The sequence below is a fragment of the Bradyrhizobium sp. USDA 4452 genome (genome assembly GCF_054063575.1).
This window is the reverse complement of the sequence record NZ_JBSSGK010000001.1, coordinates 3,382,860-3,613,545: the sequence shown is the minus strand read 5'-3', so window position 1 is coordinate 3,613,545 and position 230,686 is coordinate 3,382,860. Positions and strand designations below refer to the sequence as shown.

Below are 230,686 nucleotides of genomic sequence, written 5' to 3'. Positions count from 1 at the left end.
GCACATCATTGCGCTCGAGCCTCTGGACAAGGGGCTGATGGGGACGCTGTTGCGCTATCCTTACGAAGTGCGTTCCGCGGACGAGTATTTCGATGAGATCCAGGATGTCAAAGTGACCAAGGACATGCTCGATCTCGCCAGACACATCGTCAATCAGAAGGCGGGCCATTTCGAGCCGGACAAGTTCGAAGACCAGTACGAAACCGCTCTTATCGATCTCATCAATCAGAAGCGCGCCGGCAAACCCATCACCGCGAAAGCGCGTCCTCGAGGTGAAAACGTCGTGGACCTGATGGACGCGCTGCGCAAGAGCATCGGAAGAGAGGGCGCGGCCGCGCGAGAGGCACCCAAGAAATCAGGCAAAAAGCCTCGTAAGGCCGCAGCTGGGCAGAAGGAAATGCTGATGCCGATTGCCGGCAAGAAGCCGGCGAAAGAGGGCGCGGCGAAGAAGCCGGCGGCCAAGCCGGAGCGAAAATCGGCCTAGCCTGTCATGAAACATCCGGTGGCGCCGGGCGGGACGCGACTGTGGGTGCAGCGCACTATCTGAAAATGTAACATGCCTGAATCCCAAAGTGGGCGAAACCGCGCTAGGATACAATTTTCCCTCGCGGGGGCGTCTCATGTTCGACACGGCAACCACCGCGCTTTTGCGCGCGGTCCTCGATGAAATCTGCGAAGGCATCTCGCAGCGCGAGATTGGTGCGCGGGCTCACGTCGCATCGAAGATCCTAGAAGCTGCGGGCGAGGGCGAAGTCTCTCGCGAGAGGCTTAAGCAGGTTGGCCGAGACGCCCTCTCGCACGCGCCCACGATGTGACGCTGATCGCGGGGGCGCGCGTGAACTTCCAGGTCACGGTCCTGAAGATCCTGGTGGCATATCCGGATGGATTTGCCGTCATGGAGGACCTCAAGCGTGACATGGCCATCTTGGCGACCAGTGGCCGCGACTGGGCGGACCGGACCAGGCGGCTCGCGGCCGGGGTACCCGACCTCGACATCTGGTCACAAGGCCTAGTCGAACGCGTCAGCGGAGGATGGAGGATCACGGACAAAGGACGGGCGGTGCTCGAGGTCATGGAGGCTCGCCCGGCGATGTCTGAGGTTACCCAGGCGCCTTCAGTCGAGGATACCATTGCGATCTCGCCGCCACCCGTTCCTCCGCTGCGGCAGCCCGCTGATCGTGCCAAGCGGCGGCGCGAGCGGCGGGAGCGTCGTCGCGAGGCTCGCGAAAGGGCAAGAGCGAACACTTCTTGACTAGCGAAGGAGGGAAAGAAAAAGCCGCCAGCTAGGCGCGGCGGCTCGATAGTCCCGGACAGTCGATTGCCTCCTTAACCCCAAGCGTACCGCCGTCACCTTGTTTGCGGCAATGCCGACCTGATCTCTCGATCACGTTTCGATTCGGGACGGCGACTGGTGCACCGGTCCCGAGAGCTGGCAGGGCGCGAAATTGCGAGGACGGAAGCCAAACTACGTGCGGTATCGCCAGCCGAGACCAGCCTGCCGGCCGGCGCCACGTCAAGCATCCGGATTTGAACCAAGGGCCTGTTTCTGCCGAGAACAGCACCCGCCATTTGAGCCGTGCTCGGCAACATCGAGGAGGGCGCAGACCTCCGGATACTGGTATGTGATGCTAGGCGGGGGCCTCATAGAATCGAGACGCTTACGAAGAAACGCCAGCACCAGGACCTCGTCGGAGGTGAGCTTGACGTAGTGGCGCTTAAACTTCTGCGCGATCTTGGCTTCGATCAAGGGGCAGGACTACGGAGTCCGGTATGAAGCCAGGAAGACCGGGCACTCGGCCTCGGCGGTGAAGAAGGCCGTCAAGAAGGTCGGGAATTCCGCAAGCGCGTCGAGAAAAAGCTGGGCCGCTGACATGCCTGGCAGGCGTTCAGCACCAGCCCTTCTAATCTGGAGGGCACTCCGGGCAGGTATCACCGATCGAGTTCAGCACATCCCGAACCTTGGCCAAGGCTGCATCGGGGGGGGGGGACGCCTGCCGGCGGGTCTCCACGGGCGATATCGAATGCTCGCTCTCGCGCATGCGGATCGGCGCGATCCTGCATCCAGCCGTGCTCCTCGCACTCGCGGATGGCGGCTTCGTTCAGCACGTTGATCGCCCAACCGCGCAGGGTGCGGATCGCTGGCCATCTCTGCTTGGTCATCAGCATTTTGAATGGTTCTCCCACGCTGAGACGAATCGTTTTGTCCCGCAGACGTTCCCCATCGCTAACACACGACTGGGATTCCGGATCGTGGGATCTCGTGGCTTTTCGAAGGACGAATCTTCCGCCCGGCCAGGGGCTTGGGTGGGTAAGAACGAACTGGAGAGACCGTTTTCCGATACTTCAGACGTCCGAGCTCAGGTGGTTGCTCCTTGTCCGTTTTGCGCGTGCGGCTGTCGCCGCACCGGGCTCTCGTGAACCGAGCCGCGCGGCGTCTCGGCCTTAAGGCTTCGATCCCGCGCGCACGGGCAGATCACGCCCCCGCGGGGCAGAAACGAAAAACCGGACCTTTATGCAGCAGCCACCTGCACAAAGGTCCGGCCTTATCTCAGCTTGCCGCGATACCAAAGGCTGCAAAGGACGCTTCATATCCTTTGGGAGGTCTCGCTTTTTTTATCCGGGTTGCGACCCGAAGGCGGCAATAGATCAGTAGCCGATACGACTACTTCTTTTTCTTTGAAGTCTTCTTTGCAACCTTCTTGGTAGCTGCCTTCGCGGTCTTCTTTGCCTTCTTCGCTTTCTTGGCCATGTCGTCCTCTGTAAGAATTTGCTCTCAGTGAACATGCCCACGCCGTGCATAGACATGCGCACGAGTGAGAAGCTATCACAAAAGCAAAATTGATACCAAGCAGACGTGAAGCCGCATTGAGTCGCTCGCCGGAGGCACTCGCCCTCGGGCCCGCCGTCATTGCATGCCGGCGTCGCTATCACTGCCCTTCGGGTCGGGTGCCTTCTCAACCGGTCTCGCGACTGCACTCGGTCCCGGGTCCCGCCGCTACGCGTCGGCGCTATGCTGACCCTCCTGCGGGTGCCTCTTAGCCGGATCTCGCGACCCTTAGTAGTCTCCGCTTCGCTTCGCCCATACGCTTCTCTTCTTTGTTAACGACGGGAGCCGCGCACCTCGCGCACAAAGCTTCCTGATCCCGCCCGGCACTCTCGCTGCCCAGACGCCGTGGCCCTCAGAAGGGTAGGGGCGCGGCGTGATTCATAATTTTGGCATCGAGCTGCAAGTTGTCCAGACGGGTCGGACACGTGGCCCATTCGGTTCGAGGTCTCCGGCTGTGCGCCGTCATCGAGATTGAGAGTGAGAGTGCGGACCGGGTTCGTCGTGACGGGTCGAAGGTCGGGAGAGAGGCTTCCGGCGCCTGTCGCGGAGAACCGCGATGTCCAGACACACACGAGCTCGCGTTGGCGATGACCGGGCGAGCGTTTACACTGAAATCACCGACAAGATCATCGCAGAATTGGAGGCAGGCCGTATCCCTTGGGTGCAGCCATGGGGAACGGCGCCGATCAAGGCGCCGCTCGCCATGCCGCGCAATGCTTCGACGCTGCGCGGTTATTCCGGAATTAACGTTCTGATTTTGTGGGGCGCCGTTGTCGAGTGCGGCTTCTCCAGCCAGAGCTGGCTGACCTTTCGTCAGGCGCTTGGGCTCGGCGGCCATGTCAGGAAGGGAGAGCGAGGTACGACCGTTGTCTACGCGGATCGCTTTATTCCCGAGGACGAGCGTCGACGTACCGCAGAGACCGGGGAGGAGCCGGGCACGATCCCGTTTCTCAAGCGCTTTACCGTTTTCAACATAGAGCAGTGTGACGGCTTGCCCGAGGACGTCGCTGGCTCGGTCGTCCCGCCGCCGCCGGATCAGATCGAACCGCAGGCGGAAGCGCTGATTGCCGCAACCGGCGCCGACTTCAGAATTGGCGGGGTGCGCGCTTACTACGATACGACCGGCGATTTTGTGCAGGTCCCGCCGCCCGCGGCGTATTTTGAGCCGATCAACTGGCATCGGACCGCGTTCCACGAATTGTCGCATTGGAGTGGAGCTGTTTCCCGGCTTGCTCGTGATCTTTCGGGGTCGTTCGGCTCCAAATCTTACGCGCGCGAGGAACTGGTCGCGGAGATGGCGGGTGCGTTCGTCTGCGCTTCACTTGGCATCGTGCCGACCGTTCGCCACGCTGACTATATCGGCTCCTGGCTGGAGGTGCTGCGTGAGGACAACCGCGCCGTTGTACGGGCGGCGAGCGCGGCGTCGAAGGCCGCCGATTTCCTGCTCGGCTTTCAGCAACGGCCGATCGCCTCCTTCGACGAGGGCGACGAGGAGGCCGCGTAATGCGTCCGCCGGCTGTTTCGGCTGCCTTCGCGGCGGGGCCTCAGAGAGTGAGAGGACAGGCGGTGCAGTTCGGTAGAGTAGGGATGAAGCGCCTTGCCCCGTTGCCAGGGCAGGTTTCTTCATCCCCCGCTCCGAACCGGACGTGCGAGTTTCCCCGCATCCGGCTCTCCATGCGTGGCGTTAGCCACGGGTGGCCCTCACAATGATGCAAGGGCGTTGGTCGCCTCCCAGAACTTGTTGTCTCCTTTAAGAAACCACTCGTCCGGACTGGCATTCCATCCGTTCGGTATGCGAAGGCCCCGATCCGGGTACAGCCGCCGTTTGGCATCAGCAAACTGAGCGAGCTTCTTTTCGCCCATTCGCCATCCGCTGCTTTTCCCTCCCGACTCGGTGTAGACTCGGCGCAGCTTCCTTCTCGACGCTGTGCCGTGCTTCTTGCCGAGCCAGGATTTCAGGCGCCAGTACAGCCACCAGTCGTTCGTGGCGAACTCCTTCCATGCCCGTGAGGCATATCGGTAGTAGTTGCGCCAACCGATGATGACTGGATTGAGATCGTCAATGAGGTCGGCGAGGGTGAAGCCGGTAGGCGTTTCCCGCACCTTGGCCTTGACCTTGTCACGCAGTAGCTGCGACTTGCTCTTCGGGATGAAGAGCATGCCGACGCGGCGTCCGGTGAGACGCATCTTTTCCTGCGAGACCCGATATCCGAGGAAGTCAAAGCCTTCCCGGACATCAGTGATCTTGGTTTTCTCCATCGACAATTCCATACGCAGCTCCTCTTTGAGGAACTGCGCCAGCGCCAGGCGCTCTTGTTCAGCATCCTGAAGTGTTCCCTGCACGAGGACGACGAAGTCGTCCGCGTAACGCACCACGTAAAAGCCCGGCCGACCACGTTTGTAGTCGGACTGCAGGCGCTGTTGCGCCCGCTCGCGAGTCTTGTCGCGTGGAGTGGGAATCCAGCGCTTATATCTCTCGTCGATGGCCGTGAGATAAACGTTGGCCAAGAGCGGCGAGATGATACCCCCTTGCGGGGTACCGGTTACCGGATGCCGAAGACTGCCTTCGATCATGATGTCGGCTTTCAGGAAGGCGAGGACGAGCCGCAGGACCTTGCGGTCCTGGATGCGGCGTCGAACCCGATCCATCAGCACGTGATGATCGATAGCATCGAAGCAGCCCTTGATGTCGCCCTCGATCACATACCGGGTCCGCGAAGGACCGGCCGATGTCGGGTTTAACCTGTGTCGCACTCTGGACAGTGCGTCATGGGTGCTTCGGCCGGGGCGGAAGCCGTATGAGGTCGGATAAAAATCCGCCTCGAAGATTGGCTCCAACACCAGCTTGAGCGTCATTTGGACCAGTCGGTCTTTGAGCGTGGGTATGCCTAATGGGCGGAATTTTCCCGGCTTGCCCGGCTTCGGAATCAGCCTTTGCCGGACAGGTTGAGGGCAGTAGATTCCTTGTCGCAGTTCTCGCCGGATATCCTCCAGAAAGCCTGCGACACCATCGGGCCGCTCTTCGACCTTTTTTCGCGTCACGTTGTCCGTGCCCGGAGTGTTGCTGCCCCTGTTACGGGCCAGCCGTTCCCAAGCACGAAGCAGCGTTCGGCGATCGCATACGATGTTGAACAGATCTGCAAACCTCTTGTCGGGGTCCGCAGCACTCCACCGATACAGCTTGCGCTGCATGTCGAGAATGAACTCGGTATTCACCGTGTTGGACAAGTTGTCCGTCTCCTGCTTGCAAGTTGTACTCACTGCCCGCCTTCGCCGTGTGGACGGCTTTCCCGTCCTCGGACTACTATGCGGGCTCCGACTCCGCCACGCGTGTTCGCCGGTCGCTTCGGCCATCCGTCCCCGAGGGGAGCGGAAACGCAGGCGGTCTCCCAAGTTCCACCGTTGCTCCTTGTCCGCTTTAGGAGCCGACTCTACCCCGTGTGGATTCCGGCCTCCGGGCCTTGCAGGCTTTCCCGGCTGCTGACGTCGGGTTACCCCGACGTCCCTGATGCGCACCCATCAATTGCACATCAGCGCTCCACAAATCTTTCGACTCGCTCACCCACTTCCGAGTTGGTGAGACGCCTCCTGACGGGGCTTCGGCCATCGGTTCGGTTTCCCTCTCCGTGGCGGACTCGCTAGCCGGACCGCTGTTGGGATCGGAAGTCCCCTCACGTCCGGCATTAGCGGGTTCTGCTGATGTACGGCCTCCCGGAAGCCCCCGGTCGGCCTTCACCCACTCGCTTCGCGCCCCACGCTGCACCGTGTGGCGGGGAGGTTCAGTCTCACCCTCCGGAGCTGTTCGGTAGTTGAGCGTCTAACTTCCGTGTGTTTCTCCTTTCTGGTCAGAGAGTTAGAGGGCTGCGCTTGGCGCACTGACGGGTTGGAGGTCGAGAGAGAGCCTTTCGGCCGCCCGTCGCGGAGAATCCGACATGGCTAGCGCCGTTCAGAAGATCAAACTCAGTCCATCCCGGGACATTCCCTTCAACAAGCTGGTCTTGAGCCAGTCCAATGTTCGCCGGGTCAAGGCCGGCGTCTCTATCGAGCAACTGGCCGAGAGCATTGCGCAGCGTACCTTGCTACAAAGCCTCAGCGTCCGTGCCGTCGTCGATGCCGACGGCATGGAGACCGGCATGTTCGAGGTTCCAGCGGGCGGGCGGCGGTACCGCGCCCTTGAACTGTTGGTGAAGCAGAAGCGCATGGCGAAGACCCAAGCGGTCCCCTGTGTGATCAGGGATGGCGGTATCGCTGAGGACGACTCGCTTGCGGAAAACGACGAGCGTATCGGCCTGCATCCACTCGATCAATTCCGCGCGTTCCAGACCCTCCGCCATGGCGGTATGAGCGAAGAGGAGATCGCCGCACGGCATTTCGTGGCGCCGGCGGTCGTCAAGCAGCGCCTCCGCCTGGCGTCGGTCTCGCCAAAGCTGCACGACGTCTATGCCGAAGACGGCATGACACTCGAGCAGCTCATGGCGTTCTCGGTCACAGCCGATCACGCGCGCCAGGAGCAAGTCTGGGAGAACGTCAGCCGCTCCGGCTATGACGAGCCTTACCAGATCCGCCGGCTACTCACTGAGAACACCGTGCGCGGGTCCGATCGCCGGGCGCAGTTTGTGGGCCTCGATACCTATCAGCACGCGGGTGGCGGCGTTCTGCTGGATTTGTTCGAGCACGACGACGGCGGCTGGCTTCAGGACGTCGTATTGCTCGACCGCCTCGTAACCGAAAAGCTCAAAGCCGAAGCTGAGGCGATTGCTGCCGAAGGCTGGAAGTGGATCTCAGTCGCCGTAGAGTTCCCCTACGGTCACACCCAAGGCCTACGAGAAATCGAAGGCAAACCTGTCGATCTCTCGCCTGAGGAGCAGGCCACCATCGACGCGCTGAACGCCGAGCAGGCCAAGCTTGAAACCGAATACCAGGACGCGGACGAATTGCCCGACGAAGTCGATCAGCGTCTCGGCGAAATCGAGTCGGCACTGGCGGCGTTCGAAGACCGGCCGATGCTTTACGAACCGACCGAGATCGCCCGAGCTGGTGTCTTCATCAGCGTCGACTCCGAAGGACGTCTCGCCGTGGACCGGGGTTACGTCCGGCCGGAGGACGAGATGCCGACATCCGATCCTGATGCCGAGCAGGGCGCCGACGCGTTGTCGACCGAAGGTCCAGAAGTGGGTCCGTCCGTCCAGCGCACGGTCATCGCGGTCGCGGGTAGCGATCCTGATCCCGAAGAGTCTGATGAGGACGCGGCCAAGCCTCTGCCGGATCGGCTGATCACCGAGCTGACGGCGCATCGGACACTGGCCTTGCGCGATGCCCTGGCAGAAAATCCTGCGATCGCGTTCCAGGCGGTCCTGCACAACTTCGTGCTGACAGCCTTTTACCGGTTCGCATCGTCTGGGAGCTGTCTTGAGATCGGCCTTCGCACGCCGAACTTTCCCGCTCAAGCTCCTGGGTTGAGAGAAAGCGTGTCTGCGAAGGCGGTCGAGGCGCGGCATGAGACCTGGAAGGCACGGTTGCCGAAGAGCGAAAACGATCTCTGGGATGCGCTCACGGCTCTTGATGGTGGTGCACAGGCATCGCTGTTCGCCCATTGTGCATCATTTGCCGTCAACGCCGTCTATGAGCCGGCGAATCGCTACAATCAGGGGCGCGTCTCCGCTAACGGTGTCCGCAGCCGTCTCGACCAGGCTGATGTGCTGGCGCGCGCGGTCGGGCTCGACATGGTGCAGGCCGGCTGGCGACCGACCGTCGACAACTATCTCGGCCGGGTTACCAGGCCGCGTATTCTCGATGCGGTGCGGGAGGCCAAGGGCGAGTCGTCGGCGCAACTGATCGACCACCTGAAGAAGGCCGACATGGCCAAGGAGGCCGAGCGCCTTTTGGATGGCTCGGGTTGGTTGCCGGAGCCCTTGCGTCTCGTCGATCCCGATGTGGCGCCGGTGGAGCTGGAGGGCGAAGCGGGCTCGCTGCCCGAATTCCTCACCGACGAAGAGGATCAGGAGACCGCCGGCGACGAAGATCCGCAACAGCTCGACGCGGCTGAGTGACATCACAGAGGGGGACGGCTCCGGCCGTCCCGCGGTTGCTTGGGGACCGGTGCACAGTGCCGGTCCCCATTCTTATGGCGAGCGCTGAGAGGGAGAGTCGGGCCGGGAATGGTTTGAGCTGTCGGGGTCAGAGGAGGGCGCCAGGCGGTTCGACCCATTCCTGCTCTCCGAAAGAAATCCTGCCATGACCGAATCTCTCACCGGCGGCGCTGCCGCCGCGCCGCTCTCCATGCGTGCCGCTGCAAATTTCACCTCAGCCGCCGTCAGGGCCGCGCGACAGCTTCTGACCGAGCTCGAACGCGGCCGGCGCATCGATGCCGCTGTTCTGCGCAGCGCCATGGAGGCTGCCTTCGGCGCCTCGGATGCAGCGGGCGTCTGGAACTGGAAGACAGCCTATGACGTCTGCGAGGCGGCAACTGTTCTGTTCCTTCGCAAGTTCGGCCCGGCGATGCGTGCCAAGGCTGGCTCGACGGCAGCAATGCTGCCGATGCTCGCGAAGGTCGCAAGCTGTTTGCCGACCCATACGCGGCGTTCCGAGGACAGCCAGGTACTTCAGCAATTCTCGACGCCCATTCCGTTGGGGCTGGCCGCATGCACCGCAGCCGGCATTACAAAGGCCGATCGTGTTCTCGAGCCATCGGCGGGCACCGGTTTGCTCGCCATCTTTGCCGAGCTCGCCGGCGGCGCCTTGGTGTTGAACGAGTTGGCCGAGACCCGAGCGGGGTTGCTCGAGCAGTTCTTCGCCAACGTTAAAGTCACGCGGTTTGACGCAGCTCAGATCGATGACCACCTCGATGCGGGTGTCGCACCCAGCGTTGTTTTGATGAACCCGCCGTTCTCCGCGCTGGCGAATGTCGATCGGCGGATGACGGATGCGGCCCTCCGCCACGTCGCTTCGGCGCTCGCGCGTCTTTGCGACGGTGGACGCCTCGTCGCTATCGCCGGCGCAAGCTTCGCGCCGGACAATCCGGCATGGCGAGATGCCTTCGTTCGCCTCCAGGAACGCGGACGGGTGGTGTTTTCTGCCGCCGTCGACGGTGCTGTTTACGCCAAGCACGGAACCCAAATCGACACACGGCTGCTTGTGATCGACAAGCTGCCCGCTGCCGATCCCACGGCGTTTCCGGCCTCGCCGGGCATGGCGGCTGACGTCGCGACCTTGCTTGGCTGGGTGAACCACCATGTGCCTCCAAGGCTGCCCGTCGTCATGCCACCGGAGATCGTCGCCGTCGAGCGGCCGGCTATGTCGCGATCGCTCGGCGCGGTTGCACCACGCTCATCTTCTTCTTCGAGAGACGCCGCGCCAGTAGGCGTCGAACTTACGTACGAAACGGTCGACTGGTCGCCGCCGGAAGGCGCCCGTCTGACCGATGCGCTTTACGAGGAGTACGGATTGCAGTCGATCCGTATTCCCGGATCGTGCGCCCACCCGACCAAGCTCGTGCAGTCCGGGGCGATGGCGTCCGTTGCGCCACCGAAGCCATCTTATCGCCCGCACCTGCCGGCCAACCTCGTGGCGGATAGCATTCTATCGGACGCCCAGCTTGAGAGCGTCATTTATGCCGGAGAGGCGCATTCCGAGTTTCTCGCGGGCTCCTGGACGGTCGACGCGACCTTTGATGTTGTGGCCGCCGCGCGCGATGGCGCAGAGAATTCCGTCCGCTTCCGCCGCGGCTGGTTCTTGGGCGATGGCACCGGCGCGGGCAAGGGGCGGCAGGTCGGCGGCATCCTGCTCGATAATTGGCTCAAGGGCCGCCGCCGTGCGGTCTGGATCAGCAAGTCCGACAAGCTGATTGAAGATGCGCAGCGCGACTGGTCTGCGCTCGGCATGGAGCGGCTGCTTGTTACGCCCTTGTCTCGGTTTCGCCAGGGCACCCCGATCCGGCTCTCAGAAGGCATCCTTTTTACCACCTACGCCACGCTACGGACCGACGAGCACGGCGAAAAGCTTTCGCGCGTCAGGCAGATCGTCGAATGGTTGGGCTCGGACTTCGATGGACTGATCGTCTTCGACGAGAGCCACGCCATGCAGAATGCGGTCGGGGTCAAGGGCGAGCGCGGTGACCAGGCCGCCTCTCAGCAGGGACGCGCTGGCTTGAGACTCCAGCACGCTTTGCCGAATGCCCGCGTGGTTTATGTGTCGGCGACAGGCGCGACCACGGTCCACAACCTCGCCTATGCCCAACGCCTCGGCCTTTGGGGCGGCGCCGACTTTCCGTTCGCAACCCGCGCCGAGTTCGTCGAGGCGATCGAGGAGGGCGGCGTCGCGGCCATGGAGGTGCTGGCGCGCGACCTCAAGGCGCTCGGACTCTACGCGGCCCGCTCGCTGTCTTACGAGGGCGTCGAGTACGACTTGGTGGAGCACCAGCTTACGCCGGAGCAGGTTCGCATTTACGACGCCTATGCCGGTGCGTTCAGCGTCATCCATAACAACCTCGATGCGGCGATGCGAGCCGCCAACATCACGGGCGAAACCGGAACGCTGAACGGGCAGGCCAAATCTTCCGCCCGTTCGGCCTTCGAGAGCGCCAAGCAGCGCTTCTTCGGGCATCTTCTGACCTCGATGAAGACGCCGTCGCTGATCCGGTCGATCGAGCGCGATCTCGAGGCTGGCCACGCCGCTGTTATCCAGATCGTGTCGACGGGCGAAGCGCTGATGGAGCGCCGGCTCGCCGAGATCCCAACTGAAGAGTGGGGCGACGTCCAGGTCGACATCACACCGCGCGAATATGTCCTCGACTATCTCGCCCACTCCTTTCCGGTCCAGCTCTACGAGCCCTTCACCGACTCTGAAGGTAACCTCTGCTCCCGGCCTGTCTATCGCGACGGCCAGCCGGTCGAGAGCCGGGAAGCCGTCGCACGACGCGACCGCCTCATCGAAAAGCTCGCCTCCCTGCCGCCGGTACCTGGGGCACTGGATCAGGTCATCCAGCGCTTCGGCACCGAACTGGTCGCCGAGGTGACGGGCCGCTCGCGCCGCATCGTTCGCAAGGGCGACCGGCTGGTGGTCGAAAATCGAGCCGGATCGGCCAACCTCGCCGAGACCTCGGCTTTCATGGACGACGTCAAGCGCATCCTCGTGTTCTCCGACGCCGGGGGCACGGGGAGGAGCTACCATGCCGAACTGTCGGCCCGGAATCGCCGTTTGCGGGTCCACTACCTGCTCGAGCCCGGCTGGAAGGCGGATGCCGCGATTCAGGGGCTCGGCCGGACCAACCGGACCAACCAGGCGCAGCCGCCGCTATTTCGTCCGATTGCGACCGACGTGAAGGCCGAAAAGCGCTTTCTCAGCACCATTGCCCGCCGGCTCGACACGCTGGGGGCCATCACGCGCGGCCAACGCCAGACCGGAGGGCAGGGCCTGTTCCGGCCCGAGGACAACCTTGAAAGCCAGTACGGCCGCGACGCGTTGCGTCAGCTCTACACGCTGCTCGCGCGAGGCAAGGTCGACGGCTGCTCGCTTGGGAGCTTCGAAGATGCGACCGGCCTGAAGCTCATGGATGCCAATGGGCTCAGGGATGACCTGCCGGCGATCACGACCTTCCTCAACAGGCTATTGGCGCTCACCATCGACCTCCAGAATGTGCTGTTCACCGCCTTCGAGCAGCTCTTGACCGCTCGGATCGAAGGCGCGGTTGCATCCGGCACCTACGACGTGGGCTTGGAAACGCTCCGCGCCGAAAGCTTTGTCGTCGCCGACCGGCGGACGATCTATGTTCATCCGGGCACCGGCGCCGAGACCCGGCTGCTCACGATCACTCAGCGCCAGCGCAATCATCCGGTGCGTCTGGATGACGCCCTTGCTCTTCTCTCCGATCGCCATGCAGTCCTGCTGATAAATGAGCGCTCGGGACGAGCTGCCGTGCAGGTCCCTGCGGCGAGCATCATGCTCGACGACGGCGAGATCGAGCGGCGGGTCCGCCTGATCCGGCCGATGGAGCAGCTCAGGGTCCCCCTAAGCATGATGGTGGAAAGCCATTGGGCCGAGGCGGACCGTGAACGTTTTGCCGCGGCCTGGCTGGCGGAGCTGGCCGAGGTCCCCGAGTTCACGGAAACCACGATCCACGTCGTGGCGGGCTTGCTGCTACCGATCTGGAAGCGGCTGCCGAACGAATCGACCCGCGTCTATCGGCTTCAGACCGACGCAGGCGAACGCATCATCGGCCGCAAGGTTTCGGCCGCGTGGGTCGCAAGCGTCCTTGCGCCGGACGCGCCTTCGCTGACACCAAACGCTGCCTTTGCCGCGCTGATGGAGGGACGGACCGTCCTCGAACTCGCGGAAGAACTCCAGCTTCGCCGCGTTCGGGTGATGGGCGCCTACCGCATCGAGCTGTCGGGCTTCAACGACACGATGCGCGATCGCCTGCGGGCTTACGGTCTCTTTGGGGAGATCATCTCCTGGAAGCTGCGCATGTTCGTACCCACGGACATGAGCGGCGTGGAAGTCCTATCCAGGGTTCTCGACACGTATCCGCGCATCGGCGAGCGGGAGGCCGGCTGATGTCCCGCGATGCTTCCGAACTGGCACGCCGACTCGCGCGCGACGCCGAGGCGGTGTGCCGACACTATCTCTCCAATGGCAGGCGGGCGGGGCGGTACTGGCTGGTCGGCGACGTCCATAACACGCCGGGCCGCTCGTTGTTCGTGCGGCTGCGCGAATCGCCGAAGGGACCCGCTGGGAAATGGACCGACGCCGCGACCGGAGAACATGGTGATCTCCTCGACATCATTCGCGAAAGTCTGGCCTTGCGAGACTTTCGCGAGGTCGCCGAGGAGGCGAGGCGGTTTCTAAAGCTGCCCCGTTCAGAACTGCAATTCGCTCCGAAACCCATTCATTCAGTCGCGCCGGCCGGGTCGCAGGAAGCCGCTCGCCGGCTCTTTGCCATATCCAGCCCGATTGAAGGGACATTAGCCGAGGCGTACTTGCAGCGTCGCGGAATTACTTGCATCAACCATGGTGGTAGCTTGCGCTTCCATCCTCGTTGCTACTATCGACCGGACGAGCATTCGTTGACCGAAACCTGGCCGGCGATGATAGCCTGTGTCACCGACCTAGATGGACGGATCACCGGCGTACACCGCACTTGGCTCGATCCAGACGGTTTTGATCGCCTGCGGCTCGGCAAGGCTCCGATCGACACACCACGACGCGCCATGGGTGACCTGCTCGGCAACGCCGTTCGCTTCGGCGTGGTCGATGATGTGCTCGCTGCCGGCGAGGGAATCGAGACCATGCTGTCACTGCGTTGCGCATTGCCGGCCCTGCCCTTGGCCGCTGCACTTTCGGCCAATCATCTCGCAGCGATGATGCTGCCATCTGGCCTGCGTCGGCTCTATATCGCCCGTGACGCAGATGCCGCCGGAGATGCCGTACAGGCTATTCTCACCCAGCGCGCAGAAGCCGCCGGCATTGAAGCGATCGCGTTGTCACCACGGGTGGGCGACTTCAACGAAGATCTGCACGTCTTCGGCCTCGAGGCCCTCCGGACAGCGTTGCGGCTTCAGCTCGTCCCTGAGGACGTCGTCCGCTTCCTGCATTCTCCGGCAGTAGCCGCGGAATAGCCGCGACGTCTCGATCGGCGTCGGCAGGTCGGTCATTGCAAGGCCACTGCCGGAAGAGCACGCGACCACGGCCTTCTAGAGGGCGATCGGACGGCAAGCGGTTCGGGCCGGCAATGGCTGCGACCGGCTATTTTCCGCCGCGCGCCGGCGATGAGAAGACACATTATTATTTATCTAGCCGGCGCGCTTTGCATCGCGAAGCAAAATAGCCGGCCTTCGCCATCCTCCGCTGCCGCTCCGGCCCTCCGCTTCGCTCCGGGTTCTGGCCCGCTCCGCCCGCCGTCTGAGTGATCGCCACGAAGGCCGCGATGGTCGCGGCCGATCCGGAAGGACCTCTTCCATGACCGATCACGACGACATCGAACCGCAGCACGCCGCATCTCCGACCGAACACGTTCTGACCGAATTGCAGCTCTACGGTTACCGCCCCTTCGACGACCAGCCCGATCCACGGCCGCTTCCCGAGGGCAGGATCATTACCGGTGCCGTCGCTGACATTTTCGATGCCCTGGTCGCCACGCTGAGCGACACGCGGCTCGAGCCGGACCTTGACGACTTGCTCTGGTCGACCGTCAACCTGTTTCATCGAGCCGTCGACCGCGTCGGTCGTCAGCTCGACGATAACGAACAGGCGCAGCAGAAGAGCCAGCGCGAGCAGGATGGCTCCGAAATTCGATCGGTCGAACTTGAGCGCGTGACAGCGGAAGGCATCTCGCTGATCGAGCGCCGCAACTGCCTGGAGCTCTTTCGTGACCAGGCCATCGAGCGCTTTGAGACACACACCGGCTCATTATGGCGTCCCCGATCGGGATCGCTGGTGAACCATCGTGCGCTGACCGCGGCGATGATCGACTCCCGCGACTTCATCGCGGCCAAGCGCCGCGCCGAGACCGAAATCATGCTGCCCGCTGGGCCGAAGATCGCGCTCACCGGCGGCCTCGACTTCAACGACCATCACCTGATCTGGGATCGCCTCGACAAGGTTCATGCCAAGCATCCCGACATGGTCCTGCTCCATGGTGGCTCCCCGAAGGGTGCCGAACTGATCGCATCCAAATGGGCGACGATACGCAAGGTGCCTCAGATCGCCTTCAAGCCCGACTGGACGAAACATGCCAAGGCAGCACCTTTCAAGCGCAACGACGCCATGCTCGAACTCCTGCCGATCGGCGTCATGCACTTCCCGGGCACTGGAATCCAGGACAACCTGGCCGACAAGGCGAAGCGCCTCGGCATCCCGGTCTGGATGTTCGGCGGCGCGTAAGCGCCGTCCGCTCAACTGAAGTCTTTGAAGCGAAATTGCTCACGCCGCAACTCCGCCTCGTTTCAATCTCATATCCAGAGTAGCGCCGTGGTGGTGGTGGAAGGTGCGACTGGTACATCTATGCACATGGAGCCACCACCATGCTCGCCCTTGGGCTTGTTCTCAACACACTCGGAATTGGTTTGTTCTGCTGGGCGGTCTTTGCGCTCGCTGTGTATGCCCTGCCGTTTTTCGTTGCGCTGAGTCTCGGGATGACAGCGTTTCAGAGCGGTGCCGGCCTCATCGGCGCGCTGCTTCTCGGAACGGCCGGCGGCGCGTTGATGCTTGTCCTTGGTCAGGTCGCCTTTGCTGCTACTCGGTCCTCGGCTTTGCGCATCGCGATCGCAACAGCATTCGCTGTTCCCGCCGTCGTCGCCGGCTATCATCTGGTGTTCGCTTTGTCCCAGATCGGGGTGCCTCCGCTGGCTTGGTGAGAGGTCTTCGCTTGCCTCGGCGCAGTTTGCATTGGCGCTACGTCATGGACGCGTTTGATGGTTTTGGCGAAGACCGGCCCGTTCGAGCCGGCTGGGGTGGTAGATAACCCATCCTAACCGGTTCATACGGCCGCATGGCCCGACGGGATGACCTTTTCCGCCTTCATCGTCGAACTGGTGCGCGTAAATCGGCACGGCGACGGGAGGTGGTCGAAACCTGAGCGCGGGAGAGGCAGTCCTCCTCGGAACTCCTCAATCAAGCTGCCGGCATTCGGTCTGGCCCACGTAGCAGCGGCGGAGCGGTGTTGCCTCGATCCGTTCTTGGGAGACGATGCCGCCTTTTGCAGGAGATTGTTTCTCTTTCCGCGCTGAATGGTTCCGACCTCTTGTTCATCAAAACCGAGATAGCCACGCTTCTCCAAAGATTGTGGTCCAGCACGCGGACGCACGTGGCCTCGTTGATGGCTTGATCTGGCCGAAGACCGGCTTCGCCTCGATCGTCTGAGCCGCAACGCCGTTGATGCGACTTTCTTCCCCTGGGCTTCGCCCATTCCTCGCGAGGCAAGAAAGTCGCCACAACGACGTCCTCCGCTGCGCTCCGGCCCGTGCGGGTGCGTCGCCGATCGTCCTCGGCCCTAGATCGCCATCGAGGCCGCGGTGGTCGCGGGCTCGAAACACAACAGGAGAATTGACATGGCTAACATCGGTTCCTTCAAGAAGGTCGGCAACGATTTCCAGGGCGAGATCGTCACCCTGAGCCTGCAAGCCAAGGGCGTCCGCATCGTCGCCGAGACGAACCGGTCCAACGACAACGCCCCCAGCCACCGCATCTATGTGGGGCGCGCGGAGATCGGCGCAGCCTGGTCGAAGCGTTCCGAAGAGGGGCGCAACTACCTCTCGCTCAAGCTCGACGATCCCTCGTTCAACGCACCGATCTACGCGAACCTGTTCGAGGACGAAGGAGGCGAGGGCTACACCCTGCTCTGGTCGCGGCCGCGCAAGACCGGCGAGTAAGAGCGTCCATCAAGCCCCGTCCGACCAAATCGGGCGGGGTTTCTTAAAAGCCTACAGGCCACTTCGCAGCTGCCGAGCCCATCCGCGAAACTTCGCTCTGTCTCTCGTAGGTCCGCTCATCGCAACAGAGCGGACCAGATTTGCTCAATCTGAGATTTTTGCATTGTGAACCTAAGCGGACATGGCAGATCCACGTCGCTCTTCACAGATCTTGAATCTCCGAGGCTATCAAAAGCCGTATAATTGCATCGGATTCTCGACGAGGATTTTTTTGCGGGCCACTTCATTCGGGGCCCACTGCGTCAGCAGGTCCAACAGGCCGGCATCATCAGGCATGTGCTTCTCGCCGCGGTGTGGCCAATCGCTTCCCCAGACCATTCGCTCTGGCGCGGCCTTGGCGAATGCCTTCGCAACCTCGGTTGCATCGGCGTAGGCGGGAGGACCGCTCGCGGTGTTGAGATAGGCGCCGGATAGTTTCATCCAGGTCCGCCCGCCGTCGAGCAGCTTGCGGACCGCCACATAGGCGCGATGGTGGATCCCCTGGGCGGGCGGCAGGCGGGCGAGGTGATCGATCACCAGCGGCGTCGGCAGCCGCGACAGGACGCTCTCGAGATCGGCAATCTGGTCGCCCGTCATGTAGACCTGGACGTGCCAGCCGAGCGGATGAACCTTTTTGGCCATCGTTTCCAGGCGCTCTGCCGTCGTCACGCCCCACGATTGCGGCGACACGAAGTTGACCCGGATGCCGACGGCGCCGTGCGCGGCCATCTGCTTTAGCTCTGCGTCCGAAATATCGAGGTCGACGACGACGACGGCGCGCGCCGAATTGCCGAACTGCGCGACGCCGTCGAGCGTGGCGCGGTTGTCGATGCCATAGGTCGACGGCGTCACCACAACGACGCGGCTGGTCCCGATGCGTTTTTGGAACGATCGATAGGCCGGCACGTCGCTGTCGACCACACCCTCGCCCTTCCAGTGACTGGAAGCCGGAAACTGCCGCGAGAAGATGTGGATGTGGGAATCGCAGGCGCCTTCCGGCACGGAGGTCTTCGGCGGTTTGGTGCCCGACGAAAACGGCACCGCTTGTTGGGCCGCTGCGCGGCCGCCCTGCAGCCCGGCCGCCGCCGACATCGCTAGCATGCCGGCCGCTTTCAAGACATCGCGCCGACCGATTTCAGTGCCGTGGATTGTCTTCATTGGTTTTCTCCCTGATGATTGGCTCAAAAGCCGTAGAGCGCAGCGGGGTTGTTGACGAGGATCTGTGCCAGCAGCTTTGGATCCGGCGCCGAAACGGCCAGCAGATCGAGCAGCACGGCGTCATCGGGCTTTGCGTCGGCGGGCGACGTGGGATGCGGCCAATCGCTTCCCCACACCAGCCGTTCGGGAGCGAGCTTGACGAAGGCCTGGGCAAGCCGGTTGCGATCGGCATAGGCCGGAGGGCCGCTTTTCGAGAGAATGTAGGCGCCGGTGAGCTTCACCCATGCGCTGCGCTTCTCGATCAATCTCGCAATCACGCCGAACGCCGGATGATCCGGGCCGGCGGGCTCGGGAAGGTGACCCATGTGGTCGAACACGACCGGGACCGGCAACGCCTCCAGCGTGTCCTTCAGCTCGACGATCTTGTCGCCATCGGAGACGAGCTGGATGTGTCAGCCGAACTCGGCGATCTTGCGGGCGACGGGCGCCATGTCGTCGATCGGGGCGCCGCCGGGAAGCCTTGTGCCGAACCGCACGCCGCGAATGCCTGATGCGTGCAGGCGTTTGATCTCGTCAGCCGTCACGGCGGCATCGAGCATGGCGATGCCGCGTGCGTTGTTGCCGAACGCCTTGACGGATTCGACCAGCAGGCGGTTGTCGGTCCCGTAGGTCGAAGGCTGCACGACCACGTTGCGCGTGAGCCCGAGCCGGCGCTGCAACTGGCGATAATCCTCGACGCTGGCGTCCGGCGGCCGCAACGTTGCGCTCGGCGCCGGCGGAAAGCGGCCGTCGTAGATGTGATGGTGGCAGTCGGTCGCATCAGGCGGCACGGCGATCGATGGACCCGCGGTGCCTGAAGAGAACGGCGCCGGCCGGGCAAGCGAGCGAAGAGTCGTCGTGCCGAGCGCGGCGCCGGCCGAAATGAGCGCAAGGCAATGGCGCCGAGTGATGAAGGTGTTCACGATCGGCTCCCGCTGGCTAAAGCTGCGCTCGAGGCCGCGCGTGCTTCACGCGCAGCCGCCCGGCTGAGAACGAGCACGCTGATGGCAGCGGCCGCATCGATCGCGGCAACCGGCAACATGCCGAGCGCGAAGCTCCCGGTTGACTCCTTGATCAGCCCGACGACGTTGACCATGATGCCGCCGCCGATCAGATTGGCGATGGCGTTGATGCCCGCGATGCCAGCGGCCAGTGTGGTGGCCGACAACCAGCCGGACGACAGCGCCCAAAACGGTCCCTTGAAGGCATAGGCGCCGACCAGCGCGCAGGAGACGGCGGCAACGGTCGTCGCAAGGCTTCCGGACAAAGTGAGATAGGACAGGCCGAACGCCCCGAGCAGCAGCGGAAGCGCCGTGTGCCATTTCCGCTCGTCGCTGCGGTCGGAATGTCGACCCCACAGGATCATCAGGACGGTGGCAATGCCGTACGGTATCGCGTTGACAAAACCGGTCTGCAGGTTGGTCAGGCCGAACGCCTTGAGGACCTGCGGTTGCCATACCGACAGCACGCTGCCGGTTGCCGATGCGCCTGAACAGACCAGCGCCATGGTCAGAAAGTACTTGTTGCGCGCGAGTTCCCAGAGCGAGATGTGACCGACGGGCTTCTTGCGCGAAGCCTCTTCGTCGAGACGGCCGACCAGCCATTCACGCTGCGCGTCGCTCAACCAGCTTGCATCGCGCGGCTTGTCAGTCAGCACGTAAAGGCAGGTAATCCCGAGCAGAACCGTGGGAAGCCCTTCCAGGACGAACAGCCACTGCCAGCCCCTGAGGCCGAGGACGCCGTCCAGTTCGAGCAGCAACACGGACAGCGGGGATCCGAGGAAGGTCGCCAGCGGAATGGAAACCGTGAAGGTCGCAAGGATTCGCGCGCGGTATTCATTGGGCAGCCAGTAGGTCAGATAGAGGATGGCACCCGGGAAGAAGCCGGCCTCGGCAGCGCCCAGGATGAAGCGCATCGCATAGAGCGAGTACGGCCCCGTCACCAGCGCCATGCAGGCCGTGATCAGTCCCCAGGTGATCATGATCCGCGCGATCCAGCGGCGGGCGCCGAAGCGCTGCAAGGCAAGGTTGCTCGGAACCTCGACCAGGAAATAGGAGAAGAAGAACAGGCTCGCAGCGAAGCCGAACATCGCGGGCGTCAGCCCGAGATCCTTGTTCATCTGCAGCGCGGCAAAACCGACATTGACCCTGTCCAGCAAGGCAAAGAAGTAGCAGACCATCAGGAACGGGACGAGCCGCAGGACGACCCGGCGTATCGTTGCCCGTTCAAGCGATTGCACAGATTGTTCGTTCACGTCCTCATCCTCCCTTTCGTGTTCATTGTTGCGCTTGGCGGCTCGTCCGAGTTCGGCCACCGCGCATGCAGGTCAGATTCCTTCGCAGCCCGCCTCTCGCAGGGCGCGCTCGACCCAGGAGCGGTCAACCGTCCCGGCCTTGATCGCTGCCATCGTTTTGGCTTCGCCTTGCTGCTTCTTGTTCGCGGCGTCATAGACCGCTTCGGTCTGGTCGTAGGGAATGCAGACAAAGCCGTCGTCGTCGCCGACGATGAGGTCTCCGGGCTGAATGATCATGCCGTCGATCGCAATCGGCGCGTTCACCTCGCCGGGTCCGTTCTTGTAGGGACCGCGATGCGTCACGCCCGCGGCATAGACCGGAAACGTGTTGTTGCGGATCCATCCATAGTCTCGCACGGCGCCGTTGACGATCACGCCCGCAACCCCAACCTGCCGCGCGTGTGACAGCATGAGTTCGCCGATGATGGCGTTGGTCAGGTCGCCGCCGGCATCGACGACGATGACGTCGCCGGCGCTGGCGCGATTGAGCGCCGCGTGAACCATCAGGTTGTCGCCCGGACGCTGCTTCACGGTCAGGGCGACGCCGGCCAATACGCCACCCGCATGCAGCGGCCGCAGGCGCGGGCCGCCATGGGTCATGCGATTCATGGAATCGCTGATGTTCGCGACCGCGATGGCCTTGAACTTTTCGACCGTGGCCTCGTCGAGCTTGCGCTGGCGGGCATGAATTTTGAATCCGATGGACATGCGTAAAATCCTGATGATGACGTGCTGTGAACTGGGTGTGTGATCAGGCCTTGTTCGACCGTGTCAGGCCGGCCTTGAGTTCGATGGCTTCGAGCGCTTCCTGGTAGGTGCGCGGCACGATGCCCTTGAAGTGGTCCTTGAGGCCGAGGCTTTCCTTCCAGCGCAGGCGTGCGGCGATCGCGCGCGCCATGATCGGCTCGATGCCGGCATCCTCGACGGCGTCCGCCGACATTTCGAGTTCCTCGGCACGGCGCTTGGCATGGATCACGCCTGACGGCGTGAGGCTGTGCACGGTATCCATCCAGGGCCGCGCCAGCGTCTTGGAAGCGGAGGCCAGCACGATATCGTCGATCCCGTATTGACGGGCGGCGAGCAGCATCTCGTCCGTCAATGCTTCGATGCCCTTGATGAGGACGGAGCGGAGAATCTTGATGCCAGATGCCGTGCCCAGAACTTCGCCGGTGAACTCGATCTGCATTCCCCAGGGCACGAGCAAGTTCCGAACGCTCTCGCCGGCGGGACCGCTCGACAGCATTCGCATGGAGTAGCCGTGAAGTGGGGTGCCTTCGATCGAGCCGTCGCCGAGCAGGGCGCCGCTTGGCGCCAGCTTTTCCGCAACGCCCTTCTTGATCTTCGGGGTCGCGGAAGCGAAATCGAGAAACGTATGCCGGTTGGTGAGAACCGGCGCGAAGGCGTCAGCGCTTTCGAGCGAGGACGAACCCGGCGTGACGCTGAAAATCAAGTCGCTCGCGTCAGCCAGTTCCTTGTTTGAGCGCACCAAAGTGACGCCGGCTTCGCGCGCCCTGCCCTGAATGATATCGGCATAGGGGCCGTCGAATGCATATTTGTCGTAGCAGGCGATCTGCTGGAGGCCAGCCTTGCGAAGGCCGGCGCCGAGCGTGCTGCCGATCTCGCCATAACCGACGAGGCCAAGCCTGAACTGTTTGCGATCTGCCATGATGTGCTTCCTTTGTGTTGGTGTTGATGGGGTCAGCCTTGCGCACCGGCGAGGCGGCGGAGCTCGCCACCTCTCTCCGCAACGTGCGCGCGCAGAACTTCGATCGGGTGGCGCAAGCGAATGCCGTCGATGATCTTCGCTTGCGATCGACAGGAATAGCCGTCCGCGAGCAGACGGCCTGACTTGCCTTTTTCGGCCACGTGCCCGGTCCAGCTGAGCCCGTAGATGCGCTCGGACGTCGCGCGGTGCTCGCGCTCATGGCCGTAGGTGCCGGCCATCCCGCAACAACCCGAAGGCAGGACCGACAGCTTGAGCCCGAATGCCGCGAACACGCCCGACCAGGCCGCCACGGCCGACTGCGCGGTGGTCCGCTCGGTGCAGTGCGGGAGCAGCCAGTATTCTTCCTGCGCGGCTGCCCGCGGCATGCCGTCGAGACGTTCGGCGAGCCATTCCTGCACGAGCTGAACCCGCGGCACGTCGCGGTTCGGAAGGGCGTGGGCATATTCCGAGCGATAGCTCAGCGTCATCGAGGGATCGAGCCCGATCAATGCGACGCCGGTGGCAGCTAGACTCTCGAGCGCGGTCGTGTTCGTGGATGCGAGCTGTTCGAACCTGCCGAGGAAGCCATGGACGTGCAGCGGCTTGCCGTTCGGCCTGTAGGGCGAAAGCCAGGGCCGCAGGCCGATCCCGGTCAGGAAGTCGACGAGGTCGAGCAGCACGCGCGTGTCGTAATAACTGGTGAAGGCGTCCTGCACGATGACGACGCAGGTCAGGCGCTCGGCGGCAGACAGTCTTGACAGCTTTTCTGCGGTCGCGAAGGCAACGCCGCGGTGCGCGATTTCGCGATCAAGATTCAGGTGCGACAGAAGAGGCGTGTGCACCAGCCCAACCGTTGCGGGCAGACCCGTGGCGGTGGCGAGATTGAAGAGTTTCGGCGCCTTCGCCATCCAGGGCACCAATCGCTCCAGCGACGCCAGCAGATGGTGGCGCAACGGCCGCAGGTAGCGGCCGTGATAAAGTTCGAAGAATTTCGCCCGGAACGTCGGCACGTCGACCTTGATGGGGCACTGGCCGGTGCACGACTTGCAGGCGAGGCAGCCTGCCATGGCCTCATGGACTTCGTGTGAGAAGTCGTTGCGGTCCTGCAGCGTTGCGAGCAGGCGGGGCGGAAACGCGAGCCAGCCCGGACTGGCGCGCAGGCGCTTCGCCTCGACAAGCGGATCGCTCCCTGCCACGGCGAGCCGTCGCAGCCACTCGCGCATCAGCTGGGCGCGGCCTTTTGGAGAATGACGGCGCTCGCGCGTGCCCTTCCAGGAGGGGCACATCGCGTCATCCGGGTCCCAGTTGAAGCAGGCGCCATTGCCGTTGCAGTGGAGGGCTTCGTCGTAACCGGCCCGCACGGCTGGCGGGATGGCGCGGTCGCTGTTTCCCCTGGTCGGAACGCCGTCGACGGTCAGCAGCTTGCGGCCTTCCGGCACCGCGATCTTGCCGGGATTGAACTGGTTGCGCGGATCGAACGCCGCCTTGATGGCCTGTAGCACCGGATAGAGCGGGCCGAAGAAGCGGGGCGAGAATTCGGACCGAACGCCTTTGCCGTGTTCGCCCCAGAGCAGTCCGCCATAGCGCTGCGTCAGCGCCACGACTTCTTCCGTCACGTCGCGAACGAGTTGCTCGGCGCCGGCCGCCTTCATGTCGATCGCGGGGCGGACGTGGAGCACGCCGGCGTCGACATGGCCGAACATGCCGTAGTCGAGTCCGCGGCGGTCGAGCGCCGCGCGAAATTCGGCGATGTAATCGGCGAGATGCTCCGGTGGAACGGCGGTGTCTTCCACGAAGGGAATCGGCCGCTTGTCGCCTTTCATGTTGCCGAGCAGGCCAACCGACTTCTTGCGCATGTCCCAGATGCGCTCCACGTCGTTCGCTCCGCGCGCAACGGTGTATCCGCGCCGGCCTGCCACCGCGACGTTGCCGTCCAGCACGGAAGCGAAGCGGCCAACCGCGCGCTCCACCTCTGCCGCGTCGTCGCCGACAAACTCGATCAAATTGACGCCGCGCGCGCGCTCGCCGCCATCCTCGGGAAAGAAGCCGGCGACATCGGCCCAGATCAGGTCGTCCTGGGCGAGCGCAAGAACCCTGGAATCGACCGTCTCGATGGATGCCGCCCCGAAAGCGACAAGGGTTCGTGCATCGCGCAGCGCCGCATCGAAACTGTCGTAGCGCACATTGACGAGCGCGGTATGGCTCGGCAGGGGCAGGACGTTCAGCGTCGCTTGCGCCAGAAGGCCCAGCGTGCCTTCGGAGCCGCAAAGGATCGCGTTCAGATCAAAACGCCCGTCCGCGGCGCGGATATGGGCGAGGTCATAGCCCGTCAGGCACCGGTTGAGTTTCGGGAAGAGTTCGGCGACGCGCGTGGCATTTTCGCGCTCGAGCCTGTCGACTTCGCGATGGATGATGCCGGCGAGATCGGGCCGCGCCTGAGCCTCTGCCAGCCCGGCCTCATCCAGCGGCCGCGAATGCCAGACCGTGCCATCGGCAAGGACGGTCGTGAGCTCGAGCACGTGATCGCGTGTCTTGCCATAGAGACACGATCCCTGGCCGCAGGCATCGGTCGAGATCATTCCGCCGATGGTCGCGCGGTTGGAGGTCGAAAGCTCGGGCGCGAAGAACAAGCCGTGAGACTTGAGTGCCGCGTTCAGCTGGTCCTTGACGACGCCGGCCTCGACACGCGCCGTCAGCCGCTGCGGATCGATGGCCAGGATGCGATTCATGTGGCGCGACAGGTCGACGACGAGCCCTTCCGTCAGCGACTGGCCGTTGGTGTCGGTGCCGCCGCCGCGGGGCGCAATCCGTACCTCGGCGAAGCGCTCCTCGCCGAGCAGCGTTGCGATGCGCACGAGGTCGCCGACATCCAGCGGAAAGGCAATCGCCTGCGGGGTCAGTTGATAGATCGAATTGTCGGTCGCCATGACCGTTCGGTCGGCAGTGCCCGTGGTGAGATCGCCGGCAAAGCCGCGCGCTCGCAGTTCGGCGCAGAAGGCGCCGTAGAGCGGCAACGCGGCAGGTTCGGGCGGAAGGCGCGGGATCATGAGGTCACGCCGGCCCTCTACGGGCACCTCTTGTCCTGCTGCGGGTCCCTATAGCTCCGGCAAGCAATGCGCCGCACCCATCACCCGATGAGGGCGGGGTTCGACCAAAAGCCACCGAAGCTCCGATTTGCATTTTCTTTCCCTTTGCGTCCTGCCCTGGAACAACGGTATCATAGTGTTGTTAATTTTGAAACACCGTTTCATTTTCAATAGGACGTATTGACCTGAGGATCAAGCTGGGAGGTTATGAGACTCCTGCAGGTCAGGTCTCGAAAACGAGCGGACGTGGAAAAGAATGCTGAAGGGAGTACGAAACAGGCCGAAGCTCGAAGGCGTCGCGTCGGCCGAAAGGGTGCTAGCCGTGCTCACGGCCTTTCGGCGCGGAGACGATGCGCTGGAGCTGACGGAGCTTGCCCGCCGCACGTCGCTCGTGAAGAGCACGATCATGCGCCTTTGCATCTCTCTGGAAAAATTCGAATTGATCGAGCGACTGGACGACGGACGCTACCGCCTTGGCGTCGAGTGCGCCCGGATCGGCTCCGTCTACCAGCAATCCTTCGCGATGGAGGAACGCATTGTGCCGGTGCTGGAGCGTCTCGCCGCAGAGTCGCTTGAAACTGCGTCATTCTACATTCAACGTGGCAATCAACGGCTCTGCCTGTTCCGGGCGGATTCGCCGTATCAGCTCAGGATGAATGTCCGTCCGGGTGACATGCGTCCAATGGACGGTTCATCCATTGCCCAGGTCCTCACGGTGTTTAGCGGCAAAGCCAGGCAGAAATCGGCGGACGTCCGCCTTCCGATCTATAGCTGCGGTGTAACCGACCCGCACGTTGCGTCGCTTGCGATGCCCGTCTTTGGCGCCGAAGGAAGGCTTGTCGGTGCTCTCGCTTTGTCCGGTCCATCTTCCCGTCTTACCGCCGAACACGCCGGCGGCCTGGGGCCGCGCCTCCGGGAAGCGGCCGAACGGCTCTCGTCTCAGTTGGGTGCCCAACTGTAAAGCCACTGCGCGTACCCGCAGCAAGACGGCAAACCCGATTCGTCGACAACCCAGCTTTCGAAGAAAAGGGCTGGGTTTGAGAATCGAAGCCAACGTCTGCTTCTGGCCCCTTCAGCCAGAAGACGTCCGCTTTCTAGCCGCTGCTTGGCGGGAAGCGGATATTAGGCAGCCAGCCGCTTAATGAGTACTCAGCCAGCTCGTCGCGCTTTCAGGCGCAACGCTGCTCAAGTGCGAGCAGCAACGCCTTGGAGCTGTTCCGAACCGATATAGTTTGCGGCTGCAAATCAATCAGCGTCGCTTGCCTAGTCTTGGTCGCTCGTCTCGTGCCTCATCATCTGGCAGGACTAGATCGACATGACTAACGCCCAGCGTACTGGCGAGTTCGAATAGAGTAACGACTGTTGGATTGCGACGGCCACGCTCGAGGTCACTGATATACTGTTGGGTGAATCCGGACACTTCGGCGAATTTCTCCTGCGTGAAGCGCTTCTGCTTCCGCAGTCTTGCGAAATTCCGGCCGACCAACCTGCGCATGTCCATCGGCGCAAATTGGAGCTTTACATACTATGAGGTTTATCTCCTATAGTATGTATTTCGACCTGTCTGCTGGCCGGCTAGTCCGCAATGGGGCTAAAATGAGACGTGCGGACGATCTCGGCCAACCAGGGAAATTAGAATCATTCGCTGCTTGTTGGGATTCTTATGACAAAACCGCAACTAGATCCTGACGTCGCGGATGTCGCGCCGAACGAGCCGACGCTGACGGCCTATGACGAACAGCATGTCGTCACGTACATTCGCCTTCTGCAGGCGGAGGGTGAGGGGGCAGACTGGCGCGAAGTCGCTCGAGTGGTCTTGCATATGGACCCAGAGCTAGAGCCGGATCGTGCGCGGCGTGCATATCAGAGTCATCTTGTGCGTGCTAAATGGGTAACTGAGCAGGGCCGCCTATTACGCGGCACCGGCTCGAAATAGAAAAAATCACCGACTGGCGACTTGCAGGCAGAAGTATTTTCTTTTGCTGATCGGTGGTCATTTCGGTGCACCACGTGGTGCCAAACTAGGGACTTCCCTACAACCGCCTCGTTCATACCTATTGCGCCGCAATTCTTGTTAGCAGCGTGCGATGGGGCGGAAGAAATGCCTGAATACGACTGGCGGTCGCCGGAATCCTACAAGAGCCTACAAGACGCCGAGATCACCGACATCGCCTGGGAATGTCTTCGCCGCAACGCCGACTATCGGCGTGAGTACGAGGTGATGATTGCCAACAGTCCGGACGGCGAAGTGACTGACGAATTCAGGAGGAGGTGGGGCCTCTGCTTTCGCCCATGACCCGCAGAGGTCCTTCGGCGAGCAGACGATCTTTTGGGCCCCTGAGGTTCTAGCGACAGTCGTGCCGGTCAAGGCTGCGTCGACTGCCGACCTCGTGTCGGCGTCTCAGCCACTGCTTGACCTTACAGCTGGCCAGGTGCGCCGCGCCGTCGACGGCTGGCATGCCGTGCTGCGCATCGGTGCGGTGGACCACCGCATTTGGTCCAAAGAGCCGCCGGTGCTCGGCGTGCCATACGCAGCCGAACTGCCGCTTGATGGCGATTTCGACGCGCGTGCGTATGCAGCCCGCCGGCTGTGGCGCGTGATGAATGGACGCGCGCCGGGTCCTTCCTTTCATCAACTATCTAAACAGCGGCGCGAACGTCTGAGCGCCGCGATCCGCGCGCTCGATGCGCATAGTGCTGGCGGTAGTTATCGCGTTATCGCCGAAGCGCTGTTCGGTAAAAAGCACATCCCCGATCGCGCCTGGAAGACGCATGATCTACGCAATCGAACAATCCGCCTGGTGCAAGGCGGCCTCGCGTTGATGCGCGGCGGTTACCGCAAACTCCTGCGGCCCGGGCGCAAGGACGAGTAGCGCAGTTCCCAGGGGTAGCGAAAATCGTACCTCCAACATTCAGCATCCCCCTCCGAGATCCTGCTCCTCCATGATGACCGCACACACGCCGGCCTAGCCAGGCGTAGTGCGATGTCTTCCTGGAGTCCTCAAATGCCCGATCCGATGGCCGGTCTACCGCCGCGCTTCCTGCGTACGCCTGAGGCGGCGCGCTATCTTGGCTTGTCCGGTCGCACACTCGAAAAGCACCGCACGTACGGCACCGGACCCACCTATCGGAAGATTGGCGGACGTGTTGTCTACGCCGTCGATGACCTGAAAGCGTGGGCCGACCGCGGTGCTAAGACGTCGACGTCCGACCCCGGCAAAGGAACGGTGCTGCCGGCCAAGAAGCAACAGGTGCTCCGCCCCTATGCGGGCCAGGAACGTCGCTGATTGCCGCGTGAGAGCAGTGACCATGCGGCGCAAACACCATTCCGAACGCGATCAGCTTGAGCTCTTTAGGGCGCTGCCTGGAGATCTCGCGCCTCGCCATGCGCAGGATCTGATGGCGTATCCGTTCTTCTCCCTCGCAAAGACCAAGCGGATCGTTCCGATCGATTTCCGTGCTGGCGCAATCGCAATTCGGGTCGAAGCCGTGCCGGAACACGGCATGGCGACCATTTGGGATGCCGACGTTCTGATCTGGGCCGCGTCCCAGATCGTCGAAGCCCGTGACGCCGGCTTGAAGACGTCGCGCCTGATGGCTGCAACGCCCTACGAGATTCTGACGTTTGTTGGCCGCGGCACCAGCGCGCGCGACTATGACCGGCTGAAGGCTGGTCTCGACAGACTTCAGTCGACGACCGTGATGACATCGATCCGACAGCCGACAGAACGACGGCGGCATCGCTTCTCCTGGATCAACGAGTGGAAAGAGACCGCCGATGCAAATGGTCGTCCGTTCGGGCTCGAGTTAATTCTGCCGGATTGGTTCTATGCCGGCGTCATCGACGACGCGCTCGTGCTGACGATCGATCGCGCCTATTTCGAGCTGACGGGCGGTCTTGAGCGCTGGCTTTATCGTCTTGTGCGCAAGCACGGCGGTCGGCAGGACGGGGGCTGGAGCTTCGATCTTGTGCACCTCCATGCCAAGTCCGGCATCATCTCGCCGCTCAAGCATTTTGCGTACGACGTACGCCAGATTGTCCAGCGCCAGACATTGCCCGGCTACCAGCTCGTGCTCACGCGCGATCCAAACGGCACCGAGCGACTGAACTTCGCACCCACGCCTGTTGATCCCTTAACGGCTCGCCTGCGCCGGCGCGGTCTCATTCCAAATTCGGAGGACAATCTGTGAATCAGCTCGTGCTATCGGGGACCCGATCCTCGTGCTATCGGGGACCAGAAACGGGCTTAAAGGCTTGTTTCTCCGAGCTTTCCAGCCGCCCTAACTTTACTAACCAGAAATCCTTCGGATTTCTTCTAACGGAGCAGGCCGAAAGCCGCGTTGGTGGAGGTCGGCAACGGCCGTCCGATAGGCCAGCCTGCCTTTGCAGGCCATACACACTCTCCACCGAGCCCCAAGCTCACGGCTGCCCGCTCCAGCGTCATGGAGCCGCCGCATGAGCGATCTCACGGAAGTGGAAGTGTTGTGGCTCGAGAACCGCATCGAAAACCGCATTCGGTTCGGTCGTATTGTCAAGGAACGGAAGCTTGATCGCCATCGGCGTGTCCTGTCATTCGCGCCAGGCAGCATCTTTGCCTTCGTCCGTTGGACCTCCAACGACTTTGGCACGATCATTTCGCGGATCGACATCTTGCGCGCGGTCGCGCCGGGACAGCGCTGCTCGACTGTCCCTTATGTGAAGCCCGGCGGAGAGATTTTGCTGCGGCTCTCCGGTTGGCCGAAGGTCGAACGGGTGCTGCAGATGGTCGACGCCGTTGAGGCCCTCGACATCGATCCGGCTGACGTTGCGCCCGATCATTGGCATCACGTTCATAACCGTCTGTGCGTCAACGAAAACCCGCGCCCCTACACAAAAGCTCGCCATCAGGCGTGGCTTCATCGCCAAAAGGTGATGCGATGATGGGCCGCCTGATGCTGGCCGTGACGATTGGGGGCGCTGCTGCGCTCATCGCGACGATCGTCCTGGAGCCGCTTCCGCTTTACATCTGGAACGCATCCACGAGCGTGCCGATCGGTCTCTACCGCCTCCGACCGGCGGACCAATTCCAAGTCACTGAACTGGTCGCGGTGCAGCCGCCGGAGCCGCTCGCGACCTTCCTCGACCTTAACGGCTATTTGCCCATTGGCGTCCCCATGCTGAAGCGCGTGCTTGCCCTTCCGGGACAGATTGTTTGCAGAACCGGCCTTACGATTTCGGTCGACGACGTCGCGGTGGGCGAGGCGAAGGACCGCGACGGACGCGGCCGGCCGCTACCGAAATGGCAGGGCTGCCGCGTCGTCGGCGACGGCGAGCTGTTTCTGATGAACTGGCAGTCGGACGACTCCCTTGATGGCCGGTATTTTGGATTTATTCCGGCATGTAGCGTGATTGGCCGCGCGATGCCGGTGTGGACGTGGGAGGAGTGATCGTGCGTATTCGACGTGTTCTCATCGCCATTCCCTTGTTCGATCGATCGCGGGATCATTCCTCCGTCTCGATCGATGTCGGCAAGGCTGGCGCGAGCCCGACCGCGTGTTTGGGTCGGTTGGGCACGCGCGTTTGTGCTGTCGTGCCCCTGATGCTTCTTCTGACCGCGTTCGACAGTGCTGCTTTGGCCCAAAGCGGATCAGCCGCCCAGCCGGCGATCAGTCAGACCGCTCACTCATTTGCCGGCTTTATCAATGAAGCCTCGCAACGCTTTGCGATTGCGCCGAACTGGATCCGATCAGTCCAAAGCATCGAGAGTGCTGGTGACGTGCACGCCAGATCGCCAAAAGGCGCAATGGGCCTGATGCAAATCATGCCGGCGACTTGGGCGGAACTTCGCGAGCGCTACAATCTCGGGAACGATCCCTACGACCCGCACGACAACATTCTGGCCGGCACGGCTTACTTGCGCGAACTGCTCGATCGGTATGGCTCGCCTGGCGTGTTTGCCGCGTACAACGCGGGGCCATCTCGCTATGAAGAGCATCTCGCAGGCGGCGCTCTGCCAGACGAGACGCGAGCATACGTCGCAAAGCTTGCAAACCTGCTTGCCATCGAGCTGCCGCCGAGGTGGACGTCAAGAGGACAGTCATCAGCAGCTGCGACGCTATTTGTCACGCGATCCGATCTCATGCAAACGCGCGATCGGTTGCTGGCGCTCATGCCGTCGAGCGGTGTCACCTCCGCAATTTCGGCGCCCGATGTTTCGCCCATGGTCCCCCGGCCTATTGGCATGTTCGTCCCTCGATCGGATTCGGGAGCATCGCAATGACCAGGTGTGCGGGTTCGCAAGCTGATGGCGTATGGGCGATGCCTTCGGCCCGCGCTCTACTCGTCGCTTCGCTCCTCACCGAGCCACCCTTCGGGTGTCTCGGCCCTTCGGGTAACGATCGCTATCGCAAGCGCTCGGAAGCAGTAGGGGCTTCGCGAGTTGGCTGCCAAGTCGCGGCGGCTCTTTCGGGAACCGGCGACCGGGAGACCACGACGGCAGGACGGCGAGATAAAAGGGGCTCGCCGGTCGAACCGCAAGCCATTGGCATGGCTTGGGTTCTGGCGTGCCGGTCGGTCGGGGGCGCGTGCCGCGCCTTGCATTTTGACAAATGCAATCAAAGGCGTTTTCGGCACCGTGTGTACGTTTGATCGTTGGGAGGCCCTGCTGTGAGCGTCGGCGACAGCGACCTGCGTATTCGGCCAGGGCGCATCCGCGGGACCCGGGCTCCGAAAGCGAAGAGCTTCATCAACCAGGTGCTACGTGCCGCGAAGAAAGCCGGTCACACCTCGGGGCAGACCGTAGCCGGCAGGCGTTCGGCGGCCTATGGGCGCTCAACATTTGGCCGTGGCCGGCTGTCGTTTAGCCGCGCCAGATTGTTCAGCCCGACGCGGCGCGTTGTGGTGAAGGCGCGCGTGGTCCGTCATAAAGGGCGTGCCTTCCGTTCAGCACCACTGACCGCCCACCTCTCATATCTGAAGCGCGACGGCGTGACCCGGAGCGGTGAGCGGGCCGAGATGTTCGATGCCCGCAGCGACCGCGCCGATGGCGCGGCTTTCGCAGAACGCTGCGAGGACGATCGCCATCATTTTCGGTTCATCGTCTCACCAGAGGATGCCGGGGACATGACCGACCTCAGGGCTTTCACCCGCGATCTCGCCAGGCAGATGGAGACCGATCTCGGCACGCAACTCGATTGGGTAGCCGTCGATCACTGGAACACGGACAACCCTCACGTCCATCTTCTCGTTCGGGGAGTAGATAGGGAAGGGGCGGATCTCGTGATCTCCCGCGACTACATCAGCCAGGGCCTGCGCTCACGCGCCGAGGAACTGGTCGCTATCGAACTGGGTCCAAAACCGGAGCACGAGATCCGCAATTCGCTGGAGAGGGAAGTCACCGCGGAGCGATGGACACGGCTCGATCGGGAGATCCGGCTGGCGGCAGATGAGACCGGCACTATCGATCTTCGCCCACCGAATCACGGCAAGTCCGATCCCGAGATCCGGCGCCTGATGGTCGGTCGCCTTCAACATCTGGAGAAGATAGGCCTTGCGGCCTCCGCCGCGCCGGGGGAGTGGATGGTCGGGCTCGAGGCCGAGCGGAGCTTGCGCGACCTCGGCATGCGCGGCGACATCATCAAGACCATGCACCGCACCTTTACCGAGCGTGGTGAAGCGCGCGGCATTGCCGAGTTCGTCATCGAAGGTGGACAGCCAACGTCCCAGATCATCGGACGACTGGTCGACCGCGGATTGCATGACGAACTGACTGGCGAGGCCTACGCCCTGATCGACGGAACGGATGGGCGCGCACATCACGTGCGCTTCCGAGGGCTGGAGGCTTTCGACCACGCACCGCCGATCGGCGGGATCGTCGAAGTCCGACGCTTCGGTCAAGCCGGCGATCCGCGCCCCACAGTGGTGCTCGCAACCCGTTCTGACCTCGATCTCGGTGAGCAGGTCAATGCAAAAGGAGCCACCTGGCTCGACCATAGACTCGTCGAACGCGATCCCATGCCGCTCGCCATGGGCGGCTTCGGCCGCGAGACGCGCGACGCCATGGAAGCCCGTAGCGAGCATCTGATCCAGGAGGGGCTGGCACGGCGGCAGGGCCAACGCATCATCCTGCATCGCGACCTCCTGAACACGTTGCGCCGACGTGAACTGAACGAGGTGTCCGCAAAGGTCTCGGCCGAGACGGGTCTGCCTCGTGTGGACGCCGCCTCCGGGGAGCATGTGGCGGGCACGTATCGCCAGCGGCTGACGCTAGCCTCGGGACGCTTCGTCATGATCGATAATGGGCTTGGCTTCCAGCTCGTGCCCTGGTCGCGCGACCTCGAAAAGAGGCTCGGCCAACACGTCACCGGCGTGGTGAAGGACGGCGGTGGCATCGAATGGGGCTTTGGTCGGAAGCGCGACCTCGGCCTCTAGCAATCCCTCCAATTCAGTTGCGGAAAGGCGTTCGGGATGTCCGGAACCAAAATCCTCTGGGGTCAGGTGATCGTTGTCGGCCTGATCGTTTTGCTGGCCATCTGGGGAGCAACCGAGTGGACGGCTTGGCGGCTCGCCTATCAACCGGAGCTTGGGCGGCCTTGGTTCGAACTGGCGGGGTTCAAGATCTATTACTCGCCGATCTTCTTCTGGTGGTGGTTCATCTACGACGCCTACGCACCTCACGTCTTTGTCGAGGGGGCTTTCATCGCAGCGTCGGGGACCTTCGTTTCGATCGCGGCGGCGATCGGCATGTCGGTCTGGCGGGCCCGCGAGGCCAAGAATGTCGAGACCTATGGCTCGGCGCGCTGGGCTGGTCTGGAGGAGGTTCGAGCGGCCGGACTTCTCGGTCCTGATGGTGTGGTGCTGGGCAAGCTCGAGCGCGACTACCTTCGCCATGACGGGCCGGAGCACGTATTGTGTTTTGCACCGACCCGGTCCGGCAAGGGTGTGGGGCTCGTCGTTCCTTCGTTGCTGGCTTGGCCTGGCTCGGCCATCGTCCACGACATCAAGGGTGAGAACTGGCAACTGACCGCGGGCTTCCGCTCGCGGCATGGCCGCGTTCTGTTGTTCGACCCCACCAACCCGAAATCGTCAGCCTACAATCCGCTCCTCGAAGTCCGGCGCGGGGAGTGGGAAGTTCGCGATGTCCAGAACGTCGCCGATGTCCTTGTCGACCCCGAGGGCTCGCTCGACAAGCGGAACCATTGGGAGAAGACCAGTCATTCGCTCCTGGTCGGTGCCATCCTCCACGTCCTCTATGCCGAGGCCGACAAGACCTTGGCCGGCGTCGCAGCTTTCCTCTCCGATCCAAAGCGGCCGATCGAGGCGACGCTGAAGGCGATGATGACTACCGCGCATCTTGGCGAGCATGGCGCCCATCCCGTGGTAGCCTCGACCGCGCGCGAACTCCTCAACAAATCGGAGAATGAACGTTCTGGCGTTCTGTCCACTGCGATGTCGTTCCTCGGGCTCTACCGCGATCCCGTAGTAGCCCAGGTGACCCGCCGTTGCGACTGGCGGATCGCCGATCTGATCGCAGATAGCCGCCCTACGACGCTTTACCTGGTGGTGCCGCCTTCCGATATCTCGCGGACCAAGCCATTGATCCGTCTAGTGCTGAATCAGATCGGCCGGCGCCTGACCGAGGACTTGCACGCCCGCGACCGCCGGCATCGAGTCCTGATGATGCTCGACGAGTTCCCAGCACTTGGGCGGCTTGATTTCTTCGAGTCCGCGCTCGCCTTCATGGCGGGGTACGGCATCAAGAGTTTCTTGATCGCGCAATCGCTCAATCAGATCGAGAAGGCTTACGGCCCCAACAACGCCATCCTCGACAACTGCCATGTCCGCGTCAGCTTCGCGACCAATGACGAGCGGACCGCCAAGCGGGTCTCCGATGCGCTCGGCACGGCGACGGAGATGAGGGCCATGAAGAACTACGCCGGGCACAGGCTGAACCCCTGGCTGGGGCACCTGATGGTCTCGCGCCAGGAGACGGCAAGGCCGCTGCTGACGCCGGGTGAGGTCATGCAGCTTCCGCCGGTGGACGAGATCGTCATGGTGGCGGGGACGGCGCCGATCCGGGCGAAAAAGGTCCGCTACTACGAGGATCGGCGGTTCACCGAGCGGGTTCTGCCGCCGCCCGATCCGGCGAGCGCCGGCCGATCATCGCGAACGGACGGATGGTCAGCGCTCGGACCGTTGAAGCCGACGGCAGGTCCAACTAACAAAGCTGCGGAGGCCGAGGAAGACACGGCGAACAGCGGGCTCCGCCGCGAGCCCGAACTCCCCGATCACGTCGCGATCGCCAAGGAGACAACCGAACCGACACCGGCAGAGGAATTTGCCGCCGTTCTTGACGACGACGAGGATGCAGTCCGTCAGTCCCGGCTCATACGCCAACAGATGCGTGGGGTCGCCCGTCAAGTCACCATGAATGGTGGCATGGAACTCTGAGGCAATTATGCGCGACCGGATGAACGTCTACTTCCCGCCAGAACTGCGGAAGCAAATCTCGGAGCTCGCCGATCGCAAGAAGCTTTCCCGCTCTGCCATCGTGGAAGCGGCCGTCGCTTCATTTCTGTCACCGGACGGCGCGGACAGGCGGGAGGCGGCGTTTACCCGTCGCCTGGATCGGCTTTCCCGTCAAATGCAGAGGCTGGAGCGTGACGTTGGTTTGACGGCTGAAAGCTTGGCGCTCTTCATTCGCTTCTGGCTGACGATCACACCTCCGCTACCCAACGACGCGCAGGCGGCCGCGCAGGCAAAAGGCCGGGAGCGGTTCGAAGGATTTGTCGAGGCGCTTGCCGTCCATCATGCCCTGGTCCGTTGTCGCAATTGTCGGAACGGCAACCGTGGTCAGCTTCGCGGTGATCGTGGATTACTTTCCGCCGGAGCTTGCTAGTCGTGCCAACGGCGCTTTGAACGTCTTGCACTTTGGTTGGGCATTTCTGGCACAGTACGCGACAGGCCTGATCCTGGAGCAGTGGTCTGCGAATGATGGCCATAGGACAGTCCACGCCTATCAGGTCGCATTCGGCGTCAACGTAGCGCTGCAGATCGCGGCCTTGGTCTGGTTCTCGCTGCCTTGGGGCCGATACCTAGCTTCACGGATGAGGCTAATTCCGCGTTTGCCCGCTAATGTCTTCAATGTTGTCGAGTCGGTAAGCTCATATGAGAATTCGGTGATCCTCATACCCGCGGATGATGATGCCGAGTGGTGAGCGGTAACTCGTAGCGAACCGATATGATTGAGTAGGCCTCAAAGATCAGTTCTTAGTCTTTCTTTTTCTACGCTAATCTACGATCGCGCGAAAGCGCTTGTTGCGCCAAGTCCATTGGTGCCTTTTCTAATTGTCCCCATCTGAGGGCGCTCTTGGGCGTCCTCATTCGGCGGGGGCGAACGATGGCAATCCATTCCGTTCAATCGGAAGCGAATTCTCGCGGTGCGCGAATGCTGCGCAGCGCGCTTGGCGCGGCGATTGCTACCTACCTCGAGGATGAAGCGATCATCGAGGTCATGCTCAACCCAGATGGGCGGTTGTGGATCGACCGGTTGTCGAATGGTCTGATCGACACTGGCGAAACTCTGTCCGCGGCCGATGGCGAGCGCATTGTCCGCCTGGTCGCGCATCACGTAGGCGCCGAGGTGCATGCCGGCGCGCCACGGGTTTCGGCAGAACTACCTGGGACAGGCGAACGCTTCGAAGGTCTCCTGCCTCCGGTCGTTGCAGCACCGGCCTTTGCCATCCGCAAGCCCGCTGTGGCCGTGTTTACGCTCGACGACTACGTCGCCAGGGCGATCATGACCTCGGAGCAGGCCGAGATCCTGAAGGACGCGGTCGCCGCACGGAAGAATATTCTGGTCGCCGGTGGGACATCGACCGGCAAGACAACCTTGACGAATGCGCTCCTGGCCGAAGTGGCAAAGACTGCCGATCGGGTCGTGCTGATCGAAGATACGCGCGAACTCCAGTGCAAAGCGCCTAATCTCGTCGCGCTGCGGACAAAAGATGGCGTGGCAACGTTGTCGGATCTTGTCCGCTCCTCGCTGCGACTGCGTCCGGATCGCATCCCAGTCGGTGAGGTTCGCGGTGCCGAAGCGCTGGATCTGCTCAAGGCATGGGGCACCGGCCATCCCGGCGGGATCGGCACAATTCACGCGGGCACCGCGCTGGGTGCCCTGCGGAGGCTCGAGCAACTCATCCAGGAAGCCGTCATCACGGTTCCGCGTGCCCTGATTGCCGAGACCATCAACGTTATCGTCGTGCTGGCGGGGCGCGGCGCCGACCGTCGCCTCGCCGAACTCGCCCTGGTCTCGGGGCTTGGCGCCGCCGGCGACTACAGCCTTTCAACAGCAGGAGACTGACATGCGTCGGCAATTTCGCTTTCTTCGAGGTGCATCTTTGGCCGTGTTCGACATGGTTGTTTTGGGAGCGGCGCCGGCATGGGCGGCTGGCTCGAACATGCCGTGGGAACAGCCACTCAATCAGATCCTGCAGTCGGTGGAGGGGCCGGTCGCGAAGATCATCGCCGTCATCATCATCTGGTGACCGGGCTCACGCTCGCGTTCGGGGACTCGTCAGGTGGTTTCCGCAGGCTGATCCAGATCGTGTTCGGTCTGTCGATTGCGTTTGCCGCCTCGAGCTTCTTCCTGTCGTTCTTTTCCTTCGGCGGCGGCGTGGTGATCTGATGGATGATCGGGTGGCAGGCTTTGTCGTGCCCGTTCACCGCGCACTCACCGAGCCAATCCTGATGGGCGGCGCGCCGCGGTCGGTCGCGATCGTCAACGGCACCCTTGCGGCAGCCCTTGGACTCGGATTGCGGCTCTGGATCGCGGGTCTTGTCCTCTGGTTCATCGGCCACATGGCCGCCGTCTGGGCCGCCAAGCGCGATCCTGCCTTCGTCGATGTGGTGCGCCGACATCTGCGCATTCCCGGTCACCTCAACACCTGAGCCTCGGTCATGATGAATCTTGCCGAATATCGCCATTCCAGCGCGCGCCTCGCCGACTTCCTGCCCTGGGCAGCGCTCGTCGACGAGGGAATCATCCTGAACAAGGACGGCTCGTTCCAGCGGACAGCAAAGTTCCGAGGACCGGACCTCGATAGCGCAGTTCCGGCTGAACTCGTCGCCGTCGCGGGCCGCTTGAATAACGCCTTGCGTCGCCTGGGATCAGGCTGGGCCGTATTCGTTGAGGCGCAGCGCCATTTTGCCGGAGCCTATCCTGCGAGCACCTTTCCGGATGTCGCGTCTGCGCTGGTTGACGCGGAACGCAGGGCTCAATTCGAGGAGGCGGGCGCCCACTATGAGTCCAGCTACTTCCTGACCTTCCTCTATCTGCCTCCGGAGGAAGGGGCCGCCAGGGCAGAGCAACTGCTTTACGAAGGTCGCGACCGCACCGTCGGAGCCGACGCGCGCGAGGTCCTCCGTGGGTTTATCGACCAGACAAGCCGTGTGCTTCAACTCGTCGAAGGGTTCATGCCCGAATGTGCCTGGCTCGATGATCAGGACACGCTGACCTACCTGCACTCGACGATCTCGACCAAACGTCACCGCGTTCGGGTGCCCGAAATACCGATGTACATCGACGCGCTCTTGGCCGACCAGCCGCTGACCGGCGGGCTTGAGCCGATGCTGGGCTCGGCCAATGTGCGAGCTCTGACGATCGTGGGCTTTCCGGGGGCGACGACTCCGGGGATCCTGGACGACCTGAATCGCCTGGCATTCTCGTATCGGTGGTCGACCCGAGCGATCATGCTCGACAAGACCGATGCCACCAAGCTGCTGACCAAAATCCGCCGTCAGTGGTTCGCCAAGAGAAAATCCATCGGTGCCATCCTCAAGGAGGTCATGACCAACGAGGCATCGACGCTGCTCGATACCGACGCCCACAACAAGGCGATCGATGCCGACGCCGCCCTGCAGGAACTGGGTTCAGACCAGATCGGGCAAGCCTTTGTCACGGCGACCATTACCGTCTGGGACCGCGATCCCAATGCTGCCGATGAAAAGCTGAGGCTGGTCGAGAAGGTCATTCAGGGCCGGGATTTCACCTGCATGATCGAGACGGTGAACGCCGTCGAGGCCTGGCTCGGCAGTCTGCCGGGGCACGTCTACGCCAATGTGCGGCAGCCGCCGATCTCAACTCTCAACCTCACCCATATGATTCCGATGTCGGCCGTTTGGGCCGGCGAGGCGAGGGATCTGCACTTCAAGGGGCCGCCGCTTCTGTTTGGCAAGACCGAGGGATCGACGCCGTTCCGATTCTCGCTCCATGTCGGTGACGTCGGCCACACCCTTGTGGTGGGACCGACAGGCGCTGGCAAGTCAGTGCTGCTCGCGCTGGTGGCGCTACAGTTCAGGCGTTATCCGAACTCTCAGGTCTTTGCGTTTGACTTCGGTGGTTCGATCCGGGCGGCCGCCCTTGCCATGGGCGGTGACTGGCATGATCTCGGTGGCGCATTGTCCGACGGCGGTGAACAACCCGTCGCCCTGCAACCGCTGGCCTGGATCGATGATCCTTCCGAACGCGGATGGGCCACGGAATGGATCTGCGCAATCCTTGCTCGGGAAAAGGTCGAGATCACCCCGGAGGTCAAGGATCATCTGTGGTCGGCGCTGACATCTCTCGCTTCGGCGCCGAGGGAGGAACGGACCCTCACGGGCCTGTCCGTCCTGCTTCAATTGAACTCCCTGAAGCGCGCCCTGCAACCATACTGCCTGGGCGGACCTTCCGGGCGCTTACTCGATGCTGAATTCGAACGTCTCGGCGAGGCCTCGGTCCAGGCGTTTGAGACCGAAGGCTTGATCGGAACCAGTGCTGCGCCGGCCGTGCTGGCGTATCTCTTCCATCGTATTGGCGATCGTCTCGACGGCCGGCCGACACTCCTGATTGTGGACGAGGGTTGGCTTGCCCTCGATGACGAGGATTTTGCGGGGCAACTCAGGGAATGGCTGAAGACGCTTCGGAAGAAGAACGCTTCCGTCATCTTCGCCACCCAGTCGCTCTCGGACATCGATGGCTCCGCGATAGCGCCAGCGATCATCGAAAGTTGCCCAACGCGCCTGTTGCTGCCGAACGAACGGGCGATCGAACCACAGATCACTGCCATCTACCGCCGCTTCGGACTCAACGATCGGCAAATCGAACTTCTGAGCCGGGCGACGCCAAAGCGCGACTACTATTGCCAGTCGCGTCGGGGCAACCGGATGTTCGAACTTGGGCTTGGTGAGGTCGCACTCGCCTTTACCGCAGCCTCTTCCAAGACAGACCAGGCAGCCATCACGCAACTCATCGCCGAACATGGACCTGACGGCTTCGTGCCTGCCTGGCTCCAGCACCGTGGCGTCGCCTGGGCGACGGATCTGATCCCCAATCTCGCCAATCTGGAGAAATCGCTATGAGACCTCTTGGCCTATTGGCGACCACGGCCGCCTTCGCGCTGTTGCTTGGCGCCACGGTGCCCGCACGGGCGCTGATCGTCTTCGATCCCACCAACTACGTTCAGAACGTCCTGACTGCCGCGCGGGAGCTCCAGCAGATCAACAATCAGATCACCTCGCTGCAGAACGAGGCACAGATGCTGATCAATCAGGCGAAGAACCTGGCAAGTCTGCCGTATTCGTCGCTGCAGCAACTGCAATCGTCGATCCAGCGGACCCAGCAATTACTAGCCCAAGCCCAGCGCATCGCCTACGATGTCCAGCAGATCGACCGCGCCTTCTCGACCAGCTACGCGCCAGCTAGCGGCAACCAGTCGAACCAGTTGCTGATCTCCAACGCTCAGGCACGTTGGCAGAATTCCTATGCCGCAACGCAAGACGCGCTTCGCGTCCAGGCGGGCATCGTTGGTAACCTCGACACAAATCGTATCCAGACGTCCGCGCTCGTAACGTCTAGCCAAATTGCGAGCGGCGCTCTGCAGGCGACGCAGGCTGGCAATCAGATTCTTGCGCTGAACGCGCAGCAGCTCGCCGATCTCACCGCTGTCGTGACTGCACAAGGCAGGGCGCAGAGCCTTGAAGCGGCTCAGCGCGCCTCGGCCCAGGATCAGGGACGAGAACAGCTTCGGCGCTTCCTGTCACCGGGGCAGGGCTATCAATCCTCCAACGTGCAGATGTTCCACTGATGGCCGACATAAGGGCATTCAAGGCGTTGTCGCTGCTTACGACAATCGGCGTTTTGGTCGTTACTGCTTGCACGATTCAGCTTCGCGGTGGTGACGAGTCGCCCGCGCTGCCGAAGGCGGAGCAGACGACAGGTGCAGCCAGCTCTGACCTCGCACGCTGCCGCAGCGTCACTGCGGAGGAAACGGCAGATTATCGGCTTTGCCAGCAGATCTGGGCCGAAAACCGGCGCCGCTTCCTTGGTAGGAAAACCGGTGCCGCGGTTCCTGGGGAAGAAGATCCCACCGCGGGGTTGGTGCCCGTCCCAGAGGATCAGAGCCGAATCCCGCAAGGATATCGACCATCGGCGACACCCGAGGCTAGCAAGCCATGACTGGCACGGGGATCATTGACCACTTCCTGGAAACCTTCACGCGATATATCGACAACGGTTTTGGGCTGCTCGGCAGCGATGTCGGATATCTCGCAACGACCCTAGCTGCGATCGACATTACGCTCGCCGCGTTGTTCTGGAGTTGGGGGCCAGACGAAGACATTATTGCGCGCCTCATCAAGAAGACGCTCTTTGTAGGTGTTTTTGCCTATCTCATCGGAAATTGGAACAGTCTGGCACGCATCGTCTTCGAGAGCTTTGCTGGTCTTGGGCTGAAAGCATCAGGCGCCAGTCTCTCCGCGTCGGACTTCCTGCGGCCGGGAAAGATCGCGCAAGTCGGCCTCGACGCCGGCCGACCCCTGCTCGATTCGATCTCCAACCTGATGGGCTACATCAGCTTCTTCGAGAATTTCGTCCAGATCGTCGTTCTCCTGTTCGCCTGGGTTGTGGTGCTGCTCGCCTTCTTCATTCTGGCGATCCAGCTCTTTGTTACCCTGATCGAGTTCAAGCTCACCACGCTGGCCGGCTTTGTGCTCATTCCCTTTGGCTTGTTTGGCAAGACCGCCTTCGCGGCCGAGCGGGTCTTGGGCAACGTCATCTCTTCGGGGATCAAGGTCCTGGTCCTGGCCGTCATCGTCGGCATTGGCTCGACCCTGTTCTCGCAATTCACCGCTGGCTTTGGTGGCAATCAGCCGACCATTGAAGACGCGATGACGCTGGTGCTGGCGGCGCTCTCCCTACTGGGGCTCGGCATCTTTGGTCCGGGTATCGCAAACGGCCTTGTGTCAGGCGGACCGCAACTCGGCGGCGGCGCCGCAATCGGAACAGGCATTGCTGCCGGCGGCGTTGTTGCGGCGGGCGCAGGTCTTGCCGCCGGCGGTGCCGGTCTCGCTGGCGGCGCGATTGCGGGCGCCGCGCGTAGTGGCGGAGCTGCGATGAGCGGAGCGTCAGCGGCCTACCGCAGCGGCGGCCTTGCCGGCGTCGCGGAGGCCGGCGCTTCCGCTGCCATGAACCCGTTGCGTCGGGCAGCGGCCGCGCTCGGTGGAGGTGGGCAAACCAGCGCGCAGGCCGCCAGCACATCGGCCGACGGGCAGCCCGATTGGGCGCGGCGCATGAAGCGTGCCGAGACTATTCGGCACGGGGCGTCGGCAGCCGGACACGCGGTCCGCTCAGGCGATCACGGTGGAAGCGGTTCTTCCGTCGATTTGTCTGAAGGAGAGCGCTGACTCGCAGCATTGCACCTTTCCAATCACTGCGCGGGCGTCTCGAACGCGGACACCGCTCGACTCGAAACCGATTACTTGATCCCAGGGGCAACCATCGATGTTCAAACGACCTTCCGTTCACTACGGGCGCATGCCCGAGCCGATCACGCCGTACCAAAAGGCAGCGCAGGTTTGGGACGACCGCATTGGATCTGCCCGCGTGCAGGCCAGGAACTGGCGCCTGATGGCGTTCGGCTGCTTGATGCTATCGGCCGGTCTCGCAGCTAGCTTGGTTTGGCAATCGAGCCAAGGCTCGATCACGCCGTGGGTGGTTGAAGTGGACCATCTCGGCCAGGCCCAAAGGGTTGCGCCGGCGAACATCGACTATCAACCCACTGATGCGCAGATCGCCTATCATCTGGCGCGCTTTATCGAGGATGTCAGAGGCCTGCCGGCCGACGGTATCGTTCTGCGCCAGAATTGGCTCCGGGCCTATGATTTTACGACGGATCGTGGCGCGGCTGCGCTGAACGACTATGCGCGCACCAATGACCCCTTTGCCAAGTTGGGCAAGGCCCAGGTCTCCGTCGAGGTCTCGAGCATCATTCGCGCGTCGTCGGAGAGCTTTCGCGTCGCGTGGACCCAGCGCGTCTACGACAACGGCTCGTTGAGTTCGACCGAGCGCTGGACTGCAATTCTCTCGATCGTGATCGAGACGCCGCGCGATGCCGAGCGCCTGCGCAAGAATCCCCTTGGCGTCTATGTCCGCGCCATCAACTGGTCAAAGGAATTGAGTCAGTGAACAAGACGCCATCTGAGGTTCGTTCAAAGCCTTCCATCCTGCACAGCAGGCTCAAGTTGGCTTGTCGCGAGTTGATACCCGCGAGGCGAGCGGTTCTGCTTGCTCTTCTGGTCGGTTCGTCGGCGCTTGGCGGGTGCGCGACCTACATTCCGCCGGAGATCAGCTATGACGCGGAAGTTCCACCACTGCCGGTGGCTCCCGCAACTCTGGACGACGGGACGCGGCCGCTTCACGTTCCACCCCTCTGGAAGCCGGCTCTCGGCGGCAAGCTGGGAGGGAAGGAAGACGCTGAACCCGTGAGCCGGGTTGAGACCGCAAACAGCGCAGCCCGGGTCGAACCGCGCATGCGGGGGTATTTCAATGCGGCGCAAATCTACGCCTTCAGTCCAGGAGCGCTCTATCAGATTTACGCCGCACCGGGCCAGATCACGGATATTGCGCTCGAGGAGGGGGAGCAGTTGACGGGATCGGGGCCGATCGCGGCCGGAGATACCGTGCGGTGGGTCGTGGGCGATACCGAGAGCGGGAGCGGCGACACACGACGCGTCCATATCCTGGTCAAGCCGACCCGAGCTTCGATCGAGACCAACCTGGTGGTCAATACTGACCGGCGCACGTACCTGATTGAGCTCCGCTCCCGCGAGCGGCCATACATGCCATCGGTTGCCTGGTACTATCCTGAGACGGTACGCGAACGGTCGCGTTCAGCTGCTGTGAAACCCGTTCTTCCGAAGCCGGCGCAGCGTATCTTCCGCTATGCCATCGAAGGGGACAGTCCTCCCTGGCGGCCGATCGCCGCCTATGACGATGGCCGCAAGGTCTATGTCGAATTCCCGCAAGGCATCGTGCAGGGCGAGATGCCTCCGCTCTTCGTCATCGGTCCAGACGGCAAGACTGAACTCGTCAACTATCGCGCTTACGGCAACGTATTGATCGTCGATCGGCTGTTTGCTGCCGCCGAACTGCGGCTTGGCGGCGAGCACCAGCAGAAGGTCCGTATTGTCCGGACCGACGGGAGGCCGTCGTCATGAACACCCGGAATGGAAACGATCAGGAGCAAGCGGCTCCGCCTGAGAGACAAGAAGATCAGTCCAGGAACTTCCGCTTGAGAGCGGAGCACCCGCGCGTGACACGGGTGTCACGGAAAGTACTGGCGGGAGGGAGCGCGGTCGCCCTGCTTGTCATCGGCGGAGCCTTGCTGTGGTCGCTGCAGAAGAACCGCCCTCGAGACCAGATGGCCGATGAGCTTTACAGTACCGACCATCACAATGTCGCCGACGGCATTACGGCGCTGCCGAAGGACTACGCTGGCATTCCACGCCAATCAATCCCGCAACTGGGTCCGCCGCTTCCAGGAGACCTCGGTCGGCCGATCCTTGCGGCCCAAGGCCAGTCGCCGACGATCGGCGCTGATCCGGAACAGCAGCGCCGGGATCAAGAGACCGAGGCAGCCCGCATTAGCCATCTGTTTGCTTCGACCAATGGGAGAGAAGTGCGTGAGCCCACGGCTGCAGGTGTAGCGGGCGATCGCATCGCATCGCCAAGCCCGACGAGCACCAATGACGATCGATTTGCGCAGAACGGTCAGGACCGCAAGCTTGCCTTTGTGAACGCCTCCGTGGACCGTCGCACAGTCAGCCCCGATCGCGTCACCAAGCCAGCTTCACCATATATCGTGCAGGCTGGGACGGTTATTCCGGGCGCCCTGATCACCGGAATCCGATCGGACCTCCCAGGCCAAATTACGGCGCAGGTAACGGAGAATGTCTATGACACACCGACCGGCCGCTTCCTGCTTGTGCCTCAGGGCGCGCGTCTGATCGGGATCTACGATAGTCAGGTCGACTTCGGCCAGTCACGTGTTCTGCTCGTCTGGACCCGGCTGATCATGCCGAATGGACGCTCCATCGTTCTCGAGCGGCAGCCGGGCGCTGACACTGCTGGTTATGCGGGCCTTGAAGACCAGGTCGACAATCACTGGGCCGAGCTGTTCAAGGCCGCTGCGCTATCGACGTTCTTGGCTGTCGGGACAGAACTAGGTGCAGGTTCCGACACGAATAGCAACGACAGCGCCATCATCCAGGCATTGCGACACGGCGTCTCGGATTCGCTGAACCAGACCGGACAGCAGGTGGTTCGGCGCAGTCTCAACATCCAGCCGACGCTGACCGTGCGACCTGGTTTTCCGGTTCGCGTTGTCGTCAATCGTGACCTAATACTTGCGCCGTACGGGGGATAGAAGATGCCCAAGCTTAGAATAGGAGCACTGCCAGACGACAAGCCGGTCAAGGTCACCACCGAGTTGCCAGCATCAGTGCACAGGGATCTCGTCGCCTATGCAGAGGCCCTGGCACGCGAAAACGGACAACGTATCGATCCGGCAAAGCTGATTGCGCCCATGTTGGCCCGCTTTATGGCCACGGACCGCGGATTTGCAAAGGCGAGACGAACTGGTCACCCCTCGAGAGCTGGCGGAAGCGAGGGATAGCGCTCTGCCAACAGATTGAGGAAACGCTTTAGAGCCGGATTTTCATTGTCGTCGCGCCAATGCGCAAAGAAGTCTACCCGGCTAGGTCCTGTCCCGTCGTGCAATTCCCGGTACACAAGCCCAGCGAAACTTGCGCCGATATCTGATTCCATCACCAGACTGAGCCCCATGCCCATACTCGTCAGATTTTTGATAATGCCGCGGCTTACGTCGTGGCGCTCTACTGCGGGCCGGTCGTCAGGTGAGGCGAGCTTCGAAATCAGGAGATCCTCGAGCTCTCGTCCAGGATCAATCTTGCTTAGAAGTATCTTTTCGTTACGCAAATCTGCCCAATAGATGGTCTCGCGCGCCGCTAGGCAGTGATCCTGAGGCAACGAGATCAAGATGCGCTCGCTCCACAGCAGTAGTGATTTGACGTCCATTGAAGCCAGACGTCCAGGGCTAACGACGACGTCGACGGTCCCGTTACGCAGCGCGGTCATCAGATGAAAGCGAGAGCGTTCCATCGTTGCCAATTCGATCTGCGGGAGCCGCTTCTTAAATTCACCTATCGTCGCTCGCAAATTGCCGGTAGACACGGACGTGTAGAAGCCAATAACGAGATGGCCAGTATCGCCGCGACCACCAGACCTCCCGGTTTCAACCAGTATGTCGACCTGTTCCAGGATTAGCCGCGCAATTCGCAAAACCGCTTGGCCAGCGATAGTGGGCTTGATTCCTCCGCTAGAGCGCTCGAATAGTGAAGTCCCAACCAGATATTCAAGCTGACCGATGGATCGGCTCAGGACAGTGTGCTTGATCGAAAGAACATCAGCGGCTCGTCGAAAGCTCCCGTAGTCGCTGGCAGCCACAGCGAATCGAAGCTGTTGTAGGTCAATCGCGCACGCTGTGTTCCGCCGATCGCGTCGGATCCCGGTTTCTGTCATTTTCGAAGCTCGGTAACAAACCACAAGACAGGAAGTCCCCGATCCAGGCGAGGACCTCTATCTCGTTCACTGGCAGGGATCGGCGGCAGCAAAGATTACTGGCGTCCAGAGAGTCGGTGTCGAAAGACCTCCGGCCTTACGGAGATTTCGGAGAACTTCGCTCGAAATCGCAAGGTAACCCGCCAAGGCCACTGTGTTGCCGACTGTGGCCGGATTGCCAATGCGTCGCAGCGGCCAACCGACCCGTCGAAGGATTCGCTCCATTCGGAGATCTGTGACAGTAACGATATCAGTGAGTTTTCGCGAGAGCCCGAACTCGACCATTCCGGCAAACAGCTCGTATGTGGCGCGAGTTATGCCGTGATTTCCTTTGGGGGCGTCGGCTGCAATGTCGATAGCGAACCTGCTGCTTTCCCATACTAGCGAAGTTGACGGCGCGGGTTGACCTTCAAGAAGCGCGGGAAAGGTGTCGCGAAGCATGGTCGGGCCAAGCGTGGGGAGCAGGCGCACGGAACCTTGCACTTGGCCGTTTTCATCTACCTGGATTAGATAGTCAGGATGCAGCGCGTCGAATTCGTCGATCTCCATGTCGCCGCTGGTCTCGACTTCCCACGCCATGCGCAGTTTGAAGACACGATGCCGCAACCGATGCATCTCAACGAGGGTATCGGAAAGCTCTCCGTACGAAGGTGGTGTGATCAACTGGATCATAATCCCTCCAGAATTGTTGGATAGCCTTCGTTGAAGCGCGATTATCAGCTCAAATCATCACCTGTAGTTGTAGGGGGAGGGCACCCTAATTTTGCTTTTTTCTATTTGCAGCCGCCAGGTGTGTTACCGCCTGCGCGATGGTGCGAACGCCGAGCTTTTCCTTCGCATTCTCTAAGTAATACGCAACTGTGTTGCGCGAGATACCGAGAATGCGGCCGATTTCCCAAGAGCTCTTTCCTCGAGCCGCCCACTCCAAACATTCTACTTCGCGGCGCGATAGCCGAATTCCGTCGAGACCACGTTCGTTTCCGAGCTTGCGACGAACGTGAGCATGAAAATACATCGCCATGAGTTGAAGAACACGCGTGTACGAATCAATGCATTTCTCGAATTTTGGCCGGCTCTCGTCAGTAGCGAAAGTCAATGCGGATATCGGCCCATGCCCATCGTGTATCGGGACGGTGAATCCAAACCGGATTCCGAATTGCGCGGCTTCGTCGAATAGTCGCCGCTGCTCTTTTGAACTGGTTTGTGATCGAAAATCGATTCCCCATCGAAAGGGCTCAGGGCTCTGAAGGGCCTTTCGAATGACGGGATCTATGACTTGATATTTCTTGTCTAGATAGTGGGTCGTCCATCGCGTTGGATATGTCGAGATGAGTCGGGGCTTCCTGTTTTCTTCGCTCTGGAGAGCGAGATAGGCGAAACAGGATAGGTCCAAAGCCGATGCTGTTTTTGCCAGCGCGTTGGAGAAGCCTTCGGCATCTTCGGCGCCGACTATTGCATCAATGAATTCTTGGAAGACCCGATGCATATGCTTTCCCCTAGACCGATACGCGCAGAAGCCTTGTAGGCGACTCACCGCAACATCGTCGCAGTGCTGCGCTCGAGGACGCCTTGCCCGTCGGACCCAGGGAAAGCCTGCTAACATCAAGCACTACACGCCTGGGCGGCTAGGGCCGAAGGAAATTAGGCAAAACCTGGCTCGCGCGGGACGCGCCAATCAAAGTTCGATCTCTCATGTGCAGCCATGGCTAATACGTGGGATTCTGCGGGCCGCGAGTACCGTCTGATTGATGGGGTTTGCACCGGCAGGCCCGGTGTAGATCAGAGGTCGCCGCGACCGAGCAGCGCGTGCAGCGCGGCCTGCCGCATAGTGGAGAAGATCGACTCCTCGTCGAGGCCCTTCCTAAGCGTCGCAGCCGTGTTGAGCATGGAGAACACGGCCTGGGTCAGCAGTCGTGCCTCGGGTTCGGACAGGTCGGGCCGCAGTGGGATTATCACGGAAATCCACTCTTCCGCGTACAACGCCATCTCGCGCCGGATCCGTCTGTGGTCGTGTTCAGGAAGAGCGTGCTCGTTCTTGGTGAAGATCAGCGTGCTTGGTGGACCTTTAAGGATCAACCGGATGTGCGACTCGACCATCGCTATCATGGCGGCCTTTGGGTCCTTCGTCGTCTCCGCGATCCGTTTCGCAACCTCGTGCACGATCTGCGTCGGTTCCTCCAGAACCGCGATCAGGACTGCCTGCTTGTTCTGGAAGTGGCGATACAATCCAGGACCAGTGATGCCGGCGCGCGCAGCGATCATTTCAACTGTGACCGCGTCGTATGAGTGCTGCAGGAAGAGTTCAGCAGCGACCGCGATCAACTGTTCGCGCCGCCCGCTGCTGTATGCCCGCTTGATCGGTAATGGCTGAATATTCATGGAGGCGCACCGTACCACGTGGCGGCCGCGAAGCACTGTGTCATCCCGCGCGCCAGCGTCGTCTGTGCCGGGCTCAATGAACGGATCATGTGAACATCTCATTTCATCCTGATGTAAACATATATTCACTTTTCTGAACCCCGCCAGATCGCTAGGCGAGGGGGCTGAAGATTTTCCATCGCACGCTTATCAGGAAATATACGGGATGTGAGCAAGTTTGCAAAGAACGGTTCCAGATGGCCGGCGACGAAAGGTTGTTGACAAGACGCAATCGCCGATCATAAAGTTAGTGTAGATTAACATTGAAGGTGCGAAGGAGGCACAACGCATGCGGTTCATCTTCTTCAGCGAGGGAGAGACCCAGCCGGGACACACCCACGCGCACCGCTATCGCGAGCTCATCGACGAAGTGATCCTGGCGGAAAAAGTCGGCTTCGACGCGTTCGGGTGCTCCGAACAACATTTCGCGATCGGCACGGCCTCGACCTCCGCTCCCGAGGTGATCTACCCGTACATGATGGCGCTAACCAGTCGGATCCAGTTCATCCACCTGATCACGCCGCTGCCCAAGAAGATCAATCACGCGCTGCGCGTTGCGGAGCGGCTGGCGACCGAGGATATCCTATCGAACGGCCGCGTCGGGCTCGCCGTCGGCCGCGGCAACACCACCCTCGCACTGCGCGCCTTCGAGGTCGATCCCGAGGAGACCAAGGCGCAGCAGATGGAAGGCATCGAGGTCATCCGCCGGGCTTTGTCGAACGACATCTTCTCTTTCGTCGGCGAGCATTACAAGATTCCGCCGCGCAGCCTGACGCCCAAGCACGTGACGCTGCCCTATCCGCCAATCATGATGGCGACCTCAAGCCCGCAATCGATCACCGCCGCGGCGCACATGGGCATCGGCGCAATGATGGGCGGCGGCTATAGCGGGTTCGCCTCTGTGCAGAGGTCGGCCGAGCTCTATGACAAGGAGCTGGCGAGCGCCGAGCACGTATTCCCCGTGCAGGCGCAGAAGGTGGCGGTGATTTCAGGCGGAATGCACTGCGCCGATACAAACGAGGAGGCGGAGCGGTGGGCGGCCACGCTGGCTCATAGCGTCGCCTTGTCCATCGACGCCTATGAGCGGCTCTCGAAGCTGTCCGCCGATTACGGATCGCTTGGCAAGATCAAGAACATCGACTTCAAGAACGAGCGCTATTTGTTCGACGAGTCCGGGAGCTTCATCGTCGGCGACGTCGAGACCTGCACCAGGCAGGTCCAGCGATTCGTCGACATGGGCATCGATGCGCTCGCCCTGCGCATCGACGGCATGCCGCACAAGGAGCTGATGAAGTCGATCGAGTTGTTCGGCAAGTACGTCATCCCGAGGTTCAAGAACCCTCGGTCGGTCGTGCGCACGTCCGATGCGATTCTTGCCGACATCCGCACCGCCCGCCCCGCCCACTACGCCGAGCGCGAGGCTTTCGAAAACGCCAAGGCGGGCGCCGGGCCTGTCGATGGCGCCGTCCGTCATCCTGCGGCTTCGGCCTGACGCCTACTTGAAGAACTGGAGATTGAAGATGAAAGACAAGCAATATGAAGGCTTGCTCGTAGAGATACGTCCGAGCGGTGTGGCCGTAGTAACCATGAACCGGCCTGAAATCCTCAACGCCATCAATTGGCCTATGCATACCGCGTTGGAGGAGGTGTTCGTAGACCTCGAAAGCGCCCACGCGGTGAAGGCCATAGTGCTCACTGGCGCTGGTCGAGGCTTCTGCTCAGGAGGTGATCAGAACGCGCTTGATACCGGCGGGCATCCTATATCGCCCACGCGCTCGGGTCGACATCTCATCAGGAACATCCTCGAAGTCGAGTCGCCCGTCATCGCTGCCGTGAACGGCGTCGCGGTCGGGTTGGGCGCCACGCTCGCCCTGTTTTGCGACGTTATCTTTGCCCAACCAAGCGCGCGTTTCGCCGATACGCATGTTACGGCCGGTGTCGTCGCTGGAGATGGGGGCGCTGTAATTTGGCCACTTCTCCTGGGTCCGGCACGGGCCAAACACTTCTTGATGACCGGTGACTTCATTTCGGCGGAAGACGCTGCGGCTGCGGGGATGATCAACAAGGTCGTGCCGGAAGGTACCGTTCTTGATCATGCGATCGGGTACGCCGAACTGCTAGCGAGCGGTCCCCGCAACGCAATCGTCTGGACAAAATATAGTGTTAACAAGCTGATCAAGGAGCAGGTGCATCTCAATCTTGACACCGCGATGGCGCTCGAGGCGCTGACCTTCAAGAGTCCCGATCGCAAAGAAGCCGTCGCGGCCTTTCGAGAGAAACGCAAGCGCTTCGCGGAAGCCAAAAAACCGACGTGAGCCCAGCGCGATGAAGCAGTGCCAGGCTCCGATGCATGATGATAGCCCGCCACATCGAGGCTTGACAGGCGTTCCGCGAGAAGCAGTCGCCGCCCTCCCTTGACTCACAGCGAGGGCGGCTTCGCCACCCACCGCAGCAATCAGACACGAGTGACATCCGATGACGGCTCTATCCGCGCGGCACGAAAGCGATGCGGCTGCCGGGCTGTGGACGGCCGACCACGACGGCGTCGTGGTCGCGACGCTCGACAGGCCTCCGGCGAACGCCCTGAACCGTGCGCTGTTGCTCGCTATGACGGCGCTGTTCCGAGATCGTGGCCAGAGCGACCCCGCGCCGATAGTGATCACCGGTGCCGGGGGGCGGTTCTTCTGCGCCGGCGGTGACATCAAGGAAGCCGACGGAGCCGCCGCCGATCCGGTCGAAGTCCGAATGCGGGGTTTCCATAACCTTCTTGTCGCGATTGAGCGATACCCGGCTCCAGTCATTGCCGCCGTCAATGGTGACTGTGTCGGCGGCGGCGTGGAGTACGCGCTATTCGCGGATGTGGTGCTCGCGGTGCCTCTCGCCAGGTTCGGATTTCCCGAGATCAGGCACGGCCTTCTGCCCGCGGATAAGGGAATCCAGCGCCTCATCCGCCTGATCGGAACACGGGGCGCACGTGACTTGCTGCTGAATGGCGAACTCGTTGGCGCCGAACAGGCGGCACGGTGGGGCCTTGTCGACGCGATTGTCGAACCTGGTCGACTGATGGCGGAGGCGCTTGACCGGGCTCGAGAGGCCGGCCGCCGGGCGCCCGTGCTTTATGCGGCGCTCAAGCAGGCCGTGAACGATTACGACGACGCCGTTGATCAACGCCGAGCCGAACTGACGCTCGCCAAGGCCGCCTCCTGGTTCAACGACCCTGTGGCCCGAGGCCTCCGTCAAGGATGGAGACAGGCGCGGGCGTCGTCGCAGCCTTCGGACGAGAGGGCGCCAGCCCCAAACTCCACCCCACACTCAGGCCGGTAGGCCTGCACAAATCGGAGCGATGACCTTGGCCACAAACCCCGTCCCCGCAACCACTGCCCGCGTACGGCAGGTGCCAGTCCTGAGCGGCGTCACCGACATCGGCGTCGCCAACTTCCAGGCCGTCGAGCGAACCTTCGCCCAGATGGTGCAGGAGCGAGCCGAGGTTGAACCCGATGAGGTCGCGTTTTGCCAGTGGGACGGGAAGCGCGCGATCCCGACCACGTGGGCCCAGTACGCATCGACCGTACGAGAGGTTGCGCTCGGGCTGGCAGCCTTCGGTGTAGCACCCGGCGACAGAGTCGCCATCATGGCGCCGGGCCGGGGCGAGTGGGTGATGGCGGCGCTTGGCATTCTGTCGGCCGGAGCGATTCCGGTCGGTGTCTACCCCATGAGTTCCGCTGCCGAAGTGAGGCAGCTCGTTGGACACAGCGAAGCCGTTGCCATGGTTGTTGGCGACGACAATGACGTGGCAAAGGTTGCCTCCGTTGCCACGGAGCTTCCCGCCCTGCGAGCTGTGATCAGCTTCGATGGCTCCCCGTCAGGACTTCCAGGAACGATTGTCGGCAAGACATGGGCGGCACTGCGCGAGACAGGTCGCGCCCACCATGCGACCAACCCGGCGCTTTTTGACGAGCGCCTCGTCGGGGGGCACATCGACCAGCCGGCGGCCTTGTTCTACACGTCCGGCTCCACCGGAGCTCCCAAAGGGGTCATTCATACCCACCGCACCCTGCAGTACTCTGTCCTTGGCTCTGCCGTACTCAACCCGGAGCTGACCACAACCCGCCGAGATTCGCTCAGCTTCTTGGGCCTCTCCCATGTTTCTCCGGCCATGTCCGGCGTCTACGTGCCGATCATGACGCGGGCGGTGGTGACCTTCTGTCGCCTGGACCAGCTTTCGGAGGTCCTCCGCGGCGTACGTCCGACCGGGATTGTCTGGCCGCCGCGGCTGCATGAAAAGTTGCTCAGCGTGGCGCTCGCCGGGATCAAGGGGGCGCCGGCATCTTTCCAGACATCTTACGAGGATGCGATGGCGGTGGCCCGCGAGGTCGCCGCCACGCGCCGTCGCGGCGAATGCGTGCCTGCCGAGTTGCAAACGCGCTACGACGAGATCCAGGAACGGGTATTCCTACCCCTGCGCGCCAAGTTAGGCGTGGATCGGGTCAATATCGCTTGGACCGCGTCGGGAGCGATGACGCCCGAGGTGCATGCCCTGTGGCAGCTGTGGGGCGTGGACCTGCGCGAGATGTACGGTACGACCGAGACCTGCGGCTGGGTCCTCGCGCAGTGGGATCGCGCCTTTCCGCCTCCTGGAACCGTGGGCAAGGCAATGCCCGACCCGCGCTTTGGGATCAAGGTCAGTAGCGAGGGCGAGCTGCTGGTGAAGGGGCCTCTGCTGTTCCGCGGCTATTGGAGCGACGCGGAGGCGACCGCGGACGCGATGGAAGGGGAGTGGTACCGCACCGGCGACCTCGTTGAAATCGACGCATCCGGTGAGGTCAAGCTCATCGGACGGGCCAAGGACATCATCGTCACTAGCGGCGGCAAGACCATCAATCCGCAGCCAACCGAAGTGCGCCTCAAGGCCAGTTCTCTCGTCGAGGAGGCCGTGGTCGTCGGCGACGGTCGCAAATACCTCACCGTCCTCATCTGGCCGACTGAGAGCGGCAGCAAGCTCGATAGGGACGCGCTGCACGAAGGCTTGCGAAGACAGATTGAGGATCTCAACGCCGAGCTTGCGCGCCCCCTTCAACTTAAGGACTTCCGTATCGCGCCACGCGCGCTCTCGCCAGGAGCGGGAGAGCTTACTGCCAAGGGCACGATCCGTCGGGCTGCGGTGCTCACCTCGTTCAGCGCCCTCGTGGACGAGATGTACGACTCAGCTGAGCACAACGAGTTCGCTGACCAAGCGCGGCTCCAAGGTTGAAGGAGCGAGAAGGGATGCGTTCCGAGCAACCGCGTGAACTGCGGATCGAACATCTGACCAGCTCTGAGATCGCCGAGGCGATTGCGGCCGGCGCCCGCACGGCGATCCTTCCGCTGGGCGCGATCGAGCAGCATGGACCCCACCTTCCGCTGTCAATGGACAGCGATCATGCGGACGCGTTGGCGCTCCGCATCGCCCGCAAGCTTGGTGCTGCACTGGTCTTGCCAACGGTCAAGGTTGGGTACTCGCCCCATCACCTCGGCTTCTGCGGCTCGCTTTCGGTGCGCCCCTCTACGCTGGAAGCGATCTGCCTGGACTGCTGCAGCAGCCTGGCTGCGCACGGGTTCGCCCGCGTGGTCCTCTTCTCCGGGCACATCGGCAATTACCCGATCATGCGCGACTTCGAACCGCGGCTGGCCGCAGCGCTCGCTCCGGTGCTTCAGGTCATCGTCTATAGAGACAGTGCCGCGATCCTCGACGCGTGGCGGAAGTCCGCGGAGTCGGTCGCCGGTCTGGGAGGCCACGTTGGTGGCCACGCGGACGTGGCGGAGACCTCGGTGATGCTCGTCCTGCACCCCGAGAGGGTTCGGGCCGACCGGGTGGCGGCGGGGTACCGAGGAACGGTCGACGAGGAGTTCCTGCGTCGGGCATTCGTCGAGGGCATAGACGCGGTCTCCCCCAACGGTGTCCTCGGCGACCCCACCGGGAGTTCGACAGTGATCGGCCACGCCGCGTTGGACGCTGTGACCGATCTCGTCGTCGAGTACGCCACCGCACACGGAGCGCCAGCCGCATGCCATCCATGAGCGAGCAGATGGACAGCAGGATGCTGCGCGAGGCCTTCGGCGCGTTTCCGACGGGCGTGGTCGCCGTAGCGGCGCAAGTTGACGGGAAGCTGATGGGTCTCGCGGCCTCCTCATTTACCTCGGTCTCTCTCGACCCCCCGCTGGTGTCATTCTCTGTCGCGAAAGGCTCGACCACGTGGCCCGACCTGCGCCGAGCCGAACACCTCGGCGTCACCGTGCTCGCTGAAGACCACGGCGCGTTGTGCCGCCAACTCGCCGGTCCGGCCCCGGAACGGTTCACGGGCGTCGCCTTCGAGATCACCGACAGCGGTGCGGTGATGCTCGCCGAGGGGATCGCCCAATATGACTGCAGCGTCCGCGACGAATTTGAGGCGGGCGACCACATCATCGTGCTGCTGAAACTTCATGCCGTCGTCGTTCATAGCCGCAGGCAGCCCCTCATCTTCCACCGTAGCGAGTTCGGAAGGCTCGCGTAGCCGTCATACCGTAATTCGCGTTTAAGCGCCTCGCCCAAACGTCGACCGCGCGGCTTGAGAGAAGCGCCCGCCGCACGGAAGCTCTGCTTCACATCCCGTTGAAACAAACAAGCTGAGGAAAGGAAACTGCGAATGAGGAATAAAGTGCATCTGACCATGGCAACGGCGCTGACCATGGCGCTATCAATCTCTGCGGCCAATGCACAGAAAAAATACGACCCCGGTGCCAGCGACACCGAAATCAAGGTCGGACAGACCATGCCGTTTTCCGGACCAGCGTCGGCCTATTCGTCGATCGGCAAGACCGAGGCCGCCTATTTCAAGATGATCAACGACCAGGGTGGCATCAATGGACGCAAGATCAATCTGATTCAGTATGACGACGCCTACTCTCCGCCAAAAGCTGTGGAGCAGATACGCAAGCTCGTCGAGAGTGATGAGGTGCTACTGACCTTCCAGATCCTCGGCACGCCTTCGAACGCAGCCGTGCAGAAATACCTCAATTCCAGGAAAGTGCCGCAGCTGTTCGCGGCTGCCAGCGCCTCGAGGTTCTCCGATCCGAAGAGCTTTCCCTGGACCATGGCCTACGATCTAAACAACTTCGTCGAAGGGCGCATCTATGGCCAGTACATCCTGAAGGAGTATCCGAGTGCCAAGATCGGCGTGCTCTATCAGAACGACGACTTCGGTAAGGACTATCTGAACGGCGTCAAGGCTGGCCTTGGCGACAACGCTGCGAAGATGATCGTGAGCGAAGCGTCCTATGAGGTTTCTGATCCCACGGTCGACTCGCAGATCCTCAAGATCAAGGACGCTGGCGCCGATTTGTTCTTCAGTGCGACAACGCCGAAGCAGGCCGCGCAGGCGATCAAGAAGATCGCAGAACTGGGCTGGCATCCGCTGCAGATCGTCAGTTCGAAGGCTACCTCGGTCGGCAGCGCCCTGAAACCGGCTGGGCTTGAAAACGCCAAGGGCATCATGAGCGCCAATTACGGTAAGGAGCCGCTCGATCCGCAATGGAAGGACGATCCGGGCGTAAAGCGCTACTTCGCCTTCATGGAGAAGTATTATCCGGACGGAGACAAGAGCTCGAACTTCAATACATATGCCTACGGCGTCGCGCAGCTTCTGACCCAGGTGCTCGAACAGTGCGGTGACGACCTAACGCGCGAGAACGTCATGAAGCAAGCGACCTCGCTCAAGGATTTCACGGGCGACCTCGCGCTGCCCGGGATCAAGATTAACACTTCGCCGACCGACTACCGCCTCCACAGACAGTTGCAGATGATGCGATTCAACGGCGAACGCTGGGAGTTGTTCGGCCCAATTTTTGGGGAAACGAGTCCGGCGGGCTAGTTGCTGAGCTCTGATCCGATCGACGCCTGTCGGCCGTAGACGTTGTCTTCCGCTCCTCCCCTGGCTCGGCGGACTATCGCTGAGCCCTTTTTCTTAAACGGATGGCGCATACGATAGCTTATCGTACCGTCAAGCCTCTCTTGTCTCTCACCGGCGGATGACCTTCTTCAGTATCTCCGCGCAAGCATTCGGAACTCTTGTTGGCCTAACGGGAATATGTCTCTCTGGAAATTTCTCCGACGGTCTCGATCGCGGCATCGGCTATTCGCCGACCTTTCGCGGTCAGGTCGATTTCCCGTCGTCGCGGATCCAGTGGCTCTTTGTAACTCGTGATCAGGCCGGAGGTTTTTAGACGTGGGATGACACCGCTAATCGTGGCGGAATCATAGTGGATCGAGCGTCAAGGTGATACTGCGCGCAAAGGTCCGACCTCGCGCAACTTCGCAAGGGTCGAGGAACTGCGGAACGTCAGCCCGGTTTGCGTCGGTCCCAATGGACTCACGTCGTGGCGGATTTGGCTATGCCATGAAGCACTGTTGCAGAAGCCAAGTCAATCGGCCGACCGACCTTAGCGCGCGCCCGGTATCCGCGAATCGGTCCAGCCGGCTGTTGCAAACTGGGATGCTGACGATGCTCGTAAAGGCATAGCGCGCATTCGGCCCGATAAACCGGGCTTAGAAACAAAGGAGATGTATCTTTGCAATCACCCGTTCTCGTCGTCGTTGGAAGCGTAAGGCCTCGACGCATTGCGCCGCAGGTTGCGGCTTGGATCGCCACGCTCGGGCGGCACGCGACGTCCTTATCATTCGAACTGGTCGACCTGTCGGACTGGCCGCTGCCGATGGATGACGAATCCGCAATGCCGAACACGGGTCAGTATGAGCACGAGCGTACACGTGCATGGAGCCACAAGGTCGCCGCCGCGCCAGCGTTTGCGTTCGTGACGCCTCAATATAATGGCGGCTATCCAGCGCCGCTCAAGAATGCGATCGACCACCTCTATAAGGAGTGGGCCGGAAAGCCGGCGATGATCGTTTGCTACGGTGGCCACGGAGGTGGCAAATGCGCCGAACAACTCGTGCAGGTCTGCCAATACGTCAAAATGAAGCCGGTCGCCAGTCGGCCGGCGCTCATGCTGCCCACGAACTCATCGTAGCCAATGCGGGCCAGATCGATCCGGCCGCCATATTCGCCAGCCAACTCGCCGAGGTCGAACAAGCGTTCGCGCAATTGAAAGACGCCTTGGCGGACGATCACGGCGCTTGAGGCATAGGCGCACACGTGAAGATCGCGCGGTCCATGAACTGAGCGCACACAGCAGCCGCTAGGGCCGAGCGATGGATATTGATCGTCGCATCTGCGAAGTATGCACCCAAATGGCCGGTGACTGACAACTCCGCAGATCACCTTCAAAAGGATAGACGCTGCGCCCCTACTGGTCTTCAAAAGGCGTATCAAATGGCTTCGACCCAGAGCAAGGCCAACTCGATTATCCGCAAGACAATGGCTTGGCGCTTCCGATGGTTTGGCAAGCGACGACGGGCGTGCGGAGGCGTCACCGCTGCCGGGCTGGGGCGCGGGGAAAATAGCGCGCCGGCGTTGTTCCGAATGTGCGCCGGAACAACGCGATGAATGCACTTACCGTTTCATAGCCGAGATCGAGGGCGATGGTGGTCACCGGAATTTCGTCGGCGAGCATTTCCAGCGCTGGCATCAGACGTACGCGCTGCCGCCACTCAGTGAAGCTGAACCCGGTTTCGATGGGAAATCGTCCCGTCAGCGTCCGCACCGGGCTTCCGGTGAGGATGGCCCAGTCGTCTAGGCGTCGCTTATCGGCAGGATCGTCTGCAAGCGCGCACGCAACCCGAAGCAGTCGTGGATCGGTTGGCATGGGCAAACCGAATTGCTCGCGCGGCAGCGATCGGATTTCGTCACGGATTACCTCGGTGAGATGAGTTCTGGCCAAGCCTTGGTCGCTATCTGACCAGGTTGCCGCGCGTGCCACGCATTCGCGCAGCAAGCTCGACATTTGCATCGTTCTGGGTGCCGCCGGTAAGTCCACGCAGCAGTCCTCAGCGACATAGACGCTCCACCCGACGAAAGGTCCATGGGAGCACAGCGCATGAGAATGATGCGGTGGTATCCATACGCAATGAATCGCCGGTACAACCCAATGGCCCGAGTCCATGCCGACGGTCACGAGCCCATGCGTTGCCCCGAGAAGTTGGCCGCGCGCATGTTGATGCGCGGGAGTAACCCGCGGTTCGCCACCGTTTGCCAAGACGGCGATCAGCGGAGGCCCGCGTCCGTATCGGCGCGGCTAGGTTCGATCAGTGGCTTCGACATGGCCTCAACTGCGTATTGTATGACCTAGATCGCGCAGCAACGCCAGCGTCGCATGCTATTCTCGGGTTGTGATCGAAGGAGAAATACGATGCGCGCAAAAGAAATGATGCCGGACGACGTCAACCAGGCTGTGATCAATGGAGTTAACGTTCGCAAAGGTTCTGTGGGTGCGTTTCTCGCCAATGCCCGGATGCTGGCTGCGCCCGAAACCAGCGTTGAGGATCGGCAAACGGCAGAGCGCGATGTGATCGAGGCGCTTCCGGCTTTGCGGGCCTTGGGGCTGTTCGATGTACTCGATATACACGACGCACACCTTCGCGCCTTTGTCGAAGCGCACTCCGGGCCGCGCTAAGGGGCTAGAAGTTTGGCTTTTGGATGCCACCGACGAGGGGGGCCCCCCTCCACCTCGCGATAGTGTCGCCGTCGCACAGTCGAGCGCTAGCGCGGCGGCCTACTCGCAGCCGAGACAGATTAGCGAACGCAACCGTCGAGCAACTCCCAGTTCGAGCCGGCCGGCTTGCCGCAACGAGCCGCGCCACCCGCTCATTTTATTACCCGCGATCAAGGATTCTGGTATTCCAGTTGTATGGATCAATACGTAGACCTTGCCGCCCAAGCCGAGAAAACGATCCGCGATGGCATCATTCGAGGCGATTTCGAATTCGGCGAGAAATTGTCGGATCGCGCGCTCGCTGCTTCTCTAGGGATCAGCAGAACGCCCGTGCGCGAGGCTCTCGCCAGTCTCGCCCGGGACGGGCTCGTCGTGATCCGTCCTCAGAGCGGCACCTTCGTCATGGTCCTGGACGAAGCGTCGGTGCGGATGTTGTGCGAGATGCGTACCGTCTTGGAGCTGGGCGCTTTTCGTCTTCTGGCGGATCACCCCGAAAAGCTGGCGGCCGCCGTGTCCAAGCAGATCGCCGCCGGCGCGCTCGCAGTCGAAGCACAGGACGTCGAGACCGCCGAACGGATGGATTCCGAATTTCATCAGGCACTGGTTCACGCCGCGGAAAACCCACTCTTGACTGACGCCTATCGGGTCATCACTCACAAACTCAACGCGATCCGCTACCGGCTTCCGGCCGATCTCGAAAGGATCGGTCGGGCAGTCGAACAGCATCGACGGATCGTGGACCTGACCGTCACGGGCCGCATCGAAGAGGCAAACGTAGAACTCGTCTCGCATCTGAAGATCGTCCAGGGGCTTGCTTTGCAGATCGTCGGCAGCGAACCGACTGAAGCCACTGCGGGCCGACGGCCGAAGAGAGCCATCCGAAAGAAATAGCTTTCGCCAACTGGAATTCCAGTTGACATAATATCGCCGATATTCCCTTAACTGGAATTCCAGTTTTGGAGGGTAGACGGCGGGGTTGAAACTAAGACGCGGGTACTCATCATTGGCGCAGGCCCGGCCGGCTACAGCGCGGCAATCTACGCGGCGCGGGCCAATTTGAAGCCGATTCTGGTCACGGGAATCCAGCCTGGTGGTCGGCTCACAACCACCACCGACGTCGAAAACTTCCCTGGGTTTGCTCAGGCGGTCCAAGGCCCTGAGCTGATGGAGCAGATGCGGCGGCAGGCCGAGCACGTCGGCACGAGCATCGTCTTCGACACGATCATGTCGGTCGATCTCTCGCAGGATCCCATCGTTGCCCAAGGCGACTCCGGCGACACCTACCTGGGAGACGCGCTGATCATCGCCACCGGACGGGCGAAATGGCTCGGCAGTCCCGGCGAGGCAGATTATTCGGGATACGGCATCTCGGCTTGCGCGGTTTGCGATGGCTTCTTTTACCGCGGGAAGGAGGTCGTCGTCATCGGCGGCGGCAACACCGCGGTCGAGGAAGCTCTTTACCTCACGAACCATGCGTCCAAGGTCACGCTGATACATAGGCGGGACAAGCTCCGCGCAGAGCAGATCCTGCAGGATCGCTTCTTTGCCCATCCGAAAATCGAAGTTCTCTGGAACACTGAGGTCGTGGCGTTTCTAGGTGAGGGGCGAGCCTTCGCGTCGTCTCACGGGACTACGGTTGCTGGACCGGACCACGGGAGTGGAGACGTCCGTCTCCGTCGGAGGCGCATTCGTCGCGATCGGCCACGACCCGGCCACCGCGCTCTTCCGAGGCCAGCTCGACATGACGGATGCCGGTTACATCAAGATCGCGCCGTGGTCGACGGCGACCTCGCGAAAGAATGTTTGGTCGGCCGGTGACGTGAGCGACGACCGCTACAAGCAGGCTGTGGTCGCCGCTGGGATGGGCTGTATGGCCGCGCTTGAGGCGGAAAAATACCTGGCGGAGCGGACAGCGTCGCAGCCAACGGCCGAGAAAGCAAGAAAGGCAAGGGAATCCGCAACTAAGTTCAAACTACAATCGATCTGGAATTCCAGTTTGACGGCATAGCCGGAATTCCAGCTTCTCTGGATAAAGCGAACGTTGTGGGAGGTTCTTCCGATGTCGATGTTGCTCCGCAAATTCTCGAATAATCTCACGGCGCAGGTTGTGCTGGCGCTCCTGCTGGGCGCAACGGTGGGTGCGCTTTGGCCGGGCATCGGCGCCTCGATGCAGATGTTGAGTGATATCTTCATCAAGCTCATCAAGATGGTCATCCCGCCGATCGCCTTCCTGACGATCGTCATCGGCATCGCCGAGGTCCGCGACCTGCGCCGCTTGGGCCGCGTCGGGGGGCAGGCGCTGATCTATTTCGAGGTCGCCTCTACGATCGCCCTGATCGTGGGCCTGATCGTCATGAATGTGTTGAAGCCGGGCGCTAGCTTCGACAGGGCCGCGGTCGGCAGCCAGGCGATCGACATCTCGAAATACAAGGCAGCGCCGGTTGGATCGTAGTTCTTCGATTTCCTGTCTGGCATCGTGCCCGATAACGCGATCGCGGCGTTCGCAAAGGGCGACCTGCTCCAGATCGTCTTCTTTGGCGTACTGTTCGGCTGCGCCGCAGTGCTGGTCGGCGAACGCGTCAGGCCGTTTGTTCTGCTAGCTCAATCGGCGAACGACATCCTGTTCAAGATCGTGGGGATGATCATGCGTCTTGCGCCGGTCGGTGCGTTCGGCGCGATGGCCTTCACCGTTGGCCGCTATGGCATCGGATCGATTCTCGTGCTGGGCCATATGCTTATCGCCGTCTACGCGACGTGCATCGTTTCCAGCATCTTCCGATCCGGCAGGGTGAGCTGTTCCGTCCGCGCATCGGCCTTGCCCGCCAGTCCGACGGCCAAGGCGCTATCGACACGACCCAAACTGCTGCTGCTGGACGAGGTGATGGCGGGCCTACGGCCCACCGAAGCCGCCGGCGTTGTCCGCGTGCTGCAGCGGCTTGCCGAAGCCGGACTGACGATCCTCGTCGTCGAGCATGTCATGCGGATCGTGATGGAGGTCGCCTCGCATGTCGTCGTGCTTCATCATGGCGTCAAGATCGCGGAAGGGTGCCCCGGCGACGTGGTCGCGGATCCGCGGGTCCTTGAGAGCTATTTGGGGACCGGCTTCCATGCGTGACGAGGCGCTGCTGTCGATCGACGGGCTTTGTGTTGCCTATGATGGATCGAATGCCCTGAACGGCGTTTCCTTGCGGATCCACAAGGGCGAGCTGATCTGTGTCGTCGGGGCGAACGGCGCCGGAAAGACCTCGCTGATCAGGTCGATCTCGGGCATCGTTTCATCTTCGGCTGGCGTCGTGAAGATGAACGGCGTCGATATCACCGGGATGCCGCCATGGGATGTCTGCGAACGCGGAATTGCGCAGGTCGCCGAAGGCCGCCAGATTTTTGGAAGCCTCTCGGTCGAGGACAACCTGCTGCTGGGCGGATCACTCAAGCGGGCGAGGGCCAGTCGGTTCGAAACGCTCGCATTCGTCTACGAATTGTTCGAGAGGCTTCGCGAGCGCCGGCGGCAGTTGGCGGGGACCTTGTCCGGCGGCGAGCAGCAGATGCTGGCGATCGGGCGCGCCATCATGGCGAAGCCTGAAATCGTCATGTTCGACGAACCGTCGATTGGACTGTCGCCCGCCCTGACGGAGGTGATGTTCAGCGTGGTGAAGTCTCTGCACGCGCAGGGAATCACGGTGTTGCTGGTCGAGCAGAACGTCGCGAAATCGCTCGCCCTGAGCAATCGCGGCTACGTCCTGGAAAACGGATCGATCGTCCTGCACGGATCGAGCGACGAACTGCTGAGCAATTCAGAGGTTCAGCGGGCCTATCTCGGAATGTAGCCGACGAGTGTAAGATCATGGAGAGCAACAGCGCCCTCATTATCGAACGCGACGGCGACATCGTCACAATGACGATGAACAGGCCGCCGGCAAATGCGTTGAATAACGCGCTGGTCGGCCGCTTGCTGGACGCCATTCGCGCACTGTCCGCGGAGGCATCGCCGCCAGGCATCGTTTTGACAGGCAGAGCTGATCGCTTCTTCAGCGCGGGTGGCGACATCAAGGAGGTGGCGGGCATCGAGATATCGAGCCCCGCATGCGAACTTTCCACGCGCTGCTGTGCGGGATGGAGCGATATCCGGCTCCGTTCGTGTGTGCCGTTCGCGGGTATGCGGTCGGCGGTGCGCTGGAATTTCTCCTGTTTGCCGATTACGTCGTCGCCAATCGCGAATGCATGGTCGGGTTTCCGGAAATCAATCATGGCCTCTTGCCCGCAGCCAAGGGAATGCGGCAGGCGGCCCGGAAACTGGGACTTCGGGAAGCTCAGGCACTGCTTTACCGGGGCGAGTTGGTTGGCGCAAAGAAGGCGCTCGAGATCGGAGCGATCAACGAAATCGCAGCCACCACGCACGTGACAAGTCGCGCCGTGGAGGTCTGCGGGGCTCTGCGTGCAAAGGAACCAAAGCTATTTGCCGCGATCAAGCGCTCGTTGAACTTGACGGGACAGATGGATGACGCTTCGCTAGAGGCGATGACGATTGACGATCTCGGCGCCTATCTGTCCGAGGACAGTTCGGCAGATGCGCGCGCCCGCTTTCTCTCGAAGAGCTCAAGGAAGGTATGAATGACATCCCTCGCGCCGCCTGACCATCTCCACCTTGAGCTCATGAGCTTCGAGGACGTATCGGATGCCGTGGCGAGGGGGAACTCGACGGTCCTGATACCATGCGGCGCTGTCGAGCAGCATGGGCCGCATCTTCCGCTTTGCATGGATGCCGAGCACGCGGATGCGCTTGCCGTCAACGTGGCGCAGTGCCTCGGCGGGGCGCTGATAGCGCCGACGATCAGGGTTGGCTGTTCGGCCCACCATCTTGTCTTTCCCGGCACGATCTCGCTTCGGCCAGAAACGTTCGAAGCGATCTGTCTGGATTACTGCACAAGCCTGGCACTACATGGCTTCACGCGGATCCTGTTGTTCTCCGGGCATATCGGAAATTTTCCTGTCTTGCGAGACATGCTCCCCCGGCTGAGGCGCGCGGTTCCGCAAGACGTCGAGGTCGACGCATTCTGTGACTCGATTGCCTGGATCGACCGATGGCGAAGCGCCGTCAAGGAGGCTGCGGGTGACCCGAACGCGGTCGGAGGTCATGCCGACATCGCGGAGACGTCGCTCATGATGTTGCTTCGCCCGGATAGCGTGCGGCTCCATCGTTTCGAAGTAGGGCACCTCGGAGCGCTGTCCGAAGCGCAGCTTCAGGCCATGTGGAAGAACGGGATCAAGTCGGTCACGGACAACGGCATCATTGGCGACCCGCACGGTTCGTCAGCCGAAATTGGCGCGCGGTGCCTCGAGGCGATCTCGGATCTGCTGGCCACCTCGTTCCGCAAGTGAAGCGACGCTGCTTCCGCGCTGCTGGGCAGGGGACGTTGCAAGCGCGGGCTCTCGTCGAGGGCAGGAAGGTGATCCGCCTGCCGACAGCATAAAATTTGGAAAGCTGCTTAGCCTCGTACAGCATTCGGACGAAAATGTTGCTGCGCCTGTGAAACGCTGTGCCATCTCGAATTTCCCTAGAGGACCTCAAAGATGGCACTTAAGTTCGGCTTCTGGTCGGAGCAAGAAACCCAGGTCGGGCAGAGCTACGCTCGCCGGCTTCATGAACTGGTCGACGAGGTGCGCCTCGCAGAAAAGATGGGGTTCGACAGCGTCGCGCTATCCGAGCAGCACGTCGCACTCGGCGGCATCTCGAGCTCCGCCCCCGAAGTGGTCTACGGCTACCTTGCCGCGGTTACATCGCGCGTGAAGCTGCGGTCCGCGGTGACCCTGATGCCGCAGAAGATCAATCACGCCTTGCGATCGGCGGAACGGCTGGCCGTTACCGATATTCTGTCGCACGGCCGCATGGAGTTCTATGCCGGCCGCGCCAACACGACCATCGCCATGCGGGCCTTCAACGTCGACCCGAATGAAACGCTCCCCCAAATGGAGGAAGGTCTCGCGCTGCTCAAGAAATCGATGCGCGAGGATATCTTCACTTTCGAAGGCAAGTATTACCAGATTCCGCCGCGAATGCTGGTTCCGAAGCCGCTTCAGAAGCCCCATCCAGTGATCGGCATCGCCGCCACAAGCGAACGTAGTCATAGCTGGGCAGGCTCCGAAGGGTTCGCCCTGCTGAGCAGCAACATCTACCAAGGGTGGGACTATCAAGCCAGGTTGATCAACACCTACCGTAAAGCCTGGAAGCGCGATGAGCGCGGTCCGCTCGATCGCTCTCGCATCGGCCTCCCGCTCTTCTTTGGCATTGGTTCCACGGACCAGAAGGGCGAAGGACGACTACGCTGAGCCTTTGATGCACTACGCCCGGATAGCGACCGACGCTTATCCCCGCTTGGCGAAACTCTCCGATGACTATGCATATATGAGCGAAAGCCAGCCGGCGGCGGAACGCGCCGGAAAGGATTGGGACTACCTGCTCAACGAGTCGGCGACCACCGTTTGCGGGAGTCCGGACACCGTCATCCGTCAGCTCGAGAAATGCGAGGCGTTAGGCATTGATGAAGTTCTGCTTCACCTCGATTCGGTGAACCATGAAAAGATCATGGAGGCGATCGAAATGTGCGGTCGCTACGTAATTCCGCACTTCAACGACAAAAACAACGTGGTGCGACCAACCGAGGAAATCCTCGACAAGATCCGCGCCATGCGGCCTCAAAAGTAGTTCCAGGACAACAGGACGGAAAAGACCAATGTCACAGCACAGCTACAAATATCTGATCGTCGAGAAGCGCGCGAGCGGCGCTGCCGTTGTCACGATGAACCGGCCGGAGATCCTCAACGCCATCAATTGGGACATGCACGAGGAGCTCGAGCGGGTTTTCGTCGAACTGGATCACGACAAGGGCGTTCGCGCGATCGTGCTGACTGGAGCGGGGCGTGGCTTCTGTTCGGGCGGCGATCAAAAATCGCTCGACAAGGGTCCGCTGCCGTCGCCAACGAGGAGCGGACGCTATCTGGTTCGCAACATGCTCGAGGTCGAGGTGCCGATCGTGGCGGCGGTCAACGGTGTTGCCGTCGGGCTCGGGGCGACGCTTGCTCTGTTTTGCGATGTCATTTTCGCAAATCCGACCGCGCGATTTGCGGATACGCATGTAACGGCGGGTGTGGTCGCGGGCGACGGCGGCGCGGTGATCTGGCCGCTGCTGATGGGGCCGGTGCGCGCGAAGCACTACCTGATGACGGGTGAGTTCATCTCTGCCGAGAAGGCCGCCGCCATGGGCATGATCAAGGAGGTCGTTTCGGGAAGGGACGTCAAGGACGCGGCGATCGAATACGCCGAGATGCTTGCAAGCGGCCCGCGGGAGTCGATCATCTGGACGAAGTACAGCGTCAACAAGATCATCAAGCAGTACGCGCATCTGGTACTCGACACCTCGGGCGCGCTGGAGATGCTGACCTTCGCGCTGCCCGAGCGCCGCGAAGCCGTCGCCGCCTTCGCTGAGAAGCGAAAGCGCTTCGCGGAGCGGTGACATGGACGTCGAATCCATCACGTCCGGAGCTCAACTCGTCGATGTGACCATTCCGCAGCTCCTGAACGCGCGACGGACGGAGCGGGCCGAGGCGGTCGCCTACAAGCAAAAGCGTCGCGGCGGATGGATCGCCGTGACGTGGAGGCAGTATTCGGATCAGGTGGCCAATCTGGCAGCCGCCCTGCAGCAGGCCGGGTTCGAGCGCGGTGATCGTGCGGCCATCATGGGGGATGTGTCCCAGGAATGGCTTCTCGCCGACATGGCAACGATCTGCGCTGGTGGCGTCATGGTCGGCGTGTACTTCACCTCGTCGGCGGAGGAAGTCGGCTATTACCTGGGTGATTCCGGCGCCTCCTTCATCTTTGTCGGCAGTGAGCTTCAACTCGGCATCGTCATGGCGTCCGGCCAGGCCGAACAGTTACGGAAGATCATCGTGCTGGATCCGGATTGGAATTGGGGCGATGCGGCGGCGAACGTCGTTTCTCTCAAGGACTTTTGCGGCACGACCTCGGTCGACGCCGATGGATTTCTTCGTAAGCAGGCTACGCAAGCGAAGGCGAGCGGTCTGGTCAGCATCGGATACACGTCAGGCACGACCGGCTTTCCGAAGGGCGCGATGCTGACCCACCTGTCGCTGCTTGCCGGTGCGCACAGCGTGACGACGTTCAGCCCCCGGATGCGTTCCGACACGCACCGCGTCGTCGTGCATCTGCCGATGTCGCATACGGTCGCGCGCGCGCAGGCAACGACCTTGCCTTTGCTCGCGCGGATGGTGCCGCATTTCGGCGCGACCAGCATGGAGTTCGCCCAGACGATCAAGGACGTGAAGCCGACATATTTCACGGCGCCGCCCCGCTTCTATCAGCGGTTTGCCACACAGATCCTGAGCAAGGTCCATTCCGGATCCGCGAAGCAGAAGCAGGACTATCAATTTGCGATGACGATCGCCCGCAAGGCGCTCGACGACCGCCAGGCCGGCGGCACGCCGGATCCCCTGATATCGGCCTTGTTCGCCGTGTGCCAGGACCAGATCTTCCGTCCGCTGCTTGCTGAAGTCGGGCTCGAAGAGCTCGCGATCACCTACACATCGTCGGCTGCGATGCCTTCCGAACTCATGTCGCTCTGGCAGCTTTGGGGGCTGCAGCTGAAGGAATGTTACGGCCAGACCGAGTTGGTCGGAGCCAATCTGGTGCAGATGGCGGAATAGCCGGAAGCCGGCACGGTTGGCGTGCCCGTGCAAGATGCGGCCTGGGAGACAGCGGTTCTCGAGGACGGAGAGATGATTGTCCGGGGCCCGGGGCTCTTCGTCGGGTACTGGAACAAGCCAGAGGAAACAAAGTCGGCTCTGCGCGACGGCTGGCTTTACACCGGAGACATCGTGGATATCGGCCCGACAGGCCTCTTCAAGCTGGTCGATCAAAAAAAAGAGATCATCAACACGTCCAACGGAAAATCCATCAGCCCGACGCAGATCGAGAATGAAATCCGGCACAGTCCGTTCATCTCCGAAGCCGCGGTGATCGGGGAAGGAAAGAAGTATCTCACTGCGTTGATCGAAGTCGACGCTGTTGCGACGATGGAGTGGGCGCGATCGCGGGACCTTCAGATCGCGCAGTACGCGGATCTGGCAAATTCCGAAATCGTCGTCCGGATGATCGAAGGAAAGATCGGCAAGGCCAACAGCAAATTGGCCAGAGCCGAGCAGATCAAGGCCTTCCGGATCCTGCCGGAAGAACTGTCTCCGGAGAACGGCGTGATGACGCCGACCAGGAAGAAGCGCCGGAGGCAAATTATCGAAAGATATCGATCGTTGATCGATACGCTTTACGACGAGAGTGAAGACGAACTGGTCAAGGCCGAGATGAAAATGTGATTTGAAGGGGCGCGTCTGCTGCGAGATGCGCGCCGCCCGAAATCGAGCGTTGTGATTTGATCGCCGCAATATTCATGAAGCCGACTGAGGAGAATGTCACATGCAGAATCGCAACGAAAGTAGCCTGACGCGTCGTGCATTGCTGGGCAGTGGCGTCGGTGCCGCCGCCGGCCTCGTGTCGTGGCCGGCAAAGGCAAACGCTACAGGCAAGGTACGGGTCGGCGCGATCAATCCGAGCAGCGGGGTACTGGCGTTTCCTGGCCAGGCCTGTGTGCGCGGCATCGATGCCGGCGCGAAGTTCGCCAAGGAGAAATTCGGAATAGACATGGAAATCATCCATGCCGATACGCAAAGCAGGCCGGAGAACGGGCGGATTGCCGCCGAGAATCTGATCCGGCAAGGCTGCACGGTGCTCATCGGGGCTTGGGACTCCGGCGCAACGATATCCGCGCTGCAGGCCGCGGAAGCCGCGAAGGTCCCGATGGTGGTGCATATCGCGACCGCGACCCAGGTGACTTCACAGGGATTCACCCAGGTCTTTCGCTACTGCCCCACGTCGCTGACGATCGTCAGGAAGTCCCTGGCCGAATTGAAGTCGCTGTTGTCGCCGCTCAAGGATATGCCGACGAGCGCGGCGATCATGCATCTCAACAACACCATGGGGCAATCGACCGCGGCCAGCATCGATCAGGCTTGGAAGGAGGTCGATGTCTCTCTGAAGATTGCGCAGTACATCCCATACGACGAGAAGGCCAGGGATCTCTCGGTTGAGGTGGCGAAGGCGAAAGCCTCCGGCGCCGACGCGCTGATATCGGTGACGCGTGTTAACGATGCCATTATGATCATCCGGGAATGCGTCAAGCAAGGGTGGAATCCCAAATTGATCTTCTCGCCGATTCGAATGGCGTGCAAGACAAGGCATATTACGACGCATTGGGCAAATACGGTGACGGCGCGGTACTGTCGACGTTGTGGTACAACCCGAAGGCGCCGGACGCCGCAGCGATCTTCAAGCGTTTTGCAGCTGACTATCCAAATGACTGGCTCGATGCAAATTCAGGGGCTGGTTTCGAAGCCGTGCAGATCGTTGCGGATGCCGTCAGCCGCGCGGGCTCTTCCGAATCGGGGGCGATCCATGCCGCGCTCAAGGCAACCGATATGACGCCGATCCTGATGTCGACCGGCAGGATCAAGTTCGATGCCAGCGGCCAGAACATGGGGGGTGATGTGACGATGCTGCAGGGACAGAACGGAAGGCCTCGCGTGGTAGCGCCGCAAGCCGCGGCCGAAGCAACCCTTCAGTACCCGCTGGCGCCGTTCAACTCGAGGTAAGGACCTGAGTTGCGGCTCGGAAGACAGAGCCGCATGCGGGGCGGAGGGCCTATGCCGGCAACTCGTGACCGACGAAGCTGGACCGCTCGGCGAGGAAGCGACGAGGGCTCTTGCCCATCGTCTTCTTGAACATGGTGATGAAGGCGCTGGGCGTTTCATAGCCCAGATCGAGCGAGACCGCCTGGACGGAAGATCCGGCCGACAGGCGCTGCAGCGCGACAAGGATGTGAAGACGCTGCCGCCAGCGTCCGAATGTCATTCCGGTTTCCTTCAATACCGGCGGGCGAATGTGCGCTCGCTCATGGCGTATCGAGCAGCTAACTCGTCGACTGTGCTCCGATCGGCAGGATCATTGAGAAGCGATGCGGCAAGATGCTGAAGTCGACTATCGGTGGAGAACGGCAGATACATCTGCTCGGTCGTCATCCGCACCAGTTCGTCGAGCAGGACGCGCCCGAGTCGGCTTGTCGGTCCCTCCATCGGATACAAGGGTGGAAATACCGACAATCGATGGATCAACTCGCGGACCAGCGACGATATCGTGAACGTGCAGCATGTGGTTGGAAGCGCACTCGCCTGCGGATCGATGAAGACGACGTAGACCTTTCCGGCGTCCGACATGCAGTTGCTGTGCAGGACTCCGGCGGGTATCCATACAGCACCCTGTGGCGGAACGATCCATAGTCCTCCCGGAGCGCGGCACATGACCGATCCATGAGAGGCCACCACCAGCTGCCCCTTCTTGTGCGAATGAAGCGGCAGTTCGTCGTTCCCCTGACCTGTCTCGATGGACATGGAGATAATCGGTCGGTCGAACTGGTCTGGATCGATCGGATCGTAATTGATCCGAATGTCCGGCAAGCTCATTCGGGCAAAGCCGTGGTCCGTTTCAACAGCGGGTGACTTGTGCATTGAATTCGCTCATGGAAACCGCAGTTCCAATTTGTTGGGCGGCGATAACTCCGACGGAGGGTTCCTTCATAGGATAGCTCTTTGACAGGTGATCGTCACGGGAAAGTAGGGCGAAGGAGAGGATGCCGCGGCAGAGGACTGAATGTGGGCCGCCCGTCGCGGAGGCGAGGCGATTTGCCCGCGACGGCTGCGGTCGCCGCTCGGCGTCATGCGTGCGGGCGTGGATAGCCTCTGTCGAGCAAGTTCGCGCGTTATTGCAAGGCCCGTAGCAAGCGCTGATGCGTGGGAATCTGGCCACGATGTTCGGCATCAGCAACTATAGAACGATCTCAATCAGGCGAGGGCCGCGATTGCTCATCGCGCTGCCGAACTGGCTTGCGAATTCCTCGATCGATGTTGCGCGCGTTTGTCACCGCGCCGGCGTTGACCAGCGCGTCCAACAACTTGAGCTAGAAGCCCCGGCGCGACTAGCGGTCTGTCGTCGACCGCCCGTAGTCGGCCGGCCAGTCGCACCCAGCGGCAGCCGACCTTCAGCACGTGCAGAATGCCGGAGTCACACGGCGATCATTGACACGCCTGGCGCCCGGTTGGTTCTTCGGCAGATGCGACTCGATCGTCGCCCACGCCTGGTCCGACAGCCCAAGAGCGCCACGCCTCACTTCCCGCAATCCACGCTGCATGTGAATCAGGAAAGCCACTGCAACTCACCCTCTGATTGCGTTTGAGCCTTAGCGTGCTGGTTGCGCCTCCCCCTGGCGCCATGGCTGAAAGCTTCGAAACGGCGGAGAACGCGTTCAAGGGCATGCTCCGCAACAAACCCGCGAATACCTTCCAGCCCGATCGTAGCCGCGGGTTCCGCCCGCCGCATCATCCGACGCTCGACATCTTCTATCGTGCTGTCAGAGATTCCGTGCCGGGCAAGCGCCAGTCCCAGTTCGGCCGCATCCTGCAACGCGAGATTCACGCCCTCGCCACCGAACGGCGCCATGACATGCGCGGCATCCCCGATCAGCGTCACGCCATGATGGTGTGGCCACGTGAATCCGGCGGGCAACCCCACGATCGGACGTTGAATGGGCAGTTCATCGAACGCCTCGACAAACCGGAGCAGCGATGGCGCCCAGCCTTGCAAGAGGTTTCTCATATCGCAGCGGGCCGTCTCGACGGAGCCGAGGTTCACAGGGCCAGGCAACAGGTCTTTTTCCGGTACGGGTAGCATAAGGTAGATGTGGATTTCGCCACGGCTACTGCGCTGGGCCATCAAGCCCCGATGACGTCCGATCGCACTGAACTTCCCGCGTGGTAGCATCGCAGCAAGGTCAGGGTGCCGCTCGTCGACCGAGGTGATGCGGATATCATAGGCGACAACGCCTGAATAAGCGGGCTTCACTGCCGTCAGCAGCGGCCGGACCCTCGACCATGCACCATCCGCGCCGACGACGAGATCGAAAGTGCCGAGCAGGCTCGCTTCGTCCATCACATCGAAACGCCCCGTCGCTTTCTCACTGATCTCGACGACCTTCACGCCCCAGCGCACGACGTCTGTGTCCAAGCTGTCGAGCAGGATTTGGCGCAACTGGCTGCGATCAATCTCCGGCCTGGTGCCTGAGCCGAAGTCGGGCTCCTCGAAGCGCTTCCTACCATGCTCATCGTAGATGGCGCCGCCCTGATGGTCATATCGGGCAAGTTCGCGGAAGCGGTCATGGAGGCCGGCCACTTTCAGCGCCCATTGACCCGATGGCTCGTGAATATCGAGCGAGCCGCCCTGTTGACGCTCGAACGTACGCGCTTCGCGTTCGAACACTGTGGCAGCCACGCCATGATGCTGAAGGACGCGAGCGAGCATCAGTCCGCCCGGCCCGCCGCCGATAATGGCGATCCCTCCCTTTTGCATGTTCGGCCTCTTGGGTTAGAAACATAGGCCTCTATATATCAATATAGGTCCCTATGCAATGAGAGGTGATCGGTGAAGCAAGATGGCTGGAATCCCAGTGAATCGCCGACGATGCTGGTGACACGCTGCGCGCATCTTCTCGCACGGCAGAACGACAGCAGGTTTAGAGCGCTTGGGATAAGCGTCAATCAGCTACCTGTGCTCGTGCAACTCAAGGACGGCAGTAGCCGGACGCAGGGCGAACTGACTCGCTTTGCCGGCATCGAACAGCCCAGCATGGCGGAGTTGCTGCGGCGGATGGAACGCGACGGGCTGGTGGTGCGAGAGCCTAACCCGACCGACCGGCGGAGCAGCCTCATAAAGCTGGCCGATCATGTCTTCAATCAGATCGGCGCCGCCCGCGCCGCCCTGACGGAGACCAGCAACATGGCGCTCGAAGGCTTCTCGACCGAGGAGACTGAACTGCTGGTCGGGCTGCTACGGCGCATAATAGCGAACCTCGGCGACGACGATCGATGGTTCACCGACGCCGCCAAGCGATCCGGGCCGCAGCCGACATGATGGCCACGAGATGTTGCTGCTTATCGGGCCAACATCGCCTTATCTGACAGCCGGTACATTCCCGTCGCGCGAAGCGTATCAACGCGAGGCTGAAGACCGCTCCAAAGGTGAAAGGTCTCTTAATAAATATGGCTCCGAGACGCCGAATACAAAAGCAAGTGAGATATCACGCGAAGATCTATATGAGATGGTCTGGGCTAACCGGCGCATTTCGGCGGCGATAGCGCATTCCGAAATGGCGCACCCCGACCCGATTCGAACTTGTAGCCTCGACCTTCGGAGGGCAACGGTCCTATGCTCCCAATCGCGGAACGATTTGTTCAATCGCAAGAATCGGGTGTTGCGAGCGCGGGATTTGAACCTCGCCAGGGGTTCGAATAAGCGTGGTTCGAATAAGCGGCGGGTTCCGGCGAGCCATAAGGACGCTTCCCAGAGAGCTGGGCTGCCCGCCAAGCGGGGCTCTCCCGCGTTGTGGAATTCGCGATGACCTCCGCCACTGTGCCAAGCGCTCACGCCACCATACTAAGAACAAACAACGGTTCGTCGTGTCGGTGATTGCGTATGATTCTCTCCCTGGGCACCAACCCGTCCACCGACACTTTGCCCGGCACATGCCTTCGGAGAGGCAGCGCTCGGGCTTGTGTAGACAATCAGAGCTTCTTCCGTTTTATGATTGACATCGGCGACTGCCGCTCACAGTCAAGCCGCTTCTCCGGCGAGATCGTAGCGCAATGCGCGTGTTCTTTTTGGGCGCTTCCTGCCCAGTAATGCGCGCGCAAAGGCGTTCCATTTCTTCATGGCGGCCCGTTTCTCCGGCATATAATTCCAACGATCGTAGCTTTTCGAACTGACATCTTGGAGCGTGTGGTTCTGCAGCCGATCGCGAATTTCTTTGGATAGGCCAGCCTGTCCAGCCAGTGTCTTCCAAGTTCTGCGCAAATCCCTATTGGTCACGACGGGGATCACCTCGCGTTCGCGTTGCCGCCACATGAAGGAGTAGAGCGTGCCATGGCTGACGGGCTTGGTTGGATCTGTCGCAGAGGGGAAAAACCAGCCGTGCGAATTCGGCTTGATAGACTCAATCAACTCTGCCGCGATCTCAGGGACAGGAATAGCGTGCGGCTTACCGTTCTTGGTCTTGGACCAGTCAATGATCTGCTGCTTGGCGTCCCATTGGTTGACATGCAGACGAGCGATTTCCTCAACTCGCTGCCCGGTGAGCATAAGTATGCGCACTGCACGCGTGTAGGGCGGATGCACTGGCGCGTTAGGGCATTCGAGCCAACGGTAAAGACGCACGAATTCTTCTTGATCGAGCCAGCGCGTTCCGACTTTCTTGGGCTCAGTGGGGATGCCAGCAGCGGGATTGTATGCGAGCCGAAAACGCCGTTGCGCCGTGCTCCGGTAATCGTGCTCCGATTTCATGCCCCAGCTATATGCAGATCGAATGTAGCTTCGAACATGGTCCGCCATCGAGCGTTTGCCTCGGTCATAGATCGGTCGGATCAGATCCGTGATTTCCTCCGGCTCGATCTCCCTAGCCGGGCGATTTCGGCCAAGAGTATCCGCGATTTTGTTGAGGCCTTTCTCTGCTTCCTTCCAAGACGATTTTCCGGATGCTTTTAAGTACGCAACATACGCCTCGAAGAGATCGGCCACCGTGCCCGGGCGAGTGTCGCCGGCAATCTTGATGCTGCGGCCCTTCTGGATCATGTCGGCGAAGTCGCGCGTAAAAACATCCCGCGCCTTGCTGAGCGATAGGGAAGGATACGATCCGAGCTTCTTTTTGACGCGTTTCCCATCCCGCCACTGTTGAACCATCCAGTCAGCCGTGACACGGGTGGGCATGGGCTTCATGACTAGAACAAGACGCCCGGTGCCGTGTCCCTCACCATCGACGAGGCTTCCCTGTTTGCCAGTCTGCTCCACTTCTTTAAGAGCGCGACGTATTTCTCCGTCAGTAAGGCTTGGCACTGGCTCTCCAATCGGGTCTCAAGTGGGGTCGCTAGGCGGATAGCAGGGGGCGGCGACTGGGGTCGCAACGGCAGCGAATCCCCCTAGAAACAGCCCCCAATATGCCACGCTATCCGGCGGCACGACAAGCCAGAAAATCCTATGATTTAAGGGGTCTGGGCGTGATCGAGCGTTATCAAGAACCATCGAGTGGGATGGTTATGCACCAGGATCAGCGCGGTCGCGGACAATTCCAGCGCGCGCTTGATCACCTCGCGGGGGTAGACCGGCGTGTGATCGACGGTGCCGGTCTGCTGCACCTCGTCGGCGATCAGCTGGTTGCGCTTGTCGAGGAACAGCAGGCGGAACTGCTCCTTGTCGGCGAACGCCATGCCGGTGCGGCAATAGGCGATGACGTCGTTCCACGACGACAGCGCGATGTTGCGCTTGATCTCGCCCTTGGCGATCCGCCCCGCGGCCGCAGCGAGCAGCTTGATCTGGTTGATCGAGGCATCCTTGACGCCCTCGACCTCGCGCAGCCGCGCCACCGGCGCGTGCACGACTTCGGCGAACGAGCCGAACTTCTTCAATAGCGCTTTCGCCAACGGCTTGGTGTCGCGGCGCGGGATGGCCGCGAACAGCGCCATCTCCAGCAGCTCATAATCGGTCAGCGCGTCCGGCCCCGCCGCATAGAAGCGCTCGCGCAGCCGCTCGCGATGGCCGTGATAATGCGGCGTCTCGTCGGCCTCGTCGTGGCTGGCAGGCTTGGCGGGCATCGGCCACAACCATGCCGTGCCTGCCGCGATTTGCAAGAGCCGATGCAATGTCCGGTTTGCCACGATACGACGGGCGAATTACCGTGGGCTGCAACGTTCAGGATCAAGAAGGGGAGCGGCGTGACACCGTTCAAGGTGATCCGCGCACGCGCCGAGAAGCGCAAGGGCGGGCCGAAGGCGTTGGAGAAACTGCTGCGGCCGCCGGCCGGCGCCAAGGCGCTGGCCAAGCTCGGCGACGACCGCGTGCTCGCCGAGATGACCAAGCGCGTGTTCTGCGCGGGTTTTGCCTGGAGCGTGATCGACGCCAAATGGCCGGGCTTCGAGGAGGCGTTCCTGGGCTTTCAGCCCGCTAAGCTCGCCTTCAAATCAGATGAATTCTGGGAGAAACTGACCAGCGACGTCAGGATCGTGCGCAACGGCGCCAAGATCATGTCGGTGCGCGACAATGGCCGCTTCGTACAGGAGATCGCGCGCGAGCACGGTAGTTTCGGCAAATTCCTCAGCGCCTGGCCGTCATCGGATGAGGTCGGGCTGCTGGACCTGCTCGCCAAGCGCGGCAGCCGGCTCGGCGGTAACACCGGGCAGATGCTGCTGCGTTTTCTCGGCTGGGACGGCTTCGTCACCTCGCGCGACGTCGTTGCCTGCCTGCGCGATGCCGGGCTCGACATTGCCGAGGAGGTCAAGTCGAAGCGCGATCTCGCCAAGGTGCAGGCGCAGTTCAATGCCTGGGCCGAGGAGACCGGGCTGTCCTATCTGCATCTGTCGCGGATCTGCGCGATGTCGGTCGGCGAGAACCACACGGCGGAGGAGATCGTCGCGCGGACGCGGAGCGACTATTGAATCTCGTCGAGGATCACACCTGCACCCACGGCTTCTCGCCGTGGCGCTCGGACAGCGTGAAGATCTCGACGCCGTCGGCGGTGACGCCGACCGAGTGCTCGAACTGCGCCGACAGCGAACGGTCGCGGGTCACCGCGGTCCAGCCGTCGGACAGGATCTTCACATGCGGCTTGCCGAGATTGATCATCGGCTCGATGGTGAAGAACATGCCGGGCTTCAGCGGCGCGCCTTCGCCGGGGCGGCCGATATGGATGATGTTCGGCTCGTCGTGGAACAGGCGGCCGAGGCCGTGGCCGCAGAAGTCGCGCACCACGCTCATGCCTTGCGGCTCGACGAAGCTCTGGATGGCGTGGCCGATATCGCCGGTGGTGGCGCCGGGCTTGACGGCGGCAATGCCGCGCATCATCGCCTCATAGGTCACCTCGATCAGCCGCTCGGCCTTTCGCGCGATGGCGCCGATCGCATACATGCGGCTCGAGTCGCCGTACCAGCCGTCGACGATGAAGGTGACGTCGACATTGACGATGTCGCCTTCCTTCAGCGGCCGGTCGCCCGGCATGCCGTGGCAGACCACGTGATTGATCGAGGTGCAGGTCGAGTAGCGGTAGCCGCGATACATCAGCGTCGCCGGGTAGGCGCCGTGGTCGAAGGCGAACTTGCGGACGAACTCGTCGATGACCGAGGTCGGGACGCCCGGCTTGACGATGTCGGTGAGCGCGTCGAGGCATTTCGACACCAGCGCGCCCGCCTTGCGCATGCCGGCGAAGCCGCTCGGTCCGTGCAGCTTGATCTGGCCGGTCTTGCGAAGCGAGGTGTCGGTGGCGTCGATATAGCTCATGGGCGGGATGTTTCTGCGGGCAAGGGGCTGATTTCAGGCCCTAATTTAATGATCGGCGCGCGAGGTGCAAGCCAAGCTTGGGCATGGGGACAATGCTCAAACGGCTTGATTTTCCGGTCAAATCCGGAACAGGAGCGGCCGCTTGCCCGAAAAGGCCGCACGGGGGCGCTAGCTGGAGACCTCGACCACGCTCTCGACCGGAAGCGCGCCGCCGCGGATCCGGAGTTCCCGGACCGGGTAGGGCACCTTGATGCCCTGCTGCTTGAAGGCGTCCCACAGCGACAGCATGACGTCGCTCTTCACACCGTCCATGCCATCAGGGTCGGCGATCCAGAAGGTCAGCGAGAACTTCATGCCGAGCTCGGCGAATTCGGTCAGGATGCAGTTCGGCGGTTTGCCCTTGAGCGCGCGGGCGTGGGCTGTCGCGATGGTGATCGCGAGCTTGCAGACCAGCCTCGGATCGGCGTCGTAATTGGTGGCGAAGGCGATCTTCACCAGCGTGTTCTTGTCGGTGTAGGTCCAGTTGGTGACCTTCTGCGTCACCAAATCCTCGTTCGGGATCAGGAACTCGCGGCCGTCGCCGGCGGCAACCGAGATGTAGCGGGTCTTCATCGCGCTGATCCGGCCCTGGCTGTCGCCGATGGTGACGAGGTCGCCCGGCTTCACCGACTTGTCGACCAGCAGGATGATGCCCGAGATGAAGTTGGCGACGATCTTCTGCAGGCCGAAACCGATGCCGACGCCGACCGCGCCGGACAGCACCGCCAGCGCCGACAGGTTGATCCCGACCGCGCTCAAGGCAATGGCGACCGCGATCACCATCAGGCCGATGCGAATGATCTTGACCAGCAACACCTGGATCGACGGGGTCAGGTCGGTCGAGCGCGTGATCTGGCCGTCGATGAAATTGCTGGCGATATTGCTCAGCCACAGCGCCAGGATCAGCACCGCGCCGGCCTTGATCAGCAGCAGCGGCGTCAGCCGCAGGCCGCCCACGATGACCGCGAACGAATCCAGCGTATCGGCCGCCCAGTCGAGCTGGCCGATGATGCTCAGCGCGGCGACCACCCAGGCCGCGATCGAGACCAGTTTGACGATGAAGGCATTGTCGATCACCGAGGTCACGAGGCGGATCACGAGCCAGGCCAGCGCCAGCTTGGCGGACACCGCGATCAGATAGCTGCGGCTCGGCCAGGTCGCGTGCCACATCACGATGCGCGAGATCACCATCAACACCGCGAACACCGCGGTCGAGGCGCTCGATACCATCACGCGGGCAAAGTGCCGGAGCGGCAGCGGCCAGCGGCTCGCCAGCGACGACATGTTGACCCGCGCATGAATGGCGGTATCGGCGGCGTAGGCAAGGCCCGCGGCGACGAGGATGATGCCGAACTGCAGATAGAACCAGGGCGAAGCGATCTCGGCCCCGACCGAGCGCGCGGCCATTTGGATCGATTCCAGGACGTCCTTCCAGCTCATGTCCATCGGCAAAATCTCAACTTGCAGCGCGGGTCAGGCAAACGTGATTCGAAGGTGCAGCCAGAATCCCACAATGGCGCGCACCCGACCATCGATACACCACAGTGTGGAGGCGACCTAGGGGCGAGGTGACCGGGCACATTGCCGCTTCGGACAGAAATCGGTTGGCGTCCCAGTGTCGCGACGATAAGGATGCAATTGCAAGTATTTGAGACCTCCCAAGTCCTTGAGACCTCCAAAGGCGCATGGCATCCCTCGACTCCGTCAGTATAGCGATCCTGCTCGGTGCGGTGCTGGTGATGGCCGGCATCCTGTCCAGCCTGCTGGCGCTGCGGTTCGGCGCCCCCTTGCTGCTGGTGTTCTTGCTGGTCGGCATGCTGGCGGGCGATTCCGGGCCGGGCCGGCTACAGTTCGACGACGTTCGCACCACCTATCTTGTCGGCTCGGTGGCGCTGGCGCTGATCCTGTTCGACGGCGGGCTGAAGACGCGGTTTGCCAGCATCCGCACCGTGCTGGCGCCCTCGATGATGCTGGCGACCGCCGGCGTGCTGCTGACCGCGCTGATCACGGCGCCGGTCGCCCGCTATGTGCTCGACCTCAACTGGACCGAATCGCTTCTGGTCGGCGCGGTCGTCGCCTCGACCGACGCCGCGGCGGTGTTCCTGCTGGTGCACACCCAGGGCCTGCGCCTGCGCCCGCGCGTCGGCGCGACCTTGGAGGCGGAGTCCGGCACCAACGATCCGTTCGCGATCTTCCTCACCTTGATGCTGGTCGAGTTCATCTCGATCGGCCAGAGCTCGGCCTCGCACATCGCGATGGAGTTCGTCCAGGAGGCCGTGCTCGGCGCCATCATCGGGGTGATCGGCGGCCGGCTGGTGGTGATCGCGCTGAACTACGTCGCGCTGCCGCAGGGCCTGCATGCGCCGTTCGTCACGACAGCGGCGCTCGTGATCTTCGGCGGCTCCCAGATCGTGCATGCCTCGGGATTCCTCGCGGTCTATCTCGCCGGTATCATCATCGGCAACCGGCCGACCCGCGCGCATAATTCGGTGGTGACCTTCCTCGACGCCGCGACCTGGCTGGCCCAGATCGTGATGTTCGTGCTGCTCGGCCCTCCTGGTGTCGCCGCATCGCCTGCTCTCCAGCGCCGGCGGCGCGGTGCTGGTGGCGTTCGCGCTGATGCTGGTGGCGCGGCCGCTGGCGGTGCTGATCTGCCTCGCGCCGTTCAAGTTCAACTGGCGGGAGAAGGTGTTCATCGCCTGGACCGGCTTGCGCGGCGCGGTCGCGATCTTCCTGGCCTCGATCCCGATGCTGGTCGGGCTGTCGAAGGCCTATCTGTATTTCGACGTCGCCTTCGTCGTCGTCATCATCTCGCTGCTGCTGCAGGGCTGGACGCTGGCCCCGGCCGCGCGGCGGCTGCACGTCGCGCTGCCGCGCACCGAACGCGGCCCGCGCCGGGTCGAACTTGATCTGCCCGGCCAGCTCGAGCAGCAGCTGGTCGGCTATCCGGTGCGGCCCAAGAGCCTGTATTTCCGCCGCGGGCTGATCCCGTCCTGGTCGAAGCCGACGCTGGTGATCCGCGATGAACGGATCCTGACGCCGGTCGAAGCTGATCCGGTGGCGCCCGGCGACTACATCTACCTGCTGGCGCCGCCGGAGCGCGCCGAGGCGCTCGATCGCTTCTTCGTCGACATGGCACCGTCAAGCGCGCCCGATCCACACCTGCTCGGCGACTTCATGGTCTCGGGCGAGCACACGCTCGGCGAGCTCGCCGAGATCTACGGCGTCAAGGTCGACGAGCAGCAGGCCAAGCTGACGCTGGCGGATTATTTCGACATCAATCTCGACCGCGCGCCGAAGGAAGGCGCCGAGTTGGCGCTCGACGAGATCGTGCTGGTGGCGCGCAGCATCGGCGGCGGCCGCGTCAATGTCGTGGGCCTGCGCCTGCCGGAGGAAGAGGAGGAGGTCGCACCGCAGACGCGGATGCAGACCGTCCGGCGCAAGCTCGCCGATATCTGGGCGTCGGTCGCCGGCGTCTGAAGCGTTTTCGAGCGAAGTGGATGCCGGTTGGCGCGAAGAAAACGCGTCGGAATAAGACCGGCACCGTCACTGCTTGCGCAGGAAGCTCGAATCCGGCGCGAACTTCTTGATCATGTCGGACAGGCCATCGTCCGCCGGCGGGGCCGGCGGGTCGTTGGACGCAGCGTCTGCTTTGGGCTCATCCTTCAGCTTCTGGCCGGAAATCTCGGCCAGCGCCGCGAGCAGCGTCTCGTCGAGATTATCGGTCGGTGTCTTGGCAGGCGATGTCTTGGCAGGCGATGTCTTGGCAGGCGATGTCTTGGCAGGCGATGTCTTGGCAGGCGGCGTGTTGGCAGGCGGCGTGTTGGCGGGTGGGGCGACGGCGCGGATCTCCGGCTCGCGCTTCAGCGGCGGCTCTGGCGCTGGCTTGGATGCGTCCGCCCGTCTGGCGGCGGCCTCGCTGATGGCGGTGATCAACGATGCTTCGAGGTCGGCGGGCGTCTCGGCCAGCGGCGGCGGCGCCTCGGTGGGCTTCGCGTCCCGGAGGGTACGACCGAACAGCCGTTCCCGCTGGCTCGCCGTCGACGGCCGGCTGTCGGTGGCCTTGCCAGGTTCCTTATTAGGCTCCTTGGCAGGCTTGAAGAGACCCGCGCGTTCGGCGGCGACCCTGGCGGAAGCCTCCTCGACCGTGGCGAGCAGGGACGCTTCCAGCGAAGCAGGATTGCCCGGCGAAGCCACCGGCTTGGCGGCAGGGGCGGTCAGCTGCCTTGGCTCAGGCCTGGGCGGCGGCAGCGGCGGTGGCCGCGATCCTTCGACCGGTGCGGGCGGCGGCGCCGGCTGGCCGTCCCGGGCCCGCGCGATGATGCCGTCGACGATCGCGCCGAGGCGGCTCTTGTCGGGGGCGGCGAGATAGCTCGCCGCGAGCTCATCGACATATTGCGGACCGTAATCGGCCAGCACCTTGGCAAGCTGGGCGAGATCTGGATCGCTCTCGACGAGCCTGCGCCAGGTCTGCTGGTCGTAGGGGGCATCGTCCTTCTTGTCGGGCCAGGCCACCCGGCGTGGCTGGCGCTGCGGCCCGGCGTTCTGGCCGGTGACAGGGTCGAGGGTCGGCGGCTGCAGCCCGGGACTGAGGCGAGGTGGGACGAACCCCCCAGCCCCGGCGGGCACGGCGTCATCCCCGAGGCGTCGGCGGCGCTCGGCGGCCTGCAGCGAGATCAGGCCGATGCCCATCAGCAGAAAGCCGAGGGCGGCCCACGAAATCGTGGCGCACAGCAGCCCGCCGATCAGCAGCAATACCCAGCCAGTCAGTCGCAAAGTGCACCTTTCCCCCATGCCGATCGGGATGTCCCGATCCGGGCCTAGCAGACAAGATGGGCTATCTTATGCCGACTTTCGGAAAAACGGCCAGCCGGGGCGTTTTCGAGCGAAGTGGGCACCGGTTCGCGTGAAGAAAACGCCTTGAGACCAGAACCCAGAGCTACGGCTCTGATTCAATCAGAACCCTAGCTCTAGGTGCCGCCCGTCAACACCTTGACACCGCCAAACGCGGTCACCTGGCCGTGGCGCAGCATCACGATCTGGGTGGCGAGCTGGCGCAGCTCGGCCGCGTCGTGGCTGACATAGACCATCGGGACACCCGCCTCGTCGCGCAACCGCACCAGATAGGGCAGGATCTCCAGCTTGCGGCTCTCGTCGAGCGCGCCCAGCGGCTCGTCCAGCAGCAACAGCCGCGGCTTGGACAGCAGCGCCCGGCCGAGCGCGACGCGCTGGCGCTCGCCGCCGGAGAGCTTTCCGGGGCGGCGGTCGAGCAGGGCGCCGATGTCGAGCAGGTCGATGACGCGCTTGTGCTGCGCGGGATCCTCGGTGAGGCGGTTCATGCGGCGGCCGTAATCGAGGTTCTGCCTGATATCGAGATGCGGAAACAGCCGTGCGTCCTGGAACACGTAGCCGATCCGGCGGCGCCAGGTCGGGACGTGGATGCCGGCGGCGGTATCGTCGACCGTCTCACCGTCGATCACGATGGTGCCGCGATCGGGACGCACCAGGCCTGCGATGGTGTTGATCAGCGAGGTCTTGCCGGAGCCGGACGCCCCGAACAGGCCGGTGACGCGGCCCTCGCTGCTGAACGACGCCGCAAGCGAGAACTCGCCGAGCTGCTTTTGGATGTCGACGCGCAGCATCGCTACTGCCCGTGCAGGCGCGCGGTGGCGCGGCGCGCGAACCATTCCGCGCCGATCAGCGCGCTCATCGCGATCACGATGGAGGTGATCACCAGACGTGCCGCGGCAGTGTCGCCGTCGGGTGTCTGGATCAGCGAATAGATCGCCGACGAAATGGTCTGGGTCTCGCCGGGGATGTTGGAGACGAAGGTGATGGTGGCGCCGAACTCGCCAATCGCCTTGGCAAAGCCGAGCACCATGCCGGCCAGCACGCCCGGCAGCGCCAGCGGCAGCGTCACCGTCGCAAACACCCGCCAGGGCGCGGCGCCGAGCGTCTCGGCGGCCTGTTCGAGGCGGCGGTCGATGGCTTCAATCGACAGCCGGATCGGACGCACCAGCAGCGGAAACGACATCACGCCGCAGGCGAGCGCCGCGCCGGTCCAGCGGAATGCGAACACGATGCCGAGATGGTCGGCCAGCCAGCCGCCGACCAGTCCGCGCTTACCGAAGGTCAGCAGCAGCAGGTAGCCGGTGACGACGGGCGGCAGTACCAGCGGCAGATGCACGGCGGCATCGAGCAGCGACTTGCCCCAGAAATCGCGCCGCGCCAGCAGCCAGGCGAGCGCGATCCCGAACGGGGTCGCCACCAGCGTTGCAATGACGGCGACCCGCAGCGACAGCAGGATCGCCGTCCATTCGGTCGGCGAGATCTCAAACACGCTCAGGTCGTCGGGCTGATCAGGAACTTGAAGCCGTATTTCTCGAGGATCGTCTTCGCGGCGGAAGAACGCAGGAAGGCGAGATAATCGGAGGTCTCGGGCTTGGCGGTCGTGGTCGCCGCGACCGGATAGATGATCGCCGGATGGGTGTCGGCCGGGAAGGTGCCGACGATCTTGACGCCCGGCTCGACCTTGGCGTCGGTCGAATAGACGATGCCGAGCACGGCTTCGCCGCGCGCCACCAGCGTCAATGCGGCGCGCACGCTCTCGGCCATCGCGAATTTCGGCTCCGCGGCCTGCCAGGCGCCGAGCTTCTCGAGCGCGGCCTTGGCGTATTTGCCGACCGGCACCGCCTTGACGTCGCCGGTGGCGATCTTGCCGCCGCCGGCGAGCTTGGCGAGATCGAAGCCAGGTGCGATGTTGACATTGTCGATCTTGGAATCCTTCGGTGCGATCAGCACGATCGAATTGCCGAGCAGGTTGACCCGCGTCGGCTCATTGATGGTCTTCTGCTTGATCGCGTAGTCCATCCAGTCGGTGTCGGCGGAGACGAACACGTCGGCCGGCGCGCCCTGCTCGATCTGCTTTGCCAGTGCCGAGCTCGCGGCATAGCTGGCGCTGATCTTGACGCCGGTCTTGGCGGTGTAGGCGGCATCGATCTCGTCGAGCGCGTTCTTCATCGAGGCCGCGGCAAAAACCGTGAGGGTCTTGTCCTCGGCGCGCGCGGGCGAATGGATCGCACCGAGCAGGATGACGGAGGCAGTGAAAAGTCCGGCGAGCCTTGAAATTGCAAGCCTTGAAATGGAAAGTCGTGACATGGAAGCGCTCCGTGCGAGCTCGCGCGCGAACATGCGCGCGCAAAATCAGGCGTTGGTGAATTCTGGGACGCGACGGACGGAAGCGCTGTTCCGCTGTTCTCCGAAGGACTTACGGTCCTCGGGATATCGCACGGCAAACATAGCAGGCTGGCACTTACGGTAAAGGCGACTGTTTGTCTAACCGTTCGTCCTATTCATCGGACGGCTGGATCGCGATCGACAGCGAATTTTCCCTGGCGCCGGTCACCTGCAGCACGAACGGGCTGGCGGCGAGGTCAAATTTCATGGTCTTGCGGATGCCGTCGCAATCGGTCGCGCCGCTGAATGCCTTCGGCTTCAGGAAATGCCCGTCCTGCACCAGGTCGACCCAGGCGCCGGCCGACAGGCTGACGGTATAGAGCCCGGCCTTCGGCGCCGCCTTGAAGCTGGTGAAGCCGGCGAACGTGCCGTCCTTCGGCGCGCGCTCGGGCGGGCTTGGCAGTTTGGCGTCGCTGGGCGCGACCAGCGCCAGCGTGATCGCGGTCGGCGGCAGTGCGGCCTGTTCGCTGCCCGAGGCGAGCCTGGTGCGATCGGGCGCGGTGAGCGCGGCGCGGGCGCGATCGATCGACCATTTGAACTTGTCGCAGCCGCTCGGCTCTTCCGCCGCGAAGGCGGGAACTGAAACAAGCAGCAGCGATGCGGCGAGGAGCGATTTGCGCATGTCTGGTCCAATGCAATTGTGACGGATGAAAGAGATCAGCGGCCCCGATCCATCGCTCGAACGCGCTTACGGCGCGACGACGCGGGATCATAACGCAGTATAACCCGGCCGGCATAGCCGCCTGACGAAGATGTTATTGCTCTGAATGTTATTGTTTGGCGTCGGGAGCGTTCAGCACCGCTTTGCACTCCGCCGGCATCTGCGCCAGCGTCATCGGCGGGCGAGGTTTCGGCGGCTTCGGCGGTGGCTTCGGATGCAGCACGGAGTCCTTGAACCAGAAGGCGAGATCGGACGGCTTGCAGCCTTCGCCTTCCGTCTGCGGTTTCTGCGCCTCGCATGCCGGGCTGCCAGGCGGACAGCGCATGCGGATGTGGAAGTGATAGTCGTGGCCCCACCACGGCCGGATCTTCGACAGCCAGCTGCGGTCGCCCTTGGCCTCGCGGCACAGCGCCTTCTTGATCGCGGCATTGACGAAGATGCGCTGCACGGCCGGCTCTCGCGCGGCATCGCGGATCACCAGCACGTGAGCCGGCGTGAACACGCGCGGATCGATATCGAGCCGGTCGTCGCGCACCATCATCACTGCCGACATCTCCTCGCGATCCTCGCGTGACAATTTGCGGTCCGGCATCGGCGTCAGCCAGATATCGGCGTCGAGCCCGATCTGGTGGCTGGCATGACCCGACAGCGCGGGGCCGCCGCGCGGCTGGCCGATATCGCCGACCAGGATGCCGGGCCAGCCGGCATCCCTGTGGGCGTTGGCCGCAAGCCGCTTCAACAGCGCGATCATGGCGGGGTGGCCCCAATAGCGGTTGCGCGACAGGCGCATCACCTGCCAGGTGGCGCCGTCGAGCGGCATCTGCGCGGCGCCGGCGAGACAGCCCTTGGTGTAGCCGCCGATCGATTGGGTCGGCAGCGCCGCCGGCAGCATCTTGCGCGCGAACAGCTGCTTCGCCCCGATCGTCGGATCGTTAGGGTTGGCGAGCGGCGGCAATGGCTGCGGATTGAGCGAGCCCTTGTCCTGCGCCCGCGCGGAGATGGTGCAGGCGAGCAGGGTGGCGATCAGGAACGGGATCAGACGCAGGCGGGGTGTCATTCGGATCACTCTGTCTGCGCAAGGCTAACATGGATTCGAGGCAGGCGAACCGCGCTTTCATCCCATTCGCTTGATGTGCGCTGACGATCGACGCGCCGTTGATTTTCATGAGCGCGGTGGTTTCCGTCCGGAGTCGATACGCATGGCCAAACCGCTTTGGCTCGGACTCGAAGGTTGCCCCTGTTCCTTTGCCTGTGCCGCCTTTACCTCGCGATAACCCTGTCACACACTGGCAAACATTGATGCGTCGGACGTGCTTTCTGTGCAATCGCGCGCCGTTTTACCCTTCCTTCACCACACTCCGCCGCGTCCATGCCGTAAATCTGCGTTGTGGGCCGCCTGCTGACGGCGCGCCACTGGCGTTCGTCGTGAACTCGCCTGCAAAGCAGGCATGCCGCAGCTTCTCAAGCAGCGCAGCTATTTGCCGAGAGATACCAATTTTTCAGAGACTTATCGCAGATATGTCGCCGAATTGAAATGCGCGTGGGGCGTGCGATACCGATGATGCGGCCGAAGAAGATCAAGAAACCGAAACAGGCCAAACTATCAGGTCCTCAGGGCCGCCGGGTGAGGCCGATGCCGAAGATGTCGGGCAGTTCGCGCCGCAGCGCGGTCGAGATCAGCGAACTGGTGCGCCAGCGCGCGCAGGCCGACGCTGCGATCGCCGAGGCCCGCAAGTCCAATGCGCGGCTGCGCGAGGCGATCGACATCCTGCCGCAAGGCATCGTGTTTCTGGACCCCGAAGGCCGCTACACCCTCTGGAACAAGAAATACGCGGAAATCTACAAGCGCAGTTCCGACCTGTTCGAGCAGGGCGCGCGCCTCGAAGACACCATCCGCATCGGCGTCGCGCGCGGCGACTATCCCGAGGCCGCCGGGCGCGAGGAAGAGTGGATCGCCGAGCGGCTCGAGAAGATGTACCAGCCGGGCGAGCGGCATGAGCAGGTGCTGGCCGATGGCCGCGTGGTGCTGATCGAGGAGCGGCTGACCTCGGATGGCGGCATCGTCGGCCTGCGCGTCGACATCACCGAATTGAAGCAGCGCGAGGCGTCGTTCCGCCTGCTGTTCGACGGCAACCCGGTGCCGATGATCCTGTGCGCGCTCGACGGCGAGAAGATTCTGGCGGTCAACGACGCCGCGATCGCGCACTATGGTTACGTTCGTGCCGAATTCGAGAAGATGACGATCAAGAGCCTGCAGGCGTTCGATGCCGAGCTGCCCTGGGCCTCAGGCCGCAGCAGCGACGAGCAGGCGGCGCGGACCTGGAAGCATGTGCGCGCGGACGGCACGCTGATCGACCTGGCGATCTATTCGCGCCAGCTGATGCATGGCGATCAGCCGGCGATGCTGCTCGCGCTGATGGACATCACCGAACGCAAGCGCGCCGAGGCGCGGCTGGCCTTCATGGCCCAGCATGACAGCCTGACCGGCCTGCCGAACCGCAATCTGCTGCGCCAGCAGATGGAGGAGATGTTGCAGCACACCCGCCGCTCCACCGACAAGGTCGCGGTGCTGATGCTCGGGCTCGACAATTTCAAGGCGGTCAACGACACGCTCGGCCACGGCATCGGTGACAAGCTGTTGCGCGGGGTCGCCAAGCGCCTGCGCTCGACGCTGCGCGAGGAAGACGCACTGGCCCGGCTCAACTCCGATGAGTTCACCATCGTGCAAGGCGGCGTGATGCGGCCCGAAGACGCGGTGCTGCTGGCGCGGCGGATCCTCGATGCGATCGGCGAACCCTATCTGCTCGATGGCCATTCGGTGGTGGTCGGCGCCAGCATCGGGATCGCGATGTCACCGGGCGACGGCGAGGATTCCGAAAAGCTCTTGAAGAGCGCCGACATGGCGCTGTCGCGCGCCAAGAGCGAGTTCCGCGGCACCTTCTCGTTCTTCGAGGCCGAGATGGATGCGCGCGCGCAGAGCCGCCGCAAGATCGAGATCGACCTGCGCGATGCGATCCAGAATGAAGGGCTGCGGCCCTACTACCAGCCGCTGGTCGACCTCACCAGCGGACGCATCACCGGCTTCGAGGCCTTGGTGCGCTGGCCGCATCCGGAGCGCGGCATGATCTCGCCCGGCGAGTTCATTCCGGTGGCCGAGGAGACCGGTCTGATCAATCCGCTGGGTTCGCTGATGCTGCATCGCGCCTGCATGGACGCGGCGCAATGGCCCGACGACGTCCGCGTCGCGGTCAATCTGTCGCCGCTGCAATTCCGCACCGGCAACCTGCTGGCGCTGGTCACCGACGCGCTGCGGCAATCCGGCCTGCCGGCGCGGCGGCTCGAACTCGAGATCACCGAGACGCTGCTGCTCGAGAAGAGCAGCCAGGTGCTGGCGACGCTGCATGCGCTGCGCGCGCTCGGGGTGCGGATGTCGATGGACGATTTCGGCACCGGCTATTCGAGCCTGAGCTATCTGCGCAGCTTCCCGTTCGACAAGATCAAGATCGACCAGTCGTTCGTGCGCGACCTCGGCGCCAATCCGGACGCGCAGGCGATCGTGCGTTCGATCGTCAGCCTCGGCATCGGGCTCGGCGTCACCATCACCGCGGAGGGCGTCGAGACCGAGGCGGAGCTGAGCTGCCTGCGCGCCGAGGGCTGCCACGAGGGCCAGGGCTTTCTGTTCAGCCGCGCGCGGCCGAATGCCGAAGTCGTCAGCCTGCTGAAGGCGCAGCGCGTCGCCACCGCGCTGGTGGCGTAGCGAAGCTGCTTCGATTGCGTCATTGCGAGCGCAGTGAACCAATCCATCCGGGGCGTGTACTCATAAAGCCGGTACGCGCGTGCGCGAGAATAGCGAGGTTCCGGTTGACATGAAAGAGCGGACATCGACGACGCTTAAGTAGATGTCCGCAAAGGGCCGGACTCGGACATTGTTCATGATCGTCTAGCTCATGGGACGAAACTTGCCTCTTCGTAACGGCGACTTCCGTGCGAACGAGAAAGTACAGAACGAGAAATTGATCACTGTCGTCAGGAAGTCGCCGTAGGCCAGAACAGCCCGCTGCTTCCTCGCATCGACCAAGTTTGTGGCCGTCACCGCGCCGCTCAAGCCGAGAAAGCTATTCTCGAAATCCAGTCCTCCACGTCGGCAACGGGCCATGTGTGGATGTTAGCGAATCGGGTTTTCGGGCCCGCTTCCTGGCTTTCGGGCAAGTCGGGCGAGGCTTTCGGCCGCCCTCAATTCGAATGATTTGGCCATCTGTTGTTTCGCAACGACCAGTGACCTTTCGAAATGAGCCCGCGCCTGCTCCACATTCGGCGGTTCGCACGCCAGTGCCACTTCGCCCGCAATTTGATAGGCTTCCGCCTCCTGCCAGCATTCGCCACTCTCGCTGATCCTCAGCAACGCCTCTTCGTTACAGCGTTGCGCATCGCCAAGCCTTCCGATCCGAGCGTATGTCGCTCCCAATATGCTGAGATACCACGGCGCATAGGCGGTGGCGCCGGTGGATCGCATACCCGAAATCCCGGCCTCGATCATATCAGCGGCAGAGTGGTGCTGCCCCTCAAGGGCGAGCACCCGACCGCGCAACAGCTTGCCGTAAGCGTTCCAGAAGCGTGATCCCTTCTCGTCCGCGAGCTGCATAAGCTCGCGAGCGAGTTCGGCCGCGGAGCCGAGTTTGCCCATGTAGATGAGAGTGAGGGACACATGGGCCAGCGCATACATGAGCGTTGCGGCGTGGCCAAACTCGCGTGCCTCGCGGATAGCGCGCTCCAGGTCGGCCGTCGCGGCATCGGTGCGGCCCAGCGTCCACTGCGAAAAGGCGCGCCACGCCAATGCGGAGACGAGAACATCATGGCCAAACCGCATTGCAAGCGGGCGGTGCTCGGCGTGACAGTACGTCGTAACGACATGATCGAGCTCGGCTGAGCCGGCAGCCAGGTCTCCGGCGAGCACGAGGGAAATTCCCATCAAGAGATGCCCGATCATCGTTGGTGTACTTGCCTGCCGTTGTTCAGCGAGGGCCTGGAATTGGGCAGCCAGCTCCCGCGTAACATGGGCGTGGAACGACATGCGGCTTGCCACCCAGAATCCGTAAAGCACCGAAAAGAGCACGATGGGATCGTCCGTCGTATCCCCGAGCTTCTCTGCATGCTCGATCAAGGCGCGCGCCTGATCGAAAGCCGCTCTTGTCTCGGGAGCAGCATGGCCTTTGGTGTGGATCAGAGCGTTGGCAAGCTCGATTTGCAACGAGATTCGCTCACGGCGCAACGAGGCTGTCTCGGGCGACCTGGCGATCAGGTCAAGGGCACGTGCCAGCTGTTCCGCCGCTTCGACGAGCGCCGACCGGGAAAGCGACCGCCTTCCGGCCTTGCTCCACAGGTGTGCCGCCTTTTCTAGCAGGCCGGCTTCGGTGCAATGCCGGGCCAGCACTTCCGGTTGGCTCTCGGCAATGTCGACGAAATCGATTTCTATGGTCTCGGCAAGCACAAGGTGGAGCGCGCGGCGCTTCTCACGCAGGAGCGTGCCATAGGCGGCCTCCTGGATCAGCGCGTGATTGAAGACATAGTTCGAATCATGCGGGTCGCCCTGGCGAAACAGCAATCCCGCATCGACGAGACGGTCGAGCGCGCGGTTCAGCTCGGACTCCGTCAGTGGTACGATGGCGGCGATCAACGCATGGCTGAAGTCGCGACCGATTGCGGCTGCCATCTGTGCAACCTCCTTGGCGGGGCCGAGCCGGTCCAAGCGTGCCATCAGAGATGCGTGAAGGGTGGCCGGCACCGCACTTGCAGCCGCAGGGATTGCCCCGACGAGACGCGTTTCGGAGCCTGCCTCCAGCACGGCCTTGGTCATTTCCTGGACAAACAGCGGTATTCCGTCGGCGCGATCGATGATCTCCTTGCGAATGTGTGCCGGAAGGGGGTGCTCTCCGATCACCTCATCAACCAGAGCTTCGGTTTCGCGCGCACCAAGCCGGGTGATCGTCATCGCCGTGATATGAGGCCGAGCGGCCAAGGGTGGTGCAAGTTCGGGTCGAAACGTCGCAACCAGCAACACGGGAAGGGCGACAATCGCCTCGATGAGCTGACCAAGCAGTTCGAGGCTGGTCGGATCGATCCAGTGCAGATCCTCGAATATCATCAGAACCGGATTGGAGCGGGCCTGGCTCTGGATATCCAGCACGATCGCTTCCAGCATTCGTTGGCGGCGCAGCGCTGGCGTCAGCTCGTCGGTGGAATACCGGCCGTCATTGGCGAGTTGAAGCAGGTCGGCAAGCGCTGCCCTGTGTGCGATAGGTGCGGATGAGCGGCCGAGGGTCGCATCAAGCTTGTCGAGTCTCGTTTTCGCATCATCCTCGCGCGCAAGATTCGCGCGTCGTTCCATCTGCTTGACGATTGGATAAAGCGCCGAATTGGTGTGCTGCGGAGAGCAGTAGTAGCGCAGCTGCGTCGGCGCATCCGCGGCGACATGCTCCAGAATGGCAGCCACCAGGCGCGATTTGCCGATGCCGGCCTCGCCGGCAATGATGACGACTTGCCCGGCGTTCGCTCGAGCTCTGGACCAGCTCTGCTCCAGCACCGCACATTCGCGCTCGCGTCCGACGAGGGCTCCCAATCCGCGACGATAAAGGGCGTCGAAGCGGCCATCGATGGCGTTGGTGCCGTGGACGGCCCAGGCCTGAACCGGTCCAGCTAGCCCCTTGAGCTGTTGTGCCCCGAGACTCGTCAGCACAAATAGATCGCCGACCAGCCGTCGCGTTGCGTCCGCGATCACGACCATTCCAGGCCCCGCGACGGCCTGCAAGCGGGCCGCCAGATTCGGCGTTTCGCCGACAACGCCGCGTTCCTGGGCCTCTCCAGAGCCGACGATGTCTCCGACAACGACCAGTCCCGTTGCAATCCCGACACGCACCTCCAGTCGGCCGGAGGTCGCCGTTTCGAGCTTTCCGACCGCAGCAACGAGCCCAAGTGCTGCCTGCACAGCGTGCTCCGCATCGTGCTCGTGGGCCCGTGGATAGCCGAAATACACCAGCACGCCGTCGCCCATATATTTTGCAACGAAGCCGCCGTTCTGTTCGACGACGGCTGCGCAGGTGCGGTGGTATGCACCGATGATCTTCCGCAAATCCTCCGGATCGAGCTGCGTCGATAGGGCTGTCGAGCCGACGAGATCGCAGAACATGACCGTTAGCTGGCGCCGTTCGGCCGTATCAGAGACCGACTCCGTATACGGCGCGGAGGACTTATCGGAGGCGTGCAACTCGCGGATTGCACGGAGGATCTTCTTGCGATCGCCGAGGACGATGCCCAGTTCCCGAAGGTCTTGGTCGTTGAGTTCACCCAGGATGGAGATATCGATCCGATTTTCGCGAAACCGCTGGGCGTAAGCAGACATGCCCAGCTTCTCAAGCCACTCTTCGATCTGTTGCATTCGCTCCTCAACCGATTGCAATTTGGCGTGAGGGTGTCGCGGGATCAAGCAGGAAAGTTCCGAGAAAACGCCGGCCGCCTCATTTCCTTTTGGCCGATGACGTTGCCTCCAGAAGCAGTCGTTGGTCAACTTCTGCAATGGCCACAAGGCGGCATCCCCGCGGTCTGCACCGCGTGTCCGCTTCTCCTCGAAAGCGGGGGTCTCGGATTGATAGATGCGCGCCCCAGCCTCACGCGAAGCTAGATGGACTTCTTCGTCACTTCGTTCCACGCAACGGCGGTGGAAAGTATTGTAGCCGGTCGCTCGGCTTCCGCTTGTTCAAATGATACGTCAGCGCCAGCGCCACGCAGTGGCGCAGCGCTACCTCCGGAAGCCGGCCGTCGACATCGAGCAGGATCGCGCGGTTGCCGCTGTAGCTGAGCTCGGGATAGAGCTCGCGGAAGGTCTCGACCAGATTGGTCTGGCAGTGGAAGTAGATCGCAACTTGGCCAGCGGCCGGCTTCACCTGATCGATCCGGATCGTGCTGCCGCTGCCGGTCTCCGGCGTGAGGTAGCTCGGCTGCCCCCATTTCAGCGTCTCTTCCAGCGCGCCGACGCCCTTGGTCGTCTTCGCGGTCTCGAAGATCAGCCGCCGCAGCGCCAGCAGTTTTGTCTTCACGGGGGCAGGGTATCCGTCGAACAGCGCATCAGCCTTCGCTTGCGGTCCTCGTGCCGCCTTGCTGGTCGATGTCGCCGGCTTGCGCATGGTAGGCTCCACGAGGAGGACGTCCCACGTCTGTCTACCACAGCGCCTTGAACGTCATCCAGACCGCGACCGCTCAGGCCGCGTTGCGCAATCCGGCGAGGAACGTATCCACGCTGTGCGACAGCGCGGAGGCGTGATCGCCGAGCTGGCCCGATGTATCCAGCACATTGCCCGTGAGGGCGCGGGACTGGCCGGCGGCCTCGCTCGCGCCCGCGATATTGGCGGAGACCTCGAGGGTGCCGGAGGACGCCTGCTGCACGCTGCGGGCGATCTCCCGCGTCGCCGAGCCCTGCTGCTCGACGGCGGCGGCGATCGCGGTCGCGATGCCCGAGATCTCGCGGATGGTGCCGCTGATGTCGCCGATCGCGCTGACGCAATTGCCGGTAGCAGACTGGATCGCGCCGACCTGGCCGGCGATTTCGTCGGTCGCCTTCGCGGTCTGGCTCGCCAGTTCCTTTACCTCGGCGGCGACCACGGCAAAGCCGCGGCCGGCCTCGCCGGCGCGGGCCGCCTCGATGGTGGCGTTGAGGGCCAGCAGATTGGTCTGGCTGGCGATCGCGCTGATCAGGCGCAGCACGTCGCCGATCTTCTCGGCGGATGCGGCAAGGCTCGTCACCATCTCGGTGGTCTCCATCGCCTTGGCCACGGCATTGTCGGCGACGCGGCTGGAATGGGTGACCTGGCGGCCGATCTCGGTGATCGAAGAGGCCAGCTCTTCGGTTGCGGCCGCCACCGCGTTGACGCTGGCGGACGCCTCCTCGGACGCGGCGGCTGCCGCCGCGGTCCGTTCGGAGGTGCCGTTGACGCTGCTGGCGATCTCGCCCGCGACGCGCTGCATGGCGCTCGATGATTGCGCGACGGCGGCGACCATGCCCTTGACGTCGGATTCGAAACGGTCGGCCATCTGCCGCTGCAGCGCCTGCTTGTCGGCCGCAGCCTTCACCTTGTCGGCCTCCTGTGCATCGCGCAGCGAAGAGGTCTCGATCATGCTGCGGCGGAACACGTCGACCGCCTTCGCCATGGTGCCGAGCTCGTCACGGCGCTCGCTGCCGGGGATCGCAACGCTGGTGTCGCCGCTGGACAGGCGGTTCATGACGGCGGTGATCGCGGTCAGCGGCCGCGACAGGCCGCGGCCGAGCAGGAACGCGAGCAGCACGGCCGCGGCCAGGATCGCGACCACGCCGACGATCAGATTGCGCTGCGCGCTCGCGGCCGCGGCCTCATAGTCCCTGGTGTCCTTGACGATCTCGAGCACGGCGACCGGTTCGCCGGCATAGTTCTTGATCTGGCCGAGATAGAGCTCCACCGCATGGCCGTCGAGCGTGGCGTCGCGCAGCAGAGCCGCGCCATTCATTGTGCTCTTGAGCTCGTCCTGGGTCGCGACCACGGTGTCGCCGAAGGTGGACGACAGCCGCCTGAATTTCTGGCCGTCGAACGAATGCACGGCAAGGTCGATACCGAAGCGCTTCTTGGCGCGATCGACGAATTCCTTGCCGAAGGCGACGCCGATGTCGACATTGCCCAGCGTCTTGCCGTCGCGCATGACCGGGGTCATGCCGAAGATCGAAAGCGCTTCGCGGCCGGGCTCGACGCCGACGATCGGCTTGCCAGCCTTGATCGATTCCACCACGGTGATGCGCCGTGTAGAGGCGTCGTCGCCGAAGATTTTCGGCGTGTGGACCCGGTAGAAGCTGGTCGCCGGGGCCTGCCAGAACGAGATCAGCGGGATGCCCTGCGCCTTGATCGAGGCCCAGGGCGCGCCGAGCAGCTTGCCGAGGCCGTCGCGGTCGCCCTTGGCGATTGCATCCTCGACCGGCGGCAGGGCGGCGATGACGGCGGAAACCGCGAGCGCCGTGCGGCCTTCATAGTCGATCGCCGCAATCACGCTGTCATATTGCAGCTTGAGCTGCTGATCGAGCGCGAGCCGGGTCAGCGCCCGCTGCTGGCTGATGGAGAAGCCGCCGAGAATCGCACAGGCGACCGCAACGGTCAGTGAAATCGCCAGAATCAGGCGGGCGGCAATCGATCGAAGCGTGAACATGGGACGAGCGGGACTCCAGGCATTAGCGCCGGCCGCAAAGTCTCAGAAAAAGCTTAACAACCGGGTGTTGCACCGCCGAAAATTCGCGCCGGCAGCATCGTGCCGGTGCCTACTTTCGTACCATGCGGCTCAATCGAGCTGAGGTTTGGCTGATTCAGCCGGACCGCAGGCAGACGTTCAGAGAACTGCGCGCAAGCCAGGCGTTCGCCGGGCCACAAACCCGACAACGAGAAAGCTTGCCAGGATGCCCCCCAGACTGGCGGCTGCGAATTTGACGGCAATTGAAGCAGGGAGAAGGTGCAGCAAGCGCGTGATCGCAACCAGGATCGGCGCGTGCAAGACATAGACGCCGAACGCATTGCGCGTCAGGAAGCGCGCGATGGGTCCCTGGCCGTCAAAGCGGTCTCGATAGAGGATGATTGCCCCCAACGAGAGCGCAACACAGGTGAATGAGCGCCAGGCGTCGATGCCGGCAGCCTGCCAGTGCCAGCCCCCGCCATAGGAGGACACGTCGCCGCGCATGGCGCCGCCAGTAGCGATGAGGATGATCCACAGCGCGCCGCCGATCCAAAGGCCACTCCACCACCAGCGCCTTCCGACGCGTGATGGTATCTGGCGGAACCAGTCGCCTTTCCATGCGGCAATTCCGGCGGCATACATGAAGGGGTATTGCGGAAAGTCGTGCACATCGACGTTGAGAACAGTCGTCGCGTTCGGAAAGGCCGCGCCGACGACGAAGGTCACGATGGCAATCAGGGCCGCGTAACCCAGCACGGCCGCTGCCGAAGGCGGATCACGCGGCGCGAACTGGATCGGGCGCACCTGGCACAGCACTGCGTAGACGGCGGAGAACAGGAGAAGCACCAGGCAGAACCACAGGGGCCCCGAGCCGTCGAGCAGTTCCCCCGAACGAAAGTGCAGCCACCAGTCCTGGATGAACGTTCGCGGCGGGTCGGACCGCCACGACCCCGCGACGAAATACTCAGTCAGCGGGCCAATCAAGGTCACATAGAGCAGCAATGGCAGGCCAAGTCTTTGCAGCCGCTCGCGGACGAAGTGACGGACGCCATTGCGTGCAATGACGCCGGCTGAAAAGAAGCCCGCCAGGCCGAACAGCAGACCCATCGCCACCGCGTGCTGGAAGGATTGATAGGCGGCGAAGCCGATCTTCGCTCCGATACCCAGCTCCGGATGCTCGCGGTAATACCATGCGCCAAAGGGCGAGTAGGTCACGGCCGCGTGCATGACGACGACCATGCTGATCGCCGACCAACGCAGGTTGTCGATATAGAGCAGGCGATGGCTCGGTCTCTCTCCAGGCATGACCCGTCCTCCGGTTTGCGCCGGGATCAGGCCTCATGCCGAGGTCGGGGTCTTGCCGGAAGCCGTGTCGGACCTGGCCGATACCGGCAAACTATCGCCGATTGCGAAATCGGCCAGCGCGCGGCGGCGGAATTCAGTCGGCGTTTGGCCGGTTTGGGCCTTGAAGGCGCGATTGAACGGGCCGATCGATCCCCAACCGGCATCGAGGGCGATGGTGAGGACCGGGACGCGGGCTTGCGCGGGGTCGGACAACGCCTGCCGCGCCTCCTTCAGCCTGTGCTCGTTGACGAAATCAGTGAAGTTCCGATAGCCGAGGCGCTGGTTGATCGTTCGCCGGAGACGATATTCAGGCACGCCCAACCGCTCGGCCAGTCGATCCACCGAGAGCTCCGGGTCGCGGTAGGCACGGTCCTGCTCCATCGCCCGCCGCAGCCGCTCCGCCAGTTGGCGCTCCTCGGCGCTCATGTCGCTCGCCGCGATCGGGATCGTCGGGGCCCCTCGCGCTGCCGGTGCCGGATCGAGCGTCGGCTCGGGCATGACGGCACGCAGGCGTGTCATGGCGGCAACGATGGCGAGGCCCAGCACGGCCGAAAGCCCGGGGAGCCAGCCGACACCTACTGCGTCGAGCAGCGTCGTTGCCAGAATGACCAGACCCACGGCGCAGGCGAAGATGATCCTGAAGCGTCGCCGCCCCTCGACCAGGTCTGCTTTGCGTCCTGCAAGCACCCGGGCGGTTTCGATCACCACCACGATGAGCGTCACGGCATGCGTCGCATTCCACGCCAGGCTCGAGCCGGACAAGGTCGCCACCGCCGCGAGCGGCAAAACGGCAACGAAGACCGCCCACCGCCATGGCGTCGCCTCGGATGCATCCCCGAACACCGTCTCGGCCCACACGACGAAAATGCCTGCGATCGAGTTGCTGAGAATCCGCAGCGGAACGATCCACCAGGCGAGCCCGTCATGTAGTCCGGGAGCGGTTTCGACGAGGAACGCGATGACACACAGGTCGAACAGCAGTGTGGCGCGACCGATCGACGATCGAAGCGTGCCGGGAAGACCGATGATCGCAAGCAGGCCGATCAGCGCCAGTGCGGCGCCTCGGAGCCCGGTTTCGAGCAGCATTGGTGAACCTTCAAAGCCTTTCCGACGTGAACAATAGCCGGATGCAAGGCCGCAAGACACTGCGAAAGGCCGATCGTTGCATGGATGTGCTCCTCACCGTCCGCTTGTGTGGAGCCTACTCGGCGTCCTCATCAGGGGTAGATCGGCCTTGAGACCCCGCGCCGACCACCATAGAATTGAAGACCAGTAAGGCAAGGCTCAGCGCAGGACAATCACCCGCGCCTCAAGCCGGGAATAGCCCTTGCGATCGGTCCCTTGAACAGGTGACATCATCATGAGCATGGGTTTGGACCGCAAACCGCTGGTGCGCCGGACGGCGCCGCCGTCGGAAAGCGTCGTGGCGGACTGGTACGAGAACGCCAGCCTGCTCGATAGCTACAGCATTGACCTCAGTGCATCGGAACAGCCGAGCATGCGCGAGCTGGCGAGGCGGACGCTCCTCAATCCGCCCGCATGGCAAAAGGCGCTGATCGCGCTGCGCGACGCCATGGTGACGCCCTTCGGCATCAAGACCTCCGATACGGTCAGGACGTCCCCGGACGGCCATGAACGGGTCGACTTCTTCCCGGTGCACTGGGAGGGCAAGGATGAAATCGTGCTCGGTGCAGATGACCGGCATCTCGACTTCCGGCTGTCTCTGCTCCGGCGCCATTCTCCAATCGGCGCGTTGCTGATCGCGACGACCGTCGTGCATACGCACAATGCCCTCGGCTTCACCTATCTCAACGCGATCAGGCCGTTTCACCACCTCGTGGTCAGGGCCAATTTGGCACGCTGTGCGCAGACACAATTGCAGTAGCGCTGCATGGCGAATTGATGAGTGCGTGTCCTGGTTCAATCTGACTTCGGCACGTTTCAGCGCGCCGTCGGCGGTGCGCCCAGATTTCCCGCCAGGATCGCCTTGCCCGCGTCTTCATACTGCGTGTCGCGGGCCTGGATCTGCTGGGCGATCGCGTGCATGTCGCGAAACCGTCGCTCGAACGGATTCCTGGCGAATACCGCCGTTGCGCCCGACATGTGATAGGCGATGTCGACCACCGCGGCCGACTGGTGAATGGTCCAGGTCGAGGCGATGCGGATCGCGATGCGGTGGGCCTCGGTGATCGCTTCGCCGCGCGCGAGATCGCTCCAGACGTCGTTCGCCGTCGCATACAGATAGGCGCGCGCGGCGCGCAGGCTCGCTTCAGTGCGGCCGATCTGGCCCTGCACGGCGTTGTTGTCGCGCATCGCCTTGAGGCCCTGCGGGGTCTTGCCGCGGGCCAGCTCGGTCGCCGCATCCAGCATGGCGCGGGCGACGCCGAGCGAGGTGGCGGCAAAGCCCATGCTGAACACCATGTTGGTGGACAGCTTGTAGAGCGGGCCGCCCTCGCGGCACGCGGCCGGGTCGTCGCGCAGCGCGGCGAATGTCTCTGGAATGAAGAGGTTGTCGACCGAGTAGGAATCGGTGCCGGTGCCCTTCAGGCCGATCACGTCCCAGACGTCGTACATGGTCGCTTGCGACGCCGGAAACAGGATGGTGCGGATCTCCGGCGAACCGTCGGCCTTCCGGCGCGGCGTGCCGTCGGCCTCGACGATTCGAACATGGGCACCGAGCCAGCTTGCCTGCCGCGAGCCCGAGGCGAAATCCCAGCGCGCACTGGCGCGGTAGCCGCCGGGCTCGGCGCGGACTTCGTGTGCGATCGCGCCCCAGGCGAGGATGCCGGGCGCGGAGTTGAAAATTTCGTTGGCTACGTCGGGCTCGAGATAGGCCGCGGTCATGGCGCAGACGCTGCACTGGCCGAGGCACCAGGCGGTCGAGGCATCGGCCTTGGCGATCTCCTCCTGCATCTGCATGAACGCGTCCAGCGTCGCCTCGGCGCCGCCGAAACGCTTCGGCAGCAGCGCGCGATACAGCCCGTTCTCGACCAGGGCCGCGGTGACCGAAGGCGTCAGCCGCCGCGTCCGTTCGATCTCGTCGGCTTCAGCAATGATCAGCGGCGCCAGCGCGCGCGCCCGCTCGACAAGGTCTACTCCCTGCGGCTTGTTCATGCGTGTCCTCGGCGCCCCTTCTGAGGTTCTTGTTGGGCGGGGCAGGCGATGGTGGCCCATCCGGCAAAGGAGGGCAAGGCGGGGCGGCGCCGATGCAGATCAGCTATCCGTCGCTCGCGGCCGCGCGTGAGCGATCGACGCATCCGCGCTCAGGCGGCGGCGCGGCCGAGATCGAGCGACGGCTGTCGCTTGGTGGAGAAGCTCAGGGCCACCGCGACCGCGGCAAGGCCAATCGCGAAGGAACCGGCGTGCAGCCACGTGTAGCCGTGGAACGTGTCAAACACGTAACCGCCGGCCCATGGCCCGAGCGCCATGCCCAGACTCGCGAACGCCGACACCGCGCCGAACACCGTGCCCATGATGCGCGCGCCGAAGAATTCGCGCACCAGCACGGCATAGAGCGGCATCACGCCGCCATAGGCGAGGCCGAACACGACAGAGAGTGCGTAGAATTGGCCGAGCTGCGCCACCGCAAGATAGGTCGCGATCGACAGCGCCTGCACCAGCAGGCCGCCGACCAGCACCGGCTTGGCGCCGAGCCGGTCCGCCAGCACCCCGAGCAGCAGCCGTCCGCCGAGCCCGGAGAAGCCGGCGAGGCTGTAGACCGTGACCGCGGTGAGCGGCGCGATGCCGCACACCATGGCGTAGGACACCATGTGGAAGATCGGGCCCGAATGCGCCGCGCAGCAGGCGAAATGCGCCAGTGCGAGCGTGATGAATTGCGGCGTGCGCAGCGCCTGCGCCACGGTCCATTCCGCTTGCGGCGCATGGCTGGCCGTTGCGATCGCGACGCTCGATCCCTGCGGCGCCGGGCGCACCAGGAACGAGGCGGGGATCAGCAGCGCCCATGCGGCGATGCCGATCACGAGCATCGCGAAGCGCCAGTCATACGCCGTGATCAGAAAGCTCGCGGATGGCGCGACCGTCAGCGGCGAGACGCCCATGCCGGCCGACACCAGCGCGACGGCGAGGCTGCGATGCTTGTCGATCCAGGCGCTCGCGAGCGCCATCATCGGCGCATAGAAGCTGCCGGCGGCGATTCCGATCAGCACGCCGAAGCAGAGCTGGAATTGCCACAGGCTCTGCGCCTGGCTTGCCGTCACGAGGCCAAGCCCGAGCAGCAGGCTGCCCGCCAGCACCACGATGCGGGTGCCGAAGCGATCGGACAGCGCGCCCCAGGCGAACGCCGCAAAACCCATGCAGAGGAAATCCAGCGTCGCGGCCGCCGATACGCCGGCGCGCGACCAGCCCATCGCATCCGAGATCGGCTGCAGGAACACCGCGAGCGACAGCATGGTGCCGAAGCCGACGCAGGTCATCAGCGCGCCCGCGCCGACCACGACCCAGCCATAGTCGAACCGAGCGTCCTTGCTCATGCGTTTCCTCAGGCGCTGTTGTTTGTTGTGGCGCGCCCAGGGAGGATGGTGGCCTATCCGGGCTCCGGGGGCAATATGACGGGCAACATGCCTCTCATTCCGGGATCAGCGCATTGTGCGTTGCAGGCGCAGGATGTCGCAGCGACGCGCGGCTAGCCGCACTGCCAGGCCCGCCCGATCGGCGTCCAGACCCAGCACGGGCCATAGCTGCCGCCATTGTAGCGCCCGCCGCCATGGAAGCCGGGGCGGCCGAAATAGTGCCAATCGCCGCCATAGTAATATTCCGGCGAAAAGTCGGGGTAGCCGCGGGCGGCGCCGCGCGGGCCGAGCACCGGGATGGTCTGATTGGGCGGCTGCCGGTAGCCGGGCAGGAAGCCGTAGCCATGCCAGCGGGGGGGCTGCCGCTTCTTCGAGGAGGCGGCGGCGCTCAGGTCTGGCTGCAGCAAGGCGAGGATGACGATGAGGAGGGACAGAATGCGCAACATGTCAGGAGCTTAGTGGGGCGGACCCGCGATGGCGATTCAAATCATGGTGCGTTTTGTTGCTGGAGAATGGTCGGCGTGACGGATCCATTTCCCGTCATTGCGAGCGAAGCGAGGCAATCCATTGTTCCGCATAAGGGGGAAGATGGATTGCTTCGTCGCTATCGCTCCTCGCAATGACGGGCTGGACGGATCGTCAGCGCCTCAGCTGTCCACCTTGAGCGCGGCGATGAAGGCTTCCTGCGGGATGTCGACCTTGCCGAACTGCCGCATCTTCTTCTTGCCTTCCTTCTGCTTCTCCAGAAGCTTGCGCTTGCGCGTGATGTCGCCGCCGTAGCACTTCGCGGTGACGTCCTTGCGCAGCGCCCGGACGGTTTCGCGCGCAATCACCTTGCCGCCGATCGCCGCCTGGATCGGGATCTGGAACATGTGCGGCGGGATCAGCTCCTTCATCTTCTCGACCATGGCGCGGCCGCGGCCCTCGGCTCGGGTCCGGTGCACCAGCATCGACAGCGCGTCGACCGGCTCGGCGTTGACCAGGATCTGCATCTTGACGAGATCGGCCGGCTTGTAGTCGGTCAGATGATAGTCGAACGAGGCGTAGCCCTTGGAGACCGACTTCAGGCGATCGTAGAAATCGAACACCACCTCGTTGAGCGGCAAATCGTATTTGACCATCGCGCGCGAGCCGACGTAAGTCAGCTCCTTCTGAGAACCGCGGCGGTCCTGGCACAGTTTCAAGACGCTGCCGAGATATTCGTCCGGCGTCAGGATGGTCGCCTCGATCCACGGCTCCTGGATCTCGGCGATCTTGACCACGTCGGGCATGTCGACCGGGTTGTGGATCTCGAGCTCGGTGCCGTCGGTCAGCTTCATCTTGTAGATGACGCTGGGCGCGGTCGCGATCAGGTTGAGGTCGAACTCGCGCGACAGCCGTTCCTGGATGATCTCCAGATGCAGCAGCCCGAGGAAGCCGCAGCGGAAGCCGAAGCCGAGCGCGGCGGAGGTTTCCATCTCGAAGGAGAAGCTGGCGTCGTTCAGGCGCAGCTTGCCCATCGCCGCGCGCAGTGTCTCGAAATCGTCGGCATCGACCGGGAACAGGCCGCAGAACACCACCGGGATCGCCGGCTTGAAGCCCGGCAGCATCTCGGTGACCGGCTTCCTGTCGTCGGTGATGGTGTCGCCCACCCGCGTATCGGCGACTTCCTTGATCGCCGCGGTGATGAAGCCGATCTCGCCGGGACCGAGCTCCTCGACCTGCTGCATCTTCGGCGTGAAGAAGCCGACGCGCTCGATGTCGTAGGCCGCGCCGGTGCCCATCATGCGGATGCGCTGGCCCTTCTTCATGACGCCGTCGACGACGCGGATCAGCACGACCACGCCGAGATAGACGTCGTACCAGCTGTCGACCAGGAGCGCCTTCAAGGTCGCGTCGCGGTCGCCCTTCGGCGGCGGCAGGCGGGTGACGATCGCCTCCAGCACGTCGGGCACGCCGACGCCGGTCTTGGCCGAGATCATCACGGCATCCGAGGCATCGATGCCGATCACGTCCTCGATCTGCTGCTTGACCTTCTCGGGCTCGGCAGCGGGCAGGTCGACCTTGTTGAGGACCGGCACGATCTCGTGATTGTTGTCGAGCGCCTGATAGACGTTGGCGAGCGTCTGCGCCTCGACGCCCTGGCTGGCGTCGACCACCAGCAGGGAACCCTCGCAGGCCGCCAGCGACCGCGAGACCTCGTAGGCGAAGTCGACGTGGCCGGGCGTGTCCATCAGGTTGAAGATGTAATCCTTGCCGTCCTTGGCGCGGTAGTTCAGCCGGACGGTCTGCGCCTTGATGGTGATGCCGCGCTCGCGCTCGATATCCATCGAATCGAGCACCTGCTCCTTGCCCGCCATCTCGCGATCCGACAGGCCGCCCGTCATCTGGATCAGGCGGTCGGCAAGGGTCGACTTGCCATGGTCGATATGGGCGACGATGGAGAAGTTGCGGATGTTCGAAATCGGGGCGGTTGTCATGGGGCGCGGGATAGCATCCGCACCCCCGCGCGGGCAACCATATTGCGGTATTTTGCAGGGGTGTGACGGCGAATCACGGGGGCGTTTCCGGCAGAGTTGCAATGATCGATTTTCGGGCACGTTTCTGCTAGGTCTGGCGCCCCGAAATCGTGGATTTGACGATGCGCTGGACCCTTCTCGCCGCCGGATTGCTCGCAATGTCGTTCGTGCAGCCTGCGGCCGCCGACAAGCGCGTTGCGCTGGTGGTCGGCAATTCGACCTATCAGAACGTGTCGCGGTTGCAGAACCCGAAGGACGATGCAGAGCTCGTGGCCGGCACGCTGCAGCGGCTCGGCTTTGCGCTGGTCGGCGGGCAGGCCCAGGTCGACCTCGACAAGGCCGGTTTCGATGCCGCGATCCAGCGCTTCGGCAGCCAGCTGATGGGCGCCGATGTGGCGCTGTTCTATTACGCCGGCCATGGCATCCAGGTGCGCGGCACGAATTATCTGGTGCCGGTCTCGGCGAACCCCACGCGTGAGGCCGATGTCGATTTCCAGATGGTCGATGTCGGCCTGGTGCTGCGGCAGATGGAAGGCGCGGGCACGCGGCTCAATATCGTCATCCTGGACGCCTGCCGGAACAATCCGTTCGGCGGCCGCGGCTTGCGTGCCGCCGATGGTGGCCTCGCCCAGATCCGCGCGCCGGAGGGCACGTTGTTGTCCTATGCGACCCAGCCGGGCAACGTCGCGCTCGACGGCGATGACGGTCACAGCCCCTACACGCGCGCGCTGGTCGACACCATGCAGAAGCCCGGGCTCGACGTATTGCAGGCCTTCAATCAGGTTGGCCTCGTCGTCAAACGCGCGACCGGCAACGCCCAGCAGCCCTGGGTCTCGACCTCGCCGATCGACGGCTCGTTCTATTTCGCCGGCAACGCGCCGGCGCAGGTCTCGACAAATCAGGTCGCGACCGCCGATCCGCCGGCGACGATGATCCCGCCGCAGCAGGCGCTACCGTCGCCAAGCCCGCCTTTGCAAAGCGTGCCGCCGGCGGTGCGCACGCAATCGGATTTCATCATTCCGGACTCCGACAGCCGCCTGTTGTCGGGAGAGCGATCTCAGGGCGCTGAGCAGGGACGATCTGCGGATCGCGCGGAACGAAATCTTCGCGCGGCGCGGGCGCTACTTCAACGCGCCCGACCTGACCGCGCGGTTCAGCAGGTTCGCATGGTACGTGCCCCGCTCATGGGATCCGCCGCTCAATGCGATCGAGAGCGCGAATGTCGCGCTGATCGATCGCTTCGAATCCGGTGGCGGTGCTGCGCCGAGCGGTTTCATCTTCCCGGATTCCGATCGGCGTCTCTTGACGCCGGCCGATCTGCGCCGGCTGTCGCGCGACGAGTTGCGGATCGCACGCAACGAGATCTTCGCTCGCAGGGGACGCTATTTCGATTCCGCCGATCTCAAGGCCTATTTCGCCCGCTTCCCCTGGTATGCGCCGAACAGCTGGAATCCGAAGCTGAACGCGATCGAGGAGGCCAATGTCACGCTGATCGACCAGGCCGGAAAGCGCTGAAATGGCCGCGCGCTGGCCCGCCTGCATCGTTGCTCTGCTGGCGCTGCTGCCGCCGTTCGCACACGCGCAGAGCAACAGCGAATTGCTCGACCGCCTGGTGCGCGCCTATCCCGATGCGCTGTCGGGCCATGACGACACCACGATCACCTGGCGCGACGGCACGGTGATGCCGGCCGACGATGGCGTCTCCGGCAAGCCGTTCGACCAGTTGCTGCGCAATGCCTCGATCCTCGACCAGATGCGGCAGCCTTATCCGTCCGGGCCGGCGGCGCCACCGGCCCCGAATGTCGATCCCGGTCGTTTCCGCAACGAGGCCTTCTTCAAGAAGATGTATGGCGATTGCAACACGGCCGAGGTCAGGCGGAACCTGGTGACGATCACCTGGCTGCCGCGATCCTGGGGCAAGCCGGTCCAGGTCACCCGGGTCAACGGTGTCGCCGACCGCCTCAAGCAGGTCTCCGCCGAGATCGACGCGCTCGATCCGGCGCTGCGCGCCGCGGCCTTTCCGATCGCGGGTGTGCTGTCTTGTCGCGCCGTCGCCGATACCGGGCGGATGAGCATGCACGGCTATGCGGCCGCGATCGACCTCAACCTGAAGGTCTCCGATTACTGGCTGTGGGCGGGCAAGGGCAGTGGGACCATCCCCTACAAAAACCGGATGCCGCGCGAGATCGTCGACATTTTCGAGCGCCACGGCTTCATCTGGGGCGGCAAGTGGTATCACTACGATACCATGCATTTCGAGTACCGCCCGGAGCTCCTCGAGAAGTGAATCGGTCGGTTGGAGGCGTTCTCACGCCAAGCTGATTACACTGGCCACAAAAACGCGCTAAAGCGCGGCGAAACGCCGGTGAGCAATCACTCATCGTTCCTTCCGCTTCCATTCGGTATGATCCTTCCGGGAAACCGCTTTCCACGTTTCCGGGTCATGCCTCAGGCACAGGCCATGTCGACCGCCACCGCTCTTCCTGCCGCAAGGCGCACCACCCGCAGACTGACGATCCGGCGGATCGCCGCCTGGATAGCCTCGCGCGCCGTCGATCCCAGGACCAGCCTGTGGTTCGTGATCGGCTTCGCATTGGTCCACGCGGTGCTGTGGACGCTGATCCTGGTCAAGCTCAAGGCTGCGCAGGACGTCCATATGGATGTCGCGGAGGCCTATGCCTGGGGCCAGCGCTTCCTGCTCGGCTATGGCAAGCATCCGCCGCTGTCGGGCTGGATCGCCGGGATCTGGTTCAGGATCTTCCCCGTCACCAACTGGTCGACCTACGCGCTTGCGATGGCAACCGTCAGCTTCGCGCTGGTGGTGTGCTGGCTGATCGCACTGCGCGTCGTCGATCGCCGCCGCGCGTTCTTCATGGTGGTGATGCTCGCGCTCTACCCGATCTTCAATTTCAAGGGGTTCAAATACAACGCCGACCTTGCGCAGCTGGTGCCGTTGCCGCTGCTGGTGCTGGCCTATCTGAACGCGTTCGAGAAGCGCAGCTTCAAATCGGGGCTCTTGCTCGGCTTTGCCGGCATGCTGGCGCTGATGACCAAGTACTGGGTGGTGACGATGATCGGCGCCATCGGGCTTGCCGCGCTGATCCATCCGCAGCGGATGCAATTCCTGCGCTCGCCGGCGCCGTGGGTTGCGATCGGCACGATGGTCGTGACGATGATCCCGCATCTGGTCTGGCTGGAAGAGGTGAACTTCGTGCCGTTCACCTATGCCGGCGACGTCTACGCGCTGTCGAGCCGCGAGCTCAACATCCAGCTCGTGATCGGCTACATCGTGCACAATCTTGGCCTCCTCGCGATTCCGACCGTGCTGGGCTTGGTGGCGCTATTGCTGGGCTCGGTGCCATGGCGGCCGTCGGACGTGCTGGCGCGGATCTGGTCGCGCGGACCCAATCCGGCCGTCAACCTTCCGCAGGCGCTCAACGTCTGGATCATCCAGTCGATCGTCGCGATCGGGCCGCCGCTCGGCGCGCTGGCCTTCACCGTCTACATCAAGACCGATTGGGGCATCCCGCTGTTCTTCCTGGTGCCGCTTGCGCTGGTTGCGATCCCCTCGCTGCGTTTCCCGCGCATGGCGCTGTTCTCGATCACGGCGGTGTGGTTCGTGGCCACGATCGTCACGCTGATCGCCGCGCCCAGCATCGCGACGCAAGAGATCGCGTCCAACCGTGTCGGCGGCTCGACCTACGCCGCGCGCTCCGAATTGGCGCGCGAGCTCACCGAGACCTGGCAGAACAGATTCCATTCGCGCTGGGCGGTGGTGGTCGCACGCTCCGACATCGGCGAGCCGATGACGTTCTACAGCCCGGATCATCCGGCCTCGCTGGTGCCGGGCGAAGCGTGGTCGTCGGGGCTGACGTCGCTCGACGAAGCCAGGCGCCTCGGCTTCATCGGCGTCTGCGACACCACCGATCCGGTGTTCCTGCAGCCATGCGAAGCGTGGATGGCGGAGCATGCCAAGGATGCCGAGCCGATGGTGATGAACACCATGCGCTTCTTCAACGGCCATCCCGGCCCGTCGACGATGTGGAAGGTCTATCTGGTGCCGCCGGCGAAGTAGTCGTTCGGGGCATCGGTGCGGCTTCCGTCTTCCTGTGAAGCTTTCACCGCCGTCATTGCGAGGAGCGACAGCGACGAAGCAATCCATTTTTCCACTTGTGGCGCGATGGATTGCTTCGCTTCGCTCGCAATGACGGGGAGAGGCTTTCGCTTGTCGTACCGCGCGAGGCGGCGGTTACGTGCCTTCCTCGTTGAACTTGCTGGCGACGAGTTCGGCGATGGCGTCGAGCGCCTGCTGCGCTTCGTCGCCCTTCGCGGAGACCACGACGGTGGTGCCGGGCCCCGCGGCCAGCATCATCAAGCCCATGATCGAGGTGCCGCCGACGGTTTCGCCGCCGCGCGTCACCCAGACCTCGGCGTTGAAGCGCTCGACCAGCTGGACGAACTTCGCCGACGCCCGCGCATGCAGGCCGCGCTTGTTGACGATCAGGAGTTCGCGCGAGACGGCGCCCGCTGGCACGCCCGGGCCGACATGGTTTCCGCCCGGGGCCTCGTCGCTCATTTGCCTGCGAGAACGCGGCTGGCGATGGTGACGTATTTGCGGCCGGCTTCCTGCGCCATCGCGATGGCATCCGGCAGCGAACGCTCCTCGCGAACCTTGGCAAGCTTGACCAGCATGGGAAGATTGATGCCCGCGAGCACTTCCACCTTCGGGCGGCTCATGCAGGAGATCGCAAGGTTCGACGGCGTGCCGCCGAACATGTCGGTGAGGATCGCAACGCCGTCGCCGCTATCGACGCGGTTCACCGCCTCGATGATGTCGCTTCGACAAAGATCGGAATCGTCCTCGGCCCCGATCGTAATCGCTTCAATTTGTTTCTGCGGACCCATGACGTGTTCGAGCGCCGCTCTGAACTCGTCGGCAAGGCGCCCATGGGTCACCAGCACTAGACCAATCATCGGAAACTCCTCGCGGGCGCCCTTTGGTGCACCGCACGAACGCGCCACTTTGACCATCCAGAGGCCCTGCGCAAGAGGGCATCTTGGCTAGTCTCCCGGTTCCTGGCGGTAGAGAGGGGAGGCTGCGCCGGCAAAATCCGACGCGATAGTGGATGTGATATGGTTACCAATTCCCTTCCCACAATTGGCCGCAAGATTACGGGGACATGAACTTTCAGGTTGTCGTCAGCGCAGCGACAACCAGCGGCAGGGGTTGGAAGCCGGCCGGCACAGGAATTCGCGGTACTAAAACACCATTTATTCGAGTCTCGAGCGCCTCCGGCGGCGGCAGCCGCTCGGCGTCATCGGCGGCAAGATCGACGATCAAGCCGACGACGGCCTCACCTGCGAACGGGCAATGGCGGATTCCGAGGCCTCGGATCTCGATCAGACCGGCCAATTGCGGTGCCGGACGAACCCACAATTGTTCGCCGGCTGTGTCGAGATGGACACGGTCATCCCCCACCAAAATGGCCGGCGGAAGCGCTCCGGCGCGTCCGGCGAGAATCAGATCGAAGGCGAGGCGCGACTTGCCGGCGCCCGACGGGCCGCGGATCAGCACCGCACGCTCGCCGATCAGAACGGCGGATGCGTGCACGCTTGAATTGTCGCTCATAGTGCCGGCAGCCTGACCACGAAACGAGCGCCGGCGACGGTGGGCTTGCCGTCTTCGTCCGCAGGGCCCACGCGGTTCTCGGCCCAGATGCGCCCGCCATGCGCTTCGATGATCTGCTTGGAGATCGAGAGCCCAAGGCCGGAGTTCTGGCCGAAGCCCTGGTGCGGCCGATCGGTGTAGAAGCGCTCGAAGATCCGCTCCAGCGCGTCCTCGCCGATGCCGGGCCCATCGTCGTCGACCAAGATCTCGACCTCGCCGCGGGTGCGGCGGCAGACGATACGCACCTTGTCGCCCGGCTTGGAGAATGATTGTGCGTTCGACAGCAGGTTCGAGATCACCTGGCCGAGCCGGGAATCATGGCCGGGGACAGCGAGCGTGTCGGTCGGTCCGCGGCCCTCGAAGCGGGCTTCGACGACCACGTCGTGGCCGAGCCGGGTCTCGTTGGCGACGCTCGTCAACGTGGTCAGCAGCCGCCGCAGATCGACCGGCGCCATGTCCTGGCGCTGCAATTCGGCGTCGAGCCGGCTCGCGTCGGAGATGTCGGAGATCAGGCGGTCGAGCCGCTTGACGTCATGCTCGATCACGGCGAGCAGCCGCGCGCGGCTGTTCTCGTTGCGCGCCAAAGGCAGCGTCTCGACTGCCGAGCGCAGCGAGGTCAGCGGGTTCTTCAGCTCATGGGCGACGTCGGCGGCGAACATCTCGATCGCCTCGATGCGGCTGTAGAGCGCGCTGGTCATGTCGCGCAGCGCGCCCGAGAGATGCCCGATCTCGTCGCGGCGTCCGGTGAAGTCGGGAATCTCCACGCGGGTCTGGATACGGTGGCGGACGCGCTCTGCGCTTTCGGCGAGCCGCCGCACCGGGCCTGCGATCGTGCTCGCCAGCAGCAGCGACAGCATGATCATGACCGCGGATGCGACCCCGCCGATCTTGAGGATGGCGAGGCGCTCGGACATCACCAACTGGTCGATGTCGTCGCCTTGCGTCGTCAGCATCAACGCGCCGCGCACCGCGCGGAAATGCTGCACCGGAACCGCAACCGAGACGATGATTGCGCCGCGATCGGTGACGCGCACCGCGCTGCCTTTCATGCCCTCCAGCGATTGCGCGACTTCGGAATAGCCCTTGCCGCCTTCGGGGCCGAGCTCGCGATAGATCGGCAGATCGCCGCGGTTGAGCCAGGTCTTGATCGTGGCCTTGGTCTTCTCATACAGCGACGGCTTCTCCGACGGCGGCGGCAGCTCCATGCGCAGCACGTCGCCGCGCGCGAACAGATTACGGCTGTCGAGGATCAGCCCGCCGTCGCGGTCGAAGATGCGGGCCCGCGTCTTGGTCGGCGCGATCAGGCGGCGCAGGACCGGCGCGACCCGCTCGGGATTGATCGGGAAATCCGCCGATTCGTCCGGCTGGCCGTAACTCTCGCCGGGCTTGAGGTCGAGCAGCCGATCGGGATCGATGGTGACCGTATTGCCTTCGACCGTCGCGGACGCCGCGATCGCCTCCGAGATGATCTCGGCGTAGACCAGAAGGCTCTGCGTGCGCGCCTCGATCAGGCCGGCGCGGAATTGCGAGAGATAGAGGATGCTGGCGACCAGCGCGACGAGGCCGGCGAGGTTGAGCGAGACGATGCGGCGCGTCAGGCTCGAGAACGACAGCGCGAAGAAGAACTGACCGGCACGGCGCAGCCAGCCGAGCGGACGGCGCCAGCCCTTGTCCTGGACCAGATCGTCGGCCACGGCTTCTTGATCGAGGAGCTGCGACGCGTCCTCGGTGTTCAGTCCCTGCTCGAGCTGCGTTCGATCAAGCACTTCGCAAAGCTGCCGGTTGGTATGGATGTCGTCCCGCGAAGCAGACAGTAGTCGCCCGAGCTTACCCCAGCCGTGCGGAGCCTGTCAGTCAACAAGCCGCCCGGGAAGCGCAGATCAGGCTTCCTTGAAGCGATAGCCGACGCCGTACAGCGTCTCGATCATCTCGAAGTCGTCGTCGACCACCTTGAACTTCTTGCGCAGCCGCTTGATGTGGCTGTCGATGGTGCGGTCGTCGACATAGACCTGGTCGTCATAGGCCGCGTCCATCAGCGCGTTGCGGCTCTTCACCACGCCGGGGCGGGTGGCGAGCGCCTGCAGGATCAGGAATTCGGTCACGGTGAGCGTCACCGGCTCGTTCTTCCAGGTGCAGGTGTGGCGCTCCGGATCCATCCGCAGCAGGCCGCGGTCGAGCGCGCGGGCGTCCGGCTCCTTCGGCGCGGCGGTCGGATCCTTCGGCTGGCCGCGGCGGAGCACGGCCTTGACGCGTTCGACCAGGAGGCGCTGGGAGAACGGCTTCCGGATGAAGTCGTCGGCGCCCATCTTCAGGCCGAACAATTCGTCGATCTCTTCATCCTTCGAGGTGAGGAAGATCACCGGCAGGTCGGACTTCTGGCGCAGCCGGCGCAGCGTTTCCATGCCGTCCATGCGCGGCATCTTGATATCGAGGATCGCAAGATCGGGCGGCGACGTGCGAAATCCATCCAGCGCCGACGCACCGTCCGTGTAGGTCATGATGCGATAGCCTTCGGCTTCGAGCGCGATCGAGACCGACGTAAGAATGTTGCGGTCGTCGTCGACCAAGGCGATTGTGGGCATGAGCTGCTTTCACAATGAGAGTGGCTTAGACGGCGGGCACTCTGGCGACTCGCCGCAGAATATGGGCTTCGAACGCGGTCAACGAGCAATGCAAGCTGGGCTGAAGTGTGACCGAGTTCCGCAAAAAACGCTCTGCGACCCACGCGTTGGACCCCCATATAGCACCCTGAGACCGTGAGAAAAGGCCCTTTCTTCAAAGGGAACCGCCCGCTTCGCCCTCAAAACGACCCGATAGGCCCATGCAACCGACCGCCGACTTCGATCCTGCCCACCTCGCCCGCTCGCTGCTCCGGCGCAGCCGTCAGGGCGCGCTCGCTACGTTGACGGCCGGCTCCGGCGATCCCTATTGCTCGCTGGTCAATCTGGCGAGCCACCCCGACGGCTCGCCGATCCTGCTGATCTCCCGGCTGGCGCTGCATACGAAGAACATTCTGGCCGACGACAGGGTGTCGCTGATGCTGGACGAGCGCGCCGAGGGCGATCCGCTGGAGGGCGCCCGGATCATGCTGGCCGGCCGAGCGGAGGAGGTCGCCGACGCCGGGCGAGAGCTCGTCCAACGGCGCTACCTTGGCGCTCATCCGTCGGCGGAAGCCTTTGTAGAATTTAAGGATTTCTCGTTTTTTGTGATCCGGCCGCGCGGCGCCCATCTGGTCGCCGGGTTCGGGCGGATCGTCGACCTGAAGCCTGCGCAGTTTCTGACCGATCTCAGCGGTGCCGACGCGCTGCTGGAGGCCGAGCCGGGCGCGGTGGCGCATATGAACGAGGACCACCGCGAGGCCATGAACCTCTACGCCACGCGGCTGCTGGCTGCGGAAAGTGCCGACTGGCTGTGCACCGGCTGCGACCCCGACGGCATGGACATGCAGGCCGGCCGTAACACGCTGCGGCTCGATTTCCCCGAGCGCGTCACCAACGGCACCGAGCTGCGCAAGATGCTGGTGCGGCTCGCCGGCGAGGCGCGCGCCAAGGAGTAGAGGAGGCTACCAGCCGATCCGAACGGCGGTGCTCCGCGCGGCGAGGCATGGTGTCGCACGGCCGCGGCGGCACGCGCGCTTGCCGGGCGTGACAGCGCAATCATTTCGTGCGGGCACATCTCACCATCGCCGATGGCCTCACGCACGTGCGTGAGCGCTGATTGCGTTACCAGAGATCGTTGCGGTCAGTGGTCTCACCGACGCTGCACGCAGGGCGTTGCGGAACATTCGCCGATGCCAAGCATTGACGCAGTCAAGCTGTTACGCTGGCGTGTTGAGCTCGATCGAGCTTGTGCTCACAGCCGGTGAATGGTGCTTGCATGTGCAACACGATCGTGGACGACGTGCTCGTCGGTGCGGCGCAGCGTCAACTTGTGGCAGTCTGGTTCAGCAACACATTCTCAGCGCGAAATGCATACCCGGCATTCCCCGGTGCTTTCGTTCGCATGACGCGAGGCGCACGCGGATCGCTGGCACTCTTTGTGCATCGCAATTCCCCCTGCTCGCAGCGGAAAAGGCGACGAAACGTCGCCCGATCGCCGCGAAAACAACGCGAAAGCGAAAGCAAAGCGAAACTGTTTCGCGCTGCGGTAATTGTGCCCAATGATGTGCCTGCCTTGGAATAAACCAAAAGCCATTCGACTGGCTTGGCAAGCCCGGCGATCCCCACTATTAGGTCGCCGGACCGGGGCCGAGAGGCTATATTCTGATGACGGTCATCACCGCGACGGGGCGCGACTAGCGACATTCGCGCGAACAAGGATACGCGGGTTCGAGGAGGTTCTTCGTGCAAGAGACGGGCGTGCATAACGGTGCCTTCGGTGCCGACAAATTCGGCTTAAAAAATCTCAAGGGCGTGCATTGGAACTACGGTGCGCCGCAGCTTTATGAGCACGCGTTGCGCAATGGCGAAGCGGTGCTCTCGGCCGATGGCGCGCTTTGCGCGGACACCGGTGAGTTCACCGGCCGCAGCCCGAAGGACAAGTTCACGGTCCGCGACGGTCTGACCGACAAGAGCATGTGGTGGGCCGGCAACCAGTCGATCACCTCGGAACAGTTCGCGACGCTGCATGCCGACTTCCTCAAGCATGCCGAAGGCATGACGCTGTTCGGGCAGGATCTCTACGGCGGCGCCGATCCGAAGCATCGCATCAAGACGCGTGTCTTCACCGAGCTCGCCTGGCACTCGCTGTTCATCCGCACGCTGCTCATTCGTCCAGAGACGTCGGAGCTCGCGAGCTTCGTGCCCGAACTCACGATCATCGATCTGCCGAGCTTCCGCGCCGATCCGAAACGTCACGGCTGCAAGTCGGAGAACGTGGTCGCGATCGATTTCGCCCGCAAGATCGTCCTGATCGGCGGCTCGCAATATGCCGGCGAGATGAAGAAGAGCGTGTTCACCACGCTGAACTATTACCTGCCCGAGAAGGGCGTGATGCCGATGCACTGCTCGGCCAATGTCGGCCCCGACGGCGACACCGCAATCTTCTTCGGCCTGTCCGGCACCGGCAAGACCACGCTCTCGGCCGATCCGAAGCGCACGCTGATCGGCGATGACGAGCATGGCTGGAGCGAGGACGGCGTCTTCAATTTCGAAGGCGGCTGCTACGCCAAGTGCATCAAGCTGTCGGGCGAAGCCGAGCCCGAGATCTATGCCGCCAGCAAGCGCTTCGGCGCGGTGCTGGAAAACGTCGTGCTCGGCGCCAACGATCGCGTGCCCGATTTCGACGACGGCTCGAAGACCGAGAACACCCGGTCGGCCTATCCGCTCGATTTCATCCCGAACGCCTCGCGCACCGGCTGCGCGCCGCATCCGAAGAATGTGGTGATGCTCGCCGCCGACGCCTTCGGCGTGATGCCGCCGATCGCCAAGCTGACGCCGGCGCAGGCGATGTATCACTTCCTGTCCGGTTACACCGCGAAGGTCGCGGGCACCGAGCGTGGTCTCGGCAACGAGCCGCAGCCGGAATTCTCGACCTGCTTCGGCTCGCCGTTCCTGCCGCGCGATCCGTCGGTGTACGGCAACATGCTGCGCGAGCTGATCGCCAAGCACAATGTCGACTGCTGGCTGGTCAACACCGGCTGGACCGGCGGCAAATACGGCACCGGCCGCCGCATGCCGATCAAGGTGACCCGCGCGCTGCTCACCGCGGCGCTGAACGGTAGCTTGCGCAACGCCGACTTCCGCACCGACAAGTATTTCGGCTTCGCGGTGCCGACCTCGTTGCCGGGGGTCGAACCGCACATCCTCGATCCGATCAAGACCTGGGCCGACAAGGCCGAGTTCGACAAGACCGCGCGTGCGCTGGTCGGCATGTTCCAGAAGAACTTCGCCAAGTTCGAAGCGCAGGTCGACGCCGAAGTCCGCGCCGCCGCGCCGGAAGTGAAGCTCGCGGCAGAGTAACGCGCGCTGATCTCGCGATTTGCAAAGGCGGCCCTGGTGGCCGCCTTTTTGCTTTTTGGGCGTAGTGAGCGCAGCGCGCTCCTTCTCGATCCGTCACCCTGAGGTGCGAGCGGAGCGAGCCTCGAAGGGTCGACGGCCACGAGCCGGGCCGTACATCCTTCGAGGCTCGCAAGTGCTCGCACCCCAGGATGACGGGGGCGGGGGATTGCGCTTCGCTACTCGCCTATCTCCGGCAGCACCGCGTTGCTCGGCGTCTGGCGGTCGGTGATCTGCAGGCCGAACAGGCTGCCGACCAATTCGACCGCGACGCGCGCGGTGCGGCCGCGTTCGTCGAGGAACGGATTGAGCTCGACGATATCGAGCGAACGCACCAATCCGGAATCGTGCAGCAGCTCCATGATGAGATGGGCTTCGCGATAGGTCGCGCCGCCCGGCACCGTGGTGCCGACGCCGGGCGCGATGTCCGGATCGAGAAAGTCGACGTCGAACGAGACATGCAGCACGCCGTTCTTCGCCCTGACGCGCTCGATGACGCGGCGGGTCAGCACGGCGACGCCGAACTCGTCGATCTGGCGCATGTCCGCGATCGAGACGTTGCGCTGCCGCAGCAGCTTGCGCTCCAGCGGGTCGACCGAGCGGGTGCCGATCAGCGCGAGCTGATCCGGCGGGATCGAGGCGCGCGGCAGCCCGCCGAGCAAGTCGTCGAGGCCCGCCTCGCCGCACAGGAACGCCGCCGACATGCCGTGCATGTTGCCGGTGATGGTGGTGGCCGGCGTGTTGTAGTCGGCATGCGCGTCGACCCACAGCGCAAACAGCGGCCGGCCTTTTTCCTGCCAGTAGCGCGCGACGCCGTTGATCGATCCCATCGACAGCGAGTGATCGCCGCCCATGAAGAGCGGGATCGCGCCCGAATGCGCCAGCCAATAGGCGCGCTCGGAGAGCGCGCGGGTCCAGGTCTTCACCTCGTCGTAGAATCTGGTGTTTGCCGGCACCGGGCCGTCGGCGACCACGGCCGGGATCGCAAGGTTGCCGTGATCGTCAACGTGGAAGTCGAGCTGCTCGAGCAGTCGCGCGATGCCCGCGGTGCGCAGCGCGTCCGGTCCCATCAGCGGGCCGGGCTGCGACGCGCCGATCTCGATGGGAACGCCGAGCAGGGCGATGCGCTGATGTTTGGAATTGTCGGCTTCGGACATGCGGCAGGGCTCCCAAAGGCGTGGAACAGAAGCGACGCGCCACTGTTCCCTCAACCCTCGAAATAGGCAAGGCGGTCCAGTCCGGCCATGTGGATAGCTGGTTTGTGCTTATGCTTTGAAATAAGCGATCTGCGTCGTGGTGGCGAGCAGGCGGCCGGACGGCGACCACAATTCGCCATGCTGGTCGCCGTAGCTCTTGTGGAAGGTCTTGGCATCGGCGGTCGCGAGCACGCGGGTGGTATCCTCCGCATCCAGGTCGGCAGCATCGACGTGGAAATAGGTCGTCAGCGACACCGTGCCGAACGGCACCAGCTCCTGCCGCGCGTGGAACACACGGCCGAAGAACGCGTCCGACATCGACATCAGCGACAGCGCATCGAGCTTGCGCGGGACGCGGTCGGCGATCCACAGCTTGGAGTAAGGGCTCGACAGCTGCTTCGCGCTGCCGCCGCCGAACTTCGGTTCGCCCTCGGCGAAACGGAAATCATACTGGTTGGCCCAGGTCATCGCGAGCTTCGGATAGGGCCGGAGCTCTTCGAACGGTACGGCGCCGGGAAACTCCGCCGGCTGATGCGACCATGACGGGCGGCGCTCGGCGAACACCGCGGTCGCCAAGGTCGTGACCTCGCCGCCGCCTTGCGTCATCTCGACCGACCAGTGCTGGCTCGAGCGGTTGCTTCTCACCAGGCGGACATCGAGATCGAACACGCCCTCGGCGACCGGCGCGCAGTAATTCACCGTCAGCGCCAGCGGCTCGCCGGCGCGCTGCGGGTGCTGCATCAGGGCGCGCAGGATCGTGGCGGCGGTGCAGCCGCCGAACGGGCCGACGAACGCCCAGTAGTCCGGGCTGGTCCGTCCCTGCCAGCGGCTGTCGCCGGCAGTCACGGCGGTCGCTTCATCGAAAAGGTGCGGAGCCTTGGTGAGCATGCATGACCCTGAATATTTGTTCGTCATTGCGAGGAGCGGAGCGACGAAGCAATCCATACGCCTGCATGTGGGGTGCGACGGACCGCTTCGCCACGCTCGGAATGACGCTCGACATGCAATAGTCCGGCAACGATGCCGAATTGAATGACGTCCGAGGTCATCGATTTCCGCGTCCCGGGATTACCCCTTCGCCTCGCGCTGGCTGCCGAGCTGCGGAGAGGCACTCGGATGCACCGGCACGTGCCAGATGTCCTCGGCGTATTCGCGGATGGTGCGGTCGGAGGAGAACCACGCCATGCGCGCGACGTTGAGGATCGAGGCGCGGGTCCAGGCCGGGGGCACCCGCCAGCGCGCGTCGATGCCGCGCTGTGCGTCATAGTAGGAATCGAAATCGGCCGAGACCATGTAGTGGTCGAGATAGCGCAGCGCGTGCCCGATCGAGGCGAAGCGCGCGGCATCGCCTGGCGAGAATTCGCCGCTCTCGATGGCGCGGATCGCGCGCTCGAGCCGCGGCGATTTGCGGATGATGTCGCTGGCATCGAGGCCCTGCTTGCGGCGGACCATGACGTCGCCGGCCTCCAGGCCGAAGATCGCGATGTTCTCCTCGCCGACATTGTCGCGGATCTCGATGTTGGCGCCGTCGAGCGTGCCGATGGTCAGCGCGCCGTTCAGCGCGAGCTTCATGTTGCCGGTGCCCGAGGCCTCCATGCCGGCAGTCGAGATCTGCTCGGACAGATCGGCGGCGGGGATGATCACCTCGGCGAGGCTGACATTGTAGTCGGCGAGGAAGGCAACCTTCAGCCTGCCGCCGAGCGAAGCGTCGTTGTTGACGATCTCGGCGACGTCGTTGATCAGCTTGATGATCAATTTGGCGTAGCGGTAGCTCGCCGCGGCCTTGCCCGCGAAGATCTTGACCCGCGGCACCCAGTTCGCCCCCGGATCGTCCTTCATCGCGTGATACAGCGCGATGGTTTCCAGGATGTTGAGCAGCTGCCGCTTGTATTCGTGGATGCGCTTGATCTGCACGTCGAACAGCGCCGACGGATCGACCTTGATGTGGTTGCGCTCGCCGATCAGCCGCGCCAGCGCCAGCTTGTTGTGATGCTTGACGTCGCGAAAGCGCTTCTGGAATTCGAGGTCGCTCGAGTGGGGCTCGAGCCGCTCGAGCAGCGAGAAGTCGTCGAGCACGGCCTCGCCGCAGGTCTCGCGCAGCAGCGCGGTCAGCCGCGGATTGGCCAGCATCAGCCAGCGGCGGAAGGTGATGCCGTTGGTCTTGTTGGTGATGCGCTGGGGATAGAGATGATGCAGGTCGTGGAACACGGTCTCCTTCATCAGGTCGGAATGCATCGCGGAGACGCCGTTGATGCGATGCGAGCCGACGAAGGCGAGCTGGCCCATCCGCACCCGCCGGCCGCTGCGCTCGTCGATCAGCGACACCGAGGCGCGGTATTCGATGTCGCCGGGGAAGCGCTCCTCGGCGAGCGCCAGATGCGCCACGTTGATGCGGTAGATGATCTCGAGGTGCCGCGGCAAGAGCCGCTCGAACAATTCGACCGGCCAGGTCTCGAGCGCCTCCGGCAGCAGGGTGTGATTGGTGTAGGACAGCGTCGCGACGGTGATCTTCCAGGCTTCGTCCCAGCGGAAATTGTGCAGGTCGACCAGGATGCGCATCAGCTCGGTGACCGCAAGGCTCGGATGGGTGTCGTTGAGCTGCACCGCCGCCTTCTGTGCGAGGTTGCGCAGGCCGCCGTCGGAGGCGAGATGCCGGTTGACGAGATCCTGCAACGAGGCCGAGACGAAGAAATATTCCTGGCGCAGCCGCAGCTCGCGGCCCGCCGCGCTCTCGTCGTTCGGATAGAGGAATTTGCAGATCGCTTCCGCGCGCGCCTGCTCGGCGCTCGCCGAGACGTAGTCGCCGGTGTTGAAGACGTCGAGCTTGAGCGGGTCGGGCGCGTGCGCCGACCACAGCCGAAGCGCATTGACGTGCTGGCCGCGCCAGCCGACGATCGGCGTGTCGTAGGCCATCGCCTCGACGGTTTCCGCGGGATGCCAGGTGGCGCGGTCGCGGCCGCGCTCGTCGACATGCTCGACAGTGCCGCCGAAATGGACGTTGTAGACCACCTCCGGCCGCTGGAATTCCCAGGGGTTGCCGAAGGCGAGCCATTCGTCGGGATATTCCTGCTGCCAGCCTTGATTCATGATCTGGCGGAACAGGCCGAAATCGTAGCGGATGCCGTAGCCGGTCGCCGGGATCGCCAGCGTCGCCATGCTCTCCATGAAGCAGGCCGCGAGCCGCCCGAGGCCGCCATTGCCGAGCGCGGCGTCCGGCTCGCATTTGCGCAGGTCGGAGAGGTCGACGCCGAGGTCGCCGAGCGCCGCCTCGAACAGCGGCAGCAATCCCATATTGTTCAGCGCGTCGGTGAACAGGCGGCCGATCAGGAATTCGAGCGAGAGATAATAGACGCGCTTGGCGCCGGCGTCGTAGCTCTGCTTCTCGGCCGTCAGCCAGTGGTGCACGATGCGGTCGCGCAGCGCCAGCGCCGCCGCCTTGTACCAGTCACGCCGGGTCGCCATGCCGGCATCCTTGCCGATCGCAAGCCGCAGCTTGGCGAGGATCGCGCCCTTGATCTCGGCCAGCGCCAGCTCGTCGATCGGCTGGTTCAATGCCGGGTAGTTTGTTTGTTCGTGCAAAACGCCCAATCCCTGCCGTTCAGATCGATCATGATGCGAGCATCACGATCTCATCGCCTTGTTCGAGCATGGCCCCCGGAAACTCCGATGTCCGCGCCTCCCGATCATGCTCCACACAATGATACGCGCGTTGCATGGCAATCGAAACCGTCCGGAACAAGGCCATGCGCCGCGCTGCCGAGATTTTATGCAAGGACCGGGCCGCTCCGGGAACCTTTTGGGCCTCCGCCTCCCGGCATCGGTGCTACGATTGGCGGTGGAGAGCGAGTTTTCGCGACGATTTAGCGGAGGATGCGATGAGACTCCTGATCGAGATCGCGGCCGCGGCATTCCTCGTGGTGTGCATCACGGCGACCAGCGCAGCCTATGCCGCGGGCAGACCGGGCCGCAGCGCCGATGGTCTGACTTGCGGCTTCAGCATGCCGCAGAACGCATCGCCGGCCGCGCGCTGTGCCGCCATCAAGCGGCAATGCGGCGGCAAGTTCTATGCGAATGCCTGCGGCGACAGACTGCTGTCCGCCGCGAATTGAACGAGCCGCGCAACGCAGCTTCGCGCCCGTTGGGAACACCGGAGTGGTACGGATTTCCAGGACTTAACGAGTTCTTTACAAACACAGCTGTCGCTCGTGGGGCGGGCACATTTTTCAGCTCCGACGCATTTCATACCGAAGCAGTATTCAACGGGCCGCTGACCTGATCAGCGGCCCGAATTGCGTCTGGGGCATACGCGCGTGGCGGGGCGATGATGCTCGCTCGCGCCACATCGTCGTCCTGGCTTCGCCAGGACGACGACCAACAACGACGATCCATAAACCAATCAGAACGAATTAAGAACACTTTAGCAAGCCTTTGATATATCATTGTGATTCGGCGCCTGCGCCGATACAATATCTATGGTCTCCAAGTCTCCGCGAGGACTACATGTCCACCATCGCCTTTGATCAATTCGCCCTGACCCGGATTGCCGATTTCGCGCGGTCGCTGTCGCGGCTGCACCAGGCCTCGCGGCGCCAGCCGATCGACGACGACCAGCTCGATCGCGAGTTCAACGCGGTCTGCATGTCGATCTGGGGCTACACGACCGATGATTTCAGCGACGAGCTGTTCTCGCTGGAGGATCATGCCTGGCTCGATACGCTCGATGCGGCGCATGCGCGCATCTTCGCGGCCGAGCAGGGCTACGACCTCGTCGACGATCAGGGCATGCTGACCGACTGGTGGGGCTATTGCTGGATGATCCTCGCCGAGAAGCGCGGCATCCTCACTCCGGAGAACCGCGCCGCGGCACGGGCCGCGATCGAGGAGAAATACATGGCCGCACCGAATGTGATCGGCGTGATCGTGGCGCGCTGACGGCTTGCGCCGGTCAGTCCACCTCGGCCCGCTTGGCGGGCTTTGCGGCCTGGCCCTTTGGCACCACCGACGACGGCGCCGGCGGCGCGACATCGCTCCTGGTTTCCGGCAGCGGCGCGTCGCTGGCGATCTCGGCGCTGACGGGCGCGACCTTCATCTCGCCGAGCCGCGCGCGGACCGCCGCGGTCAGTCCGGGATAGGAGGCGACCGGCGTGAAGTCGAACGACTGCTCGTTGCCGACGCGGATGCCGGTGTAGGCGACGAGGCCGTCGGTGGTTGCGATCACGTCGCCGGCCTTCAGCGAGGCATCGAGCGCAAGGTCGACCGGCGCGAGCCCGGCCGGGTCGCGACCGTTGCAGGTGCAGTCGGCGCGCAGCGCCTTGCGATAGGCGAAGGCGGTTTCGCTGTCGGTGTAGCGCTCACCCGTGGCCGAGGCGGAGCTGTCGATATGGCTGCCGTAATAGACCTTGGTCGCGCTCGCCGGGCAGAACGCCTGGCAGAGCTGCGCCGGCGTCGCGTTGCCGCGCAGCGTCAGCGGGAAATACTTGCCGTCGCAGCTGCGCACGCAATAGGCCGGTCCGGACCCGGCCACGCGCGGCGCCGAGGTCGGCGCAGACTGCTGCCGTTCAGGCTGCTGGTTGAGGCCGAACGGATCGGCGAAGAAATTGGGTTGCGGCGGGGCCTGCCGGCCCTGCTGCTTCTGGGAACCGCCGAAGAAGAAGTCGAACAGCCCTTCGGCCGAGACAGGAGCGGGCACGACCAGAACGGAACCCGCGAACGCAGCGGCGGCAAGCATCACGCGGCGCCGCACGCGCCGATCACTCAACTCTGTACGCAACGCCAACTCCACCCGACGCGCCACGCCGCGGCGACAAGCTGCCCCGGCGAATTCACCTTAAGACGGGATGGTAAACGAGCGATTGATCGAGCGTGACGTCGTCACAAGAAGCAGGCGGACGCGCGCGAACTCCTCCTCACCTCGCCCCGCTTGCGGGGAGAGGTCGGATCGCATCGCGAGATGCGATCCGGGTGAGGGGGGTACAGGTCCCACGGCACACACGATTCGTGGACGCAGTCCCTCACCCCAACCCTCTCCCCCGTAAGAACGGGGAGAGGGGGAGCAAAAGCCCTCAGTCCTTCAGGAACTCGCCGGCCTTGTACAGCGCGCGGAACGGCAAGCCGGCTTCGGCGAACGTCTCGGTCGCGCCTTCCTCGCGGTCGACCATGGTGAACACCAGCGCGATCTCGCCGCCGGCCTCGCGCACGGCTTCCACGGCCTTCAGCGCCGAGCCGCCGGTCGTGGTGACGTCCTCGACGATCACGATGCGCTTGCCCGCGAGTGTCTCGCCCTTGGCGAGCCCTTCAACGGCGAGCCGCGCGCCGTGCTCCTTCGGCTTCTTGCGCACGAAGAAGGCCGCGATCGGATGACCCTTCAGCCAGGACAGCTGCGCAATGGCGCCGGCGAGCGGCACCGCGCCCATCTCGAGCCCGCCGACGAAATCGAGCTTGTCGTCCTTCAGCGCCTCATAGGTGAGCTCGGCGAGCAGCGCTGCGCCTTCAGGATCGAGCATCGTCGGCTTCAGGTTGAAATAGAAGTCGCTCTTGCGGCCCGACGCCAGGGTGATCTCGCCGCGGCCGAACGAACGCTTGCGGATGATCTCGGCGAGGCGGGCGCGGGAGGCTGATTTGGACAAAGGCTTTTTCCCTTGAGGGTTCTTCGGGGGCTTTGAGGCGGCCGGCAATCTATCGGCGGTCCGCCGCACATTCCAGCGGGTAAATCCCGCCGTCAACAGTGCCCGCGCCGCCATTTCAGCGCAGCCGTGTGCGGAAAGCGCGGGTTGTGCGGCCCCCGGCTTCCCCCTAAAGCAAGCGCCAAACACCCGGCCAAACACTTGCGAGGGAAGCGGAAATGACCATCGAGCTGCACACCTGGAACACGCCCAATGGCCGCAAGATCTCGGTGGCGCTGGAGGAAATGGGGCTGCCCTACAAGGTGATTCCGGTGAATATCGGCAAGGGCGAGCAGATGGCGCCCGCCTTCCTCGCGATCAGCCCGAACAACAAGATCCCGGCGATCGTCGATCCGGATGGGCCCGGCGGCAAGCCGGTCAGCATCTTCGAGTCCGGCGCGATCCTGCTCTATCTCGGCGAGAAGACCGGCAAGTTCCTGCCGAAACCGCTCATCGAGCGGATCCCGGTCTACGAGTGGCTGATGTGGCAGATGGGCGGCTTCGGCCCGATGCCGGGCCAGGTGCACCATTTCATCGCGCTGGAGAACGAGCAGGACCGCGCCTACGGGTTGAAGCGCTACATGACCGAGACACGGCGGCTGTACGGCGTGCTGGACCGCCGGCTTGCCGACCGCGACTTCGTCGCCGGCGATCTCTCGGTGGCTGATTTCGCCATTCTCGGCTGGGCCTGGCGCCATCCGCGCCACAAGGTGGATCTGGCCGACTTCCCCAACGTCAAGCGCTGGTACGAGACGCTGATGGCCCGCCCGGCGACGAAGCGGGGGATGGAAGCGAAGCTGGATTGAGGGGCGCTCTACCACCCTACGCGCTTACTTCCCTGCTCCCCTTGCGGGAGACGGTACTGATCACGCCCGCCGCGCCTCGAGCGCCATCTTCATCGCAAGCCCGGCGAGCACCGTGCCCATCAGCCAGCGCTGCACCAGCAGCCAGGTCGGGCGGGTGCCGAGGAACACCGCGATCGAGCCGGCGGCGAGTGCGATCATCGCATTGACGCTGACGCTGATCACGATCTGGATCGAGCCGAGCGCGAGCGACTGCGTCAGCACGCTGCCACCGGCCGGATCGATGAACTGCGGCAGCAGCGCGAGATAGAGCATCGCGATCTTCGGGTTGAGCAGATTGGTCAGGAAGCCCATCGCGAACAATTTGCGCGGGCCGTCGACCTTCAGCGCCTTGACCTGGAACGGCGAGCGGCCGCCCGGCTTCAGCGCCTGCCATGCCAGCCAGAGCAGATAGGCGGCGCCGGCGAAGCGCAGCGCGTCATAGGCATAGGGAATAGCGAACAGCAGCGCGGTGATGCCGAATGCCGCGCACAGCATGTAGAACACGAAGCCGAGCGCGACGCCGCCGAGCGAGACGATGCCGGCCGCCGGCCCCTGCGTGATCGAGCGCGAGATCAGGTACATCATGTTCGGCCCCGGCGTCAGCACCATTCCGAGGCAGACGAGCGCAAAGCCGAGCAGAGCGGATGTGTGGGGCATGACGGGTCTCGCAAGGGATACACGTTCTTAGCGTGTCGCCCGCTGAGCGGCCATGCAGGAATTGCTCTCGGAGCAATGTGGTTTGCACCTCACCCGGTCTCTTGTCGTCATTCCGGGGCGTGCGAAGCACGAACCCGGAATCCATCAGGCGGCGTAATTTGTGGATGGATGGATTCCGGGTTCTCGCCTGCGGCGAGCCCCGGAATGACGGGAGAGGCGGACTCTAATGCGCCTCGTCCCAATTGTTGGCGGCGCGGGCGTCGACCTGCAGCGGCAGCGACAGGATCACCGCGGGGAACGGCGCGTCCTGCATCACCTTCTGCACGACGGGCAGCGTCGCCGCGACCTCGTCGTCGGGCACCTCGAAGATCAGTTCGTCATGCACCTGCAGCAGCATCTGCGCCGAGAGCTTCTTCTCGGCGAGCGCGTCCTCGACCCGGATCATGGCGCGGCGGATGATGTCGGCCGCGGTACCCTGCAGCCGCGCGTTGATCGCGGCACGCTCGTTGAAGGCGCGCACCGAAGCGTTCGACGCCTTGATGTCGGGGTAGTACATCTTGCGGCCGAACAGCGTGGTGACATAGCCGTTGCGGCGGCACGAGTCCTTGGTCTCGTCCATATAGGCGCGGATGCCGGGGAAGCGCTCGAAATACTTCTTGATGTAGGCCGAGGCTTCCTCGCGCGCGATGCCGAGCTGGTTGGCGAGACCGAACGCCGAGATGCCGTAGATGATGCCGAAATTGATCGCCTTGGCTCTACGCCGCACCTCGCTCGGCATGTCCTTGATCGGCACCCCGAACATTTCGGAGGCGGTCATGGCGTGAATGTCGAGCCCGTCGCGGAATGCCTGGCGCAGCACCGGCACGTCGGCGATCTCGGCGAGCAACCGCAGCTCGATCTGGGAGTAATCGGCCGACACCAGCTTGTGGCCGGGCGTTGCGATGAAGGCGCGGCGGATTTTGCGGCCGTCCTCGGTACGAACAGGGATGTTCTGCAAATTCGGCTCGTTCGACGACAGCCGGCCCGTGGTGGTCGCGGCCAGTGCGTAGGTCGTGTGCACGCGATGGGTCTGCGGATTGACGTAGGTCGGCAGCGCGTCGGTGTAGGTTGATTTCAGCTTCGAGACCTGGCGCCACTCCAGGATCTTCTTCGGGAATTCGTGGCCCTGCTCGGCGAGATCGTCGAGCACCTGCGCGGTGGTCGACCATGCGCCGGTCTTGGTCTTGGTGCCGCCGGGCAACCCCATCTTGCCGAAGATGATGTCGCCGATCTGCTTCGGGCTGCCGACATTGACCGGCTCGCCGGCGATCTCCTGGATCTCGGCCTCGACGCGCGCCGCGGTCTGGGCGAAATCGCCCGACAGTCGCGACAGCACCTGGCGGTCGATCGAGATGCCGCGCCGCTCCATCCGCGCCAGCACCGAGACCAGCGGCCGCTCCAGCGTCTCGTAGACCGTCGTCATCCGTTCGGCGACGAGGCGCGGCTTCAGCACGCGCCACAGCCGCAGGATCACGTCGGCGCTTTCGGCCGCGTATTCGGTCGCCTTGTCGATCGTGACCTGATCGAAGGTCAGCTTGCCCTTGCCGCTGCCGACGAGGCCGCCGTAATTGACTACGGCATGGCCGAACCAGCGCTCGGCGAGCGCCTCCAGCGCATGCGAGCCGCGGCCGGCATCGAGTGCGTAGGACATCAGCTGCGCGTCGTCGATGTTACGCAGCGTGATGCCGTGCTGCGCCAGCGTCACCGCGGTGAACTTGACGTTGAAGCCGACCTTCTGGATGCCGGCGGACTCCAATAGTGGCTTGAGCGCCTTCAGCGCATCGGCGGTCTTGATCTGGCCGGGTGCGAGGCCGGCATCGAACAGCCCGGCGCCGCCGCCGGCCTCCCGGTGGCCGAGCGGGACGTAGCAGGCGTCGTTGGGCGCCAGGGCGAGTGCCAGTCCCGACAATTCGGCCTGCATCGGGTCGATCGATTCCGACATCGCCTCGATCGCGACGGTGCCGCTGTCGTGCGCACGCGCGACGAAGGCGTTGAGCTGATCGAGATTGCCGATCGCCTGGTAGGCCTTGCGATCGAAGCCGATCTTGCGGATCGCCTCGCCGCGGGCTTCGGCCAGCGTTGCCGGCGTGCCCTTCAGGCTGGAGTTCTTGTCGTCGCGCGCGCCGGTCGGCTTGGTCTTCGCCGGTGGTGCCGCGGCCGCTGTCGGCGCGTCGCCCGGTGTGGGCGTCACATCCGACGGCGGCAGCGGCGAGAACACGCTGGCGCCGCTCTTGTTGCCGGGATCGGCATCGACATTGGCCGGATCGATCTGCGCATACTCGGCGACGCGGCGGGTGAGGGTGGAGAACTCCATCGCCTTGAGGAAGGCGATCAGCCGGCGCGAGTCGGGCTCGTGCACGGCGAGGTCGTCGAGCGGCACTTCGAGCTCGACCTTGTCGTCGAGCAGCACGAGCTGGCGCGAGATGCGCGCCTTCTCGGCATTCTCGAGCAGCGCCTCGCGCCGCTTCGGCTGCTTGATCTCGCCGGCGCGGAACAGCAGCTGGTCGAGGTCGCCATACTCGATGATCAGTTGTGCGGCGGTCTTGATGCCGATGCCGGGCACACCGGGCACGTTGTCGGTGGAATCCCCGGCCAGCGCCTGCACCTCGACCACCTTCTCGGGCGGCACGCCGAATTTCTCGATCACCTCGTCGCGGCCGATGCGGCGATCCTTCATCGTGTCGTACATCACGACCTTGTCGTTGACGAGCTGCATCAGATCCTTGTCGGACGACACGATCGTCGTGGTGGCGCCGCGCTCGGTCGCGAGCCGCGCATAGGTCGCGATCAGGTCGTCGGCCTCGAAGCCAACCTGCTCGAGGCAGGGCAGCTCAAAGGCGCGCACCGCCTCGCGGATCAGAGCGAATTGCGGGATCAGATCGTCGGGCGCCGGCGGCCGGTGCGCCTTGTAGTCGGGATACAGCTTGTTGCGGAACGTGATCTCCGACTTGTCGAACACGATCGCCAGGTGGGTCGGCCGGTTGTCCTCCGGCATGTCGCGGAGCAGCTTCCACAGCATGTTGCAGAAGCCGAGCACGGCATTGACCTGCAGCCCGTCGGACTTGCGGTTCAGCGGCGGCAGCGCGTGATAGGCGCGGAAGATGTAGCCCGACCCGTCGACCAAAAAGATATGGTCGCCCTTGGCCGCCGGCTTGGCGGCGACGGGCTTGGCTGCGGTCTTCGGGGCGGGCTTGGCGGGGTCTTTGGAGGCTGTTTTCGGCATGGCCGAAACTTAGGGATTTTTGCGCGGATTGACAGCCTTAGTGTCGTTGAATCCGCCCGCGCCACACAACGATTTGTCGTCCTGGCTTGGCCACGACGACGTCGAGAAAGACTACGCCTTGTCCCCGGTCGGGGAGAACAGGTAGCCGCCGCCGCGGATGGTGCGGATCACTGACGGCTTGGTCGGGTCGAATTCGATCTTGCGGCGGATGCGCATGATGCGCAGGTCGACGGCGCGGTCGAAGGCCTCGGCGTCGCGGGCATTGGCGAGTTCCAGGAGCCGCTCGCGCGACAGCACGCGCTTCGGATTGGCGGCGAACACCTTGAGCAGGCCGAATTCGGAGGCCGTCAGCGGGTGCTCATTGCCCTCGTCGTCGCGCAGCGCCTGGGCCTCGAGATCGAGCCATTTGGTGCCGAACCGCACCAGCTGCTCCTTTTCGGCCTTGGCGCTGGAAGGTTCCGGCGCGGCCGTCTTCGCCGGCCCGCTCCGCCGCAGCACCGAGCGGATGCGCGCCATCAGCTCGCGCAATTCGCAGGGTTTTGCCACGTAGTCGTCGGCGCCGAGCTCGAGCCCGACCACACGGTCGATCGGGCTGGCAGTAGCTGTCAGCATGATGACGGGGACGTTGATCTTGCTCTTGAGGTCGCGAATGATCGACAGACCATCCTCCTCGGGCATGTTGAGGTCCAGCACCACGAGATCGGGCGTGTTGCTCTCGATCTCCTTGCGCAGGCTCTTGCCGCCGTCGCACAGCGTCACGCCGAAGCCGTGCATCTTGAGGTAATCGCCGACCATCTCGCGGGCCGGCGCCTCATCGTCGACGATGAAGATATGCGGGTTCTGGTTCATGTCTCTGTCGCCGGCAGTGTAACCGTAAAGGTCGACCCCTGTCCGGGGCCCGGGCTCTGGGCGGTCACATGGCCGCCATGCATGTCGATGATGCGCTTGACGATGGACAGGCCGAGCCCGGTCGAGCTTTCGCCCGCGGTCGGCTTGGCCGACAGCCGCTGGAACCGGCCGAACAGCCGGCCGAGATCCTCGGGGCTGAGGCCGGGACCCTGGTCGGCGATCCGGATCACGGTGTCGTCGCCCTCGTGGCTGACCGCGATCGTGATCTTGCCGCCGATCGGCGAGTACTTGATGGCGTTGCTGACGAGGTTGTCGATCGCCTCGCGGATCCGGTCGGCATCGCACATCGTGACGAAATGCTGCGGCCCCGAGACCGAGATGCTCTGCTGCTTGTTGACCGCCGAGGGCAGATTGGCCTCGGTGACCTCGTTGACGAGCGCCGCGACGTCGACCGGCTCGCGGCGGATGGTGATGTCGAAGGCGTCGGCCATCGCATCCGAGATCAAATGGTCGACCATCGAGGTCAGCCGCCTGGTGGCGTCCCTGATGTGCTCGACCTGGGCGGTGACGTTCTCCTTCGGCGAGCCGGCGCCGATCAGTTCGGTCAGCATCTCGGTGCGGCCGAGGATCACGCCGAGCGGGTTCTTCAGGTCGTGGGCGACAGTGCCGAGGATCTCGTTCTTGAAGCCATTGGCGCGCTGCAGCCGCAGCCATTGCGCCGACAGCCGCCGGTTGGCCTGGCTCAGCGCGCGGGTGCGCTGCGCGACACGGTCCTCGAGCTGGGTGTTGGCCTCGTGCAGCTGCTGGTACAGGATCACGTTGTCGAACGCGATCGACAGCCGGCTGGAGAAGATCTCGACCAGCGCACGGTCGGTGTCGGAGAGCTGCCGCTCGGCCTGCAGCAGCACCACGACCTCGCGGCCGCTGCCGGTGCGCGAATAGAGCACGCTGCGGTGGTCGGCGAACTCGTTCTTGCGGCGCTGAAATGCTTCCTCGACCATGTGCCGCAAATCGGCATCGAGCGCCTTCGACGAGGTCGTGCCGATGAAGCGGCTGTAGCAGCCCGAGCAGGCCAGCACCGAGAAATCACAGGCGGCGGCGTTGCCGTCGTCGCGCAGCACCAGGATCCCCGCGCAATCGACATTGAGCAGCGAGGCGAGTTGCGTCAGCACGCCCTCGGCCAGCCGCTGCATCGACTTGAAGTCGTACAGCGTCGAGGCCGCGTCGATGATGATCTCGAGCCCGCGCCTGGTCTGCACCATGCGCTCGAGCTGCTGATAGCTGCGCAGCGCCGCGGTCAGCGAGGTGAACAGCTTGTCGGCGGTGAGCTCGGTCTTCGCCTTGTAGTCGTTGATGTCGTATTGCACGATGACGCGCCGCTCCGGCGCCTGGCCGGGCTGGCCGGTGCGCAGGATGATGCGCACGGTCTCGTTCCTGATCTCGTTGCGGATGTATTCGACGAGCTCGAGGCCGGCGACGTCGGTCTCCATGATGACATCGAGCAGCACGGCCGCGATGTCGGGGTTGTCGCGCATCAGCGTGCGGCCTTCGGCCGCAGAGTAGGCCGACAGGATCTCCAGCGTCGCGCCGTTCAGATTGTAGTCGCTGAGCGCAAAACGGGTGCCTTCATGGACGGCGTGATCGTCGTCGATCACGGCGATCTTCCATTTCCGTACCGGCGAGTCCTCCGGGGGGCTCTCGGTGTCGTCGATCAGTTGGAGGACATCGTCCTGTTCGGCCATTGACTGGTTCCGTCGGCTGCTGCGTCAGTGATCGTCGGCTCGCCCTTGGCGATCCTGGGCATGATAATGCGAAAAGTGGTGCCTTGTCCTACCCTTGACTCCAGCATCATGCGTCCGCCGAGCTGCTGGGTGACGAGGTTATAGACGATATGCAGGCCGAGGCCCGTGCCACCTTCGTTGCGGCGTGTCGTAAAGAACGGGTCGAACGCCTGTCGCTGCACGTCCGGCGTCATGCCAGCCCCGTCGTCCGCGAAGATGATCTCGACATCATCGGTGCCACGGCCACGCGCCGAGATCGTGATGTTGCCCGAGCGGCCGTCGGCAAAGGCATGATTGACGGCGTTGAGGAAAAGATTGGTTAAGATCTGCCCATAGGCGCCGGGATAGCCATCGATCAGGAGCCCGTCGGGCACATCGACGGACAGCGCGATCGCCGCCTTCTTCAGCACCGGCCGCAGGCTCGCCACGATCTGGTCGGTCGCTTCGCTCAAGGCGAACTGGCGGCGTTCGGCATGCGAGCGATCGACCGCGACCTGCTTGAACGACTGGATCAGTTCGCCGGCGCGCTGCAGGTTCGAGACCAGTTGCTGCGATGCGTCACGCGATGCGCGCACGAATTCGTCGAGCCTGGAGCGGCGCAGCGGCTCGGTCTTGAGGTCGTTCTCGAACATCTCGCTGCGGCGGGCAAAGCTCGAGGCGACCGTCAGGCTGATGCCGATCGGATTGTTGACCTCGTGGGCGACGCCGGCAACGAGGCCGCCGAGCGCGGCGAGGCGTTCGGCATCGATCAGGTTCTGCTGCGCGGTGTTGAGCTCGAGCAGCGCGCTCTCGGCCTTTTCCTTGGCGGTGCGCAGCTCGTCCTCGGTCTTGCGCTTGGCGATGGCGTTCTCGCGGAACACCTCGACCGCGCGCGCCATGGCGCCGACCTCGTCCTTGGCCGACGTGCCCTGCACCGGCCGGTCGAGGTCTCCCGAGGTGATCGCGCGCATTGCGGTCAGGATCTGCGCCAGCGGCAGGCGGATCGACAATGCGATCATCACGCCCGCCGACATGATGACGCCGAGGAAGATCACGGCGATCGACAGCACCCGGCGCGAGATCGACGTCAGCGTCCTGTCGAAGGTCTCCTGCGCCTTCTGCTCGCGCTGGCGCATCTTCACCGAGAGATCGTCGATCGCGCCGATCGCATCGGCCTGGCTGGCGTCGATCGAGTTGCGCAAGAGATCGGTGCGGTTGGTGAGCTGTTCGCTGAGCTTGGCGAGCCCGTCGCGCAGCTCGGCGGTCTTGACCTTGAGCCGCGCCAGCGCCATGCGCTGCAGATCGTTCTCGGCCAGATCGGTCATGACAGGGATCGTCCTCTCGATGGTATCGATGTTGCGGCGGGCTTCCTCGGCCGACGAGGAGGCGAGCGAGAGGTAGTAGGCGTTGGCGGCGACCAGGAGCGAGGTGAAGGCCTCGCGCGACTTGCCGAGCGCGGGCCAGATCAGCGCGTCGCGATGGCCGGTGGCGCCCTCGATGATCGAATAGAGGCCGGCCATGTCCTTGGTCGGCGTCAGCACCTCTTCGTCATAGGTCTTGGAGATCCTGGTCTGCACGGTGCGCAATTCACCGAAGCCGTCGAGGAAGCGGCTGGTGACGCGCTCCAGCTGCTCGACCGAGCCCGACAGCATCGGGTCGGTCGAGGCCCGGTTGGTCAGCGTGCCGAGCACGGCCTCGCGGAGCAGCAGGATTTCCGCGAACAGGTCCGGGCTCGGCTGGTTGATGTAGCGATGGATCAGGTTCTGCAGGCGGCTGGTCTCGCTTTCCAGCTTGGCCAGGATCTTGTCGGATTCCCGCACCTGGCGGACATCGTCCCAGGCCGAGCCGAGCACCTTCGAGCCGTTCCAGATCAGCACCGCGAGCACCACCACGACGGCGGAATTGAGCAGCGCGATCGAGAGGATGCGCCAGCGGATCGGCACCGCGCGCAGCAACTGGACGATGCGGAAGCGGCCCTGCGGCCCAAAGACCGCCCGCCGTCGCATCGTCCCGTCCTGTTTGGGCGCGTCCAAGATCCGGTCACTCCACGTTGCGGATGCGTTCGATCAGCGCTGCTATTGCCGGATCGCGCTCCGCCTTGGCATAGATGCCGGCCATCGCCGCCTCGAACGGCTTGCGGTCGAAATCGGTCACGACCGTGACGCCGGCCAGCTCCGCCTGCTTGCGCGAGCGCTCCTCGAGCTCACGCCACTTCTCGCGCATGTAAAGACTGGAGCGCTGCGCGGCCTCGCGGAGGATGATCTGCTCGTCCGGCGTCAGGCTGGCCCAGGCCTTGCGCGACATCACCAGCACTTCGGGGCTCACGGTGTGCCGGGTCAGGGTGTAGTAGCCGGCGTATTTGTAGTGGCCGGTGGTGACGAAGGACGGCCAGTTGTTCTCGGCGCCATCGATCAGCCGGTTGGCGAGCCCGGTCTGCACCTGGCCGTAGGCCATCTCGACCGGCTGGGCGCCGAGCGCGCGGATCATGTCCGACATCTGTTCGGATTGCTGCACCCGCAGCCGCAGCCCCCTGAGGTCGTCGAGCGAGCGCACCGGGCGGACGCTGTTGTAGATCGAGCGGGCGCCGGAATCGTAGAAGGTCAGCCCGACGAAGCCGTGGGCCTCGAGGCTGTTCAGGATGTCGTTGCCGATCGGTCCATCCAGCACATGCTGCAGGTGCTCAAGGGATCGAAACAGGAACGGCATCGCCAGCACGTTCACGGAAGGCACCATGGTTCCGATCAGCGCGACATTGGTCCGGTTCAGATCGATGGCGCCGGCCCGGGTCTGCTCCAGCGTCTCCTTTTCCTCGCCGAGCTGACGGGAATGGAAGACCACGATGCGGTGCCGGCCGCCGGTGCGCTCGGTGATCAGGCGGTCCATGTAATTCAGCGCCTGGACCGTCGGATAGTCTTCATTCTGGGTATCGGCGGTGCGGAATTCGCGCGCAAAGGCACTCGCCGAGACCGCTGTGCATAACAGCGCGACGGCAAGCGTTATTGTCCGCGAAAGGCCGGCGCGGCGGTACACTGGTTACAATTCCCCTTGTGATTTGTGTCCAGGGCGGGAGCAAAAGGTTCAACGCATTCTAGCAGAATGGCGCTGGCTCGCCCATCGGGCAAACGCTAGACCCGCGCTGCAACCTGCGGTGTCGGTTGAATTTGCGGTTGTGGCGCCGTATGAGCGCGTGTTGGCATCCGGGAACGACTCGTCGTGAAGTTCGCCTTGAAGCTGTTGCATCTCGTCGTCGCGGCCCTTCTGCTTGTGGCACCAGCGCAGGCGACGACCGAGATCATGTGGTGGCACGCGATGTCGGGCGAGCTCGGCAAGCAGCTCGAGAAGCTGGCTGCCGACTTCAACGCCGCGCAATCCGACTACCGGATCGTGCCCGCCTACAAGGGTAACTACACCGAGACCGTCACCGCGGCGATCTTCGCGTTCCGCTCGCGCAGCCAGCCGGCGATCGTTCAGGTCAACGAGATTGCCACCGCAACCATGATGGCGGCGCGCGGCGCGATCTATCCGGTGTTCGAGCTGATGCGCGATCAATCGGAGCCGTTCGCGCCACAGGCCTATCTGCCTGCGGTGGCGGGTTACTATGCCGACGTCGACGGCAACATGCTGTCGTTCCCGTTCAACGCCTCGACGCCGATCCTGTACTACAACAAGGATCTGTTCCGTTCCGCCGGGCTCGATCCGAGCCAGCCGCCGAGGACCTGGCCGGAGCTCGGCACCATGGCGAAGCGGCTGCGCGCGGCCGGCGCAATGTGCGGTTTCACCACGTCATGGCCATCCTGGATCAATGTCGAGAACTTTTCCGCGTTCCACAATCTGCCGATCGCCACCAGGGGCAACGGCTTTGCCGGGCTCGACGCGCAGCTGGTCTTCAACAATCCGATCGTGGTGCGCCATATCGCGCAGCTCGCGAAATGGCAGGCCGACAAGTCGTTCGACTACAGCGGCCGCGGCCAGGCAGCCGAGCCGCGCTTCCAGAAGGGCGAGTGCGGCATCTTCATCGGCTCGTCCGGCACGCGCGCCGACATCAAGGCCAATTCGAAATTCGAGGTCGGCTACGGCATGATGCCGTACGAGCCCGATGTGCAGGGCGCGCCGCAGAACTCGATCATCGGCGGCGCGACGCTGTGGGTGCTGCGTGACCGGCCGCGCGCCGAATATGCCGGGGTGGCGAAATTCTTCGGCTATCTGTCGCGGCCGGAGGTGCAGGCCGCCTGGCACCAGAACACCGGCTATCTGCCGATCACCCGCGCCGCGTTTGATCTCAGCCGCACCCAGGGCTTCTACGATCGCAATCCCGGCGCCTCGATCTCGATCGAGGAGGTCACGCTGAAGCCGCCGACCGACAAGTCCAGGGGCGTTCGGCTCGGCTCGTTCGTCCTGATCCGCGACGTGATCGAGGAGGAGCTCGAGCAGGTGTTTTCCGGCAAGCGTTCGGCGCAGGCCGCGATGGACAACGCCGTCGACCGCGGCAACCGTCTCTTGCGCCAGTTCGAGCGCGCCAATCCGGACCGATGAGGGGCTGTGCGTTGTCTTAACCTCCCCTTGAAAAGGGGAGGTCGCTTTGCTCGCCAGAGCAAAGCGGGTGGGGATCCGCTCTCTCCACTTACCGCGTCGGCTGCGGCAGACCCCCATCCCGACCTTCCCCTTTCAGGGGGAAGGAGAAGAGTTCGTAGCCCGGATGCAGCGAAGCGAAATCCGGGGCCGGTGCTTCAGTTGGCGCAGAATCCCGGATTACGCTGCGCTCCATCCGGGCTACAAAGCTTGCAATGATCGCTCCACTCCCATCCATCACCGATTACGACACCTATCGCGCCTGGCGCGGCGACACCTCGCGCTGGCTGCCGGTGGTGCGCGACATCGCAGACGGCCACGGGCTGTCCTGCGACGATCCGCACGTGTTCTCGACCGGCACCAACCTCATCGTCGGGCTCGACGGTGACCTGATCCTGAAACTGTTCCCGCCGTTTCTGCGTCCGCAATGCGTGTCCGAACGCGGCGCGCTCGCCGAGTTGCGCGGACGGCTCGGCATTCCGATCCCCGAACTCGTCGCGGAGGGCGAGCGCGACGGCTGGCCCTATCTCGTCATCACGCGCCTTTCCGGCACCGTCGGCTCGGAGGTCTGGCCATCGCTGCCGGAAGCCGAGCGCGAGCGCGTGCTCGGCGAGATCGGCGCCGTGATTGCCGAGGTGCAGCGCGTGCCGCCCGGCCGCCTGCTGGCGATCGAGCCGCGCTGGGAGGCCTTCATGCGCGGCCAGATCGTGCAGTGCCGGGCGCGGCACGAACGGCTCGGCCTGCCGGCGAAATTCCTCAGCTCGCTCGACGATCTCCTGCGTGACGCCACCGAGCTGGTCCCGATGCACGCGCCGCCGGTGATCCTGACCGGCGAGTACATCCCGGAGAATTTCCTGCTCGGCCGCCGCGCCGACGGCTGGCACGTCGCCGGCCTGTTCGACTTCGGCGACGTCCGCACCGGATGGGGCGAGTATGACCTGCTCGGTCCGAGCGCCTTCATGGCCGCCGGACACCCGCGCCGGGTGCGCAGCCTGTTCGACGGCTATGGGATCCCGCAAGCTGAGGTGAATTTCGCGCTGAAGCGGCGGCTGATGGCGCTGATGATGCTGCACGCGGCCAGCGATCCGCTCCGGCATATCTGCATCGCGGGCTGGCCGGACCGGGTCGATGATCTCGTGCAGCTGCAGGAGTTGATCTGGTCGGACTGACATCGGTCGCCGGCCAGAAAGCGAGCAGCGCTCGTGATCTGCTTATCTATTGAGCAGATGGCTCTCCTTTGTATGCAATTCATGCCATGCTGATCGACATCCGAACGAAATACCTTCGACGATTTTTTCAACATCTCCAGCTCGTTAGTGCCTCATAAGGTTTCGTTAAGGGTTGGCACAATCTTTGCGAACTGAGTTCCAAGGCCGTTCTCAAGGGCGTTGGAGCAACACATGAAGCGTCGCGATTTCCTCAAATCGGTGTCTGGGCTGGCAGCGGGGGCGCTGGCGCCGACCGCGCCTGCGATCTGGTCGCCGGCCAAGGCCGACGCGCGCGCCGAGACGCTGCTGATCGTCTCCGAAGGCGGTCCGAACAATCTCGATATCCACGGCGTCGGCACCAACGTGCCCGGCTATGAGGTGTCGTGGAATTGCTACGACCGGCTGATCAGCCACGAGATGAAGAGCGGGCCGGGCGGCGTGCCCTATTACGACCGCGACAAGTTCAAGCCCGAGCTCGCCGAGGATTTCAACATCGGCGACATGTCGGTCACCTTCAAGCTGCGCAAGAACGCCAAATTCCACGACGGCACGCCGGTGACGGCGAAGGACGTCAAATGGTCGCTCGACCGTGCCGTCAGCGTCGGCGGCTTCCCGACCTTCCAGATGAGCGCGGGCTCGCTGACCAAACCCGAGCAGTTCGTTGTCGTCGATGACCACACGGTGCGCGTCGACTTCATCAAGAAAGACAGACTGACGATCCCCGATCTCGCTGTCATCGTGCCCTGTGTCGTCAACTCCGAGCTGGTGAAGAAGAACGCCAGCGAGAAGGATCCCTGGGGCCTCGAATTCACCAAGCAGCAGACCGCGGGCTCGGGCGCCTACAAGGTGACCAAATGGACCGCGGGCACCGAAGTCGTCATGGAGCGCAACGACGACTGGGTCTCCGGACCGATGCCGAAGATCAAGCGCGTGATCTGGCGCATGGTGCCGCAGGCCGGCAACCGCCGGGCGCTGCTCGAGCGCGGCGATGCCGATATCTCCTATGAGCTGCCGTTCAAGGATTTCCAGGAGATGAAGACGAACGGCAAGCTCAACGTCGTGTCGTTGCCGTTCTCCAACGGCATCCAGTACATCGGCATGAACGTCACCAAGCCGCCGTTCGACAATCCCAAGGTGCGACAGGCGATGGCCTACGCGATGCCGTACCAGAAGATCATGGATGCGGTGCTGTTCGGTCTCGCCAACCCGATGTTCGGCGCGCCCAAGGACAAGCCGACCGAGGTCGCGTGGCCGCAGCCGACCAAGTATTTCACCGACATGGAGAAGGCCAAGGCGCTGCTCGCGGAGGCCGGCTACGCCAACGGCTTCGAGACCACGATCTCGTTCGACCTGAACTTCGCAGGGGTCAACGAGCCGCTTTGCGTGCTGGTGCAGGAGAGCCTCGCCCAGCTCGGCATCAAGACCACGATCAACAAGGTGCCCGGCGCCAACTGGCGCACCGAGCTGACCAAGAAGGAAATGCCGCTGTTCACCAACGTGTTCTCGGGCTGGCTCGATTACCCCGAGTACTTCTTCTACTGGTGCTATCACGGCAACAATTCGATCTTCAACACGATGAGCTACAAGTCGCCCGAGATGGACAAGCTCATCGACGGCGCGCGGATCGCGGCCGCCACCGGCGACACCGCGGCCTACGACGCCGACGTCAAGGGTTTCGTCGATCTCGCCTTCGCCGACATCCCGCGCATCCCGCTCTATCAGCCGTTCGTCAACGTCGCGATGCAGAAGAACATCTCGGGCTATCAATACTGGTTCCACCGCCGGCTGGACTATCGCGCGATGGCGAAGGGGTGAGGCCGTGATGCGCGCAATCCACGACACATCGGCGGGTGGTGTCGGTTCACGTGAGGCGAGCACCGCTCTCTCATTCCCTCCCCCCTTGCGGGGGAGGGGCAGGGAGAGGGGCAAGCCCAGACTGCGGTGCCTGTGGTCACCCCTCTCCCCAACCCTCCCCCGCAAGGGGGGAGGGAGCCCGGCCACTACCGTCTTGGCTTTGCATGATTGGAGCGGGAGCGGCCCATGCTGACCATGATCAGCAAGCGCCTCTTGTTCGCGATCCCGTCGCTGATCGGGGTGGTGATCGTGACGTTCCTCTTGACCCGTGCGCTGCCGGGCGATCCCGCGGCGTATTTCGCAGGGCCCGCGGCGACGAAAGAAGCGGTCGACCAGATCAGGAAGAAGCTCGGCTTCGACAAGCCGCTGATCGAGCAGTTCGTCCGCTACACCAATGATCTCGCCCATGGCGATCTCGGGACATCGCTCACCACGGGTCAGCCGGTCGCGGCCGAACTGCGCAACCGCCTGCCGGCGTCGGCCGAGCTCACGCTGCTCGGCCTCGTCGTCTCGATCGTGATCGCGATCCCGCTCGGCGTGCTGGCGGCGACGCGGCCGGGTTCCTGGATCGACCATCTCTGCCGCGTCACCACGACGGCCGGCGTGTCGTTGCCGGTGTTCTTCACCGGGCTCGTGCTGGTCTATCTGTTCTATTTCCGGCTCGGCTGGGCACCGGCGCCGCTCGGCCGGCTCGACGTGTTCTACAGTGCCCCGCCGACCGTCACCGGCTTCTATCTCATCGACACCTTGATCGCGCGCGACTTCGAGGCGTTTCGCTCGGCGTTCAGCCAATTGATCTTGCCGGCGGTGACGCTCGCGATCTTCTCGCTGGCGCCGATCGCCCGCATGACGCGCGCCTCGATGCTCGCGGTGCTGGCGTCGGATTTCGTCCGCACCGCGCGCGCCAGCGGCCTGTCGCCCGGCAAGGTGATCGTCACCTACGCGTTTCGCAACGCGATGCTGCCGGTCATCACCACGCTCAGCATGGTGTTCTCCTTCCTGCTCGGGGCCAATGTGCTCGTGGAGAAGGTGTTCGCCTGGCCCGGCATCGGCTCCTACGCGGTCGAGGCGCTGATCGCCTCCGACTTCGCGCCGGTGCAGGGCTTTGTCCTCACCATGGCGGTCATGTACGTGCTGCTGAATCTGTTGATCGACATCCTCTATGGCGTGATCGATCCACGCGTGCGGCTGGAGGGGTGAAACCATGAGCTCCGTTGCGCCAACAGTCGAGCCTGTCGGTCCTGCGCGGACATCCGGGCTCGCCGCGATCATCGAGCAGACACGCTATGTCCTGAGCGAGAACAAGGTCACCGGCTTTGCCTTCGCGCTTCTGATCCTGATCATGTTCGCCGCGTTGTTCGGGCCCTATGTGGTGCCGTACGATCCGCTCGCCTCGGATACCGCGGCTGCATTGAAGCCGCCGTCCGCCGCGCACTGGTTCGGCACCGACCAGCTCGGCCGCGACATCTTCAGCCGCGTCATCGTCGCAACCAGGCTCGACACCTTCATCGCGGTCGCCTCCGTGGTACTGGTGTTCCTGATGGGTGGGCTCGCCGGCATCGCCGCCGGCTATTTCGGCGGCTGGACCGATCGCATCGTCGGCCGCATCGCCGACACCATCATGGCGTTCCCGCTGTTCGTGCTGGCGATGGGCATCGTCGCTGCGCTCGGCAACACCGTGCAGAACATCATCATCGCGACCGCGATCGTGAACTTTCCGCTCTATGCCCGCGTCGCGCGCGCCGAAGCCAACGTCCGCCGCAACGCCGGCTTCGTGCAGGCGGCGCGGCTCTCCGGCAATGGCGAGTATCGCATCCTGCTCGGGCACATCCTGCCCAACATCATGCCGATCATGATCGTGCAGATGTCGCTGACCATGGGCTATGCGATCCTCAATGCCGCGGGTCTGTCCTTCATCGGCCTCGGCGTCCGGCCGCCGACCGCGGAATGGGGCATCATGGTCGCCGAGGGCGCCGGCTTCATGGTCTCAGGCGAATGGTGGATCGCGCTGTTTCCCGGCCTTGCGCTGATGGTCGCGGTGTTCTGTTTCAACCTGCTCGGCGACGGCCTGCGCGACATCGTCGACCCGCAGCGGAGGACGTGATGACTGTCTCAGTGCGGTGTCTTATTACCGTTTCGCTACTGTGCATGGGGTTGTTTTCGATATTTTGTGAGAGGCGGCCATGACCGCCCAGCCGCTGCTCGACGTTCAGGACCTCACCGTCGAGTTCACCACCCGTCGCGGCATCGTCAAGGCGGTGCAGCACGTCAACATCTCCGTGGGCAAGGGCGAGACCGTCGGCATCGTCGGCGAGTCCGGCTCCGGCAAGTCGGTGACATCCTATGCCGTGATGCGCATCCTCGACCGCGCGGGGCGGATCGCCGAGGGTTCGGTGATGTTCTCCGGCATCGACGTCAAGGCGGCCTCGGAAAGCCAGATGCGCGATCTGCGCGGCCGCGAGGTCTCGATGATCTTCCAGAACCCGCGCGCCGCCCTCAATCCGATCCGCAAGGTCGGGCACCAGATCGAGGACGTGCTGCGCCAGCATGTGCAGCAGGCGCAGGTCACCGATCGCGGCGAGACCGCGATCGAGGCGCTGGAGCAGGTCAAGATCGCGCGCCCGCGCGAGCGCTATCACGCCTATCCGTTCGAACTCTCCGGCGGCATGTGCCAGCGCGTCGTCATCGCGCTGGCGCTGGCCTGCAACCCGCAGCTTCTGATCGCCGACGAGCCGACCACCGGCCTCGACGTCACCACCCAGAAGGCGGTGATGGATCTGATCGTCGAGCTGACCCGGCGCCGGGCGATGTCGACGATCCTGATCACGCACGATCTCGGCCTCGCCGCGGCCTATTGCGACCGCGTCGTGGTGATGGAGCAGGGCCGCGTGGTCGAGACCGCGAAGTCCGCCGACATATTCGCCGCGCCCCAGCATGACTACACGAAGAAGCTGATGCGCGCGACGCCGCGGCTCGGGGTGTCATTGCGCGATCTGCTGCCGGAGGAAGACTCTTCCGCCCCGCCCCGCTTGCGGGGAGAGGCCGACACGCGGAGCGTGGCGGGTGAGGGGGGCTCTCCAAGCACTGTGCTCGTGGAGAGTCCCCCTCACCCCAACCCTCTCCCCGCAAGCGGCGAGAGGGAGCGGATGCAACCGCTTCTTTCCGTCGAAAAGCTCGTCAAGGAATACCCCCGCCAGGGCGCAGGCTCGGTGCTCACAAAACTGTTCGGCCGCAAGCCGCCGGTCGAGGAAGACATCTTCCGCGCCGTCGACGGCATCAGCTTTTCGGTCGATCATGGCGAGAGCGTCGGGCTGGTCGGCGAATCCGGTTGCGGCAAGTCGACGACATCGATGATGGTGATGCGTCTCTTGGACCAGACCTCCGGCCGCATCATGTTCGACGGCGAGGACATCGGCGCCATCGCGCCGCAGTCCTTCGCACGGCTGCCGCGGCGCAGCCAGATCCAGATGGTGTTCCAGGATCCGACCGACAGCCTCAACCCGCGCTTCACCGCGGCGCGCGCCATCGCCGATCCGATCATGCAGCTCGGCGATATCAGGGGGCGCGATGCGCTGCGCGACCGCTGCGAGGAGCTCGCGCGGCTGGTCGGCCTGCCGGTCAATCTGCTGGATCGTTTTCCGCATCAACTGTCCGGCGGTCAGAAGGCCCGCGTCGGCATCGCGCGCGCGATTGCGCTGCACCCGAAGCTCGTCATCCTCGACGAGCCGACCGCAGCACTCGACGTCTCGGTGCAGGCGGTGGTGCTCAATCTGCTGCAGGATCTCAAGCAGTCGATGGGCATGAGCTATCTGTTCGTGTCGCACGATCTCAACGTGGTGCGCCTGCTGTGTGATCGCGTCATCGTGATGCGCTCGGGGCGCATCGTCGAGCAGGGCACATCCGAACATGTCTTGGGCAATCCGCAGGATGCCTATACAAGGGAGCTGCTCACGGCGATCCCGCATCCGCCGTTGCCGGTCTGTTGAGAAACTCATTGGGAGCGAAATGGCCGATCAACTCGACGACTATATGAGCGCTGTCGCAAACGCGATGGGGTTGCCGTTGGAAGACGCCTGGCGTCCGGCGGTGCGGGCAAATCTCGAGGTCGCGCTGCGGCTGGCGCGGCTGGTCGATGACTTCCCGCTGCCCGATGAGCTCGTGTCGGCCGCCGTCTATTCGACCTGAGATCGCAATGTCCGAAACTCCCACTGCCATGTCGGCCGCCGAAATCGCGCAGGCCGTCTCAAACCGCAAGCTCACGGCCCTTGCGGCCACCGAGGCCGCGCTCGCGCGCATCGCAGCGCACGACAAGGTCCTCAATGCCTTCACCGACGTCACCGCCGATCGCGCGCGCAGCCAAGCCAAGGCTGTCGATGCCGCGATCGCGGCGGGCCAATCGGCAGGCCCGCTTGCCGGCGTGCCCTTCGCCGTGAAGAATCTGTTCGAGGTGAAAGGCCTCTCGACCCGCGCTGGTTCGAAGATCAACCGCGATCTGCCGCCGTCCCCGCGCGATGCCACGCTGATCGAGCGGATGGAAGCGGCCGGCGCCGTGCTGGTCGGCGCGCTCAATATGGGCGAATACGCCTACGACTTCACCGGCGAGAACGTGCATGACGGTCCGTCGCGCAATCCGCATGATCGGACGCGGATGGCCGGCGGCTCCTCGGGCGGCTCCGGCAGCGCCGTCGGCGGCGCGCTGGTGCCGATCGCGCTCGGCTCCGACACCAACGGCTCGATCCGGGTGCCGTCGTCATTCTGCGGCACGTTCGGCCTGAAGCCGACCTATGGCCGGCTGTCGCGCGCGCGCTCGTTTCCGTTCGTCGCAAGCCTCGATCACCTCGGCCCGTTTGCGCGCAGCGTGACAGATCTCGCGCTCGCCTATGACGTCATGCAGGGGCCCGACGTTGAGGATCCGGCCTGCGTCGCGCGAGCGGTCGAGCCGACGGTGCCGCTGCTGTCCGAGGGCATCGGTGGGCTGCGAGTTGCAATCGCCGGCGGCTATTTCCAGCAGAATCTGCTGCCGGAGGCGGTCGAAGCGGTCGCGCGCGTTGCCAAGGCGCTCGGCGCGACGCAGACCGTGGAGCTGCCCGAAGCGGCGCGTGCCCGCGCGGCCGCCTTCATCATGACCACGACCGAGGGCGCCGCGCTGCACCTCGATCGGCTGCGCAAGCGCCCCAACGATTTCGATCCGGCGGTGCGCGACCGCCTCGTCGCGGGCGCGATGGTGCCGGCGGTCTATGTCGACAGGGCGCAGAAATTTCGTCGCTGGTTCCGCGCCAGGGTGCTCGAGCTGTTCCAGTCGGTCGACGTGATCCTGGCACCGGCAACGCCGTGTGTGGCGCCGAAGATCGGTCAGGCCACCTTCACGCTCGACGGGGTCGAGCTTCCGGTCCGCCCCAATATCGGCATCCACACCCAGCCAATCTCCTTCATCGGCCTGCCGGTGGCCGCCGTGCCGGTGCCGCTTGAACCGATGCCGATCGGCGTGCAGATCATCGCCGCGCCGTGGCGCGAGGATATCGCGCTGCGGGTCGCCCACGCGCTGGAACAGATGGGTGTCGTGGCGGCTCCCGCGCCAAGAGGACTCTAGAATGGAAATCAATCTTCCCGACGTGCTCGCCGAGGTCACCGCGCAGTTCGAGCGCTACGAGAAGGCGCTGGTCTCGAACGATGTCACCGTGCTCGACGAGCTGTTCCGCAACGACAGCCGCACGCTGCGCTATGGCATCGGCGAGAACCTTTATGGCTATGCCGAGATCATGGCGTTTCGCGCCGGGCGCCCGGCGGTCGGCCTGATGCGCAAGATCGACCGAACCGTGATCACGACCTATGGCCGCGACACTGCGATCGCCTCGACGCTGTTCTATCGGGACAGCGCGCCGGGTCGGGTGGGACGGCAGATGCAGACATGGATTCGCTTCCCCGAGGGCTGGAGAATCGTCGCCGCCCATGTCAGCGTCATCGATGAACCAAAGGGGGCCTGACCAGCGTGCTTGAAAGGGCGTTTCAGCCATGAGCCTGGACGATCTTCCGACCCGCGCGCCGTCGGCACAGGGCACCGAGCCGGAGCCGCAGGTGCGGCGTGTCGATCGCGCCTCATCGCTGGTCGACAAGACCACCCGCGCCGAGGAACTGCGGCTGCAGCTCGCCGACGAGATCGTGCGCGGCACGCTGCCGCCCGGCGCCGGGCTCGATGAAACCGATCTGGCGCGCCGCTTCAACGTCTCGCGCACGCCGGTGCGCGAGGCGCTGCGGCAGCTCGCCGCCAGCGGCCTGATCGACGCGCGCGCGCATCGTGGTGCGGTGGTGGCGCGACCGTCGCTCGAGCGGCTCACCGGCATGTTCGAGGCGATGGCCGAACTCGAGGCGATGTGCGCCGGCCTTGCCGCCGAGCGGATGACGCCGGCGGAGCGCCACGCGCTGGAAGCAGTTCACGAAGAGCTGCGGGTCTTGAGCTACACCGGCAATCCCGAGCGCTTCCACGAGGTTAATGAGCGCTTCCACAACGCGATCTACTCCGGCTCCCAGAACGCCTATATCGCCGAGATCACGCTGGCGACGCGGGTGCGCGTGCAGCCGTTCCGCCGCGCTCAGTTCCGCAACCTCGGGCGCCTCGCCAAATCCCACGCCGAGCACGACCGCGTCGTCGTCGCCATCCTGCGCGGCGACAAGATCGGCGCTGCGGCGGCGATGCGCGCCCATATCGAGCAGGTGCGCGGGGAATACGAGACCTACGCGGTGTCGGTGTAGGTCCCGCGCAGCTCTCGTCATTCCGCGGCGCCGCAAGGCGGCGAGCCCGGAATCCATTCTTCCGCACCTGACGTAGAGGACTTCCAGCGACCGTCGTTGCCGCGAAATGGATTGCGGGCTCGCGCTGCGCGCGCCCCGGAATGACAAGGGGAGGTGGTTACGCCTTCGCCTTCTCCGCCATGAACGCCCGCCAGCCGCCATAGGCCGAGATATCTTTCGCGCCGGCGATCGCGGCGGGCTCCACGATGAAGCCCTTGACCTGCCGTCCGTCGGTGAGCCTGATCGTGCCGATCGCCATCGGCGGCGGGATTGCTGCGACGAATTTTCCGAACGCGGCTGGCGACATCGCCCACAGTTCGAGCTTGATCGCATGACCCGCACCCGCCTCGATGCGCAGCATGCCGGGTTTCGGCGGCGTGGTGTCGAGCGCATAGAGCTTGTAGTCGGCTGCGGTGGTCGTCTCTTCCAGCAGGCGCGCGTCGAGCGTGGTCAGTTCGTGGTTCAGTGCCATGCCGGAGAGATGCGCGCCGACCACTGCGATCGTGATCTCGTCGGCGCCGGTCTGCGCCGGCACTTCGGCCAGCGGCGGCTGCGGCACCGCCTTGGCGCCGACGGCAAGTCCGGTGTCGGCATGGAAGACGCGGCCGATGCCGGCAAGCGCCGCGTCGCGGCCGGCGGGCGCCAGCAGCGTGATGCCGAACGGCGCGCCGTCGGGCCGCATCGCCGCCGGCAGCGCCAGGCCGCAGAGATCGAGCAGGTTGACGAAATTGGTGTAGGTGCCGAGCCGCGAGTTGAGCTCGATCGGGTTGGCCAGCACGTCGGCGGTGGAATAGACCGTCGGCGCGGTCGGCAGCACGATCGCATCGCACTGCGCGAAGGTGCGCGCAGCGACGCGGCGCAGCGCCTGCAGGCGATAGAGCGCGGAGAACGTGTCAGCCGCGGTCGGCCGCGCGCCGCCGATCGTGATCTCGCGAGTCACCGGATGGATCGCGTCCGGCGACGACGCCAGCAGGTCTCGGATAACGAGATAGCGCTCGGCAACCCACGGGCCTTCATAGAGCAGCCGCGCCGTCTCGTAGAACGGCTCGAGGTCGAACTCGACGAGTTCGGCGCCGAGCGTCTGCCAGCGCTTGCACGCCGCGTCATAGGCCTGCTCGGCTTCGCGATCGCCGAAGAAGATCAATTGGCCGCGCTTGGGAATGCCGAGCTTGAGTTTGGCCGGAAATGCCGCGAGCGGCCCAAGCGGCCGGTCGCGCGAGAATGGATCGGCGTCGTCCGGCCCGGCCATCACGGCAAGCGCGGCCAATGCGTCGTCGACGGTGAGCGAGAACACCGAGATGCAGTCGAGCGTGCGGCAGGCCGGCACCAGTCCCGCGTTCGAGATCAGCCCGAGGCTCGGCTTGAGCCCGACGATGTTGTTGAGCATCGCCGGCACGCGGCCGCTGCCTGCTGTGTCGGTGCCGAGCGACAGCGGCACGAGGCCCGCGGAGACCGCGACCGCGGAGCCCGAGCTCGATCCACCCGGCACCAGATCGCCGCGCACCGGATTTTTGGGTATGCCATAGGGCGAGCGCACGCCGACCAGGCCGGTGGCGAACTGGTCGAGATTGGTCTTGCCGATGATGATGGCGCCGGCTCCGCGCAGTCTGGCAACCGCAGTTGAGTCTTGGGCCGGCATGTAAGAGAACGCCGGGCAGGCGGCGGTGGTCGGCAGGCCCTTGACGTCGATATTGTCCTTCACCGCGACCGGCACGCCGTAGAGCGGCAGCGCCGGGTCTGCGAGCCGCGCGGCCTCGGCGAGCGCGTCCTGCTCGTCGCGCAGGCTGATGAAGATGGCGGGGTCGTTGTGCTCGCGGATGCGCTGGTAGCTGCGCGCCACGGTTTGCGCCGGCGTCATGGTCGAGGTGCGGTGTGCGGCAACGATCGCGGCGACAGTTTCAGTCACGTGGGTGGCCTCGTCTCTGGCGCGGCAAGGCATCGGATGCCCGCCGCGAGGAAATTGCAGCCTGATCGAAGCAAGCAATGTGCCATTGTGTACAATTCGCTCGGGCCCGCCGCGCGACGGATTACCACACGATATCAGGTGCTTGAAATGGTCGCTGGCGGTTGGAGAAAGCCGGCCTTAACGCGCATCTGCTCAATATTAGAGCAGGCGTGATCGATCGATCAGGTGAAGCCGGCAAGAATCCGCAGCAGATGCTCGCGGTTCTCCTTGCCGATCTTCTCGGCGACATGGCGCTCGTGCTCGGCGGCCAGCCGCTTGAACCGGGCCAGCGCAGTCTTGCCGCGCCCGGTCAGATGCAGCGCATGGGAGCGGCGGTCGGTGGCGGAGGGGATCCGGCTGACGAAGTCGCGCGCTTCCAGGCTGTCGAGCAGATGCACCAGCCGCGCGCGCTCGATCCCGAGCCGCTTCGCGACCGCCATCTGGCTAAGGCCCGGATTGGCTGCGATCACGGTCATGACCGAATACTGGGTCGGGCGGATATCGACCGCTGCCAGCGTCTTGATGAAATCATGGAAGATCCAGAGCTGGAAGCGCCGCACCGCATAGCCGGCGTGGCCGACCAGCGCATCGAGGCCGATGTCGTCGCCGGCATCGCTGCCGGGTCCGCGGCGGCGGATTGTCGCTGTCGTTCCCGTCGCCTTGCGCGATGTCTTTTGCCAGCTCGCCATGAGCATAGGCTAGCGCGCCCGAGGCGAGAGGGAAAGATTGTTGTTGACGACAACAATTGATGTCCGCAACATTATGACCAAAGAGCCCGGCCGGGACTTCGCCGCCGCACCCTGTTGCGGCGCGATCCCGATCAGACACGGGCGAGGAGGAGACCATGACGACGGCGGCCGGCACCGCAGATCATCCGAGCAACCTGTTCGCCACGCCCGCGATCGTTGCCGTCGGCCGCGACGACGGCAGCATCCTCGTCCGCTCCACCACGCCGCTCAAGGAAGGCGCCCGCTGTGTCGGCGACTGGCTGGAGCATTGGGCGCGGCAGGCGCCGGATCGCATTTTCCTCGGCGAGCGCGCCAATGCCGAGCTGCCCTGGAGCACCGTCAGCTATCGCGAGGCACTCGGCATCGTACGGAGGGCCGCATCGTGGATCCTGGCGCAAGGGCTGAGCACCGAGCGGCCGCTCGTCATCCTCTCCGACAACGGCATCGATCACGCGCTGTTCGCGCTCGCAGCCCAGCATGTCGGCGTGCCCTCCGCCGCGATCTCGCCGGCCTATTCGCTGATGTCCCGCGATTTCGACAAGCTGAAGAGCATGATCAGCCTGCTCGATCCCGGCGCGATCTTTGTCGCCGACACAAAGCCGTTCGCGGCGGCGCTTGCCGCGATCGCGCCGCTGCATCGCGCGACCATCGTCAGTGACAATCCTGAGGATGCCGATGCGTTGCCATTCCGCACCGTCACGGCGACGCCTGAAGCGCCGGAGGTCGCCAATGCGTTTGCCGCGGTGACGCCGGACACGATCGCCAAATTCCTGTTCACCTCGGGCTCGACCGGCACGCCGAAAGCCGTGATCAACACCCAGCGCATGCTGACCTCGAGCCAGCAGGCCAAGGCGCAGACCTGGACGTTCCTGGAATCCTCGGGCGGCGAACTCGTGATCCTGGACTGGCTGCCCTGGAGCCACACCTTCGGCGCCAACCACAATTTCAACCTGGTGCTGCGCAACGGCGGCACGCTCTATATCGACGGCGGCAAGCCGGCGCCCGGCCTGTTTGCGACTTCGCTAGCCAATCTGCGCAGCGTTGTGCCGACGGTCTATTTCAACGTGCCGCGCGGCTTCGACATGCTGATCGCGGCGCTGCGCACCGACGACGAGTTGCGCCGCAGCTTTTTCGCGGGCACCCAATTCGCTTTCTATGCCGGCGCGGCGCTGCCGCAGAATTTGTGGGACGCGCTGCAAGAATTGTCGTTGCAAACGGTTGGCCGCAAGCTGCCGATGGTGTCGGCCTGGGGGTCGACCGAGACCTCGCCGCTCGCGACCGATTGCCACTTCCTCGCCGAGCGCTCCGGCAATATCGGGGTGCCGATCCCCGGTACCGAGCTGAAACTCGTGCCGTCGGGCGACAAGCTCGAGGTCCGCGTGCGGGGGCCGAATGTCACGCCGGGCTATTGGAAGGCGCCCGAACTCACCCGAGGGGCCTTCGACGACGAGGGCTTCTACAAGATCGGCGATGCCGTCACCTTTGCTGATCCCGACCGGCCCGATCTCGGCCTGTTCTTCGACGGCCGCGTAGCCGAGGACTTCAAGCTCAATTCCGGCACGTGGGTCAGCGTCGGCACCCTGCGCGTCGCCGGCATCGCGGCGCTGGCGCCGCTCGCGCAGGATATCGTCGTCGCCGGCCACGGCCGCGACGAGGTGCGCTTCCTGGTGTTTCCGAACCTTGCTGCCTGCCGTTCGGTCGCAGGACTGCCTGAGCGAGCGGGCGCGCAGGAGGCGATCGCTCATCCGGCGGTTCGGTCCGCGATCGGGCAGGGGCTGGCACGGCTGAAGGCGCAGGGCGGTCATTCCTCCGGGCACGCCACCCGCGCGCTGCTGCTGGCCGAGCCCGCTTCGGTCGACGGCGGGGAGATCACCGACAAGGGCTACATCAACCAGCGCGCCGTGCTGACGCGTCGCGCCGCGGCAGTGGCGATCCTGGAGGACGACGCCGCGACCGAGCCGATCCGCTGCGCGGGATGAGATCGACGCAAGGGACGCACCAGCGGATGGTTCCCTCACCCGCCAAGGGGGAGCCCGAACAGTGTGCTCACCTGACCTGAGGGCGGCGTTGCAACGCTCCGCTTGCGAGCCGACGACGCAGCGCATCACGGATTCTTAGTTGCCACGGCAACTAAGCTGTGCGAGTTTCCGCATCCATAAGGACAGGGCCCGGTCAACGGCCACGCATTCGGGAGGACAATGTTGCGCAGCAGCGCACGAGCGGCACGCGTCGACAACCGGGCGAGTATCGCGGTGGCGCAGGGCGCCGCCCGCGGTCCGGCCGCGCGGTCAGGTCGTGCTTGGCCCGGTCACGGCGCCGAGATTCTCGTGCAGCCGGCGCAGCAGGTCGATCAGCACCTCGCGCTCGTCCTTTTTCAGGCACGACAGCAGCCGCCGCTCGCGCTCCAGCGCCGCAACGATGACCTTGTCGTGGATGGCGCGGCCGCGGGCGGTCAGCGTGATCGAATGGGTGCGGCCGTCGTCCGGCGCGGTGCGGATCGTCAGCAGGCCGCGCTTCTGCAGCGCCGCGAGGTTGCGGCTGACCGGCCCCTTGTCGAAGCCGATCACCTGGCAGATCCGGGAGGCGGGAATCCCCGGCTCGATCGCCAGTTGCGAGATGATTCGCCACTCGGTGACGTTGACACCGAAATTTTTCTGGTAAAATGCGGTGGCGCTGTTCGACAGCTTGTTGCCGATGAAGGTGATGAACGCCGGCACATAGCGATCGAGGTCCAGCAGCGGCCCGTCGGAGGCATCTGCGGGATCGGCCGGTTTGGGCCGGCGGGGCTTTCGGGGGAGGGGCTGGCTGCTCATTTCCCAAATCATCGCTGCGAAACTGTGCGGGAGCAAGTGACATGCTGCCGATGTTGACAAGATCAAACCGCGGGAGGTCCCGATGACTGCAACAGAAAGTGCGTCCGTCCCGCATCTCGACGTCGATCCGTTCGCGCTCGAATTCTTCGCTGATCCGTTCCCCACCCATCAGCGGCTGCGCGAGGCCGGGCCGGTGGTCTATCTCGACAAGTGGAATGTCTATGGCGTGGCGCGCTACGCCGAGGTCCATGCGGTGCTGAACGATCCCGAGACCTTCTGCTCCAGCCGCGGCGTCGGCCTCAGCGACTTCTCCAAGGAGAAGCCGTGGCGGCCGCCGAGTCTGATCCTGGAGGCCGACCCGCCGGCGCACACCCGCACCCGCACGGTGCTGAGCACGGTGCTGTCGGCGACCGTGATGAAGCAGCTTCGCGGGCGATTTGCCGCTGCGGCGGAGGCCTGCGTCGATGCCCTGCTGGAAAAGCGCCGTTTCGACGCGATCGAGGACCTCGCGGAAGCCTATCCGCTGTCGATCTTCCCGGATGCGCTGGGCCTGCGGCCGGAAGGCCGCGAGCATCTGCTGCCTTACGCCAGTCTTGTGTTCAATGCCTTCGGGCCGCCGAACGAGCTGCGCCAGCAGGCGATCGAGCGTTCCGCGCCGCACCAGAGCTACATCGCCGAACAGTGTCAGCGCGACAATCTCGCCCCTGGCGGCATCGGCGCCTGCATCCACGCCCATGTCGATAGCGGCGCCATCACCGCGACCGAGGCGCCGCTGCTGGTGCGCTCGCTGCTGTCGGCCGGTCTCGACACCACCGTCAACGGCATCGGCGCCGCGGTCTACTGCCTCGCCCGCTTCCCCGACCAGTTTCAGAAACTTCGCGGCGATCCGACGCTGGCGCGCAACGCGTTCGAGGAAGCCGTGCGGTTCGAAAGCCCGGTCCAGACTTTCTTCCGCACCACGACCCGCGAGGTGGAGCTCGGCGGGGCCACCATTCCCGAAGGCGAGAAGGTGCTGATGTTCCTGGCCGCGGCCAATCGCGATCCGCGCCGCTGGGAGGCGCCCGATAGCTACGACGTCACGCGTCGGACGTCGGGTCATGTCGGCTACGGTTCTGGCATCCACATGTGCGTCGGCCAGCTCGTCGCCCGCCTCGAAGGCGAGGTGATGATGGCGGCGCTGGCGCGTCGTGTCGGCAAGATTGAAATTGCCGGCGAGCCGAAGCGACTGTTCAACAACACGCTACGCGGGCTGAGCAGCCTGCCGGTCGAGATCACGCCGGCCTGACGAGTCGCTCAAGACCGGCAAGGAAACGTAGGGGGAGACGATGAAGGGCTTTGGGGTTGGGCGATTTGGGATCGGACTTGCGCTAGCATTGGCCTGCGCCGCCGGCAGCGCGCGTGCGGAGATTTCCGACAATGTCGTGCGCGTCGGCGTGCTCAACGACATTTCCGGCATCTTCCAGGACACCAACGGCATGGGCTCGGTGGAAGCCGCGCGGATGGCGGCTGAGGATTTTGGCGGCGGCGGCAAGGGCATCAAGGTCGAGATCGTCTATGCCGATCACCAGAACAAGGCCGACGTGGGCTCTGCGATCGCGCGAAAATGGCTCGATGTCGAAGGCGTCGACGCCATCGTCGACGTGCCGAACTCGGCCGTCGGCCTTGCCATCAACACCATCCTGCGCGATTCCAGGATGACGTTCTTGGCGTCGTCGACCGCGAGCTCCGACCTCACCGGCAAGGCCTGCTCGCCGAACACCATTCAGTGGGTCAACGACGCCTGGGCCACCGGCAACACCACGGCGGCCGCGATGATGCAGCGCGGCGGCAAGGACTGGTATTTTGTCACTGTCGACTACGCGCTTGGCAAGGGCATCGAAGCCGAGGCGACCAACTACATCGAGAAGCACGGCGGCAAGGTGCTGGGATCGAGCAAGCATCCGCTCGGCACCTCGGACTTCGCGTCCTTCCTGCTGCAGGCGCAGAACTCGAAAGCAAAGGTGATCGGGCTCGCCAATGCCGGCGGCGACACCATCAACGCGGTGAAGCAGGCGGCCGAATTCGGCATCCAGCAAGGCGGCCAGACCATGGTCGCGTTCCTGCTGTTCGTGAACGACGTCCACGGCATGGGCCTCAAGGTCGCGCAGGGCCTGCAGCTGCTCGAGGCCTTCTACTGGGACATGAACGACGGCACCCGTGCGTTCGCAAGGCGCTTCGCCGCGCGTCCTGGCATGAACGGCAAGATGCCGAGTGGCAACCAGGCCGGCGTCTATGCCGCGACGCTCGCCTATCTCAACGCCGTTGCTGCGACCGGCAGCGACGACGCCAAGGTCGTGGTGCCGCAGATGAAGACCTTCAAGGGTAACGACAAACTGTTCGGCGACACCACGATCCGCCAGGACGGCCGCGTCATCCACCCGATGTACCTGTTCGAGGTGAAGAAGCCGGAGGAGTCGAAATACCCCTACGACTATTACAGACTGATCGCGACCATCCCGGCCGATCAGGCGTTCCGGCCGTTGGCCGAGGGCGGGTGCTCGCTGGTGAAGTGAGGTTGGCGTTCCACTTTCACGAGGAAAGAGCTGCGACACTCAGCTCCGTCACCCTGAGGAGCGCGCTCTTGCGCGCGTCTCGAAGGGTCGACGGCCACCAGCCGGGTCGATTCATCCTTCGAGACGCGCGTTCCGCGCTCCTCCAGCGACAAGGACGAAGCCTTTGCGCGGGGATGACGGAACGGAGATTGCGAAATGCTCGCGCTGTCGCCTACTGCGCGACCTTGCTGCTGCCCTGGGTGATCAGCCGTGCGGCGCGCTGGTCGCGGGTGTGGATCCAGAGCCAGTTCATCGCTACCGCGATCCGATGCCGCACGCCGATCAGGAAGTAGATATGGGCGAGGCCCCAGATCCACCATGCCAGTGAGCCGCGCAGCTTCAGCCAGCCGAAATCGATCACCGCCTTCTTCTTGCCGATCTGCGCGAGGCTGCCGGCGTGCTTGTAGCGGAACGGCGGCAGTGTCTTGCCTTCGAGCCGGGCCTTGATCAGGGCGGCGACGTAGCGTCCTTCCTGCTTGGCGGCCGGCGCGATGCCGGGCACCGGACTGCCGTCGGGACCCTTGATCGTGACGGTGTCGCCGATCGCGAAGATGTCGGGATGGCCCGGCACGGTCAGATCAGGCTCGACCTGCAGCCGGTGGGCGCGGTCGGCCGGCGCGTTCAGCCACTCGGCGGCGCGCGAGGCGCGCACGCCGGCGGCCCAGACGATGGTGCGCGCCTCCAGCCGCTTGCCGCCGAACACCACACCGTCGGCCGAGCATTCGGTGACCGGCTCGCCCAGCATCACCTCGACGCCGAGTTTTTCCAGCGATGCCTGCGCGTAGGCCGAGAGATCGTCGGGAAATCCTGCCAGCACGCGCGGCCCGGCCTCGATCAGCACCACGCGCGCCTTGCGCGTGTCGATGTGACGGAAGTCCTGCGGCAGCGTGTCCTTGGCGAGGTCGGCGATGGTGCCGGCCATCTCGACGCCGGTCGGCCCGGCGCCGATGATGACGAAGGTCAGTAGCGCCGCGCGTTTGTCGGGATCGGTCTCGCGCTCCGCGCGCTCGAAGGCGACCAGGATGCGTCGCCTGAGCGTGGTTGCGTCCTCCAGCGTCTTCAGGCCCGGCGCGAACGGCTCCCATTCGTCATGGCCGAAATAGGCGTGGCGCGCCCCGGTGGCGAGGATCAGCGTGTCGTAGGGAATGCTGCCGCCGTCGTCGAGCTCTACCTGCTTGGCCGCCGCGTCGACGCCGCAGACATTGGCGAACAGCGTCGTCACCTCGGGCCGGTCGCGCAGCAGATAGCGGATCGGCCAGGCGATCTCGCTGGTGGCGAGCGATGCGGTCGCGACCTGGTAGAGCAGCGGCTGGAACAGATGGTGGTTGCGGCGATCGATCAGCGTGATCTCGACCGGCGCGCCTGCGAGCCCGAAGGCGGCTTCCAGCCCGCCGAAGCCGGCGCCGACGATCACCACGCGATGAGGTTTGGCCGGCGCTTGCGTCATCTGATGTCGCCCTCGGTTTCGAACGGCTTCGTCGTCTGATTATGTAATCATTGGCGGCCTCATTCCAATACGAATTGCCTGATCACCCGATAGCGAAACCCAATCGCTGTGCGTCTCACGCATCCTGCGGCGCGGCCGCGGCAACGACCCGTCGCCGCATCGGCAGGAACAGTCCCGCGACCGCGCCGATAAGCGACAACGTCGCCGCAAGGCTCATCGCCGCAACGAAACCGCTGCTGAAATGTCCGGACGAATCGGCTGCGCCATTGGCGGTGAAACTCGCAACCAGCGCCGCGATGCCGAACATGCCGCCGAGGAAGCGGCCCATGTTGAAGATGCCGGACGCCTTGCCCATCTCGCTGACGGCGACCGCACTCAGCACCGCGTTCTGCGCGGCCGGCATCGCCATCGAGACACCGACGCCGGCGAGCACCAGCGGCGCGACCAGCGCGGAATACGGCACTGTGGGGCTCACGATCTCGCTGATCCAGCCGAGCCCGATTGCCTGCATCAGAAGTCCGGTGACGACCAGCGTGCGCTCGCCGAACCGGTTGACCACGGCGCCGGCGATCGGGGCCGTGACAAATAGCGTCGCCGTCCACGGCAACAGCCGCAGCCCGGCGCCGAAGGCGTCGAAGTGAAGCGCGATCTGCAGGAACTGCGGCAGCAGGAACAGCACGCCATACATCGCGGCATAGAACAGCACGCTCGCAGCGATGCCGGATGCAAACGGCCGTGCCGCGAACAGCCGCATCGGCACCATCGGGTGTGTCGTACGCAGCTCCCACAGCACGAATATCGCCGCCAGCGCGAGGCCGACGATCAGTGTGCACGCGACCTCCGCGCTGGCCCATCCGACGGTGTTGCCACGGAGCAGGCCCCAGACCAGGGCCAGCGCCGCAAGCGCGATCAGCGTCAATCCCGTGATGTCGAGCGGCGCGGTCGGTCCGAAGCTTTCGCGCAGGCGCATCATCACGAGTGCGATCGCGACGAGGCCGATCGGCAAATTGATCCAGAAGATCCAGCGCCAGCCGAGATGCTCGGTGATGAAGCCGCCGATCGCAGGGCCGATGATCAGCGCGCATCCGGTGATGCCGCTGAAGATGCCGAGGGCGCGGGCGCGCTCCTCGCGGCCGAACGCGCCGCTCAGGATCGCCATCGCCAGCGGCATCACCAGCGCCGCGCTGGCGCCCTGCAGGGCGCGCGCGGCGATCAGTGCCGCGGCATCGCCGGCCAGCGCACAGGCGGCGGAGGCCACGACGAACAGACCGATCCCGGCCGCGAACATCCGGCGCCGCCCAAAACGGTCGCCGAGCGCCGCGCCGGTCAGCAGCAGCACCGCGAAGGTCAGATTGAAGGCGTTGACGGTCCATTGCAGCGTCTCCACCGGGCTGCCGAAATCGGCGCGGATGGTGGCGAAGGCCGTGGTCATGATCATGGCGTCGAGCGCCATCATGAAGGATGCCAGCGCGGTGAGGCCGAGCACCCAGCGCTGCTCAGGGATCTGCATGGTGGTTCTCCGTTGACGTGCCGCTAGGCTGCGACCCGCTTCGCAGGCCAGGACGAACCGGGATGGGCAAAGGATGCGGCCCAAGAATATTTTTGCGGGACCGCATCCTTTCGCTATCCGCAGACGTCCTTGGGCCTGACGCGGCCGGTTCGGGCCGCAAAACCAGGCCGGGCAGAACCAAGCGAAGGAGGTTGCGATGAGACGGACCCTGATCAGGTACAAGACCAAGCCGGAGATGGCGGAGAAGAATGCCGCGCTGGTGGCGGCTGTGTTCGCCGAGCTGAAAGCGGCCAACCCGGACGGCGTGCGCTACATGACGCTGCGGCTTGAGGACGACACCTTCATCCACATGGTCGAGACAACAGCCGACGACGGCTCGAGCCCGATCCCGAAGCTGGCGGCCTTCCAGGCCTTCCAGGATGGCATTCGCGATCGCTGCGCCGAGCCGCCGCTGGTTAGCAGTGCTGTGATTGTCGGAAACTATCGTATGCTGGATGCGTCGTGAACCAATCTGGCGGAGCCATCATGACGTCACCACCCCAGGCGCCGGCCGCGACCGATGTCGATGCGCTGCTGGCGGCGATGCGGCCAAGGCTGCATCGCTACTGCGCCCGCATGGTCGGATCGGTCATCGACGGCGAGGATGTGCTGCAGGACGCGCTCATCAAGGCGATGGAAGGCTTCGCGTCCGCAGCTCCGATCCAGAATCCGCAAGGCTGGCTGTTCCGGATCGCGCACAACACCGCGCTCGATTTCCTCAGGCGGCGCAACCGCCACGACGCGCTCCACTCTTCGGAGGAGGTGGACATGATGGCCGCAGAGCTTGACGACGTCAGCCGCCGCGAGATCGCTGCAAGCAGCCTGCGCACCTTCATGCGGCTGCCGGTGGCGCAGCGCTCCAGCGTGATCCTGATGGACGTGCTCGGCTGCTCGTTGCAGGAAGTCTGCGGCATCATGGATTTCAGCCTGCCCGCGGTGAAGGCCGCGCTGTATCGGGGACGCACGCAGCTGCGCGCGTTCGCCCGCGAGCCCGACGATGCGCCGCGGCCCGGCCTGTCGCCGGCCGATCGCGTCAGGCTGAATACCTATGTCGGCCGCTTCAACGCCCGCGACTTCGATGCCATCCGCGCCATGATCGCCGACGACATCAGGCTGGAACTCGTCAACCGGGCGCGGCTGAATGGCAAGGCCGAGGTGTCACGCTACTTCGGCAATTATGCCAAGATCGACGACTGGCATCTGGTGACCGGACAGGTCGAGGGACGCCCGGCGATCCTGGTGTTCGATCCGAACGCACAGAGTGGGCCGCCGCGATCGTTCATGCTGCTCGACTGGTCGGCCGGCAAGGTCGCGACGATCAGGGATTTCCGCCATGCGCCCTATGCGATCGACGGCGCCGAATGGGCGGTGGATCAGGGCTGACCGCCTATCAGGCGTGAAGCAGTCACCGCGCCGCAAACTCCGCGGTCGTCCCTGCCTTCGCCGGACGACGGGAAGAAGAGGCCGCTACCGCGACTTGCCGCCGAATTCGCCGCTGGCAATCCGCGCCACGCGGCTGCCGGCCGCGGCCGGTGCGCTGCTTCGTTCAAACATGCCATCGCCGCCCCTTTGGCGCGGCAGGGGCGATGCTTCATCGACATGACCGTTACCCGGCCAGAACATCAGGACGAGGTTCATCGCGGCATTGGCGAGTGCACCGACCACCGTTCCGGTGTGCTGATAGGTCAGCGCATATTCGGGAAACCGTCCGGCAATGGCCCTGTCGAGCACCATGAGGGCGATCCATGCCGCCATCACGCAGACCGGATCCCATCCGATGTCGCGCACCCGCATCGACTGCAGCATGAAGCAGACGACGAGCATGCCGTAGAAGGCAAGGACCAGGGCGGGACTGCTCGCCGCCTGCGCCAGCAGCACGTCCGTCCTGCCGCGCGGCACATTGCCCGTGATCCCGTAGACCAGCATCACAAAGCCGAGGCCCGCCACCAAGGTGCAGAAGAAGAAGGCCAACCGGCCCATTCGGGCATTGAACCCGAAGATGTAATTCAGCATGTGACGCACCCCTTTGGCGGCAGCGTCGCCCAGGGATGCTTTCCGGACCATGAAGCCCGCGCGCGCTCGCCGGCCAGTGGTTTCCGGCTGCTTTACGGATTCGCTAAAGCCTGCTGCAGTGCGCCCCCCGAGGGCAGGCGATCCTGCGACAATCGTTGCCTGCGCAACCGGCATTATATTTCTTGCTATCGCCGATTTGGGCGAATTATGATGCACGGTGCTGGGGTATGCGCCGAAGGTTCTAATCGGGGGCGGTCGGTTCATGCTTGCTGCACACTTGCGATATCACGCACAAAACACGTCACAGAACGACGCGCGCAAAGCGTGAGTCCCGAGCCCCGGTTGGGCCTGGCGGGATTTTTGGTTGAGGAGGGGAGTGAATATGAAAAAGGCATTCTGGCTGGCAGGCGCCATGGCCGTGATTTCGGCACTGGCGCTCGCGCAGCCCGCGATGGCGGCTGACAGCGTCAAGATCGGCTTTGTCTCGACCTTCAGCGGTCCGACTGCCGTGATCGGCAACGACATGCGCAATTCCTTCGAGCTCGCGCTCGACCATCTCGGCCGCAAGATCGACGGCAAGCCGGTCGAGGTGATCTACGAGGACGATCAGCAGAAGCCTGACGTCGGCAAGCAGAAGACCGAGAAGCTGGTGCAGTCCGACAAGGTCGACTTCATCGTCGGCTACATCTGGTCGAACGTGCTGCTGGCGTCGCTGAAGACCGCGGTCGATTCGAAGACCTTCCTGATCTCGGCCAATGCCGGTCCGTCGCAGCTCGCCGGCGAACTGTGCTCGCCTTACGTGTTCTCGACCTCCTGGCAGAACGACCAGACCCCTGCCGCGATGGGCCTCTACATGAACCAGAAGGGCGTCAAGTCGGTGTTCCTGATCGGCCCGAACTATGCCGCCGGCAAGGACATGCTGGCGGGCGTCAAGAGCACCTTCAAGGGCGAGGTGGTCGGCGAGGAATACACGGTGTGGCCGAGCCAGCTCGACTTCTCCGCCGAACTGACCAAGGCGCGCAACTCCAAGGCCGAGTCGATCTTCGTGTTCTATCCGGGCGCGGCCGGCGTCCAGTTCCTGAACCAGTACGCCCAGGCCGGCATCAAGGCGCAGATCCCGCTCTATACCGCCTTCACCGTCGACGAATTGTCGCTGCCGCTGCAGAAGGACAATGCGATCGGCATTCCCGGCGCGCAGGAATGGGTCAACGACCTGCCGAACGCCGAGAACAAGAAGTTCGTCGAAGACTATCGCAAGAAGTATCCCGGTCTGCGCCCGACCTATTACGGCGCCCAGGCCTATGATGCCGCCCAGCTGATCAACAGCGCCGTCGTCGCGGTCAAGGGCGACCTCACCAAGAAGGACGCGATGAAGGCGGAGATGGAGAAGGCCAACTTCAAGTCGTTGCGCGGCCCGTTCAAGTACGGCAACAACCACATCCCGATCCAGAACTTCTACCTGCAGGACGTGGTCAAGGACGCCGACGGCCAGCTGTCGCTGAAGACGGTCGCGACCATCGTCAAGGACGACCAGGATAAATTCCACGACAAGTGTTCGATGAAATAATCCTCGCACGATCTTGGGCGATCTTGGCCCGAGCCTTGCTTTTCGTTGACCTCGTCCCGCTCTTGCGGGACGCGGGAGACACGCAGCGAGCAATGCGGCGGTGAACATGCACTGCCGCTGTTTTTTTAAGGGATAACGTAGCCTCACAATGTATCTCGTCGTCGAGCAACTGCTGAACGGACTGCAATTCGGCCTCTTGCTGTTCCTGCTGGCGGCCGGACTGACGCTGGTGTTCGGCATCATGGATTTCGTCAATCTGGCGCACGGCTCGCTCTACATGATGGGCGCCTATTTCGCGGCGACCTTCGTGACCTGGACCGGCAGTTTCGTGCTTGGCGCGCTGCTGGCGCTGGGGGCGACGCTCCTGCTCGGCATCGTGCTGGAATATGTCGCGCTCCGGCATCTCTATGGCCGCGACCATCTCGACCAGGTGCTGGCAACGTTCGGCCTGATCCTGTTCTTCAATGACGCCGTCCGGCTGATCTGGGGCCCGGCCGGCCTCGCGCTGCCGCTGCCGGCCTGGCTCACCGTGCCGATGCAGATCATCCCTGGCGTGTACTATCCGGCCTATCGGCTGATGATCATCGTGGTCGCGCTGGCGGTGGCCGCGATGCTCTATCTCGTCGTGATGCGCACCCGCGTCGGCATGCTGATCCGCGCCGGCGCCTCCAACCGCGAGATGATCGGCGCGCTCGGCATCAACATCAAGCTGCTGTTCACGCTGGTGTTCGGCTTGGGGGCTGCGCTCGCCGGTCTCGCCGGGCTGATGCAGGCGCCGATCCTCACCGTGCAGATCGGGATGGGCGAGAACATCCTGATCCTCGCCTTCGTCATCATCGTGATCGGCGGCATCGGCTCGATCCGCGGCGCCTTCATGGCCGCGATCTTCGTCGGCATCATCGACACCATGGGCCGCGCCTTCCTGCCCGATCTGCTGCGCAAGGTCTTGAGCGGGGCGGCGGCCTCGACCGCGGCGCCGGCGCTGTCCTCGATGCTGATCTATCTGTTGATGGCGATCATCCTTGTGCTGCGGCCCGAGGGGCTGTTCCCGGCGGCCAAACGATGAAGCCCAAGCTCAACGCTTCCAATGCGGTTGCGGCGCTGCTGTGTGCCGCGCTGGTGCTGCTGCCGGTCTATTCGGCGGCCACGGGCAACATCTTCATCCTCACGCTGTTCACCCGCATCGCGATCTATGCACTGGCGGCCGCCAGCCTCAATCTGATCATGGGCTATGGCGGCATGATGAGCTTCGGCCATGCCGCTTATCTCGGCATCGGCGGCTATGCGGTCGGCATCCTCGCCACTGAGGGCATTGGTTCCGGCTTCATCCAGTGGCCGGTGGCGCTCGCGGTCTCGGCGCTGTTTGCGCTTTTGATCGGCGCGCTCTCGCTGCGTACCCGCGGTGTCTACTTCATCATGATCACGCTGGCGTTCGCGCAGATGGCCTATTACGTCGCCTCCGCGCTGTCGCGCTACGGTGGCGACGACGGCCTCACCGTCTACAAGCGCAGCGATTTCGCCGGCCTGATCAACCTGTCCGACCGCACGCAGTTCTACTATCTCTGCCTTGGCTGCCTGTTCGGCGGCCTCTATCTGATCTGGCGCATTGTCAATTCGCGCTTTGGCCTGGTGGTGCAGGGCGTCCGCTCCAATGAGCAGCGCATGCAGGCGATCGGCTTCCCTGCCTACCGCTACCGCCTGGTCTGTTTCGTCATCGCGGGCACGATCTGTGGCCTCGCCGGGGCGCTGCTCGCCAACAACACCGACTTCGTCAGCCCCGCCGTGATGTACTGGACCCGCTCCGGCGACCTGATGGTGATGGTGATCCTCGGCGGCATGGGCTCGCTGTTCGGCCCTGTCGTGGGCGCGATCGTCTATCTCCTGCTCGAGGAGCTGCTGTCGCAATTCACCGAATATTCGGGACTGATCCTCGGCCCGGTGCTGCTGTTGATCGTGCTGTTCGCGCGCGGCGGCATCATGGGCCTGCTCGGGAGGATGAGCCGTGGCTGATTCCTTGGCTGAACCATTGCTGCGCGTCGACAATCTGGTGCGCCGCTACGGCGGCATCACCGCGACCGACAACCTCTCGATGGAGGTTTTGCCGGGCGAACTGCACGCCATCATCGGCCCCAACGGCGCCGGCAAGACCACGCTGATCAGCCAGCTCACCGGGCAGGTGATGCCGAATTCCGGCACCATCCGCTTCGCCGGCCGCGACGTCACGAGCCTGCCGTCCTACAAGCGCTCCAGGCTTGGGCTGGCACGCTCGTTCCAGATCACCTCGCTGCTCAAGGATTTTTCCGCCATCGACAACGTCGCGCTCGCAGCGCAGGCGCATGACGGCCACTCGTTCCGCTTCTGGGGCAATGCGCGCAAGGAGCGGCATCTGCGCGATACCGCCCGCGCGGCACTGGAGCGCGTCGGGCTCGGCAAGCGCGCCGATATCGTGGTCTCGCAATTGAGCCATGGCGAGCAGCGCGAGCTCGAGCTCGCGGTCGCGCTCGCCACCAAGCCGCAGCTTCTGCTGCTCGACGAGCCGATGGCCGGGCTCGGCGTCACGGAGTCGGCGCGGATGGTCGCGCTGCTGAAGGAGCTGCGCAGGGAAGTCACCATCGTGCTGGTCGAGCACGACATGGAGGCGGTGTTCGCGCTGGCCGACCGCATCACGGTGCTGGTCTATGGCCGCGTCATCGCCTGCGGCGTGCCGGACGCGATCCGCAAGCACGAAGAGGTCAAGCGCGCCTATCTCGGCGAACAGCATGCGGTGACGCGCCATGGTTGACACAAGCACCGCTGATACTTTGCTGGAAGTCGACGCGATCGAAACCTGCTACGGCTTGAGTCAGGTGCTGTTCGGCCTGTCCTTGCAGGTCAGGTCGGGCGAGATGGTCGCGCTGATGGGCCGCAACGGCATGGGCAAGACCACGACCATCCGCTCGATCATGGGCCTGACACCCGCGCGGTCGGGCGCCATCCGCTTCGCCGGCGAGGCGGTGCGCGGCCTGCCGTCGTACAAAATTGCAAAACTCGGCATTGGCCTGGTGCCGGAAGGCCGCCAGATCTTTCCGAACCTGACGGTGCGCGAAAACCTCGTCGCGGCGTCGGGCAACCGGCTGAATGCCTCCGATCCGTGGACGTTGGAAAAAATCCATGCGCTGTTTCCGCGGCTCGCCGAACGATCAGGCAATATGGGCGTCACGCTGTCCGGCGGCGAGCAGCAGATGCTCGCGATCGGCCGCGCGCTGATGACCAACCCGAAGCTGCTGATTCTCGACGAGGCCACCGAAGGCCTGGCGCCGCTGATCCGCGACGAGATCTGGAGCTGCCTGTCGATGCTGAAGGGGCGCGGGCAGTCGGTGCTGGTCATCGACAAGAACGTCGGAAACCTCGCCCGAATTGCCGACCGCCACTACATCATCGAGCGCGGCAAGACAGTGTGGAGCGGGACGAGCGAGCAGCTGATCGCCGAGCCGGATTTGCAGCACAAGTATCTCGGGATTTGATCTAGGACACCGCTCTCGCGCCATATTCAACGTCGTTCCGGCCTTCGCCGGGACGACGGGAAGAGTGGGCCGTCAAAACATCTCGAAATATTCGCGCTGCTCCCAGTCCGACACCTCGGCCCGGAACCGCTCGATCTCGGCGTTCTTGATGAAGACGTAATAGTCGACGAACTCCGGTCCCAGCGCCTGCCGGAAGAACGGATCGTCCTGAAGCGCGAACACCGCTTCACGCAGCGACTTCGGCAGCAGCGCGGCTTTGGTCTCGTAGGGCGTGTCGGCGGACGGGCCGGGATCGAGCTTGCGGTCGACGCCGTCGAGGCCGGAGAGAATTTGCGAGGCCATGTAGAGATAGGGATTGGCGGCCGGCTCGCCGATCCGGTTCTCCAGCCGGGTTGCCGGATCATTGGCGCTGCCGAGCACGCGGATCATGACGCCGCGGTTGTCGCGGCCCCAGATCGCGCGGTCGGGCGCCAGCGAATAGGAGCGGTAGCGCTTGTAGCCGTTGATGGTCGGCGTCGTGAACACGGTCGAGGCGCGGGCGTGCTCGATCAGGCCGGCCAGCCAGGCGCGGCCGAGCGCACTCAGCGGTTCGCCGGCTTCCTTGGCCATGAAAGCGTTCTCGCCATTGGCGCGCGACACCAGTGACTGGTGCAGGTGCCAGCCGCTCGCGAACACGTTCGGCAGCTTGGGCCGGCACATGAAGGTCGCGTGATAGCCGTGGCGGCGCGCGATCTGCTTCACCGCCGAACGAAACAGCACCATGGTGTCGGCGGGCGCAAGCCCCACGGTCGGCGCGAAGGTGAATTCGCACTGGCTCGGGCCGAACTCGACCTCCACCGTGCGCAAGGGCAGGTCCAGCGCGAGGATGTCGCGGCGGATGATCTCGAGCGCCGGCTCCATCTGATCGTAGCGTTGCTCGGTGAGGTACTGATAGCCGTGCGACAGCAGGCTGACCGAGGGCGGCCGGCCGGGCTGGCCGGCATCCTCCGGCGCCATGTGGGCGTCATCGAGCTTGAACAGATGGAATTCGACTTCGAGGCCGGCGACGAAATCGTAGCCGCGACTTCCGAGCTGATCGAGCACCTTGCGGTAGAGGTTGCGGGTCGCGAACGGCACCGGCCGTCCGTCGCTGAAATAGAGATCGCACAGCAGCCAGCCGGTGTTCTGCGCCCAGGGCAGCACGCGGAACGTGGTGGGGTCGGCGACCATGAGCACGTCGGCCGCACCCTCCATCTCCTTCATGCCGAAGCCGCCGCCGGATGTGAACACCGGAAACACCGTCTTGTGCGAGGTGTCCTTGGCGAGCATGGTCGTGGTGATCGAGCAGCCGCCTTCCAGCGAACGCACCGCTTCGGCTGCGATCAAGGTCTTGCCGCGCAGGATGCCGTGCTGGTCCGGAAATGAGAGGCGGATGACCTCGAGGTTCTTCTCCTCGACGATGCGGCGGAGGCGGTTCGCGGCCTCCTTCTGCTCATCCGACCACAGGCCGTGACGCTCCACGAAGCTCAAGGTGTCACTCCTTTCTCAGTCGTCATTGCGAGCGAAGCGAAGCAATCCATCGGTCCGCATACGCGGAGGCATGGATTGCTTCGTCGCTGCGCTCCTCGCAATGACGGTGGGGTCATCGGATACATCACTCCGCCGCCGTCAGACGATGCACGTTATCGGCGATCTCGCGCGGCACCGGGGCGGCCCACGGCGCGCCGCGGCGGCGCTTGACGTCGACTTCCATCCAGTAGAGCTCCCAGCCTTGGGTCGGCCCGATGCCGTCCATCGTGGCGGGGCCCTGGATGCTGCGCGCCGAAGCTTCGTCCAGGAACAGCATCGGCTTCTCGCCGCCGCTGACCTTCTCGATCTCCTGCCGCAGCAGGCGGCGATACTGCACGATCGCCTTGTCGCTCTGGCCGAGATGCTCGTTGGTACGGTCCTGGATCGCCCCCATCGATTCCACCGCCCACTGGTCGTGGACGTTGATGTCGGTGCCCATGCCGGTATAGGTCTCGGTCGTCTGCTCGTGCGGATCGAAACCGTAATCGTTGCTCTTGTTCTTGCGCGACTTGTAGTCGGGCAACGTATAGAGCTCGAGCCGCTGGTCGCGCATCTTCTGTTTGTCGACCGGCGCCGCATAGCTTGTGAAGATCGCGTACCAGTAGCAATTCTCGTCATCGACCGGCACGTGCCACTGCGTGATCGTCATCTCCGTCGACATCGGAATCACGAAGCCGTGCGGGAACAGCTGGTTGGTGACGCGCACATGGGTGCGCTCGCCGTCGAGCTCGCGCAGCGCGATCAGGCGCAGGCCGTATTCGGTGTGCTCGACATTGATGATCGGCCGATCATATTCGCGCAGGATCTTGGTCATCGGCATGTCGCTGCCCGCCGAGGCGCCGCGGAACTGCTTGCCGTAGGCCGCCGAGGTGTCCTCGTCCTCGAAGAAGCGATGCAGGAAGGATGCGTGCGCCGGATCGATGCCGACCTCGAGGGCCTGCAGCCAGTTGCAGTTCATGTGGCCCTTGAATGCGAAGGTGTGGCTGCCGGGTGCGACGAAGCAGTCGAGTTCCGGAAATGCCGGCGGGGCGCCGTCGCCGAGATAGGCCCACAGGATGCCGCTCTTCTCCACCACCGGATAGGAGCGCTGCTTGATGCCCTTGCAGAGCTGCGAGCCGACAGGCTCGGCCGGCGTCTCGATGCACTGGCCTGATGTGTCGAACAGCCAGCCGTGGAACGCGCAGCGCAGCCCGCCATTCTCGAGCCGGCCGAAAGCGAGGTCGGCGCCGCGATGTGCGCAGTGGCGATCGATCAGCCCGTAGCTGCCGTCCTCGCCGCGGAACAGGACCAGGTTTTCGCCGAGCAGCCGCACCGGCCGAACCGGGCGCGGCCCGTCCAGCTCGTCGACCAGCGCCGCCGGCTGCCAGTACATCCGCATCAGCTTTCCGCAGGGGTCCTTAGCCCCCGTGCGGGTGATCAGATCGTTCGCTTCCTGGCTCATCATGGCGGCGTCTCCTGAATTCGGATTTGTTCGCCTATTGAACAAATGTGCGAATTATGTCATGTCTGTTTTGGACAGCAAGCGCAATTTTTGAACCGTTCAAAGCCGGACCCCATGCCCAAGCTGAAGCGGACCGATCAGGACGAGCGTGCGACGGATTTCGTCGAGGCGCTCGATCGCGGCCTGCGCCTGTTGCAGGTGTTCGGCACTGTCTCGGGTCCGGCGAGCTTGAGCGATCTGGCGCGTGCCGCCGATCTGCCGCGCGCCACCGCGCGGCGCATCCTGTTCACGCTGGCGCACGGCGGCTTTGTCTCCAGCGACGGCAAGCTGTTCACGCTGACGCCACATGTGCTGACGCTGGCGGGCTCGTTCCTGCAATCCAACCAGGTGGTGACGGTGCTGCAGCCGGTGCTCGATCGCATCGCCACCGCAGCGCAGGAGATCGCCTCGCTGGCGCTGCTCGACGGCGACGACGTCGTGTTCGTCGCGCGATCGAGCCCGACGCGGGTGTTCTCCGCCGGCCTCGACATCGGCTACCGGCTGCCGGCGTTCTGCACGTCAGTGGGCCGCGCGATGCTCGGCCGGCTCGATGATGCCGAACTCGCAGCGCGGCTGAAGGCGATGCGCCGTGATCCCGTGACGCCGCAGACGGTCACCGATCCGAAGCGACTGCTCGCCACCATCATCGCCGATCGCGCGCAGGGCTACTCGCTGGTCGACCGTGAGGCCGAGCCGCATTTCCGCTCGATCTCGGTGCCGGTGCGCCGTTACGACGGCACCATCGTTGCCGCCATCAACATGGGTGCGCATGTCGATCGCGTCCTGGCCAGGGAATTGCTCGAGCGCTTCCTGCCGCTGCTGCGCGACGGCGCGGAAGATGTGAAGAGCCGGTTGTTGTAGCGCGTCCTACAGCGCCGCGCTGCGCAGACCAAAACTGCGCGCCTCGTTCTGCAGCACCGGCCGCACCGAATCGATCAGCCGCGCGGCTGCGGCGTCGACTGAAAGGCCGGCCGTGTCGACCACCGCCGATGCGCGCGCATAGAGCGGCTCGCGGCTGACCAGGATGTTGCGCAGTTCGGCCATCGCCGAGCGGTCGTCGGCCATCGGGCGCAGATCGCCCTGGCGGCGGACGCGGGCCATGTGCTCTTCCGGCTCGGCCTTCAGCCAGATCGTGTAGAACGACGACAGGATCAGGTCGAAGGTCAGCGCCTCCGAGACGATGCCGCCGCCGGTCGCCAGCACCATCAATTCCTTGCGCGCGAGCAGCTGCGTCAGCGCGGCCTGCTCCATGCGGCGAAAGCCTTCCTGGCCGTACAGCGCGATGATTTCGGCGACCGACAGGCCGTTCTGGGCTTCGATCTCCTTGTTGAGCTCGACAAAGCTCCAGCCGATCTTCTTCGCCAGCATCCGGCCGAGCGTGGTCTTGCCGGCGCCGCGCAGGCCGATCAGCGCGATGCCGGAGAACGAGGCGCGGCGCGGCGCCAGCGGGCTGCTGCCGGCGAGCATGTCCTTGGCCTGCGCGATCTGGTTCGGCGAAGCCTTGCGCAGCAGATCGCGGATCACGGCCCAGTCCGGAACCGGCTCGCTCGAGGGGATCAGGTCCTCGAGATGCGCGCCCATCGCGCCTGCGACACGGCGCAGCAGCACGATCGAGACATTGCCTTTGCCGCTTTCGAGCTGGGCGATGTAGCGTTCGGAAATGCCGGAGACCTTGGCCAGCACCTTGCGCGACATGCCGCGCAGCGCGCGCATGGTGCGCACGCGCTGGCCGAGCTGTTCGAGGAAGTCGGCTTCCGGATCGTTGGCTGCGGTCATGGTCCCCATGCGACGCGAGTTTTCGGAAACATAGTGCCGATAAGGATTGACAGCAAGCCGAGCTGATGGCTTTGTATGAATTATAATTCTTAAATTCACAGGAGAGGGAAGCGTGGCGCGTCTGGGTCCGAGGAGCGGGTCATGACCTACAACGCAGTCTCCTGGCTGCTCGACCGCAATGTCGATGAGGGCCGCGGCGACAAGGTCGTGTTCGACGACACGGTGTCGCAAATCACCTACGGCCAGTTGCAGCAGCAGACCCGCCGGGTCGGCAACATGCTGCGCCGGCTCGGCGTCCGCCGCGAGGAGCGGGTCGCGATGATCATGCTGGATACGGTCGATTTTCCGATCGTGTTCCTGGGTGCGATCCGCGCCGGCGTGGTGCCGGTGCCGCTCAACACGCTGCTGACCGCGGAGCAGTACGCCTACATCCTCGGCGACTGTCGTGCCCGCGTGCTGTTCGTCTCCGAAGCGCTGCTGCCCGTCGTGAAGGACGTCATCGCGCGCATGCCCGAGCTCGAGCACGTCGTGGTCTCCGGCAAGGATGCGCACGGCCACAAGAAGCTGTCTGACGAGATCGCGCGCGAGAGCGACGTATTCGCGACCGCACCGACGCATGCCGACGAGCCGGCGTTCTGGCTCTATTCGTCGGGCTCGACCGGCATGCCGAAGGGCGTGCGCCATCTGCATTCCAATCTGCCCGCGACCGCGGAGACCTATGCGAAACAGGTGCTCGGCATCCGCGAGGATGATGTCGGCCTGTCCGCCGCAAAACTGTTCTTCGCCTATGGGCTCGGCAATGCGCTGACCTTCCCGATGTCGGTCGGCGCCTCCACGATCCTGAACTCGGAGCGTCCGACGCCGGCGGTGATGTTCGCGCTGCTGAACAAATATCATCCCAGCATCTTCTTCGGCGTGCCGACCCTGTTCGCAGCAATGCTGAACGACGAGGCAACCAAGGCGCAGTCCGGCGGCAATCGCCTGCGCGTCTGCACCTCGGCCGGTGAGGCGCTGCCGGAATCGGTCGGCAATGCCTGGCGCGCGCGGTTCGGCGTCGACATCCTCGACGGCGTCGGCTCGACCGAGCTGTTGCACATCTTCCTGTCCAACGCGCCCGGCGACATCAAATACGGCTCCTCGGGGCGTCCGGTGCCCGGCTACAAGGTGCGGCTGGTCAACGAACTCGGGGCCGACGTTGCGGATGGCGAGGTCGGCGAACTCTTGGTGGATGCGCCCTCGGCCGGCGAGAGCTACTGGAACCAGCGCGCCAAGAGCCGCGCCACCTTCGAGGGCGCGTGGACCCGCACCGGCGACAAGTACACGCGCGATGCCGACGGCCGTTACACCTTCTGCGGCCGCGCCGACGACATGTTCAAGGTCTCCGGCATCTGGGTCTCGCCATTCGAGGTCGAGAGCGCCCTGATCACCCATCCCGCGGTGCTGGAAGCCGCCGTTGTGCCGGAGGCCGATCCGGAAGGCTTGCTCAAGCCGAAGGCCTATGTGGTGCTGCGGCCCGAGAGCTCGGCCACCGGCCTGCACGAGGCACTGAAGGAACACGTCAAGCAGAAGATCGGGCCGTGGAAATATCCGCGCTGGATCGATGTGGTCGACAATCTGCCGAAGACCGCGACGGGGAAGATCCAGCGGTTCAAGTTGCGGGACGGTGAAGGCGCGAAGCACTGAGGCGTCCGGTGAGCGGCAGGAGTTTCCGTGAGGTGAGCACTCTGAGCGGGCTCCCTCCCCCCTTGCGGGGGAGGGTTGGGGAGAGGGGTGAGCCCCGCGCGCTGACGCCTGAGATCAAGCGCTGCCTCATCAGCAACTCTCGCAACGCCATCGGACAGTGCAGCGCTGTTGCCGCCCAACGTCGCATAGCGGAGCAAGCGGCACCCCTCTCCCTGCCCCTCCCCCGCAAGGGGGGAGGGAATGAGAGAGCCGTTGTTGCGTCGCTCGCATGTTGAGAAAATGGAGTTTCATATGACCCTTTCCCCCACAGGCTTCCTCAGCATCGACGGCGCCGAACTCGAATATCGCATGATCGGCCCGTCGCCCGAGTCAGCACCCACCCTCGTGATGCTGCACGAAGGCCTCGGCTGCGTCGGGCTGTGGGGCGATTTCCCCGAGAAGCTGCAGGCCGCGACCGGCGCCGGCGTGTTCGCCTATTCGCGCGCAGGCTACGGCGCCTCGTCACCGGCGAAGCTGCCGCGTCCGGTCGACTACATGCATCGCGAAGCGCTCGACGTGCTGCCGAAGGTTCTGGATCAGATCGGCTTCCGCCGCGGCCTCTTGGTCGGCCACTCCGACGGCGCGTCGATCGCGGCGATCTATGCCGGCGCGCATCAGGATCATCGCCTGCACGGGCTCGCGCTGCTCGCGCCGCACTTCATCGTCGAGGACATTTCGGTGAAGTCGATTGCCGAGATCAAGACAGCATATGAGACCACCAACCTGAAAGAGAAGCTCGCGCGCTGGCACAAGGATGTCGACAACGCCTTCTGTGGTTGGAACGGCGCCTGGCTCGATCCGGCATTCCGCGACTGGGATATCTCCGACTATCTCGCCTACATCCGCGTGCCGGTGCTGATCGTGCAGGGCGCGGACGATCAATACGGCACCATGCGCCAGGTCGAGATCGCGCAGGAGGAGTGCTACTGCCCGGTCGATGTCGCGGCCATCCCAGGCGCCGGCCACTCGCCGCATCGCGAGGCGCCCGCCGTGACACTGGACGCGGTCACCGAATTCGCCAAGGCGGCGCTGCGCGACGACCCTGCTCTGGCGGCCTGACCTTTGATACCGGCGCCAGGCCATTGGCCCAGCGAGCGATTTCGCGAACATGAAACAAAATGCATGTTTTTGCGTTTCGAACTAGACGAAGTCAAAAACATGCATTATTGTGCATAAAGACCTCGACGACGAACCTTCTAACGAACAACAGATAAGGGTGGCCCATGGCTGGTGACGATCGCGTCCTTGCGGGCGGGGCGAAGTACATCGACTTCCAGACCGAACCGTCGCGCTACCGGCACTGGAAGCTCGACGTCGCCGGCGACGTCGCGACGCTGACCATGGACGTCGACGAGAACGCCGGCCTGTTCGAGGGCTATCAGCTCAAGCTGAACTCTTACGACCTCGGCGTCGACATCGAGCTTGCGGATGCCGTGCAGCGGCTGCGCTTCGAGCATCCCGAGGTCAAGGTCGTGGTGATGCGCTCGGGCAAGAACCGCGTGTTCTGCGCCGGCGCCAACATTCGCATGCTGGCGGGCTCGACCCATGCCCACAAGGTCAACTTCTGCAAGTTCACCAACGAGACCCGCAACGGCCTGGAGGATTCCAGCGAGAACTCCGGCCAGAGCTTCATCACCGTCGTCAACGGCACCGCGGCCGGCGGCGGCTATGAGCTGGCGCTCGCGACCGACCACATCATGATGGCCGATGATGGCGCCGCCGCCGTCGCGCTGCCGGAAGTGCCGCTGCTTGCGGTGCTGCCGGGCACCGGCGGCCTCACGCGTGTGGTCGACAAGCGCAAGGTGCGCCGCGACCACGCCGACTTCTTCTGCACCATCGAGGAGGGCATCAAGGGCAAGCGCGCGGTGCAGTGGCGGCTGGTCGACGAGATCGCACCGAACTCCAAGCTCGAGGGCAAGCTCGCCGAGCGCGTCAAGGAATTCGCCGCGAAGTCGAAGCGCAACGGCACGGGCAAAGGAATCGCGCTGGCGCCGCTGACGCGCACCATCGACGACAGCGCCATCCGCTACGGTTTCGTCAGCGTCGACATCGATCGCGCCGCGCGCATCGCCACCATCTCGATCAAGGCGCCGGAAACCACCGCACCGGCCGACATCGACGGCATGATTGGACAGGGGGCTGCGTTCTGGCCGCTGCAGGTCGCCCGCGAGCTCGACGATGCGATCCTGCATCTGCGCATCAACGAGCTCGAGATCGCGATGCTGGTGTTCAAGAGCCACGGCGACCGTGCCAATGTCGTGTCCTATGACGCGTTCCTGGAAGCCAACAAGGCGCACTGGCTGGTCAACGAGGTTAGGCATTACTGGAAGCGCGTGCTCAAGCGCATCGACGTCACCTCGCGCACGCTGGTGACGCTGGTCGAGCCCGGCTCCTGCTTCGTCGGCACCCTGGCCGAGCTCGTGTTCGCCGCCGACCGCTCCTACATGCTGATCGGCCAGAAGCGGGGCGACAACCGCCCGCCGCCGGCGATCGAGCTGACTGCGATGAACTTCGGCCCCTATCCGATGAGCCATGGCCTGACCCGGCTGCAATCGCGTTTCCAGGCCGACCCGTCGGATCTGGAGCGCGCGCAGGGCGCGATCGGCAAAGCGCTCGATGCTGAGGAGGCCGAGGAACTCGGCCTCGTCACCTTCGCGCTCGACGACATCGACTGGGACGACGAGGTCCGCGTGTTCTTCGAGGAACGCACCTCGTTCTCGCCCGACGGGCTCACCGGCATGGAAGCCAATCTGCGCTTCGTCGGTCCGGAGACGATGGAATCCAAGATCTTCTCGCGCCTCACCGCGTGGCAGAACTGGATCTTCCAGCGGCCGAACGCGGTCGGCGAGGACGGCGCGCTGCGCCGCTACGGCACCGGCCAGAAGGCGCAATTCGACATGACGCGAGTTTAAGGGAGCACGGCCATGAACATGAACATCATGAACGTCGATTACTCGACCAAGATTCCGAACAACGTGAATCTCGCCGAGGACCGCCAGGTGCTCAAGGCGCTGGAGGGGTGGCACCCCGGCTACATGGACTGGTGGAAGGACATGGGGCCGGACGGCTTCCAGGAGTCGCTGGTCTATCTGCGCACCGCTTATTCGGTCGATCCGCGCGGCTGGGCCAAGTTCGACTATGTGCGCATGCCCGAATATCGCTGGGGCATTTTGCTGGCACCGCAGGAAGAGAACCGCGTCATCCCGTTCGGCGAGGACTACGGCAAGCCGGCCTGGCAGGAAGTCCCCGGCGAGCATCGCGCCATGCTGCGCCGCCTGATCGTGATCCAGGGCGACACCGAGCCCGCCTCGGTCGAGCAGCAGCGCCATCTCGGCAAGACCGCGCCCTCGCTCTACGACATGCGCAATCTGTTCCAGGTCAATGTCGAGGAAGGCCGCCATCTCTGGGCGATGGTCTACCTCTTGCAGAAATATTTCGGCCGCGACGGCCGCGAGGAGGCCGACGATTTGTTGCGCCGCCGTTCGGGCGATGCGGATTCGCCGCGCATGCTCGGCGCCTTCAACGAGGCGACGCCGGACTGGCTGTCGTTCTTCATGTTCACCTACTTCACCGACCGCGACGGCAAGATGCAGCTGCACTCGCTGGCGCAGTCGGGCTTCGATCCGCTGTCGCGCACCTGCCGCTTCATGCTGACCGAGGAAGCTCATCACATGTTCGTCGGCGAGACCGGCATCACCCGCGTCGTGCAGCGCACCTGCGATGCGATGAAGGAAGCCGGCATCACCGATCCGAACGACATCGCCAGGGTCCGCGCGCTCGGCGTCATCGATCTGCCGACCATCCAGAAGAAGCTGAACCTGCACTATTCGCTGTCGCTCGATTTGTTCGGCTCCGAAGTGTCGACCAATGCGGCGAATGCCTTCAACGCCGGCATCAAGGGCCGCTACAAGGAAACCACGATCGAGGACGACCACCAGCTCAAGAGCTCGACCTATCCGGTCATGAAGATGGTGGACGGCCAGATCAAGCTGGTCGACGAGCCGGCGCTGACCGCGCTCAATATGCGGCTGCGCGACGACTACACGCAGGATTGCGTCAAGGGCATGCTGCGCTGGAACAAGGTGATCTCCACCGCCGGCATCGACTACAAGCTCGCGGTGCCGCACACGGCCTTCCACCGCCAGATCGGCGAGTTCAAGGACATCCATGCGACGCCCGACGGTCTATTGATCGACGACGCCACCTGGGCCAGGCGCAAGAACGACTGGCTGCCCTCGGCCGCGGACGGCGACTTCATTGCCTCGCTGATGAAGCCGGTGACCGAACCCGGCGAGTTCGCCTCCTGGATCTCGGCGCCCAAGGTCGGCATCGACAATAAACCCGGCGATTTCGAATATGTGAGAATCGAGAGCTGATCGCCATCTAGCAGTTCCTCTCCTCCGGGAGGGGCCGAAAAGGGGTAAGCCGAGAAGGTCCTGGCTTGCCCCTTTTCTTTTTGCGTCGTGCGCTCATTCCGTCATCACCCGCGAAAGGCGAAAGCGGGTGATCCAGTATTCCAGGCAGCAGAGCAGGATTGAGGAGCCGCGGCGTATTGGATGCCCCGGTCTAGCAGGGGCATGACGGCGTTAGAACGGCGTCTAGGGTCGACTGTCGCGATACCGTACTTACCCGGCGATCTCCAGTCCCGCCGTCGCGTAGACCACGCCGCCATCGACTGCGATGGTGTTGCCCACGACGTAGTCGCCGGCGCGCGAGGCAAGATAGATCGCGGTGCCCGCCATATCCTCGTCGGTGCCGATGCGCTTCGCCGGAATGCGTTTCGCCACTGCTTCGGCCTGGTCGCGCGCGGCGCGGTTCATGTCAGAAGCGAAGGCGCCGGGCGCGATCGCGGTGACGTTGATGTTGTCCTTGATCAGGCGGGTCGCCATCCGTCGCGTCAGATGGATCACCGCGGCCTTGCTCGCGGCGTAGGAATAGGTCTCCATCGGGTTGACGAAGATGCCGTCGATCGAGGCGATGTTGATCACCTTGCCGGGCTTATCAGGGGAGGCTGCGGCGCGCAGCGGCTTGGCCAGCGCCTTGGTCAGGAAGAAGATCGACTTGACGTTGAGGTTCATCACCTTGTCCCAGCCGCTCTCCGGGAATTCGTCGAAGTCCGCACCCCAGGCCGCGCCGGCATTGTTGACCAGGATGTCGAGCTTCGGCTCGCGCTTGATGATCTCGCTCGCGAGCTTGTCGCAGCCCTCGACGGTCGAGATGTCGATCGGCAGCGCGATGCATTCGCCGTCATAGGCGGCGGTGAGCTCCTGGGCGGTGGCCTCGCAGGGACCTGCCTTGCGCGCGGTGATGTAGACCCTCGCGGCGCCCTGCGCCAGGAAGCCGGCTGCGATCATCTTGCCGATGCCGCGCGATCCCCCGGTCACCAGTGCGACGCGGCCTTTCAGTGAGAACAGATCCTTGAACATGCGTTCCTCCATTGCGTTGCCTGTGGTTCTGGGCGCGGCCGGGGATCGAGTCAAGGAGAGGGAGGGGGCGTAACCGGAGCGCCCGCTAACTCCCCTTGAAAAGGAGAGGTCGCTTTGCTCGCAGAGCAGCGGGTGGGGATCGGCTCTCTCCCCAGACATCGTCGCTTGTGGCTGACCCCCATCCCGACCTTCCCCCTTTCAGGGGGAAGGAGAAGACTGAAATTCTGAAGCGGAATCTCCTGCGCGCGTATTACGCCGCGTCGATGCGGCGAAAGCCGTTCCACACCGCGGTGGCGGCACCGGATGTCAGCACCGGCAAGAGCCGCGCGTCCTGGTAATTGCCGTTCAGCGAGACCCGCTGCAACGCGGTCAGATGGTCGGCGCTTTCGGGAAACAGCATGCCCGGCCGCGTCGTCACCGCGGTCCGAAAGCCGATCGACTTTGCGAGCGCGAATTCGCGCGGCCCGGCGGCGATCCGATCGCCATAGGGATAGGCGAGATGCAGCGCCGGACGCTGCAGCGCGTCCTCGATCCGCGCCCGGCTGGTGGCGAGCTCGAACGATGCGATCGTCTCGCTCTGCTTGGCGAGATTGCAATGGGTGATGGTGTGAGCGCCGATGGTGACCAAGGGATCGTCGGCAAAGCCGCGCAACTCGTCCCACGACATGCAGAGCTCGCGCGCGATGCCGGCCTCGTCGACACCGTGGCGGACGCACAGCGCCGATATCTCGGCCTGCATCTCCTTCTCGCCCGGGAGTGAACGTAGCCAGTCGTGCATGCGGCCGAAGGCTACGCGCTTGGCTTGCGGCGTCGCGGTGTCGATCTGCGTCATGACGCCGCCGATCGGCGCCTCGATCGCCGATGCTGCCGCGATGATCCGCTCCAGCGCGATCCACCATAATTTACCGCAGCCCTCGGCGAAATCGCTCGCGACAAAGACCGTGAACGGCGCGCCGAACTCGCGCATCACAGGCAGCGCGTAATCGCGGTTGTCGCGGTAGCCGTCGTCGCAGGTGAAGCAGGCGAAGCGCCGCGCGAAATTCCGTTCGCTGAGGCGGCGATGCGCCTCGTCCATGCTGACGACGTCGACGTCGAGCGCGCGCAGATGCGTCAGCATCGCGCGCAGGAAGTCCGGCGTGACCTCAAGATGATGGTTGGGCTGGAACGCGTCGGCGCGGCGCGGGCGGACGTGGTGCAGCATGAAGATGGCGCCGACGCCGGCGAAGATCGGCCGCAGCAGGATATGCGCACCCGAGAAATACAACGCCTCCATCCCGGCACGGATCACGGTGTTGCGGAGTTGTTTCATGAGGGCACGGGCCGGCCGATTTGCATTCCGCCACAAACTTAGCGAAAGACCACTGAAGAAACTGTTATCCCGATCCAATATGGCGCCGTCGCCATGGCTCTTGATTTGGGGTTTGACAGCCGGCCAAGGGTTTGTTTTCTCTCTGCTTCCCGACCCCGCAGGACGCTGAATGCACGGACTTTTCAAGTGGAGTAGCAAGTGGTGGCCGGGCGTGATTCCACTGGTCATCCTGTGGGCTATCGCGGCATGGACCTCAACGGCAACGGTCGAGGCGGACCTTGCTGCGCGTTCCAATGCCGCACTCAAGGACACCGTGCTCGACAAGCGCCGCATCAGCGTCGATGGCCGCGATGTGACCTTTGCGGCCAATGCCTTTTCCGAGGACGGCCGCCTCAGCGCGGTGGCGTCGGTCGAGGCCGTGCCGGGCGTCCGGCTGGTCAATGACGAAACCCGCCTCGTTCCCGAGGCCAAGCCCTATGTGTGGTCCGCCGAACGCGACGTGGTGCGGGTGACGCTCGGCGGCAATGCGCCCCTGCCGTCGAGCAAGAGCAAGCTGACCGAGGCCGCGAAGGTCAGTCTCGGCGGCGTCGAGGTGGTGGATCAGATGGCTCTCGCGCGCGGCGCGCCGTCGCGGTTCGACCCGGCGGCGCTGCTGCTGCTCGACCAGATCGGCAAGCTGAAGGAAGGCAAGATCACGCTGACCGACAACAAGGTCGCGCTTGCCGGCATGGCGCGCGAGCTCGGTGGACGTGAAGCGATCGCGGCGGCGCTGAAGAACCTGCCGGAAGGCTATTCGATCGCCGCCAACGACATCAAGGCGCCGCCTTACATATTCCAAGCCTACAAGGATCCCGTCGCGGTGACGCTGACGCTGACCGGCTACGTGCCCGACAACAACGTGCATGCCGCGCTGGTCGCTGCTGCCGGCCGCAAGTTCTTCAGCGAAAAGGTCGTCGACAATCTCAAGGCCAGCCTCGGCGCGCCGTCCGGCTTTGCGGCGGCGGTGGTGCCGGCGCTCGGTGCGCTGTCGCGGCTGTCGACCGGCACGCTCGTGGTGTCGGACCGCGAGGTGAAGCTGTCGGGCGATGCGCTGTATGACGCTGCGGCCGGCCAGATCCGCGACGGGCTCGGCAAGGATTTTCCGCAGGGCTGGCAATACAAGGCCGAGGTCACCGTCAAGCCGGCGGCGGCGCCGGTCGATCCCACGGTGTGCCAGCAGCTGTTTTCCGAGATCCTCTCCAAGGGCAAGATCCGCTTCGAATCCGGCAAGGCCGATATCGTGCCCGATTCCGCCGGTCTGCTCGACCGCCTGGTCGAGACCGCGTTGCGCTGTCCCAACGCGACGATCGAAGTCGCCGGCCATACCGATAGCGACGGCGAGGAGGCGGCCAATCAGGCCTTGTCGGAGCGCCGCGCGCAGGCCGTGGTCGATTACCTGGTGCGCGCCGGACTGCCTGCCAACCGCTTCACGCCGATCGGCTATGGCAGCACGCAGCCGCTTGCCGGCAACGAGAGTGAAGACGGCAAGGCGCAGAATCGCCGCATCGAATTCGTGGTGAAGTAGCGATGATCGTGCTCGCGACATTCTTCTGGGGTTGGCTGCTTGGCGCCGCGCTGCTCGGCTTCGGCATGGGCTGGATTGCGGTGGTGCATCGGGCGCAGGGCGTCTCGAAGGTGTGGATGCGCTGGCTCGCGCTGCTTGCCGCCGCCCTCGTCGCGGCGTCGGTTGCGCGGGTCGTGCCCGGCCGCTTCGGCTACTGGCTCGACCTGTTCCTGATCATGTTCGCGCTCTATCTGGTCGGCTGCGCGATCGGCTCCTGGCTGCGCGACTGGGTGGTTTCGCGCAGCAGGCCGGCGAACTGACCCCAAATCCTTAATCCAGCAGGGCCTGAGCGGCCTCGCCAAGCGCTCGGCGAGCCGGGTTCATTTTATAGCTTGACATCAATACGTACGTACGTATTAAACTGGGTCCATGCCAAAGCCCTCTCTCCGCGATGCCATCCTCGACGCCGGCCTGAAGGCAATGTTCCGGACCGGCTATCACGGCACGAGCGTGCGCGACGTCACCGCCGCCGCTGGCGCGCCGCAGGGCTCGTTCACCAACCACTTCCGCTCGAAGGAGCTGTTCGCGTCGGAAGTGCTCGACCGTTACTTCCACTACGTGCGCGGGCTCGTTGCGGAAGCACTCGGCGACACGACCCTGACGCCGCGCGACAGGCTCCGGCGCTATCTCGATCTCATCACCGGCAAGCTCGCGTATGACGGCTTCACCCGCGGCTGCCTGATCGGCGATTTCAGCCTCGAGGCGTCGGGCTCGAGCGAGATGCTGCGCGCGCAGCTCGACGACATCTTCCGGGAATGGCGCGTGCCGTTCGCCGCCTGCATCAGCGAGGCCCAGGCCAAGCGCGAGATCGCGTCCGACTTCGATCCCGATGCGCTTGCCGATTTCCTGCTCGCATCCTGGCAGGGCGCGATGCTGCGCATGAAGGTCGAGCGCAGCGCCGACGCGCTCGAGCGTTTCAAGACGATCGCCTTCCAAACCGTGTTCAAGGAGTTGCCATGACCACTTCTGCCGACATCAGCCTGCATCATCGCGCCGTGCTCGGGACCACGATGGCCTATCGCGAGATCGGGCGCAGCAACGCGCCGCACGTGCTGTTCCTGCACGGCAATCCGACGTCGTCCTATATCTGGCGCAACATCATGCCGCTGGTCGCGCCGGTCGGACACTGCATCGCGCCCGACCTGATCGGCTACGGTCTGTCCGGCAAGCCCGACATCGCCTACCGCTTCTTCGACCATGCGGACTATCTCGATGCGCTGATCGACGAGCTCAGCATCAGCTCGGCGTATCTCGTCGCGCAGGATTGGGGCACGGCGCTCGCGTTCCATCTCGCTGCGCGCCGTCCGCAATTGGTGCGCGGGCTCGCGTTCATGGAGTTCATCCGCCCGATGCGGGATTGGTCGGACTTTCACCAGCACGAGGCCGCCCGGGACACGTTCCGGAAATTCCGCACGCCGGGAGTGGGCGAGACGATGATCCTCGACAACAATGCGTTCGTCGAACGCGTGCTGCCCGGCTCGATCCTGCGAAAGCTCAGCGAGGAAGAGATGGAAGCTTACCGTGCGCCGTTTCCAGCGCGCGAGAGCCGCAAGCCGACCCTGATGCTGCCGCGCGAGCTGCCGATCGCGGGCGAGCCTGCCGATGTCGATCAGGCGCTCACCACGGCGCACGCGGCGCTCGCGGCATCGACCTATCCGAAGCTGCTGTTCGCGGGTTCGCCGGGGGCATTGGTGTCACCGGGCTTCGCCGCCGATTTCGCGGCCAAGTTGCAGCATTGCGCGGTCATTCAGCTCGGCGCCGGCGCGCACTATCTGCAGGAAGACCATCCGGAGGCGATCGGCCGCTCGGTGGCTGGCTGGATCGCCGGCATCGAGGCTGCGAACGCCCAGCATCTCGCAGCATGAGTGGGGAGCGCACGCCATGACCGACCTCTCGATCACCTATTGCCGTCCCTGCGGCTACGAGAAGCGCGCCAGGGAAGCCGCCGCGCTGCTGCGCGAACGCCTTGGCCTCGATGCGGAGCTGGTGCCCGGCAAGGGCGGCATCTTCGAGGTCAGGCTTGGCGGCAAAGTGATCGCCAAGCGCGTGAAGGGACATTTCCCCGATGCCGCCGAAATCGTCACCGCGGTGACTACGGCGCGGGCGTAAAAATTGACGCAGGCCTGCTTGATCGCCGTCGCATGACCATTGCGGCGGCGATTTTTGTTGCGTGGGCGCCGCCGCGCCGCTCCCGCTCCCGTAGTTTCCCGGATGGCCTTGCTCAGCGTTGGGCGGGCTAACTGCCGTACGTCGATGTCAAGTCTTGTCGAAGGTGGCGGGGAACGCGCATATTTGTGCACCCGCTGTCATGAATCATCCCTAATATCTTGAAGATGCGCGTTTTATCGTCGTTTGACGAATTCCACTCCGGCTTAAAACGCGCTACAGGGGGCGGGGCACAGCGAAGCGCCGGCGGAGTTCGCCCGGGAGCCGTCGTCGCGGGATCGCAATTCGAGGTCTAGATGCTGGAAGCAATACGCAGGGCGATGGCGTTTCTGCGCCAGAAGCAAATCCTGCATCGGCTCGGTGTTGTGATCAGCATCGCCGTCATCGGCATCGCCTGCTACGTCCTCTATCACATGCTGCGCGGCATAGACACCAATGAGGTGCTCGAGGCCATCAAGAGCACCGAGCCGCGACAAATCGCGCTGGCGGGACTGTTCGTCGCAGCCGGCTACTTCACGCTGACCTTCTACGATCTGTTCGCGGTGCGCGCGATCGGTCACGCCCACGTGCCCTATCGCGTCAATGCGCTCGCGGCCTTCACCTCCTATTCGATCGGCCACAATGTCGGGGCCAGCGTCTTCACCGGCGGCGCGGTGCGCTACCGGATCTATTCGGCCTGGGGGTTGAACGCGATCGACGTCGCCAAGATCTGCTTTCTCGCCGGCCTGACCTTCTGGCTCGGCAATGCCGCCGTGCTCGGGCTCGGCATCGCCTATCATCCGGAAGCCGCAGCCAACATCGACCAGCTGCCGCCCTGGCTCAACCGCACCCTGGCGTGCGGCATCATCATCGCGTTGGTCGCCTATGTGGTCTGGGTCTGGACCCAGCCGCGGGTGGTCGGCCGCGGTCCCTGGACGGTGACCCTTCCCGGCGGCCCGCTGACGCTGCTGCAGATCGCGATCGGCATCGTCGACCTCGGCTTCTGCGCGCTGGCGATGTACGTGCTGGTGCCAGACGAGCCCAATCTCGGCTTCGTCGTGGTCGCGGTCATCTTCGTGTCGGCGACCCTGCTCGGCTTCGCCAGCCACTCCCCCGGCGGGCTCGGGGTGTTCGACGCCGCCATGCTGGTCGGCCTCTGGCAGATGGACCGCGAGGACCTGCTCGGCGGTATGCTGCTATTCCGGCTGCTCTACTATATTGCGCCGTTCGTCATATCTGTAATCTTGCTGACGTTTCGGGAGGTTATTGTCGGCGCCCGACTCAAACGGCTGCCGCAGACTGATTCGGGTTCCCGCGCTGAGCCGCATCATGAGGCGGTTCTGGTCCGCAAGCGCGGTGACTCCGGCGTCTGATGACGCGGCCCGATGCCTCCCGAGGGAAGGTCGACGTGACCGTGCCCGGGCGACATGAACAAACGGGAAGAAAGCCGCCGCAATGGCAATTGACGATACGCCGCAATCGATCTTCTCGCCCTGGCCCGACCGCTTGCGCCATTCTGCGCTGATCCTGCTCGCTGCCGCGCTGGCGCTGAGCGTCGTGGTCGCGCTCGGCGAGTTGTCGCTGGCGCGCGCCTGCGCGGTGTTCGTCTGCATTGCGGCCGCGGCGCTGGTGCCATGGCGGCTGCATGATGCCGGCACCTCGCGCGAGGATGTCCGCCACGGCAATCCGGTCGAGGCTAGCGCCGTCAGCGCCGTCGTCGCCGGCATGCCGGACCCGGCCGTGCTGCTCGACCGTGCCGGACGCGTCATCCATCTCAACAGCGCCGCGGCCCAGCTTGCGCCGGCGCTGCGCAAGAACGAATTGGCGCAATTTGCCCTGCGTTCGCCGGAGATTATCACCGCATTGCGCGAGGCGATCGCGACCACCGAGCCGCGCCGCGCCACCTACTCCGACCACGTTCCGATCGATCGCTGGATGGAACTGGTGATCACGCCGGTGCCGGTGCCGACCCAGTTCGGCGGCATCGAGAAATGCATGCTGATGACCTTCCACGACCTGACGCCGCTGCGCCGGGTCGAGGAAATGCGCGCCGACTTCGTCGCCAATGCCAGCCACGAGCTGCGCACGCCGCTCGCCGCATTGTCCGGTTTCATCGACACGCTGCAGGGGCCGGCGCGCGAGGACGCGCGGGCGCGCGAGCGCTTCCTCGGCATCATGCACACCCAGGCCACCCGTATGGCGCGGCTGATCGACGACCTGCTGTCGCTGTCGCGGGTCGAACTGTCGGCCCATGTGCGGCCCGAGGCCTCGATCGATATCGTGCCGATCATCCGCCAGGTGGCCGACGGGCTCGAGGCGCTGGCCAGCGAGCGTCAGGTCGAGATCGATGTCGACCTGCCACAGGGCCCGGTCACGATCGCCGGCGACCGCGAGGAACTGCTCCGCCTGTTCGAGAACCTGATCGAGAACGCGCTCAAATACGGCGCCTCGGGCGGCCGCGTCATAGTGTCGCTCAATCAGGCCGTTTCGGGCGCATCGGGCGAGGGGAGCCCCGAAATCCGGGTCATGGTACGGGATTTCGGCCCCGGCATCGCCCCGGAGCACCTGCCGCGGCTGACCGAGCGGTTCTACCGGGTGGACGTCGGCGACAGCCGTAACCAAGGCGGAACCGGCCTCGGATTATCGCTGGTGAAACATATTCTTAACCGTCATCGCGGGCGTCTTCTGATCGAGAGCGTGCCGAAGAATGGCGCGACTTTTACCGCCTGTTTTCCCCGGCCGAAGACCCCGCTGCCGACCCAAAGCTAAGCGTTTTCAGCTGCTTAGCATTGTCATCCAACTGTCATCCAACCTTCGTAAAAGCAGCACCGACCGCTCCTAGATGGACCGGCGTGGGCGCGATCGGGCGCAATTGGCGCTTCGCTCACAAGATGGAGACCACCCCATGAATTTCATCAAAGCAATCGTCGTTGCCGGCATGGTGGCCGCTTCGACGTCAGCCTTCGCTGCCGATATCACCGGCGCAGGCGCAACGTTTCCGTTCCCGATCTATTCGAAGTGGGCTGACGCCTACAAGAAGGACACCGGCAATGGCCTGAACTATCAGTCGATCGGTTCCGGCGCCGGCATCAAGCAGATCCAGGCCAAGACCGTGACCTTCGGCGCGACCGACGCGCCGCTCAAGCCCGAGCAGCTCGAGAAGGACGGCCTCGTCCAGTGGCCGATGGTGATGGGCGCGATCGTTCCGGTCGTGAACGTCGAAGGCATCAAGCCCGGCGATCTCGTGCTTTCGGGCGAAGTGCTCGGCGACATCTACCTCGGCAAGATCACCAAGTGGAATGACGCGGCGATCGCCAAGCTCAATCCGAAGCTGGCCCTGCCGGCCGACGCGATCACCGTCGTGCGCCGTTCGGATGGTTCGGGCACCACCTTCAACTTCACCGACTACCTGTCCAAGACGAACGCCGACTGGAAGTCCAAGGTCGGTTCCGGCACCGCGGTCGAGTGGCCGGTCGGCGTCGGCGCCAAGGGCAACGAAGGCGTTGCCGGCAACATCAGCCAGACCAAGAACGCGATCGGCTATGTCGAATACGCCTATGCCAAGCAGAACAAGCTGACCTACACCGCGCTGGTCAACAAGGCCGGCAAGACCGTGCAGCCGACCATCGCCGCCTTCCAGGCTGCGGCGTCGAACGCCGACTGGTCCAAGGCTCCCGGCTACTACGTGATCCTGACCGACCAGCCGGGCGAAGCCTCCTGGCCGATCACCGCGGCGACCTTCATCCTGATGCACAAGGACTCGACCGACAAGGCGGCCTCGCAGGAAGCGCTCAAGTTCTTCAAGTACGCCTTCGAGAAGGGTGGCAAGGCCGCCGAAGAGCTCGACTACATCCCGATGCCGGAATCGGTCGTCAAGCTGATCGAGAAGACCTGGGCCGCGGACATCAAGAGCTAAGTCTGGCGCTTCGAACCACGCCTGTGCCGCCTCTCGAGGGCGGCACAGGTTGAGCGATTTGGGATCCTGGCTCCATCACCGCGGCAAGAAACGCGGGGGCGGGCCGCGCCTCGGGAGGCGTAACCGGAACGACGCCCGGCCCAATGCGTCAGTGAAGATCGCTTCGGGGCGTAGCGGTTTGCGTGGCTTTCACATAGTAATGAGGGAATTGGCGTGGCAGACATGGCTGTTCAGAGCGATGTGATGGAAGCCGCCGAACCTTATGATCGCGCCAAGGCCCTCAGCGCCTTCAAGCTCGGTGATCTCACCTTCTATTGGATCACCCGTATCTCGGCGATTTCGGTCCTGTTGATCCTCGGCGGCATCATTCTGTCGCTGATCGCGGGCGCCTGGCCGGCGATGAAGGAATACGGCTTCGCTTTCCTCTGGACACAGCGCTGGGCGCCCTCGGCCGATCCGCCGGTGCTCGGTGCGCTCGGCCCGATCTACGGCACGCTGATCACCTCCGTCATCGCGATGCTGATCGCCATTCCGGTCGGCATCGGCATCGCCGTGTTCCTGACCGAGCTCTGCCCGCAAGTGCTGCGCCGTCCGATCGGCATCGCCATCGAGCTGCTCGCCGGCATCCCCTCGATCATCTACGGCATGTGGGGCTTCTTCGTGCTGGGCCCGTTCCTGGCCAACACGTTCCAGCCCTTCATGATCCGGATATTCGAGGGCGTCCCGGTGCTCGGCGCGGTGTTTGCCGGCCCGCCGTCCTATCTCAGCCTGTTCAACGCCGCGCTGATCCTGGCCATCATGGTGCTGCCCTTCATCACCGCGATCTCGGTCGACGTGTTCAAGACCGTGCCGCCGGTGCTGAAAGAAGCCGCCTACGGCATGGGCTGCACCACTTGGGAAGTCGTCCGCAGCGTCGTGATCCCCTACACCCGGGTCGGCGTGATCGGCGGCATCATGCTGGCGCTCGGCCGCGCGCTCGGCGAGACCATGGCGGTGACCTTCATCATCGGCAACTCGTTCCGCATCTCGTCGTCGATCTTCGCGCCGGGCACCACGATCTCGGCGGCGATCGCCAGCGAATTCGCCGAGAGCGACGGCCTGCACCAGTCCGGCCTGATCCTGCTCGGCCTCTTGCTGTTCGTGCTGACCTTCTTCGTGCTCGCCGGCGCGCGGCTGATGCTGATGCGGCTTGAAAAGAAGGCGGGGAAGTAACGCCATGAACCCGATCTACAAATCCCGCCGCCGCAGCGACATCGTCGTTCGCACGCTCTGCGTCGGCGCGGCGTTGTTCGGCGTCACCTGGCTGGCGCTGATCCTGATCACGCTGCTCTACAACGGCATCGCAGGCCTCAGCGTGCAACTGTTCACCCAGAATACGCCGCCGCCGGGCTCGACCGATGGCGGCCTGCTCAATGCCATCGTCGGCTCCGTGATCATGACGGTGATCGGCGTCGGCATCGGCGCGCCGCTCGGCCTGTTCGCCGGCACCTACCTTGCCGAGTACGGCAAGCACGACAAGCTCACCTCGGTGATCCGCTTCATCAACGACATCCTGCTCAGTGCGCCGTCGATCATCATCGGCCTGTTCATCTATGGCGCGGTGGTGGTGCCGATGCGCGGCTTCTCGGCGATCGCGGGTGCGCTTGCGCTCGCAGTGATCGTGATCCCGGTCGTGGTGCGCACCACCGAGGACATGCTGCTGCTGGTGCCCAACCCGCTGCGCGAGGCGGCCTCCGCGCTCGGCCTGCCGCGTTCGCTGGTGATCAAGCGGATCGCTTATCGTGCTGCGCGCAGCGGGTTGATCACCGGCGTGCTGCTGGCGACCGCCCGCGTCGCGGGCGAGACCGCGCCGCTGCTGTTCACCGCGCTGTCGAACCAGTTCTTCAGCTGGGACTTGACCAAGACGATGGCCAACCTGCCGGTGACCATCAACAACTTCGTGCAGAGCCCCTACGCCTACTGGAAAGAGCTGGCGTGGAGCGGTGCGCTGCTCATCACCTTCACCGTGCTCGCGCTGAATATCGGCGCGCGTATCCTTGGTGCCGAAAGGGCCGCAAAATGACCGAGCTTTCCGTCTCCACGACCGCCGCGAGCCACGTTCCGCAGGTGCCGCTGCCGGAAGCGCCGCCGAAAGTCACGGTGCGCAACCTCAACTTCTATTACGGCGAGCACCACGCGCTGAAGAACATCAACCTGACGCTCGGCACCAACCGCGTCACGGCGTTCATCGGCCCGTCGGGCTGCGGCAAGTCGACCCTGCTGCGCATCTTCAACCGGATGTATGATCTCTATCCGGGCCAGCGCGCTGTCGGCCAGCTGATGCTGGACCAGACCAACATTCTTGATCCCAAGCTCGACCTCAATCTGCTGCGCGCGCGCGTCGGCATGGTGTTCCAGAAGCCGACGCCGTTCCCGATGACGATCTACGAGAACATCGCCTTCGGCATCCGCCTCTACGAGAAGATCTCGAAGTCCGAGATGGACGACCGGGTCGAGAAGGCGCTGCGCGGCGGTGCGCTGTGGAACGAGGTCAAGGACAAGCTGAACGCTTCCGGCCTGTCGCTTTCTGGCGGCCAGCAGCAGCGGCTGTGCATCGCGCGCACCGTGGCGGTGCGTCCCGAGGTGATCCTGTTCGACGAGCCGTGCTCTGCGCTCGATCCGATCTCGACCGCCAAGGTCGAGGAACTGATCCAGGAGCTCTCCGAGGACTACACGATCGCGATCGTCACCCACAACATGCAGCAGGCGGCGCGCGTCTCCGACAAGACCGCCTTCATGTATCTCGGCGAGCTGATCGAGTTCGACGACACCAACAAGATCTTCACCTCGCCGAGCGATCGACGCACCCAGGACTACATCACCGGCCGGTTCGGCTGAGGAGAATGACGATGGCTTCTGAACATACCGCCAAGGCATTCGACAGCGACCTGCAGGAATTGACCCGCCTGGTCGCCGAGATGGGCGGGCTCGTCGAGCGGATGATTACCGAGTCGGTCGACGCGCTGATCCGTCGCGACGTCGCGCTCGGCAAGCGCGTGGTCGCCGCGGACATCGAGATCGACAATCTGCAGCGTGTCATCGAAGAGCGCGCGGTGCTGACGATCGCCCGCCGCCAGCCGATGGCGATCGACCTGCGCGAGATCGTCAGCGCGATGCGCGTCGCCACCGATCTCGAGCGGATCGGCGACCTCGCCAAGAACATGGGCAAGCGCGTCGCGGCGCTGGAGAGCGATTTCCAGCCGCTGAAGCTGATCCGCGGCCTGGAGCACATGACCGACCTCGTGCTGTCGCAGGTCAAGTCGGTGCTCGACGCCTATGCCGCGCACGATCTGCCGGCGGCGATGAACGTCTGGAAGGGCGACGAGGAGGTCGACGCGATCTGCACCTCGCTGTTCCGCGAGCTCTTGACCTACATGATGGAGGATCCGCGCAACATCTCGTTCTGCATCCATCTGATGTTCTGCGCCAAGAACATCGAGCGGATCGGCGATCACGCCACCAATATCGCCGAGACCGTGTTCTACATGATCGAAGGCCAGCAGATCACCGACAAGCGTCCGAAGGGCGACATGACCAACTTTGCCACCACTGTGCCGGGTACCTAGGACATGATCCGCGGGCGCGGAGCCGGATTGTCTTCACGACAAGCCGTTTTCCGCAGGGGTTATGCTCAGGAAAGTAAGCGTTTCGGTTTGCGTCTGGGCAACGGATCATCACAGAGAGAGAACTTAAACCGATGAGCGCACGCATTCTGGTAGTCGAAGACGAGGAAGCGCTGACGACACTGTTGCGCTACAACCTCGATGCGGAAGGCTACGATGTCGAAACGGTGGGGCGCGGCGACGATGCCGACACCCGCCTGAAGGAGCGCGTTCCCGACCTCGTGGTGCTGGACTGGATGCTTCCGGGCCTGTCCGGCATCGAGCTGTGCCGTCGCCTGCGTGCGCGGCCCGAGACCAAGCAGCTTCCGATCATCATGCTGACCGCGCGCGGCGAGGAGAGTGAGCGCGTGCGCGGGCTTGCCACCGGCGCCGACGACTACATCGTCAAGCCGTTCTCGGTGCCGGAATTGCTGGCACGGGTGAAGGGCCTGCTGCGCCGTGCGAGTCCGGAGCGGCTTGCGACCGTGCTGACCTATGGCGACATCGAGCTCGATCGCGAGAAGCGCCGCGTGGCGCGCTCGGGCCGTCCGATCGATCTCGGGCCGACCGAGTATCGGCTGCTCGAATTCTTCCTCGAGCATCCCGGCCGCGTGTTCAGCCGCGAGCAGCTGCTCGACAGCGTCTGGGGCCGCGACATCTATATCGATGAACGTACCGTCGACGTGCATATCGGCCGTCTGCGCAAGCTGCTCAATCCCGGCCGCGAGCAGGATCCGATCCGCACCGTGCGCGGCGCCGGCTACGCGCTCGACGATCGCTTTGCAAAGGCCGAGCCGCAGCCGTAAGGCAGTGCAGCAATCGCAAGCACAATGTCGTTCCGGCTTTGGCCGGGACAACGCCGGTGAAGTAGCCGGGCTACGAGCCACAAAAAAATCCCCGCTTGCGCGGGGATTTGTTTTTGCAGTCCAGGCAGTTTCCCGAGTGCTTACTTGATCTGTGGCTTCGCCGAGGGCCGGCGGCGATCGGCGGCGGGCTGGTAGGCGACGCGCGAGTGATGCGCGCAATAGGGCAGGCCGGCGAGCGCCTTGCCGCCGCAGAAGAAGAATTCCGGGCTCGAGGGATCGCCGACCGGCCAGTGGCAGGTGGCCTCGTTGAGCTCGAGCAGCGACAGCCGCTGGCTCATCGGCACCACATTGTCGAAGGAGATCGGATCCGGCTCCATCTCGACCTCGAAAGCGTGCGCGAGCGCGGTGTTGCCGCGCGAGACCGGGCGCGCCACCCGCATCATGTGCTGGGCGGGGCGGGCCTTGCGCTGCCGCGGCGCGGCCGTGGAAGGGGCCTTGGCGCGGCCGGAGAGGCCGAGCCGATGCACTTTGCCGATCACGGCGTTTCGCGTCACATTGCCAAGTTCCGCCGCGATCTGGCTGGCCGAGAGGCCGGATTCCCAGAGCTTCTTCAGCTGCTCGACGCGATCGTCGGACCAGGTCAATACCGTCATCGCATTCTTCCTTTCGCATGGCGCCGGCCAATCAACGGAGCGGCGCTGCGAGCCAATCTGGACAAATATCCCTGCGGCCAGAATCCCTTAGCCCTCGCCGGGCACGGTGTTGCGCCCGAACGTTTACGCGAGAACGAAGGCTACTTAGAGGGTCCAGTACTGCCGCACGAGATGTCGTACCCGACAGGTCAAACGCTACAATATGGCGTGACTCTGGCGCAAGAGTCCGCGGCCGTGCGTCCACATGTTCCCACACAGTTAAGCATTGCCGTGCGGCTTTTCCACCGCACCGGAATGCTCCGGATTGCGCTGGGTTCGCATCGCAGGAACGCCGGCAGGGGCCGGCTGCTGGCGATTGACACTGACCGGCCGCAGCATAGAATGATGTGCACGTGCCGCCCGCAAAGGCGGCCGTTTTGTTTTCCGAAGCTGGCGGTTGCTGCGCTGGCGTCAAGCCGCGCAGCAATTGACGGTTTCAAACCGGCAGTGAACGCCATGACCAACGCCTCGTCGCATCTGCTCCCCGTCTTCGCCAGGGTCGATCTCGGCTTCGAGCGCGGTGAGGGCGCCTGGCTGATCGCAACCAACGGCGACCGCTATCTCGACTTCACCTCGGGTGTCGCGGTGAACGCGCTCGGACATGCGCATCCGCATCTGGTCAAGGCGCTGCAGGAGCAGGCGACCAGGCTCTGGCACATGTCGAACCTGTTCAAGAGCCCGGACGGCGAAGTGCTCGCCGCGCGGCTGTGCGAGCAGAGCTTTGCCGACTTTGTGTTTTTCTGCAATTCCGGCGCGGAAGCGATGGAGGGCGTGATCAAGCTGGTCCGCCACTACCACTTCTCCAAGGGCCATCCCGAGCGCTACCGCATCATTACCTTCGAAGGCGCCTTCCATGGCCGCACGCTGGGTACGCTGGCTGCGACCGGCTCGGCGAAATACCTCGAAGGTTTCGGCCCGCCGATGGACGGCTTCGACCAGGTGCCGCACGGCGACATCGAGGCGGTGAAGAAGGCGATCGGCCCGAACACCGCCGGCATCCTGATCGAGCCGGTGCAGGGCGAGGGCGGCGTGCGCTCGGCGCCGCAGGCCTTCTTCAAGGCGCTGCGCGCCCTGTGCGACGAGCACGGCCTGCTGCTCGCATTCGACGAGGTGCAGACCGGCATGGGCCGCACCGGCGAGCTGTTCGCCTACAAGCGCACCGGCGTCACGCCGGACGTGATGTCGCTGGCGAAGGCGCTCGGCGGCGGCTTCCCGATCGGCGCGGTGCTGGCGACCGCGCAGGCCGCGGCCGGCATGGCGCCGGGCTCGCACGGCTCAACCTTCGGCGGCAATCCGCTCGCAGTCGCCGCCGCCAATGCCGTGCTCGACGTTATGCTCAAGCCCGGCTTCTTCGAGCACGTGCAGAAGATGTCGCTGCTGCTCAAGCAGAAACTCGCGTCGGTCGTCGACCGCTATCCCGGCGTGCTGTCGGAGGTGCGCGGCGAGGGCCTGTTGATCGGCGTCAAGGCCGTGGTGCCCTCGGGCGATCTGATCGCCGCGCTGCGCAACGAGAAGCTGCTCACCGTCGGCGCCGGGGACAACGTGGTGCGGTTCCTCGCGCCTCTGATCGTGACCGAGGCCGAGATCGACCAGTCGATCGTCTCGCTCGAGCGCGCCTGCGCGACATTGTCGGCGACGCAGCCGAAGAAGGCGGCTGGATAATGAGCAAGCCGGTCCGTCACTTCCTCGACATCAACGAGCTGCCGCTCGCCGAGCTGCGCAACATGCTCGAAGCCGGCGCCGCCATGAAGGCCAAGCTGAAGGCGCATGAGAAGCCCAGGAAGCCGCTCGAAGGCAAGACGCTGGCGATGATCTTCGAGCGCCCGTCGACCCGCACCAGGGTGTCGTTCGACGTCGGCATGCGCCAGCTCGGCGGTGAATCGATCATGCTGACCGGCGCGGAGATGCAGCTCGGCCGCGGCGAGACCATCGCCGACACCGCGCGCGTGTTGTCGCGCTATGTCGATGCGATCATGATCCGCATCCTCAATCATGACGCGCTGCTCGAACTCGCCGCCCACGCAACGGTGCCCGTCATCAACGGCCTGACCCGGCGCTCGCATCCCTGCCAGGTGATGGCCGACCTCATGACGTATGAGGAAAAGCGCGGCTCGATTCAGGGCAAGACGGTGGCCTGGACCGGTGACGACAACAACGTGCTGGCCTCCTGGGCGCACGCCGCCGAGCGCTTCAAGTTCAATCTCAACATCGCGACGCCGCCCGAGCTCTCGCCGAAGAAGCCGATGCGGGACTGGATCAAGGCCACCGGCGCGCCGATCGTGCTCGGCACCGATCCGGAAGCCGCCGTGCGCGGCGCCGACTGCGTCGTCACCGACACCTGGGTGTCGATGGGCGACAAGGAGGGCGAGCACCGCCACAACGTGCTGAAGCCCTATCAGGTCAATGCCAAGCTGATGTCGCTCGCCAAGCCGGACGCACTGTTCATGCACTGCCTGCCCGCGCATCGCGGCGAGGAGGTCACCGACGAGGTGATCGACGGTCCGCAATCGGTGGTGTTCGACGAAGCGGAAAACCGCCTGCATGCGCAGAAGGGCATTCTGGCCTGGTGTTTCGACGCGGTCGCGTAGTCGTAGATCAGTAGATGTTGCCGTCCCGGCGAAGGCCGGACCCATACGCCCCGGCCCGTGAAAAGGCACAAGGGGAGACGCCTCGTGCCGCGACAAAATCCTGTGGTTAGGGTCTGTGCTTTCGCAGGGACGACGTCGATCCTCGGTATGCTGAACCCCTTTATTTCACGGTCCGAGACCCCAGATAGAGCGCCATGGTTTCACAATCCCCCGACATCAAAATCCAGCCCGAGACGCCCGTTCGCGCGCCGTCTGCGGTTCCTGTCGACGATGCCGTGCTGGCCTTCGAGGTCGGCGCGCTGGACCTGCGCGGCCGGCTGACCCGGCTCGGCCCCGCGCTCGACGAGATCCTGCACAAGCACGATTATCCGCCGGCGGTCGGCAAGCTGCTCGGCGAGGCCATCGTGCTGACCACGCTGCTCGGCTCGTCGGTCAAGTTCGAGGGCCGCTTCATCCTGCAGACCCGGACCGAAGGCCCGGTCTCGCTCCTGATCGTCGATTTCCAGGCGCCCGATCGGCTGCGCGCCTATGCGCGCTACGATGCCGCGCAACTCAAGCCCGGGCAAACTTCAGGCGAACTGCTCGGCAAGGGCCACCTTGCGATGACGATCGATCAGGGCTCCAATACCAGCCGCTACCAGGGACTGGTCGCGCTCGACGGCGGCGGCCTGGAAGAGGCGGCTCACGAATATTTCCTGCGCTCGGAGCAGATTCCGACCCGGGTCCGCCTTGCGGTCGGCGAGGAGATGCGCGGCGGCGAGGGCGGCAAGCTGCACTGGCGCGCCGGCGGCATCCTGCTGCAATTCCTGCCCAAGGCGCCCGAGCGCGCCAAGCAAGCCGATCTGCATCCCGGCGATGCCCCCGAAGGCACAGCCGCCCATAGCGTGCCGGATGACGATGCCTGGGTCGAGGGACAGTCGCTGATCTCCACCGTCGAGGACGTCGAGCTGATCGATCCCGATCTCTCCGGCGAGCGGCTGTTGTACCGCCTGTTCCACGAGCGCGGCGTGCGCGTCTTCAATCCGCAGCCGCTGCGCGCGCAGTGCTCCTGCTCGCGCGATGCGGTGTCGTCGATGCTGAAGAGCTTTGCGCCGAACGATCGCGCCGAGATGGTCAAGGACGGCAAGGTCGTCGTCACCTGCGAGTTCTGCTCGTCGGTGTACGAATTCACGCCGGAAGAGGCGGGCGTCGAGTAGACGCGTCGATCGTAGCCCGGATGGAGCCGTCAGTTCAGCACCCGCTTCCCATCCGGGCTCGGGCTGTCCAGCGAGAATGTCGGCACGTCGATGCTGAAGCGCTCACCGGCTTCGGTGACCATCTGGTAGCTGCCGGTCATGAAGCCGGAGGCGGTCGGCAGCGGCACGCCTGAGGTGTATTCGAAGCGCTCGCCGGGCGCGAGCACCGGCTGCTCGCCCACCACGCCCTCGCCGCGCACCTCCTGGCGGCGGCCGGTGGCGTCGGTGATGATCCAGTGCCGCGTCCGCAGCTGCACCGTTTCCGGGCCCGAATTGACGATCACGATCTTGTACGACCAGAAATACTCGCGCCGGTCGATCGACGAGCGCTCCGGCATGAAGTTCGGCTCGACGGTGACTTCGATCTGGCGGGTAACGGCGCGGTACATACGGCTCAATCCGGTGGTCGTGGTGCGTGATCCGCTTGCAAGGGGATCACGCTCAAACAATGCGCCATCATAGCCAATTGGCCAGCCGGAACCAATCGCCAGCCGGGCCGTGACCAGCCGGACCGCGACGGTCCGTTCATCGTGGTTTCAACATAGTTCCGCTCTAAAGCGCGGCCGCATGTCGCCGCAGTCTGCGCTTTGTCGGCAAGTGGTGGACCGATATGATCCTTTCAGCACGGCCTGCGGGGGCGTCCGCGGCCGACATGGTGCTTGATGAGCTCGATTGCCGATCCCATAGCCGGTTCGCCGGTGCCTGATGCCAACACCGAGGCAAGGGCTGATGCCGAGGTGAAGGCGAAAGCTGCGGCGCCCGCGATCACGCTGCCGGCAGCCGGCGAGCGCGAGCTCCGGCTCGATCTGTTCCGCGGGCTCGCGCTGTGGCTGATCTTCATCGATCATTTGCCGACCAATCTTCTGACCTGGCTGACGATCCGCAACTACGGCTTCTCCGACGCCACCGAGATATTCATCTTCATCTCCGGCTACACCGCGGCCTTCGTCTATGGCCGGGCGATGCTGGAGGGCGGCTTCGTGATCGCCACCGCGCGCATCCTGCGCCGGGTCTGGCAGATCTATGTCGCGCATGTCTTCCTGTTCACGATCTTCCTCGCCGAGATCTCCTATGTCGCGACCTCGTTCGAGAACCCGCTCTACACTGAAGAGATGGGGATCATGGACTTCCTCAAGCAGCCCGACGTCACCATCGTGCAGGCGCTGCTGCTGCGCTTCCGTCCCGTCAACATGGACGTGCTGCCGCTCTACATTGTGCTGATGCTGTTCCTGCCGCTGATCCTGTGGCTGATGAAGTGGAAGCCCGACGTCACGCTCGGCCTGTCGGTGTTGCTCTACGCGCTGACCTGGCAGTTCGATCTTTACCTATCGGCCTATCCGAACGGATTCTGGGCATTTAACCCGTTCGCCTGGCAATTGCTGTTCGTGTTCGGCGCCTGGTGCGCGCTCGGTGGCGCGCGGCGGATGTCGCGCATCCTGTCGTCGAACATCACGATGTGGATCTGCATCGCCTATCTGGTCGCGTCGTTCTTCGTGACCCTGACCTGGTACGTGCCGCAGCTCGGCCACATCATGCCGAAGCTGATCGAGCAGTGGATGTATCCGATCAACAAGACCGACCTGGACGTGTTGCGGTTCGCGCATTTCCTGGCGCTTGCCGCGCTCACCGTGCGCTTCCTGCCTCGGGATTGGCCGGGCTTGAAATCGCGCTGGCTGCGACCATTGATCCTGTGTGGCCAGCACTCACTTGAGATATTCTGCCTCGGGGTATTCCTCGCCTTTGCCGGTCATTTCGTGCTTGCCGAGGTCTCGGGTGGTGCCGCACTGCACGCCTTGATCAGCGTGTGCGGCATCCTGATCATGTGCGGCATGGCGTGGATTATTTCGTGGTACAAGCACTCCGCCGACAAAGGCGCCTCGAAAAAAGGCGCCGCCGGCAACGCCGATCTGGCGGGAGGGGGAGCATGAAGTCCGTATGGACGATGCTGGGCCTGACGCTGCTGGCCGCCTGTTTGGCGGCAGCGCCCGCGCGCGCCGGCGACCCCCCCGAGCAGCCTGCACCGGCTCCGCCCTGCGACGTGCCGGCCTATCTGCTTTCGAGCGAGAGCGCGCTGCCGAAGGTCACCGACGCGGTGAAGGCCAGCCAGCCGCTCAACGTGCTGGTGGTCGGCAGCCGCTCCTCGACCATCCCGGGCAACGAGGCGAGCGCCTATCCGGCCACGATGCATGGCAGCCCTGAAGGAGGCGTTTCCGACGGCCAAGATCGATTTATCCGTAGAATTACAGGGAAAGAGCACCGCGGAGGAGACCGCGGGAACCCTCGTTAAGCTTGTTGAAGCCAAAAAGCCTACTTTGGTTATCTGGCAGACCGGAACGGTCGATGCTATGCGAGCAGTCGATCCTGACGATTTCCGCACCGCCATCAACGATGGCGTTGTTGCGTTGCGGGGCGCCGGGGCCGACGTGGTGCTGGTCAACCTGCAATACAGCCCGCGTACGGAAACCATGATCTCTGCGCCGCCATATCTCGACAATATCAAGGTGGTGGCGCAGCAGCACGACGTTCCGCTGTTCGACCGCTTCGCGATCATGAAGCAGTGGAGCGACGCCGGATATTTTGACCTGTTCAGCACCTCGCATGGTGTCGACCTAGCCAAGAAGGTTCATGCCTGTCTCGGCCGCGCACTGGCGAAATTCGTGATCGATGCGGCCCATCTGGGCCCGGTGCAGCAGAATTAGAGGAAGCCGAGTTGATGCGTTTTGCCTTCCCTTTTTGCTTTTCCGTACGGCGGAGCCTGTGCGCCGTCGCGGCGCTGGCGCTGCTCGCGCCGCTCTCGGTCGTGCCGTCGCGCGCGCAGACCGGCCAGGCCGACCAGCATGCGGCGCTGTCGTCGGATGCCAAGCCCTCGGCCGCGAGATCTGATGCAAGCAAGGGAGCCACGGTCGAAGCCGATGCGGCCAGTCCGCAGCCGCAACCGGGCGTTGCCGCGAAAGCGCTCGACAAGGTGAAGCAGGTGGCGAAATCCGCCAGCGACATCTTCCACCGCGTGCCCTGTCATCAGCCGACCGGCGTGCCGAACTCGACCGGCTCGCTGCCGCATGTCGCAGCCAAGCTCGCCGCCGGCAAGCCGGTCGTCATCATCGCGTTCGGCTCGTCCTCGACCCAGGGCTATGGATCGTCAGCACCGGAATTCACCTATCCGAGCCGGCTCGCCGCGCAGCTGCGCCGGCAGTATCCCTCCGCCGACATCACCGTGCTCAATCGCGGCAAGGGCGGCGAGGATGCCCCCGAGATGATGAAGCGGCTGCAGACCGAAGTGATCGACATGCATCCCGACATGGTGATCTGGCAGGTCGGCACCAACGCGGTGCTGCGCAACCTCGATCCGTCGGAGACCGCCAAGCAGGTCGAGGACGGCGTCGCGCGCATCCAGGCCGACGGCTCCGATATCGTGCTGGTCGATCCGCAATATTCGCCGCGCGTCACCGAGCGCCCCGAGAGCGCGCGCGGCATGGTGAAGCTGCTCGGCCGCATCGCTGCGCTGCGCCATGTCGGCATCTTCCCGCGCTTCGAGGTGATGCGCGACTGGCACGAGAAACAGGCGATCCCGATCGACGATTTCGTCATCGCCGACGGCCTGCACATGAACGACTGGGGCTACGCCTGCTTCGCCCAGCTGCTCGGCGACGACATCATCCGCTCGGTCGGCGCGATCAAGATCGGCGTCAACGTCCCCGCCGACGTGCGGACCTACCGGCCGATGTGATCGGTTTGCCGGCCGGCTCGACAGTCCCGCCACACGCACCAGCAATCTTGACCTCGCCGCGGTAATCCGCTCCCTTGGCGCCTCGACCAAGCCTCAAGGGAAACGCTCATGTCTTTCGTGCTGGCCATCGATCAGGGCACCACATCGTCGCGCGCCATGGTGTTTCGCAGCGATATTTCCATCGCCGCGGTCGCGCAGCAGGAGTTTCCGCAGCATTTCCCGGCCTCCGGCTGGGTCGAGCACGAGCCGGAGGACATCTGGACCTCGACCGTGATGGTGTGCCGCGAGGCGCTGGAAAAGGCCGGCCTCAAAGCCAGGGACATCGCCGCGATCGGCATCACCAACCAGCGCGAGACCACCGTGGTGTGGGACCGCGCCACCGGCCAGGCCGTGCACCGCGCCATCGTCTGGCAGGACCGCCGCACCGCCGACATCTGCGCCAAACTGAAGTGCGAAGGCCATGAGCCGGCGATCTCGGCAAAAACAGGATTGATCATCGACCCCTATTTCTCGGGCACGAAAGTCGCCTGGATCCTCGATCATGTGCCCGGCGCGCGCGAACGCGCGGAGCGCGGCGAGCTGTTGTTCGGCACCGTCGACTGTTACCTGCTGTGGCGGCTCACCGGCGGGCGGGTGCACGCGACCGACGCCACCAACGCCTCGCGCACGCTGCTGTTCAACATCCACACCGGTGCGTGGGACGACGACCTCATCAAGCTCCTGCGCGTGCCGCGCTCGATGCTCCCCGAGGTGAAGGATTCCTCCGCCCGGTTCGGCGAGAGCACGGCGGATCTGTTCGGCGGCCCGATCGCGATATCAGGCATCGCCGGCGACCAGCAGGCCGCGACCATCGGCCAGGCCTGCTTCGAGCCCGGCATGATGAAGTCGACCTACGGCACCGGCTGCTTCGCGCTGCTCAACACCGGCACCACGCCGGTTGCCTCCAAGAACAAGCTGCTCACCACCATCGCCTACCAGCTCAATGGCCAACGCACCTACGCGCTGGAAGGCTCGATCTTCGTCGCCGGCAGCGCGGTGCAGTGGCTGCGCGACGGGCTCGGCATCATCAAGCACGCCGCCGAGACCGGCCCGCTCGCCGACAAGTCCGATAGCATGCAGAGCGTCTACCTGGTGCCGGCCTTCGTCGGCATGGGCGCGCCGTACTGGAATCCGCGCGTGCGCGGCGCGTTGTTCGGGCTGACCCGCAACACCGGCCCGGCCGAACTCGCGCATGCGACGCTGGAAAGCGTCTGCTACCAGACCTTCGATCTGTGGGCCGCGATGCGCACCGACTGGCCGGAGGCCAATGCCGCCAACACCGTGCTGCGCGTCGACGGCGGCATGACCGCGTCGGACTGGACCATGCAGCGGCTTGCCGATCTGCTCAACGCGCCGGTCGACCGCCCGATGATCCAGGAAACCACGGCACTGGGCGCCGCCTACCTCGCCGGCCTCGAGGCCGGCGTCTATCCGGAGCCGCCGAAATTCGCCGACAATTGGCGGCTCGAGCATCGCTTCAGACCGGCGATGAGCGAGGCGACGCGCGACCGCAAGCTCGCCGGCTGGGCCCGCGCGGTGAAAGGCGTGCTGGCGAGCGACGAGGGGGAGTAGCGCCGGAGAAAAATTCCGGCTCAAGTCGCCTACCAAAAATAACAACCATCGGAGAACAACATGAACACGGATCTCAACCGCGTCGCGAAACTATTCACCGCCGCGCTCTGTACGGCAATGCTGGCCGCTCCCGCCGCGGCGCGCGAGAAGGCGAGCCCGCTGGTGGCGGCCCGCGAGATCAAGACCGACGTCGCCGGGCTGAACGCGCCGGGCCAGATCCTGGTCGACGTCTGGGGCATCCCGCACATCTATGCCGGCAACGAGCACGACCTGTTCTTCCTGCAAGGCTTCAACGCCGCGCGCGACCGGCTCTGGCAGATCGATCTCTGGCGCAAGCGCGGGCTCGGCCTCTTGGCGAAGGATTTCGGTCCCGCCTATGCCGAGCAGGACAAGGCGCTGCGCCTGTTTCTCTACCGCGGCGACATGAACGCGGAATGGGCCGCCTATGGCCCGAAGGCGAAGACATATGCGGAGGCGTTCGTCGCCGGCGTCAATGCCTATGTCGCCGACGTCAAGGCCGGCAAGCGGCCGCTGCCGATCGAGTTCAGGATCGCCGGCAACATGCCGGAGCTGTGGTCGGCGGAGGATGTTGTGCGCGTCCGCAGCCATGGTCTCACCCGCAACGTCGCCTCCGAGGTGAAGCGTTCGCTGGTCGCCTGTGCCGCCGGCCTCGATGCCGATCGCTTCCGGGTCAAGCTGGAGCCCACCTGGACCACCAAGATTCCCGACGGGCTCGACCCGTGCAGCGTGCCGAAGGGCGTGCTCGCGGCCTATGACCTTGCCACGCGGCCGGTCAAGTTCGCCGCTCAGAAGGACCAGAAGGCCGCGCTGGCGCACGATCCCGATACATACCTCGCCGAAGCCGATCAGCAGCGCGACACCATCGGCTCCAACAACTGGGTGATCGCGGCCTCGCGCACCGCGACCGGACGTCCGATCCTCGCCAACGATCCGCATCGCGAGCACTCGGTGCCGTCGCTGCGCTACATTGTCGGCCTCAACGCGCCAGGCATCTCGGTGATCGGCGCCGGCGAGCCGGCGCTGCCCGGCATCTCGATCGGCCACAACGACACCATCGCGTTCGGCCTCACCATCTTCAACGTCGACCAGGAAGACCTCTACGTCTACGAACTCAACCCGGACAACCCGAACCAGTACCGTTATGGCAGCGGCTGGGAGGACATGCGCATCGTGCACGAGAAGGAGCCGGTGAAGGGCGAGGCCGACCGCGACCTCGAGCTGAAGTTCACCCGCCATGGCCCGGTGATCTATGTCGACGCCGACAAGAAGCATGCGTTTGCGGTGCGCTCGATCTGGTTCGAGCCGGGCACCTCGGCCTATTTCGGCTCGTCAGACTACATGACCGCGAAGTCGTGGACCGGCTTCCTCGGCGCGATGCGGCGCTGGGGCGCGCCGTCCGAGAACCAAGTCTATGCCGACACCTCAGGCAATATCGGCTGGGTCGCCGCCGGCAAGACGCCGCGCCGCGTGAGCTTCGATGGCCTGATGCCGGTGCCCGGCGACGGCTGCTACGAGTGGCAGGGCTTTCTGTCGCTCGACGAATTGCCGAAGCAATACCAGCCGAAGCAGGGCTTCATCGCCACCGCCAACCAGATGAACCTGCCGGCGGATTATCCGGTCAATGAGCGGCGGGTCGGCTTCGAATGGTCCGACAGCGCGCGCTGGCAGCGCATCACCGAGGTGCTGCAGGCCAACAGCAAGGTGACGCTGGCGGACGCGATGGCGCTGCAGAACGACGACACCGGCATGCTGGCGCGGCGCCTGATCGCGCTGCTGAAGCCGCTCACGTCCGACGATGCCAACGTCAAGAAGGGTCTCGATCTCTTGAAGGCGTGGGACGCGCGCGACGCGGAAGACAGCGCGGCAGCCGCCGTCTACGAGGTCTGGATCGCCAACCATCTCGGCCCGGTGCTGCTCAAGACCACGGCGCCGAAGGCGTCCGAGCTGATCGCGCCGGAAGCCTCCAGCATTTCCGCGATCGTCGGCTATCTCGAAAAGCCGGACGCGGCGCTCGGCGGCGATCCCGCCGGCGGACGTGACCGCGTGCTGCGCGACAGCCTCGGCGAGGCGGTCGCCGACGTCGCCGGCAAGCTCGGGCCCGATGCATCGATGTGGCGCTGGGGCCGCCTGCATGTCGCCAGGTTCGATCACGCGCTGATGCCGCTCGCCGACAAGGCGACCGCGGCGCAGATGCAGGTCGGCCCGCTCGCCTTCGGCGGCGCCGCCAACGTGCCGCGCGCCGCTACCTATCGCCGCTCCGATTATCACCTGCTCGCCGGTGCCTCGTTCCGCATCGTGCTCGATGTCGGCAATTGGGATGCGAGCCGCACCATCAACACACCAGGCCAATCCGGCGATCCCTTCAGCGGCCACTACCGCGACCTCGCACCGCTCTGGGCCACCGGCCAATATGTCCCGCTGCTCTACAGCCGCCCGGCGGTGGAAGCCGCAACCGCCGAGGCGATCACGCTGACGCCGAGGTGAGGGCGAGTACCTCACTGGCTGCGCCACAAACTCACCGTCGTCCCGCCGAAGGCCGGCCACAACCACCGATGCCAATTGCCCTTGCGTGCTGGGGCCCAGCGTCGTTCAACAATCCAACCCTGTGGTTATGGCTCCCGGCCTTCGCCCGGACGACGGCGAGTGTGATCCCCACCGAAAGATGGGTAACTTTGTTGCACGCCATTGCGTTGCATCTGCCGCGAGACATGCGGATATTTCCGACGAGCAATATGAAAACCGAGATTGCGTGATGACACTGACCGACGGCTACTCCGACATCCCTCCCGGCAAGATCGCCGCCGTCGTCACGCATCTGGAGATGATGCAACGTCCACCGCTTCGCGACGATCCGCCCGGCGCGTGGCGCCTGCGCAAGGTCGAGCCGCCGGCGCTCGACTGGTATCGCGATCTCTATCGCCGCGTCGGCGAAGAGTGGCTGTGGTTCACCCGCACCGGGCTCGAAGATTCCGATCTTGCGTCGCGGATCCACGGGCCCGGCATCGAGCTCTACGGACTGGCTGTGGACGGCCATGATGAAGGCCTGCTCGAGCTCGATTTCAGCGAGCCGGACGAATGCCAGCTGCTCTATTTCGGCGTCACCGCAAAATTCATCGGCACCGGCGCCGCGCGCTTCCTGATGAACCGCGCGCAGCAGATCGCCTGGTCGCGCGACATCAACCGTTTTTGGGTGCACACCTGCACCTTCGACCATCCCTCCGCGATCGCGTTCTACCAGCGCTCCGGCTTCCGCCCGTTCCTGCGACAGATCGAGGTGGCGGATGATCCAAGGCTCGATGGCAGATTGCCGCGCGATGCGGCGAGGCATGTGCCGGTGATTGGATAGCTCATGATGCAGACCGGATCATGATCCGGTTGCAACACAGCGCGAGCCATCTAGGATGGTGCAAAGCGCAACCGCTGACCCCGGCGTAGCCGCCACACTTCGAACGCCTGCTTTCAAGGCGCGCTCGGCCGCGGCATGACCTTCGAGATGACGGATGTTCCTGATCGGCCAATACGACTCGCCCTTTGTCCGCCGCACCGCGATTGCGCTGCGGCTCTATGGATTGCCGTTCGAGCACAGACCGTGGTCGACCTTTGGCGATGCGGAGAAGGTTGCGGCCTACAATCCGCTGCGGCGGGTGCCGACGCTGGTGCTCGATGATGGCGAAGCGCTGATCGAGAGCAGTGCGATCCTGGATTACCTCGACGAACTGGTCGGGCCGGAGCGGGCGATGATCGAGCGCTCGGGGCCCGAGCGGCGCAGGCATCTGCGCATCACGGCGCTCGCGACCGGGCTCGCCGACAAGGCGGTGAGCCTCGTCTATGAGCGTGTGCTGCGCAAGGAGCAACTGAAACTCTGGGTCGAGCGCTGCGAGGCGCAGATTGCGGGCGTGCTCGCGGTGCTGGAGCGGGAGCGTGCCGCGGTGCCGTCGCCTTATTGGCTGGGCGATCGCATCGGCCATGCCGACATCGCGGTCGCCTGCGCGCTGCGCTTCACCGGCCAGGCGCATCCGCATCTGTTCGACGCACGCTATCCGGCGCTCAAGGCCCACGCCGCGCGCTGCGAAGCGCTGCCGGCATTCCAGGAGATCGTGCAGCCGCTGGCGCCGCCGACCGGTTAGAGACGGTGACGTCTCGCGCGAGCGTTAGGTGAGCACGTTCTCAGGTTCCCTCTCCCCTTGTGGGAGAGGGTGGGGAGAGGGGTGGCTCCGGGCGAGATGATCGATGAAGGTACAATCCTCGCAACTTGCTCGCTTGTCGCCGTGACGGATACGGAGAGAGCGCGTCGTGTGGCACCCCTCTCCCTAACCCTCTCCCGCAAGGGGAGAGGGAACCCTGCCGTCGGTACGTCTCTCACGCGCGCGTGCCACTGAGTTGCCCGACGGCGCAAGCCCCGTCGTGAAAAATATTTCGCTTTATCCGAAGTGCGACACAGTGTATGGTCCGCCCGTCTCGCCCGATCGAGGGGCGCTTCGCGGTCGTCACGAACGCGGGTCGAGATGCGGTGGACGCGGATTGCGCGACTGACGAATGCGCATGAAGCGGACGGTGAAGTCGTGTGGTCCTGACGCCCTAACGGCAGGTGTCTCTTCCGATTGCGCAGGTCGCGCGTTGCGAAGACGGTGACAAGCAAGCCAAGTCTCGCCGGGGAGAGCACGAAGTAAGCCGTAGCCCATCGCGCAGGGAAAGCCGGATTGCTCCGGTTACACCTGTGGTCCTACCCCCCGTGCTTTCTACCTATTGCACGGGGCCCATGGGTGCGATCGGCACCCGGCTTTCCCTGCGCCCTCTGCAAGAGAGGGCGGAACGAACAGCAAAACTCGGACGATTCATGTCGCGAGAGTGCGAAGCTATATCCTACCACAACTGTCATCGTCCGGTTCGACCGGGCGATCCAGTACGCCGCGGCTTATCGACTCAAGCACGCCCGCCTCTGGAATACTGGATCGCCCGGTCCGCACATCGAGACGGGCGATGACACCGAGCAGGCGGTGTGGACGGTGGTCAATTCGCAGACAACACTATCCGCCCCTCCGCGCGACGCCGCGTCCGACGCTTCGGGCTACCCATTGCTGGTCCGATCTTCTATGGTGAACCATTCGGTTCGCATGCGGCGAACTCGATAATTCCATGATATCAAAGGCTTAAGGCTCGGATCGAAGCCTTTGGAGGGCGGTTTGACGCGGTATATTTCGACCAGGGGTGAGGCCCCGATGCTTGGCTTCTGCGATGTGATGCTGACCGGGCTTGCCCGCGACGGCGGGCTCTACGTGCCCGAGACCTGGCCGCAACTCTCGCCCGAGACCATCGCAGCCTTCTTCGGCCGGCCCTATTGGGAGGTCGCGGTCGAGATCATCCGGCCGTTCGTCGCCGGCGAGATTTCCGACGCCGAGCTCGGCCGCATGGCGAACGAGGCCTATGCCACCTTCCGCCATCCCGCCGTGGTGCCGCTCGATCAGGCCGGGCCGAACCAGTTCCTGCTCGAGCTGTTCCACGGGCCGACCCTGGCGTTCAAGGACGTCGCGATGCAGCTGATCTCGCGGCTGATGGATCACGTGCTGGCCAAGCGCGCGCAGCGCACCACCATCGTGGTCGCGACCTCGGGCGATACCGGCGGCGCCGCGGTCGAGGCGTTTGCCAATCTCGACAATGTCGACCTCGTGGTGCTGTTCCCGAACGGGCGCATCTCCGAAGTGCAGCGCCGCATGATGACGACGACCGGCGCTGCCAACGTCCATGCGCTCGCGATCGAAGGCACGTTCGACGATTGCCAGGCGCTGGTGAAGGAGATGTTCAACAACCATCGCTTCCGCGACCAGGTGGCGCTGTCGGGCGTCAACTCGATCAACTGGGCGCGCATCGTGGCGCAGGTGGTCTATTATTTCACCTCGGCGGTTGCGCTCGGCGCACCGCAGCGGACGGTGGACTTCACAGTGCCGACCGGCAATTTCGGCGACATCTTCGCGGGCTATGTGGCCAAGCGCATGGGGCTGCCGATCCGCTGGCTGCGGATTGCCGCCAACGTCAACGACATCCTGCCGCGCACGCTGAAGACCGGCAATTACGAGGTGCGCGAGGTGCACGCCACGGCCTCCCCGTCGATGGACATCCAGGTGTCCTCGAATTTCGAGCGGCTGCTGTTCGAGGCCAGCGGCCGCGACGCCGATCAGGTTCGCCGCCTGATGGCTTCGCTGAAGCAGTCCGGCCGCTTCGTGCTGCCGGATGCGACGCTGGCCGCGGTGCGCCGTGATTTCGACGCCGGCCGCGCCGACGAGACCGAGACCGCGGCCGCGATCCGCGCCGCCTGGCGCGAGGCCGGCGATCTGGTCGATCCGCACACCGCGGTGGCGCTCGCGGTCGCCGACCGCGACACCTCGGATTCAAGGATCCCGAACATCGTGCTGTCGACCGCGCATGCCGCCAAATTCCCCGATGCGGTCGAAGCCGCCTGCGGCGTGCGTCCGCAGCTGCCGGCCTGGCTCGGAAGCCTGATGACGAAATCCGAACACATCACGGTCATGAAGAATGATGCCGCCGAGGTTGAGCGCTTCGTGCTGTCGGTCAGCCGTGCCGCCAAGCAGGGAGTTGCCTGATGAGCGTTGAAATCACCAAGCTGCCGAGCGGACTGACCATCGTCACCGACACCATGCCGCATCTGGAGACCGCGGCGCTCGGGGTCTGGGCCGGCGTCGGCGGGCGCGACGAGAAGCCGAACGAGCACGGCATCTCGCATCTCCTCGAGCACATGGCGTTCAAGGGCACCGCGCGGCGCTCCTCGCGCGAGATCGTCGAGGAGATCGAGGCGGTCGGCGGCGACCTCAATGCCGGGACCTCGACCGAGACCACGGCCTATTACGCGCGGGTGATGAAGGCGGACGTGCCGCTGGCGCTCGACGTGCTGTCCGACATCCTCGCCAATCCGTCCTTCGTGCCGGACGAGCTGGAGCGCGAGAAGAGCGTCATCGTGCAGGAGATCGGTGCAGCGCAGGATACCCCCGACGATGTCGTGTTCGAGCATCTCAACGAGCTCTGCTATCCGGACCAGCCGATGGGGCGCTCGCTGCTCGGCACCGCCAAGACGCTGAAGGCCTTCAACCGCGACACGCTGCGCGGCTATCTGTCGACGCATTACCGCGCCCCGGACATGGTGGTCGCCGCCGCCGGCGCCGTCGATCACAAGCGGGTCGTGGAGGACGTTGCCGAGAAATTCGCCAGCTTCGACGCCACGCCGGCGCCGAAGCCGCAGACCGCAATGTTCGGCAAGGGCGGCTCGCGGGTGGTGCATCGCGATCTCGAGCAGGCGCATCTGACCCTGGCGCTCGAGGGCGTGCCGCAGACCGACCTGTCGCTGTTCTCGCTGCAGGTCTTCACCAACACGCTCGGCGGCGGGATGTCGTCGCGGCTGTTCCAGGAGGTGCGCGAGAAGCGCGGGCTGTGCTATTCGATCTACACCTTCCACGCGCCCTATACCGACACCGGCTTCTTCGGCCTCTATACCGGGACCGATCCCGCCGACGCGCCGGAAATGATGGAAGTCATCGTCGACGTCATCAATGACGCGGTGGAGACCCTGACCGAGGCCGAGGTCGCCCGCGCCAAGGCGCAGATGAAGGCCGGCCTGTTGATGGCGCTGGAAAGCTGCTCATCCCGGGCCGAGCAGCTGGCGCGCCATGTGCTAGCCTATGGCAGGCCGCAGACGGTGGAAGAACTGGTGGCACGGATCGACGCGGTCAGCGTCGAATCGAGCCGCGACGCCGCCCGCGCGCTGCTGTCGCGTAGCCGGCCTGCCGTCGTTGCACTCGGCAGCGGAAGAGGTCTGGACACGGCAGTGTCTTTTGCGGAAGGATTGACGAAGTCGAAGGCAAAGACGCTGCTGCACTAGGGAGCCGCAAGGCTCGCGGGCAGGGTGTCACGCCCGAATGGGCGGGGGAGTGTTGGGCCATGGCCCTGTTTCGTTTGCCGTCTGGTGGACCGGCCGCACTGATGCCGCGGGGTCACGGGCTTTTGCTGCGTGCGCCGCAAATGTCGGATTTCCCGCAATGGGCGCAATTGCGCGAGTTCAGCCGCGCGTATCTCACGCCATGGGAGCCGATCTGGCCGTCCGACGACCTGACCCGCGCCGGCTTCCGCCGCCGCTTGCGCCGCTACAGCGAGGATATCGCCGCCGATCGGTCCTATCCGTTCATCATCTTCCGCGAATCGGACGGGGTGATGATCGGCGGTATCACGCTCGCCAATGTCCGTCGCGGCATCGTGCAGGCCGGCACGATCGGCTACTGGGTCGGCCTGCCGCACGCCCATCGCGGCTACATGACGACGGCGCTGCGGGTGCTGCTGCCCTCGCTGTTCGGCGAGCTCAACCTGCATCGCATCGAGGCGGCCTGCATTCCCTCCAATGCGTCGTCGATCCGCGTGCTGGAGAAGTGCGGCTTCACCCGCGAGGGCCTGGCGCGGCGCTATCTCTGCATCAACGGGATCTGGCAGGACCATTTGCTGTTCGGTCTGCTGCACGAGGATTTCCGTGGCTGAATCTTGAGCCTATCGGCCGATGGCGGGCGGCGGCGCCCGGCGCCCTTTAGGCGCCTTGGGTTCGCCGCCATTGGCTTGCTATAACGCCCGCGAAACGGGGAACCGTGTTTGGAGAGTTGAGGATATTGAATGGGTGACAGGGTGATCAGGTTGGCGCTCGCGGCGGCGATATCGATCGGTCTCGGTGCCACCCTGCTGCCGGAGGCCGGCTCGGCGCAGTCGCTGAGCGACCGTTTCAAGAGCCTGTTCGGCGGCGGTTCGTCCGATGCGAAGCCGGCGACACCGGCAGCGCCGCAGCAGCTCAACGACGCCGACGCCCAGCTGACCTGTCCGCCGGTGCAGATCCGCTCCGGCGCCTCGACCTATTCGGTGGCCGTGGACGGCAAGGAGGCGGTCGGCAACGATGTCAAGTTCCTGGCCTCGATCACGCGCACGGCGCGGCAATGCGATCTGAACAGCGGCCAGATCACGGCCAAGATCGGTATCCAGGGGCGGGTGATTGTCGGCCCCTCGGGCGCGCCGCCGACCATCCAGGTGCCGCTGCGCGTCGCCGTGGTGAAGGGCGGCGTCGGCGAGAAGACCATCGCCACCAAGGCCTACACCACCACGGTGCAGATGGACGACAGCGGCAGCGTGCCGTTCAGCCTGGTTGCCGAGGATGTGGTCTATCCAGCGCCGTCGGCCGCGGAGAACGACGACTACATCTTCTATATCGGCTTCGATCCGCAGGCGCTGAAGCCGGAGCCCAAGGCTCGCGCGCCGCGCAAAAAGAAGTAGCGGCGGCGGCCGTGACGGGGCCGGTAGAACAAGAAGCGGCAGGAACAAAGAAAAAGGCCGGCGCGATGATCTCGCGCCGGCCTTTTCCGGAAGGAAGTGTGATCGCGTCAGTTCAGCTTGGAGCGGACTTCGGCGATGCCCTTGCCGACGAGGTCGTCGGCAACCGAGCCCTTGACCGACTGCGACAGGATGGTCGAGGCGGCGGTCACGGCGGCGTTGGCCGCGGCGGCGCGCACATCGGCCACGGCCTGCGCCTCGGCCTGGGCGATCTTGCTCTCGGCGGTCTTGGTTCGCCGGGCGACAAAATCTTCCATCTTGGTCTTGGCTTCGGCCGCAATCCGCTCGGCTTCGGCCTTGGCGCTGGAGATGATGTCGGCGGCTTCGCGCTCCGCGCTGGCGCGGCGCGCCTTGTACTCGCCGAGCAGCTTGTTGGCCTCGTCCTTCAGACGGCGGGCGTCATCCAGCTCGGCCTTGATGCGCTCGGCACGATGGTCGAGCGCCGTCAGCAGGGTGCGATGGACGCCGAGATAGCCGAATACGACCAGCAGAAGGACGAAGGCGATCGCAACCCAGGTTTCCGGTTCGTAAAACATCGTCTATCCCTTCAGCGACGCGTCGACGGCGCTGTTGACCGCATTCGCGTCCGGCGTGACGCCGGCAAGTTGCTGGACGATGGCGCCGGCCGCATCCGCCGCGATGCCGCGGACGTTGCTCATGGCGTTGGTCCTCGTCGTTGCGATCTGCTTCTCGGCGTCGGCGAGCTTGGCCGCCAGCTTCTCTTCCAGAGCCTTGCGCTCGGCTTCCGAGGCCGCGTTCAGCTTCTCGCGGGTCTCGTTGCCGATCGCCTGCGCGTTGGCACGCGCATTCGCCAGCTCGGTTTCATAGGCCTTCAGCGCCGCGTCGGACTCGTCCTTCAGCTTCTGCGCCTCGGCCAGATCGCCCTCGATCTTGTTCTGGCGTGCATCGATCGTCCCGCCGACGCGCGGCAGTGCGATACGCGACACGATCAGATAGAGCGCGACAAATGCAATCGCCAGCGACACCAGCTGCGAAGCGAAATTGGAGGAATCGAACGGCGGAAAGGCTCCGCCGTGATGTCCGCCATCGGCCTCGGTGTGGGCGCCGGCTTTCTGGCCTTTTGCCTCGCCATGACTCTCAGCCATGGTGTTCTCCTGTTGCTGTCATGCGCGCCGCCCTCGAGATGACTTTGGGGGCGGCGCGAAGAGGTTACCGCGAGAGCGGAACCGGGTTGCCGCGAAAGCGGAACCGGGGTGCCGCTCAGAGCGGAACGAACAGCAGGAGCAGCGCGATCAGCAGCGAGAAGATGCCGAGCGCTTCGGTCACGGCGAAGCCGAAGATCAGGTTGCCGAACTGGCCCTGAGCGGCCGAGGGGTTACGCACCGCAGCGGCGAGGTAGTTGCCGAAGATGATGCCCACGCCGACGCCCGCACCGCCCATGCCGATGCACGCGATGCCCGCGCCGATAAGTTTTGCTGCTGCCGGTTCCATTTGTAGCTCCTTGAGAAAGATAGACAGATTGGTGGGTGGAGATTCCCCGGACCGCTTAGTGTCCCGGATGAATGGCGTCGTTGAGGTAGATGCAGGTCAGGATCGCGAACACGTAGGCCTGCAGGAATGCGACCAGCAGTTCGAGCGCATACAGCGCGATCGTGAGCGCGAGCGGCAGCACGCCGCCGAACCAGCCGAGCGCGCCGAGCGAGAAGCCGAGCATCGCGACGAAGCCCGCGAACACCTTCAGCGCGATGTGGCCGGCCAGCATATTGGCGAACAGGCGAACGCTGTGCGAGACCGGCCGCAGGAAGAACGACAGGACCTCGATGAACATGACCAGCGGCAGGATGTAGATCGGAACGCCGTGGGGAACGAAGATGCTGAAGAATTTCAGGCCGTTCTTGTAGAGGCCGTAGATCAGCACCGTGAAGAACACCAGCAGTGCCAGCGCCGCGGTGACGATCAGGTGGCTCGCGATCGTGAATGTGTAGGGGATCACGCCGACCAGGTTCGAAACGCACAGGAACATGAAGAGCGAGAAGATCAGCGGGAAGAACTTCATGCCTTCCGAGCCGGCCGTGCTGCGAATCGTCGACGCGACGAATTCGTAGGAGATTTCGGCGACCGACTGCAGGCGGCCCGGAACCAGTTCCCGGCCGCTCGCCAGCATCAAGAGCGCGATCAGCAGCACCGCGATGAGCATGAAGAGCGACGAATTGGTGAAGGCGATCGTGTGATTGCCGATGTGGCCGAGCGTGAAGAGGGGCTCGATATTGAACTGGTGGATCGGGTCGATTTTCATCCGCGCGGCTCTTGGTCCACCGGCCATCGTGCCGGTAATCGAATTTCAAATGTCGTGACTTCCCGCCAGCGCTCAGCGCTTGCCCGAGGCCACGCCCGCGGACCTCACCACGTTGACCACGCCGGCAACGAAGCCGAGCAGCGTCAACACGATGAAGCCGAATGGCGACGTCGACAGCAAACGGTCGAATCCCCAGCCAATCGCCGCTCCGACGGCAACGCCCGCGATCAGCTCCGAGGAAAGACGAAAACCGAGCGCCATTGCCGAAGCTCTGGCGGCACTGTCCCCGCTTTCAGTACCGGATTGATCAGTCTTGCTCCTGCGGCTGTCGCGAATTTCTGACAACCGATGATCGAGACTTCCGAGCCTTGCGGAAAGCGCAGCTTCGTCGGGAGGCGATTGATCGCGACTTCCATCTGCGCCGTCGTTGGTGTTCTCAGCCATGCTGCAAACACTAACCGATGCCGCGGATGATGGAAATTGCGCCCGTCCCCGTCAAAAGCCGCGCGGACCATACTTACCGAGTCTAATCAAGTCAAGATTGCGTCGTAACCGCTTATTGCTTTGATTCTGCTGGTTTTATTTGGAGATATTCAAGGTCAGAGTGACGCAGTGTTCGCAGTGCAGCAGCTAGGTATGCTGTGAAGCGATGTTGTCTGGCATTTCCCGCTCTGCTGGGATCGCCGAAAGTTCTTATCCTCCTCGTGCAGTCAAGGTTCCGTATGCCACGCCAGATCGATTACTACTTCTCGCTGCAATCACCTTGGGCCTATATCGGTCACAAGCCCTTCGTTCGGCTCGTAAATGCTTACGATCTCAAGGTAAATTACCGGCCCGTGCTGCTGGTCGATCTGTTCTCGGAGACCGGTGGGCTGCCGCTCGCCCAGCGCCATCCGGTGCGACAGCGCTACCGGATGATCGAGTTGCAGCGCTGGCGCGACAAGCGCGGGCTGAATTTTCACCTGCAGCCGGCCAATTGGCCGTTCAATGGGCGGCTTGCCGACGGCGTCGTGATTGCGCTGCTCGAGGCCGGGCTCGATCCCGAGCCATTCTTGCAACGGGCCTATCCTGCGGTATGGGAGAATGAGCTCAACCTTGCCGACGCTGCGACGCTGGTGAAGCTCGCCGACGATGCCGGCTTGCCCGGCCGGCAGGTGGTGGAGCGCTCCGCCTCTGATGCGATCAGCGCGGCCTATGAGCAGAATCGCCAGGCTGCATTGGACGCGGGCGTGTTCGGCTCGCCCGGCTATGTGCTCGATGGCGAGGTGTTCTGGGGGCAGGATCGGATCGAATTGCTCGAGGACGCGTTGAAGTCAGGTCGCAAGCCCTATAGCTCTGTGGTCTAGGGGCAGGAATCAGGTTGAGGCGGAGCAAGCCATGCCCATCGCGATGTCGTCCTCGAAATTGTCCATCGCAATTGTTGCCATCCTGATCTCAAGCGGCGCGGCGCTCGCGCAATCTGCGCCCGATTCCGAGAACGGCCGCTACGCGCTGTCGCCGGCCGGCGATGGCTTCCTGCGGCTCGACACCCGCACCGGTGCGGTCTCGACCTGCACCAATTCCAGCGCCGGCTGGGCCTGTTACATGGTGCCCGACGAGCGGGCGGCGCTGGATGCCGAGATCGGGCGCCTGCAAACCGACAATGACCGGCTCAAAGGCGAGCTCGCCGCGCGCGCGCCATCGGCCAAGACCGACGAGGCGCTGCCGAAATCGGATCAGCTGAAGAAGCCGGAGCCGAAGGTCGCAGAGGGCGAGCGCAAGATCGAGATTCCGCTGCCGAGCGACCGCGACATGGATCGCATGATGTCGTTCGTCGAGCGGGCCTGGCGGCGGCTGATCGAGATGGCCAACCGCGTGCAGCGCGACGTCAATGGCGGCAAGATTTGATTTTGCTTGCGCAATGTCGTCCCGGCCTTCGCCGGGATGACGTGTAGAGAGCCAGATGAATTCATCGAAACAAGTGTCCCGCTCGGCGCTGTCCGCCGTCTCGGCCTCCACCATCGTCAGCTCGCGCCTGACGGTCGAAACGCTTGGCGCAGGCTTCACCGACATCACGCGCGAGGTCGCAAAATTCCTGCGCGACGTGCGCGCCGGCGAGGGTGCGGTGACGCTGTTCATCCGTCACACCTCGGCCTCGCTGACGATCCAGGAGAACGCCGATCCGACGGTGCTGGTCGACCTGATGACGGCGCTCGATCGCACAGCGCCCGAAGACGGTGGCTGGCGTCACGACACCGAAGGTCCCGACGACATGGCGGCGCACATCAAGACCATGCTGACGGCGACCTCGCTGCAGGTCCCGGTGCTCGACGGCGAGATGGCGCTCGGCACCTGGCAGGGCATCTATCTGATCGAGCATCGTGCCAGAGCGCACCGACGCGAGATCGTGCTGCAATTCATCGGTGCCACGCGCTGACGCGTTCGATTTGACACTCAAAATGATATCGGCCGCGGATCGCTCCGCGGCCGATGCATTTTGATTGCGGTGTCGACGATCAGGTCTTGGTGATGTCGACGTCCTTGGTTTCCGGAATGAACAGCGCGCCGACCACGACGGTGATCGCCGCGAAGATGATCGGGTACCAGAGACCGGAGTAGATATCGCCGGTCGAGGCGGTGATCGCGAACGCGGTCGCCGGGAGCAAGCCACCGAACCAGCCGTTGCCGATGTGGTAGGGCAGCGACATCGAGGTGTAGCGGATGCGGGTCGGGAACAGTTCGACCAGCATCGCGGCGATCGGGCCGTAGACCATGGTGACGTAGAGCACCAGGATGAACAGCAGCCCGATGATCGCTGCGACCTGCGGACGGAAGACGTCGAACGGGTTCGACATCTTCACGATGCCGGCGTCACCCGGCTTCGGATAGCCCGCCGCCTGCACCGCGGCGAGGATCGCGGGGTTCGACGTCTTGGCGTCCGTGTACGGCACTTCCTTGTCGTTGACGGTGACCTTCACCGGCGACCCGGCCGGGCCCGGTACGGTGGAGTACTTCACCGACGACTGGGCGAGGAAGGCGCGGGCGGTGTCGCAGGGCGCCGTGAAGACGCGGGTGCCGACCGGGTTGAACAGATCGCCGCAACCGGCGGGATCGGCCACGACCTGCACCTTGACCGTCTCATAGGCCTTCTCCAGCGCCGGGTTGGCGTTGGTCGTGATCATTTTGAAGATCGGGAACAGGGTCAGTGCGCCGATCAGGCAGCCTGCCAGGATGATCGGCTTGCGGCCGATCTTGTCCGACAGCGCGCCGAACACCAGGAAGAAGCCGGTGCCGAGTAGCAGCGCCCAGGCGATCAGGAGGTTGGCGGTGTAGCCGTCGACCTTCAGGATCGATTGCAGGAAGAACAGCGCGTAGAACTGGCCCGTGTACCAGATCACCGCCTGGCCCATGGTGAGGCCGAGCAGTGCGAGGATCACGATCTTGGCGTTGGCCCAGTTGGCGAACGCTTCGGTCAGCGGCGCCTTGGAGGTCTTGCCTTCCTCCTTCATCCGCTGGAACACCGGCGATTCGTTCAGCCGCAGACGGATCCAGACCGAGATGCCGAGCAGCAGCACCGACACCAGGAACGGAATGCGCCAGCCCCAATCGGCGAAGTCCTTCTCGCCGGTGAAGGTGCGGGTGAACAGGATCACGAGCAGCGACAGGAACAGTCCGAGCGTTGCCGTGGTCTGGATGAACGAGGTGTAGTAGCCGCGCTTGCCCTGCGGGGCATGCTCGGCGACGTAGGTCGCCGCGCCGCCATACTCACCGCCGAGGGCGAGGCCCTGCAACAGGCGCAGCGAGATCAGGATGATCGGTGCTGCGATGCCGATGGTCTTGGCGCTGGGCAACAGGCCGACGATGAAGGTCGACAGACCCATGATCAGGATCGTGACGAGAAAGGTGTATTTGCGGCCGACGATGTCGCCGACCCGGCCGAACACGATGGCGCCGAACGGGCGCACCAGGAAGCCCGCGGCAAAGGCCAGCAACGCGAAGATGTCACGCGTCGCCGGCGGATAATCGGAGAAGAACTGCGCGCCGATGATGCCGGCCAGCGAACCGTAGAGATAGAAGTCGTACCACTCGAACACGGTGCCGAGCGACGACGCCAGGATGACGAACCGCTCATCCTTTGTCATGCCGGCGGGCCGTGCCGAAGTTGCAGTCATAGTGGACATCTGGATTGCTCCCCCCGAATTATTGTTGCCATGCTCGCCCCCGGCTGGCGGGTTAAGCCCGAACGGGCCTTAGGCTTAAGTCGAGGGTAACATCGCAGTGAAACCCGCCCCAATAAGACTTTTGGCTTTTGCACGCTTGAACCTATCTTGAGAGGCGAGGGCCGGATGGAACGCCCCCGCGTGCGTCTATTGCGGCGCACAAGCTCGGCGGGTTAACTGCGTTGGCATCTGGTATTATCAAGAGCTTGCGTGGTACTGCCGCGCGGGTGACAACCGAACGGCGTGGGCTTCCCGAGGCACGCTTGTGGGACTGAGATGACTGCTGCTGCCAATACTCATCTTGTCATCGCCGACGACCATCCGCTGTTCCGGGATGCGTTGCGTCAGGCGGTGTCCAGCGTCGTGAGTTCAGCCACGATCAGCGAGGCCGGATCGTTCGAGGACCTGACCGCCCTGTTGGAACGCGACTCCGAGGTCGACCTGATCCTGCTCGATTTGAGCATGCCGGGGATCAGCGGTTTCTCCGGCCTGATCTATCTGCGGGCGCAATATCCGGCGATTCCGGTGGTCATCGTGTCCGCCAGCGACGATGCCGGAACCATCCGCCGCTCGCTCGATTTCGGCGCCTCCGGTTTCATCCCCAAGCGCTTCGGCGTCGACACCCTGCGTGACGCCATCATGAAGGTGATGGAGGGCGACGTCTGGGTTCCGCCGGACACCGATTTGTCGGCGGCCGGCGATCCCGACATGACGCGGCTGCGCGACCGTCTGGTGACGCTGACCCCGCAGCAGGTGCGGGTGCTGATGATGCTGTCCGAGGGGTTGCTCAACAAGCAGATCGCCTACGAGCTCGGCGTCTCCGAAGCGACCATCAAGGCTCATGTTTCGGCCATCCTGCAGAAGCTCGGCGTCGAAAGCCGGACGCAAGCCGTGATCGCCGCCGCCAAGATCGCCGGCGGCCAATGGCGGCAGGGCACGCCTTCGACGTAATCCCTGCCAACTCGGCGGCATTGCGAGCCGACGGGTGACATGAACCGCCGGCGGCCGCGACGCCATCTAGTTCCCCTGTTGAGTGTGCATCGGTCGAAAACCGGGTATTCTGCCCGGCATCGGCCCGTGAGAGGCCTTGTGCTTTTGGGGAGAACGCCATGACCTCTGTAACCCGCGCCGCCGGATTGTCTCTGGCGACAGCAATCCTGCTCGGTGCCGGCTCTTTCACCTGCGCTCTGGCCAGGCCGCTGATGATCGTCGGCCTCGACGAGAAGCTGTTGTGGGACGACGATGGCAAGCCGGTGCTGTCAGCGCCCGGCAAGGATCAGGTGCTGATCGTCGATCTCGCCGATCCCGAGAACCCGAAGATTGCGGCTGCTCTCCCATTGAAGAACTCGGTGGTCGGCCCCCCGGTCAACGTCGCTATCGATCCGACCGGAACAGTGGCGCTGGTCGCGGATTCCGTGGACGTGGTGAAGGAAGGCGACGCTCTGAAGCAGGTGCCGGACAACAAGATCTATGTGATCGATCTCAAGGCGACCCCGCCCAAGCTGGCAGCGACCATTGTGGGCGGAAAGCAGCCATCGGGGTTGAGCTTCAGTCCCGACGGCAAGATGGCGTTGGTCGCCAACCGCGGCGACAATTCGATCAGCGTATTGTCGGTCGACGGCACTGACGTCAAGGTCACCGACACGATACCGATGCCTGACAGTGTCGCGCATGTCGCGTTCGCGCCAGACGGCAAGCACGCACTGGCCGTGCGTTTTCCCGCGCACAAGATATCGGTGCTCGACGTCGCCGGAGACAAGATCACCTACAACAAGATGGACCTGCCGGCCGGCCAGTGGCCTTACAACGTCGCAGTGACCCCGAACAGCAAGATCGCGTTGACGTCGGACAATGGCAATGCAGGTGCGTCGGACGGCAGCGTCGACACGACCAGCGTCATCGACCTCGAAGCGAAGCCGCCGCGCATCATCGACCGCGTGGTGGTCGGCGATGGACCGGAGGGGCTTGCCGTCAGTCCGAAGGGGGACCTCGCAGTCGCAGTGATCCTGCGCGGCTCGAACATGAAGAATGCGTTCTTCTATGAAAAGAACGGCAGCGTCTCGGTCCTGAAGATCGACGGCAAGAAAGTGATCAAGACCGGAGATATCGAAGTCGGCGGCCTGCCTGAGGCAGCCGTCTTCACGCCTGACGGAAAATACATCCTGGTCGGGAACTACCTCAGCCAGGACTTCTCGATCCTCAAGGTCGACGGAACAAACGTCACCGACACCGGCAAGCACTTTCAGGTGCCGGGGCACCCGGCGTCGGCCCGAATGGGGCCGAACTGAACCGACGCTTGATGATCTTGCGATGCAATCTCGTCGCATCATCTAAAGCGGGATGAGTTTTGGTTAAATCGGCTTGCCGCGGTCTCGGTTCACCTCTCCCCGTTGGGGAGAGGTCGGATTGCGAAGCAATCCGGGTGAGGGCTCTTGCTTTCGATAGACCGTAACCCCTCACCCGATTTGCTGCGCAAATCGACCTCTCCCAAGGGAGAGGTGAACCTCCGATGCCGATCCAGCTTGACCTAATCTCATCGCGCTCCAGCGCGAGATGCGCGCCCGGATTGCATCGCTGCCACTACTCCGCCGCCACCATCTGCTGCGTGCGCCACTGCCCGAGCAGCGCGCGCAGCGAGGCCGGTTTGACCGGCTTGTTCAGCACCGCGATGTTTTCCTCGCGCGCGGCCAAACGCACCGCGGGGCTGCGGTCGGCGGTGATCAGGATCGCCGGAATGCCGTCGCCGAAGCGGCGGCGGATCTCGCGGATCGCGGCGACGCCGTTGCCGCGGTCGAGATGATAGTCGACCAGCACGCCGGTGACGCGGCCGCCGGCGGCCTCGATCGCGCTGATCGCGCCATCGGCATCGAGCACCGCGATCACCTCGGCGTCCCACGCCGTCAGCAGCGTCTTCATGCCGTCGAGGATCGCTGGGTCGTTCTCGATGCAGACGATCAGCGAGCCGCTCATCGGCGTCTTCGACAGCGGCGTCGCCGTCGTGACGGCCGCGGTATGGTTGACGGCGGTTGCGACCGGCACGGTGACCGAGAATGCCGAGCCGCCGCTCACATTGGCGGAGATCGCGATGCGGTGGTTGAGCACGCGCGCCAGCCGTTCGACGATCGACAGGCCAAGACCAAGGCCGCGGGCGATCCGGGCGCCCTGTTCGAGGCGATGGAATTCCTTGAAGATCTCGCCGCGCTTCTGCACGGGGATCCCGACGCCGGTGTCGTAGATGCTGATCTGCAGCGCGTCGCCGCGGCGGCGGCAGCCGACCAGTACGCGGCCGCGCGGGGTATATTTGATCGCGTTCGAGATGAAGTTCTGCAACAGCCGGCGCAGCAGCGAGCGGTCGGATTCGACCGGCAGCGAGCAGGCCACGAAGCGCAGATCGAGGCCCTTGTCACGCGCGATCGGCATGAACTCGATCTCCAGCGAGCGCATCAGATCGGCCATCCGGAAGCTCGTGATCGCCGGCGTCATGGCACCGGCGTCGAGCCTGGAGATATCGAGCAATGCGCCCAGGATGTCCTCGATCGCCTCGAGCGAGTCGTCGATGTTCTCGACCAGGCGCGAATCCTCGCCGCCGTTCTGGCGTTCGACCAGGCTCGTGACGTAGAGCCGTGCCGCGTTGAGCGGTTGCAGGATGTCGTGGCTGGCCGCCGCAAGGAAGCGGGTCTTGGAGGCGTTGGCGTCTTCCGCGATGCCCTTGGCGAGCGCGAGCTCCGAGTTCAGCCGCGTCAGCTCCTCGGTACGGTCGCGCACGCGCTTTTCCAGCGTGGCATTGGCGCGCTCCAGCGCCTCCGCGGCCTCGAAGCTCGGCGTGACGTCGGAGAAGGTGATGACGAGCCCGCCGCCCGGCATGCGGTTGGCGCGGACCTCGATTACCAGATGGCGGTCGGTGAAGCGTTCCAGATAGGGCTCGCCCTCGGTGGTGTAGGCGCGCAGCCGCAGTTGCAGCAGGTTGTCGCTGTCGCCGGCCTGCGGCGGACTGATCGCGCCCATGAACTCGAGGATCTCGGGCAAGGGGATGCCGAGTTGCACCAGATGCGGCGGCAGCGCGAGCAGCTCGGAGAACTGGCGGTTGGAGCAGATCAGCTGCAGGTCGGCGTCGAACACCGCGATGCCCTGGCGCACGTGATTGAGCGCGGTCTGCAAGATCTCGCGGTTGAAATGCAGCGCGGCGTGCGAATCGTCGAGTAGCTTCAGCGCGGCCTTGGCCGACACTGTCCGCCGTTGCAGCAGCAGCGACATTACGAGGCGCGAGGACGCAGCCCCGATCGAGGAGGCGATCAGCCGCTCGGCGTGTTGCAGCAGCTCGAAATCGGCCGGCGCCGATGCCTGCAGCACGATGTTGCGGTCGACGGCGAACGCGGCGAACGCCTCGCGGGTGCGGTCGGGGCCGAGATATTGCTTCACCGTGCCCTCGATGTCCTGCACCGTCACCGTGGTGCGCCAGCGCCGGAAGCTCGGCGCGATCGGGGCCAGCGCGTTGGGCACGAACACGTCGGCCTGCAACAACTCGATCGCGGACGGCGCGCGCGCCAGCGAGAACAACACATAGGTCAGGATGTTGAGTGCGAGGCTCCACAGCACGCCGTGCAGCAGCGGCGGCAGGTCGGCGCCGAACAGCGCCTGCGGCCGCAGCGCCTCGATCCCGAACGGTCCGTGCTGCAGCAGCATCAACCCTGCGGTCGAGGTTTCCAGGAAGCTCGGGATGAACAGCGTGTAGAGCCAGGTCGCGAAGCCGACCAGCATGCCCGCCATGGCGCCGCGCGCGGTGGCACGGCGCCAGAACAGCCCGCCGAAGAAGGCCGGCGCGAGCTGGGTGATCGCGGCAAAGGACAACAGGCCGATCGCGACCAGCTGGGTGTTGCCGAGCGCGCGGTAGTAGAAGTACGCCATCACCATGATGGCGAAGATCGAGAACCGGCGCGCCTTCAGCAGGAAGTCGCCGAAGTCCTTCTGGCCGGCGCTGATGTCGTCGCTGCGCGGCAGCACCAGCGGCAGCACGATGTCGTTGGAGACCATGATCGACAGCGCGACGCATTCGACGATCACCATCGCGGTTGCCGCCGAAAGTCCGCCGACGAACACGGCAAGGCTGAGCAGCTGCGAATTGCCCTCGATCGGCAGCGCCAGCACGAACATGTCGGCGTCGACCGCGCCGAACGGGAAGATCACGAGGCCCGCGATCGCGATCGGAATAACGAACAGGTTGATGACGACGAGGTAGAGCGGGAACAGCCATCGCGCCCGGGTGACTTCGCCGGGCGTCGAATTCTCGACCACGCTGACGTGGAACTGGCGCGGCAGCAGCATGACCGCGCAGAACGACAGCAGCGTCATGATCAGGAAATTGCCGATCGACGGCACATATTCGATTGCGCGGACCGCCTCCGGCGTCTTCAGGGCGCGCTCGTAGAGCTCGACCGGGGAGAACATCCAGAAGGTGACGAAGGCGCCGGCGGCGATGAAGGCGACCAGCTTGACGATCGACTCGGCGGCGATCGCCAGGATCAGCCCGTGCTGGTGCTCGGTCGCATCGGTGTGGCGGGTGCCGAACAGCACCGCGAACACCGCCATCGCCAGCGTCACCATCAGCGCGATGTCGCCGAGGATCGGGATCTTCGAGAACGCCTGGTCCTCGCTCAAGATGGTTTCCAGTGACGAGGCCATCGCCTTGAGCTGCAGCGCGATGTAGGGCACCGAGCCGATGATCGCGATCAGCGCCACGGTGGCTGCGACTGCCTGGCTCTTGCCGTAGCGCGCGGCGATGAAGTCGGCGATCGAGGTGATGTTCTGCGACTTGGCGAGCGCGATGACGCGGCGGAGCAGCGGCGTGCACAGCCCGATCATCACGATCGGGCCGACATAGATCGCCAGGAAGTCGACGCTGGTGCGGGTGGCGAAGCCGACCGAGCCGAAGAAGGTCCAGGAGGTGCAGTAGATCGCCAGCGACAGCGGATAGATCCACTGGCTGGCACGGCCGCGCTCGTCCGGCGGCGTGCGGTCGCCGCGGCTGGCAATGAAGAACAACAATCCGATGTAGGCGAACGCCGTGGCGATAACGCCCCAGTCGTGCAGCATCCTTGCTCATCTCCTGTCCCGGCCTCTAGGGCATGATCCGGAAAAGCGTGCTCAAACAAAGGGGCCGGGTGTCAGGATTATAACGCAAAGGGCCCGCCGCGCGATGCACGGCCGGCCCAAATTCGCCGTTGGAGGCGGATAGGGTTACTCGGCGGCCAGCGGCTTCTGGTGCAGCGGCAGGCTGAGCCGGTCCCAGACCTGGAGCAGGGCCTCGGCCAGCGCGTCGATCAGGCCGTCGTCATGGTAGGGCGAGGGTGTGATGCGCAGCCGCTCGGTGCCCTTGGCGACCGTCGGATAGTTGATCGGCTGGATGTAGATGCCGTGGTCCTCGAGCAGCAGGTCGGAGGCGCGCTTGCACTTCTCGGGATCGCCGACGAACAGCGGCACGATATGGGTGTCGCTCGACATGACAGGGCAGGCCGGCGGCGGTCAGGATCGCCTTGGTGCGGGCGGCGCGGTCCTGGTGGCGCTCGCGCTCCCAGTTCGAGGTCTTCAGATGGCGGATCGCGGCGGTCGCGGCCGAGCAGATCGCCGGCGGCAGCGCGGTGGTGAAGATGAAGCCCGGCGCGTAGGAGCGCACCGCGTCGATGATCTCGGCGCGGCCCGCGATGTAGCCGCCGAGACAGCCGAACGCCTTGGCCAGCGTGCCCTCGAGCACGTCGATCCGGTGCATCACGCCATCACGCTCGGCAATGCCGCCGCCGCGCGGCCCGTACATCCCGACCGCATGCACCTCGTCGACATAGGTCATGGCGCCGTATGTCTCGGCGAGATCGCAGATCTTGCCGAGCGGCGCGACGTCGCCGTCCATCGAATAAAGGCTCTCGCAGACGATCAGCTTCGGCCGGTCGGGACCGGCGGCGATCAAAAGCTCTTCGAGATGCGCGACGTCGTTGTGGCGGAAGATCTGGCGCTCGCAGCCGGCCTGGCGCACGCCTTCGATCATCGAATTGTGGTTCAGCGCATCCGACAGGATCAGGCAGTTCGGGATCAGCTTGGCGAGCGTCGAGATGCCGGTCTGGTTCGAGACATAGCCCGAGGTGAACAGCAGCGAGGCTTCCTTGCCGTGGAGATCGGCGAGCTCGGCCTCGAGCTGCACCAGCGGGTGATGGGTGCCCGCGATGTTGCGGGTGCCGCCGGCGCCGGTGCCGACCCGGGTCGCGGTCTCGACCATGGCGCCGACCACCTTGGGGTGCTGGCCCATGCCGAGATAGTCGTTGGAGCACCAGATCACGACGTTGCGGCTGCCCGTCGGCGAATGCCAGGTCGCGTGCGGGAAGCGTCCCGCGATCCGTTCGAGGTCGGCGAACACCCGGTAGCGCCGCTCGTCATGCAGGCGGTTGAGGGCGGTTTGGAAAAACTGGCTGTAATTCATCGGCGAACCCAGAAAGCGGAACCTGACCGGAAAAGCTGCCTCTTCTTAGAGCTTTTCCAGCTCTAATGTCCATGCATTGACCCACATCCGGGAATGCGTCGCAGTTGGGCAAATTGCCCTAGCGGCCGATCAGTAGGCTTGATTTCGGTCAAATTGCCCGGGGTATTACGGCCCGGGCGGGCTCAGGTGGTCTTGAAACGCAGCATCCCGTCGGCGTGCATCTCGGCCGTGAGGCGGCCTTCGACCAGCATATAGTTGACATGGGCGACCAGTTCGCCGGCGGCGAAACCCATCTGGTGCTCGTCCAGCACGTGCTTGTGGAACACGACCGGGACCAGTTCCTTGGAGGTCTGCGGCACCTCGCGGCAGGCGTCGGCGATCAGCCGGCAGCGCTCCTCGTGGTGATCGGCGAGCTGCTTGATCCGGGTCTTCAGCCCGTAGAACGGCACGCCATGTCCCGGCAGCACCATCACGTCATAGGGCAGGGTGGTGGTCAGGCTGGCCAGCGAGGCCAAATATTCGCCGAGCGAGTTCTGCTCGGGCTCGACCGCCCAGACGCTGACATTGGGTGAGATCTTGCTCAGCACCTGGTCGGCGGACAGGAACAGCTTGTCGGCGGCGCAATACAGCATCACCTGGTCGAGCGCGTGTCCGCCGCCGGTGATCACCTTGAAGCGCCGCGTGCCGATCACGACCTCGTCGCCGTGGGTGAGGCGGTGGTAGGACGGCGGCAGCACCGACACGCGCTTCAGGTAATCCTGGCCGCGGCCGAGCAGCTTCTCGGTCAGGTCCTCGTCCATGCCGTGACGGCGGAAGAACAGCCGCTGCGCGTTGCGCCGTTCTTCGGTGCCGCGGTTCTGGTGATAGACCGATTGCAGATATTCCACCTGCGACATGAACAGCGGGCAGTCGAACCGCTCGGTGATCCAGCCGGCGAGGCCGACATGGTCGGGGTGCGAATGCGTCACGATCAGCCGCTTGACCTTGACGTGCTTCAGCGGTCCCTCGAACAGCGTGGTCCAGGCCGCGATCGATTCCTCGTTGCCGAAGCCGGCATCGACCATCGTCCAGCCGTCGCCGTCGGCGAGCAGATAGATGTTCACATGGTTGAGGCGGAACGGCAGCTTCAGCCGCGCCCAAAGGACGCCCGGGGCCACCTCCACGACCTGATCGTGGCCGGGATGGTTCTCCCAGGGGTATCGCAATGCCTCCGCCGAGGAGGGAAGGCTGTCGGTCTTCGTATGCATGCTACCGGCTTAGCGGCACATTGCCCGTCGCGCCAGCCGAAAAAGCAGATCGTCGTCCGGAGAATGGGCTCGAACGGCACCCGAATTCCGCAGCCCGGATTGCGCTGGTCGCTTTGCCTTACGCGGCATCGCTTGCGACAGGATCATTCGGCTGGATGCACGCTCCTCACGGGATGGCTGTGTCCGCTCACACCACCCGAAGACTTGGCTTCGTGCGTTCCCGCGCGCTGCGGCTTGCGCCCGAACTTGCGGACCACGGTGTAAAACGCCGGCGTGAACAGCAGGCCGAAGGCGGTCACGCCGAGCATTCCGGCGAACACCGCGGTGCCGAGCGACTGCCGCATCTCCGCGCCGGCGCCTGTTGCGACCACGAGCGGCGCGACGCCGAAGATGAAGGCAAGCGACGTCATCAGGATCGGCCGCAACCTTGTGCGTGCCGCCGTGACGGCAGCTTCAGCCGGGCTAGCACCGGTCTCCTCGGTCTGGCGCGCGAACTCCACGATCAGGATCGCGTTCTTGGCTGCCAAACCAACCAGCACGACAAAGCCGATCTGAGCCAGCACGTCGATCGGCATGCCGCGCCACAGCAGGCCCGTCACGGAGGCGAGCAGGCACATCGGCACGATCATCACGACCGCAAGCGGCAGATTCCAGCTTTCATACTGGGCGGCGAGCACCAGGAACACGAACAGGGCGGCGGCGCCGAACACCAGCAACGATGATGTTCCCGGCAGCTGCTGTTGAAAGGCAAGCTCGGTCCATTCGAAGCCGATGCCGGGCGGCAGAACTTCATGGGCCAACTCCTCCATCCGATGCAGCGCGCTGCCGGTCGCCACGCCGGGCGCCGCGACGCCCATCACCTCGGCCGCTGGGAACAGGTCGTAGCGCGGCACGCGGTAAGCCATGTTCTCGGATTTCATCCGCGCTACGGTGCCGATCGGCACCATCTCGCCTGATGAGTTGCGGGCCTTCAGCCGCGCGACATCCTGCGGGTCCTGCCGGAACGAGCCATCGGCCTGCGCGATCACCTGGTAGGTTCGGCCCAGATAGTTGAAGTCGTTGACATATTGCGAGCCGAGATAGACCTGCAGGGTGTTGAACACATCGGTGGGCGTCAGACCGACTTTCTCGGCGCGCTCGCGGTCGATGTCGGCATAGATCGACGGCGCGCGGGTGCCGAACAGAGTGAAGACCCCCGCGAAGCTCGGATCCTTGTTGGCGGCAGCGACCAGCGTCTGCGCCGCCTTGGCGAGTGCCTCCGAGCCGAGCCCGGCACGATCTTGCAGCATCATCTTGAAGCCGCCGGCATTGCCGATGCCCTGCACCGGCGGCGGCGGGATCGTCAGCACGTAGGCCTCCTGGATCACCGACAGCCGCTTGCGCAAATCGGCGAGCACGCTGGCCGCGGTCACGCCGTCGACCTCATGGTTGTAAAGCGACGGCAGGCCCGAGAAGATCGTTCCGGCGTTGGAGGCGATCGTGAAGGTCGTCGCATCGAGACCCGCAAACGGCGCAACATGCTCCACGCCCGGCGTCGACATAATGATCTCGATCGCTTTCTTCACGACCGCTTCGGTCCGGTCGAGCGTCGCGCCGGGCGGCAGCTGCAACACCGTGATCAGGTAGCCCTGGTCCTGTTCGGGAATGAAGCCGGTCGGCGCCCGTGCGAACTGAAAGCCGGCAAGGCCGATCAGCGCCGCATAGATCACGAGCACCACCCCGGTGATCTGCACCAGCCGCCGCGTCAGGCGTCCATAGCCGGTCGAAAGCCATTCGAAGCCGGTATTGAAGCGGGCAAATCCTGCCTGCAGCAGCCGGGCGATCCACGAGCCCTGCGCCTTGTGGCCGGGCTCATGCGCCTTGAACAGCACAGCGCAGAGGGCGGGGCTCAAGGTCAGCGACACGAAGCAGGAAATCAGGGTGGACGCCGCGATCGTCACGGCGAACTGGCGGAAGAACTGGCCTGTGATACCCGACAGGAACGCCGACGGAACGAACACGGCACACAGCGTCAGGGCGATCGAGATCAAGGCGCCCCCGACTTCCGTCATGGTGACGTGAGCGGCCTCGACCGGGGTCATGCCGCGCTCGAGATTGCGCTCGACATTTTCCACGACGACGATGGCGTCGTCGACCACGATGCCCACCGCGAGCACAAGTCCGAACAGCGAAAGATTGTTCAGCGAGATGCCGAGCAGATACAGAAAGCTGAACGTTCCCACCAGCGAGACCGGGATCGCAATCACCGGAATGATCGCGGCGCGCCAGCTCTGCAGGAACAGGAACACCACACCGACCACGAGCAGGATCGCAACGAAGATCGTCTTGATCACCTCATCGACGGACTTGCCGACGAAGATGGTCGGGTCATAAATGATCTTGTATTCGACGCCCGGCGGGAATTCCTTGCCGAGCTTCTGCATCGCCTCGAGCACTTCCTTATCGACGGCCAGCGAATTGGCGCCTGGCTGGGCGAAGATCAGGAGTGGCAACCCGGGTTGTCGGTCCATGAAGGCGGTCGAGCCGTAATCGGAGGCGCCGATCTCGACCCGCCCAACGTCGCGCAACCGCGTCACGCGACCCTCGCCGTCCGACTTCAGCACGATGGAGGCGAACTGCTCCGGCGTCGAGAGCCGGCCGAGTGTCTGCACGTTGAGCTGATAGGCCTGCTTCGAGGCGACCGGTGGCTGGTTCAGAATTCCGGCCGATACCTGGATGTTCTGGGCGCGCAGTGCGGCCAGCACCTCACTTGCGTTCAGATTGTGGGCCGCCACCTTGTCCGGATCGAGCCAGATGCGCATGGCGTACTCGCGGCCGCCCTGCATCGTCACGTCGCCGACGCCCGGCAACCGCGCCAGCGCATCCTTCACATGCAATGTCGCGTAGTTCGAGATGTAGAGCAGGTCGCGTGAAGAATCCGGCGAATAGAGGTGCACGGCGAGCAGGATGTTCGGGGTCGACTTCCTGACCTGCACGCCGAGCCGCTGCACGTCCTCCGGAAGCCGCGGCAGGGCATCCTGCACCCGGTTCTGCGTCAGCATCTGCGCAACGTTGAGATCGGTGCCGATCCGGAATGTGACCGTTATGCTGAGCTTACCGTCGCCGGTCGCCTGACTGTTCATATAGAGCATGTTCTCGACGCCGTTGATCTCCTGCTCGAGCGGCGTCGCAACGGTGCGCGAGACCACTTCGGCGGAGGCGCCGGGATAGCTTGTGGTGATCTGAACGGTGGGCGGCACGATCTCCGGGTACTGCGCGATCGGCAGAATCGCGAGCGCGCCGAGACCGATCAGCGTCACAAACACGCTGAGGACCGTTGCGAAGATCGGCCGGTCAATGAAGCTGTGGCTCATTTGAAGCTCCGGAAGTCAGGAAAGCGACGCCTGGTCTTGCTATCGGTCTTTGATCTAGCCGCGGCCGTCGGCGCTGGTGTCGTAGTGAATAGTGCCGTCCTGCGGCGTGACCTTTGAGCCGGGAATGGCACGTACCAGGCCGTCGATGACGACGCGGTCACCGGGCTCGAGGCCCGACCGGATAACCCGCAACCCGCCGCGCAGATCGCCCGTCGTGACGATCTTCGGCTTGACCGCGGAGTCGGGGCCGACGGTCATCACCAGATGTTGCGACTGGTCGAGCGTGACCGAGGCATCGGGAAGCAAGAAGGCCGGCGCCGGCGGCGCGATCTCGACCCGCAGCCGTGCAAACGCACCGGGCGCCAGGAGCAGATCGGGGTTCGGTACCGTCGCGCGCGCCCGGATCGTGCCGCTGGAGCGATCGAGCGCGTTATCGATGAAATCGAGCGTTCCGTCGCGCTTGAAATCGTTCTCGTCGGAAAGCCGGATCAGGACCTTGTTGGCAAGCGGCCCCTGAATGTGGGCACGCTCGCGCGAGAATGTCAGGAAATCGGATTCGCTCATGTCGAAATCGACATAGAGCGGGTCGAGAGAGACCAGCGTCGCCAGCAATGTCGTCGGACTGGTCGCGGCGCGGCTGCCCGCGATCAGGCTGCCGATCGAAACCTGCCGCGCGCCGATGCGTCCCGTAAAGGGCGCCCGCACGCGGCTATAGTCGAGATCAAGCTCAGCGTCGCGCACGCGCGCCTTGGCATCTTCGACCGCGGCCTGCGATGCGTTCTGCTCGTTGGTACGCTGATCAACGGTTTCCTGCGTCGCGAAATCACTGCGCTTGAGGGACGTCGCGCGCGTCAGCTGATTGTTGGCGAGTTCGACGCGGGCTTTTGCTGTCTGCAGCGCGGCCTGTGCTTGAGCGAGCTTGATTTCGTAGGGGCGCGGATCGATGACGAACAGAAGATCGCCCTTATGAACGATCTGGCCGTCCTTGAAGTGAATCTCGGTCAGAGTGCCGCCGACCTGGGCACGCAGCTCGACGCGGTCGACCGCGGAGAACTGGCCGAGGAAGTCAATCCGGTTGCTGACCTCGCGTTGCAGCGGCTGACTGACCGTCACCGGCGGAGCCGGCGGCGCTGCCGCTGCGGCCTTGTTGCCTCCATGGGGCGCGAAATGGGGCGCGAAGCCGAAATAGACCGATCCGACCGCGACTGCGATTGCCGCAACGATGACGCCGGTTCGCCAGCTGCGTCTCCGCGGCTGCCCTGCCGGTCGGTTGAGCGGCTCGCGTGCTACCTTTGTGTTGTCGGTGATCTGGTCCATGAGACGTCCGTCATTCTTTCCCTGGTCGCCCGAAACCCGGCCGGGCCCGGTGCCGCCGACGGCAGGCTGAGCGTTGCGGCGCATCGGGGCGGTGTTGCCTGGTCACTGTCATTGCCGGAGAGGAAAAATACCGCGTGGGGTTGATATCTGGAGCAACTCCTCCAATATCTTGTCCGCGATATAACCTCGGGGAGGCGCCGTTCAAGGAATTTTGGAGCGATGACACCAAAAATAATTCAAGGGAAGAAAGCCAAGGACGACACGGTCAATAATCCCAAGGTGCGCAACCCAAAGCGCGGCCGAGGGCGGCCTTTGGTCTTCGATCGCGCCGCCGCGCTGCAGGCCGCGATGAAGCTGTTCTGGGAACGCGGCTATGAAGGTACGTCGTTCGACGAACTGATTGACGCGATGGGGATCAGCGCCTCGAGCTTCTACAATTCATTCGACAGTAAGGAAGCGCTGTATTGCGAAGCGACCAGCAGCTATCTCGATTGGGCGGGCCAATGGTTTCTCGCCATTCTCAATGATCCGTCGATCGACACCAAAACCGCGTTCGCACACTTGCTCGCGGCCACCGCAGACGAGTTCACGCGAGGCGATCATCCGCTTGGCTGCATGATCTCGCTGGCCGGCACGCATTGCTCGCCGGGGATGAAAAACATTCGTGAGATGATGGTCGAGCATCGCGCGTTCTCGGAAAGCGTGATGGCCGACCGCATGCGCAGGGGCGTTGCCAACGGCGATGTGCCGCCGGCGACCGATTGCGATATGCTGGCCGCCTATTACAGCGCGGTCGTTCGCGGCATGGCTGTCCAGGCGCGCGACGGAGCACCGCGCGAAAAGCTGGGCAAGATCGGCCGCCTGGCAATGCAGGCCTGGCCGCAACGTTCGGCAGAACATTGAGGCGAACTATGGTGCGCAATTGCGCACCTCAGAATCTCGAGGTTCCGGGTCCGATGCTGTCGCATCGCCCCCGGAATGACGGCGTCGGTTACGCCGCGCGGATGTTCGACAGGAAACCGTCGATCTCCGAGCGCAGCACGTCGGCCTCGCGGCGCAGCGCGTCGGAGGCGCTGAGCACCTCGGCGGCAGCAGTGCCGGCCTCGGCCGAGGCGGTCGAGACGCCGACGATGTTGCTCGACACCTCGCTGGTGCCGCCCGCCGCGTGCTGGATGTTGCGGGCGATCTCGCGGGTCGCCGCGCCCTGCTCCTCGACCGCGGCGGCGATCGCGGTGGTGAC

At 64.1% G+C, this 230,686-nt stretch carries 197 protein-coding genes and 13 pseudogenes (2 of these 210 only partly in view); 130 read left to right on the top strand and 80 right to left on the bottom strand.

Annotated elements, in window-relative coordinates; translation table 11 throughout:
* The 4 genes and pseudogenes from ku to ACVISU_RS17345 form a co-directional block, all read left to right on the top strand.
* A protein-coding gene (gene ku / locus ACVISU_RS17360) for a non-homologous end joining protein Ku (protein ID WP_456710844.1) crosses the window boundary here: on the top strand, positions 1-484 show its 3' portion. It extends 449 nt beyond the left edge of the window; the window shows 484 of its 933 coding nt (coding positions 450-933); its start codon lies beyond the left edge, outside the window; it ends in the stop codon at positions 482-484.
* A gap of 136 nt (positions 485-620) precedes the next feature.
* Entirely contained in the window at positions 621-815 is a 195-nt protein-coding gene (locus ACVISU_RS17355) for a hypothetical protein (RefSeq protein WP_456707726.1), read from the top strand.
* Between the two features lie 20 nt (positions 816-835).
* Positions 836-1,252 carry a hypothetical protein gene (locus ACVISU_RS17350; RefSeq protein ID WP_456710843.1) on the top strand — a complete coding sequence of 139 codons (417 nt, stop codon included), beginning with the start codon at positions 836-838 and terminating at the stop codon, positions 1,250-1,252.
* 478 nt (positions 1,253-1,730) lie between these two features.
* Positions 1,731-1,870 (top strand): annotated as a pseudogene (locus ACVISU_RS17345) (DUF3606 domain-containing protein).
* Between the two features lie 31 nt (positions 1,871-1,901).
* On the opposite strand, the pseudogene ACVISU_RS17340 reads toward ACVISU_RS17345, so the two are convergent.
* Positions 1,902-2,166: pseudogene (locus ACVISU_RS17340) on the bottom strand (hypothetical protein).
* A gap of 1,217 nt (positions 2,167-3,383) precedes the next feature.
* Between ACVISU_RS17340 and ACVISU_RS17335 the strand changes: the two are divergent.
* A complete protein-coding gene (locus ACVISU_RS17335; RefSeq protein ID WP_456707725.1) occupies positions 3,384-4,331 on the top strand; it encodes an ArdC family protein in 948 nt (315 codons plus the stop codon).
* A 197-nt stretch (positions 4,332-4,528) separates the two neighbouring features.
* Here the strand turns inward: ACVISU_RS17335 and ltrA are convergent, their stop codons facing one another.
* Positions 4,529-6,055 (bottom strand): group II intron reverse transcriptase/maturase, encoded by a 1,527-nt coding sequence (ltrA, locus tag ACVISU_RS17330; RefSeq protein WP_456707724.1) that lies wholly within the window; start codon positions 6,053-6,055, stop codon positions 4,529-4,531.
* Positions 6,056-6,759: 704 nt separating this feature from the next.
* On the opposite strand from ltrA, the gene ACVISU_RS17325 reads away from it, so the two are divergent.
* The 6 genes from ACVISU_RS17325 (at position 6,760) to ACVISU_RS17300 (ending at position 17,190) form a co-directional block, all read left to right on the top strand.
* On the top strand, positions 6,760-8,877 hold the full coding sequence (locus tag ACVISU_RS17325) for a ParB/RepB/Spo0J family partition protein (protein WP_456707723.1): 2,118 nt from the start codon (positions 6,760-6,762) through the stop codon (positions 8,875-8,877).
* A 184-nt stretch (positions 8,878-9,061) separates the two neighbouring features.
* Positions 9,062-13,378, top strand: coding sequence for a strawberry notch-like NTP hydrolase domain-containing protein (locus ACVISU_RS17320; protein ID WP_456707722.1), 4,317 nt, complete (start codon positions 9,062-9,064; stop codon positions 13,376-13,378).
* Entirely contained in the window at positions 13,378-14,439 is a 1,062-nt protein-coding gene (locus tag ACVISU_RS17315) for a DUF7146 domain-containing protein (protein ID WP_456707721.1), read from the top strand. The genes ACVISU_RS17320 and ACVISU_RS17315 overlap by 1 nt, the downstream gene beginning before the upstream one ends.
* 340 nt (positions 14,440-14,779) lie before the next feature.
* Entirely contained in the window at positions 14,780-15,703 is a 924-nt protein-coding gene (locus ACVISU_RS17310; RefSeq protein WP_456707720.1) for a DUF2493 domain-containing protein, read from the top strand.
* Positions 15,704-15,843: 140 nt separating this feature from the next.
* Positions 15,844-16,176 (top strand): hypothetical protein, encoded by a 333-nt coding sequence (locus ACVISU_RS17305; RefSeq protein WP_456707719.1) that lies wholly within the window; start codon positions 15,844-15,846, stop codon positions 16,174-16,176.
* A gap of 693 nt (positions 16,177-16,869) precedes the next feature.
* Positions 16,870-17,190 carry a DUF736 domain-containing protein gene (locus ACVISU_RS17300; RefSeq protein ID WP_456707718.1) on the top strand — a complete coding sequence of 107 codons (321 nt, stop codon included), beginning with the start codon at positions 16,870-16,872 and terminating at the stop codon, positions 17,188-17,190.
* A 228-nt stretch (positions 17,191-17,418) separates the two neighbouring features.
* On the opposite strand, the gene ACVISU_RS17295 is transcribed toward ACVISU_RS17300, so the two are convergent.
* From ACVISU_RS17295 to ydiJ, 7 genes are all read right to left on the bottom strand, one after another.
* A complete protein-coding gene (locus ACVISU_RS17295; protein WP_456707717.1) occupies positions 17,419-18,387 on the bottom strand; it encodes an amidohydrolase family protein in 969 nt (322 codons plus the stop codon).
* A gap of 23 nt (positions 18,388-18,410) precedes the next feature.
* Complete coding sequence (locus tag ACVISU_RS17290; protein WP_456710842.1) at positions 18,411-18,800, bottom strand: amidohydrolase family protein; 390 nt, start codon at positions 18,798-18,800, stop codon at positions 18,411-18,413.
* A gap of 39 nt (positions 18,801-18,839) precedes the next feature.
* Entirely contained in the window at positions 18,840-19,349 is a 510-nt protein-coding gene (locus ACVISU_RS17285) for an amidohydrolase family protein (protein WP_456707716.1), read from the bottom strand.
* Entirely contained in the window at positions 19,346-20,680 is a 1,335-nt protein-coding gene (locus ACVISU_RS17280; RefSeq protein WP_456707715.1) for an MFS transporter, read from the bottom strand. Before ACVISU_RS17280 ends, ACVISU_RS17285 begins: the two co-directional genes overlap by 4 nt.
* A gap of 72 nt (positions 20,681-20,752) precedes the next feature.
* Positions 20,753-21,427, bottom strand: coding sequence for an RraA family protein (locus ACVISU_RS17275; protein WP_456707714.1), 675 nt, complete (start codon positions 21,425-21,427; stop codon positions 20,753-20,755).
* Positions 21,428-21,470: 43 nt separating this feature from the next.
* Positions 21,471-22,385, bottom strand: coding sequence for a DUF1932 domain-containing protein (locus ACVISU_RS17270; protein WP_456707713.1), 915 nt, complete (start codon positions 22,383-22,385; stop codon positions 21,471-21,473).
* Positions 22,386-22,417: 32 nt separating this feature from the next.
* Complete coding sequence (ydiJ, locus tag ACVISU_RS17265) at positions 22,418-25,471, bottom strand: D-2-hydroxyglutarate dehydrogenase YdiJ (protein WP_456707712.1); 3,054 nt, start codon at positions 25,469-25,471, stop codon at positions 22,418-22,420.
* Positions 25,472-25,766: 295 nt separating this feature from the next.
* On the opposite strand from ydiJ, the gene ACVISU_RS17260 reads away from it, so the two are divergent.
* A complete protein-coding gene (locus tag ACVISU_RS17260) occupies positions 25,767-26,471 on the top strand; it encodes an IclR family transcriptional regulator (protein ID WP_456707711.1) in 705 nt (234 codons plus the stop codon).
* A gap of 288 nt (positions 26,472-26,759) precedes the next feature.
* On the opposite strand, the gene ACVISU_RS17255 is transcribed toward ACVISU_RS17260, so the two are convergent.
* Positions 26,760-27,005: a helix-turn-helix domain-containing protein gene (locus tag ACVISU_RS17255; RefSeq protein WP_456707710.1), complete on the bottom strand. Its 246-nt coding sequence runs from the start codon at positions 27,003-27,005 to the stop codon at positions 26,760-26,762.
* A 168-nt stretch (positions 27,006-27,173) separates the two neighbouring features.
* On the opposite strand from ACVISU_RS17255, the gene ACVISU_RS17250 reads away from it, so the two are divergent.
* The 23 genes and pseudogenes from ACVISU_RS17250 to ACVISU_RS17140 all read left to right on the top strand — a co-directional run bounded on the left by ACVISU_RS17250 (position 27,174) and on the right by ACVISU_RS17140 (position 46,480).
* Entirely contained in the window at positions 27,174-27,446 is a 273-nt protein-coding gene (locus tag ACVISU_RS17250) for a DUF2285 domain-containing protein (protein WP_456707709.1), read from the top strand.
* A 165-nt stretch (positions 27,447-27,611) separates the two neighbouring features.
* Positions 27,612-27,806: a transcriptional regulator domain-containing protein gene (locus ACVISU_RS17245; RefSeq protein ID WP_456707708.1), complete on the top strand. Its 195-nt coding sequence runs from the start codon at positions 27,612-27,614 to the stop codon at positions 27,804-27,806.
* Between the two features lie 61 nt (positions 27,807-27,867).
* A complete protein-coding gene (locus ACVISU_RS17240; RefSeq protein ID WP_456707707.1) occupies positions 27,868-28,383 on the top strand; it encodes a DUF2285 domain-containing protein in 516 nt (171 codons plus the stop codon).
* A 132-nt stretch (positions 28,384-28,515) separates the two neighbouring features.
* Entirely contained in the window at positions 28,516-28,797 is a 282-nt protein-coding gene (locus tag ACVISU_RS17235) for a helix-turn-helix transcriptional regulator (protein ID WP_456707706.1), read from the top strand.
* 22 nt (positions 28,798-28,819) lie between these two features.
* A complete protein-coding gene (locus ACVISU_RS17230) occupies positions 28,820-29,701 on the top strand; it encodes a replication initiator protein A (protein WP_456710841.1) in 882 nt (293 codons plus the stop codon).
* 265 nt (positions 29,702-29,966) lie between these two features.
* Positions 29,967-30,431 (top strand): DUF2840 domain-containing protein, encoded by a 465-nt coding sequence (locus ACVISU_RS17225; protein WP_456707705.1) that lies wholly within the window; start codon positions 29,967-29,969, stop codon positions 30,429-30,431.
* Positions 30,428-30,937, top strand: a complete 510-nt coding sequence (locus ACVISU_RS17220) for a S26 family signal peptidase (protein WP_456707704.1) — start codon at positions 30,428-30,430, stop codon at positions 30,935-30,937. The genes ACVISU_RS17225 and ACVISU_RS17220 overlap by 4 nt, the downstream gene beginning before the upstream one ends.
* A gap of 2 nt (positions 30,938-30,939) precedes the next feature.
* On the top strand, positions 30,940-31,770 hold the full coding sequence (locus ACVISU_RS17215; RefSeq protein ID WP_456710840.1) for a lytic transglycosylase domain-containing protein: 831 nt from the start codon (positions 30,940-30,942) through the stop codon (positions 31,768-31,770).
* Between the two features lie 386 nt (positions 31,771-32,156).
* Positions 32,157-33,920: a relaxase/mobilization nuclease domain-containing protein gene (locus ACVISU_RS17210; protein WP_456707703.1), complete on the top strand. Its 1,764-nt coding sequence runs from the start codon at positions 32,157-32,159 to the stop codon at positions 33,918-33,920.
* A 36-nt stretch (positions 33,921-33,956) separates the two neighbouring features.
* On the top strand, positions 33,957-35,939 hold the full coding sequence (locus ACVISU_RS17205) for a conjugal transfer protein TraG (protein ID WP_456707702.1): 1,983 nt from the start codon (positions 33,957-33,959) through the stop codon (positions 35,937-35,939).
* Between the two features lie 7 nt (positions 35,940-35,946).
* Entirely contained in the window at positions 35,947-36,387 is a 441-nt protein-coding gene (locus ACVISU_RS17200; protein ID WP_456707701.1) for a ribbon-helix-helix domain-containing protein, read from the top strand.
* Positions 36,338-36,706 carry a hypothetical protein gene (locus ACVISU_RS17195; RefSeq protein ID WP_456711005.1) on the top strand — a complete coding sequence of 123 codons (369 nt, stop codon included), beginning with the start codon at positions 36,338-36,340 and terminating at the stop codon, positions 36,704-36,706. The genes ACVISU_RS17200 and ACVISU_RS17195 overlap by 50 nt, the downstream gene beginning before the upstream one ends.
* A 182-nt stretch (positions 36,707-36,888) precedes the next feature.
* Positions 36,889-37,851 (top strand): P-type conjugative transfer ATPase TrbB, encoded by a 963-nt coding sequence (gene trbB / locus ACVISU_RS17190; protein WP_456707700.1) that lies wholly within the window; start codon positions 36,889-36,891, stop codon positions 37,849-37,851.
* A 52-nt stretch (positions 37,852-37,903) separates the two neighbouring features.
* Positions 37,904-38,175, top strand: a pseudogene (locus ACVISU_RS17185) (TrbC/VirB2 family protein).
* Positions 38,175-38,438, top strand: coding sequence for a VirB3 family type IV secretion system protein (locus tag ACVISU_RS17180; protein ID WP_456707699.1), 264 nt, complete (start codon positions 38,175-38,177; stop codon positions 38,436-38,438). The pseudogene ACVISU_RS17185 and the gene ACVISU_RS17180 overlap by 1 nt, the downstream one beginning before the upstream one ends.
* Before the next feature lie 9 nt (positions 38,439-38,447).
* Positions 38,448-40,889 carry a conjugal transfer protein TrbE gene (trbE, locus tag ACVISU_RS17175; RefSeq protein ID WP_456707698.1) on the top strand — a complete coding sequence of 814 codons (2,442 nt, stop codon included), beginning with the start codon at positions 38,448-38,450 and terminating at the stop codon, positions 40,887-40,889.
* Complete coding sequence (trbJ, locus tag ACVISU_RS17170; protein ID WP_271525162.1) at positions 40,886-41,614, top strand: P-type conjugative transfer protein TrbJ; 729 nt, start codon at positions 40,886-40,888, stop codon at positions 41,612-41,614. The genes trbE and trbJ overlap by 4 nt, the downstream gene beginning before the upstream one ends.
* On the top strand, positions 41,614-41,985 hold the full coding sequence (trbK-alt, locus tag ACVISU_RS17165; protein ID WP_456707697.1) for a putative entry exclusion protein TrbK-alt: 372 nt from the start codon (positions 41,614-41,616) through the stop codon (positions 41,983-41,985). Before trbJ ends, trbK-alt begins: the two co-directional genes overlap by 1 nt.
* On the top strand, positions 41,982-43,211 hold the full coding sequence (gene trbL / locus ACVISU_RS17160) for a P-type conjugative transfer protein TrbL (protein WP_456707696.1): 1,230 nt from the start codon (positions 41,982-41,984) through the stop codon (positions 43,209-43,211). Before trbK-alt ends, trbL begins: the two co-directional genes overlap by 4 nt.
* Positions 43,212-43,308: 97 nt before the next feature.
* Positions 43,309-43,992, top strand: coding sequence for a conjugal transfer protein TrbF (gene trbF / locus ACVISU_RS17155; RefSeq protein WP_456707695.1), 684 nt, complete (start codon positions 43,309-43,311; stop codon positions 43,990-43,992).
* A complete protein-coding gene (gene trbG / locus ACVISU_RS17150; RefSeq protein ID WP_456707694.1) occupies positions 43,989-45,023 on the top strand; it encodes a P-type conjugative transfer protein TrbG in 1,035 nt (344 codons plus the stop codon). Before trbF ends, trbG begins: the two co-directional genes overlap by 4 nt.
* A complete protein-coding gene (locus ACVISU_RS17145) occupies positions 45,020-46,231 on the top strand; it encodes a TrbI/VirB10 family protein (RefSeq protein ID WP_456707693.1) in 1,212 nt (403 codons plus the stop codon). The genes trbG and ACVISU_RS17145 overlap by 4 nt, the downstream gene beginning before the upstream one ends.
* Positions 46,232-46,234: 3 nt before the next feature.
* Complete coding sequence (locus ACVISU_RS17140; protein WP_456707692.1) at positions 46,235-46,480, top strand: DUF2274 domain-containing protein; 246 nt, start codon at positions 46,235-46,237, stop codon at positions 46,478-46,480.
* Here ACVISU_RS17140 and ACVISU_RS17135 read toward each other — a convergent pair.
* From ACVISU_RS17135 to ACVISU_RS17120, 4 genes are all read right to left on the bottom strand, one after another.
* Positions 46,447-47,406, bottom strand: coding sequence for a LysR family transcriptional regulator (locus tag ACVISU_RS17135; RefSeq protein ID WP_456707691.1), 960 nt, complete (start codon positions 47,404-47,406; stop codon positions 46,447-46,449). The genes ACVISU_RS17140 and ACVISU_RS17135 overlap by 34 nt on opposite strands.
* 66 nt (positions 47,407-47,472) lie before the next feature.
* Complete coding sequence (locus ACVISU_RS17130) at positions 47,473-48,117, bottom strand: acyl-homoserine-lactone synthase (RefSeq protein ID WP_456707690.1); 645 nt, start codon at positions 48,115-48,117, stop codon at positions 47,473-47,475.
* A gap of 85 nt (positions 48,118-48,202) precedes the next feature.
* Positions 48,203-48,931, bottom strand: coding sequence for a LuxR family transcriptional regulator (locus tag ACVISU_RS17125; protein WP_456707689.1), 729 nt, complete (start codon positions 48,929-48,931; stop codon positions 48,203-48,205).
* A gap of 293 nt (positions 48,932-49,224) precedes the next feature.
* A complete protein-coding gene (locus ACVISU_RS17120) occupies positions 49,225-49,824 on the bottom strand; it encodes a TetR/AcrR family transcriptional regulator (protein ID WP_018272733.1) in 600 nt (199 codons plus the stop codon).
* Between the two features lie 328 nt (positions 49,825-50,152).
* Here ACVISU_RS17120 and ACVISU_RS17115 point away from each other — a divergent pair, with 328 nt between their 5' ends.
* From ACVISU_RS17115 to ACVISU_RS17080, 8 genes are all read left to right on the top strand, one after another.
* Positions 50,153-51,355 (top strand): LLM class flavin-dependent oxidoreductase, encoded by a 1,203-nt coding sequence (locus tag ACVISU_RS17115; RefSeq protein WP_456707688.1) that lies wholly within the window; start codon positions 50,153-50,155, stop codon positions 51,353-51,355.
* A gap of 28 nt (positions 51,356-51,383) precedes the next feature.
* Positions 51,384-52,178 (top strand): enoyl-CoA hydratase/isomerase family protein, encoded by a 795-nt coding sequence (locus ACVISU_RS17110; RefSeq protein WP_456707687.1) that lies wholly within the window; start codon positions 51,384-51,386, stop codon positions 52,176-52,178.
* A gap of 160 nt (positions 52,179-52,338) precedes the next feature.
* The gene (locus ACVISU_RS17105; protein ID WP_456707686.1) at positions 52,339-53,187 is read left to right on the top strand and encodes an enoyl-CoA hydratase/isomerase family protein; all 849 of its coding nucleotides are present in this window, start codon (positions 52,339-52,341) and stop codon (positions 53,185-53,187) included.
* Positions 53,188-53,206: 19 nt separating this feature from the next.
* Positions 53,207-55,114 carry an AMP-dependent synthetase/ligase gene (locus ACVISU_RS17100; protein WP_456707685.1) on the top strand — a complete coding sequence of 636 codons (1,908 nt, stop codon included), beginning with the start codon at positions 53,207-53,209 and terminating at the stop codon, positions 55,112-55,114.
* Positions 55,115-55,128: 14 nt separating this feature from the next.
* On the top strand, positions 55,129-55,920 hold the full coding sequence (locus tag ACVISU_RS17095; RefSeq protein ID WP_456707684.1) for a creatininase family protein: 792 nt from the start codon (positions 55,129-55,131) through the stop codon (positions 55,918-55,920).
* A complete protein-coding gene (locus ACVISU_RS17090; protein ID WP_456707683.1) occupies positions 55,917-56,396 on the top strand; it encodes a flavin reductase family protein in 480 nt (159 codons plus the stop codon). The genes ACVISU_RS17095 and ACVISU_RS17090 overlap by 4 nt, the downstream gene beginning before the upstream one ends.
* A gap of 132 nt (positions 56,397-56,528) precedes the next feature.
* The gene (locus ACVISU_RS17085; RefSeq protein WP_456707682.1) at positions 56,529-57,752 is read left to right on the top strand and encodes an ABC transporter substrate-binding protein; all 1,224 of its coding nucleotides are present in this window, start codon (positions 56,529-56,531) and stop codon (positions 57,750-57,752) included.
* 697 nt (positions 57,753-58,449) lie between these two features.
* The gene (locus ACVISU_RS17080; protein WP_456707681.1) at positions 58,450-58,908 is read left to right on the top strand and encodes an NADPH-dependent FMN reductase; all 459 of its coding nucleotides are present in this window, start codon (positions 58,450-58,452) and stop codon (positions 58,906-58,908) included.
* Positions 58,909-59,307: 399 nt separating this feature from the next.
* On the opposite strand, the gene ACVISU_RS17075 is transcribed toward ACVISU_RS17080, so the two are convergent.
* Entirely contained in the window at positions 59,308-59,781 is a 474-nt protein-coding gene (locus ACVISU_RS17075; protein WP_456707680.1) for a helix-turn-helix domain-containing protein, read from the bottom strand.
* A gap of 405 nt (positions 59,782-60,186) precedes the next feature.
* Between ACVISU_RS17075 and ACVISU_RS17070 the strand changes: the two genes are divergently transcribed.
* The 15 genes and pseudogenes from ACVISU_RS17070 (at position 60,187) to ACVISU_RS17000 (ending at position 71,205) form a co-directional block, all read left to right on the top strand.
* Complete coding sequence (locus ACVISU_RS17070; RefSeq protein ID WP_456707679.1) at positions 60,187-60,450, top strand: hypothetical protein; 264 nt, start codon at positions 60,187-60,189, stop codon at positions 60,448-60,450.
* Between the two features lie 165 nt (positions 60,451-60,615).
* Positions 60,616-61,380 (top strand): GntR family transcriptional regulator, encoded by a 765-nt coding sequence (locus tag ACVISU_RS17065; RefSeq protein WP_456707678.1) that lies wholly within the window; start codon positions 60,616-60,618, stop codon positions 61,378-61,380.
* A 51-nt stretch (positions 61,381-61,431) separates the two neighbouring features.
* Positions 61,432-62,497: pseudogene (gene trxB, locus ACVISU_RS17060) on the top strand (thioredoxin-disulfide reductase).
* Positions 62,498-62,548: 51 nt separating this feature from the next.
* Positions 62,549-63,202 (top strand): annotated as a pseudogene (locus ACVISU_RS17055) (cation:dicarboxylate symporter family transporter); the annotation flags it as partial.
* A gap of 18 nt (positions 63,203-63,220) precedes the next feature.
* Positions 63,221-63,604, top strand: coding sequence for an ABC transporter ATP-binding protein C-terminal domain-containing protein (locus tag ACVISU_RS17050; protein ID WP_456710839.1), 384 nt, complete (start codon positions 63,221-63,223; stop codon positions 63,602-63,604).
* Between the two features lie 94 nt (positions 63,605-63,698).
* Positions 63,699-64,316 carry an ABC transporter ATP-binding protein gene (locus ACVISU_RS17045; RefSeq protein WP_456710838.1) on the top strand — a complete coding sequence of 206 codons (618 nt, stop codon included), beginning with the start codon at positions 63,699-63,701 and terminating at the stop codon, positions 64,314-64,316.
* Between the two features lie 17 nt (positions 64,317-64,333).
* A pseudogene (locus ACVISU_RS17040) lies at positions 64,334-65,100 on the top strand (enoyl-CoA hydratase/isomerase family protein).
* Positions 65,101-65,868, top strand: a complete 768-nt coding sequence (locus ACVISU_RS17035) for a creatininase family protein (RefSeq protein WP_456707677.1) — start codon at positions 65,101-65,103, stop codon at positions 65,866-65,868.
* A gap of 192 nt (positions 65,869-66,060) precedes the next feature.
* A complete protein-coding gene (locus ACVISU_RS17030) occupies positions 66,061-66,816 on the top strand; it encodes an LLM class flavin-dependent oxidoreductase (RefSeq protein WP_456707676.1) in 756 nt (251 codons plus the stop codon).
* Positions 66,817-66,823: 7 nt separating this feature from the next.
* Positions 66,824-67,192: a hypothetical protein gene (locus ACVISU_RS17025; protein WP_456707675.1), complete on the top strand. Its 369-nt coding sequence runs from the start codon at positions 66,824-66,826 to the stop codon at positions 67,190-67,192.
* A 28-nt stretch (positions 67,193-67,220) separates the two neighbouring features.
* Complete coding sequence (locus ACVISU_RS17020) at positions 67,221-68,000, top strand: enoyl-CoA hydratase/isomerase family protein (RefSeq protein ID WP_456707674.1); 780 nt, start codon at positions 67,221-67,223, stop codon at positions 67,998-68,000.
* Position 68,001: 1 nt separating this feature from the next.
* Entirely contained in the window at positions 68,002-69,207 is a 1,206-nt protein-coding gene (locus ACVISU_RS17015) for an AMP-binding protein (protein WP_456707673.1), read from the top strand.
* Positions 69,208-69,234: 27 nt separating this feature from the next.
* Positions 69,235-69,873 carry a hypothetical protein gene (locus ACVISU_RS17010; protein WP_456707672.1) on the top strand — a complete coding sequence of 213 codons (639 nt, stop codon included), beginning with the start codon at positions 69,235-69,237 and terminating at the stop codon, positions 69,871-69,873.
* Between the two features lie 100 nt (positions 69,874-69,973).
* A pseudogene (locus tag ACVISU_RS17005) lies at positions 69,974-70,696 on the top strand (ABC transporter substrate-binding protein); the annotation flags it as partial.
* A 29-nt stretch (positions 70,697-70,725) separates the two neighbouring features.
* Positions 70,726-71,205, top strand: a complete 480-nt coding sequence (locus tag ACVISU_RS17000; RefSeq protein ID WP_456707671.1) for an ABC transporter substrate-binding protein — start codon at positions 70,726-70,728, stop codon at positions 71,203-71,205.
* Between the two features lie 49 nt (positions 71,206-71,254).
* Here ACVISU_RS17000 and ACVISU_RS16995 read toward each other — a convergent pair whose 3' ends face one another.
* The 4 genes and pseudogenes from ACVISU_RS16995 to ACVISU_RS16980 form a co-directional block, all read right to left on the bottom strand.
* Positions 71,255-71,464, bottom strand: a complete 210-nt coding sequence (locus ACVISU_RS16995; RefSeq protein WP_456707670.1) for a helix-turn-helix domain-containing protein — start codon at positions 71,462-71,464, stop codon at positions 71,255-71,257.
* Between the two features lie 11 nt (positions 71,465-71,475).
* Positions 71,476-72,117, bottom strand: coding sequence for an AraC family transcriptional regulator (locus ACVISU_RS16990; protein WP_456707669.1), 642 nt, complete (start codon positions 72,115-72,117; stop codon positions 71,476-71,478).
* Between the two features lie 476 nt (positions 72,118-72,593).
* Positions 72,594-72,797 (bottom strand): annotated as a pseudogene (locus ACVISU_RS16985) (transposase); the annotation flags it as partial.
* 5 nt (positions 72,798-72,802) lie between these two features.
* On the bottom strand, positions 72,803-74,011 hold the full coding sequence (locus tag ACVISU_RS16980; RefSeq protein ID WP_456707668.1) for an FAD-dependent oxidoreductase: 1,209 nt from the start codon (positions 74,009-74,011) through the stop codon (positions 72,803-72,805).
* A gap of 72 nt (positions 74,012-74,083) precedes the next feature.
* Between ACVISU_RS16980 and ACVISU_RS16975 the strand changes: the two genes are divergently transcribed.
* Positions 74,084-74,572 carry a MarR family winged helix-turn-helix transcriptional regulator gene (locus tag ACVISU_RS16975; RefSeq protein WP_456707667.1) on the top strand — a complete coding sequence of 163 codons (489 nt, stop codon included), beginning with the start codon at positions 74,084-74,086 and terminating at the stop codon, positions 74,570-74,572.
* A 699-nt stretch (positions 74,573-75,271) separates the two neighbouring features.
* Here the strand turns inward: ACVISU_RS16975 and ACVISU_RS16970 are convergent.
* Both ACVISU_RS16970 and ACVISU_RS16965 read right to left on the bottom strand, forming a co-directional pair.
* Positions 75,272-76,546, bottom strand: coding sequence for a tyrosine-type recombinase/integrase (locus ACVISU_RS16970; protein ID WP_456707666.1), 1,275 nt, complete (start codon positions 76,544-76,546; stop codon positions 75,272-75,274).
* A 146-nt stretch (positions 76,547-76,692) separates the two neighbouring features.
* Positions 76,693-77,301 (bottom strand): JAB domain-containing protein, encoded by a 609-nt coding sequence (locus ACVISU_RS16965; RefSeq protein WP_456707665.1) that lies wholly within the window; start codon positions 77,299-77,301, stop codon positions 76,693-76,695.
* A 120-nt stretch (positions 77,302-77,421) separates the two neighbouring features.
* Here ACVISU_RS16965 and ACVISU_RS16960 point away from each other — a divergent pair, with 120 nt between their 5' ends.
* Positions 77,422-78,141 carry a DNA-3-methyladenine glycosylase I gene (locus ACVISU_RS16960; protein ID WP_050405963.1) on the top strand — a complete coding sequence of 240 codons (720 nt, stop codon included), beginning with the start codon at positions 77,422-77,424 and terminating at the stop codon, positions 78,139-78,141.
* Between the two features lie 13 nt (positions 78,142-78,154).
* Here the strand turns inward: ACVISU_RS16960 and map are convergent, their stop codons facing one another.
* Both map and ACVISU_RS16950 read right to left on the bottom strand, forming a co-directional pair.
* Positions 78,155-78,979, bottom strand: a complete 825-nt coding sequence (map, locus tag ACVISU_RS16955; RefSeq protein WP_050426054.1) for a type I methionyl aminopeptidase — start codon at positions 78,977-78,979, stop codon at positions 78,155-78,157.
* Between the two features lie 168 nt (positions 78,980-79,147).
* Positions 79,148-80,464, bottom strand: coding sequence for a mechanosensitive ion channel family protein (locus ACVISU_RS16950; protein WP_050405965.1), 1,317 nt, complete (start codon positions 80,462-80,464; stop codon positions 79,148-79,150).
* A 239-nt stretch (positions 80,465-80,703) separates the two neighbouring features.
* On the opposite strand from ACVISU_RS16950, the pseudogene ACVISU_RS16945 reads away from it, so the two are divergent.
* Positions 80,704-82,498, top strand: a pseudogene (locus tag ACVISU_RS16945) (potassium/proton antiporter).
* Between the two features lie 66 nt (positions 82,499-82,564).
* Here ACVISU_RS16945 and ACVISU_RS16940 read toward each other — a convergent pair.
* The 6 genes from ACVISU_RS16940 to mepA form a co-directional block, all read right to left on the bottom strand.
* Complete coding sequence (locus ACVISU_RS16940) at positions 82,565-83,773, bottom strand: hypothetical protein (protein ID WP_456707664.1); 1,209 nt, start codon at positions 83,771-83,773, stop codon at positions 82,565-82,567.
* A 215-nt stretch (positions 83,774-83,988) separates the two neighbouring features.
* Positions 83,989-84,660 (bottom strand): molybdenum ABC transporter ATP-binding protein, encoded by a 672-nt coding sequence (gene modC / locus ACVISU_RS16935; RefSeq protein ID WP_050406019.1) that lies wholly within the window; start codon positions 84,658-84,660, stop codon positions 83,989-83,991.
* Between the two features lie 2 nt (positions 84,661-84,662).
* Positions 84,663-85,358, bottom strand: a complete 696-nt coding sequence (gene modB / locus ACVISU_RS16930) for a molybdate ABC transporter permease subunit (protein ID WP_456707663.1) — start codon at positions 85,356-85,358, stop codon at positions 84,663-84,665.
* Positions 85,359-85,360: 2 nt separating this feature from the next.
* Positions 85,361-86,146 (bottom strand): molybdate ABC transporter substrate-binding protein, encoded by a 786-nt coding sequence (modA, locus tag ACVISU_RS16925; RefSeq protein WP_456710837.1) that lies wholly within the window; start codon positions 86,144-86,146, stop codon positions 85,361-85,363.
* 220 nt (positions 86,147-86,366) lie between these two features.
* On the bottom strand, positions 86,367-86,876 hold the full coding sequence (locus ACVISU_RS16920) for a hypothetical protein (protein ID WP_456707662.1): 510 nt from the start codon (positions 86,874-86,876) through the stop codon (positions 86,367-86,369).
* Positions 86,877-87,024: 148 nt separating this feature from the next.
* Entirely contained in the window at positions 87,025-87,972 is a 948-nt protein-coding gene (mepA, locus tag ACVISU_RS16915) for a penicillin-insensitive murein endopeptidase (RefSeq protein ID WP_456707661.1), read from the bottom strand.
* Between the two features lie 585 nt (positions 87,973-88,557).
* On the opposite strand from mepA, the gene ACVISU_RS16910 reads away from it, so the two are divergent.
* Entirely contained in the window at positions 88,558-90,672 is a 2,115-nt protein-coding gene (locus tag ACVISU_RS16910; RefSeq protein WP_456710836.1) for a putative bifunctional diguanylate cyclase/phosphodiesterase, read from the top strand.
* A gap of 237 nt (positions 90,673-90,909) precedes the next feature.
* Here ACVISU_RS16910 and mscL read toward each other — a convergent pair.
* The 6 genes and pseudogenes from mscL to ACVISU_RS16880 form a co-directional block, all read right to left on the bottom strand.
* Positions 90,910-91,053 (bottom strand): annotated as a pseudogene (gene mscL / locus ACVISU_RS16905) (large conductance mechanosensitive channel protein MscL); the annotation flags it as partial.
* Between the two features lie 27 nt (positions 91,054-91,080).
* Positions 91,081-94,347 (bottom strand): adenylate/guanylate cyclase domain-containing protein, encoded by a 3,267-nt coding sequence (locus ACVISU_RS16900; protein ID WP_456707660.1) that lies wholly within the window; start codon positions 94,345-94,347, stop codon positions 91,081-91,083.
* Between the two features lie 256 nt (positions 94,348-94,603).
* Positions 94,604-95,092: a DUF1801 domain-containing protein gene (locus ACVISU_RS16895; RefSeq protein WP_456707659.1), complete on the bottom strand. Its 489-nt coding sequence runs from the start codon at positions 95,090-95,092 to the stop codon at positions 94,604-94,606.
* 73 nt (positions 95,093-95,165) lie between these two features.
* Positions 95,166-97,133, bottom strand: coding sequence for a methyl-accepting chemotaxis protein (locus ACVISU_RS16890; RefSeq protein ID WP_456707658.1), 1,968 nt, complete (start codon positions 97,131-97,133; stop codon positions 95,166-95,168).
* 177 nt (positions 97,134-97,310) lie between these two features.
* A complete protein-coding gene (locus tag ACVISU_RS16885) occupies positions 97,311-98,456 on the bottom strand; it encodes an acyltransferase family protein (RefSeq protein WP_456707657.1) in 1,146 nt (381 codons plus the stop codon).
* Positions 98,457-98,489: 33 nt separating this feature from the next.
* Positions 98,490-99,581 carry a helix-turn-helix domain-containing protein gene (locus ACVISU_RS16880; RefSeq protein WP_456707656.1) on the bottom strand — a complete coding sequence of 364 codons (1,092 nt, stop codon included), beginning with the start codon at positions 99,579-99,581 and terminating at the stop codon, positions 98,490-98,492.
* A gap of 274 nt (positions 99,582-99,855) precedes the next feature.
* Between ACVISU_RS16880 and ACVISU_RS16875 the strand changes: the two genes are divergently transcribed.
* A complete protein-coding gene (locus tag ACVISU_RS16875) occupies positions 99,856-100,380 on the top strand; it encodes a DUF2867 domain-containing protein (RefSeq protein WP_456707655.1) in 525 nt (174 codons plus the stop codon).
* Positions 100,381-100,436: 56 nt separating this feature from the next.
* Here ACVISU_RS16875 and ACVISU_RS16870 read toward each other — a convergent pair whose 3' ends face one another.
* The 4 genes from ACVISU_RS16870 to lepA form a co-directional block, all read right to left on the bottom strand.
* The gene (locus ACVISU_RS16870; protein ID WP_456707654.1) at positions 100,437-101,609 is read right to left on the bottom strand and encodes an acyl-CoA dehydrogenase family protein; all 1,173 of its coding nucleotides are present in this window, start codon (positions 101,607-101,609) and stop codon (positions 100,437-100,439) included.
* 149 nt (positions 101,610-101,758) lie between these two features.
* Entirely contained in the window at positions 101,759-102,985 is a 1,227-nt protein-coding gene (locus tag ACVISU_RS16865) for an MFS transporter (protein WP_456707653.1), read from the bottom strand.
* Between the two features lie 152 nt (positions 102,986-103,137).
* Positions 103,138-103,470: a hypothetical protein gene (locus ACVISU_RS16860; protein WP_050405983.1), complete on the bottom strand. Its 333-nt coding sequence runs from the start codon at positions 103,468-103,470 to the stop codon at positions 103,138-103,140.
* 201 nt (positions 103,471-103,671) lie between these two features.
* Positions 103,672-105,483 (bottom strand): translation elongation factor 4, encoded by a 1,812-nt coding sequence (lepA, locus tag ACVISU_RS16855; RefSeq protein WP_050405984.1) that lies wholly within the window; start codon positions 105,481-105,483, stop codon positions 103,672-103,674.
* A 161-nt stretch (positions 105,484-105,644) separates the two neighbouring features.
* On the opposite strand from lepA, the pseudogene ACVISU_RS16850 reads away from it, so the two are divergent.
* The 4 genes and pseudogenes from ACVISU_RS16850 to ACVISU_RS16835 all read left to right on the top strand — a co-directional run.
* A pseudogene (locus tag ACVISU_RS16850) lies at positions 105,645-106,322 on the top strand (caspase family protein); the annotation flags it as partial.
* A 208-nt stretch (positions 106,323-106,530) separates the two neighbouring features.
* Complete coding sequence (locus tag ACVISU_RS16845) at positions 106,531-107,037, top strand: YARHG domain-containing protein (RefSeq protein ID WP_456710835.1); 507 nt, start codon at positions 106,531-106,533, stop codon at positions 107,035-107,037.
* 1 nt (position 107,038) lies between these two features.
* On the top strand, positions 107,039-107,809 hold the full coding sequence (locus tag ACVISU_RS16840) for a M15 family metallopeptidase (RefSeq protein ID WP_456707652.1): 771 nt from the start codon (positions 107,039-107,041) through the stop codon (positions 107,807-107,809).
* Between the two features lie 174 nt (positions 107,810-107,983).
* Positions 107,984-109,597 carry a glycosyltransferase family 39 protein gene (locus tag ACVISU_RS16835; protein ID WP_456707651.1) on the top strand — a complete coding sequence of 538 codons (1,614 nt, stop codon included), beginning with the start codon at positions 107,984-107,986 and terminating at the stop codon, positions 109,595-109,597.
* 174 nt (positions 109,598-109,771) lie between these two features.
* On the opposite strand, the gene ACVISU_RS16830 is transcribed toward ACVISU_RS16835, so the two are convergent.
* From ACVISU_RS16830 to ACVISU_RS16810, 5 genes are all read right to left on the bottom strand, one after another.
* Entirely contained in the window at positions 109,772-110,098 is a 327-nt protein-coding gene (locus ACVISU_RS16830) for an HPr family phosphocarrier protein (RefSeq protein WP_050405987.1), read from the bottom strand.
* Positions 110,095-110,496 (bottom strand): PTS sugar transporter subunit IIA, encoded by a 402-nt coding sequence (locus ACVISU_RS16825; RefSeq protein WP_021076632.1) that lies wholly within the window; start codon positions 110,494-110,496, stop codon positions 110,095-110,097. Before ACVISU_RS16825 ends, ACVISU_RS16830 begins: the two co-directional genes overlap by 4 nt.
* Positions 110,497-110,710: 214 nt before the next feature.
* The gene (locus ACVISU_RS16820; protein ID WP_050405988.1) at positions 110,711-111,151 is read right to left on the bottom strand and encodes an HPr kinase/phosphorylase; all 441 of its coding nucleotides are present in this window, start codon (positions 111,149-111,151) and stop codon (positions 110,711-110,713) included.
* Complete coding sequence (locus ACVISU_RS16815; protein WP_050405989.1) at positions 111,148-112,956, bottom strand: sensor histidine kinase; 1,809 nt, start codon at positions 112,954-112,956, stop codon at positions 111,148-111,150. The genes ACVISU_RS16820 and ACVISU_RS16815 overlap by 4 nt, the downstream gene beginning before the upstream one ends.
* Before the next feature lie 114 nt (positions 112,957-113,070).
* Entirely contained in the window at positions 113,071-113,772 is a 702-nt protein-coding gene (locus ACVISU_RS16810) for a response regulator transcription factor (protein WP_016843287.1), read from the bottom strand.
* Between the two features lie 239 nt (positions 113,773-114,011).
* Here ACVISU_RS16810 and ACVISU_RS16805 point away from each other — a divergent pair, with 239 nt between their 5' ends.
* The gene (locus tag ACVISU_RS16805) at positions 114,012-114,746 is read left to right on the top strand and encodes a HugZ family pyridoxamine 5'-phosphate oxidase (protein WP_456707650.1); all 735 of its coding nucleotides are present in this window, start codon (positions 114,012-114,014) and stop codon (positions 114,744-114,746) included.
* 787 nt (positions 114,747-115,533) lie between these two features.
* Positions 115,534-117,150, top strand: coding sequence for a phosphoenolpyruvate carboxykinase (locus tag ACVISU_RS16800; RefSeq protein WP_050405991.1), 1,617 nt, complete (start codon positions 115,534-115,536; stop codon positions 117,148-117,150).
* A gap of 215 nt (positions 117,151-117,365) precedes the next feature.
* Here the strand turns inward: ACVISU_RS16800 and rocF are convergent, their stop codons facing one another.
* From rocF to ACVISU_RS16785, 3 genes are all read right to left on the bottom strand, one after another.
* The gene (gene rocF / locus ACVISU_RS16795) at positions 117,366-118,343 is read right to left on the bottom strand and encodes an arginase (protein ID WP_456707649.1); all 978 of its coding nucleotides are present in this window, start codon (positions 118,341-118,343) and stop codon (positions 117,366-117,368) included.
* A gap of 108 nt (positions 118,344-118,451) precedes the next feature.
* A complete protein-coding gene (locus tag ACVISU_RS16790; protein ID WP_456707648.1) occupies positions 118,452-119,270 on the bottom strand; it encodes an acyl-CoA thioesterase in 819 nt (272 codons plus the stop codon).
* A gap of 180 nt (positions 119,271-119,450) precedes the next feature.
* Positions 119,451-121,961, bottom strand: coding sequence for a glycogen/starch/alpha-glucan phosphorylase (locus ACVISU_RS16785; protein ID WP_050405994.1), 2,511 nt, complete (start codon positions 121,959-121,961; stop codon positions 119,451-119,453).
* Positions 121,962-122,257: 296 nt separating this feature from the next.
* Between ACVISU_RS16785 and ACVISU_RS16780 the strand changes: the two genes are divergently transcribed.
* Both ACVISU_RS16780 and ACVISU_RS16775 read left to right on the top strand, forming a co-directional pair.
* Positions 122,258-122,491: a hypothetical protein gene (locus ACVISU_RS16780; protein ID WP_456707647.1), complete on the top strand. Its 234-nt coding sequence runs from the start codon at positions 122,258-122,260 to the stop codon at positions 122,489-122,491.
* A 391-nt stretch (positions 122,492-122,882) separates the two neighbouring features.
* Positions 122,883-123,314: a hypothetical protein gene (locus ACVISU_RS16775; protein WP_456707646.1), complete on the top strand. Its 432-nt coding sequence runs from the start codon at positions 122,883-122,885 to the stop codon at positions 123,312-123,314.
* Positions 123,315-123,327: 13 nt separating this feature from the next.
* On the opposite strand, the gene ACVISU_RS16770 is transcribed toward ACVISU_RS16775, so the two are convergent.
* Entirely contained in the window at positions 123,328-124,110 is a 783-nt protein-coding gene (locus tag ACVISU_RS16770; RefSeq protein ID WP_456710834.1) for a DUF2865 domain-containing protein, read from the bottom strand.
* 334 nt (positions 124,111-124,444) lie between these two features.
* On the bottom strand, positions 124,445-125,008 hold the full coding sequence (pyrE, locus tag ACVISU_RS16765) for an orotate phosphoribosyltransferase (RefSeq protein ID WP_050405999.1): 564 nt from the start codon (positions 125,006-125,008) through the stop codon (positions 124,445-124,447).
* 215 nt (positions 125,009-125,223) lie between these two features.
* Here pyrE and ACVISU_RS16760 point away from each other — a divergent pair, with 215 nt between their 5' ends.
* A complete protein-coding gene (locus ACVISU_RS16760; RefSeq protein WP_456707645.1) occupies positions 125,224-125,850 on the top strand; it encodes a glutathione S-transferase family protein in 627 nt (208 codons plus the stop codon).
* A gap of 60 nt (positions 125,851-125,910) precedes the next feature.
* Here ACVISU_RS16760 and ACVISU_RS16755 read toward each other — a convergent pair whose 3' ends face one another.
* The 6 genes from ACVISU_RS16755 to ACVISU_RS16730 all read right to left on the bottom strand — a co-directional run bounded on the left by ACVISU_RS16755 (position 125,911) and on the right by ACVISU_RS16730 (position 135,447).
* Positions 125,911-126,546: a LysE family translocator gene (locus ACVISU_RS16755; protein ID WP_050406001.1), complete on the bottom strand. Its 636-nt coding sequence runs from the start codon at positions 126,544-126,546 to the stop codon at positions 125,911-125,913.
* Positions 126,547-126,769: 223 nt separating this feature from the next.
* The gene (polA, locus tag ACVISU_RS16750; RefSeq protein WP_456707644.1) at positions 126,770-129,808 is read right to left on the bottom strand and encodes a DNA polymerase I; all 3,039 of its coding nucleotides are present in this window, start codon (positions 129,806-129,808) and stop codon (positions 126,770-126,772) included.
* A 111-nt stretch (positions 129,809-129,919) separates the two neighbouring features.
* Complete coding sequence (locus ACVISU_RS16745) at positions 129,920-130,657, bottom strand: response regulator (RefSeq protein WP_050406003.1); 738 nt, start codon at positions 130,655-130,657, stop codon at positions 129,920-129,922.
* Positions 130,654-132,399 (bottom strand): ATP-binding response regulator, encoded by a 1,746-nt coding sequence (locus ACVISU_RS16740; RefSeq protein ID WP_050406005.1) that lies wholly within the window; start codon positions 132,397-132,399, stop codon positions 130,654-130,656. Before ACVISU_RS16740 ends, ACVISU_RS16745 begins: the two co-directional genes overlap by 4 nt.
* The gene (locus tag ACVISU_RS16735; protein ID WP_456710833.1) at positions 132,369-134,423 is read right to left on the bottom strand and encodes an ATP-binding protein; all 2,055 of its coding nucleotides are present in this window, start codon (positions 134,421-134,423) and stop codon (positions 132,369-132,371) included. Before ACVISU_RS16735 ends, ACVISU_RS16740 begins: the two co-directional genes overlap by 31 nt.
* A 34-nt stretch (positions 134,424-134,457) precedes the next feature.
* Entirely contained in the window at positions 134,458-135,447 is a 990-nt protein-coding gene (locus ACVISU_RS16730) for a TRAP transporter substrate-binding protein (RefSeq protein WP_456707643.1), read from the bottom strand.
* Between the two features lie 183 nt (positions 135,448-135,630).
* Between ACVISU_RS16730 and ugpB the strand changes: the two genes are divergently transcribed.
* The 10 genes from ugpB (at position 135,631) to ACVISU_RS16680 (ending at position 146,798) form a co-directional block, all read left to right on the top strand.
* Complete coding sequence (gene ugpB, locus ACVISU_RS16725) at positions 135,631-136,950, top strand: sn-glycerol-3-phosphate ABC transporter substrate-binding protein UgpB (RefSeq protein ID WP_456707642.1); 1,320 nt, start codon at positions 135,631-135,633, stop codon at positions 136,948-136,950.
* A gap of 251 nt (positions 136,951-137,201) precedes the next feature.
* Positions 137,202-138,155, top strand: a complete 954-nt coding sequence (locus tag ACVISU_RS16720; protein ID WP_456707641.1) for an aminoglycoside phosphotransferase family protein — start codon at positions 137,202-137,204, stop codon at positions 138,153-138,155.
* A gap of 231 nt (positions 138,156-138,386) precedes the next feature.
* Positions 138,387-140,009 carry an ABC transporter substrate-binding protein gene (locus ACVISU_RS16715; RefSeq protein WP_456707640.1) on the top strand — a complete coding sequence of 541 codons (1,623 nt, stop codon included), beginning with the start codon at positions 138,387-138,389 and terminating at the stop codon, positions 140,007-140,009.
* A 225-nt stretch (positions 140,010-140,234) separates the two neighbouring features.
* Positions 140,235-141,248 carry an ABC transporter permease gene (locus ACVISU_RS16710; protein ID WP_456707639.1) on the top strand — a complete coding sequence of 338 codons (1,014 nt, stop codon included), beginning with the start codon at positions 140,235-140,237 and terminating at the stop codon, positions 141,246-141,248.
* Between the two features lie 4 nt (positions 141,249-141,252).
* Positions 141,253-142,152, top strand: coding sequence for an ABC transporter permease (locus tag ACVISU_RS16705; RefSeq protein ID WP_456707638.1), 900 nt, complete (start codon positions 141,253-141,255; stop codon positions 142,150-142,152).
* Positions 142,153-142,231: 79 nt separating this feature from the next.
* The gene (locus tag ACVISU_RS16700) at positions 142,232-144,034 is read left to right on the top strand and encodes a dipeptide ABC transporter ATP-binding protein (RefSeq protein ID WP_456707637.1); all 1,803 of its coding nucleotides are present in this window, start codon (positions 142,232-142,234) and stop codon (positions 144,032-144,034) included.
* Positions 144,035-144,053: 19 nt separating this feature from the next.
* Complete coding sequence (locus tag ACVISU_RS16695; RefSeq protein ID WP_456707636.1) at positions 144,054-144,233, top strand: DUF4089 domain-containing protein; 180 nt, start codon at positions 144,054-144,056, stop codon at positions 144,231-144,233.
* A gap of 28 nt (positions 144,234-144,261) precedes the next feature.
* The gene (locus tag ACVISU_RS16690) at positions 144,262-145,638 is read left to right on the top strand and encodes an AtzE family amidohydrolase (RefSeq protein ID WP_456710832.1); all 1,377 of its coding nucleotides are present in this window, start codon (positions 144,262-144,264) and stop codon (positions 145,636-145,638) included.
* Position 145,639: 1 nt separating this feature from the next.
* The gene (gene hpxZ, locus ACVISU_RS16685; RefSeq protein ID WP_456707635.1) at positions 145,640-146,032 is read left to right on the top strand and encodes an oxalurate catabolism protein HpxZ; all 393 of its coding nucleotides are present in this window, start codon (positions 145,640-145,642) and stop codon (positions 146,030-146,032) included.
* Positions 146,033-146,060: 28 nt separating this feature from the next.
* Positions 146,061-146,798 carry a GntR family transcriptional regulator gene (locus tag ACVISU_RS16680; protein ID WP_050406017.1) on the top strand — a complete coding sequence of 246 codons (738 nt, stop codon included), beginning with the start codon at positions 146,061-146,063 and terminating at the stop codon, positions 146,796-146,798.
* 157 nt (positions 146,799-146,955) lie between these two features.
* Here the strand turns inward: ACVISU_RS16680 and atzF are convergent, their stop codons facing one another.
* Together atzF and ACVISU_RS16670 are read right to left on the bottom strand one after the other, a co-directional pair.
* Positions 146,956-148,743: an allophanate hydrolase gene (gene atzF, locus ACVISU_RS16675; RefSeq protein ID WP_456707634.1), complete on the bottom strand. Its 1,788-nt coding sequence runs from the start codon at positions 148,741-148,743 to the stop codon at positions 146,956-146,958.
* A 221-nt stretch (positions 148,744-148,964) separates the two neighbouring features.
* Positions 148,965-149,477: a MarR family winged helix-turn-helix transcriptional regulator gene (locus tag ACVISU_RS16670; protein WP_456707633.1), complete on the bottom strand. Its 513-nt coding sequence runs from the start codon at positions 149,475-149,477 to the stop codon at positions 148,965-148,967.
* A gap of 149 nt (positions 149,478-149,626) precedes the next feature.
* On the opposite strand from ACVISU_RS16670, the gene ACVISU_RS16665 reads away from it, so the two are divergent.
* Positions 149,627-151,489, top strand: coding sequence for a feruloyl-CoA synthase (locus ACVISU_RS16665; protein WP_456707632.1), 1,863 nt, complete (start codon positions 149,627-149,629; stop codon positions 151,487-151,489).
* A gap of 309 nt (positions 151,490-151,798) precedes the next feature.
* On the opposite strand, the gene ACVISU_RS16660 is transcribed toward ACVISU_RS16665, so the two are convergent.
* Positions 151,799-152,323: a MarR family winged helix-turn-helix transcriptional regulator gene (locus ACVISU_RS16660; protein WP_050403079.1), complete on the bottom strand. Its 525-nt coding sequence runs from the start codon at positions 152,321-152,323 to the stop codon at positions 151,799-151,801.
* An 82-nt stretch (positions 152,324-152,405) separates the two neighbouring features.
* Here ACVISU_RS16660 and ACVISU_RS16655 point away from each other — a divergent pair, with 82 nt between their 5' ends.
* Together ACVISU_RS16655 and ACVISU_RS16650 are read left to right on the top strand one after the other, a co-directional pair.
* Positions 152,406-153,608 carry a cytochrome P450 gene (locus ACVISU_RS16655; protein WP_456707631.1) on the top strand — a complete coding sequence of 401 codons (1,203 nt, stop codon included), beginning with the start codon at positions 152,406-152,408 and terminating at the stop codon, positions 153,606-153,608.
* A gap of 40 nt (positions 153,609-153,648) precedes the next feature.
* On the top strand, positions 153,649-154,875 hold the full coding sequence (locus tag ACVISU_RS16650) for an ABC transporter substrate-binding protein (RefSeq protein ID WP_456707630.1): 1,227 nt from the start codon (positions 153,649-153,651) through the stop codon (positions 154,873-154,875).
* 211 nt (positions 154,876-155,086) lie between these two features.
* Here ACVISU_RS16650 and ACVISU_RS16645 read toward each other — a convergent pair whose 3' ends face one another.
* Entirely contained in the window at positions 155,087-156,361 is a 1,275-nt protein-coding gene (locus ACVISU_RS16645; RefSeq protein WP_456707629.1) for an NAD(P)/FAD-dependent oxidoreductase, read from the bottom strand.
* Between the two features lie 115 nt (positions 156,362-156,476).
* Entirely contained in the window at positions 156,477-157,871 is a 1,395-nt protein-coding gene (locus ACVISU_RS16640; protein WP_456707628.1) for a DHA2 family efflux MFS transporter permease subunit, read from the bottom strand.
* A 196-nt stretch (positions 157,872-158,067) separates the two neighbouring features.
* Here ACVISU_RS16640 and ACVISU_RS16635 point away from each other — a divergent pair, with 196 nt between their 5' ends.
* Positions 158,068-158,376, top strand: coding sequence for a hypothetical protein (locus ACVISU_RS16635; RefSeq protein ID WP_050403084.1), 309 nt, complete (start codon positions 158,068-158,070; stop codon positions 158,374-158,376).
* A gap of 20 nt (positions 158,377-158,396) precedes the next feature.
* Positions 158,397-159,293 carry a sigma-70 family RNA polymerase sigma factor gene (locus tag ACVISU_RS16630; protein WP_456707627.1) on the top strand — a complete coding sequence of 299 codons (897 nt, stop codon included), beginning with the start codon at positions 158,397-158,399 and terminating at the stop codon, positions 159,291-159,293.
* A gap of 84 nt (positions 159,294-159,377) precedes the next feature.
* Here ACVISU_RS16630 and ACVISU_RS16625 read toward each other — a convergent pair whose 3' ends face one another.
* A complete protein-coding gene (locus tag ACVISU_RS16625; RefSeq protein ID WP_456707626.1) occupies positions 159,378-160,097 on the bottom strand; it encodes a DUF805 domain-containing protein in 720 nt (239 codons plus the stop codon).
* A 208-nt stretch (positions 160,098-160,305) separates the two neighbouring features.
* Here ACVISU_RS16625 and ACVISU_RS16620 point away from each other — a divergent pair, with 208 nt between their 5' ends.
* From ACVISU_RS16620 to ACVISU_RS16600, 5 genes are all read left to right on the top strand, one after another.
* Positions 160,306-161,490 carry an ABC transporter substrate-binding protein gene (locus ACVISU_RS16620; RefSeq protein ID WP_050403087.1) on the top strand — a complete coding sequence of 395 codons (1,185 nt, stop codon included), beginning with the start codon at positions 160,306-160,308 and terminating at the stop codon, positions 161,488-161,490.
* Between the two features lie 148 nt (positions 161,491-161,638).
* Complete coding sequence (locus tag ACVISU_RS16615) at positions 161,639-162,556, top strand: branched-chain amino acid ABC transporter permease (protein WP_456707625.1); 918 nt, start codon at positions 161,639-161,641, stop codon at positions 162,554-162,556.
* Entirely contained in the window at positions 162,553-163,500 is a 948-nt protein-coding gene (locus tag ACVISU_RS16610; RefSeq protein WP_456707624.1) for a branched-chain amino acid ABC transporter permease, read from the top strand. The genes ACVISU_RS16615 and ACVISU_RS16610 overlap by 4 nt, the downstream gene beginning before the upstream one ends.
* Positions 163,501-163,504: 4 nt before the next feature.
* Positions 163,505-164,272, top strand: coding sequence for an ABC transporter ATP-binding protein (locus ACVISU_RS16605; protein WP_050403132.1), 768 nt, complete (start codon positions 163,505-163,507; stop codon positions 164,270-164,272).
* Positions 164,265-164,993: an ABC transporter ATP-binding protein gene (locus ACVISU_RS16600; protein WP_063695499.1), complete on the top strand. Its 729-nt coding sequence runs from the start codon at positions 164,265-164,267 to the stop codon at positions 164,991-164,993. Before ACVISU_RS16605 ends, ACVISU_RS16600 begins: the two co-directional genes overlap by 8 nt.
* A gap of 72 nt (positions 164,994-165,065) precedes the next feature.
* Here the strand turns inward: ACVISU_RS16600 and ACVISU_RS16595 are convergent, their stop codons facing one another.
* Complete coding sequence (locus ACVISU_RS16595; protein ID WP_456707623.1) at positions 165,066-166,502, bottom strand: glutamine synthetase family protein; 1,437 nt, start codon at positions 166,500-166,502, stop codon at positions 165,066-165,068.
* 124 nt (positions 166,503-166,626) lie between these two features.
* The gene (locus tag ACVISU_RS16590; RefSeq protein ID WP_456707622.1) at positions 166,627-167,985 is read right to left on the bottom strand and encodes an aromatic ring-hydroxylating dioxygenase subunit alpha; all 1,359 of its coding nucleotides are present in this window, start codon (positions 167,983-167,985) and stop codon (positions 166,627-166,629) included.
* Positions 167,986-168,096: 111 nt separating this feature from the next.
* On the opposite strand from ACVISU_RS16590, the gene ACVISU_RS16585 reads away from it, so the two are divergent.
* Entirely contained in the window at positions 168,097-168,882 is a 786-nt protein-coding gene (locus tag ACVISU_RS16585; RefSeq protein WP_456707621.1) for an IclR family transcriptional regulator domain-containing protein, read from the top strand.
* A 6-nt stretch (positions 168,883-168,888) separates the two neighbouring features.
* Here ACVISU_RS16585 and ACVISU_RS16580 read toward each other — a convergent pair whose 3' ends face one another.
* Positions 168,889-169,884 (bottom strand): helix-turn-helix transcriptional regulator, encoded by a 996-nt coding sequence (locus ACVISU_RS16580; protein ID WP_456710831.1) that lies wholly within the window; start codon positions 169,882-169,884, stop codon positions 168,889-168,891.
* Between the two features lie 54 nt (positions 169,885-169,938).
* Between ACVISU_RS16580 and ACVISU_RS16575 the strand changes: the two genes are divergently transcribed.
* The 4 genes from ACVISU_RS16575 (at position 169,939) to boxB (ending at position 175,895) form a co-directional block, all read left to right on the top strand.
* Positions 169,939-171,480 (top strand): benzoate-CoA ligase family protein, encoded by a 1,542-nt coding sequence (locus tag ACVISU_RS16575; RefSeq protein ID WP_456707620.1) that lies wholly within the window; start codon positions 169,939-169,941, stop codon positions 171,478-171,480.
* A 291-nt stretch (positions 171,481-171,771) separates the two neighbouring features.
* Positions 171,772-172,578 carry an alpha/beta fold hydrolase gene (locus ACVISU_RS16570; RefSeq protein WP_456707619.1) on the top strand — a complete coding sequence of 269 codons (807 nt, stop codon included), beginning with the start codon at positions 171,772-171,774 and terminating at the stop codon, positions 172,576-172,578.
* Positions 172,579-172,742: 164 nt separating this feature from the next.
* Positions 172,743-174,431, top strand: coding sequence for a 2,3-epoxybenzoyl-CoA dihydrolase (boxC, locus tag ACVISU_RS16565; protein WP_456707618.1), 1,689 nt, complete (start codon positions 172,743-172,745; stop codon positions 174,429-174,431).
* A gap of 12 nt (positions 174,432-174,443) precedes the next feature.
* Positions 174,444-175,895 (top strand): benzoyl-CoA 2,3-epoxidase subunit BoxB, encoded by a 1,452-nt coding sequence (gene boxB, locus ACVISU_RS16560; RefSeq protein ID WP_050403097.1) that lies wholly within the window; start codon positions 174,444-174,446, stop codon positions 175,893-175,895.
* A gap of 249 nt (positions 175,896-176,144) precedes the next feature.
* Here boxB and ACVISU_RS16555 read toward each other — a convergent pair whose 3' ends face one another.
* Positions 176,145-176,945: an SDR family oxidoreductase gene (locus ACVISU_RS16555; RefSeq protein ID WP_050403133.1), complete on the bottom strand. Its 801-nt coding sequence runs from the start codon at positions 176,943-176,945 to the stop codon at positions 176,145-176,147.
* A gap of 250 nt (positions 176,946-177,195) precedes the next feature.
* Positions 177,196-178,254, bottom strand: coding sequence for a polysaccharide deacetylase family protein (locus ACVISU_RS16550; RefSeq protein WP_050403098.1), 1,059 nt, complete (start codon positions 178,252-178,254; stop codon positions 177,196-177,198).
* Between the two features lie 169 nt (positions 178,255-178,423).
* On the opposite strand from ACVISU_RS16550, the gene ACVISU_RS16545 reads away from it, so the two are divergent.
* From ACVISU_RS16545 to phoB, 13 genes are all read left to right on the top strand, one after another.
* The gene (locus ACVISU_RS16545) at positions 178,424-179,818 is read left to right on the top strand and encodes an OmpA family protein (RefSeq protein WP_050403099.1); all 1,395 of its coding nucleotides are present in this window, start codon (positions 178,424-178,426) and stop codon (positions 179,816-179,818) included.
* A 2-nt stretch (positions 179,819-179,820) separates the two neighbouring features.
* Positions 179,821-180,117 carry a hypothetical protein gene (locus tag ACVISU_RS16540; protein WP_456707617.1) on the top strand — a complete coding sequence of 99 codons (297 nt, stop codon included), beginning with the start codon at positions 179,821-179,823 and terminating at the stop codon, positions 180,115-180,117.
* 109 nt (positions 180,118-180,226) lie between these two features.
* Positions 180,227-180,817, top strand: coding sequence for a TetR/AcrR family transcriptional regulator (locus ACVISU_RS16535; RefSeq protein ID WP_050403101.1), 591 nt, complete (start codon positions 180,227-180,229; stop codon positions 180,815-180,817).
* Complete coding sequence (locus ACVISU_RS16530) at positions 180,814-181,722, top strand: haloalkane dehalogenase (RefSeq protein WP_050403102.1); 909 nt, start codon at positions 180,814-180,816, stop codon at positions 181,720-181,722. Before ACVISU_RS16535 ends, ACVISU_RS16530 begins: the two co-directional genes overlap by 4 nt.
* 16 nt (positions 181,723-181,738) lie before the next feature.
* Positions 181,739-181,966 (top strand): SelT/SelW/SelH family protein, encoded by a 228-nt coding sequence (locus ACVISU_RS16525; protein ID WP_456707616.1) that lies wholly within the window; start codon positions 181,739-181,741, stop codon positions 181,964-181,966.
* A gap of 353 nt (positions 181,967-182,319) precedes the next feature.
* Positions 182,320-183,375 carry a UPF0104 family protein gene (locus ACVISU_RS16520; protein WP_456707615.1) on the top strand — a complete coding sequence of 352 codons (1,056 nt, stop codon included), beginning with the start codon at positions 182,320-182,322 and terminating at the stop codon, positions 183,373-183,375.
* An 82-nt stretch (positions 183,376-183,457) separates the two neighbouring features.
* The gene (locus ACVISU_RS16515) at positions 183,458-184,771 is read left to right on the top strand and encodes an ATP-binding protein (RefSeq protein WP_456707614.1); all 1,314 of its coding nucleotides are present in this window, start codon (positions 183,458-183,460) and stop codon (positions 184,769-184,771) included.
* Between the two features lie 136 nt (positions 184,772-184,907).
* Entirely contained in the window at positions 184,908-185,918 is a 1,011-nt protein-coding gene (gene pstS / locus ACVISU_RS16510; protein WP_456707613.1) for a phosphate ABC transporter substrate-binding protein PstS, read from the top strand.
* A gap of 222 nt (positions 185,919-186,140) precedes the next feature.
* Entirely contained in the window at positions 186,141-187,130 is a 990-nt protein-coding gene (gene pstC, locus ACVISU_RS16505; RefSeq protein WP_456707612.1) for a phosphate ABC transporter permease subunit PstC, read from the top strand.
* A gap of 4 nt (positions 187,131-187,134) precedes the next feature.
* Positions 187,135-187,980, top strand: coding sequence for a phosphate ABC transporter permease PstA (gene pstA / locus ACVISU_RS16500; protein ID WP_050403107.1), 846 nt, complete (start codon positions 187,135-187,137; stop codon positions 187,978-187,980).
* The gene (pstB, locus tag ACVISU_RS16495; protein WP_050403108.1) at positions 187,977-188,795 is read left to right on the top strand and encodes a phosphate ABC transporter ATP-binding protein PstB; all 819 of its coding nucleotides are present in this window, start codon (positions 187,977-187,979) and stop codon (positions 188,793-188,795) included. Before pstA ends, pstB begins: the two co-directional genes overlap by 4 nt.
* 11 nt (positions 188,796-188,806) lie before the next feature.
* Entirely contained in the window at positions 188,807-189,523 is a 717-nt protein-coding gene (gene phoU / locus ACVISU_RS16490; RefSeq protein WP_050403109.1) for a phosphate signaling complex protein PhoU, read from the top strand.
* Between the two features lie 131 nt (positions 189,524-189,654).
* On the top strand, positions 189,655-190,365 hold the full coding sequence (phoB, locus tag ACVISU_RS16485) for a phosphate regulon transcriptional regulator PhoB (protein ID WP_016844067.1): 711 nt from the start codon (positions 189,655-189,657) through the stop codon (positions 190,363-190,365).
* Between the two features lie 140 nt (positions 190,366-190,505).
* Here the strand turns inward: phoB and ACVISU_RS16480 are convergent, their stop codons facing one another.
* The gene (locus tag ACVISU_RS16480) at positions 190,506-191,018 is read right to left on the bottom strand and encodes a GcrA family cell cycle regulator (protein WP_021076557.1); all 513 of its coding nucleotides are present in this window, start codon (positions 191,016-191,018) and stop codon (positions 190,506-190,508) included.
* Between the two features lie 495 nt (positions 191,019-191,513).
* Here ACVISU_RS16480 and ACVISU_RS16475 point away from each other — a divergent pair, with 495 nt between their 5' ends.
* The 3 genes from ACVISU_RS16475 to ACVISU_RS16465 all read left to right on the top strand — a co-directional run bounded on the left by ACVISU_RS16475 (position 191,514) and on the right by ACVISU_RS16465 (position 194,841).
* On the top strand, positions 191,514-192,719 hold the full coding sequence (locus tag ACVISU_RS16475; RefSeq protein WP_456707611.1) for an acetylornithine transaminase: 1,206 nt from the start codon (positions 191,514-191,516) through the stop codon (positions 192,717-192,719).
* Positions 192,719-193,645, top strand: a complete 927-nt coding sequence (gene argF, locus ACVISU_RS16470; protein WP_050403111.1) for an ornithine carbamoyltransferase — start codon at positions 192,719-192,721, stop codon at positions 193,643-193,645. Before ACVISU_RS16475 ends, argF begins: the two co-directional genes overlap by 1 nt.
* A gap of 194 nt (positions 193,646-193,839) precedes the next feature.
* Positions 193,840-194,841 (top strand): Hsp33 family molecular chaperone, encoded by a 1,002-nt coding sequence (locus ACVISU_RS16465; RefSeq protein WP_050403112.1) that lies wholly within the window; start codon positions 193,840-193,842, stop codon positions 194,839-194,841.
* Positions 194,842-194,870: 29 nt separating this feature from the next.
* Here ACVISU_RS16465 and apaG read toward each other — a convergent pair whose 3' ends face one another.
* Positions 194,871-195,269 carry a Co2+/Mg2+ efflux protein ApaG gene (gene apaG / locus ACVISU_RS16460; protein ID WP_050403113.1) on the bottom strand — a complete coding sequence of 133 codons (399 nt, stop codon included), beginning with the start codon at positions 195,267-195,269 and terminating at the stop codon, positions 194,871-194,873.
* A 273-nt stretch (positions 195,270-195,542) separates the two neighbouring features.
* On the opposite strand from apaG, the gene ACVISU_RS16455 reads away from it, so the two are divergent.
* The 11 genes and pseudogenes from ACVISU_RS16455 to ACVISU_RS16405 all read left to right on the top strand — a co-directional run bounded on the left by ACVISU_RS16455 (position 195,543) and on the right by ACVISU_RS16405 (position 209,551).
* Complete coding sequence (locus ACVISU_RS16455; RefSeq protein ID WP_456707610.1) at positions 195,543-196,808, top strand: OpgC domain-containing protein; 1,266 nt, start codon at positions 195,543-195,545, stop codon at positions 196,806-196,808.
* Positions 196,805-197,579: pseudogene (locus tag ACVISU_RS16450) on the top strand (SGNH/GDSL hydrolase family protein). Before ACVISU_RS16455 ends, ACVISU_RS16450 begins: the two are co-directional and overlap by 4 nt.
* Before the next feature lie 14 nt (positions 197,580-197,593).
* Positions 197,594-198,607: an SGNH/GDSL hydrolase family protein gene (locus ACVISU_RS16445; RefSeq protein ID WP_456707609.1), complete on the top strand. Its 1,014-nt coding sequence runs from the start codon at positions 197,594-197,596 to the stop codon at positions 198,605-198,607.
* A gap of 108 nt (positions 198,608-198,715) precedes the next feature.
* A complete protein-coding gene (glpK, locus tag ACVISU_RS16440; protein WP_456707608.1) occupies positions 198,716-200,218 on the top strand; it encodes a glycerol kinase GlpK in 1,503 nt (500 codons plus the stop codon).
* 60 nt (positions 200,219-200,278) lie between these two features.
* Positions 200,279-202,723, top strand: coding sequence for a penicillin acylase family protein (locus ACVISU_RS16435; protein WP_456707607.1), 2,445 nt, complete (start codon positions 200,279-200,281; stop codon positions 202,721-202,723).
* A gap of 268 nt (positions 202,724-202,991) precedes the next feature.
* A complete protein-coding gene (locus ACVISU_RS16430) occupies positions 202,992-203,585 on the top strand; it encodes a GNAT family N-acetyltransferase (RefSeq protein WP_456707606.1) in 594 nt (197 codons plus the stop codon).
* A gap of 154 nt (positions 203,586-203,739) precedes the next feature.
* The gene (locus ACVISU_RS16425) at positions 203,740-204,366 is read left to right on the top strand and encodes a glutathione S-transferase family protein (protein ID WP_456707605.1); all 627 of its coding nucleotides are present in this window, start codon (positions 203,740-203,742) and stop codon (positions 204,364-204,366) included.
* A 1,056-nt stretch (positions 204,367-205,422) separates the two neighbouring features.
* A complete protein-coding gene (gene thrC / locus ACVISU_RS16420; protein WP_456707604.1) occupies positions 205,423-206,838 on the top strand; it encodes a threonine synthase in 1,416 nt (471 codons plus the stop codon).
* Positions 206,838-208,127, top strand: coding sequence for a M16 family metallopeptidase (locus tag ACVISU_RS16415; RefSeq protein ID WP_050403120.1), 1,290 nt, complete (start codon positions 206,838-206,840; stop codon positions 208,125-208,127). The genes thrC and ACVISU_RS16415 overlap by 1 nt, the downstream gene beginning before the upstream one ends.
* Positions 208,128-208,186: 59 nt before the next feature.
* Positions 208,187-208,774, top strand: coding sequence for a GNAT family N-acetyltransferase (locus ACVISU_RS16410; RefSeq protein ID WP_021076543.1), 588 nt, complete (start codon positions 208,187-208,189; stop codon positions 208,772-208,774).
* A 129-nt stretch (positions 208,775-208,903) separates the two neighbouring features.
* Positions 208,904-209,551 (top strand): hypothetical protein, encoded by a 648-nt coding sequence (locus ACVISU_RS16405; RefSeq protein WP_456707603.1) that lies wholly within the window; start codon positions 208,904-208,906, stop codon positions 209,549-209,551.
* A 107-nt stretch (positions 209,552-209,658) separates the two neighbouring features.
* Here ACVISU_RS16405 and ACVISU_RS16400 read toward each other — a convergent pair whose 3' ends face one another.
* The 5 genes from ACVISU_RS16400 to ACVISU_RS16380 all read right to left on the bottom strand — a co-directional run bounded on the left by ACVISU_RS16400 (position 209,659) and on the right by ACVISU_RS16380 (position 212,309).
* Positions 209,659-210,144: a F0F1 ATP synthase subunit B family protein gene (locus tag ACVISU_RS16400; protein ID WP_050403122.1), complete on the bottom strand. Its 486-nt coding sequence runs from the start codon at positions 210,142-210,144 to the stop codon at positions 209,659-209,661.
* 3 nt (positions 210,145-210,147) lie between these two features.
* Complete coding sequence (locus ACVISU_RS16395; RefSeq protein ID WP_050403123.1) at positions 210,148-210,714, bottom strand: F0F1 ATP synthase subunit B; 567 nt, start codon at positions 210,712-210,714, stop codon at positions 210,148-210,150.
* A 115-nt stretch (positions 210,715-210,829) separates the two neighbouring features.
* On the bottom strand, positions 210,830-211,060 hold the full coding sequence (locus ACVISU_RS16390; protein ID WP_016847054.1) for a F0F1 ATP synthase subunit C: 231 nt from the start codon (positions 211,058-211,060) through the stop codon (positions 210,830-210,832).
* 55 nt (positions 211,061-211,115) lie between these two features.
* Positions 211,116-211,865 (bottom strand): F0F1 ATP synthase subunit A, encoded by a 750-nt coding sequence (locus ACVISU_RS16385; protein ID WP_050403124.1) that lies wholly within the window; start codon positions 211,863-211,865, stop codon positions 211,116-211,118.
* Between the two features lie 72 nt (positions 211,866-211,937).
* The gene (locus ACVISU_RS16380) at positions 211,938-212,309 is read right to left on the bottom strand and encodes an AtpZ/AtpI family protein (protein ID WP_050403125.1); all 372 of its coding nucleotides are present in this window, start codon (positions 212,307-212,309) and stop codon (positions 211,938-211,940) included.
* Between the two features lie 278 nt (positions 212,310-212,587).
* Here ACVISU_RS16380 and ACVISU_RS16375 point away from each other — a divergent pair, with 278 nt between their 5' ends.
* Genes ACVISU_RS16375 through ACVISU_RS16365 form a run of 3 tightly spaced genes read left to right on the top strand, consistent with a single transcriptional unit; the run spans position 212,588 to position 214,281 of the window.
* Positions 212,588-213,211 carry a DsbA family protein gene (locus ACVISU_RS16375; protein WP_456707602.1) on the top strand — a complete coding sequence of 208 codons (624 nt, stop codon included), beginning with the start codon at positions 212,588-212,590 and terminating at the stop codon, positions 213,209-213,211.
* Between the two features lie 31 nt (positions 213,212-213,242).
* Positions 213,243-213,752 carry a hypothetical protein gene (locus tag ACVISU_RS16370; RefSeq protein ID WP_456707601.1) on the top strand — a complete coding sequence of 170 codons (510 nt, stop codon included), beginning with the start codon at positions 213,243-213,245 and terminating at the stop codon, positions 213,750-213,752.
* A 55-nt stretch (positions 213,753-213,807) separates the two neighbouring features.
* Positions 213,808-214,281 (top strand): secondary thiamine-phosphate synthase enzyme YjbQ, encoded by a 474-nt coding sequence (locus tag ACVISU_RS16365; RefSeq protein WP_456707600.1) that lies wholly within the window; start codon positions 213,808-213,810, stop codon positions 214,279-214,281.
* Between the two features lie 79 nt (positions 214,282-214,360).
* Here the strand turns inward: ACVISU_RS16365 and ACVISU_RS16360 are convergent, their stop codons facing one another.
* Positions 214,361-216,025: an MFS transporter gene (locus ACVISU_RS16360; protein ID WP_063270686.1), complete on the bottom strand. Its 1,665-nt coding sequence runs from the start codon at positions 216,023-216,025 to the stop codon at positions 214,361-214,363.
* 315 nt (positions 216,026-216,340) lie between these two features.
* On the opposite strand from ACVISU_RS16360, the gene ACVISU_RS16355 reads away from it, so the two are divergent.
* Positions 216,341-217,015 (top strand): response regulator, encoded by a 675-nt coding sequence (locus ACVISU_RS16355; protein ID WP_050403130.1) that lies wholly within the window; start codon positions 216,341-216,343, stop codon positions 217,013-217,015.
* 158 nt (positions 217,016-217,173) lie between these two features.
* Positions 217,174-218,352: a YncE family protein gene (locus tag ACVISU_RS16350; RefSeq protein WP_063695502.1), complete on the top strand. Its 1,179-nt coding sequence runs from the start codon at positions 217,174-217,176 to the stop codon at positions 218,350-218,352.
* Positions 218,353-218,644: 292 nt separating this feature from the next.
* Here the strand turns inward: ACVISU_RS16350 and ACVISU_RS16345 are convergent, their stop codons facing one another.
* The 5 genes and pseudogenes from ACVISU_RS16345 to ACVISU_RS16325 form a co-directional block, all read right to left on the bottom strand.
* Entirely contained in the window at positions 218,645-222,154 is a 3,510-nt protein-coding gene (locus tag ACVISU_RS16345) for a PAS domain-containing hybrid sensor histidine kinase/response regulator (RefSeq protein WP_456707599.1), read from the bottom strand.
* A gap of 144 nt (positions 222,155-222,298) precedes the next feature.
* Positions 222,299-223,529 (bottom strand): annotated as a pseudogene (gene hemA, locus ACVISU_RS16340) (5-aminolevulinate synthase).
* Between the two features lie 182 nt (positions 223,530-223,711).
* Entirely contained in the window at positions 223,712-224,776 is a 1,065-nt protein-coding gene (locus ACVISU_RS16335; RefSeq protein WP_456707598.1) for an MBL fold metallo-hydrolase, read from the bottom strand.
* A 143-nt stretch (positions 224,777-224,919) separates the two neighbouring features.
* Positions 224,920-228,129, bottom strand: a complete 3,210-nt coding sequence (locus tag ACVISU_RS16330) for an efflux RND transporter permease subunit (RefSeq protein WP_456707597.1) — start codon at positions 228,127-228,129, stop codon at positions 224,920-224,922.
* Between the two features lie 54 nt (positions 228,130-228,183).
* The gene (locus ACVISU_RS16325; protein WP_050403447.1) at positions 228,184-229,446 is read right to left on the bottom strand and encodes an efflux RND transporter periplasmic adaptor subunit; all 1,263 of its coding nucleotides are present in this window, start codon (positions 229,444-229,446) and stop codon (positions 228,184-228,186) included.
* 348 nt (positions 229,447-229,794) lie between these two features.
* Between ACVISU_RS16325 and ACVISU_RS16320 the strand changes: the two genes are divergently transcribed.
* Positions 229,795-230,349: a TetR/AcrR family transcriptional regulator gene (locus ACVISU_RS16320; protein ID WP_050403448.1), complete on the top strand. Its 555-nt coding sequence runs from the start codon at positions 229,795-229,797 to the stop codon at positions 230,347-230,349.
* An 88-nt stretch (positions 230,350-230,437) separates the two neighbouring features.
* On the opposite strand, the gene ACVISU_RS16315 is transcribed toward ACVISU_RS16320, so the two are convergent.
* On the bottom strand, positions 230,438-230,686 hold the 3' end of the coding sequence (locus ACVISU_RS16315; protein WP_456707596.1) for a methyl-accepting chemotaxis protein. 1,896 nt of this gene lie beyond the right edge of the window; 249 of the gene's 2,145 nt are visible here — the last part of the coding sequence; its start codon lies beyond the right edge, outside the window; it ends in the stop codon at positions 230,438-230,440.

Excerpts from the sequence above, each read along its gene's own strand:
- ACVISU_RS17355 (WP_456707726.1), top strand. The coding sequence starts at position 621 with ATGTTCGACACGGCAACCACCGCGCTTTTGCGCGCGGTCCTCGATGAA.
- ACVISU_RS17335 (WP_456707725.1), top strand. The coding sequence starts at position 3,384 with ATGTCCAGACACACACGAGCTCGCGTTGGCGATGACCGGGCGAGCGTT.
- ACVISU_RS17325 (WP_456707723.1), top strand. The coding sequence starts at position 6,760 with ATGGCTAGCGCCGTTCAGAAGATCAAACTCAGTCCATCCCGGGACATT.
- ACVISU_RS17320 (WP_456707722.1), top strand. The coding sequence starts at position 9,062 with ATGACCGAATCTCTCACCGGCGGCGCTGCCGCCGCGCCGCTCTCCATG.
- ACVISU_RS17315 (WP_456707721.1), top strand. The coding sequence starts at position 13,378 with ATGTCCCGCGATGCTTCCGAACTGGCACGCCGACTCGCGCGCGACGCC.
- ACVISU_RS17310 (WP_456707720.1), top strand. The coding sequence starts at position 14,780 with ATGACCGATCACGACGACATCGAACCGCAGCACGCCGCATCTCCGACC.
- ACVISU_RS17305 (WP_456707719.1), top strand. The coding sequence starts at position 15,844 with ATGCTCGCCCTTGGGCTTGTTCTCAACACACTCGGAATTGGTTTGTTC.
- ACVISU_RS17300 (WP_456707718.1), top strand. The coding sequence starts at position 16,870 with ATGGCTAACATCGGTTCCTTCAAGAAGGTCGGCAACGATTTCCAGGGC.
- ACVISU_RS17295 (WP_456707717.1), bottom strand. The coding sequence starts at position 18,387 with ATGAAGACAATCCACGGCACTGAAATCGGTCGGCGCGATGTCTTGAAA.
- ACVISU_RS17275 (WP_456707714.1), bottom strand. The coding sequence starts at position 21,427 with ATGTCCATCGGATTCAAAATTCATGCCCGCCAGCGCAAGCTCGACGAG.
- ACVISU_RS17270 (WP_456707713.1), bottom strand. The coding sequence starts at position 22,385 with ATGGCAGATCGCAAACAGTTCAGGCTTGGCCTCGTCGGTTATGGCGAG.
- ydiJ (WP_456707712.1), bottom strand. The coding sequence starts at position 25,471 with ATGATCCCGCGCCTTCCGCCCGAACCTGCCGCGTTGCCGCTCTACGGC.
- ACVISU_RS17260 (WP_456707711.1), top strand. The coding sequence starts at position 25,767 with ATGCTGAAGGGAGTACGAAACAGGCCGAAGCTCGAAGGCGTCGCGTCG.
- ACVISU_RS17255 (WP_456707710.1), bottom strand. The coding sequence starts at position 27,005 with ATGCGCAGGTTGGTCGGCCGGAATTTCGCAAGACTGCGGAAGCAGAAG.
- ACVISU_RS17250 (WP_456707709.1), top strand. The coding sequence starts at position 27,174 with ATGACAAAACCGCAACTAGATCCTGACGTCGCGGATGTCGCGCCGAAC.
- ACVISU_RS17245 (WP_456707708.1), top strand. The coding sequence starts at position 27,612 with ATGCCTGAATACGACTGGCGGTCGCCGGAATCCTACAAGAGCCTACAA.
- ACVISU_RS17235 (WP_456707706.1), top strand. The coding sequence starts at position 28,516 with ATGCCCGATCCGATGGCCGGTCTACCGCCGCGCTTCCTGCGTACGCCT.
- ACVISU_RS17230 (WP_456710841.1), top strand. The coding sequence starts at position 28,820 with ATGCGGCGCAAACACCATTCCGAACGCGATCAGCTTGAGCTCTTTAGG.
- ACVISU_RS17225 (WP_456707705.1), top strand. The coding sequence starts at position 29,967 with ATGAGCGATCTCACGGAAGTGGAAGTGTTGTGGCTCGAGAACCGCATC.
- ACVISU_RS17220 (WP_456707704.1), top strand. The coding sequence starts at position 30,428 with ATGATGGGCCGCCTGATGCTGGCCGTGACGATTGGGGGCGCTGCTGCG.
- ACVISU_RS17205 (WP_456707702.1), top strand. The coding sequence starts at position 33,957 with ATGTCCGGAACCAAAATCCTCTGGGGTCAGGTGATCGTTGTCGGCCTG.
- ACVISU_RS17200 (WP_456707701.1), top strand. The coding sequence starts at position 35,947 with ATGCGCGACCGGATGAACGTCTACTTCCCGCCAGAACTGCGGAAGCAA.
- trbB (WP_456707700.1), top strand. The coding sequence starts at position 36,889 with ATGGCAATCCATTCCGTTCAATCGGAAGCGAATTCTCGCGGTGCGCGA.
- ACVISU_RS17180 (WP_456707699.1), top strand. The coding sequence starts at position 38,175 with ATGGATGATCGGGTGGCAGGCTTTGTCGTGCCCGTTCACCGCGCACTC.
- trbE (WP_456707698.1), top strand. The coding sequence starts at position 38,448 with ATGATGAATCTTGCCGAATATCGCCATTCCAGCGCGCGCCTCGCCGAC.
- trbJ (WP_271525162.1), top strand. The coding sequence starts at position 40,886 with ATGAGACCTCTTGGCCTATTGGCGACCACGGCCGCCTTCGCGCTGTTG.
- trbK-alt (WP_456707697.1), top strand. The coding sequence starts at position 41,614 with ATGGCCGACATAAGGGCATTCAAGGCGTTGTCGCTGCTTACGACAATC.
- trbL (WP_456707696.1), top strand. The coding sequence starts at position 41,982 with ATGACTGGCACGGGGATCATTGACCACTTCCTGGAAACCTTCACGCGA.
- trbF (WP_456707695.1), top strand. The coding sequence starts at position 43,309 with ATGTTCAAACGACCTTCCGTTCACTACGGGCGCATGCCCGAGCCGATC.
- ACVISU_RS17145 (WP_456707693.1), top strand. The coding sequence starts at position 45,020 with ATGAACACCCGGAATGGAAACGATCAGGAGCAAGCGGCTCCGCCTGAG.
- ACVISU_RS17140 (WP_456707692.1), top strand. The coding sequence starts at position 46,235 with ATGCCCAAGCTTAGAATAGGAGCACTGCCAGACGACAAGCCGGTCAAG.
- ACVISU_RS17135 (WP_456707691.1), bottom strand. The coding sequence starts at position 47,406 with ATGACAGAAACCGGGATCCGACGCGATCGGCGGAACACAGCGTGCGCG.
- ACVISU_RS17130 (WP_456707690.1), bottom strand. The coding sequence starts at position 48,117 with ATGATCCAGTTGATCACACCACCTTCGTACGGAGAGCTTTCCGATACC.
- ACVISU_RS17125 (WP_456707689.1), bottom strand. The coding sequence starts at position 48,931 with ATGCATCGGGTCTTCCAAGAATTCATTGATGCAATAGTCGGCGCCGAA.
- ACVISU_RS17120 (WP_018272733.1), bottom strand. The coding sequence starts at position 49,824 with ATGAATATTCAGCCATTACCGATCAAGCGGGCATACAGCAGCGGGCGG.
- ACVISU_RS17115 (WP_456707688.1), top strand. The coding sequence starts at position 50,153 with ATGCGGTTCATCTTCTTCAGCGAGGGAGAGACCCAGCCGGGACACACC.
- ACVISU_RS17110 (WP_456707687.1), top strand. The coding sequence starts at position 51,384 with ATGAAAGACAAGCAATATGAAGGCTTGCTCGTAGAGATACGTCCGAGC.
- ACVISU_RS17105 (WP_456707686.1), top strand. The coding sequence starts at position 52,339 with ATGACGGCTCTATCCGCGCGGCACGAAAGCGATGCGGCTGCCGGGCTG.
- ACVISU_RS17100 (WP_456707685.1), top strand. The coding sequence starts at position 53,207 with ATGACCTTGGCCACAAACCCCGTCCCCGCAACCACTGCCCGCGTACGG.
- ACVISU_RS17095 (WP_456707684.1), top strand. The coding sequence starts at position 55,129 with ATGCGTTCCGAGCAACCGCGTGAACTGCGGATCGAACATCTGACCAGC.
- ACVISU_RS17090 (WP_456707683.1), top strand. The coding sequence starts at position 55,917 with ATGAGCGAGCAGATGGACAGCAGGATGCTGCGCGAGGCCTTCGGCGCG.
- ACVISU_RS17085 (WP_456707682.1), top strand. The coding sequence starts at position 56,529 with ATGAGGAATAAAGTGCATCTGACCATGGCAACGGCGCTGACCATGGCG.
- ACVISU_RS17075 (WP_456707680.1), bottom strand. The coding sequence starts at position 59,781 with ATGTCGAGCTTGCTGCGCGAATGCGTGGCACGCGCGGCAACCTGGTCA.
- ACVISU_RS17070 (WP_456707679.1), top strand. The coding sequence starts at position 60,187 with ATGCGCGCAAAAGAAATGATGCCGGACGACGTCAACCAGGCTGTGATC.
- ACVISU_RS17050 (WP_456710839.1), top strand. The coding sequence starts at position 63,221 with ATGCTTATCGCCGTCTACGCGACGTGCATCGTTTCCAGCATCTTCCGA.
- ACVISU_RS17035 (WP_456707677.1), top strand. The coding sequence starts at position 65,101 with ATGACATCCCTCGCGCCGCCTGACCATCTCCACCTTGAGCTCATGAGC.
- ACVISU_RS17030 (WP_456707676.1), top strand. The coding sequence starts at position 66,061 with ATGGCACTTAAGTTCGGCTTCTGGTCGGAGCAAGAAACCCAGGTCGGG.
- ACVISU_RS17025 (WP_456707675.1), top strand. The coding sequence starts at position 66,824 with ATGCACTACGCCCGGATAGCGACCGACGCTTATCCCCGCTTGGCGAAA.
- ACVISU_RS17020 (WP_456707674.1), top strand. The coding sequence starts at position 67,221 with ATGTCACAGCACAGCTACAAATATCTGATCGTCGAGAAGCGCGCGAGC.
- ACVISU_RS17015 (WP_456707673.1), top strand. The coding sequence starts at position 68,002 with ATGGACGTCGAATCCATCACGTCCGGAGCTCAACTCGTCGATGTGACC.
- ACVISU_RS17000 (WP_456707671.1), top strand. The coding sequence starts at position 70,726 with ATGCGTCAAGCAAGGGTGGAATCCCAAATTGATCTTCTCGCCGATTCG.
- ACVISU_RS16995 (WP_456707670.1), bottom strand. The coding sequence starts at position 71,464 with ATGACATTCGGACGCTGGCGGCAGCGTCTTCACATCCTTGTCGCGCTG.
- ACVISU_RS16990 (WP_456707669.1), bottom strand. The coding sequence starts at position 72,117 with ATGCACAAGTCACCCGCTGTTGAAACGGACCACGGCTTTGCCCGAATG.
- ACVISU_RS16980 (WP_456707668.1), bottom strand. The coding sequence starts at position 74,011 with ATGCAAAAGGGAGGGATCGCCATTATCGGCGGCGGGCCGGGCGGACTG.
- ACVISU_RS16965 (WP_456707665.1), bottom strand. The coding sequence starts at position 77,301 with ATGCCCGCCAAGCCTGCCAGCCACGACGAGGCCGACGAGACGCCGCAT.
- map (WP_050426054.1), bottom strand. The coding sequence starts at position 78,979 with ATGAGCTATATCGACGCCACCGACACCTCGCTTCGCAAGACCGGCCAG.
- ACVISU_RS16950 (WP_050405965.1), bottom strand. The coding sequence starts at position 80,464 with ATGGACATGAGCTGGAAGGACGTCCTGGAATCGATCCAAATGGCCGCG.
- modC (WP_050406019.1), bottom strand. The coding sequence starts at position 84,660 with ATGCTGCGCGTCGACATCCAAAAGCAGCTCGGCGAGTTCTCGCTTGCG.
- ACVISU_RS16920 (WP_456707662.1), bottom strand. The coding sequence starts at position 86,876 with ATGCGCAAATCGCTCCTCGCCGCATCGCTGCTGCTTGTTTCAGTTCCC.
- mepA (WP_456707661.1), bottom strand. The coding sequence starts at position 87,972 with ATGACACCCCGCCTGCGTCTGATCCCGTTCCTGATCGCCACCCTGCTC.
- ACVISU_RS16910 (WP_456710836.1), top strand. The coding sequence starts at position 88,558 with ATGTCGGGCAGTTCGCGCCGCAGCGCGGTCGAGATCAGCGAACTGGTG.
- ACVISU_RS16900 (WP_456707660.1), bottom strand. The coding sequence starts at position 94,347 with ATGCAACAGATCGAAGAGTGGCTTGAGAAGCTGGGCATGTCTGCTTAC.
- ACVISU_RS16895 (WP_456707659.1), bottom strand. The coding sequence starts at position 95,092 with ATGCGCAAGCCGGCGACATCGACCAGCAAGGCGGCACGAGGACCGCAA.
- ACVISU_RS16890 (WP_456707658.1), bottom strand. The coding sequence starts at position 97,133 with ATGTTCACGCTTCGATCGATTGCCGCCCGCCTGATTCTGGCGATTTCA.
- ACVISU_RS16885 (WP_456707657.1), bottom strand. The coding sequence starts at position 98,456 with ATGCCTGGAGAGAGACCGAGCCATCGCCTGCTCTATATCGACAACCTG.
- ACVISU_RS16880 (WP_456707656.1), bottom strand. The coding sequence starts at position 99,581 with ATGCTGCTCGAAACCGGGCTCCGAGGCGCCGCACTGGCGCTGATCGGC.
- ACVISU_RS16875 (WP_456707655.1), top strand. The coding sequence starts at position 99,856 with ATGAGCATGGGTTTGGACCGCAAACCGCTGGTGCGCCGGACGGCGCCG.
- ACVISU_RS16870 (WP_456707654.1), bottom strand. The coding sequence starts at position 101,609 with ATGAACAAGCCGCAGGGAGTAGACCTTGTCGAGCGGGCGCGCGCGCTG.
- ACVISU_RS16865 (WP_456707653.1), bottom strand. The coding sequence starts at position 102,985 with ATGAGCAAGGACGCTCGGTTCGACTATGGCTGGGTCGTGGTCGGCGCG.
- ACVISU_RS16860 (WP_050405983.1), bottom strand. The coding sequence starts at position 103,470 with ATGTTGCGCATTCTGTCCCTCCTCATCGTCATCCTCGCCTTGCTGCAG.
- lepA (WP_050405984.1), bottom strand. The coding sequence starts at position 105,483 with ATGACAACCGCCCCGATTTCGAACATCCGCAACTTCTCCATCGTCGCC.
- ACVISU_RS16840 (WP_456707652.1), top strand. The coding sequence starts at position 107,039 with ATGGCCGCGCGCTGGCCCGCCTGCATCGTTGCTCTGCTGGCGCTGCTG.
- ACVISU_RS16835 (WP_456707651.1), top strand. The coding sequence starts at position 107,984 with ATGTCGACCGCCACCGCTCTTCCTGCCGCAAGGCGCACCACCCGCAGA.
- ACVISU_RS16830 (WP_050405987.1), bottom strand. The coding sequence starts at position 110,098 with ATGAGCGACGAGGCCCCGGGCGGAAACCATGTCGGCCCGGGCGTGCCA.
- ACVISU_RS16825 (WP_021076632.1), bottom strand. The coding sequence starts at position 110,496 with ATGATTGGTCTAGTGCTGGTGACCCATGGGCGCCTTGCCGACGAGTTC.
- ACVISU_RS16820 (WP_050405988.1), bottom strand. The coding sequence starts at position 111,151 with ATGAGCGACAATTCAAGCGTGCACGCATCCGCCGTTCTGATCGGCGAG.
- ACVISU_RS16810 (WP_016843287.1), bottom strand. The coding sequence starts at position 113,772 with ATGCCCACAATCGCCTTGGTCGACGACGACCGCAACATTCTTACGTCG.
- ACVISU_RS16805 (WP_456707650.1), top strand. The coding sequence starts at position 114,012 with ATGCAACCGACCGCCGACTTCGATCCTGCCCACCTCGCCCGCTCGCTG.
- rocF (WP_456707649.1), bottom strand. The coding sequence starts at position 118,343 with ATGTCCGAAGCCGACAATTCCAAACATCAGCGCATCGCCCTGCTCGGC.
- ACVISU_RS16790 (WP_456707648.1), bottom strand. The coding sequence starts at position 119,270 with ATGCTCACCAAGGCTCCGCACCTTTTCGATGAAGCGACCGCCGTGACT.
- ACVISU_RS16780 (WP_456707647.1), top strand. The coding sequence starts at position 122,258 with ATGAGACTCCTGATCGAGATCGCGGCCGCGGCATTCCTCGTGGTGTGC.
- ACVISU_RS16775 (WP_456707646.1), top strand. The coding sequence starts at position 122,883 with ATGTCCACCATCGCCTTTGATCAATTCGCCCTGACCCGGATTGCCGAT.
- ACVISU_RS16770 (WP_456710834.1), bottom strand. The coding sequence starts at position 124,110 with ATGCTTGCCGCCGCTGCGTTCGCGGGTTCCGTTCTGGTCGTGCCCGCT.
- ACVISU_RS16760 (WP_456707645.1), top strand. The coding sequence starts at position 125,224 with ATGACCATCGAGCTGCACACCTGGAACACGCCCAATGGCCGCAAGATC.
- ACVISU_RS16755 (WP_050406001.1), bottom strand. The coding sequence starts at position 126,546 with ATGCCCCACACATCCGCTCTGCTCGGCTTTGCGCTCGTCTGCCTCGGA.
- polA (WP_456707644.1), bottom strand. The coding sequence starts at position 129,808 with ATGCCGAAAACAGCCTCCAAAGACCCCGCCAAGCCCGCCCCGAAGACC.
- ACVISU_RS16745 (WP_050406003.1), bottom strand. The coding sequence starts at position 130,657 with ATGAACCAGAACCCGCATATCTTCATCGTCGACGATGAGGCGCCGGCC.
- ACVISU_RS16740 (WP_050406005.1), bottom strand. The coding sequence starts at position 132,399 with ATGGCCGAACAGGACGATGTCCTCCAACTGATCGACGACACCGAGAGC.
- ACVISU_RS16735 (WP_456710833.1), bottom strand. The coding sequence starts at position 134,423 with ATGCGACGGCGGGCGGTCTTTGGGCCGCAGGGCCGCTTCCGCATCGTC.
- ACVISU_RS16720 (WP_456707641.1), top strand. The coding sequence starts at position 137,202 with ATGATCGCTCCACTCCCATCCATCACCGATTACGACACCTATCGCGCC.
- ACVISU_RS16715 (WP_456707640.1), top strand. The coding sequence starts at position 138,387 with ATGAAGCGTCGCGATTTCCTCAAATCGGTGTCTGGGCTGGCAGCGGGG.
- ACVISU_RS16710 (WP_456707639.1), top strand. The coding sequence starts at position 140,235 with ATGCTGACCATGATCAGCAAGCGCCTCTTGTTCGCGATCCCGTCGCTG.
- ACVISU_RS16705 (WP_456707638.1), top strand. The coding sequence starts at position 141,253 with ATGAGCTCCGTTGCGCCAACAGTCGAGCCTGTCGGTCCTGCGCGGACA.
- ACVISU_RS16700 (WP_456707637.1), top strand. The coding sequence starts at position 142,232 with ATGACCGCCCAGCCGCTGCTCGACGTTCAGGACCTCACCGTCGAGTTC.
- ACVISU_RS16695 (WP_456707636.1), top strand. The coding sequence starts at position 144,054 with ATGGCCGATCAACTCGACGACTATATGAGCGCTGTCGCAAACGCGATG.
- ACVISU_RS16690 (WP_456710832.1), top strand. The coding sequence starts at position 144,262 with ATGTCGGCCGCCGAAATCGCGCAGGCCGTCTCAAACCGCAAGCTCACG.
- hpxZ (WP_456707635.1), top strand. The coding sequence starts at position 145,640 with ATGGAAATCAATCTTCCCGACGTGCTCGCCGAGGTCACCGCGCAGTTC.
- ACVISU_RS16680 (WP_050406017.1), top strand. The coding sequence starts at position 146,061 with ATGAGCCTGGACGATCTTCCGACCCGCGCGCCGTCGGCACAGGGCACC.
- ACVISU_RS16670 (WP_456707633.1), bottom strand. The coding sequence starts at position 149,477 with ATGCTCATGGCGAGCTGGCAAAAGACATCGCGCAAGGCGACGGGAACG.
- ACVISU_RS16665 (WP_456707632.1), top strand. The coding sequence starts at position 149,627 with ATGACGACGGCGGCCGGCACCGCAGATCATCCGAGCAACCTGTTCGCC.
- ACVISU_RS16660 (WP_050403079.1), bottom strand. The coding sequence starts at position 152,323 with ATGAGCAGCCAGCCCCTCCCCCGAAAGCCCCGCCGGCCCAAACCGGCC.
- ACVISU_RS16655 (WP_456707631.1), top strand. The coding sequence starts at position 152,406 with ATGACTGCAACAGAAAGTGCGTCCGTCCCGCATCTCGACGTCGATCCG.
- ACVISU_RS16650 (WP_456707630.1), top strand. The coding sequence starts at position 153,649 with ATGAAGGGCTTTGGGGTTGGGCGATTTGGGATCGGACTTGCGCTAGCA.
- ACVISU_RS16645 (WP_456707629.1), bottom strand. The coding sequence starts at position 156,361 with ATGACGCAAGCGCCGGCCAAACCTCATCGCGTGGTGATCGTCGGCGCC.
- ACVISU_RS16640 (WP_456707628.1), bottom strand. The coding sequence starts at position 157,871 with ATGCAGATCCCTGAGCAGCGCTGGGTGCTCGGCCTCACCGCGCTGGCA.
- ACVISU_RS16635 (WP_050403084.1), top strand. The coding sequence starts at position 158,068 with ATGAGACGGACCCTGATCAGGTACAAGACCAAGCCGGAGATGGCGGAG.
- ACVISU_RS16630 (WP_456707627.1), top strand. The coding sequence starts at position 158,397 with ATGACGTCACCACCCCAGGCGCCGGCCGCGACCGATGTCGATGCGCTG.
- ACVISU_RS16625 (WP_456707626.1), bottom strand. The coding sequence starts at position 160,097 with ATGCCGGTTGCGCAGGCAACGATTGTCGCAGGATCGCCTGCCCTCGGG.
- ACVISU_RS16620 (WP_050403087.1), top strand. The coding sequence starts at position 160,306 with ATGAAAAAGGCATTCTGGCTGGCAGGCGCCATGGCCGTGATTTCGGCA.
- ACVISU_RS16615 (WP_456707625.1), top strand. The coding sequence starts at position 161,639 with ATGTATCTCGTCGTCGAGCAACTGCTGAACGGACTGCAATTCGGCCTC.
- ACVISU_RS16610 (WP_456707624.1), top strand. The coding sequence starts at position 162,553 with ATGAAGCCCAAGCTCAACGCTTCCAATGCGGTTGCGGCGCTGCTGTGT.
- ACVISU_RS16600 (WP_063695499.1), top strand. The coding sequence starts at position 164,265 with ATGGTTGACACAAGCACCGCTGATACTTTGCTGGAAGTCGACGCGATC.
- ACVISU_RS16590 (WP_456707622.1), bottom strand. The coding sequence starts at position 167,985 with ATGATGAGCCAGGAAGCGAACGATCTGATCACCCGCACGGGGGCTAAG.
- ACVISU_RS16585 (WP_456707621.1), top strand. The coding sequence starts at position 168,097 with ATGCCCAAGCTGAAGCGGACCGATCAGGACGAGCGTGCGACGGATTTC.
- ACVISU_RS16575 (WP_456707620.1), top strand. The coding sequence starts at position 169,939 with ATGACCTACAACGCAGTCTCCTGGCTGCTCGACCGCAATGTCGATGAG.
- ACVISU_RS16570 (WP_456707619.1), top strand. The coding sequence starts at position 171,772 with ATGACCCTTTCCCCCACAGGCTTCCTCAGCATCGACGGCGCCGAACTC.
- boxC (WP_456707618.1), top strand. The coding sequence starts at position 172,743 with ATGGCTGGTGACGATCGCGTCCTTGCGGGCGGGGCGAAGTACATCGAC.
- boxB (WP_050403097.1), top strand. The coding sequence starts at position 174,444 with ATGAACATGAACATCATGAACGTCGATTACTCGACCAAGATTCCGAAC.
- ACVISU_RS16555 (WP_050403133.1), bottom strand. The coding sequence starts at position 176,945 with ATGTTCAAGGATCTGTTCTCACTGAAAGGCCGCGTCGCACTGGTGACC.
- ACVISU_RS16550 (WP_050403098.1), bottom strand. The coding sequence starts at position 178,254 with ATGAAACAACTCCGCAACACCGTGATCCGTGCCGGGATGGAGGCGTTG.
- ACVISU_RS16545 (WP_050403099.1), top strand. The coding sequence starts at position 178,424 with ATGCACGGACTTTTCAAGTGGAGTAGCAAGTGGTGGCCGGGCGTGATT.
- ACVISU_RS16540 (WP_456707617.1), top strand. The coding sequence starts at position 179,821 with ATGATCGTGCTCGCGACATTCTTCTGGGGTTGGCTGCTTGGCGCCGCG.
- ACVISU_RS16535 (WP_050403101.1), top strand. The coding sequence starts at position 180,227 with ATGCCAAAGCCCTCTCTCCGCGATGCCATCCTCGACGCCGGCCTGAAG.
- ACVISU_RS16530 (WP_050403102.1), top strand. The coding sequence starts at position 180,814 with ATGACCACTTCTGCCGACATCAGCCTGCATCATCGCGCCGTGCTCGGG.
- ACVISU_RS16525 (WP_456707616.1), top strand. The coding sequence starts at position 181,739 with ATGACCGACCTCTCGATCACCTATTGCCGTCCCTGCGGCTACGAGAAG.
- ACVISU_RS16520 (WP_456707615.1), top strand. The coding sequence starts at position 182,320 with ATGCTGGAAGCAATACGCAGGGCGATGGCGTTTCTGCGCCAGAAGCAA.
- ACVISU_RS16515 (WP_456707614.1), top strand. The coding sequence starts at position 183,458 with ATGGCAATTGACGATACGCCGCAATCGATCTTCTCGCCCTGGCCCGAC.
- pstS (WP_456707613.1), top strand. The coding sequence starts at position 184,908 with ATGAATTTCATCAAAGCAATCGTCGTTGCCGGCATGGTGGCCGCTTCG.
- pstC (WP_456707612.1), top strand. The coding sequence starts at position 186,141 with ATGGCTGTTCAGAGCGATGTGATGGAAGCCGCCGAACCTTATGATCGC.
- pstA (WP_050403107.1), top strand. The coding sequence starts at position 187,135 with ATGAACCCGATCTACAAATCCCGCCGCCGCAGCGACATCGTCGTTCGC.
- pstB (WP_050403108.1), top strand. The coding sequence starts at position 187,977 with ATGACCGAGCTTTCCGTCTCCACGACCGCCGCGAGCCACGTTCCGCAG.
- phoU (WP_050403109.1), top strand. The coding sequence starts at position 188,807 with ATGGCTTCTGAACATACCGCCAAGGCATTCGACAGCGACCTGCAGGAA.
- phoB (WP_016844067.1), top strand. The coding sequence starts at position 189,655 with ATGAGCGCACGCATTCTGGTAGTCGAAGACGAGGAAGCGCTGACGACA.
- ACVISU_RS16480 (WP_021076557.1), bottom strand. The coding sequence starts at position 191,018 with ATGACGGTATTGACCTGGTCCGACGATCGCGTCGAGCAGCTGAAGAAG.
- ACVISU_RS16475 (WP_456707611.1), top strand. The coding sequence starts at position 191,514 with ATGACCAACGCCTCGTCGCATCTGCTCCCCGTCTTCGCCAGGGTCGAT.
- argF (WP_050403111.1), top strand. The coding sequence starts at position 192,719 with ATGAGCAAGCCGGTCCGTCACTTCCTCGACATCAACGAGCTGCCGCTC.
- ACVISU_RS16465 (WP_050403112.1), top strand. The coding sequence starts at position 193,840 with ATGGTTTCACAATCCCCCGACATCAAAATCCAGCCCGAGACGCCCGTT.
- apaG (WP_050403113.1), bottom strand. The coding sequence starts at position 195,269 with ATGTACCGCGCCGTTACCCGCCAGATCGAAGTCACCGTCGAGCCGAAC.
- ACVISU_RS16455 (WP_456707610.1), top strand. The coding sequence starts at position 195,543 with ATGAGCTCGATTGCCGATCCCATAGCCGGTTCGCCGGTGCCTGATGCC.
- ACVISU_RS16445 (WP_456707609.1), top strand. The coding sequence starts at position 197,594 with ATGCGTTTTGCCTTCCCTTTTTGCTTTTCCGTACGGCGGAGCCTGTGC.
- glpK (WP_456707608.1), top strand. The coding sequence starts at position 198,716 with ATGTCTTTCGTGCTGGCCATCGATCAGGGCACCACATCGTCGCGCGCC.
- ACVISU_RS16435 (WP_456707607.1), top strand. The coding sequence starts at position 200,279 with ATGAACACGGATCTCAACCGCGTCGCGAAACTATTCACCGCCGCGCTC.
- ACVISU_RS16430 (WP_456707606.1), top strand. The coding sequence starts at position 202,992 with ATGACACTGACCGACGGCTACTCCGACATCCCTCCCGGCAAGATCGCC.
- ACVISU_RS16425 (WP_456707605.1), top strand. The coding sequence starts at position 203,740 with ATGTTCCTGATCGGCCAATACGACTCGCCCTTTGTCCGCCGCACCGCG.
- ACVISU_RS16415 (WP_050403120.1), top strand. The coding sequence starts at position 206,838 with ATGAGCGTTGAAATCACCAAGCTGCCGAGCGGACTGACCATCGTCACC.
- ACVISU_RS16410 (WP_021076543.1), top strand. The coding sequence starts at position 208,187 with ATGGCCCTGTTTCGTTTGCCGTCTGGTGGACCGGCCGCACTGATGCCG.
- ACVISU_RS16405 (WP_456707603.1), top strand. The coding sequence starts at position 208,904 with ATGGGTGACAGGGTGATCAGGTTGGCGCTCGCGGCGGCGATATCGATC.
- ACVISU_RS16400 (WP_050403122.1), bottom strand. The coding sequence starts at position 210,144 with ATGTTTTACGAACCGGAAACCTGGGTTGCGATCGCCTTCGTCCTTCTG.
- ACVISU_RS16395 (WP_050403123.1), bottom strand. The coding sequence starts at position 210,714 with ATGGCTGAGAGTCATGGCGAGGCAAAAGGCCAGAAAGCCGGCGCCCAC.
- ACVISU_RS16390 (WP_016847054.1), bottom strand. The coding sequence starts at position 211,060 with ATGGAACCGGCAGCAGCAAAACTTATCGGCGCGGGCATCGCGTGCATC.
- ACVISU_RS16385 (WP_050403124.1), bottom strand. The coding sequence starts at position 211,865 with ATGAAAATCGACCCGATCCACCAGTTCAATATCGAGCCCCTCTTCACG.
- ACVISU_RS16380 (WP_050403125.1), bottom strand. The coding sequence starts at position 212,309 with ATGGCTGAGAACACCAACGACGGCGCAGATGGAAGTCGCGATCAATCG.
- ACVISU_RS16375 (WP_456707602.1), top strand. The coding sequence starts at position 212,588 with ATGCCACGCCAGATCGATTACTACTTCTCGCTGCAATCACCTTGGGCC.
- ACVISU_RS16370 (WP_456707601.1), top strand. The coding sequence starts at position 213,243 with ATGCCCATCGCGATGTCGTCCTCGAAATTGTCCATCGCAATTGTTGCC.
- ACVISU_RS16365 (WP_456707600.1), top strand. The coding sequence starts at position 213,808 with ATGAATTCATCGAAACAAGTGTCCCGCTCGGCGCTGTCCGCCGTCTCG.
- ACVISU_RS16360 (WP_063270686.1), bottom strand. The coding sequence starts at position 216,025 with ATGTCCACTATGACTGCAACTTCGGCACGGCCCGCCGGCATGACAAAG.
- ACVISU_RS16355 (WP_050403130.1), top strand. The coding sequence starts at position 216,341 with ATGACTGCTGCTGCCAATACTCATCTTGTCATCGCCGACGACCATCCG.
- ACVISU_RS16350 (WP_063695502.1), top strand. The coding sequence starts at position 217,174 with ATGACCTCTGTAACCCGCGCCGCCGGATTGTCTCTGGCGACAGCAATC.
- ACVISU_RS16345 (WP_456707599.1), bottom strand. The coding sequence starts at position 222,154 with ATGCTGCACGACTGGGGCGTTATCGCCACGGCGTTCGCCTACATCGGA.
- ACVISU_RS16335 (WP_456707598.1), bottom strand. The coding sequence starts at position 224,776 with ATGCATACGAAGACCGACAGCCTTCCCTCCTCGGCGGAGGCATTGCGA.
- ACVISU_RS16330 (WP_456707597.1), bottom strand. The coding sequence starts at position 228,129 with ATGAGCCACAGCTTCATTGACCGGCCGATCTTCGCAACGGTCCTCAGC.
- ACVISU_RS16325 (WP_050403447.1), bottom strand. The coding sequence starts at position 229,446 with ATGGACCAGATCACCGACAACACAAAGGTAGCACGCGAGCCGCTCAAC.
- ACVISU_RS16320 (WP_050403448.1), top strand. The coding sequence starts at position 229,795 with ATGAAGCTGTTCTGGGAACGCGGCTATGAAGGTACGTCGTTCGACGAA.